Origin of the sequence: Croceicoccus marinus (genome assembly GCF_001661675.2) — a bacterium.
Classification (GTDB): domain Bacteria; phylum Pseudomonadota; class Alphaproteobacteria; order Sphingomonadales; family Sphingomonadaceae; genus Croceicoccus; species Croceicoccus marinus.
In genome coordinates, this window is record NZ_CP019602.1 from 1615050 (window position 1) to 1842102 (window position 227053).

Genomic DNA, 227053 nt, shown 5'->3' on the forward strand with positions numbered 1-227053 from the left:
CGGGCCAGGATCCGGTCGCCCTTGCGCAAGGCGGGATAGGCGCGCTTCGCCTTGCCCTTGGGTTCGATCACGCGCAGGCGCGGCGGGGCCTGCCCGCTGTCGGGATCCCAGCTTTCCGGCACGGCGACCGCCTCGCCCTCGTCGATCTCGACCACGCGCAGCACGGTCACCTTCGGCACGCCGCCCATGCGGTGATAGGCGGTGCGCTTGCCGTCGATCATGCCTTCCTCGGCCATGTCCTTGAGCAGCGCCTTGAGCGCGATCTTCTCCTGCCCCTTCAGCTTGAAGTGGCGCGCGATCTCGCGCTTGCCGATGGGGATCTCGGAACCCTTGATAAGCTCCATGACCTGCTGCTTGGTGGGCAGGCCTTCGAATTTCTTGTGATGTGCCATTGGGGCCTATGTGGCCCCGACGGGCCCGCTTGCCAAGCGGTCGCTATTCGCTGTTCGCAAGCGGATAGAACGCGCCGCCCGGGACGGCCGCCGCCACGGGGCTTTCCGCGCCGCTGGCCGCGATGGCCGAAACGCCCACGATCCAGTCGTCGCCGCGCAGCTCCAGCGTGTCGCTGGTCGTGCCGGCGGGAACCTCGCGCACGCGTTCCCATGCCGCGTCGTCGGTGCGGCGGCGGAACAGCGCATAGCGCGCGGCCCCGTCCGATTCCTGCCATTCGACCAGCGTGTCGGGCCGGACCGCGGCATCGGCGGTCACGCGCGGCGGCATCGGGGTCTGCGCCAGCCTAGCCAGCGCCAGCGTGTTCAGCCGCGTGACACGCGCAAGATAGGGGAAATCCATTTCGCTGGGCACGTCGCCATAGAATACCCCGTCCTCGGTGCGGACGTTCTGGTGCTGATGCTCGTAATCCTCGACCGCGACCGACAGGCGGACCGCGGGAAAGCCCTTTTCCAGCATCGGCAGGTGATCGCCGCCGCGGCCCATGCGGTCCGCGCGCCAGACCTGCCGCACGCTGAGCGCGTCGTCGGCGTCGCTTTCGGACAGGTTCGCCAGCCAGCGCGAGAGATTGCGCGAGGGCGCATCGTTCTCACCCCCGTTTCGGCGCATGTCGGCCCGCTGGTCGTCGCCCGCATCGGCGCGCACCGCTTCGGAAAAGACGCGGATATGTTCGTTGTCGACATATCCGTCCGATCCATGCGTGCCGCCGACGATGTCGTTGTTCAGCACGGCCTTGACCGTCCAGCCCTGTTCCTCGGCATAATCGGCCAGCAACTTGCCGCCGTACAGCCCCTGCTCCTCGCCCGAGAGGACGGCGTAGACGATGGTGGTCGGGAACTTGAAACGCGAGAGATTGCGCGCCGCCTCGAAGATCAGGGCGGTGCCCGAACCGTCGTCGTTCGCGCCGGGGGCATCGGTGACGGCGTCCGTGGGATCGGAGGCCATCGAATCGATATGCGCCGACACGATCACGACCTCGTCCGGGCGTTCGGTGCCCGGCTGGACCGCGAGCACGTTCACCAGCCGGGTTGGCTCCGCCACGCGGCGGCCCTGGATGATGCGTTCGGGCAGCGCGATTTCAAGACAGCCGCCGCATTCCTGCGAGATGCGGCGGAACTCAGCCTCTGCCCAGCGCCGCGCCGCACCGATGCCGCGCGTCGGGTGATTTTGCACCGATAGCGTGTTGCGCGTGCCGAACCCGACCAGCGTGTCGATATCGGCGCGCAGCCGCTCTTCCGACACGTCGATGTCGGCCTCGCTCTGCGCCGAGGCGGGGGTGGAAAGGATCGGGTTGCTGGCCAGCGCGAGCAGCGCGGCGAGAGTCAGGCGGGTGTTCATGCCCCGCACTGTGCTTCGCCCCCCTGCCCTTGGCAAGGCCCGCGCCTAGTAAGCGCGGGCAATATAGATATATTCCGCCGCTTCCTCGCCGGTGAAGATGCACGCCGCCTCGGGCTTGCCGCCCTCGTTGGGGATGTTGCGCAAGGTCAGCTTCAGCGCCTTGAGCTGCTCGACAATCCTGTCCAGCGCCTCTCCGGTGGGCCGCGACCAGGCCGCGCGGATCCAGCCCGGCTTGTCGGCACCCTCGGCGAAATATTCGGCAATGGCGTCCATGTCCTCGATGTCGGTGCGGATCGCCTCGTCACGGCGGGTCTGCGCCTCCGTGAACAGGTTCTCCTGTATCTCTTCAAGCAGGCTGGCCGCGTTGAACAGGAAATCGTCGCGCGATTCGCCGTTGATGTCGGCCTTGCCATCCTCGCGCCACAGCCGGTCGCGGCGCAGGACCGAGACCTGTTCGCTCGCCATGTCGCGCGGGCCGACCTCGACGATGATGGGCGCGCCCTTGCGCACCCAGTCCCAGCGCTTCTGCGCCGCCTTGCCGGGGCGCGGGTCCAGCAGCACGCGCACGGGCTCGCGGAAAGCATCCTGCGAGGTCAGCGTCTTCCGGATCTCTTCGCAATAGGCGATGATATCACCGTCACCATCCTTGCCGCGCAGCATCGGCAGCACGATGATCTGGTGGGGCGCGATGCGCGGCGGCACGCGCAGCCCGTCATCGTCGCCATGCGTCATGATCACGCCGCCGATCAGCCGGGTCGAAACACCCCAGCTGGTGGTGTGGCACAGCTGCTGGGCGCCCTGGTCGTCCTGATAGCTGATGTCGGCCGCCTGCGAGAAGGTCGTGCCCAGGTAATGCGAGGTGCCGGCCTGCAGTGCCTTGCCGTCCTGCATCATCGCCTCGATCGAATAGGTCGCGTCAGCGCCGGGAAAACGCTCGTTCTCGGGCTTTTCGCCAGCGATCACGGGGATCGCCAGCACGTCCTCGGCAAAGCTGCGATAGACTTCCAGCATCAGCAGCGTCTCTTCCATCGCGTCCTCGCCGGTCGCATGGGCGGTGTGCCCCTCCTGCCAGAGGAACTCGCTGGTGCGCAGGAACATGCGCGTGCGCATTTCCCAGCGCACCACATTGGCCCATTGGTTCAGCTTGAGCGGAAGGTCGCGCCAGCTCTGGATCCAGCGGCCCATCGCCTGGCCGATCACGGTTTCCGAAGTCGGGCGGACCACCAGCGGCTCTTCCAGCTTCGCATCGGGATCGACGACCAGCGCCCCGTTCTCCGACTTCAGCCGGTGATGGGTGACGACCGCCATCTCCTTGGCGAAACCTTCGACGTGCTCGGCTTCCTTGGCGAAATAGGACAGCGGGATGAACAGCGGGAAATAGCAGTTTTCGTGGCCGGTTTCCTTGATCCGGTCGTCCAGCAGGCGCTGGATGCGTTCCCAGATGCCCCAGCCCCACGGCTTGATCACCATGCAGCCGCGCACGCCCGATTCCTCGGCCAGGTCTGCCTGGCTGACCACGGCCTGGTACCAGGCGGCGAAGTCATCCTTGCGCGTGATGTCCAGCGCATGGCGGATAGTGGCTTGTTGGGACTGATTCTGCGATGTCGAGGGCGCGTTCACTAAGCGGCAAACCTTGGGAAAAGGGGCCCTGCGCCTTGGGCGAAACATCGGCGCATCGGACCGGCACATGAAAAAGGGGCCCGGAACGAGCCCCCATATTGCCGCCGGACCGCATTGCCAAGGGGCAGCGCGATTACGGCAACGAGTATTCCGCCGCGCGCCCCCGGACGCCAGGTCCGGATCGCGGGCGCGGCGGAGGAAAGCTCAGTTGCTGAGCTTGTCGATCTGTTCCTTCATCGCGGCCATCTGCTTGCGCAGTTCTTCAAGCTCGTCGCTGTTCTGCGCGGCGGCGGGCGTATCTTCGGCGGCGGCTTCACCCTCTTCACCGGGCTTTGCCATGCCGGGCATGAACGCGTCGGTCGCGGCCTTGAACATCGCCATGTTCTGCTGCGCCAGCTTGGCCAGCGGATTGCTGCCCATCGATTCCTCGAACGCCTTGCGCATCTTGAGCTGGTTGTCGCGGAACTGCGCCATCGACATTTCAAGATAATGCGGCACCATCGCCTGCATCGAATTGCCGTACATGCCGATCAGGTCGCGCAGGAAGGTGACGGGCAGCATCTGCGATCCGCCAGCTTCCTCGTCCATGATGATCTGGGTCAGGATCTGGTGCGTGATGTCGGCGCCGCTCTTGGCGTCGATGACCTGGAAGTCGATCCCCTCGCGGGTCATCTCGGCAAGATGATCGAGCGTGATATAGCTGGACGAATCGGTGTTGTACAAACGCCGGTTCGCATATTTCTTGATGATGATCACACCATCGTTCTTGTCTTTATCCGCCACATATCCCCCAAGACCGAGTTGCGACCCGGACCGAAATCGCGGGCGCAAACCGAACATCTCTGGCCCAGACAGCGGGCCGTGCTGCGCAAGTTTGCTGCAAATGCTAATAGCACGTTGACGCTCGGCCTCGCAAGCTATCCGCGACGCAGCCGCTCGCCGGCAAGGGTAAGCAGCTCATATTGCGACAATCCCGACAGTTGGGCCGCCTTTGGCAAGGCGTAGCTGGCGCGCAGCCAGTCTCCTTCCTGCAGATGCGGCGCTGCGGTGATGTCGATCGCGGTCAGGTCCATCGACACCCGCCCGATTACCGGCAGGATCGCTCCGTCCCGCGCGGTGAATTCGCCGAGGTTCGACCATGACCGCAGGAAGCCGTCGGCATAGCCCAGCGACACGATCGCGACCCGCAGATCGGCAGCCGCGGTAAAGCTGGCGCCATAGCCGATCGCCTCGCCCGCAGGCAGGCTGCGGATTTGCACGATCGCCGCCTCGGGCGCGACGACCTGCTGCAGTCGGCCCGCCAGTTCGCCGCGCGGCACGCCGCCGTAAAGCGCCAGTCCGGGCCGCGTGAGGCCGAAATGGAATTCCTCGCCCAGAACGATGCCCGCGCTATTGGCAAGGCTGGCGGTCCTGTGCGGTACGTGCTGCACCACATCGGCGAAGGCGGCCTGCTGGCGCGCATTCAGGTCCGACTCCTCGTCCGCGCATGCAAGGTGCGACATCAGCACCTGCACCTCCAGCGCGGCGATCGCCGGGTCGCCGATTTCCTCGACCCGTATGCCCAGCCGGTTCATGCCGGTGTCAACCATCAGGTCGCAGGCCCCGCCGCCCGACGCGATCCAGCGGCGCGCCTGGTCCAGGCTGTTGATGACCGGGCGCACGCCAAGCTGTCTGGCAAAGCCGGCCTCGGCATCGTTCATCGGGCCCAGCAGCACCGCGATGGACGAAGCTGGCGCATGGGGCATCACGGCCGCCACTTCGGACCAGTGCGCAACGAAGAAATCGCGGCAGCCCGCCTGCCACAGCACGGGCATGGTGCGCTCTACGCCGACGCCATAGGCGTCCGCCTTGACCGCGGCGCCGGCGCGCGCGCGGCCCGACAGGCGGTCCATCGTCCGCCAGTTCGCCGCCAGCGCCCCGCCGTCGAAGGCCAGCCGCAGGGGTGATGGAAATGAAAGGCGCGCGCCGCCGGTATCAGCCGTCATTCCCCGCCGTTCGCATATCGCCGCCCGCCGCGCCAGTGCCCGCGGCGTCCAATTCGCTATCGTGGAAATCGCGCGGAGGACCGCTCTTCAGCCCGATGACGGCAAAGATCAGGCCAAGCAGCATGAAGACCCAGGTATACCACAGCCCCGCATAGGCATCGCCCGTCCGCGCGATGATATAGCTGGCGATCAGCGGCAGGAATCCGCCGAAGTAACCCGCCCCGATGTGATAGGGGATCGACATCGAGCTATAGCGGATGCGCGGCGGAAACATCTCTGCCAGCAGCGCGGCCACCGGGCCATAGGTCAGCGCCGACATGATCGACAGCAGCAGCAATGCGCCCAGTATGCCCAGGATCCGGCCCAGGCCGGGGTCCTGCGTCGTGAAATCATATCCCGCCGCCGTCAGCCGGTCCTGCAGGGCTGCGCGCCGCGCCTGCACATCGCCGACCGGATAATCGGCGGGCGTCCACATCATGCTTCCCGCCGCCAGCGAGAGAGCCGGGGCGTCCGACAGGCTGTAGGGCACGCCGCTGACGGTCAGATCCTCGATCAGACGTCCGCAATCGGTCGCCTGCGCATCGGCGAAGGGATCATAGCTGCAGTCCGGTCCGGCCACGGCGACGGGTGTGGTTTCTGCCGAGCTTGCCAGGCCGGGATTGGCCATCTGGCCCATGAACCAGAAGGCCGGAAACAGCAGCACCAGCGACAGGATCTGCCCGATCACGATCGGCTTCTTGCGGCCCACCCTGTCGGACCAGCGGCCCACCACGACATACAGCGGCATCGCGATGAGCCCGCCGACGAACAGCAGCAATTCGGTGGTCAGCGGATCGACCCGCATCGGCCCCTTGAGGAACGACAGGCTCGAAAAGAAGGCGGTGTACCAGATCGTCGTCAGCGATCCTGTCACGCCGAACAGCGCGACCACGATGCGCCATTTGTTGCCGGGATAGGTGAAGCTTTCGACGAAGGGGTTCTTCGCCGTCTCGCCCGCGGCCTTCATCGCCACGAACACCGGGCTTTCCGACAGCTTCAGCCGCATCCACAGCGATACCGCCAGCAGCACCAGCGACAGCAGGAACGGCAGGCGCCAGCCCCATGCGGCGAAATCGTCCTCCGGGATCAGGAAGCGGCAGCCGAGCACGACCGCGATCGACAGCACGAACCCGCCCACGACGCTCGCCTGGATGAACGAGGTGTAGAAGCCGCGCTTTTCGGGAGGGGCGTGTTCGGCGACATAGATCGCCGCGCCGCCATATTCGCCGCCCAGCGCCAGTCCCTGGAGGATTCGGAACAGGATCACGATGATGGGCGCGGCAATGCCGATGGTGCCGGCGGACGGGATCAGGCCCACGCCCGCCGTCGCGACGCCCATCAGCGTGACGGTGACGAGAAACGTGTATTTGCGCCCCAGCCGGTCGCCCAGGAACCCGAACAGGATCGCGCCCAGCGGGCGGAAACCGAAGCCGACCGCAAAGCCGGCCCAGACCAGCAGAAGCTGCAGCGTTTCATTGTCCGAAGGAAAGAACGCCGCGCCGATCAGCCCGGCCAGCGTGCCGTAGATGAAGAAATCGTACCATTCGAAGATCGTGCCCACCGACGAAGCGGCGATCACGAGCCGAACGTCGGACCCGCTCAATTCTTTGTCGAACGCGGGCGTCGCACCGCCCGGCTGGCCCGATTGCGCCATTCCCGTCTCCCAGTTCCCTTGCGCGATCCCTAGCGCGGCGAACGGACGCTTGCCAAGCCGGAGCGTGACGCGCGGCGCAAAAGCGGGGTCAGCCTTCGCGGTTCGCCAGCGCCCTTACCGCGGCGTCCCACGCCAGCAGGATCGCCCCGTGCCGGGCGGGAAACGCGCGGGCAGGCTCCAGCAGTTCCAGCCCCGGCCAGTCGGGCATGTCGCCTTCGTCGCGCAGCCAGCCGCGGATCGCCTGTGCGGACGCGGCAATCTGCGCGGCGCTGCGCCCTGCCGCGCCTTGCGCGAACACCGCTGCTGAAGCCTGGCCGATGGCGCAGGCCTGCGCCGAAAGGCCGATCCGGTCCACGGCGCCTTCATCATCCAGCGCAAGACCGATCGCCAGCGTGCTTCCGCAGCTCGCCGAACGCGCTTCGCCGCGAAGCGACAGTTCTTCCGCCATCGGGAAGCGCGCCAGCGCCACGGCGGCGGCCAGCACCTGCGGGGTATAGAGGCGAGCGGCGTTCATGGTTGGCAGTCTACAGCGCCCGGCCCGTCAGATCGAATCGGACGATTGCTGCAATTCCGCCTGGCGTTCGGAAATCGTCTCGACCAGTGCCTTGCTGGCGGAGTTCACTGCCGGATAGCTGCGCGCCATCTTGATCCAGTCCGGCCGTCCTTCCGCGCCCCACGCCATGTCATAGCCCAGCGCCAGGATCGAGAACGAGAGCACGACCAGGATCGCACCCTTCACCACGCCAAAGCCCAGTCCCAGCACCCGGTCGATGGGCCCCAATAGCGAATCGCGCGACTTGCCGCCCGCCCAGCGCGCGATCAGCTTCATCACGGCATAGGGCACCAGCAGCAGCAGCACGAAGGCCAGCAGGCCCGCATTGGTCTGGTTGTCCCGGAAGAATTCGGTCAGCGCGGCGGTCAGCGGCTCGTGCAGGAAATAGATCGCGGCGATGGCGGCGATCCACGCGCCCAGCGCAAGCACCTCGTGCACGAAGCCGCGCAGGAAGCCGCCGACCGCCGCAAGCCCGACGATCACGAGCACGGCCAGATCGAAACCGGTGAAATCCATTCCGGAGATGTCCATGAAGTCAGTCTGCGCCCACGACCCTGTCGACGAGCCCGATCAGAAGGTCCAGCGGGTCGTACCGGCCCGTCCCTTGTTCCAGGCTTAACGAAGCGGAGTTTAGAGCCGGTCCGAAAGCCTTGTCAAAGCCGAGTTTCGACGATTCCCGTAGCCGCAGCGATGCATGCGCGACCGAGCGGATCTCGCCCGACAGCGATACCTCGCCGAACCATACCGATTGCCTGGGCAGCGGCTTGTCCGCAAGAGCCGAGACCAGCGCCGCCGCGACCGCCAGGTCCGCCGCCGGGTCGGACAGGCGGTATCCGCCCGCCACGTTCAGATAGACTTCCGCGGACGAGAAGTTGAGGCCGCAGCGCGATTCCAGCACGGCAAGCAGCATGGCCAGCCGCCCCGAATCCCAGCCAACGACAGCCCGCCGGGGCGTGGCGCCCGATTGCAGCCGGACGATCAGCGCCTGGATCTCCACCAGAACCGGCCTCGTGCCTTCCAGCGCGGGGAAGACCGCGCTGCCGGCCACCGGCTCGTCGCGGGTGGACAGGAACAGGGTGGAGGGATTGGACACCTCGGTCAGGCCGACGCCCTCCATTGCGAACACCCCGATCTCGTCCACCGCGCCGAACCGGTTCTTCAGCGCGCGCAATACGCGGTACTGGTGCGACCGCTCGCCCTCGAAGCTCATGACCACGTCGACCATGTGTTCCAGCACGCGCGGGCCCGCGATGGTGCCGTCCTTGGTGACATGGCCGACCATGAACAGCACGCAGCCCGATTCCTTGGCATAGCGGATCAGTTCCAGCGCGCAGCCGCGCACCTGGCTGACGGTGCCGGGCGCCCCCTCGATCTGATCGGAATGCATCGTCTGGATCGAATCGATGATCAGCAGCGAGGGCGTCTCCATCCCGCCAAGCGTGGTCAGGATGTCGCGCACCGACGTGGCGCTGGCCAGCTGGATCGGCGCATCGGCCAGACCCAGCCGCCCGGCGCGCAGGCGCACCTGCCCGGCCGCTTCCTCACCGCTGATATAGATCGCGCTTTTTCCCGCGCGCGCCACGCTGGCGCTGGCCTGCAGCAGCAGGGTGGACTTGCCGATGCCCGGATCGCCGCCCATCAGGATCGCGCTGCCCGGCACCATGCCGCCGCCCAGCGCGCGGTCGAATTCCGCCATGCCGGTCGGCTGGCGCACCGGCAGCGGGGTTTCGGCATCCAGCGGCGTGAACGCGATCGGCCTGCCGCCGCCCGACAGATCGTGCTTGGCGGCAAAGACGGTGGCGGGCGCCTCTTCCACCAAAGTGTTCCATTCGGCGCAATCGGCGCACTGACCCTGCCATCGGGGAGAGACACTGCCACAGGCCTGGCATACGAATCTGCGTTTGGGCTTTGCCATGGTTTCGCTTATCCAGAACGGATGGGGAACGCAATTGCCGCGTCACGCCGCGGCTTCACGCTATTTTCTTGTCTTTCCCGGCACTGTGCTGCCACACTCGCGCAATGCGGGAGAAGGAACTGAGGATCGCGCTGGTCTGCTATGGCGGAGTGAGCCTGGCGGTCTATATGCATGGAGTCACGAAGGAAATCTGGCACTTCGCCCGCGCCAGCCACGATTTCCGCAGCGGCGAGGCGTCCGGCAATCCGGTCCAGCGCGCCTATCGCGACCTTCTGGAAGCCATGGCCGACAGCGGCGAGACGAGGCTGCGGGTTATCCCCGACATACTGACCGGGGCCAGCGCCGGCGGCATGAACGCCGTTTTCCTGGCCGAGGCGCTGCTGACGGGCCGTTCGCTGGATCCGCTGACACGGCTGTGGCTGGACCGCGCGGACAGCGACGTGCTGATCTCTCCCGAAGCCAGGCCCGGCAGCCGCTTTACCAAGAGATGGGCGCAGCCGATCATCGAATATGCACTGCGCCGCCCGGGCAACGCGGTGTCGCGCACCGTCGCCCCCGAAACGCGCGAGGAGGTGCGCTCCAAGCTTTCGCGCTTGATCCGCTCGCGCTGGTTCGCGCCGCCCTTTTCCGGCATCGGCATGTCGCGCATGATCGACGATGCGCTGGTTGCCATGGCCGAACAGGCGGACGGCCCGCCGCTGGTCCCGCCGGGCCACCCCATCGACCTGTTCGTGACCGCAACCGATTTTCGCGGCAGCCGCGTGCCCCTGCGCCTTCATTCGCCCGCCTTCGCGACCGAGACGGAGCACCGCCTGCCGATCTCGTTCAGGGCACATGGCGGCGATGCGTCGATGGCGCCGCGGCCCGACCTGGTGTTCGCGGCGCGCGCCACCAGCAGCTTTCCCGGCGCCTTCCCCCCGCTGACCATTGCCGAGATCGAGAAACTGACCAGCGAGCGCGAGATTGGCTGGCCCAGCCGCGACGCGTTCCTGTCGCGCATTATGCCGCACCATGCGCATGCCGACGACCTGGAGCAGGTGGCGCTGATCGACGGGGCCGTGCTGGTCGGCGCGCCCTTTGCCGAGGCGATCGCGGCGCTGGGCGGCCGCCCCGCCACGCGCGAGGTGGACCGCCGCTTCATCTATATCGATCCGCAGCCCGACCTGCGCATGACCAGCGGGGGCAAGCCCGGCCAGAAGGAGATCGGCTTCTTCTCGTCGATATTCGGCGCATTGTCGGCGATCCCGCGCGAGCAGCCGATCCGCGACGACCTGGAACGCATTGATGCCCACAGTCGCGAGGCTGCCCGCCTTCGCGCCATTGTCGAGGGGCTGCGGCCCGAAGTGGAGGCTACGGTGGACCGCCTGCTGGGCCGCACATTGTTCCTCGACCGTCCGACGCCCGACCGGCTGACCAAATGGCGCCGCCGCGCCCAGCAGGCAGCGGCCGAGCAGGCGGGCTTCGCCTTCCACGCCTATGCGCGCAGCAAGTTCGCGGGGATCGTCGACCACCTGGCGGGTCTGATCCACCGCGCGATTCCTGGCGAGAAGCCGATGCGCGAAGGCGTCGCCCGCGTTCTGGCGAGGCATTTCGAAGGCGATGGCCTGTCCAGCCTGTCGGGCGGCAGGGTCGGCGCCAGCGAGGAGGCGATCGACTTCTTCCGATCACACGATTTGGGCTTTCGCATCCGGCGCCTGCGCCTGCTGGCGCGCCGGCTTGCGCCCGACGATATCGGGGGTAGCCTGTCCGCGGCCAAGCGCGAGATCGCGCGCACCGCGGTTTACGACGCGCTTGCGATCTACACCCGTCTGGACGGGGTGGAGGCGCTGGGGACCGAGTTTACCGCATTGGCCGAAGAGGTGCTGAATGATCCGGCCGCGCCGATTGCCTATATCGCCGCGACCCGCGATCTTGCGGCGACCGACACGCGGGTCGATGCGATGCTGGCCGAGGGGCTGGCTCAATTGCCGCGCGAACAGCGGAGGGCGATGCTGCTCGCCTATCTGGGGTTTCCGTTTTACGACATCGCCACCCTGCCGCTGCTGGGATCGAACGGTTTCGACGAGTTCGAGCCGATCAAGATCGACCGGATTTCCCCCGAAGACGCGTCGGCGATCCGCACCGGCGGGGCCGCGACCTGCCTGCGGGGTATCGAGTTCTACAATTTCGGTGCGTTCTTCAGCCGCGCCTATCGCGAGAACGATTATCTGTGGGGGCGGCTGCACGGTGCCGACCGGATGATCGACATCGTCGCATCGGCAGCAGCGCCCGACCAGCCGGTGGCGGCCGAAACGTTGGACGCCATTCGCCGCGAAGCCTTTCTCGCCATTCTGGACGAGGAGGAATCGGCCGGGCTGTGCCGGGCCGCGCTGGTCGCGGCGCTGCGCAAGGAGGTCGAGGAGAAGCTGCCCGGCTGACTGGCCGGCCTTATCGCTTCCGGCCGGCCTTATCGCTTGGAAAAATTCGCTTTGATGCGTTCGAAGAAACCCATCGCGTCGGGGCACTGCGCCTTGGTCTCGCTCTGCTGGAATTCGCGCAGCAGTTCCTTTTGCTTCGAGGACAGCTTGCGCGGTGTTTCGACCTGGATATCCACGACCAGGTCGCCCCGGCCCCGGCCCTGCAGGACGGGCATGCCGTCGCCGCGCTTGCGCAATTGCTCGCCCGACTGGACGCCAGCGGGGATGTTGACGGTAATCCACTCGCCATCCAGGCCCGGCAGGCTGATCGTTCCGCCCAGCGCCGCCTTGGTGAAGGTGATCGGCACCTTGGTGAACAGATTGGTTCCGTCGCGTTCGAACACGTCGTGCCGCCGCACATGCATGAAGATATAGAGGTCGCCCGATGGAGCGCCCTGCGGCCCCGCCTCGCCCTTGCCGGACAGGCGAATGCGCGTGCCGGTTTCCACGCCCGGCGGCACCGTGATCTCCAGCGTCTGGGGCATGTCGACGCGGCCCTCGCCGCGGCAGACGCGGCACGGCTTCTCGATCACCTCGCCGCGGCCGTGGCAGGTGGGGCAGGCCCGTTCGACGACGAAGAAACCCTGCTGCGCGCGCACCTTGCCGAAACCGCCGCATGTCTCGCAGCCGCGCTTGCCGGTGCCGGGCTCCGCGCCCGATCCGCCGCACGGGTCGCAGGTCTGCGACACCTCGATCGCGATCTCGGTCTCCTTGCCATGGAACGCCTCTTCCAGCGTGATTTCCATGTCATAGCGCAGGTCGGCCCCGCGCCGCTGACGCCCGCCCCCGGACGCGCCGCCGAATGCCGATCCGAAGATCGTCTCGAAGATATCGCCGATGTCGGAGAAGCCCTGTCCCCCGCCCTGCCCGCCGCCGCTGGCAGCCTGCTCGTAAGCGGCATGGCCGAAACGGTCATAGGCCGCACGCTTCTGCGGGTCCTTCAGGCAGTCATAGGCGCGGCTGATCGCCTTGAAGCGCGCCTCGGATTCTGCGTCGCCCGGATTGCGGTCCGGGTGAAAGCGCATCGCAAGCCTGCGATAGGCGGACTTGATGGTCTTGTCGTCCGCCGAACGCTCGACTTCCAGCAGTTCGTAAAAGTCGACTTCGGTTTCCACTCAGCCTCCGTAACGTCCGGTTCGCGCGATGCTGCACCGGATCGGCATGTTCATGTTCCTGATCAGCGAGAAGCGACCCTCACCGCGAATGCGCACCCGGGCCGCATGGGACCTGCTCCCTGAACCCCAGGAACGGCAAGCCCGCGAATGCATAGACCCGGGGCCCTATCGGCAAGGTTAACGCGGCCGGTTAACCGCATCCTGCCTAATAGACCCGCGGGCCGCATTTCAAGTCAGGCCCTGACGCGGGCGTGGACAGTTACGATGCCTTGGTATCGCCGCTGTCGCCTTCGCCATCGACTTCCGAGAACTCGGCATCGACGACATCCTCGTCCCCGCCGGCCTCGCTGCCCGCAGCCGCGCCCGCATCCGCCGGAGCGGCTTCGGCCTGCTGCTTCTCGTAGATCGCCTGACCCATCTTCATTGCCTTTTCGGCGAGGGCAGAGGATTTCGCGTTGATCTCCTCGACATTCTCGCTTTCCAGCGCGGTCTTCGTCTCGGCAATGGCGGCCTCGATCTCGGACTTGAGGCCCGCGTCGATCTTGTCGCCATTTTCCTTCAGCTGCTGCTCGGTCGAGTGGACCAGGCTGTCGGCCTGGTTGCGCGCCTCGGCCTTGGCCTTGCGCTGCTTGTCCTCCTCGGCGAACTTCTCGGCATCCTGGACCATCTGGTCGATGTCGGAATCGGACAGGCCGCCAGACGCCTGGATGCGGATCTGCTGCTCCTTGCCGGTGCCCTTGTCCTTGGCCGATACGTTGACGATGCCGTTGGCGTCGATGTCGAACGTCACCTCGATCTGCGGCACGCCGCGCGGAGCGGGCGGGATGCCGACCAGGTCGAACTGGCCCAGCATCTTGTTGTCGGCCGCCATCTCGCGCTCGCCCTGGAAGACGCGGATCGTCACCGCCTGCTGATTGTCGTCAGCGGTGGAATAGACCTGCGACTTCTTGGTCGGGATCGTGGTGTTGCGGTCGATCATCTTGGTCATGATGCCGCCCAGCGTCTCGATACCCAGCGACAGCGGGGTCACGTCGAGCAGCAGTACGTCCTTGACGTCGCCCTGCAGCACGCCTGCCTGGATCGCGGCGCCCATGGCCACGACCTCGTCCGGGTTAACGCCGGTGTGCGGTTCCTTGCCAAAGAAGTTCTTCACGGTCTCGCGCACCTTGGGCATGCGGGTCATGCCGCCCACCAGCACCACGTCGTCGATTTCCTTGGCGGTGACGCCGGCATCGGCCAGCGCCTTCTTGCAAGGTTCCAGCGTACGCTGGATCAGGCGGTCGACCAGGCGCTCCAGATCGGCGCGGCTGATGTTCTCGACCAGATGCAGCGGGGTCGTGCTGCCGCCTTCCATGCGCGCGGTGATGAACGGCAGGTTCACTTCGGTGGTCTGCGCGCTGGACAGCTCGATCTTGGCCTTCTCGGCCGCTTCCTTCAGGCGCTGAAGGGCAAGCTTGTCCTTCTTGAGGTCCATGTTCTCCTTCTTCTGGAAGGATTCGGCGAGATATTCGACGATCGCGCTGTCGAAGTCCTCACCGCCCAGGAAGGTGTCGCCGTTGGTCGACTTCACTTCGAACACGCCGTCGCCGATCTCCAGGATCGAGATGTCGAACGTACCGCCGCCAAGGTCATAGACCGCGATGGTCTTGCCGTCCTGCTTGTCGAGGCCATAGGCCAGCGCCGCCGCGGTCGGCTCGTTGATGATGCGCAGCACTTCGAGGCCGGCGATCTGGCCTGCGTCCTTGGTCGCCTGGCGCTGTGCGTCATTGAAGTATGCAGGAACGGTGATGACGGCCTGCGTCACGGTCTCGCCCAGATAGCTCTCGGCGGTTTCCTTCATCTTCTGCAGCGTGAAGGCCGAGATCTGCGACGGCGAATAATCCTCGCCCCCGGCCTTGACCCATGCGTCGCCGTTCTTGCCCTTGACGATGTCATAGGGGACCAGCTCCATGTCCTTCTTGGTCATGGGGTCTTCGAAACGGCGGCCGATCAGGCGCTTCACCGCGAAAATCGTGTTGTCGGGATTGGTCACCGCCTGGCGCTTGGCCGGCTGGCCGATCAGCCGCTCACCATCCTTGGTGAAGGCGACGATCGAGGGCGTGGTGCGCGCGCCTTCCGAATTCTCGATCACCTTGGGCTTGTCGCCGTCCATCACTGCGACGCAGCTGTTGGTCGTGCCGAGGTCGATACCGATAACTTTAGCCATTGAGTCTATTCCACCCTTCTTCTTGCGGACACCGCGTTCGGCACACTCCCCATCGGGGCAAGCTGGCACTGTGCGGCTCTAGCGATTTGTGGGGGCGATATAGGCGCGGTTTTCGGTGGCACAAGTCTGCGGCGGCTCCTATCTGGTCGCTATCGACAATTGCCAGTATCGAAGATTGGATCGCCATGCGCCGCCTGATAGTTCTTGCCGCCCTCGCCCTGCCCGCAGGCCTTGCCGCATGCGGCGATACGACCGAACTGGACGAAAGCGAGCTTCAGGAAGAAGCGATCGCCAATGATGCGGGCGATGCCCAGCTGGGCCTGCAGCTATCGCAGGGCCGGGTCCGCCTGCCCGCGGTGGATGGCCGCCCGGGCGTCGCCTATTTCGACCTGGTCTCGAACCGCGACGAGCCTGTTCGCATCGTTTCGGTCGAAGTGATCGGCGTCGGCGAGGCGGAGATGCATGAGACCAAGGTCGAAGACGGCGTCACCATGATGGCCAGCGCCGGATCGATCGTGCTCGAACCGCGCGAGGGCGTGCGTTTCGCACCCGGCGGGTTCCACGTGATGCTGTTCGACATCGACCCCACGCTGGCGGCCGGCGACAGCACGGATCTGACCGTCACCCTGGAAAATGGCGACAAGTTCTCCACCACCGCGCAAGTCCTGGGGCCAAACGAAGCCATGTCCGAGATGGACATGCCGGGCATGGAAACCGCCCACTAAGGGCTGTCATGTGATGGCGGGCGAGCGGGCACACGCCTGCCCCGTTGGCGGCTCGCGCGGGCTGACCGATGGGGAGAAAGCACTGGTCGCATCGGTGTTCGGATCGGCCATCGATCCCGCACCGGTGACGATCCGGCGCGGCAAATGGTTCCCCCTGCAGCCGCGCAACACCGTGATGGCACCGTGCGGTCACATCCATTTCCCGGCCGACCACGGGCTTTATTGCGACGATTTTGCCGACGGTTCGCTTCTGGCGCAGGGACTGTTCATCCACGAGATGACGCATGTCTGGCAGTCGCAGCAGCGCGGCAAATACTGGCTGGTGCTGATGCGTCACCCGTTCTGCCGCTATGACTACGCGGTTCGACCGGGCCAGCCGCTGCACCGCTATGGTATCGAGCAGCAGGCCGAAATCGTTCGCCACGTGTTCCTGCTGCGCCGGGGATTCGCGTTGCGCGGTGCCCCGCCCCTTCTGCAGCTTGAGAGCATTCTGCCTTTCCGGCCTGCCAAGCCCTGACTTCGCGCGGCGGTGCAACATTTGATACAGCCGTAAACTTTGATCGACAGGTAACATCCCTTGTAATAGAAGGGTTTTGTAACGGCCCCCAGCCAAAGCCGGGCCTTTCTGGCTGCGCGAGGGAGGCCGGGTGCGTATCAGCAGGACAGATTTCGTCGGCGCGTTCGAGACGCCGCTGCAGCGCGTGCTGGCGGGCATCGCGTTCGGCCTCGCCTGTTCGCTGGTGATGATCCTGCTGCGCGGGATCGTGAACCTGTGGGCGCCCACGTCCGGCCCCTTCGCGCTGGTCTATCCCACGATCCTCATCGCGACGCTCTATGGCCGCTGGCAGGCGGGGCTGGTCAGCTATGTCATCGGCTTCCTGTGGGCCTGGTGGCTTGTCCTTCCCGAAGCGCATTCGTTCCGGTTCGAGGTTGCGACCGATCCGTCGCGGGTGGCGATCAATGCGTGGAGCGCGATGATCGTGGTCATCCTTGCCGAGGCCTGGCGCCGCGCAGTGCGCGAGGCTGCCGTGGCCCGTGACCTCGAGATCAAGCGGCGCGACATGCTGATGGCCGAACTTGAGCATCGCACGAAGAACAATTTCGCATTGGTCGCCAGCCTGCTCTCGCTGCAGAGGCGCCGCCTCGACAATCCCGCCGCCTCGGCCGCGCTGGACGAAGCGATCGGGCGCGTCAGCACCTTCGCGAGCGCATACGAGAACCTGGCCGCCGCGCATGGCGAAGGCGTCCAGGTCAGCATGAAGGATTATCTGAGCGAAGTGGTCCGCCGGATCGCAAGCGGCGTGTTCGACGATACGGTGCGGGTCGAGGCCCGGATCGACGATTGCTCGATGCCGCGGCAGACCGCAGTGGCGATCGGGCTGTTCACCAACGAAGCGCTGACCAACGCCGCGAAATATGCGTTTCCCGACGGGACTACCGGCCAGATCGATCTGTCATTCGTATGCGAAGGCGAAGCGTGGAAGCTGACCATTTCGGACAATGGCATCGGGGACGCGGGCCCGCGCATGGGCCGGTCGAACAATGCCCGCCCGGGACTGGGCACCGGCCTGATGAAAGCCTTCGCCCAGCAGGCGGAAGCCGATCATGACATCGTCATCGAAAATACGGGCCGCACGGTGACCCTGACCCGCTCAGCGCATTGAGCGGGCCGGGCCAGCCCTGCGGCCCTGAACGCGATCAATCGCGGCAGTCGTTATCCAGATAGCCTGCTTCGTTATATCCGTCGCAGCTGTCGTTCTTGTCGGTGAAATAGCCGATCGCGCCGCCCGCGGCAGCGCCCACGGCAGCAGCCGTACCGACATCGGCACCGGTCACGGCCCCGACACCGGCACCCGCGGCAGCACCCAGGCCGGCACCTTCCACGGCGTAGTTATCGGCACAGGCGGCAGTGGCCAAGGCAGCACCGGCAATCAGCGGCAGGGACAATTTCTTGATGTTCATGGCAATTCTCCGCATCGAGTGATTGCCGACTCAATGCGGAGAGTAGCCAAGACGTTCCCGCGCCTCGCCCCGTCCGCGACCAGATGTGATGCTGGGCAGACGACGCGAGCGGCAATCGCGCAGGCGTCAGTCGGGCTTTTTCGCCACGCCCACCATCGCGGGCCGTAGCAGGCGGTCCTTGATCATGTAACCCGCCTGCATCTCCTGCACCACGGTGCCGGGTTCGACCTCGTTGGTCGGAATCTCGATCATCGCCTGGTGCTGGTTGGGGTCGAGCGGCAGGCCCTTGGCGGCAATCCGGCTGATGCCGTGCGATGCGAACACCTTGTCGATCTCGCGCCCGGTCGCCTCGATCCCGGCGATCAGGCCCTTCCACTTTTCGTCATCGCGCAGATCGGCAGGAATGGCGTCGAGCGCGCGCGAAAGATTGTCGGACACCGACAGGATGTCGCGGGCAAAGCCGGTCGCGGCATAGGCGCGCGCATCGGCGATCTCCTTCTCCATCCGGCGGCGCAGGTTCTGCGTGTCGGCACGGGCATACAGCACCTGCTGCTTCGCCTCGTCCAACTCGGCACCCAGCTTGACCAGCGCGTCATCCACGCTTTCCTCGTCGGCCTCGCCTTGCTGGTCGTCGCGGTCAATCATGTCTTCGGGAACGCCCTTCAGTTCGTTCTCGGCTGCTTCGTCGCGCGTTCTGTCGTCGCTCATGGCGCTGTATCTGTCCTGACTGTCTCGAAAAAGGTCTCTCGCCAAACCGGCCGCCACGGGAAACGATCCCTTCAGCGTCCCGAATGGCCCGCACGCGCGTCCAGGCTGAGGCCAAGGCTGCGCGCGGTGAAATCCACCATGGGGACGAGCCGCGCGTAATTCAACCGCGTCGGCCCGATCACCCCGACCACGCCGATCACTTTCCCCTCGCGGTCGCGATAGGGCGATGCGATCACCGACGACCCGGAAAGCGAGAAAAGCTTGTTTTCGGACCCGATGAAGATGCGCGCCCCGTCGGCGTCGCGCGCATTGTCCAGAAGCGCGGCGACCTGTTCCGACCGTTCGATGTCGTCGATCAGCATGCGCACGCGTTCAAGATCGCCCATCGCGACTTCGTCCAGCAGGTTCGCCTGCCCCCGCACGATCAGCACCGGGCGGCGCGCCGCATCCTCGCTCCACACGGCCAGTCCGCGTTCGACCAGGTCGCGCGCGGCGGCGTCCAGCTCGGCCCGCTCGCTGGCGATCTCGCGGTGCATGGCGCGCGCGGCTTCCGCCAGGGTGCGCCCCTGCAGGCGCGCGGTGATGTAGTTGGCGGCTTGCTCAAGCGCGGCCGGATCGGTGCCGCTAGCCAGCGGAACGACGCGGTTCTCGACATCGCCGTCCTCTCCCACCAGCACCGCCAGCGCCCGGTCATCGCCCAGCGGTACGATGCTCATCTGCTGCAGGCGCGGTTCGCGCGCGGGCACCATCACCACGCCCGCACAGGCCGACAGGCTGGACAAGAGCGCGGACGTGCGTGCCAGCGCCGTCTCGACCGGGCCGGAGCCGGACAATTCCCGTTCGATCACCGCGCGTTCGGCGGCGCTGGGTTCGGCCACCTGCATCATGCCGTCGACGAACAGCCGCAAGCCCGTCTCGGTCGGCAGGCGCCCCGCGCTGGTATGCGGCGCGGCCAGCAGCCCCAGCCGCTCCAGATCCGCCATCACCGACCGGATCGATGCGGGCGACAGGTCCAGCCCGCCCGCCAGCGTCTTCGACCCCACCGGCTGCCCGTCGCCCAGATAGCCCTCCACGACGAGACGGAATATCTCGCGCGCACGGTCCGACAGTTCGAGAAGCGGTGGGCTGGGCATGGGGATGATCTAGGTCGTGCGGCCCCTGCGCTCAACCGGAATCGATGATCGGGGCACGGGCACCCATTCCCGTCTTGCACCGCGCGGGCAAAACTTTCACAGGGGCGGCCGGAATTGAACACGAACTGCAAAGGTATTCCCATGCGCCCATCCGGCCGCGCCGCCGACCAAATGCGGACCATCTCGATCGAGACCGGCTTCACCAGGCATGCCGAGGGCTCGGTCCTCGTCAGCTTTGGCGACACCAAGGTGCTGTGCACCGCCAGCGTCGAGGAGCGGGTGCCGCCGTTCATGCGCGGCAAGGGCGAAGGCTGGGTAACGGGCGAATATTCGATGCTGCCCCGCGCCACCCACACGCGCGGCAGCCGCGAGGCGGCCAAGGGCAAGCAGTCGGGCCGCACGCAGGAAATCCAGCGCCTGATCGGGCGTTCGCTGCGCTCGGTGACCGACCTCAGGAAACTGGGCGAGCGGCAGATCACGCTGGACTGCGACGTGCTCCAGGCCGACGGCGGCACGCGCACCGCCGCGATCAGCGGCGCATGGGTCGCGCTGCGCCTTGCGGTCCAGGGGCTGATGAAATCGGGCGCGATCAAGGACGATCCGCTGACCCGCAAGATCGCTGCGGTGTCCTGCGGCATCTGCAACGGCACCCCGGTCCTCGACCTCGACTATGCCGAGGATTCGAGCGCCGATGCCGATGCCAATTTCGTGCTGATCGAGGGCGGCCACATCGCCGAGGTCCAGGCCACCGCCGAAGGCTCGACCTATGACGAGGAGCAGCTCCTGCGCCTCCTGCGCCTCGCCCGCACCGGCTGCGACGAGATCTTCCGCGCGCAGGCCGCGGCGGTCGCCGGCGCATGACGGACGCTCCCCGCCTCGGTTCCGGTTCGCTGGTCATCGCCACGCATAACGCGGGCAAGCTGAAGGAAATTTCGGCCCTGCTGGCGCCCTATGGCATGAACTGCATCTCGGCAGGCTCACTGGGCCTGCCGGAACCGGCCGAGACGGGAAATACTTTCGCCGAAAACGCGCTGATCAAGGCGCGCGCGGCGGCGGAAGCGTCGCAGATCGCGGCGCTTGCGGACGATAGCGGCCTTTCGGTCGACGCGCTGGGCGGCAGGCCGGGCGTCTACACCGCCGACTGGGCGCAGCGGCAATGGTTCGAAGGCGATCCGGGCCGCGACTGGTACATGGCCATGGGCAAGGTCGAAGGGCTGCTGGCCGAGCAAGGCCCTGATGTCGACCGCAGCGCCCATTTCTCATGCACGCTGGCGATCGCCTGGCCCGACGGGCGGCACGCCGTGTACGAGGGTCGCGTCGAAGGGTCGCTGACATGGCCGCCGCGCGGTGCGTTGGGCTTCGGCTATGACCCGGTGTTCGTACCCGCGGGACGCGAGCAGACCTTTGCCGAGATCGACCCGGACGAAAAGCACGCGATCAGCCACCGCGCCGATGCGTTCGCAAAGCTGGTTGCCGAGCAGTTCGGCGCCTGATCGGTTCGCTCCCCGCAGGCCGGCGAACTTGCCGCCAAGACCCCGGCGTTAAGAGAATCTCAATAACCGCACCCGCACAATTCCCCCAGAAATCTCGAGTTCAGGAGATTTGCGTGGGTCGTCTCAAAATCACCCCGATCATCGACCAGCAGGCCATCAAGGCGCGCTGCCGCTATCGCATGGGAACGGGAGTCTCATTCCCCGCCAACCTGGTCGAGCTGACACAGGAAGGCGCCCGGATCGAGGGGATTTCCCGCCAGCTGGGTCCACGGGACAAGCTGACCATCTCGTTCGGCGGCCTGTCCGCGATCGACGCCGAGGTGCAATGGATCGAGCGTGGTCAGGCGGCGCATCTGCGCTTCATCAACCCGCTCTATCCCGCGGTGCACACCTTTGTGCTGGCCCGCCTGCGCGGCGCGCATTTCGAAGTGCGCCGCCCCAAGCCCAAGCCCGTCTTCCGCGCCTGCTGCTGACCGCCGCTCTGGCGCGGCAGGGCCGCATCGGCTAGGCGAACCTCCTGCCTGAAACGGGGAGGAAGGCCGGAGGATGTGCGTTGCTGCCGTGGCATGGGACTGCCACCCGGACCTGCTGCTTGTCGCCATCGCCAATCGCGACGAGTTTCACGAAAGGCCGACCGCCCCTCTTGCCCGCTGGAGCGATGCGGCCGATGTCATCGCCGGACGCGACCTGCGCGGCGGCGGAACCTGGCTCGGCGTGTCGGAGGCAGGGCATTTCGCGTTGCTGACCAATTTCCGCGATCCGCAAGGCTTTGCTCACGGCAGGCCGTCGCGCGGCGCGGTGGTGACCGATCTGCTGGCAGGCAGGACCCCCGCGCGGATGGATGCCATGAACCCGCTCAACGCCTTCCATGCCGCAGCCGGCGGGGCGCGCTTCCTCACCAACCATCCCGAACGCCTGGACCAGCCGCTGCCGGGCGGCATTCACGGCCTGTCGAACGGCCCGTTCGCCGCGCCATGGCCCAAGACCGCACAGCTATGCAGCGACCTGGGCATCTGGCTTTCGGGCGATGACCGCGACATAGAACCTTTGTTCGCGGCGCTGCGTGCGGAAAGGCCGCGACCGGCGGACCCCGCCCCGATGCACTCGCCCGAGCCCGACTATGCGCCCGTGTTCATCGCAAATCCCCGCTATGGCACCCGCTGCAGCACCGTCGTCACCATCACGCGCGGCGGTTCGGGCCAGATCGCGGAGCGCAGCTTCGATGCCGCTGCAAACCCCGTCGACACGCGCCGCATCGCCTTTCGCTGGCCGGCGCCGGGCTAGAGCACCGGCTGCCCCATGACATTTCCCGCGGGCCAGTAACGGCAGACCAGCCAGTCCTGACCGCCACCAGCGGCCACCGCGCAGCCGACCCTTTCGGTATCGCGCCAGATCAGCTGGGTATAATGCCCGACGTCGCGCCACTGGCCCGTGGCGGAGACGTCGGGAAAGCTCTCACGCTGGAAATGGCGCTTTTCGTCGATGAAGGTGCCGATCATCTCCTCGGCGGTGTAATAACGCTCGGTTCCGCGCCACAGGTTCTCGCCCGCCCCGCGCCGGGCGGACGGATCGGCGTGGTCCATGCTTTGCCTTCGCGCCAGCTCGGCGGCCCATTGCCCGGCTTCGGCGGCGAGCTGCGGATCCCATTCCAGCGGGGGCACGCCGACGCGGTCCCGCTCGTCATTATGGGCGGCCAGCAGACGCTGTGCAAAGCTGCCGGCAGGTACGCTCTCGACGCGCGGATATTTGTCCGAATAGCCCCATTGCTGCTGCGCCGATGCGGGCAGCGCCGCCGCCGCGACCACCATGCCCAAGGCGGTCAATCCCGCTGCGATCCCGTGCTTCATCTGTCGATCCCTGTGCGTTGGTCCTGTCACCAAGCTTGACTTGCAGCGCTGAACAGGTGCTGAAACGCCGCATGGCGCTGGCGCTCTACATCCATTGGCCTTTCTGCCTGAAGAAATGCCCCTATTGCGACTTCAACAGCCACGTCCGCAGCGGCGTCGACATCGGGGCATGGGAAGCGGCGCTGCTGGCCGACATGGCGCATGAGCGCGAGGCGACCGGCCCGGATCCGCTGACATCGATCTTCTTCGGCGGCGGCACGCCTTCGCTGATGCCGCCCGCGCTGGTGGAACGGCTGATCGCGCAAGCGACCCGCCTGTGGACCCCCGCCCCCGGCCTTGAGATTACGCTGGAGGCCAATCCCTCCTCGGTCGAGGCGGCGGCCTTCGGCGATCTTGCGCGCGCTGGCGTCAACCGCGTGTCACTGGGCCTGCAGAGCCTGAACGATGAAGCATTGCGATTCCTTGGCCGCCTGCACGATGCCCGCGAGGGCACCGCCGCGCTGGAAGTGGCGCAGAATGCGTTCGAACGCGTCAGCTTCGACCTGATCTACGCCCGCCCCGGCCAGAGCGCCGCCGAATGGCAGGTGGAACTGGCGCGCGCGCTGGCATTCGGGACGGGGCATCTCTCGCTCTACCAGCTGACGATCGAGCCGGGGACGCGCTTTGCCACCGATCATCGGCTTGGCCGCTTCGCCCTGCCCGAAGACGACCTGGCCGCCGATATCTTCACGCTTACCCGCGACATGACGGCAGCGGCGGGTCTGCCAGCCTATGAAGTCAGCAACCATGCTCGCCCCGGCGAGGAGAGCCGCCACAACCTGACCTATTGGCGCTATGGCGATTATGTCGGCATCGGCCCCGGCGCACATGGCAGGCGCCGATCGGTGGCGACGCAGCGCCATCGCAAGCCCGAAAACTACCTCTCGGCCTGCACCCGCAACGGCCACGGCATGTCCGAAAGCCGCCCGCTGGCCGCATCCGAACAGGCATCCGAAGCGCTGATGATGGGGCTGAGGCTGGAGGAAGGCGTCGATCTGGCGCAGATGGCGCACCGCTTCGGCCTGCCGGGGGACGCGCTGATCGATGCGGACAAGGCGCGCTTTTACCGGGGGCTTGGCATGATCGAGCGCGATGGCCCACGTCTGCGGGTCGCGCCGCAGGGCATGGTGCTGCTCGACGCCTTGCTGGGCGAGCTTGTTTCCGCCGAATTGCTGGCCGCGACATGAACATGCGCGCCGACCTGCTGGAGCAATGGCACGCGCATCTGGCATTCGGACTTCGCCGATCGCCGCATACGGTGCGCGCCTATGGCGACGCGGCGCGGCGGTTCCTGGAATGGCTTGGCGACGGGGAATGGTTGGGCGACGGGGCGGACTGGCGGCAGGTGGCGGGCTGCAAGGCGGCGGACATGCGCCGCTATCTGGCGATGCGGCGCGGCGGCGGGCTTTCCAATGCCTCGGCCGCGCGGGAATTGTCGGCACTGAAGGCGCTGATCAAATTCGCGCTGGCGCAATCGGGGAACGAGGACCTGGCCCCTCCCCGCCTGCGCGGCCCGCGCGTCGCCAAGGGCCTGCCCCGCGCGGTCACTCCGGACGAGGCAGTGAACCTGGCCGAAACCGCTGCCGAGAATGCGGACATCGACTGGATCGGCGCGCGCGACCGCGCGGTCCTGCTGCTGCTGTATGGCGCGGGCCTGCGCATCGACGAGGCGCTGTCGCTGGATTGCGGCATATTGCCGATCGGCGCGACGATCACCGTGACCGGCAAGGGCCGCAAGCAGCGGGTCGCACCGATCGTGCCGCTGGTGAAGCAGGCGATCGAGGATTATCTTGCGCGGCAGCCATGGCCCGCGGGGCCGCGCGATCCGCTGTTTCGCGGGGCCAAGGGCGGCCGCCTGTCGCAAGGCGTGGTGCAAAAGGCCACCGCTCGTGCACGCGTCTTGCTTGGCCTGCCCGCCAGCGCCACGCCCCATGCGCTGCGCCACAGCTTCGCGACGCATCTGCTGGCGGCGGGCACCGATCTGCGCAGTCTTCAGGAACTTCTGGGCCATGCCAGCCTCGGCTCGACCCAGATCTATACCAAGGTGGATGCGGCCGTCCTGCTCGACGTCTACCGCGACGCGCATCCCCGAGAGCGCGAGGACTGAGGCCTACTCGCTGTCCTGCACCCGCTCACGCGGCTTCCATGTGACGACACGGAAGACATAGCCGACCAGCATCAGCCCGATCAGCACCCAGGTGCCGATACCGACCCAATGTTCGAAATCGGTGACGAAGCCGGCAAGCAGGCTGGCACCCGCGATCAGCAAGGTGTTCCAGATCGCGGCCCCGGCGGCAGTGAAGATGAGGAACCGCCACACGCTCATATGCGCGAGGCCAGCGGGCAGCGAAACGATGGTCCGCATCAGCGGCGAAAAGCGCAGGAAGAACACCACCCACTGGCCGTGCTTGCGGAAGAAGCGGCTCGTTTCCTCGACATGCTGCCAGTCCAGCGTCAGCCAGCGGCCGTGGCGTTCGATGAACGGCTCCAGCCGGCGATAGCCGTATCTGTAGCCGATCCAGTACCAGACGTAATTGCCGGCCAGTGATCCGACGGTCCCCCAGATCAGCAGGGGCAGAAACGACATCGTCCCGCGCGCGACCAGCAGCCCGCCCACGCCCATGATCACTTCGCTGGGGATCGGGGGGAAGATATTCTCGATCGCCATCAGGAGGGCTATGCCGAAATAGCCCCCCTTCTCGATCATGGTGATGATCCAGTCCGTCATTGGGTGGATAACGCAGCCGGGCCGTTATGGCTCCCCTTGCGCCGTCCTTCAGCGGCCAAGCCGTGCCTCGATCGCGTCCCAGATCATGCCGGGGGTATCGGTGCCGTTGAAATTGTCGACCGCGACGATGCCGGTCGGACTGGTGACGTTGATCTCGGTCAGCCATTTTCCGCCGATCACGTCGATCCCCACGAAGACGAGGCCCAGTTCCTTCAGCTGCGGCCCCATCGCGTCGCAGATCTCCTGCTCACGCGGGGTCAGCAACGTGCTTTCGGCGTACCCGCCCTGCGCCAGGTTCGATCGGAACTCCCCCTCGCCCGGCTTGCGGTTGATTGCGCCCGCGACGATGCCGTCGATCAGCACGATGCGCTTGTCGCCTTCGCTCACTTCGGGAAGGAAGGGCTGGACCATGAAGGGTTCGGGCCAGGTGGTGTTGAACATCTCGACCAGTGCGGAAAGATTGCCGCCGTCCTTGTCGATCTTGAACACCGCCTTGCCGCCATTGCCGTGCAGCGGCTTGATGACGACCGCGCCGTGCTCGGCCATGAAATCGCGCACTTCCTCGATCCGGCGGGTGATCAGCGTGGGCGGCATGAAGCGTGCGAAGTCCAGCACATAGACCTTTTCGGGCGCATTGCGGACCGAAACCGGGTCATTCACGACCAGCGTCTCGCCCTTCAGCCGCTCGAGCAGCCAGGTGCCGGTGAGATAGCCGATGTCGAAGGGCGGATCCTGGCGCATCAGCACGACATCGATGTCGCTGCCGAGGTCGATGGTGCGATGCTCGCCCATCTCGAAATGATCGCCCTTGACCTTGCGGACCGTTACCGGCGCGGCCCACGCGGTCACGCGCCCGCCGCCCGAACCGTCGGACTTCCAGCTGAGCGAGCGCACGTCGTAATGGAACAGGCTATATCCGCGCTTTTGCGCCGCAAGCATCAGGGCGAAGCTGGAATCGCCAGTGATATTGATCGTCTCGATCGGGTCCATCTGGACGGCGATGCGCAAGGGATGGGGCACGGTTCTTCCTTTAATGGCAGGCATCAGAACTGGCCTGCATTCTCCAGATGGCGCGGCGGCTGGCCGGGTGCAAGCAGCAGCACGTCGATCCGCATGTCGTCGCCCGGCTGCAGGAAGCGATGCGCCTCCGCCTCGGCAGCGGCGCAGACCCGCGCCAGGCGGCGGGCGTCGATGGCGGTGTCCAGTCCGGCCGCGGTCTGGCGCCATTTGACTTCTATAAAGGCCACGATATGGTCCTTTCGCGCCACCAGATCGACCTCTCCCGCCGCATTTCGGACGCGGCGCGCCAGGATCTGCCAGCCGCCGGCGTGGAGGAACAGCGCAGCCTCGTCCTCGCCGCGGCGGCCCTGCTTTTCGGCGCGGGTGCGGCGAACGGCTTCGCCCTTCACGCCTTCAGTTCCATCGCGCGTGCATACAGCGTCTTGCGGTCGAGGCCGTGCGCCTTTGCCAGCTTCGCCGCCGCCTGGCTCGGCTTGTCGGTCGTCAGCGCCTCGGCCAGCAGGGCGTCGATGTCGATGTCCTCCGCCGCCTCGGCGACAGGGGGGCCGATCATCAGCACGATCTCGCCCCTTGGCGGATGGGCGGTGTAATGGGCGGCCAGTTCGCCGGCCATCCCGCTGCGGCATTCCTCGTGCATCTTGGTGAGTTCGCGGCCCACTGCGATGGTCCGGCCCGGCAGCGCCTGACCGATCGCCTCGAGCGCGGCGACCAGGCGCGGCGCGGTTTCATAGAAGACGAGGCTGCTGCGAATGCCGGCCAGTTCGGCCAGCACGTCGGCGCGCGCCTTCGCCTTTTGCGGCAGGAAGCCCGCGAACAGGAAGCGGTCGGTCGGCAGCCCCGCAATCGCAAGCCCCGCCACCACCGCGCTCGGCCCCGGAACAGTGACCACGTTCAGGCCCCTTGCCCGCGCTTCGTGTACAAGCCGGTAGCCGGGATCGGAAATCAGCGGCGTGCCCGCGTCGGACACCAGCGCCACCGGCGCGTCGGCGGCCAGGTCCAGCAGGCCCCCGCGCGCGCGCTCGTCGGCGTGGTCGTCATGACGGATCAGCCGCTTCTTCAGCCCCAGGTGCTGCATCAGCCGTCCGGTGACGCGCGTATCCTCGCACGCGACGGCCTCTGCCCCGCGCAGTATGGAAATGGCGCGCAGGGTGATGTCACCGAGATTGCCAATCGGCGTCGCTACAATATAGAGACCCGGTTCGAGGGATTCATCGCGTTGGTCCATGATCCGCGCTGATGCACGCCGTACTCTGGGAGATGCAAGCATGAACACGCGGGTCGCACCCAACTCCGCGCCTTTTGGCGTCCGCACCGCCGCCGACGACCGGACCATGGGGCGCCGCCGCGCCATCCGCATGGGCGCGGTCGGCTTTGGCGCGCTGGTGCTGGCAGGGTGCAAGGGCATCATTCCCGACGGGGGCAGCGCGCCCCCTCCCCCGCCGCCGCCGGTCGAGGGGCCGAGCGCGGGCGAACTGCCCGACGTGGACGAGGCGCGCCACCGCGTCGCGCTGCTGGTGCCGATGTCGGGCCAGAACGCCGCCGTGGGGCAAAGCCTGTCGAACGCAACCACCATGGCGCTGCTCGACACCAATACGTCGAACATCCGCATCACCAGCTATGACACCGCCAGCGACCCCGCGGGCGCTGCCCGGCGCGCCATCGCCGATGGCAACCGGCTGATCCTGGGCCCGCTGCTGGGCGAGAATGTCGATGCGGTGCAGGCCGTGGCCCGCCCCGCGCGGGTGCCGATCATCAGCTTTTCGAACGACAGCCAGGTGGCGGGCGACGGGGTCTATGTGATGGGGCAGATCCCCTCGCAGTCGATCGAGCGGACCATGACATATGCCCAGCAGAACGGCATCACGCGCTTTGCCGCGCTGGTGCCCAGCGGCGAATATGGCAAGCGCGCTTCGGATGCAATGCTGGCACATGCCCGCCGCACCGGGACACAGGTCGCCGCGATAGAGACCTATGACCGCGACAACAGCTCGCTGGCATCGGCAGTCCGCCGCCTGCAGGAAAGCGGCGATTACCAGGCGGTTCTGATCGCCGACGGGGCGCGCATCGCGGTGCGCGCGGGGCCGATGCTGCGCGATGCGGACCAGATGGCCAAGATCCTCGGCACCGAATTGTGGAGCGGGGACGCGCAGATCGCGCAGACGCCCGCGCTGCGCGGCGCATGGTTCTCGGCCGTGTCGGATGCGCGGTTCCAGCGGCTGTCGGACAGCTATAAAAGCCGGTTCGGTTCGGCCCCCTATCGCGTTTCGGCGCTGGGCTATGACGCGGTCCTGCTGACGATCCGGATCGCGCGCGACTGGCAGCCGGGCGATCCGTTCCCGGTGTCGCAGCTGGACGATCCCGCCGGGTTCCTCGGCCTGGACGGGGCGTTCCGCTTCGACGACGGCGTGGTGAAGCGCGCGTTCGAAGTGCGCGAGGTTACGGTGAACGGAATGAAAGTGGTTTCGCCCGCCCCGGCCAGCTTCGACTGATCCGCTTCGCGCCGGCGTTCGAGGGTGGGGAAGGAGTTGACGAGGCGGCGCCCTTGCCAGCTCTCACCCGTTGGGTAGCGGGTGGGGGAACGAGAGCCGAAGAGACATGTGCCGCGGGTTTTCCGCCCCGCGGACCCGTTCCTTATGCCGCGCCGCGCCTGTTCAGTAAAACGCGAAAAACCTGCGACAAAAATCGATTCGGTCGATCAGTCGCGCACAGCGCTGCTTATAACTTCCCGCGAAAGCTTGATCGGGGGGGCCGCGCGGGCCTAGCCTTGCGGCCATGCCACAAGACAATTCCGAAGACCTGTTCGACGCCAAGGCCACCGCCGCCGCGAAAAGCTATGACAGCTCCTCGATCGAGGTGCTGGAGGGGCTGGAGCCCGTACGCCGCCGCCCCGGCATGTATATCGGCGGCACGGACGAGCGTGCGCTGCATCACCTTGCCGCCGAGGTTCTCGACAACTCGATGGACGAGGCGGTGGCGGGCCATGCCAACCGGATCGAGGTCACGCTGGAAAAGGGCGAACCGGGCACGGCGGGCCGCATCACCATATCCGACAACGGGCGCGGCATGCCCATCGACGAGCATCCCAAATATCCCGGCAAGTCGGCGCTGGAAGTCATCCTGACGACGCTGCATTCGGGGGGCAAGTTCTCGGGCAAGGCATATGCCACCAGCGGCGGCCTGCACGGCGTTGGGGTGTCGGTGGTGAACGCGCTGTCGGCTCTGACCCGCGTGGAAGTGGCACGCGACAAGAAATTGTATGCGCAGGAATTTTCGAAAGGGCATCCCAAGGGTCCCATCGAGCACATCGGCGCCGCCCCCAACCGGCGCGGCACCACCGTCACCTTCACCCCCGATACCGAGATCTTCGGCGCGCAGAAGTTCAAGCCCGCGCGGCTGTTCCGCCTTGCCCGGTCCAAGGCCTATCTGTTCGCGGGCGTCGAGATCCGCTGGAAGTGCGACCCCGAACTGGCGAGCGAGGATGTGCCGGCCGAGGCGGTGTTCCAGTTCCCCGGCGGGCTTTCCGACCATCTGAAGGAACAGGTCGGCAGCCGCGAATGCGTCACGACCGAGTTCTTCTCGGGCTCGCAGGATTTCCCCGCGAACGAGGCGGGCGATCAGCAGGGCCGCGTCGAATGGGCGATCGCATGGCCGCTGTGGTCCGACGGATCGTACAGCTGGTACTGCAACACCATCCCGACCCCCGATGGCGGCACGCATGAACAGGGCCTGCGCGCGGCGTTGACCAAGGGGCTGCGCGGCTTCGCCGATCTGGTGGGCCAGAAGAAGGCCAAGGACATCACCCCCGACGACGTGGTCACGGGCAGCGAGGTGATGTTGTCGGTGTTCATCCGCGACCCGCAGTTCCAGTCGCAGACCAAGGACCGCCTGACCTCCCCCGAAGCGGCGCGGCTGGTCGAGAATGCGGTGCGCGACCATTTCGACCATTTCCTTGCCGACAACATGGACCGCGGCAAGGCGCTGCTTGGCGCAGTGATGGAGCGGATGGACGAGCGGCTGCGGAGGAAGCAGGAGCGCGAGATCAAGCGCAAGACCGCGACCAATGCCAAGAAGCTGCGCCTGCCCGGCAAGCTGACCGATTGCAGCGGCGAGACCGGGGCGGAGACCGAGCTGTTCATCGTCGAGGGCGATTCGGCGGGCGGCAGCGCCAAGCAGGCGCGCGACCGCAAGACGCAGGCGATCCTGCCGATCCGCGGCAAGATCCTGAACGTCGCCAGCGCCAGCGCCGACAAGATCCGCGGCAACCAGGAAATCGCCGACCTGACGCTGGCCATGGGCTGCGGCATCCGCAAGGACTGCAATCCCGACGACCTGCGCTATGACCGCATCATCATCATGACCGACGCCGATGTCGACGGCGCGCATATCGCGACCCTGCTGATGACCTTCTTCTTCCAGGAGATGCCCGAGGTCGTTCGGCGCGGTCATCTGTTCCTGGCCCAGCCGCCGCTGTACCGGCTGACCGCGGGGAAGGAGAGCCGCTATGCCCGCGACGACGCGCATCGCAAGGAGCTGGAGGAGACGGTCTTCAAGAACAGGAAGGTCGAGGTTTCGCGCTTCAAGGGACTGGGCGAGATGAACCCGCAGCAGCTGCGCGAAACGACGATGAGCCCCGAGAGCCGGGGCCTGATCCGCATCACCTTGCCGACCGAATACGAACAGCGCGCGGGCGTGTCGCGGCTGGTGGACGAGCTGATGGGCCGCAATCCGGAGCATCGGTTCAATTTCATCCAGAACCGTGCGGGCGAACTGGACCGCGACATGATCGACGCGTGACGGGGCCCTCCCCCGGCGCGCCTGGCGAGAACCTGCCCGATCCGCTGATACGGCGGATCCACCTGATCATCGTGGCCGTGATGGAAGTCGTCATGGCGGGCGAACTGGTCGTGCTGGCGATGGAACAGCGGTGGATGGGGATCTTCCTTGTCCTGATGCTGATGGCGGTGATCGGCGTGCCCGCCCTGTTCCCGCAGAAGCTACCCGTGTTCATCCCGGTCGAGATCCAGATCTTCGTGGTCCTGTTCATCTTCGCCACGCTGTTCCTGGGCGAGGTGCGCGATTATTACGAGCGTTTCTGGTGGTGGGACCTGGTGCTGCACACCAGTTCGGGCGTGCTGCTGGGGCTGCTGGGCTTCCTGTTCGTCTATATGGTCAATGAAAACGAGCTGGTCGACGTGACCATGAAGCCCAGCTTCGTCGCATTGTTCGCGTTCTTCTTCGGCGTCGGCATCGGTGCCTTGTGGGAAATCATGGAGTTTGGCGCGGACCAGCTGCTGGGCATGAACATGCAGAAGCCGATGCTGGGCGATCCGTCGGGGCTGACCGACACGATGTGGGACCTGATCGTCGACACGCTGGGGTCCGCCATCATGGCACTGGCGGGCTGGCGATACATGCTGCGCGCGCGGCGGGATCGCACGGATTACTGGCTGCGGCGCTTCGTCCGGCGCTATCCGCGGCTGTTCGGGCGCTGATTGGCGGCCATTCGGCGCGCTTGCGTTGCTGCGATGCGGTATCTAGCCTGCCCGGAAACGGACTGAGAGGCAGGAACCCAGCATGCAGCGCTTTACCGGCACCGAGAATTATGTCGCGACCGACGATCTGAAGGTCGCCGTCAACGCCGCCGTGACGCTTCGGCGCCCGCTGCTGGTGAAGGGCGAGCCGGGCACCGGCAAGACCGTGCTCGCGCACGAGATCGCCAGGGCCATCCGTGCGCCGCTGATCGAGTGGGGCGTGAAATCCACCACCAAGGCGCAGCAGGGCCTGTACGAATATGACGCGGTCGCCCGCCTGCGTGACGGACAGCTTGGCGACGAGCGCGTTCACGACATCTCGAACTACATCCGCAAGGGCAAGCTGTGGGAGGCGTTCACCTCGCCCGAACTGCCCGTGCTGCTGATCGACGAGATCGACAAGGCCGACATCGAGTTTCCCAACGACCTGCTTCAGGAACTCGATCGCATGAACTTCGACGTGTACGAGACCGGCGAGCGGATCGAGGCGAAGGAGCGGCCCATCGTGGTCATCACCTCGAACAACGAGAAGGATTTGCCCGACGCCTTCCTGCGCCGCTGCTTCTTCCACTACATCAAGTTCCCCGATCCCGAGACCATGGCCGAGATCATCGAGGTGCATTTCCCCGGCATCCAGCAGCGGCTGGTGTCGAAGGCGATGGAGATGTTCTATGAAATCCGCGACGTGCCGGGGCTGAAGAAGAAGCCCAGCACCAGCGAATTGCTCGACTGGCTGAAACTGCTGCTGGTCGAGGACATGCCGCTGGAGACATTGCAGCAGAAGGACCCGACCAAGGCGATCCCGCCGCTGCACGGCGCATTGCTGAAGAACGAGCAGGACGTGATGCTGTTCGAACGGCTCGCCTTCATGGCGCGGCGCGAACGATAGGCGCCGATCAGGGGGGAGAGAGGCGCATGTGGATCATGAAAGGCGCGGCACTGGGTATCGCGGCGGTGCTGTCCGCGGCGACGGCGCGGGCGGAATCGCAGCCCATCGACATCGCCGACGATGCCAGCTGGGTGCACGAGGATACCGGCATCACCGCGCCGCCCGCGATCGATGGCCTGCGCCGGTTCAACGCGACCTCCTATCTTCCGAACGGAGCGAACAACGGCTTTTCCTATAGCAGCGAGGACGAGGGGGAGCTGTTGTCGCTCTACGTCTATCGCGCGGGGTTCGTCGATGTCGCGATGTGGGGCGATGTCGCGATGATGTCGATGGCGGCCAACGCAAGCTATGACGGTGTCGATTACGGGAAGGGCCATGTCTCGCTGTTCGGAGACGACCGGATCGGCACCGACAGCGGGATCCGCTTCGTCATGCCTGTGCAGGGCAAGTTCCGGGCGACGGGGCTTGCGCTCTATGCGCTCGACCGCTGGCTGGTGAAACTGCGCTATTCCTCTGCCGCGCTGGATCCGCAGGCGCTCGACGCGCGGCTGGCCGGGCTGGTGCGGCAGATCGCCCATGCGCCCCCTGCCCGGCCCGCCCCCGCCGCCTATCGGGTCGAGCAATGCGGCAAGCCCATCAAGGAGAAAAAGGCCAGGCGCGCCGCGCTGGACGGGGGTCAGATGCTGGTGCAGGCGATGGGATATTCGCTGATCTTCGACGAAACCAGGGAAAAGGCCGAGCGCGTCACCGCCCCCGGACCGGTGCCCAGGCTGTGCCGCGACATGCTGGAATCGCAAGGCGCGATGCTTGTCTATCGCCCCGTCGATAACGAACGGGGCTATCGCATCGCGCTGGGGGACAGCGGCATCTCGATCTCCGTTTCCCAAGGCATGCTGCCCGATGATGGCGAAACCTATTGGGCGGCCCTGTCGAACGGCAGCGCGGTCGAACTCTATCGCCCTTTCGATGGCCTTCCCCGGATAGAGCAGACCATGGACGCGGTCTCAGACGAATCGCCGGTGGCGGCAGTGACGCGCAAGCCGGAGGGGGGCAGCGACGTCAGGATCCTGGCGCTGGAATGATCCCATGCTTCTGAACTTCCTCGACGAACTGCGCAGCGCGGGCATTCCCGCCAGCCTCAAGGAGCATCTGCTGCTTCTGGAGGCGCTCGACCGCGAGGTGATCGAGCGCCGGCCCGAGGATTTCTATTACCTCTCGCGCGCGGTCTATGTGAAGGACGAGGGGCTGCTCGACCGGTTCGATCAGGTGTTCCAGAAGGTGTTCAACGGCGTGCTGTCGGACCTGAACGACGACCGCACCGACATTCCCGAGGAATGGCTGCGCGCCGTGGCCGAGAAATTCCTGACGCCCGAAGAATTGGCCAAGATTGAGGAACTGGGCGACTGGGACGAGATCATGGAGACGCTGAAGAAGCGTCTGGAGGAGCAGGAAGGCCGTCACCAGGGCGGCAATAAGTGGATCGGCACCGGCGGGACCAGCCCGTTCGGCCATTCGGGCTATAATCCCGCGGGCGTTCGCATCGGCGGGCAATCGAAGCACAAGCGCGCGCTGAAGGTCTGGGAAAAGCGCGACTTCGCCAATCTGGACAACACCAGAGAACTGGGCACGCGCAACATCAAGGTGGCGCTGCGCCGCCTGCGCCGGTTCGCGCGCGAGGGGGCCGCGGAGGAGCTGGACCTCGACGCGACCATCGCGGGCACGGCGCGGCAGGGCTGGCTGGATATCCGCATGCGGCCCGAGCGGCACAATGCGGTGAAGCTGCTGCTGTTCCTGGACGTGGGCGGTTCGATGGACCCGCATGTGAAGCTGGTCGAGGAATTGTTCTCCGCCGCGACGGGGGAGTTCAAGAACATGGAGTTCTTCTACTTCCATAACTGCCTGTACGATTTCGTCTGGAAGGACAATTCGCGCCGCTGGCAGGACCGCACCCGGACGTGGGACATCCTTCACAAGTACGGGCACGACTACAAGGTGATCTTCGTCGGCGATGCCGCGATGAGCCCCTATGAAATCTCGCACCCCGGCGGGTCGGTCGAATACATGAACGACGAGGCTGGCGCGGTGTGGCTGCAGCGCGTGGCCAATACCTATCCGGCAACGATCTGGCTGAACCCCGAAGCAGAGCGCGCCTGGGACTACAGCCAGTCGAACCGCATGATCCGCCAATTGCTGAACGACCGCATGTACCCGCTGACGCTTGACGGGATCGAGGAGGCGATGCGGCAATTGAGCCGGAAGCAGGGATAGCGTAGAATGGCGGCCTGAAAGGAACCAGGGCGATGACCATTGCAACGGCCGTAGTTCCGCTTCTTGCGCTTGTGATGGCCGCGCCCGTCCCGGCCCAGACGGCAGCACCGGATAGCCTGGCGCTGCCGAATCATGCGGATCGGCCGCTTGCGGAAAACCGGCAGCGATGCCGCGAACGCATCGCGATAGTGCGCGATGATCGCGGCCTTCCCCCGCTGCCCGAACTGGATCGAGATCGGGATCGAACCGGACCAGAACCGCTTTTGATCGCCGCGGTGGATCGTCAGATCGACGGGTGTCCGGTTCTCGTCATGTACCGCGACCATGATGACATTCGCGAAGTCCCGCAGCCGGACGACCGCCGCGCGGGCCTGATGCCCGCCGGCTGAACCGGCCCTTCAGTAAAGCAGGAACGGCGCGATGTCTTCGCGCCAGCGTGCCTCGTCCGCGCCGGCAATCGCTTCCAGATCGGCGGGCGTCGATGCAGGGTCGTCGACCCATTCGCGCAGCGCCGGTCCGCCGTTGATGACGTCGATGGCCAGCCGGTCGAATTCATATTCGTACGGGAAATCCCGCCATAGATCGTAGTCGGGATACAGGCGGCGGATCGCCTTGAACGCCAGTGCCTGCAAACGCCACGGGCGGAAGGCGTGATGGTCGTAGAACGCCCCCTCCGCATGAATCATCAGGCCCGAGCAAAGCTTTCCGGCGTGCTTGTGGAACGTCGGTTCGAACCAGCATTCGCGCAGCGCGCAGCCTGCCAGCCATTCGGGCGCGAAGCGCTGCATCTCGGCCAGGATGGCCCTGGCATCCAGGTCGGGCGCACCGAACAGCACTTCCAGCGGGCGGGTGGTGCCGCGGCCTTCCGATACCGTCGCGCCCTCGATCATCACCGTCCCCGCATAGGCGCGCGCCATGTTTAAGTTCGCCGCGTTGGGACTGGGGTTGATCCAGATCCGGTCCTGCGGCCAGCCATGGCCGGAGGCGGCGTCGGGCTGCCAGCCCTCCATCGCGATCACGCGGTATCGCACGTCCAGGCCGAAATGGTCGATGAACCAGTGCCCCATCTCGCCCATGGTCATACCATGGCGCATGACCATGGGGCCCGCGCCGACGAAACTTTCCTGTCCGGGCAGCAGCAGCGTGCCTTCGACCGGGCGCCCCGCAGGGTTCGGGCGGTCGAGCACCCAGACTTCCTTCCCCGCCTCGGCAGCAGCCTCAAGCATGTAGAGCAGCGTCGTCACGAAGGTGTAGATGCGGCAGCCAAGGTCCTGCAGGTCGAACAGGAACACGTCGGCGGTCGACATCATCTGGCCGCTGGGGCGCCGCACCTCGCCGTAAAGGCTGAAGACCGGGATGCCATAGGCCGGGTCCGTCTCGTCCGCGGTCTCGACCATGTTGTCCTGCTTGTCGCCCTTCAGCCCGTGCTGCGGGCCGAAGGCGGCGGTGACGTTGATATCGCCGCACGCGATCAGCGCGTCGAGCGAATGGGTCAAATCCGCCGTGACCGATGCCGGATGCGCGACCAGCGCGACCCGCTTGCCCTTGAGCGGAGTGCGCAGGGCCGGATCGGCCAACAGGCGGTCAATGCCGAATTTCACGGTGGGATAAGACATCAGGCGGGCTCGATCTCGTGCAAAAAGGAATCGGGGTGGTGGAAGTCGGGACGCGCACCGGGATGGATCAGCGCCCAATAGGACAGGTGCCCGCCCTCTTCCTCAAGCACCATCGACAGGTTGGCGCGGGTGAAGCCGGTGATCTCGCGCGGGTTCAGCCGGGCATCCAGCACCACCATCGTGTCGCCCGTCCGCACCGAGATCTCTGGCAGTTCGAGCGGTTCGTACTGCCCGGCCGTCTGGCGGTAATCGCGGAAATCATAAGCGGCCCAGCGCCCGTTCGGGGCGAAATTATACTCGCGGTAACCCGGCGTGTCGGGGGCCAGGAAAAGCTCGGCGCAGCTGTGCTTCCACAACTCGTCGCCGCGGCCCCTGCCGGTGAACGGGGGAAGGACCAGCCGGTCGATGCCGGTGATGCGATAGCGCGCCAGCAGGCTGCCCGCCGAACCGCCGGTTCCGGGCAGGCGGATCAATTGGGCCTCCACCCGCTCGATCGCGAGCGGCGGCGTTTCGGCATGGCAGATGAGGCGCGACATCCGCCCTTCCTGCCCAAGCCTTCGCGGCTGCGCAATCGCCGTGATGCAGCCTGTGTGAAACTGCCGCTTTCCGGTTCCGGTGCTCCGTGCTAACCGCCGCGCCATCATGAGCCAGTACCATTCCGATCTGCTGCGCCTGCTGGACGAGCGGGGCTATATCCACCAGATGACCGATGCCGCCGCGCTCGATGCGCTGGCGCAGAAGCAGATCGTGCCGGGCTATATCGGCTTCGATCCGACCGCGCCTTCGCTTCATGTCGGCGGCATGGTGCAGATCATGCTGCTGCGCCGGCTGCAGCAGGCCGGTCACAAGCCGATTGTCCTTATGGGTGGCGGCACCGGCAAGATCGGCGACCCCAGCTTCAAGGACGAGGCGCGCAGCCTTTTGAGCGAGGAAAGGATCGCGGCGAATGTCGCGTCGATCCGGACCGTGTTCGAACGTTTCCTGAAATTTGGCGACGGCCCGACCGATGCGGTCATGGTCGACAATGCCGACTGGCTGGACCGGCTGGAATACATCCCCTTCCTGCGCGAGGTCGGCCAGCATTTCTCGGTCAACCGCATGTTGAGCTTCGATTCGGTGAAAACGCGCCTGGATCGCGAGCAGTCGCTCAGTTTTCTTGAATTCAACTACATGATCCTTCAGGCCTATGACTTCCGGGAACTGGCCCAGCGTATGGGTTGCCGGCTGCAGATGGGCGGAAGCGACCAGTGGGGCAATATCGTCAACGGCGTCGAACTGGCGCGCCGCATGGACGGGAACGAGGTTTTCGGCGTCACCACACCGCTTTTGACGACCGCGGACGGGACCAAGATGGGCAAGACCGTCGCCGGCGCGGTCTGGCTGAACGAGGACATGCTGCCTGCCTATGATTTCTGGCAGTACTGGCGCAATTGCGACGACCGCGACGTCGGCCGCTTCCTGCGCCTGTTCACCGATGTTCCGCTGGACGAGATCGCCCGGCTCGAAACGCTGGAAGGCAGCGCGATCAACGAGGCGAAGATCCGCCTTGCCGACGAAGTCACCGCGCTGTGCCGGGGCGAGGATGCGGCGATGTCCGCGCGCCGGACCGCCGAAGACGTCTTCGCCCGCGGCGGCGTGGGCGAGGATCTGCCCGAGCTGGCCCTGCCCGCCGAAGGCATGCCGATCGTGGCCGCGCTGACAGCGATCGGCTTTACCAAGTCGAACGGCGAAGCCAAGCGCAAGGTGGCCGAGGGCGCGGTCAGGCTGGACGATGCGGCGGTCGGCGATCCGCAGATGATCGTCACCCCGGTGGACGGCCGGAAGATCAAGCTGTCACTTGGCAAGAAGCGGCATGGGCTGCTGACGCTGCAGGGCTGAAATACACCTGTGGGAACACGGCCCAGGGACAACATTTTTAACGAAATATTCGCCATTCCCGCTTAGCCTTGGTCTTCTGGATGTGGAGGAGATGAACAGTGCTTGGCGGCGCCCAACTTTCGGTAACGGATCTGCGCCGCGCGGCGCGCCATCCGGTGGATTATCCGGTACTTGCCGAGCATCGCCGCCTGGGTGACGTCCATCTGCTGATCGTCAACCTGTCCGCCAACGGCTTCATGATCCAGGGCGAAAGCCCGCTGGGCCGGGGCGAGCGCGTGCTGATCCGCCTGCCCATCATCGGCCGGATAGAGGCGCATGTGATCTGGGTCGCCGACGACCGCGCCGGTTTCCAGTTCGAACGCATCGTGCGCCCCGACCTTTTCCGCCAGCTGGTCGAGGAAATGCAGCCGCGCGCCAGGGGCCGCCGCCGCCGCGGTTGATCCGGCGGCTGATCCGGCGTCTGGCGCGCGCTATGGCTTGCAATCGCCGTGCCGGCGCGACACATCGCGGGTCATGACAGAAGAATCGCTCAAGAACATCGCGCTGCTGATCGACGCGGACAATACGACCCCGCGCGGCATCGATCCCGTGCTGACCGCCCTTGCCAAGCTGGGGCAGGTGAATATCCGCCGCGCCTATGGCAACTGGGCCAAGCCCGCGCTGACCAAGTGGGCGGGACTGACCAATCGATATGGCATCCGCCCTCAGCAGCAGTTCGACCTGACCAAGGGCAAGAACGCCACCGACATGGCGATGACGATCGACGCGATCGACCTGCTTTACCAAGGCAAGGTCGACGGTTTCGGCATCATGAGCAGCGACAGCGATTTCACCCCGCTGGTGACACGGCTGCGACAGGACGGGCTGACGGTCTATGGCTTCGGCAGCGCCAAGGCGCCCGACGCGTTCCAGAACGCGTGCACGCGCTTCATCGACATCGACGCGCTGATCAAGGGCGACGAGGATATCGACGAAGGCTCGGTCCAGACCGCCAGTTCCAGGGACGAGCCCAAGCCGCGCGTCGATGACGAGATGATCGACCTGCTCGGCAAGTCGTGGCGCAACGCCAAGCGCGACGCGGACGGCTATGCGCGGCTTAGCGAAGTGGGGCAGATCGCGGGCAACCGGTCCAGCTTCGACGTGCGCAACTATGGCTACAAGCGGCTCAGCGATCTGCTGCGCTCGCTTGAACAGTTCGAGGTCACCGAAAGGGACGGGCATCCGGTGGTGAAGCGCCTGCGCTGACCGGCCCCGACCCTGAACCAACGAAAAAGGGCGGCCCCGCAAGGCCGCCCTTTCCCTTTGCACATCAAGCAGGCGATCAGCCGGCCTTCATGTCCGCATAGGCGATCCACGCCTTGGCGAGCGACGCGCGGTTGCCGCCGGTGATCTCGCCAAAGGCTTGCTTGGCTTCCGCCATCTTGCCCTGGTCGGCAAGCGCGATGCCCAAGCCCATCTGTGCCTTGGCCTTGTCCGCCGCGCCGGTTTCCAGTGCCTTGCGATACATCGCCTCGGCCTCTGCGGCCTTGCCATAGCCCAGATAGGTATCCGCCACCGCAAGCGCGCCATCGCCGGTCGCGCTGGCCGCATCGGCATCCAGCTCGCGCAGCGTCTGGTCGTAACGGTCGGCTCCGACGCGCGCGGCCTCGGTCACCATCGAATTGCCGGTCGGCAGCTGGGTCGAGCTGTCGGTGAAGGTCTTGGCTTCGCCCGGGCGACGCAGCGGCTGCATCAGCTCGATATAGGCCAGCGCCTGGCGATTGTCGGTGATGCCGTTGTCGCGCGCCATCAGGCGCAGCAGGTCCAGCTGCTCTTCATCGCTGAAGTTGGGGGTGTAGACCTCGACGATCTTGTAGGCCTGGTTGCGCGCCTGCTGGCGGCTGTCGGTCTGCAGCGTCAGCAGGCCCCAGTCATAGGCCTGCGCGGTCTGGCCTTGGTTCACCGAAGCGGCGAGGCCGTCGAACGCCCAGCCTTCGGGAACCGGCTGGCCCGCAGCCTGGCGCGCGTCGATCATCGAGCGCAGCTTGGTCAGGCCCTCTGCCGTCATGTCGTCGCGGAAATAGGCGTCGACCAGCAGCTTTTCAGCGTTGCTTTCGGTATAGCCGCCGTCGACCGCCTGCTGCAGCGCGGTGCGCGCCTTGGCGTAATCCTGCGCGTTGAAGGCCGTCTGGCCTGCGAAATAATGATACCTCGGCAGTTCCTCGGCCGGCAGCTTGCCGCTGTCGATCATCTGGTTGATGCCGCTGTTCTGCATCGAGAAATCAGCCATCTTCTGCCCGACGTTCAGTTCCATCTGGCCGAAGAACAGTCTGTCGTCCGGCGTCGTGATGGTCGGGCGCGCGGCTGCCATCTTGGCGGTGACGCCGCCCATCAGCTGGTCGACACGGGCGCGCGCCGCTTCAAGCTGCGACTGGGCCGCGGCACGCGCGGCATCGTCATCGGCGGACAGCGTGTTGTTCAGCGCGGTCATCGCCTGGTCCGAAGCGGCCTTCAGTTCCGGGTTATCGGCCGTGCCGTTCACCGATTCCTGGATCGCGATGGCATGGGGCTGGAACGCCTCGGAAATCTCGAGGCTGGATTCTTTTTCCTGCTTTTTCTGCGCATAGGCGGGAGCGGACACGCCCCCGACAGCGGTGACACCCAGGGTCAGGGCCAGTGCCATGGCCACGTGCGAAACGGAACGCTTCATCGAGTACTCCTTTGACTTACAGGCTTGGCGGATGCGCAGAGGGATGCGCAGCGCCCGATCTCTCACAAAAAATCGCGAACCAGATGGCGAGGAATATCCCGCATGACAACCGGTTCGCGTCGTAAAAATTACCCAAACAGGCCGCATCAGTACCAAGCCGCGACTGAATGCGGTTTGAATGGCAACGCTTTTGTGCGTTCGTGGTGCCCCCTTTCCGGCAGCAGGGCGACCGGACGGCGGCACGGGCCGGATCATCTGTGGAAAACGGCCCCTCGCGCCCTGCGTAGGGCCGGCTTCGCTGGCCATAGGCGGCGCCCTCGCCTAGTCTTGCCGGCAGACACGACAGTCTCATGATCTTACCAGAGCAGAACCCGCAGTGAACGATATTACCGAGCTTCCCCCGCAGCCTGGCCCCGACATCGAACCGATCGACATCGTCGACGAGATGAAGACCAGCTACCTCGATTACGCGATGAGCGTGATCGTGTCCCGCGCGCTGCCGGACGTGCGCGACGGGTTGAAGCCGGTGCACCGACGCATCCTCTATGCCGCGCAGGTCGGCGGTTATCATTCCAACCGCCCGTTCCGCAAATCGGCCAAGATCGTCGGCGACGTGATGGGTAACTATCACCCGCATGGCGACAGCGCGATCTATGACGCGCTGGCCCGCATGACGCAGGACTGGTCGATGCGGCTGCCGCTGATCGACGGCCAGGGCAATTTCGGATCGATGGACCCGGATCCGCCGGCGGCCATGCGCTATACCGAAAGCCGGCTGGCCAAGGCCGCCGACATGCTGCTGGCCGATCTCGACAAGGATACGGTCGATTTCGTCGACAATTACGACGGTTCGGACCGTGAGCCTTCGGTCCTGCCCGCGCGCTTTCCCAACCTGCTGGTCAATGGCGCGGGCGGCATCGCGGTCGGCATGGCGACCAATATCCCGCCCCACAATCTGGGCGAGGTGATCGACGGCTGCCTGGCGATGATGGACAATCCCGCCATCACTATCGACGAATTGTTCGAGATCATTCCCGGCCCCGACTTCCCCACCGCCCCGCTGATCCTGGGCCAGTCGGGCGCACGCGCCGCCTATCGCGAGGGGCGCGGATCGATCCTGCAGCGCTGCCGTCACGAGGTCGAGACCGGCCGCAACGATCGCCGCTCGATCGTGCTGAAGTCGATTCCCTATCAGGTCGGCAAGGCCGGGCTGGTCGAGAAGATCGCCGATGCCGCCAAGGACAAGCGGATCGAGGGCATCTCGGACATCCGCGACGAATCCAACCGCGAAGGCATGCGCGTCGTCATCGAACTGAAGCGCGACGCCTCGCCCGAGGTCGTGCTCAACCAGATCTGGCGCTATACGCCCGCGCAGTCGAGCTTTCCCGCCAACATGCTGGCGATCCGCGGCGGTCGCCCCGAAACGCTGAGCCTGCGGGACATACTGCAAAGCTTCATCCATTTCCGCGAAGACGTCATCACCCGCCGCACCAAGTTCGAGCTGAACAAGGCGCGCGAGCGGGCGCATATCTTGCTGGGCCTGGTCATCGCGGTGTCCAACCTGGACGAGGTGGTGCGCATCATCCGCGGTTCCGCCACGCCGCAGCTGGCGCGCGAGACGCTGCTGGCCCGCGCGTGGGAGATGGGCGACATCGCGCCCTATATCCGCCTGGTCGAAGCGATCGAGGATCACGAGGACACGGGCGACATCGCCGATTACCGCCTGTCGGAGCGGCAGGTTCGCGCCATCCTAGAGCTGCGCCTGCACCGCCTGACCGCGATGGGCCGAGACGAGATCGGCGACGAGCTTGAGAAGCTGTCGGTCGACATCCGCGAATATCTCTCGATCCTGGGCGACCGGGTGAAGCTGTACGGCGTGATGCGCGACGAGCTGATGGAGGTTCGCGACAAGTTCGCCACTCCGCGCCTGTGCGAGATAGCGCCCGCCTGGGACGGTCTGGAGGACGAGGATCTGATCGAGCGCGACGACATGGTCGTGACGGTCACCATGGACGGCTATATCAAGCGCACGCCGCTTTCCACCTTCCGCGCGCAGCATCGCGGCGGCAAGGGCCGCTCGGGCATGAGCACCAAGGAAGAGGATGCGATCACCTCGCTGTTCGTGACCAGCACGCATAATCCGGTGCTGTTCTTCTCGACCAGCGGCAAGGTCTATCGCATGAAGGTCTGGAAACTGCCCGAGGGCGGCCCGACCACGCGCGGACGGCCCATCGTCAACCTGCTGCCCGCGCTCGATCCGGGCGAGACCATCGCCACCGTTCTGCCCCTGCCCGAGGATGAGGATAGCTGGGGCGCGTTGCATGTCGTCTTCGCGACCGCGATGGGCAGCGTGCGGCGCAATTCGATGGATGCCTTCACCAACATCCCGTCGAACGGCAAGTTCGCGATGCGCTTCGACGAGGGGTCGGGCGACCGTCTGATAGGCGTGGCGCTGCTCGATTCCGCCGATGACGTGCTGCTCGCCAGCCGCGACGGCAAGGCGATCCGCTTCGCCGCCGAGGACGTGCGCGAGTTCCAGTCCCGCACTTCGACCGGCGTGCGCGGCATGACGCTGAAGGACGGGGACGAGCTGGTCTCGCTCTCGATCCTCAAGACCGTCGAGACCGATGCCGAGACGCGCGACGCCTATCTGCGCGTCGCGCCGTGGAAGGACGAGGACGCCGAACGGACAGAGGAACAGCAGGCCATGGCCGACGCGGAGGAATTCGTCCTCACCGTCTGCGCCAATGGCTATGGCAAGATCAGCTCGGCGTATGAATATCGCCGCACGGGCCGCGGCGGGCAGGGTATCGTCAATATCGACAATATCGCGCGCAACGGACCGGTGGTGAACAGCTTTGCAGCCAATGTCGGCGAACAGCTGATGCTGGTGACCGACAAGGCCAAGCTGATCCGCATAAACCTCGCCTCGCTGCGCGTGCTGGGCCGCAATACGGCGGGCGTGCGCCTGTTCGACGTGGGCAAGAACGAGCATGTCGTCTCGGTCGCGCGCATCGACGAAGAGGAAGCGCCCGAGACCGAGGCCGAGGAGGCCATCGTCGAGGAGATGATCGGACGGAATGCAGAGGAAACGCAGCCCACGCCGACGCAGGACCGCGACGACGACGCTCCGACCGAGGAGTAACGGTATAGGCCCGGGCGGCGGCGTGCCGCCCGGCACTTACCTGCGTTCGCGCCGCAGCATTGTGACGACCCCCGTCGCCACCAGCAATTGCCCGCCGTAATAGAGCGGCCAGACCAGCTCTCGCACCGATTGGCCCACCGCGCCACCGCGATCGACCAGCCGCGCGTTCACCGCGATCAGCAGCAGTTCGGACAGCAGATAGAACAGAGCGCCCAGCCCGACGCGCTGGCGCGGAAAGCGGCTGAGCCATGCCATGGCAGCCATAATCGCCAGTAGCGCAGCCGATGCCGCGACTGCCCCCTGCCCCGTTTCGCCGACCATCAGGAACCACGCCAGCACCGGCGCGATCACCACCGCGGCAAGCCCCGCAGCCATGACGGCGGGCTTCACACCAGGTCGGTGGTTGCGCCAGTACAATGCGATCGCAATCAGCTGAGACAGCGCATGCGCCAGCCCGCCCCAGCCATATTCCAGCGTGGTCAGGCAATCGCCGATCGCCGCGGCCACCATGACCAGCGCGATCAGCACGCCGTCGCTGCCAAGCGAACGCTGCCACGCATAGACCGCCAGCAAGCCGACCGGCACGCCCCTCAACAGCAACTGGTATAGACCGGGCGTCTGGGTCCCCTCGATCGCCAGCCACCAGATGATGGCGGCCGCGATGGACAGCAGCAGCCAGGGGCGGCGTTCGATCAATGCGCGTTTTACCATCAGTGCTCCAACTGGCCGTTTTCGGTCGGGGCGGCCTGATTGCATTTGCCAAGCCATGGGCGCAATCGCTAACCCGCGCGCATGAGCACAAATGCACAACAGATCCATATCATCGGCGGCGGGCTCGCAGGGAGCGAGGCGGCGTGGCAACTCGGGCGGCGGGGTTTCAGCGTCCGGCTTTCGGAAATGCGCGGCGCCAATCTTCCCGGGGGCGGCGACAGGACCGACGCGCATCATACCGACGGGCTGGCGGAGCTGGTCTGCTCGAACTCGTTCCGGTCGGACGACGACACGTCGAACGCGGTCGGACTGCTGCACCACGAGATGCGCCAGTGCGATTCGCTGATCATGCGCGCGGCGGCAGAGGCGCAGGTGCCCGCCGGTTCGGCACTGGCGGTGGACCGCGACATCTTTTCGGCACATGTCGAAAAGGCGCTGGCCGAACTGTCCAATGTCACCATCGTGCGCGAGCGTGTCGATACGCTGCCCTCCGACGGGCCGACCATCGTCGCCACCGGCCCGCTGACCGCCGCCACGCTGGCGCAGAGCATCGGCGCCGCCACCGGAGCCGACAGCCTGGCGTTCTTCGACGCCATCGCGCCGATCGTGCACCGCGAGACGGTCGACATGGACATCTGCTGGATGGCGTCACGTTGGGACAAGGGAGACACCAAGGATTACATCAACTGCCCGATGAACCGGGAACAGTACCTCGCCTTCCGACAGGGGCTGCTCGACGGCGAGAAGACCGAGTTCAAGGAATGGGAAGCCAGCACTCCCTATTTCGAGGGCTGCATGCCGATCGAGGTGATGGCCGCGCGCGGCGAGGATACGCTGCGCTTCGGCCCGATGAAGCCGGTCGGCCTCGACAATCCGCATGCCGCGACGCCCGAGTTTCCCAAGGGCCGCTGGCCCTATGCCGTGGTGCAGTTGCGGCAGGACAATCGGCTGGGCACGCTGTGGAACATGGTCGGTTTCCAGACCAAGCTGAAGCACGGGGCGCAGAAAGAGCTGTTCCGCACCATACCGGGGCTGGAGAACGCCGAGTTTGCGCGGCTGGGCGGGCTGCATCGCAACACCTTCCTGAACTCGCCGATCCTGCTGGACCGCCAGCTGCGGCTGAAATCGGCATCGCATATTCGCTTTGCGGGCCAGATCACCGGTTGCGAAGGCTATGTCGAAAGCGCGGCAGTGGGGCTGATGGCGGGCATGATGGCGGCCAGCGAATTGTCCGGCCGCGACTGGCAATCGCCGCCGCGCACCACCGCGATGGGCGCGCTGCTGTCGCACATCACCGGCGATGCCGTGGCGGAGACCTATCAGCCGATGAACGTCAATTTCGGCCTGTTCCCGATGCCTGACGAGGCGGTGAAGAAGAAGGAGCGCAAGCGCGCCTACACCGACCGTGCCAAGCGCGATCTGGCCGAATGGCTCGGCCGCGAAAGGATTGCCGAACCGGCCTGACCCGTCAGCAGGCGCATTTGCTCGCGGGCTTGGCCGGGCGGCGCTTCGGCGCACTGGTGGCGAACTCCGCGGGGGTCAGGCGCTGGTTGCTGTCGCCGTCCATCTTTTCGAACCGGTCGACGGTGGTGACGGCCCATTCCTCGAACGTCAGCAGATTGTTGCCGTCCGCGTCGAGCTTGCGAAATGCCTCGACGCGGGTCGACAGCATCTCGTTGCGCGTGATTTCCAGATCGCGGTTGCGGTCATAGCGGAAGAAGCGCTGCTGCTCGCGCGTCAGTTCCACTGCCTTTGGCAGCGCCGGACCCTGCATGTCGCCGACATCGGCGGCGGGCAGCGCTTCGGGATCGGCCGGCCTCGCTGCAGCCTCCTCGGCCTCGGGCAGAGGAGCGGCGGGGCTTTCGACCGCCCTGCCCTGCCACCAGAACACGCCGATGGCGACCAGCAACAACGCGCCGAAAGCGCCAATCAGCATCCGATTCATATGCACCCCCTCCGGTCGTTTCCGCGACCGCCCATAAGCCAATGATGGTTAAGGAATTTTATCGCCCCGTAAGTCCGGCGCGCATGGCCGACAGGAAATCTCCGGCACCGCCGATGGGCCGCCGTTCCGCCGCCGCCCGTTCCGCCATCGCGCGCATGACCCCCAGCGGACGCATCGCCCGGTCCAGCCGGCCCGTGGGCTGATCGGCCGCGCGCAGCAGCGAAGTCGCCCGCACCCGCTCCTCCTCATCGGACAGATGGATGGCAAGATCGGCCAGCGACCAGCGATAGGCATGGCGCTCGATCCGTGCGCGATCGGCGGTGCTGCCGACAATTCGCGCCAGGGCAGTCATCGCTCGCACCCGCCCGTCTGATGCCGCGGCGAAGGACGTGACCGGCAAAGGGGCTTCGCCGACCATGGCTTCCCACCCGTCGGCCAAAGCAGCCAGCCCGGACCGCTGCGCGTCCCATGCCGACAGATGCGCCAGCAGCGGCTCTCCCACAGGCCATTCGCTTGCGGGACGCGCGAACATCTCGCGCCACCAGGCAAGGCGGATCTGCGCCAGCATGGGTTCGCTCGCCTGCGCCACGATCCGCGCCAGCCGATTGTCGAGATGTATCAAGGCTGCCCAGTGCGGACGGGCCGCCGCGGGCGCATAGGCCAGCGCCAGACGCAGCGGCGGTGCGAACTCGCCCTCGGGCGCGAAGCTATCTGGCTGATATTGCCCCGGTTTGTCGGTTAAGTTTTCGTTTACCATGTTTCTTGGCACCGTGCTTACCAGAGCAGCGGTACTTCCTGTCATTAAATTAACTGCAAACCCCGATTTCGCCGCCGCGATTCGGGAACCCATCAAGCAGGGAGACCGCGGTCTTATGACGAGCATCGAACCGGCACGCAAACGCATCCGCCGCCTTGCGGGTGCCCTCAGATCCTGCACGGCCAAATCCATTACGGCGGGCCTGGGCACAAGGCGCTTCGTGCGTGATCGCAGCGGCAATGCCACCATGCTGGTCGCCTTCGCGATGCCGATGGTGATCGGCGGCGGCGGCATGGCGATCGATTTCGGCCAGTACTATCTGTGGAAACGCGAACTGCAATACGCGAACGACCAGGCGGCCATCGCAGCGGCATGGGAAGTGCTGGACAGCGGCAGCACGGCGAAGATGACGGACCGCGCCAAGAACGCCTTTGCCGTGAACGAGCAGATCACGGCGGATTTCAATACCGATCCCTCGGTCCAGCTCGCCAACTATGCGGGCGGCGTCGGCAATTCGGTCATCGTTACATCCAGCGCGACCAAGCGGCTGCCCTTCACCTCTTTCTTCACCAAGAACGCGACGACCGTCAGCGTATCCAGCCAGGCTGCCTTCACCGGCGGCGCCACGATCTCGAGCTGCATGATCGCGGTGGACGAGCATAGCGGCGGTGCGGTGACGATCGGGGGCAATGCGGTCTTCACCGCGCAATGCGGCATCGCGGCGCTCTCCGATTCCTCGAAAAGCTGCACCGGCGGCTACGACTCCGGCGGCACGTGCCTTGGCTGGACCGGCGAGGACGCCATCACGGACAATGGCAACAGCTACGAGATCAAGGCCGGGTCCATCGCCACGGCAGGGACCGTCAGCGACACGCTGGCCGCCAAGGCGCAGGCCAATGGCGATACCGTCATCGAACATGCCACCAACCTGGCCGATCCGTTCGCAGGCATCGAACCGCCGTCCAGCGAGGGCGTGGGACCCGGCACCTATATATGCAAGGCGACGGGCAAGAAGACGCAGGCGACCATCGACGCCTTCAACGCGGGCAAGGCCGACAGCGACAAGCTGGTACTGGGAGTCGCCTATCCGGGCGTCTACGACGGCGGGTTGTCGCTGGGCTGTGACACGACCTTCAAGGGCGGCGTCTATTTCATCCGGGGCGGCACGCTGACGATCAACGGAAATCACACCGTGCAAAGCGAAGCCGGCGTGATGTTCGTGCTTGAGAATGGCGCCAATTTCAAGATCAACGGCGGCGCCGACATCAACCTGTCGGGAATGGACGAGGGCGCACTTCAGGACCTGGGCTATACCGCCGAGGAAGCGCACAAGATCAACACGATGCTGATCTTCGAAACGGCCGACAATGCCGCCAGTCATGGCAATACGCTGAACGGCAACAGCAATACCTTCCTCAACGGCGCACTCTATACCAAGAACAACATTCTCGATCTTTCGGGCACGGCGGACGTGGCCAACGCCTGCCTGCTGCTGGTGGCAAGCAAGGTTAACCTGACCGGCACGCTGAACATGACCAAATGGTGCAAGGATCCGCCGAACCATCCCACCACGATCATCTATGGCAGCGTATCGCTGGTGGCATGATGAAGATCGCGCCGCTCCTTCGCAGCCTGCGCGACGATGCGCGTGGTTCCGCCCTGATCGAGACGGCGTTCGTCGCGCCGTTCCTGGTCCTGATGAGCCTTGGCGGCGTCGAAGTCGCTAACATGGTCAAGCGCCAGCACGAGCTGCACAATGCCGCGTCCAAGGCGGCCGAGATCATGATGGCCGCCCACCCCGCGGACGAGGCGGCGCTGACCACAGTCATGCAGCAGCTTGCCGCCGCGATCCAGGCGGATACCGGCCTGACGACCACCGCCATCGGGGCATCCGTCGAACCGGACGAGACGAAGAACGATGTCGGCTATGTCATGACCCGCTATCGCTGCGGCAATGCGACCGATTTCAAGAAAGCGAACACGGGCTGCACCGACTCGCCCAATGCCGAGCGTTTCGTCGTCTTCCTGCTGCGCGACAGATATACGCCCGTCTGGACCGACTACGGCCTGGGCGACGATCTGCAGTACCGGGTCGAAAAGTCGGTACAGATCGGGTGATGCCATGACCAGCCAGATCCCACGGTTCCTGCAGCGTCTCCACCGCGACCAGCGCGGCGCGACCGTCATCGAATTCGCGATACTGGGACCGGCATTGATCGCGATGCTGCTGGGCGTGATGCAGGTCGGCCTCTACATGCAGGCCCAGAATGCGCTTAGCAGCGTGGCCGGCGACATGAGCCGCTACATGTCGGTGGAATACCAGAAGGATAACGAGATCTCGAATACGCAGCTCGAGAATCTTGCCTATACGCGCGCGATCTCTGCGCCCTATCTGCTGAACGGATCGCGGGTCGGCACGACAGCCATCAACGCATCAGCGCAGCCGATCGCCAACGTGCGCGAGATCGAACTGACGCTGACCTATCAGGTGCCCAACGTGATGGCTTTCGCCACCATGGGCCCGATGGAACTGAGCTATACCAAGTCGATCTTCGTCACCATCACCTGATCCGCTCGCCAGCGTCGGTGCAGGACCGAAACAGAAAGGCCCGCCAGAACGGCGGGCCTTTTGCTTTTCGTCGCTGACCGCTCAGTCCTTGTAGCAGACCTTCTTCGCGGCCTTCACGATGCGCTCGGCATCGATCAGTGCAAGCTTCTCAAGATTGGCTGCGTAGGGCAGCGGCACATCCTCGTCGCTGACGCGCAGGACCGGAGCGTCGAGATAGTCGAAACCGCGCTCCATGCAGATCGCGCTGATCTCGCTGGCGATGGAGCAGGCCGGATAGCCCTCCTCCGCGACGACCAGGCGGTTGGTCTTCTTGAGCGATTCCAGCACCGTATCGGCATCGAGCGGACGCAGCGTGCGCAGGTCGATCACCTCGGCATCGATCCCCTCGCCTGCCAGCTTCTCCGCCGCTTCCAGCGCGAAGCCGACGCCGATCGAATAGGACACGATCGTCACGTCCGACCCTTCGCGCATGATGCGGGCCTTGCCGATGGGCAGGACCCAGTCGTCGACATCGGGGACGTCGAAGCTCTTGCCGTACAGCAGCTCGTTTTCGAGGAACACGACCGGATCGGGCGAACGGATCGCCGCCTTCAGCAGGCCCTTGGCATCGCGGCTGTCATAGGGCGCGATCACGACCAGGCCGGGCACGCTGGCGTACCACGGACCATAGTTCTGGCTGTGCTGCGCGCCGACGCGGCTGGCGGCACCGTTCGGACCGCGGAACACCACCGGGCAGCGCATCTGGCCGCCCGACATGTAATTGGTCTTTGCCGCCGAGTTGATGATGTGGTCGATCGCCTGCATCGCGAAGTTGAAGGTCATGAACTCGACGATCGGCTTCAGGCCGCCCATCGCCGCGCCCGTACCGATGCCGGCGAAGCCATATTCGGTGATCGGCGTGTCGATCACGCGCTTGGCACCGAATTCGTCGAGCAGGCCCTGAGTTACCTTGTAGGCGCCCTGGTATTCCGCGACCTCCTCGCCCATCACGAAGATGGTGTCGTCGGCGCGCATTTCCTCGGCCATGGCGTCGCGAAGTGCCTCGCGCACGGTGACCGAAGTCATCGAGGTGCCCTCGGCGATCTCGGGGTCGTTGGCGCATTCCTTGGGGGCGGGCTTGGCTTCGGGCGGCTGCGCACCTTCCGATCCGGCCTCGCGGCCCACGTCCTTGCCTTCGCCCGGTACGTCTTTCACCTCGGCCCCGGCGTCAGCGCCGCCGACATCGCTGGCATCGCCGTCCAGAACGGCGATGACCGTTCCGACCTTCACGTTCTCCGTCCCCTCGGGAACGGTGATCGCGCCGACGGTGCCTTCATCGATGCACTCGAATTCCATCGTCGCCTTGTCGGTCTCGATCTCGGCAAGGATGTCGCCAGGCGACACGCTGTCGCCTTCCTTGACCAGCCACTTTGCCAGCGTGCCTTCCTCCATCGTCGGGGAAAGCGCGGGCATCTTGATCGCGGTTGCCATCAGTAGCTCTCCACCAGAACGTCGGTGTAGAGTTCGGACGGCTCCGGCTCGGGCGAGCTTTCCGCGAAATCGGCGGCTTCGTTCACTTGCGAACGAATGGTCTTTTCAAGCTCTTTCAACTGTTCCTCGTCAACACCGCGCTTCAGCAGTTCGGCCTTCGCAGCCTCGATCGGATCGCGCTTGTCGCGCATCTCCTGCACTTCCTCACGCGTGCGGTATTTCGCGGGGTCGGACATGGAATGGCCGCGATAGCGATATGTGCTCAGTTCCATCAGGACCGGGCCGCCGCCGCCGCGCACATGGTCGAGCGCAATCTCGATCGCGCCGCGCACGGCCAGCACGTCCATGCCATCGACATCCATGCCGGGAATGCGGAACGCGGTGCCGCGGCGGTGAAACTCGGTTTCGGCCGAGGACCGCGCTGTGCTGGTGCCCATGGCGTACTGGTTGTTCTCGATCACGAAGATGATCGGAAGCTGCCAAAGCGAGGCCATGTTGAAGGTTTCGTACACCTGGCCCTGGTTGGCCGCGCCGTCGCCGAAATAGGCAAGACACACGCCGCCATCCTCGCGGTACTTGTGCGCGAACGCCAGGCCCGCGCCAAGCGGAACCTGCGCGCCGACGATACCGTGGCCGCCATAGAACGCATGTTCGGTACTGAACATGTGCATCGAGCCGCCCTTGCCCTTGGAAATGCCGGCCTGCCGGCCGGTCAGCTCGGCCATGATGATCTTGGGGTCGATGCCATAGGCCAGCATGTGGCCGTGGTCGCGGTAGCCGGTGATCACGCTGTCCTTGCCCTCGGCCAGCGCCGATTGCAGGCCGACCGCGACGGCTTCCTGACCGATGTAGAGGTGGCAGAACCCGCCGATCAGGCCAAGGCCATACATCTGGCCGGCCTTTTCCTCAAACCGGCGGATGAGCAGCATCTGCTCGTACAATGCCATCAGCTCTTCGTCCGACGCCTTGTAGGAGCCAGCCTTGTCATAGGCCTCCTGCAGGCTGCGGAGCTTGAAGTCGGGATCGTCAGTCGGGGGCGTTACGCTATCGGCTGCCAAGTCGGATATCCTCGTCTCGCATCAGGGCTAATGGGGAGGATGCCCTGATTTCGCCGGCACGCTATATTATCACTTGGGCGATGGGTGCAAGCGATTGACCGGCAATTTGAAATGAGCATGACGAGCGGCGACTTGCAGAAATTGCATGCCGCGCTGCAACATCCGCTCAGTCGCGCGGAACCACGATCTCGTCAGGGTGCGCGACATTGAGGTTGTTGCGCAGCAATTCGCCGACCAGGTCGGGATCGGCATTTTCGGGATCGAGCAGTTCGACCCGGTTGGCGATGCGGTCGCGCTCGGCTCGCAGTTCGGTAAGCTGGGTCTCGCGATGCTGCAGCTTCTGGCGCGAATCCGCCCATGCGCTGACGCCGGTCGGCCCGACCAGTGCAAGCGCGGCAAAGGCGATGATACCGGCGGCCGCCGCGACCTGTCCCAGCCCGCGCCGCCGCGCCCGGGGAGGCGCGGCCACACGGCGCCCTCGGCGAACCAGGCTCTGGTCGCCTTTGGGTGCATCGTGGCCTGGATTCTCTCGATCGCTCATGAATTGCAGGAGAATCACACAAAGCCACCGGAATCAAGCGGCTTCCGGCGCTTTTGCCGCCAATCGGCGATCAAATGCGGCGAACAGGGCGCGGGGGGCCGGAATGCCATGTTGCTGACCGCGCGGATCGGCGTTTGCTGACAGTCCTGCTACCCCGAACGCGCGGGATGATCGGCACGCGATTCAAAGTCGAAGCCGGCCTGCCTGAAGATTCGCAGGGCCATCCCCGCACGGCCACCGGATCCGCGCCAGACAGCTCCGAATTGGCCGCCCTACCCCGCATGATCGCGAAATCCCCGACTTCCGCAGCGCCCCCTTTGCGACAGATACGAAGCATGATACCGCTACCATCGAACGGATGATGACGCCGGAAGAACCGGGTCGTGATGGGGGTCAGGGATGATGAAGGCAAATCGGCGGGATGTTGTGATGGGAATGGGCGCGGGCTTTGCCGCCGCCTATAGCCTTGGATCTGCAGGTAAACTGTCGGCCGCGCAGCCGCGGCGCAAGCTGGGCTATGCGATCGTGGGGCTCGGCTCCTATGCCACCAACCAGATCATGCCGCGGATCGGCGGCTGCGAACACGCCAAACTGACCGCACTGGTCAGCGGGACGCCGGAAAAACTAGCCCGCTATGGCGCCGAATACGGCATCCCCAGCACGCATCACTATAATTACGCCAACTTCGATTCCATCCGCGACAATCCGGACATCGACATCGTCTATGTCGTGCTGCCCAATTCCATGCACGCCGAATATACGATCCGCGCGGCGCAGGCGGGCAAGCATGTCATGTGCGAAAAGCCGATGGCAATCAGCTCGGCGGAGTGCGAGGCGATGATCGCCGCCTGCCGCAAGGCGGGCACCAGGCTGATGATAGGTTACCGATCGCAGTTCGAACCGCACAATCTGTATGCGATGGCGCTGGCGCAACGCGGCGACCTTGGACCGACGCAGATCATCACTTCGGAACATGGCTTCTATGCGCAGCCGAACCAGTGGCGGCTGGAACGTCCGTTGTCGGGCGGCGGATCGCTGATGGATATCGGGATCTACAGCCTTCAGGCCGCGCGCTATCTGGCGGGTGAGGAGCCGACCGAGGTCATGGCCATGGAAACCACCGACCGCAGCGACCCCCGATTCGCCACGGTCGAGGACCGGATCGATTTCCAGCTTCGCTTCCCCTCGGGCGTGATGGCAAGCTGCGTCAGTTCCTATTCGTCGAACCACAACAACTATCGCTTCCACGGCAGGGACGGTTTCCTGCGGGCCGAACCCGCCACTTCGTATGACGGACACCAGTTCTGGGTGCATCGCGATGGAGAGACTCGGGAAGTCGTCCTGCCACCGCCTCCCAAGAACCAGTTCGCGGCGCAGCTTGACCATCTGCCCGAAGCGATCTTCGCCGGGGTCGAGCCGCGCGCATCAGGCGAAGAAGGCCTGCGCGACATGCGGATCATCGAGGCGATCTACCAGTCCGCGCGCGAGGGCCGCGCCATCCGGCTCGCGGGATCGTGATGGTCAATCGTCGCAGCGTGCTGGTCGCCGGCACGCTTCTTGCCGCCAGCGCCCGCTTTCCCGCGCTTGCCGCTGCCCCCTCGCACCAGCTGACCGCCGCGCAGGAAAGCCGCATCGCCGCGCTGGTCGCCGCCATGACGCTGGACGAGAAGCTGGGGCAGATGACCCAGATCGCGGGGGGACGTCAGATCGCGCTGAACTCGCGGCTGGACGCCGCCGCGCTGGACCGCGTGCGCGCGGGCCGGGTCGGATCGTTCCTGCATGTCGCGGGGGCAGAGCCGCTATTGGCGCTGCAGCGCGTTGCGGTAGAGGAATCGCGGCTGGGCATTCCGCTGCTGTTCGCGATGGATGTCGTGCATGGCTATCGCACCATCTTCCCCGTTCCGCTGGCCATGGCGGCCAGCTTCGATCCCGATGTCGCACGTCAGGCATCGCGGGTCGCGGCGGTCGAATCGTCGGTCAGCGGGCTTCACTGGACCTTTGCGCCGATGATCGACATCGCGCGCGATGCCCGCTGGGGCCGCGTGGTCGAAGGGGCGGGCGAAGATCCTTATCTGGGTGCCCGCATCGCGGTCGCCCAGATCGAGGGGTTCCAGACAGCCGATCTCGACAACCCCGATGCGATGCTCGCCTGTGCCAAACATATTGGCGCCTATGGCGCGGCGATCGGGGGCCGCGATTATGACAGCGCCGAGCTGTCCGAACGCACCTTGCGGGAAACCTATCTCGCGCCGTTCCACGCTGCGTCCAATGCGGGCGTCGGCACGATGATGACCGCGTTCAACGATCTTGCAGGCGTGCCGACGACCGGCAATGCCGATCTGGTGCGCGGCATATTGCGCCAGGAGTGGGGCTATCAGGGGCTGGTGGTCAGCGACTGGAACGCGATAAAGGAATTGATGGCGCATGGCGCGGCGGCCACCCCTGCCGAAGCGGCCGCGCTGGCGCTGCGGGCCAGCGTCGACATGGACATGACCAGCGACACCTATGCCGATCATCTCGGCACGGCGGTGGCGGCGGATCCCACGCTGCTGCCGCTGGTGGACGAGGCGGTGGGCCGCATCCTTGCCGCCAAGGCGCGGCTTGGCCTGTTCGACGATCCCTTCCGTTTCGGCGATGCTGCGCGGCAACGGGTGGTGCTGGGATCGGCGGAGCACCGTGCGGCAGCGCGCCGCGCGGCGCAGCGCTCGATCGTGCTGCTGCGGAACGAGGGTGAGGTGCTGCCGATAGCAGCGGGTCGCAGGATCGCGCTGATCGGTGCGCTGGCGGACGATGCCTCAAGCACGCTGGGATCGTGGCGCGCCCGCGGCAGGGCCGAGGAATCGGTAACGCTGCGGCAGGCTTTGGGCGAAGCCGGGAACGTCGATTACGTACCGGGCGCCGAACCGCGCAGCGACGACACCAGCGGCATCGCTGACGCCGTGGCCGCTGCCAATCGGGCCGATGTGGTGGTCGTCGCGCTGGGCGAGGATTACGATTATTCCGGCGAAGCGCGCAGCCGGTCGGACATCACCCTGCCCGGCGCCCAGACCGCCCTGATCGAAGCGCTGCGCGCGACCGGCAAGCCTGTCGTCGCCGTGCTCATGAACGGCCGCCCGCTGGCGCTTGAAGACGCGCTGGCGGACATTCCGGCCGTGGTCGAGACCTGGTTCCTGGGCAATGAAAGCGGGCATGCCATCGCCGACGTGCTGCTGGGCCGCATATCTCCCGCAGGGCGGCTGCCGATGGGCATTCCGCGGCGCAGCGGGCAGATGCCGATGTTCTATGCGCATCCCCCGACGGGAAGGCCCGCGGACCCCGACCTGGCGGTGGACAGCGCGCGCTACCGCGACGTGGACATTGGCCCGCTGTTCCCGTTCGGCCATGGACTGAGCTATGGCCGCTTCGCCTATTCCGGGCTTCAGGTCGCGGCTCAGGACGCGGGCGAGGCGGCCCGCTATACCGTCGCACTGAACGTCAGGAACACCGGCACGGTCGCGGCGGACGAGGTGGTGCAGCTTTACGTCCGCGCGCCGGTTGCGGGACTTGCCCGTCCGGTGAAGGAGCTGCGCGGCTTTGCCCGCGTGCCGCTGGCTCCCGGCCAGTCGCGGCGCGTTACCTTCATGCTGGGCAGCGACCAGTTCGCCCATTGGGACGATGGCTGGAAGGTCGCCGCGGGCGATGTCGACATCATGGTCGGATCGTCGTCCGAAGATATTCGTCAGACCGCCGTGCTGACCGTGCCCCGGTCCTATCCGCTGGCCGATGGCGCAATGGCGGGGGCCGCGCTTCCCACCGATGTCACCATTGGATGATCCGGTGATAAGCGCGGGCACCGGCCCGGTCCTGCTGATCGTCGCGCTCAGCATCGCGGCGCTTATCGCGATGGTGCTGCGGCTCAAGGTGCCGGCGTTCATCGCGCTACTGGTGGTCGCGCTGGGCACCGGCCTGGCGCTGGGCGGCAATCCCGCCGACGTGATCGAGGCGGTTCGTACCGGCACCGGACAGGCGCTGGGCTTCGTGGCGGTGGTGATCGGCCTAGGCGCGATGCTAGGCGGAATGCTGGAAGCCAGCGGAGGCGTCGCGGCACTGGCGCACCGGCTGCTGTCCGCCTTTGGCGAGAAGCGCGCGACGTGGGCGTTGACGGCGATCGGCATCATCGTCGGCATTCCGCTGTTCTTCGACGTGGCGTTCATCGTGCTGGCCCCGCTGGTCACCACGCTTTCGCTGCGGGCGGGACGGCGCGTGACCTATTTCGCGCTGCCGCTGCTGGCGGCGCTGCTGGTGATGCATGCGCTGCTGCCGCCCCACCCCGGCCCCGTCGCCGTGGCCGAGCTGATCGGCACCGATTACGGACTGCTGGCGATGTACGGGCTTGCCTGCGGCATTCCGGCGGCGATCGTCGCGGGTCCGATCTTCGCCCGGCTGGCGCATGGCGCGCCGGGCTTCGGCGACCAGTCGCCGCCCCCGCAATTCGACGAGGATTCGCCCAAGATCTGCCAGATCGGTTTCGGCATGGCGCTGGCGGGCATGCTGGTGCCGCTGGCGCTGATCATGCTGGCGGCCATGGCGGACTGGCTGATGGATGACGGCCCGCTGAAACAGGCGGTCACGTTCATCGGTCATCCTTTCACCGCGCTGATCATTGCCTGCGCGCTGGTCGGCACGTGGCTACGGCTGGTGGCGGGGGCGCCGCTGGCGACGATTTCCGACGTGATGACGCGGGCGCTGGCCCCGGCGGGGCTGATGGTGCTCGTCGTCGGTGCGGGCGCTGCTTACAAGGAGGTGCTGATCCAGTCCGGCGCGGGCGACCGGATAACCGAGGTCGTCGCATCGGCAGATCTGTCGCCGCTGGTGTTCGCCTTCCTGCTGTCCGCCTTCGTCCGCGTGGCGCAGGGATCGGCGACGGTGGCGATGGTGACAGCCGCAGGTCTGGCCGCGCCCCTGATCGCCGCCGCAGGCCTGTCTCCCGGCCAGATCGCGCTGGTAACCGTCGCCATCGGCGCGGGCGCGTCGGTGGCCAGCCACGTCAACGATACCGGCTTCTGGCTGGTGAAGCAGTTCCTAGGCCTTTCAGAGGCGCAGACATTCCGGAGTTGGACCCTATGCTCGACAATCGCAGGCATCACCATGTTCGCCGTGGCGGCGATGCTGTGGCCATTCGCGTGACCCCGCCGGTGGCGGCGACGAGGCGCGCGTTGCTGGCCGGAATGGCGGCACTGCCCCTGGCGGCCTGCGCCTCGCGCATGGCGGGCCCGTCGAGTTCCGCTGCGCAATACGTCGGCAGCGTGATCCAGTACGATCCCGCGCTGTCCCGAATCATCGATCCATCGGTCCGGCCCGAAGTGCTGGCGACGGGCTATAGCTGGGCCGAGGGTCCGGTCTGGGTGCCCGCCGGCTATCTGCTGTTCAACGATCCCAGCAATAACGTGATGTACCGCTATGTGCCCGGCGGCGAGGTGGAGGAGTTCCGCCGACCGTCCGGACTTGCCGGGACCGTCCCGCCCGAAATCCGCGAGGCCGGCGCGAATGGCATGGCGATCGATCCCGCCGGCCGCCTGGTCTTTGCCGACAGCGGCACCCGCGCCATCGCCGCGCTGGATCTGGACACCATGCGCAGGACGGAGCTGGTGGAAACATATCAGGGCAAGCGCTTCAACAGCCCCAACGACCTTACCATCACGCGCGGCGGCAGGATCTATTTCACCGATCCGCCCTATGGCTTTGCCGACGCGGACAATTCGCCGCTGCGCGAGGTGAACCAGAACGGCCTGTACCTGCACGATACCGACGGCAGCCTCTATCTGCTCGACCAGCACCGCCGCCCCAATGGCGTGGCGCTGTCGCCGGACGAGCGCACGCTCTATCTCGCGCTGTCGGACGAGCAGCGGCCCGCCGTGCTGGCGTATACCCTTGGGGACAATGGCCGCCCGGTAGGGCCGCCGCGCGTATTCCACGACATGCAGGCGCAGTTCGACGCCGGCCTGCCCGGCCTGCCCGACGGGCTGAAGGTCGACAAGACGGGCCACGTCTTCGCCACCGGCCCCGGCGGCGTCCATATATTGTCGCCCACCGGACAGCTGCTGGGCATGATCAGCACCGGCACGGCCGTGGCGAACTGCGTCATCGGGCGGGGCGATACCGGCGGCGCGGCGCTCTACATGACCGCGCACACCATGCTGGCGCGCGTTCCCTTGCGGATCGAGTTGTAAGGGCACGCTGGCGCGCATCGTTCGCCGCGATCCCTGCGGCGATGATGCCAGCGCATCGGTCGCGCATTGGCTTCGCGGCCATGTGCTGGCATGACAGCATGGATGAGCAGCGATCCCTTTGACTTGAACCGCTTCGTGGATGCCCAGCAGGGATGCTACGCGCAGGCCCTGTCCGAAATCCGTGCCGGCGCGAAGCGCTCGCACTGGATGTGGTTCGTCTTTCCGCAGATCGCGGGCCTTGGATCGAGCATGATGGCGCAGCGCTATGCAATCGGTTCGCTGGCAGAGGCCGAGGCCTATCTGCGGCACCCGACGCTGGGGCCGCGCTATGAAGAGTGCGTGGCTGCGCTGCAGACCCTGAAAGACACCAATGCCGAGCGGGTCTTCGGCGGCATCGATGCGATGAAGCTAAGATCATCGCTGACATTGTTCAGCCATGCCGAGGACAAGCCGATCTGCGAAGCAGCCCTCCGCCGCTGGTTCGGCGGCCCGGACGACCGAACCGCCGAAATCCTGAGGCAGCAGTCCTCACCGCTATGAACGGTCGGCCGGTGGTGTTTCATGGGTTCGCGCCGGATGGCGATCGACCTGGCGCACCGATATTGTCCTCATCTTCGGCTTTGCGGCCGCTTGATGTCGGATCGGCTGCAAAGTAACGTATTCGCTGGGGCATGTTTCTTTCTTCGCCAGCCGATGATTTTCCCTGCTTCGGCGCCTGCTTCGTTCCAGGATGAAGACCGGGCCGCGTCTTTACTGAGGAATATCCATGAAACGTCCAAAGGGACTGGTAAGGCAGCTTAACAGCATGGTTGGGACAAGGGGGCATCTCGATACCAATGCGCTGAACCGGTTCTCCGGCTGGGCAGCGGCACGCAGCGGCAAGGACCTGCATATCGAGGCGTGGATCGACGGCAGGCTGGCCGCCTCCACGAAGACGGGCGGCGAACGGCCCGATGTCGAACGCCGTCTGCCTGGCTACAAACGCGCCCGGTTCAGCGGCTTCACGCTGGAGCTGCCCGAAAGCGCGATCAGCCAGGACCGGCTCGTCGACGTGAAGATCACGGCTCGCGCAGACGGGTCGCTGGCGCCCAAGGCCTGGCTGGGGACGGCAAGCCTTGCGGGCGACGCGCTTCTGGATAAGCTCGCTTCCGCCCCGCGGTCCGGCATCACCGGTCCTTTTCCTCCCGCGATCATCGACATCATCGCAGCCTTCGATCCCGATGTCACCGTCGACCTTTTGTCGCTGGCCGGGCAAAAGCGTTTCGTCGCCGCCTTGCGCAAGATCCTTCTCGTCCCGTCGCTGCGCGAGATACCGGCGCTTGCGGACTATGCCCGTTACCTGTCGGCGATCGCCGCGCATTTCGCCTTCGTCGACCGCTTCTTCCCCACCGCCAACAAGCTCGCGCGTCCCGGTTCGGCCGATTTTCACGGCAAGCCCAATTCGGTGGCCGAGATCATGTCGATCGCGCACCAGCTCTATGTGCTGAAAGCCCATGGCATCGAGGGCGACTTCGCGGAATTCGGCTGCTTCAAGGGCTTCAGCTCATCGATGCTGAGCTTTGCCTGCAAGCAGCTGGACCTGAAGATGCATATCTTCGATTCCTTCGAAGGCCTGCCCGAGGCGAAGCACAGCGGCTATACCGAAGGCGACTACGCGGGCAGTCTTGAGGAAGTGACCGAGAACATCCGCCGTCTGGGGTCGCTCGAACAGGTCACCTTTCACAAGGGCTTCTACGCCGACACCTTCCGCGAATACCGCCCGCCCCATCTGATGTGCCTGTGGATGGACGTCGACCTGGAAGTATCGGCCAAGGACATGATGGTCGCCGCCGACCGCCTTGACCCAAGGGCCAGCCTGTTCAGCCACGAATGCGTCGCCGACATGTTCGCGGATGGAGAGATCGCGAACGCGCCCCGGCCGGACAATCCCATCCCGCCCGTGCTCGATCGGTTCGAGGAACTGGGCCGCCCGCTGACCGGGCATCATCTGCACGGCCATACCGGCGCGTTCTGGCCCCGATCGGGCGGCATCCCGGTCATGCACCATGACGCTTTGATGGAATTGCAGCGCGTGCTGCAGAAAGAAGTGCTGAAGTAGGAGCGCATCGCCCCGCGGCCCGGCGCACGCCACGCATCGCGCCGCGGGGCCGACACCGCAGGGCCGCCACAGGCCGCGTTCCCGCGCCTTTCGCCTATTGCATCGACATGGCGATCTTCACCTGGTGAGCAAAACGTCGACACTGCCGTCGCTGACATGGACGATCACCCGCTCAGTCTTGCCGTTGAAGCCTGCCGGAGTTTCGTCGAGTTCGGACACTAGATCGCAGCCGACATCGGCGCTCTCACCCACGGTGAAGCGCGCCGATCTGCTTCTCGAACCTGCGTTCGCCGATGACATCCTCCCCCCATGCACAGCGATGCGGTGCCGCCCGTCGACCGGTCCTTCAAAGGTGGAGGCATGGCCGAAGCCGACATCGCCGAGCAGGATCAGAAGGACGTTCGGTGCGGCTTCGGGCGTTTCCGAACGTTGGCCGCGACCGGATGGGTATCGGTATGGGACCGCCCTATCGGGCCCGAAAAATGCGTGTCCGCCTGGGTCGGGAAAGGATCGTCCCGGTTAAGGTGCTGCCCCACATATGCGATTTTGCAATGCGGAGGATGACGCCGATCGATGCCGGCTTACCATCGGGTGAAGCCCCGAACTATCGAAGCGATCCGAAGCGTTGCCCGATTTCGCGGCACGAAAGCCGACATTCGCCTGCGCTCGGCTCAGCCTGCGAATCGCGGCAAGCCCGACCTGCCCCCGGCAGTCCCCATGCCGGAGAAGCGATGCGCGCGTTTTCTGGCGGTGATGGCCCGTCGTTCGAAGACGATCGCGGCCCGGGTCAGGCTGAGCTATGGCGACGTTTCCCCGCCAGTCCGATACACGACGACGGGAAGGCCGGCAGCAGCCGAAATATCCTGAAAAATGGTAGCGGAGGAGGGACTTGAACCCCCGACACGCGGATTATGATTCCGCTGCTCTAACCAGCTGAGCTACTCCGCCCCGAAGGGATGCCGTGCGGCCTGAAAACAGGCGCTTTGCAACCGGCAGGCGGGCCTCTTACGGGCAGCTTGCACGGCGGTCAATACGCCTTGTGAAGGGATTTCCACCGCTGCTCGCAATCCGGCTTCATCCCCCGCCCCGCAGCGGCCAGCGCCCCGCCTGTTCCCACGGCCCGCCCCGGTAATAATGGGCTTCAAGCGCGGGTATGGTGAAGTCCTTCGGCTGAAAATCCGGTGACAACTGCGCCTGCAGCGCACGCGCATCTTGGGGGCTCACCTTGTTTTGGATGGTGATGTGAAAGCGGGGGCGGTGCTGGTCCTGCGCGGTCAGGCAGCCGGCGAAGCGGTCCGCGATGATGTGGCGCAATTCCGTCAGCCCCTCGCTTTCCACCGCCAGCGCGGTGCCCCGCCCCAGTGAGACGATCCGCGAAAGCCTTGCCGCCGGCGGCGCATGATGGGCCGCCAGATCCGCCATCAGCGCGCGCAACTCACCCTCGATGGAGGGGGGCAGGGCGTGGAACAGCGTCAGATGGGCCGACAGCACATTGCGCTCGGGAGGGAAATGCGCGCGGCGCAGCGCATCGGCGGGACCGAAAACGGCAGGCGGAAGCGCGGCGGTGACAATGATGGGGCCAGACATCTCGCCACTATGCCAGCTTGGGGGAAATTGAACGAGGGGGAGGCGCCTGGAGGGGGGGGGGGTGGCGCCGCCCACCTCGTTCCTGCGGACAGGCTGATGAGCCGATCCGGTATTCGCACAGTCAGAAGGTCGAGATCGTCCGCCTGCTGTGACGATGAAACGCTATCGTTCGAATTTCCGTTCCGCAGCTGCGAACGCTTCGTCGCTGAAGCCGAACGCCTGATGCCCTTTGCTGCGGCAATTGAAGCGGGCGCCGCGAGGATCCAGGTTCGTGGGTGTTTGGCTGCCGCGGGCGTATCTGGTCGGTCAGAGCCTGTCCGCCGCAGCTTGCCGCCAATCTCGACGCCCAGGCGCAGATCGATCGGATAGCCGCCTGAAGGGTATGACCGGCGAGCCTGTCAGCCTATCGATGCCAGCTAGGCACGATCGACCTCTTGCTGCACCGCAATTGAGCGGCGCCGGTATATTGCAGCCTAGTGGCCGTAATCTCTGCCCACGCGCCAGACTCGTCGGCGCGTCAACCCCCGCGGCTGGCGCCTACTCGATCTCGCCGCGCTGGCGGCGCAGTTTGCGCCAGGCCGCGACATTGTCGTTGTGGCCGGCCAGCGTATCGCTGAAGGCATGCCCTCCGCTGCCGTCCGCGACCATGTAGATCGCGTCGGTATCCGCCGGATGCAGCACGGCCAGAATCGATTCGCGCCCGGGATTGGTGATCGGCCCGACCGGCAGGCCCACCATCGAATAGGTGTTGTAGCCGTTCACCGCATCGATCTCGCTGCGGCGGATGCGGCGGCCCAGCGGCTTGCCCCTGGTGATCGGATAGATGATCGTGGGATCGGCCTGCAGCCGCATGCCCTTGCGCAGGCGGTTGGAATAGAGCCCCGCGACCATGCGCCGTTCCCGCGGTACGCCGGTTTCCTTCTCGACGATGGCGGCCAGCGCGATCGCTTCCTCAGGCGTCGAAACTGGCAGGCCCTTGTCACGCCTGGGCCATTCGGCGGCGATGAATTCGCTCATCGCGCCCTGCATGCGGGCGAGCACGTCCGCCCTCGCCTCGCCGCGTTCGAAATCATAGCTGTCGGGCAGGACCGACCCTTCGGTGGGCACGGCGATCTCACCCGTCAGCAGCGGTTCGGCCATCAGCCTTTCGTGCACCATGACCGATGGCAGACCTTCGGGGATGGTGACGAAGCGGCGGATCACCTCGCCATGCTGCAGAATGTCCAGAATGCTCGCGGGGCTGGAGCCGGGGGGGATGGCGAATTCACCCGCCTTCACCGGATCGCCGCTGCCCAGCAGCTTGGCGCGCAGCAGGAACCCGTCGGAGGAGGAGATCAGCCCCTCCTCCGCCAGTTTCTGCGCGGTCGACGTCAGTGTCGCGCCCTGCGGCACGACGAAGCTGGTCGCCTTGTCCGGCCCCGCCCCGCCGTACCAGCCGGCCAGGAACCAGCCGCCAGCGCCCAGTGCCGCCAGCACCAGAACGGCGACAAGGACGCTCCAGCCGCGCTTCATGACGGTCTAGTCCACCGCCTTCATGATCAGCGAGGCATTGGTGCCGCCGAAGCCGAACGAATTGTTCAGCACCGCGCGCACTTCGCGCTTCTTCGCCTTGTGCGGCACCAGGTCGACGCCCTTGCAGCTCTCGCTCGGGTTATCGAGGTTGAGCGTGGGCGGCACGATCTGGTCGCGCATAGCCAGAATGCAGAAGATCGATTCGACAGCGCCAGCGCCGCCCAGCAGATGGCCGATGGCCGACTTGGTCGAAGACATCGACACGCCGTCCATCGCATCGCCGAACAGGCGGCGCACCGCGCCCAGTTCCAACTCGTCGCCCAGAGGGGTGCTGGTGCCATGCGCGTTGACATAGTCGATGTCGGCAGGGGTCATGCCCGCCTTCTTCAATGCCATCGCCATCGAGCGATAGGCGCCCGACCCTTCCGGATGCGGTGCGGTCACGTGATAGGCGTCGCCCGACAGGCCATAGCCCACGACCTCGGCATAGATCTTCGCGCCGCGCGCCTTGGCATGTTCGTATTCCTCCAGCACGACGACGCCCGCGCCTTCGCCCATGACGAAGCCGTCGCGGGCCTCGTCATAGGGACGGCTGGCCTTGGTCGGTTCATCGTTGAAGCCGGTCGACAGCGCGCGTGCCTGCGCGAAGCCGGCGATGCCAATGGGGCACACGGTGCCTTCAGAGCCGCCCGCCAGCATGATGTCGGCATCGTCGTCCTTGATCATGCGCGCGGCATCGCCGATCGAATGCGCGCCGGTGGAGCAGGCGGTCACCACCGCGTGGTTCGGCCCCATCAGCCCGTACTTGATCGAAACCTGACCGCTGATCAGATTGATCAGCCGGCCATGGACGAAATGCGGCGAGACGCGGCTCGGCCCCTTTTCGGCCAGCACCAGCGATTCCTTCTCGATCCCGGGAAGACCGCCAATGCCCGACCCGATCGAGCAGCCCGCGCGATACCGCATTTCCTCGGGCATGTCGGTCAGGCCCGCATCCTCGATCGCCTGTCCGGCGGCGTCGATGCCATAGACGATGAACGGATCGACCTGCCGCTGGACCTTGTGGTCCACGCGCTTGTCGGGGTCGAAGCCATATTCGTGGTCCGCGGGCTTCACCTCGCACGCGATGCGGCATTTCTGGTCGCTTGCGTCGAATCTGGTGATGGGGCCCGCGCCCGATTTTCCGGCGATGAGATTCGCCCAGACGGTTTCGACATCGGCCCCCAGCGGGGTGACAAGACCAAGTCCGGTAACGACGACACGGCGCATGGGTGATCCTTTCCTATCGGCCAATCCGCACGGCGGCGGACATCCTGCCCAGATGACGGACCGGCCTTCGGCCCGGACCGCCCCGAAACGCAGCAGGCCCAGCCACATGGGGCCGAGCCTGCCGGTTGCCCGCTACGTCCCCGCGGGGAAGCGCCGGCGATCAGAGCGGTACCGGCGCGGGGCCGGCCCTTTGCAGGCTTAGCCCTTGTGCTCTTCGATATACTTCACCGCGTCGCCCACGGTGGTGATCTTCTCGGCGGCATCGTCGGGGATCTCGACCCCGAACTCTTCCTCGAACGCCATCACCAGCTCGACGATGTCAAGGCTGTCCGCGCCCAGATCGTCGATAAAGCTCGCGTCCATGGTCACCTTGTCGGCTTCAACGCCCAGGTGCTCGACGACGATCTTCTTTACGCGTTCCTCGGTGTCGCTCATGAATAAACCTCTCGGTACTAAAACTGTCCCGCCCCGAGCGTAACGTGGCGGGATCGGATAAATCTCAGGCGTGGCCCTAGTCGGACTGCGCGCCGCTGGCAAGAGCGGCTGGCAAGCGCTGAACAATTACCGCCATCCGGCCGCGATTGCCAGCGCCCGCATCGCCCGCCTCACTCGCCGATCTGGTCGACGCGAACCTTCTCGGCCTCGCTCGCCTTGGGCTGCTCGACCGTGCGGATCGACAGCTCGCGCAGCTGTTTCGGGCTTACCACGCTGGGCGCGCCCATCATCAGGTCCTGCGCGCGCTGGTTCATCGGGAAGGCGATGACCTCGCGGATGTTCGGCTCGTCCGCCAGCAGCATGACGATGCGGTCGATGCCGGGCGCCGAACCGCCATGCGGCGGGGCACCATATTTGAACGCGTTGATCATCCCTGAGAAATTCGCCTCGACCTCTTCCTTCGAATAGCCCGCGATCTCGAACGCCTTGAACATGATGTCGGGGCGATGGTTCCGGATCGCGCCCGACGACAGCTCGTAACCGTTGCACACGATGTCGTACTGCCACGCGAGGATGTCGAGCGGGTCCTGCGTCTCCAGCGCTTCCATCTCGCCCTGCGGCATCGAGAACGGGTTGTGGCTGAAATCGACCTTCTTCAGATCCTCGTCATATTCGAACATCGGGAAGTCGACGATCCAGCAGAACTTGAAGCAGCCCTGCTCGATCAGGCCCAGTTCCTCGGCCGTGCGAGTGCGCGCGGCGCCGGCCAGCTTGGCCGCGTCCTTTTCCTTGCCCGCCGCGAAGAACAGGCCGTCGTCGGGGCCAAGGCCCAGTTCGTTGTACAGCTCTTCCATGCGCTCGGGCCCGTGGTTCTTGGCGATCGGGCCGCCGAATTCGCCGCCCTTGCGGGTGACATAGCCCAGCCCGGCGAAGCCTTCCTGGCGCGCCCAGTTGTTCATGTCGTCGAAGAACTTGCGGCTCTTGTCCGCGGTGTTCGGCGCGGGGATCACGCGCACCTTGCCGCCCGAACCGACGATCTTCTCGAACAGGCCGAAGCCGGACTGTTCGAAATGGCTGGTCACGTCCGAGATGATCAGCGGGTTGCGCAGGTCGGGCTTGTCGCTGCCGTATTTCAGCAGCGCCTCGGCATAGGGGATGCGGGGGAATTCGCCCGCGGGCGTCACCGTCTTGCCGCCCGAGAATTCCTCGAACACGCCGGCCAGCACCGGCTCCAGCGTCTGGAACACGTCTTCCTGCGTGACATAGCTCATCTCGAAGTCAAGCTGGTAGAATTCGGGGCTGCGGTCGGCGCGCAGATCCTCGTCGCGGAAGCAGGGCGCGATCTGGAAATAGCGGTCGAAACCGGCGACCATCAGCAGCTGCTTGAACATTTGCGGCGCCTGCGGCAGCGCATAGAAGCGCCCCGGATGCATGCGCGCGGGCACCAGGTAATCGCGCGCACCCTCGGGACTGGACGCGCCCAGGATCGGGGTCTGGAACTCGGTGAAGCCCTTGTCGGTCATGCGGCGGCGGATCGAGGAGATGACCTTCGAACGCAGCACGATGTTCGCATGCACCTTGTCGCGCCGCAGGTCGAGGAAGCGGTTCTTCAGCCGGATCTCCTCGGGGTATTCCTGCTCGCCCGCGACGGGCATGGGAAGTTCCTCGGCCCGGCTCTGCACGGTGATGCCGCGGGCATAGACCTCGATCTCGCCGGTGGGCAGGTTCGCGTTGACCGTGCTCTCGCTGCGGGCCTTGACCTCGCCGTCGATGGTGACGACCGATTCCACGCGCAGCCCGTCCAGCACCTGCAGCGCGGGACTGTCCTCGTCCGCGACGATCTGGGTGATGCCGTAATGGTCGCGCAGGTCGACGAACAGCACGCCGCCATGGTCGCGCTTGCGATGGATCCAGCCCGACAGGCGGATCGTCTCGCCGACATTCGTCGCCGTCAGGGCGCCGCAGGTGTGGGTGCGATAGGCATGCATGGAAAGGGTTCGCTTCTCGTCTTGGTCTGGATGGGCAGGCAGCCCTTGCCGGGCCGCCGAAATCGAATGTTGCGCCGCGCACTATGCCAATCCGGGCGGCTTTTCCAGTGGGCGCTTGCGGGGCCGCGCGCATTTCCCGGATCCTGTTGCCGCACCCCGGATTACAGGGGTCTGCGGTTACCCGATGTTAAGCCTGTCGTGCGATAGGCAAGCGCTCCGCTCGGCACGCCGCAAGCCTGCCGTTACGGGCAAGGGGCGGCGGGACGGCTGGCGCGGATATTCAGTCGCTCCTTCCGCCTCTTGATTGCAGCGCAAGGTCCCGATTCCGCTCGATTTGCGCCGCGATCATGGCGCCGCGTTAAGCATGCCGGCCAAGCGATTCTTAACCAAAGGCCGATTATGACGGACGGGATGCACCGCAAAACGTGCGCCAGGAGAAATTGTTCATGTCCGTAACCGACATCTTCGCCAGCGAGATCTTCGAGTCTGCAGACGAGCTTGACCAGTTCCTTGGCAATGTCGAATCGCTGATGCGGCGCGGCCAGCCCGACGTGGCTGCCACGCTGATCGAGGCGCAGCTGATGGAACTGGACGACGGACGCCACGACATCGCGAAGCTGGCGCAGGCGACGCCCGTCAGCGCGGTGCGCCTGATCGGCTGGGAAGTGCTGGACCAGACGCTGCGCAAGATCGACCGGCCCGACCAGCCGGTCACCGCCATGTCGATCGACATCAGCGGTCCGATGTCCCTGCCCGCCCCCGATCCGGACAAGAGCAGCTTTCGCGAACCCGACCTCGAAACGCTCTATTTCACCGACACCGCCTTCGGTTTCAGCCGCGCCGGGCGCGAGGAGATCAACCACGGCTATGGCCGCAAGGCAGGCGTATGGCGCAGCGCGTTCGAGGAAGCGGGCGCCGAGGTTCAGGTGCGCGGTCTTGGCGGCATCTACGGCGAAACGCTCGCTTATGAACGCCGGCACCATGACGGTTTGCTCACGCGTCCCGCCGATTGCGATGCGCTGGCGCTGGGCCACGCCTTTGTCGCGGTACGCCTGCACCAGGCGATCCGCGCCGTGATCGAGGGACGCGGCCTGCCGCGCGCGATCACCGTGATGGTGGGCAGCAACGAGAGCTATCCCTTCTTCGACGCCCCCGTGTACACGCGCACCGAATATTACGATTTGATCGAGGACGGCGAGGACGGCGAGGTCGAGGAATCCAAATTCGCCAGCCTCTCGCTCGCTCCGCGTCCGGCAGACTATGATCCGGGCAGCATCTTCCAGGACGACAGCCAGGTCAGCGGCACCAGCCTGCGCCGCCGCATCCGCGAGGCCGCCCCGGTCGAGGAACCCGCAAACGACACCGCCCCTGCCTCTGCCAGCCTGGTTGCCAGCCTGTTCGGACGCCTGCGCCGCCGCCCTGCCTGACGACACCGCGCCCATCCGGGCTGCCAAAAGGATCGTCACCCGCAAAAAAGGGGGGGATGCGGCCCCGACGCATGATTGCAAGCGGCGTTCATGCAGCGTAACCCGCCCGAAGCCATGAAAATTCACGAACTGATCACCACGACCGAAGCGCTGGCCGACATCTGCGAGCGGATGGCCACGGCGGATTTCGTCGCTGTCGACACCGAATTCATGCGGGAATCGACCTATTGGCCGCTGCTCTGCCTCGTCCAGATCTCCGACGGGAAGGAAGCCGCCGCGATCGATCCACTGGCCGAGGGCATCGACCTCAAGCCCCTGCTCGACCTGCTGACCGAGAACGAGGAGGTCCTGAAGGTCTTCCACGCGGGCGGCCAGGACGTCGAGATCATCTATAACCTCACGAACAAGACCCCGCATCCGATCTTCGACACGCAGATCGCGATGATGGCGATCAGCCAGTCCGAACAGATCGGCTATTCCAACCTGGTCGACAGCTGGCTGGGCATCCAGGTCGACAAGGGCGCGCGCTTCACCGACTGGAGCCGCCGCCCGCTGACCGAACGCCAGATCGAATATGCCATCGGCGACGTCACCTATCTGTCGCGCATCTTCCCCAAGATGCTGAAGAAGCTGATCAAGACCGGCCGCGGCGAATGGCTGAACCGCGAGATGGAGCGGCTTGCCGACCCCGAGAACTATGCCACCGATCCCGAGACATTGTGGCACCGCATCCGTTCGACCGGCCGCAATCCGCAGGTGCTGGGCCGGCTGAAGGCGCTGGCCGCCTGGCGTGAGACCGAGGCGCAGGACAAGAACATCCCGCGCGGCCGCATCATCCGCGACGAGACGCTGGCCGACCTCGCCAGCCATCCGCCCAAGAAGCAGGGCGACCTGGCCAAGGTGCGCGGCCTGTCGGGCGGCTGGAAGGACAACGACATCGGCAAGCGCCTGATGAAGGTACTGGAGGAGGCGGAGCCCCTGCCCAAGGCCGAAATGCCCGAACGCAAGACGGGCGTGGCTCTCGGCAAGGAAGGGGCGCTGGTCGCCGACCTGCTCAAGCTGCTGCTCAAGATCCGCAGCCGCGAGATCGACGTCGCCTCGCGCCTGATCGCGCGCGCCGACGACCTGGAAGCTTTGGCCGCCGGGGTCCGCAAGAACCTGCCGATGCTGGAAGGATGGCGCTACCAGGAATTCGGCCGCGACGCGCTGGATTTGGTCGAGGGCAAGCTGGCCTTCGCGGTCGAGAACGGGCAATTGAAGATGACCCACATCGACGATGTCCCCGAAACCGCCGAGCCGGAAGCGACGGAATAGGACGCCTTGAAGAACACCTATCTGCCGACGCTGAAGCAGCTGCAATATCTGCTGGCGCTGCATGAAAAGCGCCATTTCGGGCGCGCGGCTGAAAGCTGCTACGTCTCGCAGTCGACCCTGTCCGCCGGCATCCGCGAGCTGGAATCGCTGCTGGGCGTGACGCTGGTCGAACGCACCCGCCGCGTGGTGCGCTTCACGCCGCTGGGCGAGCGTGTGGTGGCCAAGGCGCATGTCCTGCTGCGCGAGGCGGAGGAACTGGCCGAGCTGGTGCAATCCGCGGGCAAGCCATTGTCGGGCGAATTGCGCATGAGCGTGATCCCCACCATCGCCCCCTTCCTGCTGCCGCGCATCCTGCCGCGCCTGCGTAAGGAACGCCCCAGCCTCAAGCTCTTCCTGCGCGAGGAGCCGAGCGCCGATGCCATCGAATCGCTGCAGCACGGGCGCGCCGATTGCGTGCTGCTCGCCCTGCCCTTCGCCACGGGCGAGGTAGAGAGCGAGGTGCTGTTCGACGACCGCCTGTTCGTCGCTTTCCCCAAGGACGACCCCCGCGACCCACCCGAGCAGATCCCCCCGTCGATGATCGACGAGGCGCGCCTGCTGCTGCTGGAGGACGGGCATTGTCTGAAAGAACACGCGCTGGCGGCCTGCAACCGCCCCGAACTGCGTGCGTCCGCGACCATGATCGGCACTTCGCTGCACACGCTGGTGCAGATGGTGGACAATGGCCTCGGCCTAACCATGCTGCCAGAAATGGCGCTTGAGGCGGGGATACTGGACGGCACCAATGTCGTCGCCCGCCCGCTGAAATCGAAGAACGCCACGCGCCAGATCGCGCTGGTGTGGCGGCGCGGCTCTCCGCGCGCGGACGAATTCCGGCTGCTGGCCGCCGAATTGCGCCAGGGCTAGCGGACGCGCCCATCGATGAAGTCCCCGCTCGCCATCGGCCCGCGCGACGTGGAAGACGCAGCCGACATCATTCGCGGGGTCGCGGTGCGGACGCCGCTGCTGCGTTCCCCCTTCCTCGACGAAAGGACCGGCCGGCAGGTCTTGCTGAAGTTCGAGGGCGCGCAGATCGGCGGCGCCTTCAAGTTTCGCGGCGCCTACAACCGGCTGGCGCGCATCCGCGAAGAGGACCGCGCGAAGGGTGTGGTCGCATGGTCGTCGGGCAATCACGCGCAAGGCGTGGCGGCAGCGGCGCGCATCTTGGGCATTCCCGCCACCATCGTCATGCCCGCCGACGCCCCCGCGATGAAGCTGGCGAACACGCGCTCGCTGGGGGCGGAAATCGTGCTGTACGACCGCGACACCCAATCGCGCGAGGGGATCGCCACCTCGCTGGCGCAGAACCGGGGGGCGGTGCTAGTGCCGTCCTATGACGACCCCTTCATCATCGCGGGTCAGGGCACCGCAGGGATCGAGATCGTCGAGCAGGCCGAGGAAATGGGCGTGGAAATCGGCCAGGTCCTCGTCTGCTGCGGCGGCGGCGGGCTGGCTGCGGGTATCGCGACCGCCGTCAAGGACCGGCTGCCACAGACCGCGATCCACCCGGTCGAACCGGCGGCGTTCGACGATACAGCCCGCTCGCTGCGGACCGGGCGGCGGGTGACGGTGCGACCTGGCGCAAGATCGATCTGCGACGCGCTGCTGGCGCCGACGCCTGGCGCGCTGACATTTCCGATCAACAAGGCGCTGCTGTCGGAAGGCCTGGCGGTCACCGACGGGGAAGTGCGCGCCGCGATGCGCTATGCGTTCGAAGTGCTGAAGCTGGTGGTGGAGCCGGGCGGCGCGGTCGCTCTGGCGGCGCTGCTGGCGGGCAAGGCACCGCCCAGCGACAAGGCGACGGTGGCGGTCATCTCGGGCTCCAACGTCGATGCCGCCCTGTTCGCGGACATCATTGGCACCGCTTAATCCGCCGCGAAATCCGCCGCGATCACGATCCGCCGCGCATCCCATTCGGGCACCGCTTCGGGCCGCATCGGCACCATGAAGCGCTTGGGCTTCTCGCCCTCTGCTGCAGGGCGCTCGATCTCGATCACGTCGCCCGCGCCGTAATTGTCGATCGCGATCACCGTGCCCAGGGCCTCGCCCGCGTCCGATACGGCGGACAGGCCCAGCAGATCGGCGTGATAATACTCGCCCTCTTCCAGCGGAGGCAATTCCTCGCGCGAGACGGTCAGCACCATGCCGCGCAAGGCCTCGGCCGCGTTGCGGTTCTCGACGCCGACCAGCTTCGCGATGGCGCCGCCCTTGCCGTCGTCGCGCAAGGTCTTCGGCGTGATCTCGCGGCTTTCGCCCGATGCCTCGCGCAAGAGGGTGAAGGCGCGGAATCGCTTCAGCGACGCCACGCCCTCACCGAACAGCTTCAGCCGGATCTCGCCATTCACGCCGTGCGCGCCGGAAACGGCGGCCAGTACGATGCGGTTCTTCATGGCGAAAAGTCCGACTGCGACCGGGATCAATCCTCGGCCTTTGCCTCTTCCGCGGTCTCGGCGGTCTCGGCAGCCGCACCGTCGGCCGCTGCTTCTTCAGCAGGCGCTTCTTCAGCGGGAGCCTCTGCGGGCTTGTTGGCTTCTTCCTCGGCAGCCTTGCGGGCTTCCTCGGCTTCAGCGGCCTTCGAAGCCTTTTCCTCGGCGCGTTCCTTGGCCTTTTCGCCCGGCTCGGCCTTCTTGGGGTTGTTGCGGGCCGCACGCTCGAGGATGCCGGCGGCGTCAAGGAAGCGCGCGACGCGATCGGTCGGCTGCGCGCCGACGCCCAGCCAGTAACGGATGCGGTCCTCGGTCAGCTTGACGCGGTCTTCCGAATCCTTGGGCAGGACCGGGTTGTAGATGCCGACCTGCTCAAGATACTTGCCGTCGCGCGGGCTGCGCGTGTCGGAAACGACGACGCGGTAATAAGGACGCTTCTTCGCGCCACCGCGCGCCAGACGAATTGCAATTGCCATATCAAACTACCTTTCGAACGATATTCAAATAACTGAAATTACGGTTAAATCATTTCTTCTTCAGCAGGTCCTGCAGCTCGGGCGGAATGTCTCCGCCGCCCGGAAGGCCCGGCATGCCGCCGCCCCCGCCAAATCCACCTGGGTCGCCGCCAAGCCCCGGCATCGCCGCGCCCAGACCGCCCTTGCCGAACAGCTGGCCAAGGCCCTTCAGCCCGCCCATCTTCTTGATCTGCTTCATGGCCTTGGCCATTTCCTGATGCATTTTCAGAAGCTTGTTCACGTCCTGCACCTGCGTGCCGGACCCTGCCGCGATGCGCTTCTTGCGCCGCGCGTTCAAAAGCTGTGGCTTCTCGCGCTCTTTCGGCGTCATCGACGAGATGATCGCGTCCATGTGGAGCAGGACCTTGTCGTCCATGCCCGACTGCGCCATCGCCGCCTTGGCCTTCTTCATGCCCGGCAGCATGCCCGCGATCGCGCCGATGCCGCCCATCCTGGTCATCTGCTGCAGCTGCATGCGAAGGTCGTTCATGTCGAACTCGCCCTTCGCCATGCGCTTGGCGAGCCGTTCGGCGTCCTCTTCCTTGACGGCGGTCGCGGCCTTTTCGACCATCGACACGATGTCGCCCATGCCCAGGATGCGATTGGCGACGCGCGAGGGATGGAACGCCTCGATCGCGTCGAGCTTTTCGCCCGTGCCCGCGAACTTGATCGGCTTGCCCGTCACCGCGCGCATCGACAGCGCTGCGCCGCCGCGTGCATCGCCGTCCATGCGGGTCAGTACCACGCCGGTCAGCGGCACCTCGCCGGTAAAGCTTTGCGCGACATTGACCGCGTCCTGGCCGGTCAGCGAATCGACGACCAGCAGCACTTCGCGCGGGGTGGAGACGCTGGCGACCGCCTTCATCTCGGCCATCAGCGCTTCGTCGACATGCAGGCGGCCCGCGGTGTCGAGCATCAGCACGTCGAAGCTTTGCAGCTTGGCCGACGAAATCGCGCGATTGGCGATATCGACCGGCTGCTGTCCCGCCACGATCGGCAGCGTCGCCACGCCCGCCTGCTCGCCCAGGATCGCCAGCTGTTCCTGCGCCGCCGGACGATTGACGTCGAGCGAGGCCATCATGACCTTCTTGCCCTCGGTCTCCTTCAGCCGCTTGGCGATCTTGGCGGTGCTGGTCGTTTTACCGGAGCCCTGCAGGCCGACCATCATGATCACGACCGGCGGCTTGGCATCCAGGTCCAGCCCAACCGCATTCTGGGCGGCCTGCGAACTGCCGCCCTCTTCCGGGTCGCCGCCCAGCATCTCGACCAGCGCGTCATTGACGATCTTGACGACCTGCTGACCCGGCGTGACCGAGCGGAGCACTTCGGCGCCGATCGCGCGTTCGGTGACGGTGTCGATGAAACGGCGCACCACCGGAAGCGCGACATCGGCCTCCAGCAGCGCGATCCGCACTTCGCGCATGGCGGTGCGGACATCGTCTTCCTTCAGCGCGCCGCGGCCCCGCAGCGAATCGAAGACATTGCCGAGCCGGTCGGACAGTGCGTCAAACATGGTCGCCTCCGGCTGTCATGCCGCTTCTCCAGTTACGCCCGCCGCGAGAATCGCCGCGAGGCCGTTCAGAACCGGCGCAAAACGCCGAAAACGCCGGTGGGCGAAACCTCGCCGACCAGCGTGTATGTCAATGCGCGCGGTGCCGTGCGTACCGCCCTTGTGCATGATCCCGGCGCCGGCGCACATTGGCACGCCCTCTCCGGTTCGTTGCGCCCATACAGCCAGTCGGCCCCGCTGGCAAGCATTGCGATGTCCGCCGGTCCGCCCCCGCCGCCGCCCGCCGGGCCCCGCCGCCCCTTAACCTCTTTTTTAGGACCTTGCCCCTACCAAACCGTCAGGGCGCCGGAACCGCGCCAGGGCCGTGGAGCAGACATCAGCAATGGGCGACAGCCCCGACATACCCCAGCCAAGGCGTTTCACCGGCCTGACCGACCGATTCGGCCGGGCAGAAGGCGATCTCGTCCTGCTGGGCATCATCTTTGCCGCGATCATCATGCTGGTCGGCCATGCCGGGTCGGTCGTGCCGCAGGTCATCGAATTCGCGCTGGGCAAGGGCGAAGCGCCTCCGCCGTGGGCGGCCAGCGCGGTGCTGCTCAATGTCGCGCTCGTGATCTTCGGCTGGCGCCGCTACAACGAGCTGCTCGGCGAGATAGAGAAAAGCCGCCTGGCCGAGGAAGAGGCACGCGAACTGGCGCTGACCGATCCGCTGACGGGCTCGCTCAACCGCCGATCCGTCCTGCCCCTGACCAGCGAGATGGTGGCAGAGGCCGAGAAGGCCGACAAGGCGGTCGCCTTCATCATGATCGACCTCGACAATTTCAAGCAGATCAACGATCTCAACGGCCACCGCGCGGGCGACTGCATGCTGGTCGAGATTGCGCAGCGCATCCGCGCGCAATTGCCCGCGGGTGCGCGGCTGGCGCGGCTTGGCGGCGACGAATTCGCCTGCGTCGTGCCCTATCACCGATCCGCCCCCGACCTGATCGACCAGCTGGCCACCAGCATCATCGACATCGCGCAGCGCCCCATCGCCATCAATGGCGGAGAGCTGGCTGTGGGCCTGTCCATCGGCCTGTCGACCAGCGTCGAACTGGACCAGCCGGGCGGCAATGCGGCGGGCGAACTGCTGCACATGGCCGACATCGCGATGTATCACGCCAAGAAGATGGGCCGGAACCGCTATGACTGGTTCACGCCCGAGATGGAGCGCGAGCTGAAGCTGCGCAGCGAGCTGGAAAGCGGCATCAGGCGCGGCATCGCGCGCGGCGAATTCGTGCCCTTCTACGAACAGCAGGTTGACGTGGAGACCGGCGAGCTGACCGGCTTCGAGATGCTGGCACGCTGGCAATCGCCCACGCTGGGCCTTGTCACGCCCGACTTCTTCATCTCGGTAGCCGAGGAGATCGGCTGCATCGCCGAACTGTCCGAAGCGGTCATCAGCCAGGCGCTGCGGGACGCCGCCGAATGGGATCCCTCGCTCACCCTCTCGGTCAATATCTCGCCCGTCCAGCTTCGCGATCCATGGTTCGCGCAAAAGCTGCTGAAGATGCTGGCCGAGGCCAAGTTCCCGCCCGACCGGCTCGAGATCGAGGTTACCGAAAGCTGCCTGCACGAGAATATCGGACTGGTGCGCTCGCTGGTGACCAGCCTGAAGAACCAGGGCGTGTCGGTCAGCCTTGACGATTTCGGCACCGGCTATGCGTCCATCGCGCAGCTGCGCGCCCTGCCCTTCGACCGGATCAAGATCGACCGCAGCTTCATCGCCGAGCTGGGCCGCGGCGGCGACAATGCCGCGCTGGTCAGCGCGATCACATCGATCGGCGCGGGCATGCGCCTGCCCGTCACCGCCGAGGGGATCGAGAGCGAGCTGGTGCGCGACAAGCTGCGCGGGCTGGGCCAGTTCAAGGGCCAGGGCTATTTCTATGGCCGCCCCGAGCCTGCCGACAAGGTCCGCGCCCGGTTGAAGAGCGAAGCGCGCCTTGCCGACGATGTCCGCATGGAACCCCGGCTGGGCACCGTCAGACTGGGCGACAGCGATCGCCGCATCGCGGGTGCCTGAAGTTTAAGCGGTTCCGCGCGCCGCACGGGACTGGACGTAGCGCCGCCCGCTGCATAGATGCGGGACCATCATGCGCATACCCTTCACCAAGATGCACGGGCTCGGCAATGATTTCGTCGTGCTCGACGCCCGCGCGCAGGCGCTGCCGCCGATCAATGGCGATATTGCCGCCGCGCTGGCGGACCGCCACACGGGCATCGGCTGCGACCAGCTGGTGCTGATCGAACCGTCGGGCAATGCCGATCTGAAGATGCGCATCTTCAACCACGACGGCGGCGAGGTCGAGGCATGCGGCAATGCCGCGCGCGCGGTTGGCCTGCTGGTGGGCGGCGAGCTGACGATCGAGACATTGGGCGGCACGATCATGGCCCGCCCAGACGCGGCGGGCATCGCGGTCGACATGGGCGAGCCGCGCTTCGACTGGGATGCCATCCCGCTGGCCTATGCGATGGATACGCGGGCCATGCCGGTCGGCTGGGACATGCTGGAAAGCCCGGTAGCCGTGAATGTCGGCAATCCGCACGCGATCTTCTTCGTAGAGGATCTGTCCGCCGTTCCGCTGGGACAGATCGGCCCGGTGATCGAGAAGGACCCGATCTTTCCGCAGGGCATCAACGTCAATGTCGCGCAGATCCTGTCGCGCGATGCGATCCGCCTGCGCGTGTGGGAACGCGGCGCGGGGCTGACCCGTGCCTGCGGCACCGGCGCCTGCTCCACCGCGGTCGGCGCGATGCGGCGCGGGCTGGTGGACCGCAAGGTGACCGTCTCGCTTCCCGGCGGCGACCTCGTCATCGCGTGGGATGAAGACACGCCGGAACGCAAGGGCCGCATCACCATGACCGGCCCCGCGACCATCGCCTATACCGGCAGTTTCGACTGGGGAGCCTACGCTTGAGCGCGCCCTCCACCTTCAAAGGCGAGGTCGTGACGCTGGGCTGCCGCCTCAACATGGCGGAGAGCGAGCGCATCCGCGCCATGCTGGCCGCCAGCGCGCAGCCGACCGTGGTGGTGAACAGCTGCGCCGTGACGCAGGAAGCCGTTCGCCAGACCCGCCGCGCGATCCGCCGCCTGCGCCGCAGCCATCCGGATGCGCGGCTGCTGGTCACCGGATGCGCCGCCGATATCGAGCGTGAGCAGCTTTCCGCCATGGCAGAGGTCGACGGGCTGGTTGCCAATGCCGCCAAGCTCGAGCCGCGCGCATGGCTGGGCGATGCGGCCCTCCCCGCCGCCGCGACCACTCCGCGCGCGCGCACCCGCGCCTTCGTGCCGGTGCAGAACGGCTGCGACCACAGCTGCACCTTCTGCGTCATCCCGCAGGGGCGCGGCGCCAGCCGGTCGCTGCCGGTCGAGGACGTGGTTCGCATCGCCGCCGATCACCTTGCCAATGGCGCGCCAGAGATCGTGCTGACCGGCGTGGACGTGACCAGCTGGGGCCACGACCTGCCCGGCTCGCCCGCGCTCGGCACGCTGGTGCGCGCCATCCTCGACGCGTGCCCCTCGCTCGCGCGGCTGCGCCTCTCCTCCATCGACGGGGCGGAGATCGACCCGCTGCTGGAAGACATGGCCGCGCACGAGCTGCGCCTGATGCCGCATCTCCATCTGTCGCTGCAATCGGGCGACGACATGATCCTCAAGCGCATGAAGCGCCGCCACAGCCGCGCCGACGCGATCCGCCTTGTCGAACGCCTCAAGGCCCGCCGCCCCGACATTGCGGTGGGCGCGGATTTGATCGCGGGCTTCCCAACCGAAACGGATGACATGCACGCCAACAACCTGTCCATCGTCAGCGCCTGCGACATCGTCCACGGCCATATCTTCCCCTTCAGCCCGCGCCCCGGCACGCCTGCCGCGCGAATGCCGCAGGTCGATCCCGTGCGCGTAAAGGCCCGCGCCGCCGAATTGCGCGAAGCCGTCGCCGTACAGCGCGGCCAGTGGCTGGGCGGGCTGGTCGGCACCACCCAGACCGTGCTGGCCGAACGCGACGGCACCGGCCATGCCGAGAACTTCGCGCCGGTGCGCCTGCCCGCCGGCATGGCGCAAGGCGAAACCGCCCGCCTGCGCATGTCCGCGCGCCAGGACGGTCTGCTGATCGGGGAAGCGGCATGAGCGATAGCTGGCAGGACCGCGTCTTCGGCGGCTTTCGCAAGACCTCCGCCCGGCTGGCGGGCAATCTGGCCGGTATCGGCGGGCAGACCCGCCTGACCGACGCACAGCTGGACGAGTTGGAGGATGCGCTGATCCTCTCCGACCTGGGCCCGCGTGCGGCCATGCGGATCCGCGACCGGCTGGCCGACCGCCGCTTCGACCGGGGCGCCGACGAGCAATCGATCCGCCAGGCCGTCGCCGAAGAGATCGCCGAAATCCTGCGCCCCGTCGCCAAGCCGCTGGACGTCACCGCCTTTCCGCGCCCGCATGTGGTGCTGGTCATCGGCGTCAACGGCAGCGGCAAGACGACCACCATCGCCAAGCTGGCCCATCTGTTCCAGGAAGAGGATTACAGCGTCATGCTGGCCGCGGGCGACACCTTCCGCGCCGCCGCCATCGGCCAGCTTCGGGTCTGGGCGGACCGAGTGGGCGTCCCCATCGTCACCGGACCCGAAGGCGGCGATCCCGCCAGCGTGGTCTTTGACGCTGTCAAGGCCGCGACCGAGCGCGGCAGCGACGCGCTGATCGTCGACACCGCCGGCCGCCTTCAGAACAAGCGCGAGCTGATGGACGAGCTGGCCAAGATCCGAAAGGTTCTCGGCCGCCTCAACCCCGCGGCGCCGCATGACGTGGTGCTGGTGCTGGATGCGACCAACGGGCAGAACGCGCTCAGCCAAATCGACGTGTTCAAGGAAGTGGCCGGCGTCACCGGGCTGGTCATGACCAAGCTGGACGGCACCGCACGCGGCGGCGTGCTGGTCGCGGCGGCAGAGCAATACGGCCTGCCGATCCACGCCATCGGCGTCGGCGAGGGGATCGACGATCTGCGCCCCTTCGACCCCGACCTGGTCGCGCGCGTCATAGCGGGAGTGGCATGATGACCGACAAGACCGATACCGCGCCAAAGAAGAAATCAGGCTGGCTCAACCTCGCCATCGATTACGGGCCGCTGCTGATCTTCTTCGTCGTCTATCGCTTTTTCGCCCCCGAGGATTCCAGCAATTCGGTGGCCGAGGTGCTGGCCGTCGTAAAAGGTACCGGCGCGTTCATCGTTGCCGCCCTGATCGCGCTGGGCGTGTCGAAATGGAAGCTGGGGCACATCACCCCGATGCTGATGCTGTCGACCGCGCTGATCGTGTTCTTCGGCGGGCTGACGATCTTCTTCCAGGACCCGGTCTTCGTGCAGGTGAAGCCGACGATCATCTACGTGCTGTTCGCGATCGCTCTGCTGGTCGGCTGGCGCATGGGCAGGCCGCTGCTGAAATATTTGCTGGATGCCGCGTTCGACGGCCTGTCGGATCGCGGCTGGATGACCCTGTCGCGCAACTGGGGCTTCTACTTCGCCGCGCTTGCCGTGCTGAACGAGGTGCTGCGCGCCGCCTTGCCGTTCGAGGACTGGCTGGCGGCCAAGTTCTGGCTGTTCATGCCGCTCTCGTTCCTGTTCACCTTCATGCAGCTTCCGATGATGATGCGCGAAGGGCTTGGCAAGGAAGAGGAGACCGAGGTCGAGACGACCCAGCCTCCGGTTTGAGCGTGCTAGCATGAACGGCTGGCGGGCGGCCTGTTTGGACCGCCCCGCCTCTCGAACGCGCCCGCCTCTCAGGCCGCAGCGTGTTCCGACGCCAGCTGCGTCTGTAGCACGGCGATGCGCTTGCGCTCGTCGGTCCAGCTGCGATTGGGCTGGCCGGTGACCTTGGCGATCAGCTGGCGCAGCTCGTTCTCACGGTCCTTGCGGGTGGTTTCCTGCATCACGACTCTCCTTTCATGCTTTTGCTTTTGGTGCCCGGCACCATAGCATGAAATGCGCCACCATGTTGGCCGTTCCGCCCCGGAAATGATGCGGGACGACCGACGCAAAGGCACAATGCCGCCCCCTCAGATCTCCAGCTGGCTGCCCAGTTCGACCACGCGATTGGTCGGCAGCCGGAAGAACTCCATCGCATTGGCCGCATTGCGCAGCATCCAGGCGAAGACCTTCTCGCGCCAGATCATCATGCCCGGGTTCTCCGACGGCAGCAGCGTCTGGCGCGACAGGAAGAAGCTGGTCTGCATCATGTCGAACATGCCGCCGCAATGCTCGATATCCGCAAGCGCACGCGGCACGTCGGTTTCTTCCATGAAGCCGTAATGCAGGATCAGGCGATAGAAGCCGTGGCCCAGGTCGTGGATCTCGTGCCGCTTCGCCAGCTCGACATAGGGATAGTCGGCGATCTTGACCGTCAGCACCACGACGCGTTCGTGCAGCACCTTGTTGTGTTTGATGTTGTGCAGCAGCGCCGATGGCACGCCCGCGGTGCTCGACGCCATGAAGATGGCGGTGCCCGGCACGCGGGTCGCCGAATTGGTGGCGGACTTGGCAAAGATCTCGATCGGCAACGCCACCTCGGCCATGCGTTCGTGCATCAGCTTGCGGCCCTTGGCCCAGGTCGTGAGCAAAGTGAACACCACCGCGCCGATCAGCAGCGGGAACCAGCCGCCATCGGGCACCTTGGTCGCATTGGCCGCGAAATAGGAGCCGTCGACGATGAAGAACACGACCACCACCGGTACCGCCAGCCACCATTTCCACCGCCATACGGCCAGCAGCAGCGCCGCCATCAGGCAGGTGTCGATCAGCATCGCACCCGTGACCGCGATGCCATAGGCGCTGGCTAGGTTGGACGAGTTCTGGAAGGTCAGCACCAGCAGGATCACCGCCACCATCAGCGCCCAGTTGATCGCGGGAATATAGATCTGTCCGGCCTCGGTCTCGCTGGTGTGCAGGATCGACAGGCGGGGGATAAAGCCCAGCTGCATCGCCTGGTGCGTGACCGAGAACGCGCCCGAAATCACCGCCTGGCTGGCAATGAAGGTCGCCAGCATCGCCAGGATCACCAACGGCAGGCGCATGATGTCGGGCGCCATCATGAAGAACGGGTTGCGGATCGCCTCAGCCGCTTCGGGACCCGACAGCGCGGTGACCATCGCCGCCTGACCGAAATAGTTGAGCAGCAGCGCGGGCATCACGAAGGCGAACCAGCTGAGCCGCAGCGGCCCGCGCCCGAAATGCCCCATGTCTGCATAGAGCGCCTCTGCCCCCGTCACAGCCAGCACGACCGAGCCCAGCGCCAGGAACGCCAGCGTCTTGTCGACCATGAAGAACTGCACCGCGTACCACGGGTTCAGCGCGACCAGCACGCCGGGGTTCTGCACGATATGCGCCACGCCCAGCACCGCCAGCACGACGAAATAGGTGATCATGATCGGTGCGAACAGCGCGCCCACCTTGGCGGTGCCGCGCTTTTGTATCAGGAACAGCCCGACCAGCATGACCAGCGCGATGGGAATGACCCACCGCTCGAACCGGGCCTCGACCACGGTCAGCCCCTCGACTGCGGAAAGTACCGAAATCGCGGGGGTTATCATCGAATCGCCATAGAACAGCGACGTCGCCATTACCCCCAACAGCACCGTCAGCCAGCCGAAGCGCGATCCGCCCATATGCCGCGAAATAAGCGCCACCAGCGCAAGGCTTCCGCCCTGCCCCTTGTTGTCGGCTTGCATCAATATGGTGACATACTGGATCGAGACGACCAAAGTCATCGACCAGAAGATCAGGCTGACAACGCCCAGGATGTGCAACTGGTCGAGCGCCAGCGGATGCGGGCCCACGAAGGTTTCGCGGAATGCATATAGCGGGCTGGTGCCGATATCGCCGAACACGATTCCGACGGCCCCAACCGCCAGCTTCACCTTGGCGCTGGTGCGATCCTTGCCGCCGGGCGCGTGGGCGCCTGCGTGCGATGCCATCTCGCTGCTCACGCCAGAACAAACTCCGGTTCGTGTTCGCTTTCGGGCGCGATTCGAACCGGGCCCACGAACAGGGATGGGCGATTAGCAGCGCCGATTGTGCACCGCAAGCAAACGCCCGCGGCATATTTCGAATGCCCCCGAACCGTGTGGAAAGCGCCCATCATGGCGCTTCGGACTGAGTTGGTGCAGGCGCGGACGGCTGAACCTGCGGGGGCCCCGGCACCCGAACGGGTGCGTTCGGCATCTGCGGCCCCTGCCCGCCCATCTGCTGGCGCTGCATTTCGATCAGCATGTCCAGCCGCTGGATCTGCGCCTGCAGCACGGCACGCCACGGCTCGTCGGCCGCAGTGTCGCCTTCGGCCAGCGGACGGTCCAGCAGGCCCTGCCAGCGGGTCCGCGCTTCCTCGAACCGGCCCGACTGCGCCAGCGCCAGCCCGGAAAAGAACGGCGGCCCGGGATGGCCGGGCGCCAGCCGCGCCGCCTTGTCATAGGCATAGAGCGCCGCCGGCGTCGCCACGCCCTCGGCATGGCCGACCAGCGCATTGCCCAGCGCCAGCCAGGTATCGGGGTCTTCGGGATGCTCGCGGATCGCGCCGCGCAGGATCGCCGCGGCCGAGGCGAAGCGCCCGTTGCGCGCCATCGCGTCCGCCGTGATCAGATAGCGGCGGCCCGGCGCGAATTCGGCCTGCATCGCCTGCCGCGTCTCGACCAGCGCAGCCTCCATGCTCCCGCGGCTCTCGCGCGGGGCCTTGGGCGCGCCCGGCAGCGTCGGGCTGGCCTGCGCCGCATAGCCCGCCAGCCCCAGCAATAGCGCCGCCCCGGTCAGCTCCCACGCCGGGCGCGGCAGCTTGAGCACGAAGACCAGCGCGGCGAAGGCGGCGATGGCGGCGGGAATTACGAACAGCCAGCTCATGCGTTTTCCTTACTGCGGCCGCGCCGGAACCGCCCGCGCAGCAGCAGCGCCGCCAGCAGCAGCAGCACGACCGGCGCGGCGAACAGCGGCCAGGTCAGCCCCGTGACCGACGGCTTGTAGCTGATGTAGTCGCCATAGCGCTGGATCAGCCATTGGCGGATCGCTTCGGGATCCTCGCCCGCGGCGATGCGCTGGCGCACCTCGCTGCGCATGTCGCCCGCCATGGGCGCATCGCTGTCAGCGATCGACTGGCTCTGGCAGGTCAGGCAGCGGATCGTTTCCATCAGATCCTGCGCGCGCGCTTCCTGCGCCGGATCCTGAAGCTGGCGATAGGCATAGGGCGCGGGCGGCAAGGCGTCCTGCGCGAAGCCGGGTGTGGTGATCGCCAGCAGCAGGATCGCGGCGACCGCGCATATCCCGATCAGCCGGCGGGGGCAGCTCATCCGCCAAAAGGCCGGCCCGCGCGTCATAGCGGCTGCTCCGCCGCCCGCAATTGGGAGAGGATCTGGGGCACGTCGCGCTCCATGATCGGGCCAAGATGCTGATAGCGGATCATCCCGTCGGCATCGATGACGAAAGTTTCGGGCACGCCCGACGATCCGATGGCCAGCTGCAATGCGCTGACGTCGTCGCGCGCGATCGCGCGATAGGGATTGCCGTGGCGCTGCAGGAATTCGGCGATATCCTCTTCCTTGTCGCGGATCGCCACGCCGTCGATGGTCACGCCCTGCCCCGCCAGCGCGTCGAGCACCGGCGCCTCGACCACGCAGGGCACGCACCAGCTCGCCCATACGTTCAGCAGGCGCGGCCCCTGCCCCGCCGATCCCGGCAGTTCGACGGTCGGTCTGCCCTCGGTCGCGGCCGGCAGGTCCATCGCGGGCAGTGGCTGGCCGATCATGCGGCTTTCCACCTCGGTCGAACCGGGATTGGCAAGGCCCCAGGCAATCAGCGCGGCCAGCAGCACGAAGACCGCCAGCGGCAGCCAGATCGCCCAGCGCGATCCCAATGCTTTCGGACGCGGTTCCGGCGCGCTCATGCCCCCGCCCTTTCCTGCGGCAGGGGGTTCGCCTCGCGCCGTTCGGCGATGCGGCGCATGCTGATCTGGCGCCGCCAGCCGCTGGCGATCCGCCCGACCAGTGCCAGCGCGCCGCCCAGCGCCACCAGCAGCCCGCCCAGCCAGATCAGCGGAACGAACGGCTTCCACCACAGCCGCATCTGCCAGCGACCATCCTCACCCTGAACGCCCAGCACGGCATAGAGCTGCCCGTTCCAGCGAGTCGCCAGCGCGCTTTCGCTGGTGGTCTGCACTGGCGAGGTAAAGGTGCGCGACTGCGGGTGCAGCGTGATCGGCTCGCCCCCTCGATAGCTGGCCTGCATGTCCGCCTGCAGTGCGGTCCAGTTCGGTCCCGCGACCGGGTCGATGGCGGACAGCGATACGGTCCACGGGCCGACCTCGACGCTGTCGCCGACCGTGGCGGCGACCAGCCGCTCGGTCGAAAAAGCGCTTTCGCTGGCCATGCCCGCGACCGCGACGGCAAGGCCCAGATGCGCGACCACCATGCCCCATACCGGCAGCGGCGTGCGGCGCAGGTTGCGCCCGAACAGCGGCATCACGCTGGCGATCGCCAGCCCCGCGCTCAGCGCCAGCCCCAGCAGCGGCAGAATGCCGATCCCCGGCGCCAGCACCAGCGTCGCCGCCAGCACGGCGACCACCGCCAGCGCGGGCAGGATCATCGGCCGCGATACCCGCCCCGCCCGGTCGCCCCGCCAGCGCAGCAGCGGCCCGACCGCCATCACAACCATCATCGGCAGCGCGAAAATCGCGCCCACCGGATTGAAATAGGGCGGCCCGATCGACACGCGCGTCCCGAACGCCTCTGTCACCAGCGGATAGAGCGTGCCCAGCAGCACGATCCCCAGGATCGCGGTCAGCATGACATTGTTGAACACCAGCGCACCCTCGCGGCTGACCAGTGCGAACTGCTTGCCTTCCTGGATCGACGCGGCGCGCAGGCCGAACAGGGTCAGTGCCCCGCCGATATAGATCGCCAGCAGCACCAGGATGAAGCTTCCGCGCTCGGGGTCCACGGCAAAGGCATGCACGCTGGTCAGGATGCCCGAACGCACCAGGAAGGTGCCGACCATGCTCATCGAGAATGCGACCACGCCCAGCATGATCGTCCACGTCCGCAGCGCGTCGCGCGCGGCCAGCACGCCCGCTGAATGCAGCAGCGCGGTCGCCGCCAGCCATGGCATCAGCGACGCGTTCTCGACCGGGTCCCAGAACCACCAGCCGCCCCAGCCCAGCTCGTAATACGCCCAGTAGGAACCGGCGGTGATGCCCACCGTCAGGAAGATCCACGCGCCCAGCACCCATGGTCGCATCGCGCGCGCGAACGCGGGCCCGACCTCGTTCGTGACCAGCGCGCCGACCGCGAAGCTGAACGCCACCGACAGCCCGACATAGCCGAAATACAGCGTGGGCGGATGGAAGGCGAGGCCGATGTCCTGCAGCAGCGGGTTGAGCCCCGCCCCGTCCAGCGGCACCGGGTCCAGCCGCTCGAACGGGTTCGAGCTGAACAGCAGGAACGCATAGAAGCCCAGCGACACGAACGCCTGCGCGGCCAGTGTCGCGACGATGGTATTCTCGGGCAGCCGCCGCTCGACCCGGGCGACCAGCGCGCCCGCCAGCCCCATCACCGTCGCCCACAGCAGCATGGACCCCTCGTGATTGCCCCAGGTACCAGCCAGCTTGAAGATAAGGGGCTTTTCCGAATGCGAATTCGACGCGACCAGCAGCACCGACAGGTCGGTCCGCACGAATAGCCACATCAGCGCGCCGAACGACAGCGCGGCCAGCAGGCCCTGCATGATGGCGGCGGGGCGCACCGCGGCGGCGGGCTGTTCGCGCATCTGCCCGTCGCCGCCCGCCAGCGCCCACAACCCCGATGCGAATTGCAGCAGCGCCAGCGCCGCCGCCAGCCATAGAAGCGCAAGACCCAGTTCCGCGATCATTCGGCTTCGGCCACTACCTGCTTCGCCTGCGCATCGCTCATGTCCTGCAACTCGCGCGGCATGTAGTTCTCGTCATGCTTGGCCAGCAGATTGGTCGCGACGAATGTTCCGTCCGGGGCCAGGCTGCCCTCGGCGACCACGCCCGATCCCTCGACGAACAGGTCGGGGGCGATGCCGGTGAAGCGCACAGGAACCGTGGCGGCGCCGTCGCCGACGGTGAAGTTCATCGTCACCCCGTCCGCCTCGCGCTGGATCGACCCTTGCTGGACCATGCCGCCCAGCCGGATAGCGCGGCCCGTTTCGGGCGGATCGCTGGCAATGTCGGAAGGAACATAGAAATAGCTCGCCTGGTTGCGCAGCGCCCATGCCGCCAGCAGCCCGGCGCCGATCAGCACGGCCAGCGCGATCACCAGAAGCACCAGACGCTGGTGCTTGGGCTTCATGTTCCGGGAATCCGGGATGCTCACTTGCGCCCCCTGATCCGGTCGCGGCGCTTCTCGGCGCGGCGCATCGCGATCCAGCTCCACCCGGTCATGGCCAGGGTGCCCGCTATGCCGATGGCGTAGCAGGCGATCACGAAAGGCCAGTGGTCAAGATTTTCGGTCAATGGGGTTCACTTCGAATCCGTTGCGCGTCCCTTACAGACTATCGGGCGCGGCGAAAAGCGGATCGACGCGCCCATCGGCGCGCTGCGCCTTGCGCCGCAGCCGCGCCTCGGCCTGGATGTCCGCCAGCAGCGTCCGCATGCGCGCCAGGATCACCCCGCCGAACAGCAGCGAGAAGCCCAGTGTCGCGATCAGCAGCGGCCACAGGAAGGCGGGATCGATCGCGCTCTTGCCCATGGTGATGCTGGGCGGCTGGTGCAGCGAATTCCACCACACCACCGACCGGTTGATGATCGGCACGTTGACCGCGCCCACCAGCCCGAAGATCGCGGTGACGCGGCTGCTGCCCGCGGAAAGACCGGCACCCGCGCCCATGTCGCGCTGCGCCGCGCCCGCCAGCGCGATATAGGCGAAATACAGCAGCAGCAGCACCAGCATGGATGTCAGCCGCCCGTCCCACACCCACCAGGTGCCCCATGTCGGGCGGCCCCAGATCGACCCGGTCAGAAGGCAGATGGCGGTGAACACCGCGCCGGGCACTGCCGCGGCGCGCGCGGCGATGGCGGCCAGCGGATGGCGCCAAACCAGCTCTGCCAGGGAAGCGACGGCGATGGTGGTCCAGCCGCCCATGCCCAGCCATGCGGCGGGCACATGGATATACAGGATGCGGACGGTATCGCCCATCAGCCGGTCGGCAGGCGCCAGCAGCAGCCCATAGGCCAGCGCCGCGCCCGAAACGACCAGCCCCGACACCAGCAGAAGCGGCGTCAGCCAGCGGGCGATGCGCAGGAAACGGGCGGGATTGGCAAAACCGTGCATATCAATCAAAGCTGCGAGCGTAGGGGCCGGTCAGTCCATGCCGCTTTGCAGCCCCGCGCACAAGCGAAAGCGCGGAGCCCAGCGCCCGCGCACCTTCGCCTATGCCCGCAAGGAACCGCGTCAGCGCCCGATCGCGCGTCGCGCCATCGCGTCGGCGACCAGGTTGGCCGGCTGCCCGCTGGCGTCCGCTTCGTGCCAGATCGCTTCCAGGCGGCCCGGAATGCCGGCGATCTTGGCATCGATCGTATCGGTGCTGACCGCAACGCCTTCGCGCCGGGCGAGATATTCATAGGTGACCGCGATGATCCCGCCGCCGTTCAGCACATAATCGGGCGCATAGAGGATATCGCGCGCCGCCAGCTCGCGACCGTGCTCGGCGGTGGCGAGCTGGTTGTTCGCCCCGCCCGCCACGATCGCGCAGTCCAGCGCAGCGATGCTGCCGCTGTTCAGGATGCCGCCCAGCGCATTGGGGCTGAACACGTCGCAGGGCGTGGTCATGATATCGTCGGCGCCGACCGCGGCCGCGCCCAGATCGGCCGCAAGCGCCGCGGCGCGCGCATGGTCCACATCGGCCAAAGTCAGCCGAGCGCCATCGCGCGCCAACAGGCGGGCAAGGCCGCCGCCCACGCTGCCGGTGCCCTGGATCGCGACATGCACGCCCTCGAGCGAGCGGCCCAGCCTGTGACGGACCGCCGCGGCAAGACCCAGATAGATGCCATGCGCGGTATAGGGCCCCGGATCGCCGCCCGCGCCGTCGTCGTCGGCGGGCAGCCCGGTGACATAGGCGGTGCGCTTCGACACCGCGACCATGTCGGCTTCGGAAATGCCGACGTCCTCGGCGGTGACATAGCGGCCGCCCAGCGCCTCGACCGCATCGCCGAACGCGGCGAGCATCTCGGGCGTCTTGGTGCCGTCCTTCGGCGCAAGGATCACTGCCTTGCCCCCGCCCATGGGCAGGTCGGCCATGGCGTTCTTGAAGCTCATCCCCTGCGACAGGCGCAGCGCGTCGGTCAGCGCGTCGTCGGGGTTCGCGTAATGCCAGAACCGCGTGCCGCCAGCCGAGGGGCCGCGATGGGTCGAATGGATGGCGATGATCGCGGCAAGCCCGCTGGCCCGGTCGTGAACGAGGGTGAGCTTCTCATGCTCGTCGAATGCGGGATTGCTCCACATCGCGGGTGCCGCCTTTTGCCTAGGGTCGCGGGGAGCAGGAAAACGCTCGCCCGCTAAGTGAAAATGGGGCGATCGACGGGGTTCGAACCCGCGACCTCCGGTACCACAAACCGGCGCTCTAACCAACTGAGCTACGATCGCCATGAAGCGCATTCCCGCCGGATTTTCGCCCGGCTGGGGCGCCCTGTTTTCACTCCCGGCCGCAGGCGTCAAGCACTTGCGGACGGCGGAGGCGGCCTGTTGCACAAAGCGTCGCGCGTGAAAAGCAAAATCCGCGTGGCAGCCGCAGAAGGCGCAATATTATAAGCACGCGCAATTTGCGGTCCTGCCTGCGGGCGGCAGATTCGCCGCGACTCACATGGAATTACTGCCCCGCGCCCCAGGAACGCGCCACCACCCGCCCCGGAGGGTCGCTCACGTCGATCAGCGCGGTTTCCTCCAGCAGCACCGAATCCACCCTTACCGCGATGCGCGCGGCGAACAGCTCGCTCCGGACCGACATCTGGCTAAGCGCCGCGGGGCCGAACACCGAATCGTCGCCGCGCGCCATTTGCCCCACCGCGCCCGAGACCGAGCTCCAACCGCCGGCCGGGCGCGAGGCGATGAAGGCCCGCGCGCGGTCGACGCTGAGGCTGCCCGCCGTCATCGCCGAAATCAGTCGCGCCTGGTCGGGGCGCAATGTGTTGACGTTGACCAGGGCATCCCCGCCCGTGGGCAGGGCGCAGACCCAGGGCAGCAGGCGGCGATAGATCGGCTCGGTCATGCCGCGAACCGCCCGCAGTTCCGACAATTCGCCGATCGCGCGGCCCGGCGTGCGATAAGGCACCGGCAGCGAGAGGTAATAATCGTCCTCCGCCCCGTTGGGCTGGGGCGACTGGTCGCGGTCGGTCCAGTCCCCCACCGAATCGGCGATCACCACCGCTTCGTTCGCCGGGATCGCCAGCCCTTCCATCAGCCGCAGGAACTGCCCCTGCGCGCGCCGGTCAAAGCGCCTGCCTTCACCGTCCGCACCCGCGCCCAGCGAGTTCACGTTGAAGCAGTTCTGCGCATCGGTCACGGTCACCGCCACGCTGCCGCGCGCCAGCGGCATCGCCTGCTCGCGGCCCAGCAGCCCGATGCGGTCGACGGTCTTCTCCTCGTCCGCGCCGACCAGCTGCGTCAGACGCGCGGCGGTGATCTGCTCGGCGCTGGCGGCATAAAGCTGCGCCTGCGCCATCGCCTGGCTGTTCGACGCCAGCCGCGTGGCCAGGTTCAGCCGGTCGAGCATCAGCGTCGCGATGATCGACATCAGCGCCACCAGCACCAGCACCGACAGCAGTGCCGCGCCCCTGCCCTGGCTGGCGAACCAGTCCTTGCGCGCCGCCGCTTCGGTCACTGCTCCTCCTCCTCCTCGTCGGGCGCGGGGCCGGATCCGACCAGCGTCACCACGCGCAGCACCGCGCCGTCCGGCTGCGGCAGGCTCAGCTCGACCGCGGCGGGCAGTTCGGCGGGATCCTCGGGCCGCCACGCGCCCACCCAGTTGCCGCCCGCCATGCGAAAGCGCAGGCCGGGCGTACCGGCCAGCTCGGCCATCACGCTGGGTTCGGGCCGTACCGCGCCGTCGACGCGCGGAAGGCCGATGCGGACCAGCCTGTTGCCCTCCATCCGCCAGACCACCCGCTGCAGCGAGGCGCGCAACTCGCCCGAGGGATTGTCCCAGCCGCTTCGCGTGACTGCGACAAGATCGCCGTTGTCCCCGGCCAGCAGCGCCGGTTCGGGCTCGCCCCCCATGCCGCGCGCGGGGCGGGGAGAGGCCTGCGCCATGTCGGCGCTCCATACCGCGATCAGGCGGCGCTCGGCGGCGATCTCGCCGGTCTTCTCGCGGCTGGCCATCTCGGCATCGACCGAAAAGCGCAGCAGGCCCAGCGCGCCCGCGGCGATGATCGCGAAGATGATCAGCGCCACCAGCATCTCGACCAGCGTGAAACCGTTGCGTCCGGGCGGGGCGCTCATCGCGGTGCGGTCCTGATCAGTTCGAAGCTGACGCCGCCCGATGGCTGGCCGACTTCGCGCACCGCCATCAGGATGCGGATCGTGCCGGGAAACGCCTCGGGCGCATCGACGCGGCGGCTCCATGCAAAGCGCCGGCCCGCATTCTCGACCACGCCGCTGTCTTCGCCCAGGGCGGGCGGGACCGGATCGCTCAGCCACTCAGCAGCAAGGTTGCGGGCGGTCACCTCGACCACCAGTCGCCGGTCGAGGTCTGCGGTACGCGAGATCGAGGCCCCCTCCATCCGCAGCAGCGCCAGCGCCGCCAGCGCGAAGATCGCCAGCGCCACCAGCATCTCGATCAGGGTGAAGCCGTTGCGGCGGTTCATTGCCCTGCTTCCGTCCTGATGTCGCCGTTGCGCGCGATGGTGACGGTCGCGCTATGCGCCTCGCGGCTCAGGCTTATGCGCGCGTCCTCGCTGGCCAGGCCCAGGCTGTCGAACACGATGCGCCGGTTGCCCGCTCCCGCCTGACCGGCCCCGGCCCCAACCCCGGCCCCTTCGTGCGTTACCACCGTGTCCGACGGCCAGTCGCCGCCCTGCAGGCTGCGCGCATCGGGCGGCTGCCATCCGCCTTCGCCGCGAGTCTCGAAATAATAGCCCGCCTGACCGACCACGACTGACGTCGGCCGCGCGGTCACGATCGCCTCGTCCCGCGCCGCGCCCGCGCGGGCGGCAAAGCTTTCGGCGCTGCGGCGCAGGTCTCCGCCGCTGTCGGGCAGCGCCAGCACCGCCACGCTGGCCAGCAGCGCCAGCACGAACAGCGCGACCAGCAGTTCGATCAGGCTGAATCCATTCGCTCGCGCCCGATCCGCCGCATCCGATCCGGAATCGCTGTACCTGCCCATCGCGGCAGAGCCTATGCGCGCGCCATGTTGCAGGAGCAAGGCAAATAGGCGCCGTCCCTGATCGGCCCGATGCCTGTCACCCCGATGCCTGTCATTCCGATACCCGCCAGCCGGTTCACCGCCATTCCCCCTTTGCAGGCCGCCGCGCCGCGATTATGGCAATCGGCCATGGCCACCGAAGCACTTCAACAGGAAGCAACCGTCGCCGAGCGGCTGCGCGCCACGCGCAATATCCAGCGCGTCCCCACGCCCAAGCTGGAACTGTTCACCCTGCGCGACTTCATGCCCGAGGACGAGCGGCTGCGGCTGATGGAGCTGATCGATGCCAATCGCCAGCCCTCCACCATCACCGACAGCAATGGCGACGACTATTTCCGCACCAGCGAGACCTGCCATTTCGACGAGACCGACCCGGTGGTGATGAAGCTGGAGGAACGGCTGCAGGCGCTGTCGGGCATCGACCCGGTGTTCGGCGAACCGCTGCAGGGCCAGCGCTATGAGGTGGGGCAGGAATTCAAGGCGCACACCGATTATTTCGAGCCGAACGGCCGCGACTATGATGCCAATTGCCAGCGGGGCGGTAACCGGACCTGGACCTTCATGGTCTATCTGAACACGCCTGACGCTGGGGGCGCGACTCGCTTCAAGGTGGCGAACAAGATGTTCCAACCCGAAGCGGGGCGACTGCTTTGCTGGAACAACCGCCGGGCCGACGGTTCGCCCAATGCCGCCACGCTCCACCACGCGATGAAGGTCCGCAAGGGGCTAAAGTACGTTATTACAAAATGGTATCGAGAATTGCCTTACCGGCAATGAACGCCGCCATTTCGCGCAATTGCGCCGTTTCGGTACGGCGCCAAGAATCGCGATGCGCGATTAGGTGATATCCCCTAGGTATTCTGCCAAGGTTTTCTTCGCATCCTTGCCCCACGATATTGGGGGTAAGGCAAGTCGAAGGGACTTGGCCGCAGACAAGGCCGGGGGGAGGAAGCGCATGGAAGGCTTCGTTCTAGATCTGAACAAAAGGGAAACGGTCGATATTGTCGATACGGCCGAACCCGATGTCGCGGTCTCCGCACCCGACATCATCACCCTGCCGGCCAGACCGGCGGTCAAGGCGGCTGACGAGCATCTGCCGGACGGCATCGGGACTTTCCGCGGCCTTGCCATCGGACTGCCGATCGCCGCGGGACTGTGGGCAGCCATCATCGGCGGCGTCGCTTACGTGATCGCCTAGATACGTGATTGCATAGGTACGTGATTGCATAGGTACGTGATCGCCCGGGGCGGCGCTCAGCGCAGGCATCATATCCGGCAAAAACGCAAAAGGCGGCTCGAAAGAGCCGCCTTTCGTTTGTGAGCTACTGGCAAGCGGGACCGGCTTCGTCCGGATCCCACTTGCCTGTTGCCACTTACTTCTTGAGAGTGAGGCCGCCGAACTTCTTGTTGAAGCGCGCCACGCGGCCGCCTTCCTGAAGCTGCTTGGTGCCGCCGGTCCAGGCCGGGTGCGAGGTCGGATCGATCTCGAGCGCAAGGGTTTCCCCCTCCTTGCCCCAGGTCGAGCGAGTCTCGAACACGGTGCCGTCGGTCATCTGCACCTTGATCATGTGGTAGTCGGGGTGGGTATCGGCCTTCATGGCATTATTCTCCGGGTGCTGTATCCGGTTCCGACCGGACACTCGGGGTTTCAGCAAAGGCGCGCGCATAACGCCGCGCGCCCGGCTTGGCAAGCGGCGCCGCGCCTATTTCTCGATCATCGCGGTGAACTCGACATCGCAGGTCACCTCGCCGTCGATCGACGCTTCGCCCTTGAACTTGCAGATGCGCGCGCGCCGCTGCAGGAATTCCACCTTCAGGTCCAGCAAGTGACCCGGCTCGACCATCTTGCGGAACTTGGCGTTGTCGATGGCAAGGAAATAGACCAGCTTGCCCGTTCCCGCGAGGCCCAGCGCCTCGACCGCGAGAAGACCCGCCGCCTGCGCCAGCGCCTCGATCTGCAGCACCCCCGGCATGACCGGGCGGCCGGGGAAATGGCCCTGGAAGAAATCCTCGTTGAACGAGACCGCCTTCACCGCGTGGATGCCCGTCTCGGGATCCAGCGACACCACCCGGTCCACCAGCAGCATCGGATAGCGATGCGGCAACAGTTCAAGAATGCGCGGGATCGAAAGCGCGCTCGGCGTGGAAGGAGTCTCGCTCATGCCAGTCTCTCGGTCCTGTCGGTTCAGCGGCCGGTGGTGGCGGGTGCCGGGGCGGGCTGCTGGGCCTGCACGGCCTGCTGCTGGGCGGCCGCCTCGCGCTGGGCACGCGGCATCCAGCCAGCGGGCGGAACCAGCTGCGCCGAAGGGATCAGGCGATTAAGCTCGGTCACCACGTCCTGGTTCAGATTATAGGCCTGGTCGGCCGAAATCACGCCGCCGGGGGACAGCACCAGAGTAATGTTGCGGTGCGCCTTGGCGGCATCCATCGCCGCGTTCAGCTGGTCCGAAATCTGCTCGACCACATAGGCGCGCGACATGGCGACCGGCTGCAGCAGGCGGTTGATCTCGTTCTGGCCGGACTGCTCGATCTGCTGGATCTGGGCGGCCTGCTGCTGCAGCGCCTGGCGATTGGGGCTGGCAGCCTGCGAATCCGCTTCCAGCTTGGTGTAGAGCGGGTCGAGCTGCGCCGCGATGGCGGCACGGCGCGCCTCGGCCTGGTCGATCTGCGCCTTGTAGGTGGTCTGGCGCTGCTGCTCGGCGGTCTGGAACGCGCTGGAAGCGGCGACGATCGCGTCGGGGTTGGCAATGCCGATACCGGGCACGACCTGCGCCGCGGCCGGAGCCGACAGCGCGATCATCGAAACCGGAGCGATACCGAAAGCGAGTGCGGCAAGCGCCGCCTTTGGAGCAATGAGTTTCATCAGAATTGCGTTCCTACATTGAAATTGAAGGTCTTGGGATCGTCGCCATCGACCTTGACGAGCACCCGCGAAAGGTCGATCCGCAGCGGACCGAACGGTGAGTTCCAGTTGACGCCGACGCCGACCGCGACACGCGGCTTGGGGCTGTCGCCGACATATTCCTCGACGAAGACAAGCTCGTTGGCGGTGCCGTCGGGGGCAACCGGGTTGGTGACATAGGAGAAGCCGGTCGGAACCCCTTCTTCGTTGCGCGAGTTCACTTGGTAATAGATGTCGTTCACATCGGGATCGGTCAGACCCCAGACGGCGCCGACATCGACGAACACCGACGGGCGCAGGCCCATTTCGCGCGCGCCGGAACCGAGCGGGATCTCCATCTCGGCCCGGCCCAGGTAATAGGCCCGGCCGCCCAGCGCGTCGTCGGTCCAGTTGTTGCGATCCTCGCTGACCACCCCGTCTACCACGCCCTTGCGCAGAACGCGCGGACCCACGCCGCGAATGTCGAACCCGCGCATCTGCGGCTGGCCCAGGAAAAAGCGGTCGGTCAGGCGTACGTCGTCGGTGAAGGGCTGGTTATTGTCTTCCAGCGCATGGATATAGCCGCCCTCGCCCTGGACCGAGAAGATGAAGCTTGACCCCAGGTTCCAGTATTTCGCGGCGTTAAGGCGGCCGCGCAGATATTTCACATTGCCGCCAAGCCCGGCGAAATCGACATTGCCGACCACCCGCTGCCCGCGGCTGGGCCGGATGCGGTTGTTGAGGTTGTCCCACACCAGCGACGCGCCCAGGATCGAACTGGTCCGCTTGCCCAGCGCGTCGCACAGATAGCGCCCTGCGACCAGCGGATTACATTCCTGCACCCCGTCGCCGTCGATGTCGGCGAAATACTGGTCGCCCAGCGTCACATCCTCGAAATTCAGCGTATAGCGGCCGATCACGGTCATGTATTCGCTAAGCGGCGTACCGGCGCGCAGCGAGAATCCGGTCGTCGAATTCTCGTAGGTGTTGTTCCGGTCGTTGTTGAAATAGTTGAAGCTGTTGAAGTCGCGCCGATAGATGTCCGCCCCGAACGAGATGTTGCGGTCGAACACATAAGGCTCGGTAAAGCTGACCTGCGCCGATTTCGAATAGCGCGAATAGTTGAGGGACAGGCCCACGGTCTGCCCGCGCCCGCGGAAGTTCCGCTCGCGGATCGAACCCTGCAGGATGAAGCTTTCCAGGCTGGAGAAACCGGCCGACAGCTGCAGTTCGCCGGTCGGGTTCTCCTCGACATTGGCGATCAGGTTGATGCGGTCGTCGGCGCTGCCCGGCTCCTGCGCGATCTCGAAGTTCTCCTGGAAGAAACCCAGCGAGTTGATGCGGTTGGTCGAACGGCGCACTTGCAGCGAGTTGAACGCGTCACCCTCGGCCAGTCGGAACTCGCGGCGGATCACCTTGTCCTGCGTCAGCGTGTTGCCGTTGATCTCGATCTTCTCGACATAGGTGCGCGGCGCCTGGTTGATGACGAAGGTGACGTCCATCGTGCGCGCTTCGGGATCGCGGTCGTACTGCGGATCGACCGAGGCGAACGCATAGCCGAACGCGCCGATCGTCTCGGACAGGCCTTCGATCGTGTCCTCGACCTGCTGGGCGTTGTACCAGTCGCCTTCCTTCATCGTCAGCTGGCGGGTCAGCACGTCGGAATTGAAGTCGCGCAGCTGGCTTTCGACCGACACGTCGCCGTATTTGTAGCGCTCGCCCTCTTCCACCACATAGGTGATGATGAAGTCTTCCTTGTCGGGCGTAAGCTCGGCCACGGCGGACACGACGCGGAAATCGACATAGCCGTTGGTCAGGTAGAACTGGCGCAATTTCTGCTGGTCGAACGCCAGCTTGTCCGGGTCATAGCTGGTATTGCCGGTCAGGAACGACAGGAAGCCGGTCTGCTTGGTCAGCATCTCGCCGCGCAGCTCTCCGTCGGAGAACTCCTCGTTCCCGATGATGTTGATCTGGCGGACCTTGGACTTGGGCCCCTCGCTGATCTCGAACACGATGTCGACGCGGTTCTGGTCCAGCTGCACCGCCTTGGGCTCCACCGAAGCGGCGAAGCGGCCCTGCCTCTTGTACAGCTCGATGATGCGATTGACGTCGGCGCGGACCTTGGAACGGGTATAGATCTGGCGCGGGGCCAGCTTGATCTCGGGCAGGATCTTGTCGTTCTTGAGCCGCTTGTTGCCCTCGAGGATGATGCGGTTGATGATCGGGTTCTCGGTCACCTCGATCAGAACGCGGCCGTTTTCCTCGGAAATGCGGACATCGCCGAACAGCTCGGTGGCATAGAGGTCCTTGAGCGCCTGGTCGGCGGCGGCCTGCGAATATTCCTGGCCGGGACGCAGCTGGATATAGGACAGGATCGTCTGCGGCTCGAGCCGCTGCGCGCCCGATACCGAGATGGTGCTGATGGTATTGCCCGCGGGCGCCTGCTGGGCCTGCGCACCGGGCGCGAGCGAAGGCCCAGTTTGCTGCTGACCGGCCTCCTGCGCCGCGGCCTGCTGATGGTCCTGCGAGGCACCGGCAGTGTCCTGCGGGGCACCGGCAGTGTCCTGCGCGAACACCGGCACGCTCAGCGCGGTGGAGGCGAGCAAGGCGCCCAGCATGCCGGCCCCGGCCCACCGGACCGTGGATGTGTTCATGCCTGCCGCTGATCCCATCGGCGATCCATCCCGTCTCTTCATGCTAAATACTCGATCCTGACACTTCGCGGCGCTACCGCACCTGCGGGTTGGGTCCCCGCCCCACCGGGCGCCGCCGCCCCGCCCGACCGGATGATCCCGCCTGGCATCGCGGCTCCATCCGAAAATTTCGTGCTTCGGCGCCCGGTCTTCGCATGGCCGGGATTCCGAATGCGGGCCATCTGCCCGATGCCGCCCCGGCGATCAAGCGAAAGCCCCTGCTTATCCGCGATCCCCCGACGAACGACATTTCGCATCGCGCGGCACGCGACGCGCGGCGCGATCGTTACCGCTTGTGAAACGATCAGCTGAAGATGTTGAGAGAACTGATGTCTAGGATCGTGACAAAGACCATCAAGGTCAGCACGAGCGCCATTCCGGTGCGGAAAGCCCATTCCTGGCCCTTTGCGGATATCGGTTTCCGACGGACAGCTTCCGCCGCGTAAAAGGCGAGATGCCCGCCGTCGAGCGCCGGAATTGGCAGGAGGTTAATGAATGCCAAGTTAATTGAGATCATCGCGATGAAAGAGATGAACGCATACCATCCCGAGATCAGCTGTTCGCCCGAATATTTGGCGATCTTGATCGGTCCGCCAAGCTCGCTGACGGGGCGGCGGCCGGTGATGATCTGCCACAGCCCGACGGTGGTCAGGTGCAGCAATTGCCCGGTCGTCTTGGTCCCTTCCCACACCGCCTCGAACGGGCCGACAGGCACGGCGCGGCCTTCGGTGGCCATCACGCCGATGCGGCCCAGGCGGAATTCATTGCCGAAACGGTCGCGCTCGATGTGGGAATCGATGTTAAAGGTGAACTCGCGCTCCTCCCCGCCCCGCAGCACCGCCACGGTCAGCGGCTCGCCCGGATAGGGAAGCACGCTGTCGCGCACCTCGTCGAAGGTCTGCACCGGCGAACCGTCGACCCGGATGATGCGGTCGCCTGGCTCCATCCCCGCGGCCAGCGCGGGCGAATCCTCGACGAAACCGCCGACCACCGGATCGGCGACCAGCTTGCCGAAGGCCAGGGTGAAGCCGGCGATGATCAGGATGGCGACCAGCAGATTGGTGACCGGCCCAGCCGCCACGATCAGCGCGCGCGCGCCCAGCGACTTGGACTGGAAGGTGCGATTGCGCTCTTCCTCGGGCAATTCCAGCCATTCTTCAGACGGTTGGCTGGCGGGGTTCATGTCGCCCGCGAACTGGACGTACCCGCCCAGCGGCAGCGCCGACAGCTTCCAGCGCGTGCCGCGCCTGTCGGTGAAGCCAGTGATTTCCTTGCCGAAGCCGACCGAGAACGCCTCTGCCTTCACGCCGAACCAGCGCCCGACGAGATAATGCCCCAGCTCGTGCACCACGACCAGCGGGGCGAGCACGAGAAGGAAGCCGATGACAGCCGTGAGAATGGAAGGATTCTCGAACATTAGTTGCCTTTGTTAACCCGCCCGTTCGCCGGTGCCTAGGTACAATATTGCTCAGACCGCCTGCAGCAGCGCCCGCGCCCTTGTCCGCGCCTCGCAGTCGACCAGAAGGACCTCGTCGAGCGTGGAGGGCGGCGGCGGCAGCGTTCCTTGCCCCAGCATGTCCTCGGCCATTGCCGCAATCCGGGTGAACCCGATCTGACCGGACAGGAAGGCGGCGACCGCGATCTCGTTCGCGGCGTTCAGCACCGCGGGCGCGGCCCCGCCATGCGCCGCCGCCTCGCGCGCCAGGCGGGTGGCGGGGAAGCGCGTCTCGTCCGGAGCGCGGAATTCCAGCGTGCCGATGGCCGCCAGGTCCAGCGGATCGCAGGGCGTGTCCATCCGCGCGGGCCAGGCCAGCGCGCTGGCGATCGGCACGCGCATGTCCGACGGACCCAGCTGCGCCAATGTCGAACCGTCGCGATATTCGACCATGGAGTGCACGATCGACTGCGGGTGGACGATGATCCGCAGCCGCTCCAGCCCGACGGGGAACAGATGATAGGCCTCGATGAATTCAAGCCCCTTGTTCATCATGGTCGCCGAATCGACGCTGATCTTCGCGCCCATCGACCAGTTCGGATGCTTGACCGCCTGCGCCGGGGTAGCCGCTTCCAGCTCTGCCATGGTGGCATCGCGGAACGGCCCGCCGCTGGCGGTCAGCGTGATCCAGCGAACGTCGGACAACCGCCCGCCCGCAAGGCACTGGAAGATCGCATTATGCTCGGAATCCACGGGCAGCAGGGTCGCGCCGTGACGCCGCACGGCAGCGGTCATCACCTCGCCCGCCGACACCAGCGCTTCCTTGTTGGCCAGCGCGATGGTGCCGCCCTGCTCGATCGCCGCCATGGTGGGGGCAAGCCCCGCGCAGCCGACGATGGCGGCGACGAACAGATCGACAGGCCGCGACGCCGCCTCGACCAAAGCGCGCTCTCCGCCCGCCGCCTCGATCCCGCTGCCAGCCAGCGCCTCGCGCAGTTCGGGCAGGCAACCTTCGTCCGCGACCACCGCGATCTCGGCCCGGAACTCGCGCGCCAGCACCGCCAGTTCGCGCGCGCTGCAATTGGCCGACAGCGCGACGACGCGCCAATCCGCCGGATGGCGGCGCACCAGGTCCAGCGTCGACGCGCCGATGGAGCCGGTCGCCCCCAGAAGGGAAATCGTGCGCATCACAGGAAATTCATGAAGCTCAGCCCGACCAGAATGGCCACGGGCAGCAGCCCGTCGATCCGGTCGAACACGCCGCCATGGCCGGGGATCAGGTTCGACGAATCCTTCATCGCCGCCTTGCGTTTCATCCAGCTTTCGAAGAAATCGCCCGCCTGCGCCGCCACCGCCAGCACCGCGCCCGCCGCAGCATAGACCGGCGACATCGGCGCCAGCAGCAGCTCGCCCACGCCCTGCCCGGTCTCGCCATCAGCCGCGATCAGCACCGCCATGATGATCCACAGGAACAGCGCCGCGCCCAGCATGCCCCCCAGCAGCCCCGCCCAGGTCTTCGACGGGCTGATGCGCGGCGCAATCTTGGGCCCGCCGAACGTGCGTCCCGCGAAATAGGCGCAACTGTCGGTAAAGATCACTACCCCGATGATCACCGGAAGCGCGTCGAGCGGCAGTTCCAGCAGCAGCCATGCCGCCAGCCCGATATACAGCACCCCGCCCGCGAACCAGATCGCCTTGGCGAATGTCGAGAGCGAGCGCGTGCGGACCATGCGCTGCCATTCCCACAGGCAAGCCGCGGCGACCGCCACGATCAGCACCGTCACCGCCCAGCCGCCGACCCAGAACGCCAGCGCCACGACCGCCAGCATCACCGCGGCAGAGGCCGCGCGCTTGGGCAAATCCGACGTGCGGATCGCCAGCGGCACGCGCATCGCGCGCTTCAGCCGGTCGCGCTTGCGCCGGGACAGCATATCGGGTTCAGCGCCCGCCATAACGCCTTTCGCGGGCGCCGAAACTGGCGACCGCTTCCTGGAAATGCTCGGGCGTGAAATCGGGCCACAGCACGTCGGTGAAATACAGCTCGGCATAGGCCGCCTGCCACAGCAGGAAGTTCGACAGCCGGATCTCTCCGCTGGTGCGGATCAGCAGGTCGAGCGGCGGCAGGTCCGCGGTGTCGAGATGGGCCGAAATCGTGTCCACCGTCACCACGCCCGCCTGCGCCGCGGCCGCCGCGGCGCGCGCGATTTCCTGCTGCGCGCCATAGTTCAGCGCCACGGTCAGCACCGTGCCGGTATTATGCGCGGTGCGCGCCAGCGCATCGTCGATCAGCGCCACCGCCTCGGGATCGAACGCGGAATGGTCGCCGATGATGCGCAGCTTCACCCCGTTCTCGATCATCTCGCCCAGGTCAGAGCGGATGAAATGCTTCATCAGCGTGGTAAGGTCGGCAATCTCCTCCTCGGTCCGCTTCCAGTTCTCGGAACTGAAGGCGTACAGGGTCAGGGCGTCGATTCCCGTGCCGCGCAGCGAGCGGACCAGCTTTCGCACCGCCTCCACGCCCTTGCGGTGCCCCATCGCGCGGGGGAGCAGGCGCTTCTTGGCCCACCGCCCGTTGCCATCCATGATGATGGCGACATGGCGCGGCCCGGCGCCATGGGTGCCGCCGCCTTTCGCGATGGAAACCGAAGGCGCAGGCACGTTCACTGGCTCAGGATTTCCTTTTCCTTCGCCTCGGCCGCCTTGTCGGTCTCGGCCACGTATTTGTCGGTCAGCTTCTGGACCTCGTCCTCGGACCGCTTGCGGTCGTCTTCCGAGATTTCCTTCTTCTTCTCGTCTTCCTTCAGCGCTTCCATGCCGTCGCGGCGCACGTTGCGGATCGCGATCTTGGCGGCCTCGGCATATTTGCCGGCCAGCTTGGCCAGCTCCTTGCGGCGCTCCTCGGTCAGGTCGGGGATCGGCAGGCGCAATGTCTGGCCGTCGATCGACGGGTTCAGGCCCAGCCCGGCATGCGCGATGCCCTTTTCCACCGCGGTCATGTTCGAACGGTCCCACACCTGGACCGACAGCATGCGCGGTTCGGGCGCGGACACGGTCGCCACCTGGTTCAGCGGCATCATCGCGCCATAGACCTCGACCACCACGGGATCGAGCAGCGAGGTATTGGCGCGCCCGGTACGCAGACCCGCCAGGTCGCTCTTCAGCGCTTCCACGGCGCCGGCCATGCGGCGTTCCAGATCGGCCTTGTCGAATTTGGCCATGGTCAGTTCCTCTCGGTTCACATCAAGCGGGCCACACGCCCGATAAAAATTCGGCCCAATAAAAATTCGGCCCGGTAAAAATCAGGTCCCGGAAATTCAGTCGCCGGCGCCCACCACGGTCTGCGTCCCCTCGCCCGCCAGCACGCGGGCCAGATTGCCCCGCTCGCGGATCGAGAACACGACGATGGGTATGTCGTTGTCGCGGCACAAGGCCACGGCGCTGGCGTCCATCACTTTCAGGTTGTCGGCCAGCACCCGGTCGTAACCCACGGTTTCGTAACGCACCGCCGACGGATCCTTCTTGGGATCGGCGTTATAGACGCCGTCGACGCTGGTGCCCTTGAACAGCGCGTCGCATCTCATTTCCGCCGCGCGCAGCGCCGCGCCGCTGTCGGTGGTGAAATAGGGCGCGCCCACGCCCGCGGCGAATATCACGATGCGGCCCTTTTCCATGTGGCGTTCGGCGCGGCGGCGGATCACCGGTTCGCACACCTGGTCCATCTGCACGGCGGACTGCACGCGCGTTTCCACGCCGATCTGTTCCAGCGCGCTTTGCATCGCCAGCGCGTTCATCACCGTGGCCAGCATGCCCATGTAGTCGGCCTGCGCGCGGTCCATCCCCTTGGCCGCGCCCGCCATGCCGCGAAAGATGTTGCCGCCGCCGATGACCAGGCAGATTTCCAGTCCGGTTTCCTTCGCCGCCTTCACCTCCTGCGCCAGCTTGGCGACGTAATCGGTGTCGATGCCAAAGGGCTGGTCGCCCATCAGGACTTCGCCCGAAAGCTTCAGGAGGATGCGTTTGAACTGCGGAAGGGGCATGAAGGACAAGTCTCTGCGCGGACGGTGAAGGAGTGGAAGAGGCCTTAAAACCGACCGGCGCGAAAGCCAAGTGCGCTGTTGGGCTTATTCGGGATGATGCGTTACCCGATCAGGTCTTGTGAACTCACGGTTGCGTTAGGGCGGCGTGGCTCCGCTCAATCAACCGGTCACCGGTAAGGCAGTGGCTATATCTGCCAGCCCTGCATCTTATGCCCAAGACTGCAGCAATGGCACGGCCCGGCACCCAAGCCGGCGCATCGCCCCCCCGGCGGTCATGCGCCGACGATCTGGCGGCTGTGCGTGCCGGACAGGCGCCTGATCACCGCCACCGCCAGGACCGACAGCCCGAAGACCACCGCCGTGCTCAGCAAATAGAGCGTGATGCCCGCAAGGCGGCCGCCGAAGAACTGCCGTTCGACCAGCTGCGACACCAGCGCGATCGCGTAATAATGCACGAAGAAGATGCCGAAGCTGATGTCACCGACATAGCGCAGCCAGCGCGGCGTTTGCCGGACATGAAGCGCAAGCATGCCCGTCAGCCCGATGCAGAAGGCGATCTTGGTCACGAACAGGAAATTGTCATGAAACGGGGCCCCGGCAGCGGGTCCCCAGAAGGGCAGGAAAATGCACAGCATCATCGCCAGCCAGCCCAGCACCGGCACCGCCGTCAGCCGGCCGGCGAAATGCGACATCACCATGCCGATCAGGTAGACGGGCAGATAGAACAGGAAGTTCTGGAACGGGTTGTCATCCGCCGCCGACCGTCCGACCACCATCGAAACCGCCAGCAAGGGCAGTATCAACCAGTAGAAAACCGGGACCCTGTCCATCCGCGCCAGGACCGGCGCGGCCAAATAGAAAATCGCCATCATCGGGATGAACCAGAAAGGTGCCAGATGGGAACCCGTCGCCAGCATCGCGCCAAGCTGGGCCAGCGCGCCATACTCGGCAGCGGCGCTGACATGGGGGGCAGGCTCCTTCAGCCCCGCCAGATAGATCGCCAGCGCAGGCAGCGACATGACCAGATAAGGGAGCCCCACATTGCGCAGCTTTGTCCTGAGATAGGACCCATAGCTGAACCGCCCCAGCAGATACTGGAACAGGAAGCCCGATACGAAGATGAAGATCAGGTTGATATGCCGGAACAGCAGTCCGAAAGGCTCGGACTTGATCAACCCGCTCGGCGGAAACGGGTCGCGCATATGGGTGGCCACGACGATGATGATCGCCATGGCCCGCAGCAGATCGATGAATTCAAGCCTCTGTCGGCGCTGCGATCCGGCGGCGGGCAAGGATGACCCCGCCTTGCCGGTAAGATGCGCGTCCCGATAAAGCCCGACATTTGCAGGTACTGACAAAACAGATCCTCTCGGCGGCACAGACCTGATCGACCAGCCCGGCGGGTCTGGCCCCTGCCAGCATTCCGGGACTTATTCCATTTCCATTAGTCGTTTGCGCCAGTATTAGCTCTTGTGATGTAGGCGATATCCCTTAGCGGCAGACAGGCCTGTTACTCCGACAGAATGGCGGCCGGGGCGATGGACCAATGGAAAAGGGCCGATGAAGCATATGCTCCACCGGCCCTTCCCGATTTCACCAGCGTGAAAGGCTGAACGATCAGCCCCCGACGGCAGCGGCGACTTCAGCTGCGAAGTCACTCTCTTCCTTCTCGATGCCTTCGCCGAGCTGGAAGCGGACATAGTCCTTCAGCACGATCTTGGCGCCCGCATCCTTGCCGGCCTGGTCGACGACCTGCTGGATCGGAGTCTTGTTGTCCATCACGAAGATCTGCGACAGCAGGGCGTTCTCCTTGGCGTATTTCGCCACGGCGCCTTCGACCATCTTTTCCTGCACGTTCTCGGGCTTGCCGCTCTCGGCAGCCTTGTCGCGGGCGATGGCGCGCTCACGCTCGATCACCTCGGCGTCGAGGCCTTCGGCGGTCAGCGCCTGCGGGAACGCCGCGGCGATGTGCATGGCCAGCTGGCGGCCCAGCTCTTCCAGCTTCTCAGCCGGAGCCGAGCTTTCCAGCGCGACCAGCACGCCGATCTTGCCCAGGTTCGGCGCGGCGGCGTTGTGCATGTAGGGCACGACCACGCCTTCGCTGACCGCGACCAACTTGATGCGGCGGATCTGCTGGTTCTCGCCGATGGTGGCGACATTGTCGGTAAGCTTGTCGCCGACGGTGGTGCCGCCGGGATAGGAAGCACCCTTAAGCGCATCGACATCGTCACCATCGACATTCAGGGCAACCTGCGTCGCAGTGCGGACGAAGTCCTGGAACTGCTCGTTCTTGGCGACGAAGTCGGTTTCCGAGTTCACCTCGACCGCAACGCCCTTGGTGCCTTCGACGGCCACGCCAACCAGGCCCTCGGCCGCGGTGCGGCTGGACTTCTTGGCGGCGGCGGCAAGACCCTTGGCGCGCAGGAAATCGACGGCGGCTTCCATGTCGCCGTTCGTTTCTTCCAGCGCCTTCTTGCAATCCATCATGCCTGCGCCGCTCTTCTCGCGCAGGGCTTTCACGTCAGCGGCGGTGTAAGCCATCGCTCATGTCCTTTTTCAGATGTGATGCCCGGCAGGCGCGCGATGCGCAGACCGGCCGGGCAGAAATTTTCCGTAAAGGCCGCTTCTCAAGCAGCCTTCGGTGACGCGGGCATGACGGCAAGGTCATGCGCCGCGTCCAAGACCGGATCAGCCGGCGACTTCTTCCGCAACCGGCTCTTCCATGGCGCCGATATCGACACCGGAATCCGCCACGCCCTTCTGGCCACCGCGGCGAGCCGCCCCGGCAATGGCGTCGCAGTACAGGCGCACGGCGCGGGCCGCGTCGTCGTTACCCGGGATCGGGAACGAGATGCCCGAGGGATCGACATTGGTGTCGAGCACGGCGACGACGGGGATGCCAAGGACGTTGGCTTCCTTGATGGCCAGTTCCTCGACATTGGCGTCGATCACGAACATCACGTCCGGAATGCCGCCCATGTCGCGAATGCCGCCCAGCGACATCTCAAGCTTGTCGCGCTTGCGGGTCATGTCGAGGATTTCCTTCTTGGTCAGGCCCGAAACGTCGCCCGACAGCTGTTCCTCGATGGTCTTCAGCTTCTTGATCGATTTCGACACGGTCTGCCAGTTGGTCAGCATGCCGCCCAGCCAGCGGTGGTTGACGAAATACTGGCCCGATGCCAGCGCGGCTTCGCGGATCGGGTCCTGAGCCTGCCTCTTGGTGCCGACGAACAGCACCTTGCCACCCGCCTGCGCGGTGGACGACACGAAGTCGAGCGCGCGCTGGAACAGCGGCACGGTCTGCGACAGGTCGATGATGTGAACACCGTTGCGGGCGCCGAAGATATACGGCTTCATCCGCGGGTTCCAGCGGTGGGTCTGGTGGCCGAAGTGTGCGCCGGCCTCGATCAATTGCTGCATGGTGACGCCAGTGGACGCCATAATCGTTTCCTTTCCGGTTTGACCTCTGGAAGGCGGATGACCCGGAAAGACATGCTTCCCGCGGCACCGGTTGATGTGTGCCTTCCATGTGGATTTGCCCGCACGGCCGGTCCGGGGAATCCGGACATGGAATCATGCGAACGGCGCGCCCTTAGCGGTATTCGGCCCCCGTGAAAAGCCCCCGGGACAGAATGGGAGGTCGGGCCACCTTGGGATCAACGCTTGACAGCTCGGAACAAATAGTGAACATACCGTTACGTAGTCAATTACGTATCAATGCCTAATCGTTCGGCAGATCGACCATCGATATTGCCGTATATGGAACAAAAGGGGATCGTATATCATGGCCGAATTTTTCGCAATCGCGCCAGTGCTGGCATTTGCCGCCTTCGCCCTTGGCTGCGTGTTCGCCATACGGTCGATGTTGCAGGACATGGCAAACATGTTCCGGCAGATCGCCGAGCAACCGGTGCTGTCATCCGTGGAGCATAGTCCCACGGAACGCCGCGAACCGCGACGCACTACCGCCGGGGCAGAGATCGTCGAACTGCCGCGACGGGCCGCTGCGATCAGGCCAAGGTCGTGCGAGCATCTTCCCGCCGCCGCCTGACACTGCGATAGCGCCACCAGCCATAGGGTAGCAGCGCGATATACACGACCGATACCGCGACCAGTGTCAGCCACGGCTCCAGCAGCAACGCGGCGCCCAGAAGGCCGACGAAAGCGATCAGCTCGATCCGAACCGAGCGGCCGGGCTTGAAGGATGTCCAGCTAAGCGTCGCCAGGTTCGAGATCATAAGGAACGCGATCAGCACGACCCAGATCGCGACCAGCACGGGGTCGCGGAACAACGCCTCGTCCGTCGCCATCCACAGATAGAGCGGCAGGAACGCCAGACCGCCGCCGATCGGTGCGGGAACGCCCGTCAGGAAACCGGCCGACTTGTGCGGCTGGTCCTCCTCATCGATCTGCGCGTTGAAGCGGGCAAGACGCAGCATGCAGCACAGCGCCAAAGCAAGCGAGGCGAACCAGCCGATCCGCGGCAGGTCCTGCAGGGACCATAGAAACAGGATCAGGGCCGGCGCAACGCCGAAGGACAAGGAATCGGCCAGGCTGTCCAGCTCGGCTCCGAACCGGCTCTGCGCCTTCAGCAGCCGCGCGATGCGTCCGTCTATCCCGTCGAGCGCGCCTGCGGTCAGCACCGCCAGCACCGACATGCTCCAATTGCCATCGATGGCAAAGCGGATACCCGTCAGGCCAAGGCACAGCGCAGCGGCGGTAATGGCGTTGGGGGTGACGGCCCGCATGGACAGCCCCTTGGAACTGCGGCGCGGCACCGGGCGCTCGCCATGCGTGATCCGGGGCCCGATATCGCCGTCGGCGTTCCGCGGATCATCGACGGATCTACCGTTTTCAATTCCGTCGCTCATTACAGCGCAATTCCTTCAATCAGCCGGGTCTGCCCGATACGGGCAAGAACCGTTTCGCCTGCGATAGCCTTCTGGCCCAGAACAACCGCAGGCTCGGTGCCCGCGGGCAGATAGATGTCGACGCGGCTGCCGAACCGGATCAGGCCGACGCGCTGGCCCGCCGCCAGCATGTCGCCGGGCTTCACGAACGGAACGATGCGCCGCGCGACCAGACCCGCGATCTGCGTGAAGCCGACCAGAACGCCATCCTCGCGCTCCATCAGCAGATGCTGCCGCTCGTTGTCCTCGCTCGCCTTGTCGAGGTCGGCGTTGACGAACTTGCCGGGTATATAGACCAGCCGCCGCAGAGTGCCGGAAACCGGAGCGCGATTGATGTGGACGTCGAACACGCTCATGAAGATCGAAATGCGGATGACTTCGTCCGTGCCCAGACCTGCCGAGCCCGAACCGTCATCCATCTGCAGTTCCAGCGGCGGCGGAACCTTGCGGATCAGGGTGATCAACCCGTCCGCTGGCGAAACGATCGCGTCCGGATCCTGAGGCACGATCCGCCTGGGATCGCGGAAGAATGCAAACACGCCGAACGTCAGCACCAGCAGTGGCCAGCCCACGATTTCCCAATCGAGGACGAGCAGGAAAAACAGCGCGACGACGCCGGCGATCAGGCCGTACTTGCGCCCTTCGGGATGGACCGGCGGCCAGCTCCAGCCAGCTTCCCCGCGCCCCTCGTTGTCGAGAATTTCTCCTGCCATCCCCACCATCTAGGGGCTGGCAGCCGCAGCGGCAAGCGCGACGGCCCGGCTTCGCAGCGAACCCAGGCCCCAGCGCAGCGCTGTCGGGGCAGTCAGCGGCGCGCCAGGGACGGGTTGATGCACCAGAACCCGGTGCCGTCGCCGTCACGCTCCAGCGTGCAGACAAGCCGCTCGCCCGTCCACAACTCCGCCCGGCGCCCCGCCATCTCGTTGTTGAGGACCGAGAGCGCCGAACTGGCGTCCATACCGTCGAATTCGATGAATTTCTCGATGCCGATCCCGTCGTCGGCAAGTTTCAGGCGGTAACTATGCATGATCCCGCTGTCCTTTCCGCCATGCAGGATGCGTGATCGGACCCCGTTTCGACTCGGCATCCTGCGTGTGGCTGAAACTGCTTAACCGCCCGCGCCGCCGCGCGCTCCATCATTTGGCACAGGTGCGGGCGCAGGGCGGCACTCAGCCATTGCCATTGCCGCTGCGCCTACCAGAAAGATAGGACCCGATCCGTTCCGCAACGCCCTCATCCGCATGCAATCCGATCTTGGAGCGCCGCCACAGAATATCCTCCGCCGTCCGCGCCCATTCGTGTTCGACCAGATAGTCGACCTCGCGCCGGGAGAGGGTTCCGCCAAAGTCTTCACCCAGCGCGGCAATAGATGCCGCCTCGCCCAGTACCAGTTCCGCCCTTGTACCATAGGCGCGCGCAAGCCGGTGCAGGAATGGGCGCGGAAAGCCGGGAAAACGACTGATCAGACCGCCAAGGAATGCGTGGAAATCGCCGCCAGCCATCTCGCCGCCGGGCAGCGTGATCCCGGCGGTCCACGCCCGGCCCATTCGGGGAAAGAAAGGGGCAATCTGTTGCAGCGCATGTTCGGCAAGCCTGCGATAGGTCGTTATCTTCCCGCCAAAGATCGACAGCATCGGCGCGCGTCCCTTGCGCTCATCCCTCTCGCCCCCCGCGTCGAGATCCAGCACGTAATCGCGCGTCACTGCCGAGGCATCAGCCGCATGATCGTCATACAGCGGCCGGATACCCGCATAGCTCCACCTTACGTCTTCGGGCGCTATCGAGCGGCCGAAATAGCGGTTCGCGGTGTCGCACAGATAATGCGTTTCCTCCTCGCTGATCCCGGCCCTGCCCGGGGGGCCTTCCCACGGCTGGTCGGTGGTGCCGATCAGCGTGTAATCGTGCTCATAGGGAATGGCGAACACGATCCGGCGGTCGGGGTTCTGCAACATGAAGGCGTGATCGCCGTCATACAGGCGCGGGACCACGATATGGCTGCCCTTCACCAGCCGCACGCCGCGATCGTTCCTGGCGCGGCCCAGCTTGCGCAATATGTCGTCCACCCAAGGACCGGCCGCATTGACGAGCATGGCCGCACGCACCTCGCTCGTCCCCCGTTCGTCCTCAAGCGTCGCGGCCCACCGCCCCTCCTCCTCTCGCGCGGCGACAAGCCGGGTTCGCGTGCGGATATCAGCGCCGCTCAGCGCGGCGTCCATCGCGTTCAGCACGGTGAGGCGGCTGTCCTCCACCCAGCAGTCGGAATAGACGAAGGCCTTGCCGCCATCCTTCAGCCCTTCGCCCATCGGATCTGACGACAGATCGATCGTGCCGGTCCCCGGCAGTTTCCGCCGCCCGCCGATATGATCGTAGAGAAACAGCCCCGCGCGCACCATCCAGGCGGGCCGCGGCGATTGCGACTGCGGCAGCACGAAGCGCAGCGGCCAGATGATATGCGGCGCCATGGCCAGCAGGCGCTCACGCTCGATCAGGGATTCGCGCACCAAAGCGATCTCGCCATATTCGAGATAGCGCAGCCCGCCGTGGATCAGCTTGGTGGATGAAGAGGATGTGTAGTTCGCCAGATCGTCCTGCTCGACCAGCAGCACCCGCAGGCCCCTGCCCGCCGCATCGCGGGCGATCCCCGCGCCGTTGATCCCGCCGCCGACGATCAGCAGATCGAATTCGGCCATTCCGTCCTTCGCCACGCTTGCTCCTTTCGGCTGGCGCGCCATAGACTAGGCGCACAGCAGAACAGAACAAGCGAGAGAGCGGAAAAGCGCCTTATGCCCCGACATATTCTGGCGATCGACCAGGGCACCACCAGCACGCGGGCCATCCTGTTCGATGAGGGCGGCAACGCGCTGGCGACCGCGCGGCGCGAATTCGCACAGCATTACCCGCAGCCTGGCTGGGTCGAGCACGACCCCGATGAGATCTGGCGCGACACGGTCGCCGCCGCGCGCGAGGCGATTGCAGCGGCCGGTCTGTCCGCAGACGCCGTCGCGGGCATCGGCATCACCAACCAGCGCGAAACCGTGGTCGTTTGGGACCGCGCCACGGGCGAGCCAATCCATCGCGCCATCGTCTGGCAGGACCGCCGCACGGCCAGCCTGTGCGCCGGGATGAAGGCGGCTGGCGAGGAAGCCGGGGTACGCGAAAGGACCGGCCTGCTGATCGATCCCTATTTCTCGGCCACCAAGCTGGCGTGGATACTGGACCATGTCGCCGGTGCCCGTGCCCGCGCCGAAAAAGGCGAGCTGGCCTTCGGCACCATCGACAGTTTCCTCTTGTGGCGGCTGACGGGCGGCAGGGTGCATGCGACCGACGTCACCAATGCGGGGCGCACCCTGCTCTACGACATTCGCGCGCAGCAATGGGATCAGGATCTGTGCCGCCTGTTCCGCGTGCCGATGGCCCTGCTCCCCCAGGTTCGCGACAATGCGCATGTCTACGGCACGACCAAAGCGGATCTGCTGGGCGCGCCCATCCCGGTCGCAGGCATGGCGGGCGACCAGCAGGCCGCCCTGTTCGGGCAGGCATGTTTCGACAGGGGCATGGCCAAAAGCACCTATGGCACCGGCTGCTTCATGCTGCTCAACACCGGCGGCGACGCGCTGGCTTCGCAGAACCGCCTGCTGACCACGCCCGCCTATAGGCTGGACGGGAAGATGGTCTATGCGCTGGAAGGTTCGATCTTCATCGCGGGCGCGGCGATCAAATGGCTGCGCGACGGGATCGGCGTGATCACCCACGCCCGCGAAACCGACGACATGGCGACACAGGTCCCCGACAATCACGGTGTCTATATGGTGCCCGCCTTCGTCGGACTGGGCGCGCCGCATTGGGATCCGGATGCGCGCGGGGCGATCTTCGGGCTTACGCTGGGCGCGACGCAGGCGCATCTCGCGCGCGCCGCGCTGGAAGCGGTTGCCTATCAGACGATGGATCTGGCCGGGGCAATGGTCGCCGACGGCGGCGAGACGCCTGCCAGCCTGCGGGTGGATGGCGGCATGGCGGCGAACGACTGGCTTTGCCAGTTCCTGGCCGACATGATCGACGCCCCGGTCGAGCGGCCCTCCAATCTTGAGACGACCGCACTGGGCGCGGCTTTCCACGCCGGGCTGGCGACGGGGGTGTGGTCGGGCCTTCCCGCTTTGGCTGCATTGCGGAGCGAGGGCCGCATCTTCACGCCGCAGATGAATGGGGCAGCCCGCCAGTCGCTGATCGCCGGATGGCGCGATGCGGTGCGCCGCACCGTCACCGATTGACGCGGCACGCTCGCGCATCCTTGGAATCAGTCCACCATCCCGGCCACCATGCGCGCAATCGCCATCGACGATGTCAGTCCCGGACTTTCGATCCCGAACAGGTTGACCAACCCGCTGCACCCGTGATCGGCCGGGCCGGAAATCACGAAATCGCCCGCCTCCTCGCCGGGTCCGGTTACCTTTGGCCGCACGCCGGCATAGCCCGCCTGCAGGCGCGAAGCATCGAGCGCGGGCCAGATCCGCTGCGCCGCCGCCGCGAACCTTGCATGACGACCCGGATCGATCGCGTAGTCCACGGCATCGATCCATTCGACGTCCGGCCCGAACCGCGCCTGCCCGGCCAGATCCAGCGTCAGATGCGTGCCCAGCCCGCCCGGCTCGGGAACGGGATAGATCAGATGGCGAAACGGCACCTTGCCGCCATAGGTGAAATAAACGCCGCGTGCGTAAAAGGCGGGCGGCACGAAGGCCGGGTCCAGCCCCTGCGTCGCCAGCGCCAGTTCCTGTGCCGCAAGCCCCGCCGAATTGACCAGCACCGGCGAGGACACGGCAGGCTCGTCCGCGCCGTCGAGCCATATCTGCCACGATCCGTCGGCGCGGCCGATGCGCGCGACCCGGCTGCCGGTCACCAGCATCGCCCCATGCGCCTCCGCCTCGCCCAGAAGCGCCAGCATTAAGCCATGGCTGTCGATGATACCCGTCGACGGCGACAATAGAGCGCCCGCGCAGGGAAGCTCCGGCTCGAGCGCCAGCACCTCCCGCGGGCTCAGGCGGACCAGATCGTGCGCGCCCGCCCGGGCGGCCCTCGCCTCGATGGTGTCCAGCTCGGCCAGCTGCGCATCGTCATGGGCGAAGATGATCTTGCCGGTCCGGCGGTGCGGCACCCCGCGCGCTTCGCAAAAGCCATACAGCAGGTCGCGCCCTTCCACGCATAGCCGCGCCTTCAGCGATCCGGGGGGATAATAGATCCCTGCGTGGACGACTTCGGAATTGCGGCTGCTGGTCCAGGATCCGAACTGCGCCTCGCCGTCCAGCACCAGCGGCGCGCGGCCCGCCAGCGCAAGTTCACGCGCCACCGCAAGCCCGACGACCCCCGCTCCCACGACTATCGCATCGACTTGCTCGACCAATTGCTGCGCCCCGCCCCCTTCGATGCATGACGCGATAACCCGCCAGACGGCGCGGTGTCACGGCAGCAGAATGGTTAGTCCGGCAGGCGAAAGCGCGGGTTCAGTTGGCCCTGATCGCAGCCTGTTCGTCGCTCTGCCCGGTACTCCGATGGGGGACCGGCATGGATGCGATCGACACATTGGGCCGCGCCGCCGCCGGCGTTTCGTCGCGCGATGCCAGCATGCCCGCCGGAGCGGTAAGGCGATATTCGATGGTATAGCCGAAATGATCGGAAAGCGGCTCACCCCCCGCTTCCGTGCCGAAGGGGATACTGGCGGCCACCGCGGCGATCGTGCGGCGGTCACCCGGCAGCACATATTGCATGTCGCGCGCCCGTTCGAGCACCCATTGCGCATCGTCCGAATGCACATCCGGCATGAAATCGGCATCGATGCAGCCGCGCAGAGCCTCCGACGGGGCCAGCCCGCCGTTCAGCCGCATCAGCGCGGGCGGCAGGATCGCCAGCCGCTCCTCGCGGTCGCCTAGGTTGAAATCGCCCGCCAGGATCAGCGGAATCGCCGGATTGCGATTGCTCCGAAGGAAATCGACCAGGAAATCGACCTGCTGGCGGTACGCCCGCTCGGTCTCCTTCTCGGACGCCCACGACGCTCCCTTGCTGTTGAGATGGGTGGTCGCGATCTCGACCTTCCCCTTGCCGGGCACGTCGAGCGTCACCAACACGACGCCTTTGGCCGCGAAGCAGTCCATCCCTGCGCACGCCCCCTTGGGGAAAGCTGCGCGGTCGACCTCCACGATCGGAAAATCGCTCAGCACGATCAGCCCGCTGTCCAGCTGCGGCGCGGCGGACCTGCGGCGGAAAGGTGCGCGCCTCGACACCGGATTGGCCACGCGCTGCGCCCTGGCCCCGACGATCTGATAGCGATAGCCAGCACGGTCGCCGATCGACTTGGCTTCGGAGCGGAAGGCTTCCTGCAGGACGACCACGGCGGGCTGCACGGCATCCTTGCGCATGCGGGCAAGGCGATCTGCAATGCGTTCCAGCGCATCCGCCCGCCCGGTCGCGATCGGCCACGGCAGGCCCTTGACGTTATAGGTCATGACCGAAAGGTCGGGCGCGCGGGCCTGGGCGGGCTCCATGCCGGTCCGGGCGGGTTCAATTATGGGAAGGGCGATTTCAAGCGTGGCAAGCGGCGCTGCAGGCTGGGCATGCGCCCCACCTGCCAAAAACAGTGATCCGGCCATGAACATGACCATTCGAGTTGTGCGAGCCGATATCCGCATTCGTCCCCTGTCGATGCCCCATATCGATGGGGCGGTTCGATTCCGTTCCCCTGCCCATAAAGCATTTGGCCGGGAAATGCTGCAACTTGTTGGACAATTCGTGACAATTCGGTTGCAAAGCGCCCTGTCCGGTCGTTTTTTCCGCCGGATCTGTTTAATCGGCGGGCGCAGGCAAGCGGCTGGCGTGCACGGTTCGCGTTTCGCGGTCGATGGACCAGATCAGGGTTTCGTCCAGCGGATCCACGTCGATCGCCTGCCCATGCGATTCGATCGGGATGGTCGCCACATGTCGCAGCGTGCCGCCGGCCTGCGGCAATGCGACGACGTAAAGCTCGGGCTTGTCGTGGCCGCTCAGGTACAGCTGGCCGTTCTCGCTCCAGCTCGCGCCCGAAATGCTGCTGGGCGCCAGCCGATCGAGCACCGCATCGGGCAGGCCCCACATGCGGCTTATGCGGAAGTCGTCGTCCATCTGGGCGACGAAGCTGTCGCGATGATCGCGTCCCTCGGGCGTGCCGCGGTCGTCGTAATTGGCGAATGTCGCCCACCACTTGCCGTCATGCCAGTCCAGCGCGGTCAGCGAGCCGGGCATCGGACCCAGCGCGATCGAACGGCTATGCTCCAGCCTCTGCAGATCGAAGATCGCGACCGTCGAAAGCTGCGGGACCGCCGGATAGTTCGAGGATGCGCAGACCAGTTCGTCATCCACCACGGTGCAGCTGTTCAGATGCGGGAACAGGGCCGGGTCGCCCCTCCACTCGCCGGTCACCTGCCGATCGGCAATCGCGATGCGGGTGATGACATTATTGTCGACGGCATAGATCGACGTACCGTCGGACGCGACGCCCTGCCGCGCGCTTTGGGCAGGGATCACGCGCTCCGACCCGGCCTGCCGGGCAATGGCGGGGTTCAGGACTGACAGGGCAGCGGCGCAAAGGCCAAGCGCCCATTTCGATATTCGCATGCGGCTGTTCTTCCTTCAGGCGGCGTGATGACATCCCGCGCCTTTCATAGCGCACCGAACATTGCCGAATGGAGACGGTGGACCGCCGTTCCGGCCGATGCCCGGCCGGCAGTAGGCCCCCTTAGACCGCTGGCGAAACATACGGGCCGGGCGATGCCGCCGCCAGATGCAGCGCGACATAGGCGTTCGACAGCGCGGCGCGATTGTCGAGCAGTGCTTCGCGGCTGGAAATGAGCTGCCGCTGGGCGTCGAGCAAGTCGAACAGCGACGCCAGCCCTTCGCGGTAAAGCGCGTTCGATTGCTCCAGCGCCGCGTCGCTCTGCTCGATGGCGGCGGCTAGGGCTTCCGCGCGCTGGCGGAACGCGCCGATCGCGACCAGCGCATTTTCCGTCTCGCGCAGCGCGTCGAGGAAGGTCAGCCGGTAATCGGCATAGCGGGCATCGAGTTCGGCTTCCGCGGCATCGACCTCGGCGCGGCGGCGGCCGCCGTCGAAGATGGGAATGTCGAGCGCGGCTCCGACGCCGGCGAGAAATTCGCCGAACAGATCGCCCAGGCTGCCGCCTCCAAGCACGATGGATGCCGGAACGGTCAGCGAAGGGCGCAAGTCGGCCCGCTCGATCCCGACACCCGCAGCCGCCTCCTGCAGCCGCGCCTCGGCGGCGAGGACGTCGGTGCGGCGCCGCAACAGGTCGAGCGGCTGGCCCACCGGCGGGCCGCCGTCATAGCTGGGGATCGCGCCGATCCCGCCCTCGCCCGCCGGGACGAAAGTGCCGGGCGCTTCGCCCAGCAGCAGGGCGAGAGCATGCTCCGCCTCGGCGCGCTGGATCTCGAGCACGCCGAGCCGCGCCTGCGTCTGCGAGAGGTCGGCGGCGGCACGCCGCACGTCGAGATTGGCGGCCAGCCCCGCTTCGAACCGCAAGGTCACGACATCGAGGGTCTGCTCCTGCAGCCCCGTCGATTCCTCCAGCAGTTCAAGCTGCGCGCCGGTGCGGCGATAGTCGATATATTGCCTGGCGATGGCGGCGGCCACGATGCGGCGCGCATCGGCGCGCAGATAATCCGCCTCGGCATAGCGGGCGGCGGCGGCGCGGATCTCGGCACTCAGCCGCCCGCTGATGTCGGGATCGAACAGCGCGAACAGCCCGGCGCTGGCGCTGACATTGCTGCCGCCGTCATTGGCCTGAACGCCGACGTCGGCCGCGCCGTCCACGCTGGGCAGGCGGTCGGCGCGTTCGGCGCGCAGCAGCGCCTCGGCCGAGCGAACACGCTCGCGCGCAATCGCGATGTCGAGATTGTCGGCAAGCCCCCGCTCGATCAGCGCGTCGAGCACCGGGTCGTCGAATCCGTTCCACCAATCCTCGTCGGCGCCCGCTTCGGGAAGGGCAGCGGCAAATTCGGGCGGCGCATCGATGGCGGTGTGCGGCTCGACCTCCGGCACGCTGGCGCAGGCGGACAGCAGGCCGGACGCCAGCAGCACGGGCAACAGCGATCGGATCATGCGGGTGCCATCGTCATGTCTTCGTCGACCTGCCCGATCTCTTCCTTCAGCCGTGCCAGGTCGACCGAGCGCGGCTTGCCGAAACGGGCGATGCCCAGATAGATCACCGGCGTCAGGAACAGGGTGAAGATGCCCGCGATGCCCAGTCCGCCGAAGATCACCCAGCCGATCGACTGGCGCGCCTCCGCCCCCGCTCCACCCGCAAGGATCAACGGCACCGCGCCGATAACGGTCGAGATCAGGGTCATCGCGATCGGGCGCAGGCGGATCGAGGCGGCTTCCTCCACCGCCTCGCGCACGCTGCGGCCCTGGTGGCGAAGCTGGTCGGCGAATTCGACCACCAGGATGCCGTTCTTGGCCATCAGTCCGATCAGCATGACCAACCCGATCTGCGAATAGATATTGAGCGAAACGCCCGACAGGAACAGCGCCAGGATCGCGGCGGCCAGCGCGAAGGGCACCGTGAACAGCACGACCAGCGCGCTCGTCAGGCTTTCGAACTGGGCGACCAGCACCAGGAACACGATGACCAGCGCGAACAGATAGGTGACCAGCACGTCGTTCGAGGTTTCGTTCAGGCTTTCGGCATCGCCCTGCAGCAGCATGTCGACGTCCTCTGCCACCGTCTCGTCGGCAAGGCGCTGCATCTCGGTGATCGCGTCGCGCAGCGATACGCCTTGCGCGATGTCGGCGTCGACTTCGATCGCGCGGCGCTGTTCGGTGCGGTCGAGCTGCGCGGCGACGCCCTGCTCAACCACGTCGGTCACCAGCGACATGGGCACCAGCCCCCCCGATTCGGTGCGGACATACAGGTTCGACAGATCCGCCGGATTGGTGATCGACACCGCGCGCGAGGTCAGGAAGATCGGCACCGCCTGGTCCCCGATATTGAGGTCGGCGATCTCCTCGCCCCCCACCATCGCGCTTAGGGTCTGCGACAAATCGTCAAGATCGATGCCCAGGTCCGATGCCCGCTGCCGGTCGATCCGCAGCGACAATTGCGGCTGCGTCGGCTGGTACGAGATATCGGGATTGGACAATATGTCGGACCTTGTATCGATCGCCTCGGACAGCGCCAGGGCGGATCGGTAGATATTGTCGTATTCGCCGCCCGTCAGCGCGACCTCCAGCCCCTCGCCCCCGCCGCCAAAGCTGAGCGTGCCGCGGCCGCGTGCGTTGGTGCGCGAACCCGGGATCTCCTGCAGCGGGGGGTTCAGCTCTTCCACGATCTCGCTCTGGCTACGCTCCCGCTCGTCCCACGGGGCAAGCTGGGCGGTGACGCGCACGCGATTGGGGTCCCACTGGCCGACGACCGAGAAGGTGCTCTCGATCTCCCCGCTGTCGAGATAGGGCTGCAGGATACGCTCGATCTCGTCCAGTTCGCGGTCCATGAAGGTCAGGCCGACCCCGTCGGGACCGGTGGCGTCGACCTCGATCACGCCGCGATCCTCGTCGGGCACAAGCTCGTTTTCGATCTGCGTATACAGCAGGCCCGTCAGGGCCGCGACCACCACCGCGGCGCCGATCACAAGCTTTCCCCTGTCGAGGCACCAGACCAGCATCTGCATGTACCGGTCACGCATGTGGCCGCCCCAGCGCGTCAGCCGGTCGCCATCCGCCGCGCCATTGGTAAGGTCGATGCGCGCCGCCAGCGCGGGCACCAGCGACAGTGCGATGAACGACGATATCAGCACCGCCAGCGACAGCACGAAGCCGAATTCGCGAAACAGGCGCCCGGTTTCAGACGGCAGGAAGCTGATCGGCACGAACACCGATACCAGCACGGCGGTGGTGGCGACCACCGCGAAGAACACCTGCCGCGTGCCCACGACCGCTGCCGCGCGCCGTCCCAGCCCCTTGTTCTGCAGGCGCTGCGTGTTTTCCAGCACCACGATCGCGTCGTCGACGATCAGCCCGGTCGCCAGCACCAGCGCCAGCAACGTCAACAGGTTGATCGAAAAGCCCATGATCCAGATGCCCGCGATCACCCCGACCAGCGCGATCGGTATGGTCGTGCTGGGAATGATTGTGGGCCGCCAGGCGCGGAAGAAGATCAGCATCGTGCCGATAACCACCATGATCGTGAAGCCCAGCGTGATCAGCACCTCCTGAACCGAAATCTGGATAAACTGGGCGTCGTCGGAAATCACCTCGACCTGGATATTGTCGAAGCGCTGGTTCACCCGTTCGACCGCTGTTCGAATGGCGTTTGAAATCTCGATCGTGTTCGAATTGGCCTGCCGCACGACGCCCATTCCGATCACCGACCTGCCGTCCAGCCGGACGAAATTATTCGCATCGGCAGGCGCGAAATCGACGTCGGCGACATCGCCGATGCGGGTGTTGCCGCTGATGACCAGATCGCGCAGCAGCTGCGGATCGGTGGCGCTCGCTTCCGCCCGCACGACCAGTTCCTGCGCGTCGGAGCGGAACGAGCCCACCGGCACGTCATAGGGCGCACGACGAAGCGCATCGGCCACGTCGCTGATCGTCAGGCCAAAGCGGTTGAGCCGGGCCGGATCCACCGACACGCGCATCTGCAAGGCCCGGTCGCCGAACAGGTCGATGCTGGCGACGCCTTCTGCCGTCAGCAATTCGGGGACGATGTCGTTCTCGACCAGCTGGGTCAGTTCCGCCTCGCCCAGGCTGTCGCTTTGCACCACCAGCCGCATGATCGGCCATGCGTCGGCATCGGCCTTGACGATGTTCACCTGCTCGACCCGGTCGGGCAGTTCGCGCGTCATCCGGCTGACGGCCTCGCGCACGTCGGAGGCCGCGGTATCCAGGTCCACGCCGGGATTGAACTCGGCCCTGACGCGAGAGTTGTTCTCCTCGCTGGAGGAACGGATTTCGCGCACGCCGGTGACGCGAGCCACCGCATCTTCCAGGATGCTGGTGACTTCCGCGTCCATCGTTTCGGGCGAACCGCCGGGCAGGACCGCGGACACCGACACCACCGGCCGGTCGACATTGGGAAGTTCGCGCACCTCGACCCCGAAGATCGCCGCCAGCCCCGCCAGCAGGATCAGCAGGTTGAGCACCCCCACCAGCAGCGGCCGCTTGACCGCCAGCATGGGAAGATCGGACCTATTCTCCATTGCCGGCTTCCGCAGGGCGCAGCGTGGCCTTGCTGGCCGGGGCGCCTGCGGGCGTGACAAGGCGGATTTCCTGCCCGTCGCGCACCTTCTGCACGCCTTCGACGATCACCCGGTCACCGCGCGTCAGGCGGCCGTCGACGAACGCCCTGCCGTCGCGCCGGGCGGTGATGGTGACGGGGACGCGGCTCGCCTTGCCCTCTCGCACGACGAACAGGTGCGAACCCTCGCCGCCCCAGACGATGGCTTCCTCAGGCACGGCGGGACTGGGATCGCCGCGCCGGTCGACGGTGACGCGAAAGCTCATGCCCGGGCGCAGGCTGTCGCCCGGATTGGCCAGCTTGGCGCGCACGATGAAATCGCGGCTGTCCTGCGAAACCCGGCTGTCGGTGGCGACGATGGTCGCCTGCACTTCCCGGTCGGGCTGCGCGAAGGGCACAAGCTGCACGGTCTCACCCGGCCGCAGCGAACTGAACACGGTTTCGGGCGCGGAGAAATCGACGAACATCGTGCTGCGCTGGTCCAGCTGGGCGATGGGGGTCGAATCGTTGACCCGGTTGCCGACGTCGATCTCCGTCAGGCCGATATGGCCCGAGAACGGGGCGCGGATCGTGCGATCGGCCAGTTCGGTGCGCGCCTGCTGCAACGCCACCCGCGCAGAGGCCAGCGCGGTTTCGCCCGCCTCGATCTGGCTTTCGGAAATCGCGCCGGTATCCTCGATCCGGCGATAGCGGCCCAGCAGCTGGTCCGCCTCGCGCAATTGCACCTCGGCCGCGTCGACTGCCAGCCTCTCGCGCCGTGCGTCCAGCTGGACGAGCGGTTCGCCCTTGCGGACATAGTCGCCCGCCGAGAACATCACGCCCGTCACCCTGCCGCCGGTTTCGGGAAACAGTTCCGCGCTGGTCGATGCCCGCGCCGATCCGACCAGCTCGGTCTCGGTATTCCGGGGAAGGAATTGCAGCGGCTCGGCTATGACCGGAACCGGATCGGGCGCGCGGTCGGGTTCGGAGCCTGAACATCCGCCCATGAAAACAAGGGTCAGGGCACATAGAAGCCGGGCAGCGCAATGATTCATCGGCACTGCATAACCGCGTGCAGCCATTAGCAAAAGCGCTGTCTATGTCCCTTTAGGGCATAACAGCGCGCCTGCGATACCTCGACTGGCCAGCAGCCCTGCCGGGGCCGCTATGTCGCCTGCAGCGGCGCGCCTGCAAGCGCTTGCCCGCGAGCCATGGGCTGGCGCTGCAGATAGGTCAGCGATCGCCACACCCATTCGAGCGGGCCGAACCGGAAGTGACGCAGCCACACGAGGCTCCAGGCCATCTGCACCGCCGCGATGGCCAGCACGATCAGATAGAGCTGATAACGCTCGAACCGGCGATACAGGCCGAAGCCGAAGTCATAGAACAGCGCGATGCAGATCAGCGTCTGCGCGATATAATTGGTCAGCGCCATCTGGCCCGCCGCGGCAAACCCGCGCTGCAGCCGCCTGAGCACGCCCAGCCTGACAACGCACATGACCAGCCCCAGATGGCCGAACACCATCGCCAGCCGGCTGGCCTGATAGGTCCGCCCCGCCGCGGCCGAGGCCCGGCCCGTATTCGCCCGCCTGCAGCAGGCCCAGTTCATAGATGCCGAGCGGTATGCCGATGGCATAACCCATCGCCATGACAAGCCCATAAAAGCGCGTACTGCGCCCTGCCGACAGCACGTCCCATTTCAGCAGGGCCATGCCGATCAGCATGAAGGGCACAATGTCGAACGCCAGCGCGAACGGCGCGTTGACCCACTGGAATCCGAAACTGAACGGCAGCTGCCCCCTGACCGCGTTGAGATAGGACCCGCCGTGCCAGTCGTTGAACATCGCGTTCGTTTCGGCAGTCGGAATATGTTCGGACCGGGTTTCCTGCCAGCCTTCCAATGCTTCGCGCTGCTCATCGCCCAGCGTACCGCCCCCGGCGACGATGGCCTGCGCTTCGGCGGCGGCCTGCGATTGCTCGAGCGTGCCGTAATAGCCCAGCCCCATCTTCGCGGCCGCCAGCATCAGCATCGCGATGCCGATCCCGAATTGCCAGCGCGCGGGCAGGCCGCGCAGCACGAACAGCCCGAAGCCGCAAATCGCATAGGCGAACAGGATCTCGCCCGGCCACAGCAGCAAGCTCCAGTGGATGAATCCGAAGACGCCCAGCCAGGCCATCCGCCGGAAATAGATGTCGGCGGCCGATAAACCGGTCCCGGTCTGCTCCATGCGGCTCGTCAGCAGCACGATGCCCGCGCCGAACAGCATCGAGAAGATGCCGCGCATCGTCCCTTCGAACCCGACATTCATGATCTCGAACAGGCGCAGGTTGAGCCCGGTGGCGCCCCCCGCGGCCAGCGGATTGCCATAGGCCTGCCAGACCAGGGCGAACGCCGAGATGTTCATGAGGAGAATGCCGAAGACCGCGATACCGCGCAGGATGTCGAGCGAGTCGATCCGCGCGCCTCGCTCGACCGGCGTGATGGGTGCATCCGCAAGGGCGGCGTTGGTCATCAGGGACCCCTTCCCGGGGCAGCGCAATGATGACGACCCATTGCGGCCAGCGCCGCCCCCGGTACCCGGCGCTGAAGGCGGCACGCTACGCCTTGTCGGGCGCGGTGGCAAACCGCGATGGACCCCGGCTGCCGATATTACACTTGACCGATCGCGTAACAACGATAGGCTGCATGTTACAAATTCAAGAATCCTTCGTGGGAGAGTGTCAGCAACCGTAACGCCGGTCTTCGGGCCGGCGCGAGGGAGACTCTTCGATGGACTTCACGCGCGCCGAAACTGCCGCCCCGCGATTTGCCACAAGTACCGCTGCCCTGAAGCGCATCGCCTTTCGGTCGCGCGGCCTGGCGATTGTCGGTCTGGCGCTGGCGGGAATGTCGGCGGTGCCAGCCCGCGCGGACGAATACAGCACGCGCCTGGTCCGATGCGGGGCGCAGAGCTGCCTTATGGTGTCCGGATACCGCGCCGATCCTGCCTCTGCGGTGCGCATCAATGGCCGGCTTGTGCCGGTCGAGGGCGAGAATGGCTGGACGGCACGCCTGCCGCTGGAAACCCTGCGCGAATGGACGCCGCCGCGGGCCCGCACGATCAAGGTCTCGCTTCACGACACCGGCGAGCCGGCCAGCAGCGTCGAGCATGTCGACCTTCCCATCGGCGTCCTGGGCGATTCCAGCAGGCTTGGATCGCTTGAGGTGCGCGCGCCGCTGACCATGCCCTAAGGCGCAATTTTCTGCGAATTCTTGCAACCTGCCCCGCGCAGGCCTATGTGCAAGACTGGCCGCCGCAGAGCGGTGATTGATATTCGCAGGAGACGATGATGAAGAAAGGCCTTTTGGTCCTGGCCGCTTGCGCCATGGCAAGTTCGGCTGCCGCCGCCACCACAGATCCCTTTGTCGAGGAAACCGCCACGCTTCGGCTTGACGGGCTGGACCTGTCGACCGTCGACGGGCAGCAGCGTCTGGCAATCCGCATGGACGATGCCGCTCGCGCGGTCTGCGGCGATCGACTGACCCATGTGCACCTGGCCGTCGCCGCACAGGCGCGCGAATGCCAGACCGCGGTCAAGGCGGACATTCGTTCGCAGATCGAGGAACGCATGGCGGCCAAGGCATCGCCGGCACGGCTTGCGTCCAGCCGCTGACGTTACGACAGCTTGCCCGGTCCGCCCCGCGGGCCGGGTAGCCGCTCTGCGAGTTCTTGACCCCGCCATGTAGCGATTGCCTCCCACCGTCATTGTTCATACGGTGACGGCATGATTTTCCGGCCCTATCGCTGTTCAACGACAACACGGATCGCGATCCCCGCATCCGTGCCCTCGACCAGATCTTTCGGCAACTCCGCGACAACCGCATGACCAGCGACGCACAAGCAAGGGCGGCGCTGAAGCGCGGCGACCTGAATGCTGCGGCGGCCTCGGCAAAGGCGCTAGTCGCGGCCGAGCCCGACCGACCCGAAGGCTATTTCCTGCTTGGCATCGTCGCAGCCGAAGCGGGCCAGATCGCCAAGGCCGTGCCCCTGATCCAGGCCGCCGTAGACCGCGGCCCGCAGGCAGAGCATCTTGCCCAGCTTGCCCGTTTGCTGATCCTGCTGCGCCGCGACGGCGAGGCAGCCGATGCTGCGCGCCGCGCCATCGCTCTGGGACCTGCGGACGCGCGAAGCAGTGACACGATCGGCTGCGTACTGGCCCGGCTCGGCGATCACGAGGCATCCCTCGCCCCCTTCACCGCAGCGGTCGAGGCGGAACCTGGCAATCTCGACTATCGCTACAATCTGGCGGCGGCCTGCGGCTTCACCGGACGGGAAGAGGATGCGCGCCGGCATTACGAAGCGATCCTGGCCGCCGATCCCGGCAACGCCCGCGCGCATTATGCGCTGGCCATCCTGTCGCGCCAGACCGTGCAGGCCAATCATTTGCCCCGGCTGAAGACCGCGCTCGTCAATGCGGATAGGCCGGACGACGCGCTGCGCATCCGCTATGCGCTGGCCAAGGAGTTGGAGGATATCGGAGATCCCGAAGCCTTCGCGCATCTCTCTGCCGCGAATGCCGAGCACAAGCGCAAGCTGGGCTATGATTTCGCACATGATGCCGCGATCTTCGACGCGGTCGAGGCGCTGTTCACCGGCAGCACGCTTGCGTCGGGGGCGGGCGATCCTGATCCCTCGCCGATCTTCATCGTCGGCATGCCGCGGACCGGCACCACTTTGGTCGACCGTATCCTGTCATCGCACCGCGAGGTGCAATCGGCAGGCGAGCTTCAGGCGATGCCGCTGTCGGTCAAGCGTCTGGCTGGAACACGATCACGCACCATCGTCGATCCGGACACGATCCGGGCGAGCGCCGCGGTCGATCCCGCCGCCATCGGCGCCGCCTATCTGAAGCAGGCGAGCCATCATCGCACCGGCCATGCCCCGCGCTTCACCGACAAGCTGCCAGCCAATTTCCTCTATGTCGGCCATATCGCCCGCGCCTTGCTCGGTGCGCGCATCGTGTGCCTGCGGCGCAATCCGATGGACACGGTCTGGAGCAACTACAAGAACCTGTTTGCCAGCCAGTCCGCCTATTACGCCTATTCCTACGATCTGATGGACATTGCCCGCTATTACGCGCGCTTCGACCGGCTGATGGCCTTGTGGGACCGGCTTTATCCGGGGCGCGTCCTGCAATTGTCCTATGAAAGCCTGGTGGCGGACCAGGAAGCGCAGACCCGCCTGCTGCTGGATCACTGCGGGCTTGGCTGGGACGAGGCTTGCCTGTCGTTTCACCGGAATACATCGGCCGTCGCCACCCCCAGCGCCGCACAGGTCCGGCGCCCGCTCAATGCCGACGGCGTGGGCAAATGGCGCACGCACCGCGAAGGGCTTGAACCCATCCGCTGCTGGCTGGCGCAGCAGGGTTTCGACGTTCCCCAATGAAAGAAGCCGCCTGCCCGGCGGGGCAAGCGGCTTCCTTTCTTTCAGATTTCCGCGATCAGAAGCGGATGCGCCCCTCGATCCCCACGGTGCGCGGGTTCAGCACGACCTGGCGGTAATAGCGGACCGCCACGCCGTCGTTCACGCCGATCCGCGACCGATCGTTCGCGACCGAGACGATCGCAAAATTGTCGAAGATGTTGTCGGCGAACAGGCTGACGCCAAAACGGTCGTTCTCATAGCCGAGCGAGGCGCGGTGGGTGACGAAGCTGGGCAGCTTGTCGCCATAGGCCCGGTCGTAGCCAAGGCGGGTCACCACGTTCCCGCGATACACAGCGGTCCAGTTGGCCGTGACGTCCCCGTCGGGCAGCGGCATGATATAGGTCGCGCCCAGGGTGCCCGAATTCTTTGCCGAACCCGGCAGGCGATCCCCGTCAAGCGCGTCGAGCTGGTCGAACCGGTTGGAATAATCGCCCGGTGTCTCGCGGATGGTCAGGATACCCTCGACATCCTCGGTCAGCTTGGCGTCGGTATAGGAATAGGTGCCCTGGATCGACAGTTCGGGAATGGGTCGAAGCTGGAACGAGGTCTCGAAGCCCTGCGACTTGGCCGCGCCGCCATTCACGGTGATCCCGGTCGCGCCGTAGAGCGTGGCCGAATCCACCTGAATGCCGTCCCATTCGATGTGATAGACGTTGAAGTTGAACGTCAGCATCCGGTTCAGCAACTGGGTGCGGACGCCGATATCGATGTTCTTGGTCTCGTCGGGCCCGTACTGCAGCTCGTCCGGCAGGGCGCAGATGATCTGCTGGCCGGGCTGGACGTCGGCGGGGCAAGGCGCGACGCGGTTCGGGCCGCCGATGCGGTACCCCTTGCTGTATGTTCCATAGAGCAGGATGTCGGGCGTGACTTCGAACGAGGTGTTGAACTTCCACACCCAGCCGTCCTGCCCGGCTTCGCCGCCGTTGGCAGGCAGGTCATAGGGGCTTAGCGGATCGCCCAGCACCGGCAGCGCAGCCGCGCCCTGGATTTCGGAATCATAGTCGAAATAGCGCGTGCCGGCGGTCACCTGCCACTGCGGGATGATCTGGAAGGTGGCCTCGCCGAAGACCGCCTTCTCGGTCACCTTCGAAGTGATGTAGCTGACATATTCCAGCGCTTCGGGATTGGTCTCCGGATCGACCCACGGGTGGTTCGGAATGCGCTCGGCATAATCGCTCTGGAACTTGTTCTCGTTGTAGAAGCCGCCCAGAACCCAGCTGAGCGGACCCTCGTGACGCGAAACGAAGCGAACCTCGCCGTTCCACTGCTCGCGCTTGGTGTCGGAGTCGGTGTAGCCCGCGAAGGCCGGGAACAGCTCGTAGTCGTAGTCGAGGTCGAGCAGCAGGTCGGTGACGTCGGCCTGCCCCTCGAACAGCACCTCGGTATAGGCGCCGGTGGCGACGACGTCGAAGATGTCCGCGACATTGGCGTTCAGTTCGGCGCTGCCCAGATGCGCCTGGCGCGTGATCGGCTCGATGAAGCGGCTGGCGTTCTCGTACTTTCCGGTGCCCAGCACGCCGAAGCTGTTCGACTGCGATCCGTCGGTGTCGGTCTTCTGATAGGCGTAGGTCAGGGTCAGCTTCAGGTCTTCGCTGGTCTGCAGCAGCAGCTGGTTGCGGCTGGTGAAGGTCCGCTCGAAGTTGAGATCCTCACGCCTGGTCAGGTCGGTTGCGAAATCCTCGCGGTTGACGCCGTCGGGGCCGCTGGGCTGCGGCAGCGAGACGCCGGGTTCGCGCACCAGCCGCGTATAGTCGATGAAGCCGGGGTCGAAGTAATAGCCCGTCGCCGTGCGGAACGCGATATGGTCGCGCACGATCGGCAGGTTGAGCACGAAGTCGCCCTGGTAGCCGAAGTCGTCGCTGTGCGATTTGGTGGTGCCGCGGACGTGAACCTCGCCCTCGATCACGTCGGTGTTGGGGCGGTTCGGGATATAGCGGATCGCGCCCGCCAGAGTGCCCAGACCGTAGAGCGTACCCTGGGGACCGAGCAGCGTCTCGACGCGGTCGATGTCGATGAGCTTGAAATCGTAATAGAGCGGCGTCTCGCCAAGGTAGATGCCGAGCGCGTCGTCATAGTTCGCACCAAAATCATCGACGCCCGAAGCGCTGAGGCCGCGCAGCACGATCGAACCCGACGAACCCGGACCGGTGTCGAGAATGGTCATGCCCGGCGTGAAATCGGCTATATCGCGAACGTCGTCGATCCGCTGCGCCTGCAGCTCCTCCTGGCCGATGGCCGAGATGTTGATCGGCGTGTCCTGGATCGTCGTGCTGCGGCGGGTGCCGGTCACGATGATCGCGTTCTCGTCATAGGTTTCCGCCGTTTCGGTCGGCGCATCCATGGCGTCCTGCGCGGCCGCTTGGGTTGCGAAGGCACCGCCCGTCAGCATTGTCGCAGAAAGAAGACCCAAGCGTAATGTCGCGCAATAATTCATCTGCTACCCCCTCATTGGGTTAAAACTTCCCCGCGCCCCGGCACACGGGCCAGGGCTGGATTTTCGTCGATGTGAGGATCTGGCGTTGCCCGCGCTGCCGCTGTTGCGGCTTGTGCCCGTGCCCGCCTGCTGCCCCCCCGCCTGTCCATGGGCCGGGATGTGCGATCCGGTACTCTTCCTGCGGCTCGCCGGGCGTCAGCCCGCCGAGGGTTTCGAATTGCCTCTCTCGCCGTTCCGGCCCGCCCCGATCCGGTCGATCACGGGCTGGAAGGGAAACATGAATTGTTCATAGATCGACAGGCGCCTGCGGTCGTCCTGGCCGACGATCGCGGATTCCCCGTCGCGATAGGTGCCGAAGATGCGGTCGAACAAGATCACCGAATTGCCATAGTTGCAGCGCGTATCCTCATAGCTGAGCGCGGTATGGTGCAGGCTGTGGTGGCGGATCGTGGTGAAGAAGAACGAATAGAACAGCGGCGGGTTCGACCGCACATTGGCATGGGCGAAGCCCGAGATGACGCCGCCCATGCTGATCGCGCAGAAGATCGCGGCCAGGCTGAAGTCGAACAGCGCCACGACGCTCAGGCTGATCAGCACCAGCTCGATCGGATTGCCGACCGCGCCCTTCAGCGCGTTGAGCTGAGTCACGTGGTGATGCGGCGCATGGGTCAGCCACAGCGGATACACGTTGTGCATCAGCCGATGCATCCAGTACTGGCCGAATTCGACCAGCAGGATCACCATCAGCGCCTGGACCAGGAAAGGCAGCTCCATCAGCCACGGCGTCGCGATGCCCAGCCGTTCCTTGAGCGCCATCAGCGGCTCCTCGGCGACCTTGGTGGCGACCCAGCCGATGACCGTGTACATCAGCACCGTGTAGAAGACGTCGGTCGCAAGTTCGCGGCGATTGATGCGCCAGCCTTCGTGCCGTTCGGCCACCCATTCCAGGCCCTGGATCCACGCCATGATCGCGACCGCGACGATCACCAGCGTATAGGGAGCCTCGACCCAGGCATTGGGCGCGAAGCCCCAGAAGCAGATGACGGCCGCCAGAGTGGCGGGCGGGATCAGGTTGACAAGGGCGGTGCTGACCATGCCGCGGCCCGTCGCATCGGGGCTGGTTCCTGCGGCGGCGTGTGCCTGCGCAGCGGAAGTCGTAGAGGTATCGCTACCCTGCGGCTGGTCCATAGAAAACCTCCTTATCAGGTCGTTTCCGACCCAATTTCGAAAATCCTCTACCCATGGACTTCATGTCGTTCTGATTGCGACAATTGGAAGGTACAGATATTACCAAAAGCGTCAAGCGTATTAATTGAGGACTGTGTCCGAATACGGAATTTTGCTTAACGCGTTGCAGATCCGTGCATTTTCCCAAATCAGCCGCGCGGCGATCACACGGTGAAAGCCGTTTTTGCAACAATACTAGTAGCCCTGCTGCAACATTCGCCCCCTACCGCAGCGATTCGCCGAAGTTTGTTTCGCCCCCGCCCCGCAAGCGGAACGGACCGCGCGCAGGGCCAACGGTGCGCCGGTCAATCGGGCTTGGACCACCACGACAGGGTCTGGTTGTCATGGGCGGATGTCCAGATGCCCGCGGGCGTATAGCGGATCGCTCCGCTGCCGGCAGGTTCGCCCAGCCGTGCGGTGACCTCCAGCGTGTCGGGGTCGATCACCGCGAATACCTGGTCCTCGGTCGTGCGCAGCCATACCGACCCGCCGCCGACGTCGATGTCGCCATAGATCAGCGTCTCGCCCACCGGTACGCGGCCGCTGACGGCCATGGTCGCCGGATCGACGCGGGCGACCGTGCCGTCGCCCTGTTCCTGCACCCAGACCGCGCCCTCGCCCGCGGCAAGGAAGCCGGGCTGCTTGCCCAGCGCGACCTTGCCGGTGACGCGATTGGTCGCCGGATCGATCCTCTGCAACGACTGCGCGTCGCTGCTGACCGCCCATAGCGCGTCGAGGCCATAGGCCAGATAGAAGGTGCCCGGAGCGACGGGCACGGTCGCGATCACCTCGTTTGTCGCGGGATCGATCCGCGCGACCGCGCCTTGCGCCGCGCTGGGCACCCAGATCGAACCGTCTCCCGACACCACGTTGGTCTCGCCCTTGGGGTTGGCGATGCCGGTCGCGATGATGGTCTGCACCTCGGCAGTGTCGAGGTCGATGCGGTACAGATTGGCATCGGGGCAATTGGCGACCCACAGCGACCCGCTGGCGACCGCCATCGTGCCGCACGGGCGCGGCATGACGGTCGAGGCGAGCTTGCCATCGACGCCCCATTGCTCGACCCGCCCGTCGTTGGTGGTCCAGACTGTGTCGCCGTCGATCGCCAGGAAGTCGGCGAAGCCGGGTACAGCCAATTCCTTCTCGACCAACGTGCCTGCCGCCGCCATGGCCGGTTCCCCGGGCTGCATGGTGGCGCAAGCGCCCAGGGATACCGACGCCGATGCCAATGCGATTGCCACGGTCTTCTTCATGGAACTGCTCCTGTCCGATGCCCGCAAGGGGTCAGCTATAGCGATAGGGATAGGTATCGATGGTCGTCATGCTGCGCGTCTGGTTGCACAGGAAGACGGTGCCGGTGAAATAGATGCCCGGCTCGGTCACCGTCTTCGCGAATTCGAACGTGTCGCGAAGTTGCTGCACCGACATTTGGACGGGCGCCTCGTTCGGCTGCCAGGTCAGGCCATAGGGGTAATCCTGATCGTCCTTGCTGATCTCGACATGGCAGCCCATCACGTGGCTCACCGGATGCGTGTCGACGAAATCGATCAGCCGCTGCATGCTTGCCAGCCACGGCTCCCAGAAGCTGATGTAGCAGCGCCCGCGATAGAACATGTCGCCGGTGTACAGGATCTGCGTATAGCTGTCGTAATAGGCGAATTCGGAAATCACGTGGCCGGGCGATCCCCAGATCAGGATCTCTCGCCCGCCCAGGTCCAGCGCAACCCGCTCTTCGGGAAAATTGGTCATGCCCCAGAAGCCGACCATCTCCTCATGCGTCAGCCCCATGTACCGCGTGTTGGGCCGGTCTGCGAACTGGTTCACCGCCGCATAATGGTCGGCATGCAGATGGCTGAACGCGACCAGCAGTTCCATGCGCTGCGGGTTCTTGCCATTGCGCTCGCACCATGCGTCGATGGTGGCATCGACGACACCGCGCAGGTCGCAGTCGTTGCGAAGCTGCACATAGCCTTCGTCCAGCAGCAGAATCCGGTCGTTCCCGAAATACAGCGGGGCGAAGGGAGCCTCGTAGCTATAGGCCTTGTTCTGGCGCAGGATGGCGGTGTGGTCGTTGTACCAGTGCACCTGCCAGGGCGGGTCGGTGTTATCCATGCAGGATTCCGACCCGCAGATCCATCTGTCGGGAAAGCCGCCCGGGGCGGGCAGGTTGCTGGTGAAATCGATCGGCGGGCCATTGCCGGCCAGCGACTGGGCATAGGCCACGCCCGCCCCCGACAGGGGAAGCGCGGCGGCGGCATTGCAGGCAAGAAATATGCGTCGGTCCATGGCTTGTGTCCCCTCGATCAGAACGGATGCGGCGGGCGGATCTTCGGCACGTCGGCGGGCCACACATCGGTCCGCTGGTCCGGACTGACGCCGTTGAGCAGGATGAAATCAGGGCGGATGAGCATCAGATCCCTGCCCTGCACCTCGCGCGCATATTGCAACGCGTCGTCGATCAGGGCCGGCTCCATCTCCAGCACCCGCTCATAAGGCTTGTAGTTGCGGAAACGCGGATAGGCCTGACCCGGCACGAACATCATGTCGATATGGCCGCCCATCACATATTTGACGGGATTGGCATCGGCAAAGGCCTTCAGCCTTTCCAGCGAAGCGACGAAGTCGCGATCGTTCCCGATATTGATCTTGCCGGGAAACAGCAGGTCGCCGGTGAACAGGAAATCGCAATAGGGATCGTAGAAGCTGATCCCGTCCTTGTGCGTGCCGGGGGTCGGGATCACCCGGATCACCCGGTCGCCCAGATCGATGCTTCCCGTCCCGTTCGGCCAGTCGCCCAGCAGTCCGTGGAATTCCTTCATCGCGGCCAGCGGGGTGGGCGCGATCACGGTGTCGGGGCGTCCGGCGAATTGCGCCAACCCCTTCGTCTGCGCATGATCCTCGCCCGAAGTCATGACCAGCGTCAGCGGAACGCGGGTCCGCCCCCTCGCCTTTGCCCAGCGGGCGACGATCGCGTCCACCGTTTCGCGCAGCGGGTAGTGCGCGGGATTGGCGGTCGCGCCATTGTCGATCAGCAGCGCACCCTTGTTGCCGAACAGCAAATAGGTGAATGGTGCTTCCCAGTGCACGCAGACGTTCTGGCGCAGGATGAAGCTGTCCTCGTTATATTGCATCACCTGCACGCGCGGATCGGTGTTCTTCGCCGCCACGTTCGAGCCACAGGTCCAGCGGAACGCGATATTGCCCGGCGCGGGGCCATCGCTGGCATAGTCGTGGATCACGGGTGCGGCGGGGTGCAGCGGGACCGCGCTATCGGTGTGACGCACGCCCGGTCGGTTGTAATCCTGCTCCGGATTACCGTTCGGATAGCTGCGGGAAGTGGCCGATTGCGGATTGCCGGACAGCTCCGGCCTGTATGTCTGACGTTGCGGCATCGCACTCCCCCGATATGCTGCCCGCGGGCAGCCATGAACGATAGCCTTGATGCACGCCCTCCCAGACGCCGCGCCCAACGCCCGTCCCGCGGGATCCGGGGCGCGTGGCGATCATCCTACGGATATTACAAAACATATCAACAGTAATAATTTTGCATGGACAAGCGCCGCAATTCAGACAATGCTGCATCCGCGAAAGGAGACGAATCATGCTCACGGGGGTCCGCAACGCGGGGAAAATTGCACTGATGTTCTGCGCGATGCTGATCGCATCGTGCTCGTCTTCGGAAGGCGAGGCACCCGAGCCGCGCACCGAATTCGACATCGGCTGGTCGATCTATGCCGGATGGATGCCTTGGCCTTATGCGCAGCAGGCCGGCATCGTCGACAAATGGGCCGACAAATACGGCCTCGAGATCAATTTCGTGCAGGTCAACGACTACGTCGAGTCGGTGAACCAGTACACCGCCGGCAAGCTCGACGGCGTCACCGTCGCCAACATGGACGCGCTGACCATTCCCGCCGCGGGCGGCAAGGATACCAGCGCGATCATCCTGGGCGACTATTCCAACGGCAATGACGGCATCCTGCTCAAGGGATCGAACAACCTGGCCGACATCAGGGGCCGCGACGTCAACCTGGTCGAGCTTTCGGTATCCCACTATCTGCTGGCGCGCGGACTGGAAGAGGCGGGCATGCCGCTGACCGCGGTCAACACCATGAACACCGCGGACGCGGACATCGCGGGCGCCTTTACCTCGGACGAGGTTACCGCCGCGGTTGCGTGGAACCCGCAGCTTGCCACGATGAAGACGGCGCCGAATGCCAACATGGTGTTCAGTTCGGCCGATATCCCGGGCGAGATCGTCGACCTGCTGGTGGTGGACACCGCCACGCTGAAGGCCAATCCGAACCTGGGCAAGGCGCTGGCCGGCATCTGGTACGAGACGATGGCCCTGATGCAGCAGGACACGCCCGAAGGCCGGGAAGCGCGCGCCGCCATGGCCAGGCTGGCCGGCACCACGCCCGACGTGTTCGAGGATCAGCTGTCCACGACCTATCTCTATGCCGATCCTGCGGCAGCGGTCGAAGCGACCCGCTCGCCCAGCCTGGTCGAAACGATGACGCGCGTGCGCGACTTCAGCTTTGCACAGGGCTTGTTCGGACAGGGCGCGCGCTCGGCCGATGCGGTCGGCATGTCCTTTCCGGGCGGCACGGTGCTGGGCGACCCGAACAATGTCACGCTGAGGTTCGACGACAGCTACATGCAGATGGCCGCCGAAGGCGCCCTGTGACCGGGACCGGGCTGACGGCCGCGCGCATGATGTCTGCCACGCCAATACGGGATGACCGTCGATGCGCTGGGTAAATCGCCGGGTCCGGCGCGGCAATCGCCTGCTGCTGGGTGCGCTCCCGATCGTGGCACTGGTGGTGCTTTACCTCGTCGCCGCGGGGGCGCGCCACTCGGTCAATCCCAGCGACAAGATCCTGCCCCTGCCATCCGCGATGGTCGAGGCGATGGCGTCGCTGGTGGCCGAGCCGGACCGACTGTCGGGGGATTATCTGTTCTGGGCCGATACGCTGGCCAGCCTGACGCGGCTGGGTATCGGTCTTGCCATCTCCACCCTTTCCGCGCTGCTGGTGGGGCTGGTGCTGGGCATATTGCCGCCGGTGCGCGCCACGTTCGGCCCGCTTGTGACCGGCATCGCGGTGATCCCGCCGATCGCGCTGCTGCCGATCCTGTTCATCGCCTTCGGGCTGGGTGAGACGGCCAAGGTAGCGCTGATCGTGGTGGGCATCGCGCCCTTCATGATCCGGGACATCGCCGCGCATATCGGCGCCCTTCCGCGCGAACAGATCATCAAGGCGCAGACGCTGGGGGCGAACAGCTGGCAGGTGATGCTGCGCGTCGCCCTGCCGCAGGCGATGCCGCGGCTGATCCAGGCGGTGCGCCTGTCGCTCGGCCCGGCATGGGTGTTCCTGATCTCGGCAGAGGCGATCGCCGCCGATGTCGGCCTTGGCTACCGCATTTTCCTCGTCCGCCGCTATCTGTCGATGGACATCATCCTGCCCTATGTGGCGTGGATCGCGCTTCTGGCGGTGGTGATGGACATCGCCCTTACCCGGAGCAGCCGCCGGCTGTTCCCCTGGGCCCATGGAGCAGATCATTGAGCGCGCTGCTGAACCTTCGCAACATCTGGGTCGAGTACGGCGAGAAGATCGTGCTCGAAAACGTCTCCCTCGATATCGAGGAAGGCTCGTTCGTGTCGATCATCGGCCCCTCGGGCGCGGGCAAGAGCAGCCTGCTGCGCGTGATCCTGGGCCAGGAAGTGCCGACGCGCGGCTCAATCCTGCTGGACGGCGTGCCGCTGCCGGGCGAATGCGGGCCGGATCGCGGGGTGGTGTTCCAGCGCTATTCGGTGTTTCCGCATCTCTCGGCATTGCGCAACACGGTGTTCGGCCTGGAATGCAAGCAGGCGCCCTTCTCCGCCCGGCTGTTCGGCGGCCCCAGGCGCGAGGCGATGGCACAAGCCGAGGAAATGCTGGACGCCGTCGGCCTGCGCGACAGCATGCATCTCTATCCCGCGGAGATGTCGGGCGGGATGCAGCAGCGCCTCGCCATCGCGCAGGCGCTGATCAAGCGCCCCCGCATCCTGCTGCTGGACGAGCCGTTCGGCGCGCTCGATCCCGGCATCAGGGCGGACATGCACGGGCTGATCACCCGGCTGTGGAACGAATACCAGCTGACCGTCATCATGGTCACGCATGACATCAAGGAAGCGTTCTCGCTGGGAACGCGGGTGCTGACGCTCGACAAGCGGCGGCACGATCCGCACGCGCCGCACCGCTATGGCGCGACCGCCGTCTACGACCTCGCGTTGACGCGCAAGACGCAGCCGACGGACCCCGCGGCCACGGATCCTGTGCCCGTGGAATCTTCGGACGACCACGGCAGTATTACGATTGACACAAACAATAATAATTGAGAGACCGTTCGCATGAGTTCAGAGCCCACCAATCTCGCCCGCCTGAGCATGAGCCTTCCGGCCGAACTGTTCCGCCAGCTGGACATGATGGTCGAGGAACGCGGACTGCCCTCACGCTCGCAATTGATCGCCGAACTGATCCGCCACGCACTGGCCGAGCATGAGGCGCGCGTCCGCCCCGACGACATGCTCGCGGGCACGGTGACGCTCGTCTATCGCGGCAATCGCGGCAAGGCGCGCCAGCAATTGTCCGAGACGCAGGCCGATTACCTGAAAGAGGTGATCTCCTCGCAGCATGTCTTCCTGGAAGACGACCAGTCGATGGAAGTGCTGCTGGTGCAGGGCCCCGCCAACAGGCTTGAGGAACTGTGCGACGCGCTGCGCGGCATTCGCGGCGTGAACCAGCTGCAACTTGTCACCACCACCGCCCTGCTGCCGCCCCTGCACGAGCTGGAGGGCCAAGGCGAAGCGCCCGCGAAGGGCGCGGCCAAGGGCGCTGCGAAGAAGAGGGAATCCGCATGACGACCAATCTTGCCGATCCGATGGCGGCGCGCGACCATGCCCGCGCCATGGCTGGCACCAGGGCCGACGCCATGCCGGTACTTCCCCCCGCGGCGGACGATCTGCCCGAAGGCGTGTCGGCGAACGATCTGGTGTGGGAAGAAATGATCGCGGCGGGCGGCTATGCCACGCGCCGCCTGTCGCGCGGATCGCGGCTGCGGCTGATCGACCTGGAGGGTGACGCCTGCGCCTCGCTGCTGATCTATAACGCCGACATGCCGACCGAACGGCTGAACGTCGCCGACACGGTCAAGGTCCAGTGGAACGCCTATCTGGGCGAAAACAAGCTGCTGCTGTCCGACATGGGCCGCGTGCTGATGAGCATCCTGTACGACGAAGCAGGCACGCATGACACGTTCTGCGGCACCTCGAACGCCGCCACGAACGAGGCGAAATATGGCGAGGGGCGCAACAGCGGGGCCTTTCCCAACGGGCGTGACCGGTTCCTGCTGGGTTCGGCCAAGCACGGGCTGCAGCGCCGCGACGTCCACCCCTGCGTCAACCTGTTCAAGGGCACGCGGATCGAGAAGGATGGCACCATCACCCCGCAAATCGGCCCGTTCGATTCTGGACGCAGCATGATCCTGCGCGCCGAGATGGACGTCATCGTCGTGATCGCCAATTGCCCTCACGTGATGGACCCGCGCGATGAATATGCCGTCACCCGCCTGCGCGCCACCGCATGGCGCGGGCCGGTCACACCGCAAGACGATGCCGCACGCAACGCCTCGCCCGAGGGGCTGCGCGCGTTCGAGAATGTCGAAGACTACTACCGCCGCTGAGAAAGGGCCGACACATGACCACAGATCCGGCCATCACCGGCCTTTCCGGCACCATCATTCATGATGAGATCGTGCCCGCGCGCGCACCCTGGCTGCACCACGTCGCCAAGGGGCAGACCCTGCGCGTCGTTGATGTCGAGGGCAACCAGGCGGTCGATTTCCTGATCTATTCCGCCGCCGACGACGTCGAGCGTTACAGCGCGCAGGACACGGTCGCGGCGCAGGGGAACCTGTTCCTCAAGACCGGATCGGTGCTTCTCTCGAACGAGGGGCGGCCGATGATGACCATCACCGATACCTCGGTCGAATATCACGACACCATCGGCGGCGCCTGTTCGTGCGAGTCCAACACGCTGCGTTACGGACATCACACCAAGGCGCAGCACGCCTGTGTCGAGAATTTCCTCGAGGCCAACCTCACCGAAGGCCGGGGCAAGCGAGACATGGTGCCCAACATCAATTTCTTCATGAACGTGCCGGTCGAGGAAGACGGGTCGCTGGGCATCGTCGACGGCATTTCCGCCCCCGGCCTGACCGTCGACCTGCGCGCAGAGATGGACGTGATCGTGGTCGTGTCGAACTGCCCGCAGATCAACAACCCCTGCAACGCCTTCAATCCCACCCCTGTCCGGATGATTGTGACCGCATGAGCTTTGACACCGTCCTGGTCGCGAACCGGGGGGCCATCGCCACCCGGATCATCCGCACGCTGCGCAAGATGGGCCTCCGCTCGGTCGCGGTCTATTCCGAGGCGGATGCGGGTTCGCTGCATGTCTCGGAAGCCGACAGCGCGATCTGCATCGGCCCCGCCCCGGCGGCGGAAAGCTATCTGAACATTTCCGCGATCCTTGCCGCCGCGAAGGAAAGCGGCGCGGGCGCGATCCATCCCGGTTACGGCTTTTTGGCCGAGAATACCGAATTTGCCGAGGCATGCGCCGCCGCCGGCATCGTGTTCGTCGGCCCCACGCCCCGGAACATCAATATCTTCGGCCTGAAGCACAGCGCCCGCGCGCTGGCGGAAGAGCACGGCGTCCCCCTCGCCCCCGGCACCGGCCTGCTGACGGACGAGGCGGAAGCAGTCGAGGCCGCGCGCAAAATCGGCTTTCCGGTCATGCTAAAGGCCACCGCTGGCGGCGGCGGCATCGGCATGCGCATCTGCGAGGACGAGGCCGCCGTGCGCGACGGTTTCGCGGTCGTCGCGCGGCTTGGCGCGGGCAATTTCGGCGATGCGGGCGTGTTCCTCGAACGCTATATCGGCCGCGCGCGCCATATCGAGGTGCAGATCTTCGGCGACGGGAAAGGCCGCGTCATGCCGCTGGGCGAGCGCGATTGTTCGCTGCAGCGCCGCAACCAGAAAGTGGTCGAGGAAGCCCCCGCCCCCCGCCTCTCCGGCGCCAAGCGCGCCGAGCTTATCGCCGCCGCCGTCCGCCTGGGCGAAGCGGCGCGTTACCTGTCCGCAGGCACGGTCGAATTCCTGTTCGATGCCGAGCGCGAGGAATTCTTCTTCCTCGAGATGAACACCCGCCTGCAGGTCGAACACGGCGTGACCGAGGAAGTCATGGGCGTGGACCTCGTCGAATGGATGATCCGCGGCGCGGCGGGCGATTTCGCCTTCCTCGACCGCGAGCCGCCTGTGGCGCGGGGCCACGCCATCCAGGTGCGCCTCTATGCCGAGGATCCGGCGCTGGACTATCGCCCCACGGTGGGCGCGCTGACCGCGGTCGATTTCCCGTCCGACATCCGCGTCGAGACGTGGTGCATGGCGGGTAACGAGGTGACCAGCTGGTACGATCCGATGATCGCCAAGCTGATTGTTCACCGCCCGACGCGCGATGAGGCGATCGGGGCGATGCAGGACGCACTGGACGACAGCCGCATCGACGGGATCGAGACGAACCTGCGCTGGCTGCGCGACGTGGTCCGCAATGAGAAATTCGGCAGCGGCGAGGTTTCGACCCGGCTGCTGGAAAGCGTGACCTATCACCCCCGCTGCATCCGCGTGATCAGCGGCGGCACCGCGACCACGGTGCAGGACTGGCCGGGACGGCTTGGCCTGTGGGACGTGGGCGTGCCGCCTTCGGGGCCGATGGACGACCGTTCGTTCCGGCTCGGAAACCTGATGCTGGGCAATCCCGAAGGCATGGCAGGTCTGGAAGTGACCGCCAGCGGACCGACCCTGCAATTCAGCGCGCCTGCCCGCATCTGCCTGACCGGCGCGGATTTCGGCGCGAAGCTGGACGGCGAGCCGGTGGAACGCGGCACGGTGCTGTCGGTTCAGGCCGGGCAGACCCTGGCGATGGGCCAGGCGACCGGCGGCGGGGTTCGCGGCTATATCCTGTTCGCGGGCGGGCTGGACATCGCGGCCTATCTCGGCAGCCACAGCACCTTTGCGCTGGGCCAGTTCGGCGGGCATGCGGCGCGGCGGCTGCTGGCGGGCGATACGCTGCATTTCGGCGCGGAGGAATCGGCGGGCGAAGCGGCGGCACTGGCGCTTCCCGACATCGGGCGAAGCTGGGAATTGCGGGTGCTTTACGGCCCCCACGGCGCGCCCGATTTCTTCACGCCGGACGACATCGCCGAATTCGTCGCAGCCGAATGGCAGGTCCATTACAACAGCAACCGCACCGGCGTGCGGCTTGTCGGGCCAAAGCCGCAATGGGCGCGCAAGGACGGCGGCGAGGCAGGGCTGCACCCGTCGAACATCCACGACAATCCCTATGCCATCGGGGCGGTGGACTTTACCGGCGACATGCCGATCATCCTTGGCCCCGACGGGCCCTCGCTGGGCGGGTTCGTGTGCCCGTTCACCGTGATCGCGGCGGACCGATGGAAGATCGGGCAGTTGGCACCCGACGACCGCTTGCGCTTCGTACCCGTGAGCGCCGAGGATGCGGCGGAGGCAGCTGCGGCACCCCTCGACCGTTTCGGCAACGATGGCGGCGCGCGCGATATCGCCGATCTGTCGCCCATCCTGGCCGAGATCCCGCAGCAGGGCATCCGCCCCCGCGCGGTCTATCGTCAGCAGGGCGACCGCAACATCCTCGTCGAATATGGCGAGATCGTCCTCGACATCGAACTGCGCATCCGCGTCCACGCGCTGATGACCGAGCTTGAGCGGCTGAAGCTGCCGGGCGTGATCGACATCGTGCCGGGCATCCGCTCGCTGCAATTGCATTTCGACGGCAAGGCGCTGGACCAGAAGGCCGCATTGGCTGCGCTGATCGAAGCGGAGGAAGCGCTGGGCGACCTCGAGGATTTCCGCATCCCGTCGCGCATCGTGCACCTGCCGCTCAGCTGGCGGGACCCGGCGACCATCGAAACGATCGAGAAATACATGGGCGCGGTGCGCGACGACGCGCCGTGGTGCCCCGACAATATCGAGTTCATCCGCCGCATCAACGGCATGCGCGATGCCGATGCGGTGGAAAGCCTGATCTTCGATGCCAGCTATCTCGTGCTGGGTCTTGGCGATGTCTATCTGGGCGCGCCGGTGGCGACGCCGGTCGATCCACGGCACCGGCTGGTCACCACGAAGTACAATCCGGCCCGCACCTGGACCCCGCCCAACGTGGTGGGCATCGGCGGGGCCTACATGTGCATCTATGGCATGGAGGGACCGGGCGGCTACCAGCTGTTCGGGCGCACCATCCAGGTGTGGAACACGCACCGCCAGACCGACGCCTTCGTCGACGGCAAGCCATGGCTGCTGCGCTTCTTCGACCAGATCCGCTTCTTCAAGGTCGATGCGGACGAGCTGGCCGACTGGCGCCGCGATTTCCCCAACGGTCGCCGCTCGATCAAGGTCGAGCATTCCGAATTCCGCCTTGCCGATTATCGCGCTTTCCTGAAGGAAAACGCCGAGAGCATCGCCGCGTTCGAGGCCACCCGCCAGGCCGCCTTCGACGAGGAGCGGGCCGAATGGGAGCGCTCGGGCGAGTTCGACCGGATCAGCGACCTGGCCGATACCGATGCGGGCGCGGCGGAAGTCGCGGCGGTCGAAGTGCCCGAAGGCAGCGAGCTGATCGAAGCGCCCTTCGGCGGCAGCGTATGGAAGCTGATGGTGGAACCGGGCGATGCGGTGCAGGAAGGCGACATCATCGCGGTGATCGAATCCATGAAGATGGAATGCCCGTTCGAAAGCCCAGCCAGCGGCACGGTGTCGGCGCTCTACATGCAGGAACGCCAGTCGCTGCAACCCGGAACGCCCATGCTGGCACTGAGGCGCAGCGCATGACCGACCTCAATCGCCAGAGCGTTACCGCCATCGCCGACGCCGTATCGTCGGGCCAGACCGCAGCGCTCGCCGTCGCCGAGGATACGCTGGCCCGGATCGAGGCCTATGATGCGCTCCAGCCGCAAATCTGGATCAGCCGGGCATCGCGCGAAGACGTGCTTTGCGCCGCGCGCAAGGTCGATGCACGCATTGCCGCTGGCGAAAAGCTGCCGCTGGCGGGCGTGGCATATGCGGTGAAGGACAATATCGACGTCGCGGGGCTGGAAACGACCGCCGCCTGCCCTGCCTTCGCCTATTCCCCCGAACAATCGGCAGGCGTGATCGAACGGCTGGACGCGGCGGGCGCGATCTGCGTCGGCAAGACCAATCTCGACCAGTTCGCCACCGGGCTTGTCGGCGTGCGCAGCCCCTATGGCATTCCGCGCAATGTCTATAACCGCGATTACGTCAGCGGCGGGTCCAGTTCAGGGTCGTCGGTCGCGGTCGCGGCGGGCCTTGTCCCGTTCGCGCTGGGCACCGATACGGCGGGTTCGGGCCGCGTGCCAGCCGCGTTCCAGCACCTGATCGGCTTCAAGCCGACGAAAGGCCGCTGGAGCACGCGCGGGCTGGTCCCCGCCTGCCGCAGCATCGATTGCATCACCGTGTTTACCGACACCATCGCCGATGCGCGGCGGGTGGACGAAAGCATCGCCGCCCTCGATCTTGCCGATCCGTGGTCCAAGCCGCTGGCGAATGCGCCCCTTACCCCCAGACGCATCGGCGTGCCGCGACCCGACCAGCGCGTTTTCTTCGGAGATACGCAGGCCGAATATCTCTACGACCGCGCCCTCGCCGCTCTGTCGCAAGGTGCCGAGATCGTCGAGATCGACATCGATCCGCTGCTTGAGGCCGCGCAATTGCTCTACGGCGGACCGTGGGTGGCCGAACGCACCGCCGCGGTCGAGGCGCTGCTGAAAAGCGATCCCGATGCGATCGACCCCACGGTGCGCGGCATCGTCGAGGCGGGGCTGGACATGAAGGCGGTCGACCTGTGGAACGGCATCTACCGCCTGGCCGAACTGAAGCGCCACGCCGATGGACTGTGGGACGGCATCGACATGCTGGCGTTCCCGACCACGGGCACGACCTATCGCGTGCGCGAACTGCAGGCTTCTCCGGTTGCGCTCAACAGCAATCTTGGCCGCTATACCAATTTCGTGAACCTGCTCGACATGGCGGCGATCGCGGTGCCTGCCGGGATGCGCGGCAACGGCACGGGCTTCGGCATCACGCTGATCGGCCCTGCCGACACCGACCGCGCGCTGATGGCGGCGGCCGAAACCTATCTGGACGCGGCCGATCTGCCGTCGCTTCCCCCGCTCGACATGGAGGATACTATGGAAAGCGTAAAACTGGCCGTCGTCGGCGCGCATCTGAAAGACATGCCGCTGCACTGGCAGCTCACCTCTCGCGATGCGACATTCGTCGGCGCGTTCGAGACGGCGCCGAACTACCGCCTCTATGCCATTGCCAACAGCACCCCGCCCAAGCCTGCGCTGGTCCACAGCGCGGACGGCGCGGCGATCAAGGTCGAGGTCTACGAACTCGACATGGAAGCCTTCGGCAGCTTCACCGCCGAGGTGCCCGCTCCGCTGGCCATCGGCACGGTGACCCTGTCCGACGGTTCCAGCGTCAAGGGCTTCGTGTCCGAACCGCGCGCGACCGAGGCTGCGGAGGACATCACCCACCTCGGCGGCTGGCGCGCCTTCATCGCGGGCGGTTGATCGATGCCGCGCCCTTTCCATCATGTCTGTCCCGCGAGCGGTCGCAGGTGATGAAGGGCGCGCTCGACAGCTTGCGGGCATGGGCGTCGCATGCGCTTAGCCATGCGGGTCGGCGCATCGCGCCCGGCAGCGCCGGTTGCACTAAGTCGGAGCGGGAGGCGCTGATGCAGGAAATCGCTTTGCTCGAACGGCGATGCGCCGATCTGGAACGCGCCAACACCGCCGCCACGGCTGCCAACCAGGCGAAAAGCCGCTTCCTCGCAAGCGCGAGCCACGAGATCCGCTCCCCGCTCAATTCGATCTATGGCTATGCGCAATTGCTGGAGCGCAACGAGGGGCGCAATGCGCTGCAGGCCGCGCGCATCATCCGCCGCAGTTCCGAACATCTCGCCAGCCTGGTCGAAGGTCTGCTCGACCTCTCGCATGTCGAAAGCGGGGCACTGCGGCTGCAGCGCGAGGTGATCCGGTTTCCCGCCCTGCTCGAACAGGTGGTCGACATGTTCGAACCGCAGGCGGAAGCCAAGGGGCTGCACTTCCGGCTGGAATGCCCCCCGAAATTGCCGGAATTCGTGCGCGGCGACCAGAAGCGCCTGCGCCAGGTGCTGATCAACCTGGTGTCGAACGCGATCAAGTTCACCGACAGCGGCCAGGTGACGCTGAAGGTCGCGTACCGCAACGACCTCGCCATTTTCGAGATTGCCGACACCGGCATCGGCATCGGCCCCGACGACATCGACCACATCTTCGACCCGTTCCACAGCCGCAGCGACGAGCTGGCGAAGCGCCCCGGCGTGGGCCTGGGCCTGTCCATCACGCAGGCGCTGGTGCAGGTGATGGGCGGCGAGATCCGGGTCGAAAGCCGGCTTGGCGAAGGGTCGCGTTTCACGGTGCGGCTGATGCTGTCCCAGCCGCAGTCGCATCCCGCCGATACCACGCCCACCACCGTCATCACCGGCTATTCGGGCCGCCGCCGCACGATCCTGGTCGTCGACGACGACGAGGCGCAGCGCAGCCTGCTGGCCAGCCTGCTGGAACCGCTGGGCTTTACCGTGCTGACCGCGGGCGACGCGGATTCGGCAGTGGCCATCGCGGGCGAAAGCGGCCCCGACCTCGTCCTGCTCGACATAACGATGCCGGGGCGCACCGGATGGGACGTGGCCGACGCGCTGCGCCAGGCGCATGGCACGACCATCCGCATCGTAATGCTGTCCGCCAACGCACATGAACATCACCCCGGCGGCGACGGCGACATGCCGAATGACATGTTCCTGCTGAAACCGTTCGAATTCAGCAATTTGCTCGACGTCATATCGGCGCAATTGTGGATCGAATGGACCGGTTCGGGATCGTCGGCAGCGGGCCGCGCCGCCGAGGGGGTCCCGGACGTCAGGCCGCCCCTTCCCGCCGCCACCCGCCCCCATTTCGCCGAGATCGAGCGACTGGTCCGCACCGGCCATGTGCGCGGCATCGAAAGCCAGATCGACGCCATCGCCGCGTCCCACCCGGCCGCTCTGCCCGTCGCGCAGGAAATGCGCGCATGCCTCGACGCATTCGACCTCAAGGCGCTGGCCGCCATCGCAAGGACGTCGCAGAACGATGCCGTCTGAAGCGCCAGCCAGGGACCGTATCCTCGTCGTCGACGACACGCCGGACTCGTTGAGCCTGCTGGTCGACACGCTTGAGCAGGAAGGCATGACCGCCCTTGTCGCGACAAGCGGGGAAGCGGCGCTGGAACTGCTGGATCACGACACGCCCGACCTGATCCTGATGGATGCGGTGATGCCGGGGATGGACGGGTTCGAGGCGACGCGCCGGATCAAGCGCGATCCCGCCTTTGCCTATGTGCCCGTCATCTTCATGACCGGCCTGACCGAACCGGAGCATGCCATCGCGGCGCTGGAAAACGGCGGGATCGACTATATTCGGAAGCCGATCGTGATCGAAGAGCTGCTTGCGCGTATCCGCGTGCATCTCGCCAATGCGCGCAACGCGCATCGCTCACGCCTGGCGCTGGACGGCGCGGGTCGGCATCTCGTCGCGGTCGATCGCGGCGGCCGGGTGACCTGGTGCACGCCGCAGGCCGGCAGGCTGCTGTCCCGCATCGAGCCCGGCTGGAACGAGGACGCGCGGCAGTTGCCGGAAAGACTGGTCTATCCGATGCAGCGGATCGCGCAGCAGGCGCTGCTTCCGGGCCATTCGATCCGCGTCGAATTTCCCGACTTCGACATCGATCTCGCCGCGGTGGAAAGCGAGCGCGAAGGCGACACGCTAATCCGTTTGACCGAAGTTCGCGAAGGCGCGGAGATCGCCTTGCTTCAGAACCGCATCGGCCTGACCCAGCGCGAGGCCGAGGTGCTGCTGTGGGTCAGCTATGGCAAGTCCAACCGCTCGGTCAGCGAGATCCTGGGCATCAGTCCGCGCACGGTGAACAAGCACCTGCAGCAGATCTTCACCAAGCTGGGGGTCGAGACGCGAGCCGCCGCAACCGCCCTTGCGGTCAGGATCATCTCGGGATGATCCGCGACAGCGCGCCGATGCGGGCTGAAAAGAGCCCTATCAGGGGCAAAACCCTGCCAATCTACGTCATTTGGACACTTACGGCATGGCCTGGCGACGCCGTATCATGCTGTCAATTCGCATCGGTCACCGGACCCGGTCTCATTATCGCGGCGCCTTGTTGCAAGGTGTCCCGTCCCCGGGCCAGGCCGACAGGATCATTCTAGCCGACACAACCGAAGGGGCGACATGAACGGAACTCGCGTAGGTAACAGGATCATCGGCGCTGATGCGCCGGTCACCGTCGGTTGGGAAAACATTCCCAAGGTCGAAGGCGGCCCGGTCAAGCGCTTTGTCTTCACCTGGTTCCAGCCCACCATGCTGCTAGCACTGGTGGCATTCTGGTATTACGCGCCCAATTCGATCGCGACGGCATCCACCGCGATCGGCATCGGCATCGGGTTCAAGATCCTGCTGCTGTCGCTGGAATGGGTTAACCCGCGCCATGACAGCTGGCGGCTGACCTGGAAGGAACTGGCCACCGACCTGTTCTATGTCGGCATCGGTTATACCGTGATCAACATGATCGAAAGCTTCATCGGCGCCGGTGTCGTCATCGGCTTCGTCCAGGATTCGTTCGCGTGGGAGAAGTTCAACTGGTTCATGGCCATGCCGCTGCTGCTGCAGGCGATCATGATCTCGATGATCTTCGACTTCGGCCAGTACTGGATGCATCGCGGGATGCATAACTGGTACCCGCTGTGGCTGACCCATGCGCCGCATCACTACATCACCCAGCTCAACATCAACAAGGGCGCGGTCGGCAATCCGATCGAGCTGTTCCTGATCGGCCTGGGCATCGGCGGCTTCTTCGATTTCCTGCCGCGTGCTTTCCTGCTGGCGGGCACGCTGGGCCTGACGGTGTCGATCTATCAGCACATCAACGTGCGCTTCAACACCCCGCGCTGGTGGCGCTTCCTGTTCAACACGACCGAGCATCACAGCGTCCACCACTCGCAGGATTACGAGGCGAGCCGCAGCAATTATTCGGCGACCTGGATCATCTTCGACCGCATGTTCGGCACCTGCGTTGATGGCGAGGCGGAACTGCTGGGCATGGAAGGCGGCCGCCCGATGTCGATCCGCGAGACGATGGTGTATCCTTTCACCGAGGCGTGGAAATCGATGAAGGCGCGCGCCGGCCGCTCGGAGCAGCCGGCGGAAGAGCCAACCGCCGTCCCGGCCGAGTGAGGCGGGACCGTCGCCCGATCCTGAAAGGTGCCCGCGAATATGCTTCGCGGGCACCTGACGGTCTGGATTGTTCGAAGTAGCGATCGCATGGCGCCCCACTTGGACGCCATCGAACATTGACTGGGATGGACTGTGAACCTGCGTTTCCTTGAACCGATCTGGCATATCCGCGGCAGTATGCCGCTACCCCCGAATCAGACGCATGACGAGGCGTTCGACAGGCTCATGCCGCTGTTCAGGACGAGCGGTACGACCCATGAAAGATCGGGCGAGACGCTGACCTTCCTCAAGAAGGACCAGGAAGCGCAGGACAAGATGTCGATTTTCGACCGCGGCGTGCTCCACATAGATCAGCAGCCGAGCGGCGCGATCCTGCGCTATCGGATGGCCAGCCGTGCCCTGTTGTACTGCTTCCTGGCGCCGCTTCTGTTTCTCGCCATCGCGCAGGTGACGGTGATGGTCGCCGACCATCAAAAGGCCTCTTCCGAGGCAAGCACGGGATCCGATACCGAAGACAAGTCGAAGAAGGACGAGGCGCGCGACCTGCCGCAACATGCGATCGACAAGGCGCTGGGTGCGCCCGCCCCCGAACTTCCGGACGCCGATGAAGCCGAGGAGGAGGACGAAGGACCGTCCCCCACGCCCGCCTATGTGTTCGCGGCGATCTTCGTGGCGCTATATATCGGTGGCCGGATCCTGGAGGACCATCTGATCAAGAGGCGGTTCCGCAGGAGGCTGTACGGCGAGGACAAGGCTGGCAACGGTTCTGCGATGCTGTCTGCCTAGGATCGGGTATGTCCCGTTTCGCTGCCGCTGACCACGGATCGGTCGCGACATAATTAAACGATAACGAATGAAAGACCCGGCAGGTTTGGTCGCGTCTTTTGCGTTCGTGGTGGTTATCGTTCGGACACTGGTCCGCGACCGGTAGCACGCACGTTGTCGCCGCTACGATCATCGACGTCAAAAAATATTCGCAAGCGAGAACGGCATGACAAGGCATGGCGCAGTGGTCGCCCCAGCAGGCGAGTGGCGGAGGAACCGGACTGCTGCGAACCTCCCTCCACGTCTTTTTCCCTGCTCGGCAGGGTATCTGCAGGCAATTTCCGCGGATTTAAGCAGATACATATTCGAGCGGCCGCGGAAATCTGCCAAACACGGGCTGAATTCCCTAAACCGGAAGCAGGGAATTTGCGTTGAACGAGCAGCGAACTTCTGCGCTATATCAGCGAGACGACGACCCTGTTCGACTTTTCTCACCTTCGTATCACGCCGCGCATGATGGTCTACACGAGCAAGCTCGGGCACCGCATGGTTGGCGAGGACTGGATAGAGGTGATTGGCAAAATTGATCCTCCGCTCCTGCCAGCCGAGTCCCTTACCGCCTTCACCGATCTGCTCGATCCGGAAGTGGAGTCCCGTAGTCGATCCAGAAACGGGGTGCGACAAGGAAACAGCTTGTTGAAGAGCTGCACTCCACCCGCCGTTCAGACCTGCCCGAGGATATTATTGATCTGCTCCGGGCGGGGATGGCAATGCCTGAGAGCATTCTTCCCGACAATACGGTTCTACTGCTACGCAAGCTGCAGCAACGGTCGTTTCCAGCGTTCCTCATGCGAGCATGGCCGGAGGTGACCGGCGGAGATCCTGTTCAGTGAAACTGGCACCTTGATGCGATAGCCTACCAGATGGAGCGCGTGGCGGCGGGAGATCGCCGCCGCCTCCTTCTCAATCTGCCCCCGCGCAACGGCAAGTCCAAGCTGGTGTCGATCATCCGGGTCGCGTTCCTGCTTGGCCGCAACCCGACGCTCAACTTCGTCTGCGTCAGCTACTCGAACGAGCTCTCAGGAAAGCTCGCGCGCGACTGCCTGTCGATCATGCAGTCTGACTGGTACCAGCAGCTGTTTCCGGCCACCGCATATCGCGCAAGCGCTCCGCCAACTGCGACTTCGAGACCACACGCGGCGGCGGACGCTTCGCAACGTCGATCACCGGTACGCTCACTGGCCGCGGAGGTGACATCATAATCCTGGATGACGTGATCAAACCCGAGGAGGCGAACTGGGAGACTACGCGACAGAACGTCGATAACTGGCTCCAGTCTACGCTGTCATCACGCCTGAACGACAAGTCTTCCGGCGCCATACTCTGTTTGATGCAGCGGCTGCACCAGCTCGACCTGTCCGGCCTGCTTCTGGAGACCGCGACATACGACCACCTCTCGCTGCCTGCGATTGCAATCGATGCCGAGGTTATCCCGCTCACGCGTGGCCGAAGTCATCATCGCCGTGCAGGAGAGGTCCTGCACCCGGCGCGTGAACCGCTTGCCGTACTTGAAGAGGTACGGGCTTCGATGGGTTCAGCATCCTTTAACGCCCAGTATCAGCAGGATCCGGTCCCGACTCATGGTAATGTATTCAAGGCAAATTGGCTCGCCACCTACGATCCCGATGCCACGGACCGGAATTACGGAGTGATAGTACAGTCCTGGGACACGGCGATAAAGACCGGCCCTGCCAACGATTGGTCGGCCTGCGTTACCGCGGGGGTCTATGGAGGCGACCTGTTCATCCTCGATGTCTGGCGCGGGCGTGTCGAATTCCCTGAACTCAAGCGCAAGGCAATCGGGCTGGTCACACGCTTCAAGCCCAAGGCTATTCTGATCGAGGACAAGGCCTCCGGCCAGCAGCTGCTGCAGGAGCTACGCGCAGACCGTTCAGGCACCGCCCGGCCTATTGGCTGCAACCCTGAAGGTGACAAGCTTACCCGAGTATCAGGACTTTCTCCCATGGTTGAGGCCGGGTAGCTCTATCTCCCTTCTGACCCGCCGTGGCTTGCCGATTTTACCTCCGAGCTCCTGTCGTTCCCCAACGGGCGCCACGACGATCAGGCTGGCGCATTATCACAGCTGCTTGCATGGGTTCGCCAGAGAGCATCATTTCCTGTCAGCCTGGCATGGCCGCCTGAGATGCCAGCGCCCTACGATCCCGAAGGGGGTGAAACGGATCCTTATCTGTGGGGATCAGGCAATCATTGCGAAATCGATGCGGATGAGCTGTGGATTTGAGAAAGCCCGCCCCGGGGAACGAGAATTTCAGACGGGCGAGCGGCTACTTCAGTCTATGGGGAATGAGATTTGCGTGCGAGTGGGCGTACAGCGCTCGCCATAGTCACTGTTCCAGAAGGAAAGCAACGGACCGCTTTTGCGGCAAGTGCTTGAGCGCTTATTTCAAGCCTGCTCATTGCAATGGAGCGTCGCGGGCATCTGAACCTCGGCGCCCGACGTTAGGGCTACGGCCGGCGCAACAATCGACCAGACGCACTAGACATGCACATAGTGATGGAGGCGAGCGGCATTTCCCGCTCGCCTCTTATGTTTCTCAATTTAGAAGCTGATGGACAGGTTCGCCCTTGCAGCATTGGTCATGCCGTAGTCGGCAATCGTACCACTATAGCCAAGCCCAGTCGTCACGCGGTCCGATACTCTGTAGCTAAGCGCAAGATCGACCAGTGCGGCGTCCTTGGCAAGCGGTGCGCCAGCGATAATGAAGGCCGGATCACCTGGTGCAAATGCAAGGGTAGCTCCGGTCTCGTGGTCACCCAGCGCATGTTGCCATTCGCCTGACATGCTCGCGGAGAAGCGGGCTGCAGAATCGAGCGGAATGGTGGATTTGAAGCCAATCGAACCGAAGGTCCAGTCCGCCTTCTCATTTTCTGCATTCAACCCGAGCGTTCCGCCGTTCTCCGCAAACTGCCCACGATCGAAACGGGTCCAGTTCACGCCCATAAACGGCTCCAGGGCGCCATTACCCAGCGGGATGCGAACGCCTGCACGGGCAAAAGCTCCAAAGGTTTCGGCATCGTATTTGGCAGACACGGATTGGTCGATCGTAGGCAGGACCAGGTCCCGCTCGGTTTCGACATCATACCTGGCATATTGCCCACCGGCCGACAATCTGACCGGCCCCAGCGTGGTGCCTGCATAGACCCCTGCATGCAGCCCCTCGATGGACGCATTCGAAAAGCGTTGGGCGATGTCCATTTCACCGTCGGTATAACCGACAGCTGCGCCGAACGTCGAATTGCCGGATTGAAAATCGAGCCCGCCTAGCATGCCCGCCGAGTTGCGATCATAGCCAGCGGCATTCTGATCGCTCGACCATTCATCACGCGCACCGATGGCCTGCAACCAGAGGTTGGGACCCTTGAAGCGCGGTGTATCCATTCGGCCCAGAATCGCGCGGCGTGTCCGGTCGCTGTCCTGCACAAGTGCATTGGCGACGCTTGCGTGCACTTCGCCGGAAAGATTGTCGAAGATATCTTGCGCGCCCTTCGCCGACTGGCCTACGACGTCATAATACAAAGCGCTTTCGGCCGCGAACGCCGCGTTGATAGCGCTGCCTACTTCGGACTGATTGCCGGTTGCCGCAATATCAGCGAAGTCAACATCGTTACGGGTAAGCGTCAGATCTACGCCGTTGCTGCCATAGGACAACGTCGGCATCAGGAAGGCGAGATCGGTTTCGACGCCATCGAAGCTTCCCTCCACCGACGAGCCGGTGACGATCGTGTATTCCGTCTGCGGAGCGTAAGTACCATCCGCTGCGAAAACCTGCACAGTGCCGCCCGAGAGGGTGACGGCGCCGGTTGCCGCGAGACGATCTGCCTGTCCATCAGCATTGGCGTTGATCTCGAGCGTCGAGCCACTGGCGAATGAAATGTCGCCATCAATCATCAGGGTGCCGATCGCATCGCCCGCAGGTGCCACAGTCGATCCCGACATTGCAGAGATGCCGCCCACGACGCCGACGCCGGAAAGACGTGTGGCTTCTTGCAAAGTTACAAGCGAGCCGCCGAGGTAACCGTCGACAATCAGCGTGCCGCCAGCAACAGTCGTGCCGCCGGTGTAGCTGTTGGTGCCGGTCAGCGTGACCGCGCCGGTGCCGTCCTTGGTGAAGGTGCCGGTGCCCGAGACATCGCCGCCGAAACTCCCGTCGGTGTCCTGGTCGATCACGAGATCGGCATTGTTGAGCACGTCGCCGGTAAGCGAGGTGGTCGAGCCGATCAGCGTGCCGCCAGCAACAGTCGTGCCGCCGGTGTAGCTGTTGGTGCCGGTCAGCGTGACCGCGCCGGTGCCGTCCTTGGTGAAGGTGCCGGTGCCCGAGACATCGCCGCCGAAGCTGCCGTCGGTGTTCTGGTCGATCACGAGATCGGCATTGTTGAGCACGTCGCCGGTGAGCGAGGTGGTCGAGCCGATCAGCGTGCCGCCAGCAACGGTGGTGCCGCCGGTGTAGCTGTTGGTGCCGGTGAGCGTGACCGCGCCGGTGCCGTCCTTGGTGAAGGTGCCGGTACCCGAAACATCGCCGCCGAAGCTGCCGTCGGTGTTCTGGTCGATCACGAGATCGGCATTGTTGAGCACGTCGCCGGTAAGCGAGGTGGTCGAGCCGATCAGCGTGCCGCCAGCAACAGTCGTGCCGCCGGTGTAGCTGTTGGTGCCGGTCAGCGTGACCGCGCCGGTGCCGTCCTTGGTGAAGGTGCCGGTGCCCGAGACATCGCCGCCGAAGCTGCCGTCGGTGTTCTGGTCGATCACGAGATCGGCATTGTTGAGCACGTCGCCGGTGAGCGAGGTGGTCGAGCCGATCAGCGTGCCGCCAGCAACGGTGGTGCCGCCGGTGTAGCTGTTGGTGCCGGTGAGGGTAACCGCGCCGGTACCGTCCTTGGTGAAGGTGCCGGTGCCCGAGACATCGCCGCCGAAACTCCCGTCGGTGTCCTGGTCGATCACGAGATCGGCATTGTTGAGCACATCGCCGGTAAGCGAGGTGGTCGAGCCGATCAGCGTGCCGCCAGCAACAGTCGTGCCGCCGGTGTAGCTGTTGGTGCCGGTCAGCGTAACCGCGCCGGTGCCGTTCTTGGTGAAGGTGCCGGTGCCCGAGACATCGCCGCCGAAACTGCCGTCGGTGTTCTGGTCGATCACGAGATCGGCATTGTTGAGCACGTCGCCGGTGAGCGAGGTGGTCGAGCCGATCAGCGTGCCGCCAGCAACAGTCGTGCCGCCGGTGTAACTGTTGGTGCCGGTCAGCGTGACCGCGCCGGTACCGTCCTTGGTGAAGGTGCCGGTGCCCGAGACATCGCCGCCGAAACTCCCGTCGGTGTCCTGGTCGATCACGAGATCGGCATTGTTGAGCACATCGCCGGTAAGCGAGGTGGTCGAGCCGATCAGCGTGCCGCCAGCAACAGTCGTGCCGCCGGTGTAGCTGTTGGTGCCGGTGAGGGTAAGGTTGCCCGAACCTGCCTTGATGAGCGAGCCGACGCCGGAGATCGCACCTGCATAGGTTGTGCTGGCATCATTGCCGCCAGTGGTGAGGGCAGCGTCAAGAATTACCTCACCTGAGCCCGACAAGCTGCCGATAGTCTCGTCGGCGATGACCTGCAGCGTTCCCGCGGCGGCGATCTGCACCGAGCCCGTGTCGAGGATGGCGGAACCGCCATCTAGGCCCAGCGTCCCTTCCTGCACCAGCGTGGTGCCGGAATAGGTGTTAGCTCCGCCCAGAATCTGGGTGCCCGCACCTGTCTTGGTGAGGCCGCCGCCAAGGTCGGCCGCGACCGTCGCGAAGGCGTAGTTCACTCGGGTCACGGACCAATCGCGCACATAAGCCGAAAAATCGCCGGAACTCTCGTAGCCGGGCGCACCCGCATCAGCCGAATAATCCTGCGCTACCGGTGCCGAGGTGTTAAAGCCGGCGTAACCCGAACCCCAAGCCATGTAATCAACCTCATCAGGGCTGGAGGACACGCTGGAAATCGAATAGTCGGAAGCCACGCCGCCGAACAATTGCGCTGCAGCTTCCTGCGCGGTCACGACGGCAGGCGTCGTGGTCCAGAGGGGGCCGTCACCCACCTGCCACGAGCCGATATAATCCAGTTCCTCGACGGTGGAACTAATTGATCCGTCAAAGCGGGTTGTCCCGCCTGTCGCATTGACGGTCAGCGTCGAGGCGCCGAGGTTTACGGCTCCACTGCCACCGAGGGTCCCGATGGTCTGATCTGCGCCGAGCATTACCGTACCGCCTGTCACCGTGACATTGCCATTGGGTGCCAGTGCGCCTGCAGTGGCGGCGATCAGCGTGCCGTCTGCGATCGTGGTGCCGCCGGTATAGCTGTTCGTGCCGGTCAGCGTGACGGTGCCCGCGCCGTCCTTGGTCAGCGAACCGCTGCCCGAGACATCGCCGCCGAAACTGCCGTCGGTGTCCTGGTCGATCACGAGATCGGCATTGTTGAGCACGTCGCCGGTGAGCGAGGTGGTCGAGCCGATCAGCGTGCCGCCTTGAATCTCATATCCGCCATCAAAGCTGTTTGCACCGGATAGGAGCAGGCTCCCCGAGCCGGTTTTGACGAGCGGACCAGCATTTGTTCCGGTAATGTCGCCTGATAGCTCCACATCGAAGTCGTGGGTGTTTAGCGTTCCTCCGCTCGCAACCTGAAGATCGTTGGAAACGTCTCCATCTCCGGTGAACTCCACCGTTCCGCCATCCAAAGTTGGTGAGTAAGCACCATCATCGATATCACTAGGCGTGACGGTGTCGCCCGAGCTAATCTTCGACCCAACCGTAACCACGGATGATCCTGCCGGGACGCTGTTGAGCGCCAGGGTTGAAAAAACCAGCTGGCCGCCGGCGCCGAAAGCTTCGCCGGTGCCGTTTGGCACCATCGTCACGCTGCTGAAGGCGTTACGATCGTCGATCGCGGCGACGAAGTGCTCTTCACCGCCGATGGCAGTATCGATGCCTCCCACCAGCAATGGCGTCGAACCATCGAACAGCATGTAGATTTGAGACGAATTCGCCAGACTTCCGTCAGGCGTTGTATTGTTCACGGTGCAACAGGTTCCCCAGTTCGACACGTTGAGGCCAACCGCATTGATCAGGTAGGGTGTGGTATAGGAGGCGTCCGAAAAGAACGAGAGCTCGTAACCGGCACTAACAGCACCGGCAAAATCACCTGACGGGTAGCTCACGCTCCAGTTGGTGAAGCCATCGCCTCCTTCGTCACCGGTTCCGGTGTTCATTGCACTGCTTCCAGCGCGCAGCGTCTGAACGTAGATCGTTTCGACAGCGGTCGTGTCCGTAACAGAAAAGCGATAGCCCGAGATTACCGACAGGTCGTATTTGAAAATCAACGATGTCTGCGTGGGACTGGACGGATTAGCCGCATTGTAAGCAGCATCTGCGGCAACTGCCGTATCGAGGAACGTCTGAGACCAGCATTGAGGTCATCGTTGAAAAAGACGGCCGGATCTGCGTGCGCGGTCATGCTGACCATGGACACCGAACCCAGCAGCGAACCCACCAATGCAATCGTTTTATTTCCGTTAATCACTCTGCACCCCACACTGAACAAGCTTCATTAACTTGAGGGGCGCTCCTAGCGGCGCACTGGTTAAGAAAACTACCGAGGGAATATGAAAGTTGCTGTTAATGGCCTTAAACGTGAACGCGGTTGGTACCCAAAGGGCGAGCGTCTGTGGGTATCTCTTGCCCACCGCAAGACTGACACGCGGGTGGCCGGTCTGCCTACGACCGGCATGGTCGTCCCAATGGTGCTCGAAGACCGATCGACGGAGACTGGATCGAAGCCTCTGTCACTCAGGTCCTCGTGCCTAAACGCAAGCCAGGTGAAGTCGTCATTATGAACATCGGGCGGTGACGGGAGGTGTCGTGACCGGTTTGCCCTCCAGCAGATGATGCCTCAGGTGAGGATTTGGATCTTGGTGGGAACACCCGCGTCGCTGGTCGCTGCTGAAGGACGAGTACGATGATGGCGGATTATCGGGCGGAACGCTCGAGCGCCCTGCCCTGCAGCGCCTGCTCGCCGATATCGAAGCGGGCACGATCGACATCGTGGTCGTCTACAAGGTTGACCGGCTGACGCGCTCGCTGCTGGATTTCTCGAAGCTGGTCGAAACCTTCGATGCCAACGATACCAGCTTTGTCTCTGTCACCCAGTCGTTCAATACCACCACCTCTATGAGGCGGCTGACCCTCAACATGCTGCTCTCCTTCGCGCAGTTCGAGCGCGAGGTCACGGCTGAACGCATCCGCGACAAGATCGCGGCCTCCAAGGCCAAGGGCATGTGGATGGGTGGTAATCCCCCGCTCGGCTATCGCCCCGAGGGCCGCAGCCTCGCGATTGTCGAGGAGCATGCCCGCGTCGTCCGTCATGTGTTCGACCGTTACCTCGCGCTCGGCAATGTGCGGGAGGTAACGGCCGAACTCGATGATCAGGGCATCATCGTCCCCGAACGCTTCGCCACCACGGGACGCAAGAGCGGCGGCATCCCGTTTACCCGCGGGCAGCTCTACCGGCTGCTATCGAACCCGATCTATATCGGCAGGATCGCACACAATGGCACAAGCTACGACGGCAGACATGATGCGATCGTCGCCCCCGACATCTGGAAAGCGGTGCAGGCGAAGTTCGCCGATCAGCGGCAGGGCGAGGAAGCCGGCAAGCGCATCCGCAACGCAAGCCTGCTGGCGGGACGGATCCAGGATGAGCAAGGCCAGCCACTGGTCGCTACCCATGCGGTCAAGAAGGCGCAGAGCTACCGCTATTATGTCAGCCGGGCACTCCAGCACGCACCGGGTCATGATGACCCCAACGGCATGCGTATCCCAGCGCTTGAGATCGAAGCCGCCGTCATCAACATGCTCGCGGGCGCAATCGATGATCCACTCGCGCTGCTAACCAGCGCTGCCCTCCCGCTCGAGAGCGACCGGCTGCCCGCCATGCTGGCTACGGCCAATACCACCGCAACGCTCATCCGCCGCCGTCATCACAAGACGATACGTTCGTTGATCGCCGCAGTGACTATCGCCGCGCGGCAGGTAAGCATCACCATCTCGGTCCCGGCACTATGCACGGCACTCGGGGTCGATACGAACCCGACCGCCAAGGTGGAAGTCGAATTGACCGAGCCGATGCGGCTGACCCGAACCGGGCGGGCCTTGAAGCTGGTGCAGCGCGATGGAAGAACAATCACCCAAGGCGAACCCGATCAGGGACTGATCGAGCTTCTCACCAAGGCCCGCAACTGGTGGACGCAATTGCAGGACGGACGCACCGACATCGCAACCATCGCACGCAGCGAGAAGATCAACGATTCCTGGGTGTCGCGGATTGTCCGCCTGAACTTCCTCGCACCGCAACTGACCGAAGCGATCCTCGCAGGCACCCAGCCCACATCGGTCAATGCTATCTCGCTGCGCAGCGCCGAGCTGCCGATCGATTGGGATGAACAACTCGCGATGTTCAAGCTCTGACCAACAGCATCAGCAGGCAGACCATGACGGCGCTTCGGCGCCGTCTCTTGTTGGTCCTTTGCTCACTTGCAGAGGCCCGCGCCAATCTGAGTTCCGTACTGCGAAATTGGGCCTTGGAGAAAAATCGGGCATTCTGGCCGGAAAGGCTGAATGTCGCCGTCTCCGCGCACCGGAACACACCCCGAAATGGGCGCGAGTGGCGGTCTCAAGGAGTGATATTATTCTTTTATATCAGCGTTTTAGCTGCGTGGCGGAGAGGGTGGGATTCGAACCCACGGTACGGTTGCCCGTACACCGCATTTCGAGTGCGGCGCATTCGACCTCTCTGCCACCTCTCCGCGAGGACTGCAGGCGGGGCAATCGCACCCGCCGGTCGTTTCGAAGCCGCGCGGTTAGCCGATGATTCGCCTGTTGCCAAGGGTCTATTTGTGCGTTTCGGGGTTAACCCTCCGGTCCGGCTTGTGGGTTGGCTTCGCGAAACCTATATTGCCATCATGCCAGGAAGTTTTCGCAACATCCCGCGCAAGGACGCGTCAGAGCTCGATAGTCGCTCCTCGTTCTTCTCGCCTCAAGCCGGAGGGACAGTTTCAGTTCCAAAGATTGCCGAAGCGCGCTTCGCCATCGGCGATATCGTGCGCCACAGGCTGCACGATTTCCGCGGTGTCGTTTTTGATATCGATCCCGTCTTCGCGAATAGCGAGGAATGGTACGAATCGATCCCCAGCGCGATGCGCCCAACGCGCGACCAGCCGTTCTATCACCTCTTCGCCGAGAACGAGGAGTCGAGCTACATTGCCTATGTCAGCCAGCAGAACCTGGTCGAGGATGGTATTGGCGGACCGATCGACCACCCCTCGATCGACATGGTGTTCGGCGAGTATGACCTCGACGACGAGCGCTATACGCTGCACCGCAGCCTGCGTCACTGACGCTCCGGCAGGCAAAGCCCGGCGCTTCTTCAGAGCGGCGCGGGTATCAGCTCCTGAGCTTCCAGCCCGATTTCAGTACCAGATAGGTCGCGACAAACAGGACCACGTTCAACAGGCCGAGCCCCAGCCCGGCCCACAGCACCGCATGTCCGCTTTCACCGATGTCACTCTCTACCAGGAAGCCATAGCGGAACCCGGAGATGACGTAGAAGAATGGATTGAAGCGGCTGATCGTCTGGAACACCGGCGACAGATTGTCGATCACATAGAAAGTGCCGGACAGCAGGGCCAGCGGCGCCACGATGAAATTCGTGACCGCCGCGTTATGGTCGAACTTCTCCGCCCAGATGGAGGTCAGCACGCCCATCAGCGACAGCAGGATCACACCCATCAGGCCGAACCAGGCGATCGCCACGGGATGCGCAAGGCTGAGATCGGCACCCGGATAGAGCCAGACGGCCAGACCGACGGCCAGGCCGACCAGGATACCGCGCGTCGCCGCGGCACACACCAGGCCGGTCAGCAGTTCCAGCGTCGACAGCGGCGGCATAAGGTAATCGATGATGGTGCCCTGGATCTTGCCACCCAGTAGCGAGAAGCTGGCATTGGCGAAGGCATTCTGCATCATGCCCATCACGATCAGGCCCGGCGCGACGAAAGTGGTGAAGTTGACGCCCAGCACTTCGCGGCCGCCGCGGCCCAGCGCGACCGAAAATATCACCAGATACAGTAACGTCGTGATCGCCGGAGCCCAGATCGTCTGCGTCTGGACCTTGAAGAAACGGCGCACTTCCTTAATATAGAGGGTCCACAGCCCCAGCCGGTTGACCCGGCCGATGACTGGCTCTCCAAACTGGTGAAAAGCTGGATTGGTGGCGGTCTCTTTTACGGGGTCGTTCATTAACTGCTCGCCTAATGACGGGCAATCGATATGGCAAGCGCAGGCTGCGGAACAAGCCCGTGGCCGTAATCGGGCGGCATGAAATCCGCCGGTTGCGCAGGATTGATTTTTTTGGAGAACGCATGAGCTGGACCGACGAACGGATCGAGAAGCTTACCAAGATGTGGGAAAGCGGCTCGACAGCCAGTCAGATTGCCGAGGAACTCGGCGGGGTCAGCCGTAACGCGGTGATCGGCAAGGCGCATCGCCTGGGGCTGAAGGCACGTCCTTCTCCGGTGAAGGAGAAGGCTGCGGTCAAGGCAAAGCCCAAGCCTGTGCTCAAGAAGCCGGAGACGAGCGAGCCCAAGGCAGAACCCGCCCGCACGGCAGCGCCTCCACCCGCCCCGGCACCTGCGCCGCGTCCGGCACCCGCTGCCGCAGCAGCGCCGGAACAGCGGCCGGCCCAGCCCTCGGGCAACCAGCCGCGCATCGTATCGGTCGGGCCGGGCGGCTTCTTGCGCCAGGGTCCCGGCGACCAGCAATCGCCGATCCCGCCCGCACCGCCGCGCCGCCTGGTGCCCGCCAAGCCCGCACCTGAAATTGCCAACAAGACGAGCCTGCTCGATCTGAACGACCGGATCTGCCGCTGGCCGATGGGGCATCCGGGCGAGCCCGACTTCCATTTCTGCGGCGATAAGGTGAACCCCGGCTTCCCCTATTGCGTCGAACATTGCGGCCGGGCCTATCAGGCACAGCTGCCGCGCGGCGCGCGCCGTCCACCTCCGCCGCTTCCGTTCGGCGGTCCGCGCGTGCGCTAAGGCTGCGCGGGACAGAGCAGACGATATTGAAAGGCCCGCCGGTTCGTTCCGGCGGGCCTTTTTTCCTGACAGCGAATGCAGGGCTAGCGGCAGAGCGGGCGATGTCATTCCCGCAATAAGGGAACATCGCCGGCGCTCAAGCCGATCCAGGCCCCCTCAGGATGGCCTGCAGAACCAGATCGTATGCTTGGGGCCCTTCCCCCTGCCCTGCGCGTCATAGCGGGCGCTGACCTCGACCGCATCGACAGTGAAACGCGCGCGCTCAAGCTGCCGGGTGAAGCGCGGGTCGGGTGCGGCGGACCAGATGGCCAGCACCCCTTCAGGGGTAAGCGCGCGGCGCGCCGCGGCGAGCCCGGCGTTGGAATAGATGCGGTCGTTATCTGCACGAACCAGCCCGTCCGGCCCGTTGTCGACGTCGAGCAGGATCGCGTCATAGCGGCCGGGACGTTCGGCGATCGCGTCGGCGACATCGCCCATGCGAAGTGTGAAGCGCAGATCTTCGAACGCATCGCCCGTCAGTTCCGCCATCGGGCCTTTTGCCCATTCGATGATCTCGGGGACCAGTTCGACGACCGTGATCTGCGTCTTGGGCCGCGCATTCTCAAGCGCCGCGCGCAGGGTAAAGCCCATGCCATAGCCGCCGATCAGCAGATGCGGCGCACGCGCATTGGCAAGCCGTTCCAGGCTCATCACCGCCAGCGCTTCCTCCGATCCGCGCATGCGCGTGCTCATCAGCTCGTTACGACCAAGCACGATCATGAAATCGCGGCCATGTGAATAGAGCCGCAGCTCCTCGCCCCCCGGCACTTGCGCCGTGCCCAGTAATTCGCGCGCCAGCATCGTTCATTCTCCTCGTCACGAAAAAGGCCGCCGGATCGCTCCGGCGGCCCCTTTCTTCATGCAATCCGTGAACGGATCAGTCGTCCTTCAGGAACGCGGGCATGTGGTCGGGGTTGCCCCCTTCCTTGCCTTCGCCGTTGCTGCCGCCGCCGTCACGGTCGCCGCGCGGACCACGCGGTCCGCGGTCACGACCGCCGCCGCCGCCGCGTCCACCGCGATCGCCGCCGCCACGCGGGCCACGACGGTCACCGCCGCGATCGCCGCGATCACCACGAGGCTCGCGGGGTTCACGGGCCGGACGCGTGTCCTCCAGCTCTTCGCCGGTTTCCTGGTCGACGACGCGCATCGACAGGCGAACCTTGCCGCGGTTGTCGATCTCGAGGACCTTGACCTTCACTTCCTGGCCTTCCGACACAACGTCGGTCGGCTTTTCCACGCGCTCATTCTTCATTTCGGAGACGTGGACGAGACCGTCCTTGCCGCCCATGAAGTTCACGAATGCGCCGAAGTCGACGATGTTCACGACCTTGCCGTTGTAGATCTTGCCGACTTCCGCCTCTTCGACGATGCCTTCGATCCACTTGCGGGCCGCTTCGATCTGCGCAACGTCGCTGGACGAGATCTTGATGATGCCCTCGTCGTCGATGTCGACCTTCGCGCCGGTTTCGGCGACGATCTCGCGGATCACCTTGCCGCCGGTTCCGATGACGTCGCGGATCTTCGACTTGTCGATCTGCATCGTCTCGATACGCGGAGCATGCGCCGACAGTTCGGTGCGGGCCGAACCCAGCGCCTTGGTCATCTCGCCAAGGATATGCGCGCGGCCGGCCTTCGCCTGCTCAAGCGCCTTGGCCATGATTTCCTGGGTGATGCCGGCAATCTTGATGTCCATCTGGAGCGAGGTGATGCCCGCTTCCGTACCGGCCACCTTGAAGTCCATGTCACCGAGGTGATCCTCGTCGCCGAGGATGTCCGACAGCACGGCGAACTCGTCGCCTTCCAGAATCAGGCCCATCGCGATGCCCGACACCGGACGTTCGATCGGAACGCCTGCGTCCATCATCGACAGACAGCCGCCGCAGACCGTCGCCATCGAGGACGAGCCATTCGACTCGGTGATGTCCGACAGGATGCGGATGGTGTAGGGGAAATCTTCCTTCGACGGCAGCACGGGATGCAGCGCACGCCATGCCAGCTTGCCGTGTCCGATCTCGCGGCGACCCGGAGCGCCGAACCGGCCAACTTCACCAACCGAATAGGGCGGGAAGTTGTAGTGCAGCATGAAGTTCGAATAGCTCAGGCCTTCCAGCCCGTCGATCATCTGCTCCGATTCCTTGGTCCCCAGCGTGGTGGTGCAGATCGCCTGCGTCTCACCGCGCGTGAACAGCGCCGAACCGTGGGTGCGCGGCAGGAAGCCGGCAATCGCCTCGATCGGGCGAACCTGGTCCAGCTTGCGTCCGTCGATGCGCGCGCCTTCCTTGAGGATGGCGGTACGCACGATTTCGGCTTCCAGCTTCTTCATCTGCTTGCCGGCGGTCATCTGCGTCTGGCCATCGGCCTCGGCATAATGCGCCTTCGCCTTCGCACGCGCTTCGTTCAGCGCGTTCGAACGGGCCGACTTGTCGGTCAGCTTGTAGGCAGCAGCGATATCGCCGCCGATCAGGCCGCGCAGCTCTTCCTTCATGGCGGACTTGTCGTCGGCCAGATTCAGCTCCCAAGGCTCCTTGGCAGCCTGCTCGGCGAGGTCGATGATCGCGCCGATGACCTTGCGGCATTCGTCATGCGCGAACATGACGGCGCCCAGCATCTCTTCCTCGGTCAGCTCCTTGGCTTCCGATTCCACCATCATCACAGCTTCCTGCGTGGCGGCGACGACAAGATCGAGACGGCCGTCTTCGAGGGCGGCGTCCTGCTTGGGGTTGAGCGTGTATTCGCCATCGACAAAGCCGACGCGGCAGCCGCCGATCGGGCCCATGAAGGGCACGCCCGAGATCGTCAGCGCTGCGGACGCGGCGATCATGGCGACCATGTCGGCCTCGGTCTCGCCGTCATACGACAGGACCTGGCAGATGACGTTGATTTCGTTGTAGAAACCTTCGGGGAACAGCGGACGGATCGGACGATCGATCAGGCGGCTGGTCAGGGTTTCCTTCTCGGTCGCGCCGCGTTCGCGCTTGAAGAAGCCGCCGGGAATGCGGCCGGCCGAGGAGAATTTTTCCTGGTAGTGAACGGTAAGGGGGAAGAAGTCCTGCCCTTCCTTCACACTCTTGGCGGCGGTCACGGCGCAAAGCACCACGGTTTCGCCATAGGTGGCCAGCACGGCGCCGTCAGCCTGACGGGCAATGCGGCCGGTTTCGAGGGTGAGGGTCTTTCCGCCCCACTCAATCGATACGGTTTTGGTGTCGAACATGTATTTTCCTTATGAACCCGCGGTGCCGTATTGCAGCGCGGGGCCTACTGCCGGGGATACCGTCCCGGTCCGGTGCGGGGCGCTTTGTCATGCCCCAGGGCTGCCTTGCCGAATTGCGAGGCATCGCCCGATTTCGCGGGGCCGTCTTTCCTGCGGCCCCATGCGACAAGGGCGGCCCGTCGGGACCGCCCTTGGAAACTCTTACTTGCGCAGGCCGAGCTTCTGGATCAGCGCGTTGTAGCGCTCTACATCCGTCCTTTTCAGGTAGGCGAGAAGCGAACGGCGCTTGTTGACCATCACCAGCAGACCGCGCCGCGAGTGATTGTCCTTGTGGTGATCCTTGAAGTGCTCGGTCAGGTTGCGAATACGCTCGGTCAGGATCGCGACCTGGACTTCGGGACTGCCGGTGTCAGTATCCTGACGGGCGTTGTCCTTGATGATTTCCTGCTTCTTTTCGGCGGTAACCGACATAGTTTCACTCCGCGACATCGATGATCAGATGTTGAAGCCCCGAAAGACCCTGGCCACGCCATCCGAAATATCCATCAAGGCTATCGGCTTTCCGCCGCATTTCGCCCAGACAGTTCCGTCAGGAATGGTCAGTCCGGACAATTGCCGGCCCTGTCGGACCGCTTCCGCCTGATCCGGAAGGAGATCGAGGGCCGGGATGTCGTCCAGCCCTGCCTCCAGCGGCAGAAGTATTTCAGCAAGGCGCGCGCCGTGACCGATTTCGTTCAACTTGTCCAGCGAAATCGCCGAATGTTGGCCGAACGGACCAGCACGCGTGCGCCTAAGGTAGGTAACGTGTCCGCAAGTTCCAAGGGCATGCGCGATATCGCGCGCCAGGCTGCGGATATAGGTCCCCTTCGATACCGTCGCTTCCAGCGTGACGCTGTCCATCAGTTCCAGCGGCGCGCCGGGATCATAGGGGTCGGGCCGCCCGCTGGTGGTCGCGAAGACGGAATCGACATCCACGCCATGCCCCTGCCCGCCCACGGGGCCGAGAGCATGGATCGTCACGCGGCGGGTCTTCATCTCCACGTCCTCGCCCGCGCGCGCGAGATCATAGGCGCGGCGGCCATCGATCTTGAGGGCCGAGTATTTCGGCGGCACCTGCTCGATCTCTCCGGTAAAAGCCTCGCAGATCGCCAGCAACGCCGCTGCCGGGGGGCGCCGGTCGCTCGTCTCGATCACCGCGCCCTCCGCATCCAGCGTATCGGTCATGGTGCCGAACTGGATCGTGAACTCGTATGTCTTGGTAGCGTCGAGCATCCGGCCCGCCAGCTTGGTCGCCTCGCCGATGGCGATCGGCAGCACGCCGGTCGCCAGCGGATCCAGCGTGCCGCCATGACCGACCTTGGTCTTGGCATAGCCCGCTTCGCGCAGATTGCGCTTCACCGCGCCGACAGCCTGGGTCGAGCCCATTTCCAGCGGCTTGTCTAGGATGATCCAGCCGCTGGGCGGTGCTAGTCTGTCCTCGCTCATTTTGCCCTCGCTCACGATGCGATCGCCTCGGCCAGGCCGATATAGAGGCCTCGCACCCATTCCACCGGCGGCCACACGATATTCTCGATGATGCCGAGATCGGGAAAGAACCAGCTCAGGGCGATCACCGCGACCAGCAGAAGCATGCCGACGGGCCGCAGCTTCTCATACGCCCGCGCGGCGCTGCGCGGCAGCAGTCCCTCGACGATGTGCGATCCGTCGAAGGGCGGAATCGGTAGCAGATTGAAAAAGGCCAGGAAGATGTTGATCAGGATGAAATAGTCGATCCCGGTAATCGTCCATTGCATCGCGGCGGACACATTGCCAGGATCGATGCCCCTTGCCAGCAGGCCCAGCACGACGGCCGCGATCCCCGCCATCACGAAATTGCTGCCCGGACCGGCCGCCGCAACCGCCATCATGCCGAAGCGCGGATTGTTCAGCCGCCATTTGTTGACCGGCACAGGCTTGGCCCAGCCGAACACGGGCCCGCCGATCAGCGCCATCACACCCGGCAGCACGACGGTACCGACCGGATCGACATGGCGTAGCGGGTTGAGCGAGAGGCGCCGCGCCTCTTTGGCTGTGGGGTCGCCCAGCATCTTGGCGGACCAGCCATGCGAGACTTCGTGGAAAACGATGGCAACGATCAGGCAGGGAATCAGGATCGCGGCAAGAATGATGGTGTCGGACATGGCGGGTCAGATAGGCGGCCCGCTACCGGATTACACCTGCCGGCCCTTCTTTGATCTTCCGGCAGACGCTTCAGCCGCGATTCGCCTCGACAAAATGGCGGCGGCAGAGTGCGATATAGCGGTCGTTCCCGCCGATCTCGGTCTGTTCGCCTTCGCTGACCGCACTGCCCTCGGCATCGATGCGCAGGTTCATCGTCGCCTTGCGCCCGCAATGGCACACGGCCTTCAGCTCGATCAGCGCATCGGCAATGCCCAGCAATGCCGCCGAGCCTTCGAACAATTCGCCTTGGAAATCTGTGCGCAGGCCATAGCACAAGACCGGAACCCCCGCCTCGTCCGCCAGCCGCGCGCATTGCCAGACCTGCGCGCGGGTCAGGAACTGCGCCTCGTCGATCAGCACACAGGCGATGGGGCTGACTGCATGATGCGGCGCGACCGCATCCCACAGATCGGTGCCGGGATCATAGAGATGGGCATCTGCCTGCAGCCCGATGCGCGAATGGATCGGCTTGCCCCCGCCTTCGTCCGCGCCGCGATGATCGAGCGCGGCGGTCCATAGCATGGTCGTCATCCCGCGCTCGCGATAGTTGAAGTCGGCTTGCAGAAGCTGTGTGGATTTGCCCGCGTTCATGCTGGCATAATAGAAATAGAGCTTGGCCATCGCCGCACTATGCTGATCGCAGGGGCCCGCGCCATAGGGTCTGCGCCGGTATCGGCCCCGATTGCACAGCTTTGTGGCGCTGCCGCGCCAGCTTGGCGCTAGTCCTCGTCATCCTCGATGTCGCGGCGGACGCGCGGATCGTCCAGCAGGCGCTCGATCCGGCCTGCCTCGTCGAATGTTTCGTCAGGGCGGAACTGCAGTTTCGGCGCGAATTTCAGCCCAAGGCGCTGGGCCACCTCGCGCTGGAAGAAGGCGGTATTGACCTGCAGCGCCTTGATCACCTTCGCCTCGTCCGCGCCCAGCAGCGGCTTCACATAGACCTTGGCCTGCCGCAGGTCGGGCGACATGCGCACCTCGGTCACGCTGACGGCATGCGCAGCGATCGTATCATCGTGCACTTCCCCGCGCGAAAGCAGTTCCGACAATATATGGCGCACCCGCTCGCCGACTTTCAGAACGCGCACGGATTGCTGTTCGGGGGTGGAATTGCGAGCCATGATCAATCCATCTTGTCCAGAATTCGCTTCAGCGAGGCCATGTTGCGCGCGGTGAAGCGGCGGTCGAGCTTGCGCTCGATGAAGGGGCCGGTGAGCCTGCTGTTGCCGACCCCCTCGACATAATCGACGTAAAGGCAGCGGTCGCCAAGCGCGATGCGCTCGGGTCCCCGCCCCTCATAGGCTGCCGTCAGCACGCCGAACTGGTCTGCATCGGCTTCGCGCTCCAAAAACAGCGTATGGACCTGCTTGTCGTCGCCTTGCCCATGAAAAGGGTTGTCCTCGATCGCGGCGCTCACCTCGTCCCTGCTGCGTACGGCTGCGAAAGTGTCGAAATCGAACCGGTCCTTCACGATGAAGGCCAGCATCTCCGACAGCCCCTCCGAAGGTCGATCATCGAAGGAGAACAGCACGTTGCCGCTGGCGACGACGGTTTCGACGTCTTCCAGATCCTCACGCTCCAGCGCGTCGCGCAGATCGGTCATCTTCAACCGATTGCCGCCGACATTCATGCTGGCGAAGAAAGCGGCGTAGCGGGGCATGATCGTTCCCTGGCTGAAATAGACGAAGGGCAGCGCCAGAATGCACAGCATCGGGAGTCACCCTAACGTGCAGCCGCTATCCAGTCCGCTCAATACACCCTTGCGACTGCGCCGCCACCAGCCGGGCTGTGACCCGACTGGCGGCTTTGCGCTTTTGTCTCGCAAGACGTCTTAAAGAACGCGTTCGCGCTCCTCGACCTCGAAGACTTCAAGCTGGTCGCCCGGCTTGATGTCGTTCGTGTCCGAAAGCACCACGCCGCATTCCAGACCCGCGCGGACTTCGTCCACGTCGTCCTTGAAGCGCCGCAGCGATTCGATCGAGGTAGCCGAAACGATGACATCATTGCGGGTAAGACGCGCGAACAGGCCCTTGCGGATGACGCCTTCCTCGACCAGCAGGCCAGCGGCCTTGTCCTTCTTGCCGGCGGGGAACACCTGCTTGACCGCGGCACGGCCCACGACGTTCTCGATCCGCTCGGGACCAAGCTCGCCCGCCATGCGCTTCGCGATCTCCTCGGTCAGGTGATAGATGACGTCGTAATACATCATCTCCACCTTGTCCTTTTCCATCTGCTGGCGCGCCTTGGCATTGGGACGCACGTTGAAGCCGATGATCGGAGCGCCCGATGCCGCCGCGAGCGTAACGTCGCTCTCGGTAATGGCACCGACGCCCGAATGCAGGACGCGAACCTTGATGAGGTCGTTGGACAGGCGGCCCAGCGCGGTCGAGATTGCCTCGACCGAACCCTGCACGTCCGCCTTGATGACGACCGGGAACTCGACCATCTCGCTCTTCAACGCCGAGAACATGTTCTCGAAGTTCGAAACCGGCATCGCGGTGCGCTTCTCGTTCGCCTTCTCGGTACGATAGGTCGCGACCTCGCGGGCACGCTGCTCGTTCTCGACCACGTTCATCAGGTCGCCAGCACGCGGAACGCCGCCAAGGCCCAGCACCTCGACCGGAGTCGAGGGTCCGGCTTCCTTGACCTGACGGCCCTTGTCGTCGTGCATGGCGCGAACGCGGCCGCTTTCGGTGCCGACGACGAACACGTCGCCGCGCTTCAGCGTACCGCGGGTGACGAGGACGGTGGCCAGCGGCCCCTTGCCCTTGTCGAGCTGCGCCTCGATCACGGTGGCCTCGGCGTCGCGGTCGGGATTGGCCTTCAGTTCGAGCAGTTCGGCCTGCAGGTTGATCGCATCGATCAGCTTGTCGAGACCGATCTTCTTCTTGGCCGAAACCTCGACATCCATGACGTCGCCGCTCATCTCCTCGACCACGATCTCGTGTTCCAGCAGGCGCTCGCGGATCTTCTTCGGGTTCGCCTCGTCCTTGTCGATCTTGTTGATCGCCACGATCATCGGCACGCCAGCCGCCTTGGTGTGGTTGATCGCCTCGATCGTCTGCGGCATCAGCCCGTCGTCGGCCGCCACCACCAGGATGACGATGTCGGTGACATTGGCACCGCGCGCACGCATCTCGGTAAAGGCCTCGTGGCCCGGCGTATCGAGGAAGGTGATCATGTCACCCGCCTTGGTCTTCACCTGATAGGCGCCGATATGCTGCGTGATGCCGCCCGCTTCGCCGCGGGTCACGTCCGTGCCGCGCAGCGCGTCGAGCAGGCTGGTCTTGCCGTGGTCGACATGGCCCATGATCGTCACGACCGGAGGACGCGGCTTCAGGGTCTCGGCAGGATCGACATCGACCGTATTGTCGATATCGACGTCGCTTTCCGACACGCGCTGGATGTTGTGGCCGAATTCCTCGACCAGCAATTCCGCGGTGTCCTGGTCGATCGTCTGGTTGACGGTGACCATCATGCCCAGGTTGAACAACGCCTTCACCAGATCGGCGCCCTTTTCGGCCATGCGATTGGCCAGTTCCTGCACGGTAATGGCCTCGGGCACGACGACGTCGCGCACCTGCTTCTCACGCTGCTGCTGCTGGCCGCGGTACTGCGAACGGCGCTCCTTCTCGCGCGCACGCTTCAGCGCGGCGAGACTGCGGGCCCGCGCGCCTTCGTCGTCGTTCAGCGCCTTGTTGACGGTCAGCTTGCCGCCGCGGCGGCGGTCGGCGCCCTTGGCTTCGGCGCTGCGCGTATCGCCGCGCGTGTCGCGGGCCCCGCCCTTCTTGTCCGCGGCGGGCTTCTTCTCGACCTTCTTGGGCTCGGGACGCTTGACCGGAGTGAACTTGCGCGGGGCGGGCACGGCCTCGCCCTGTTCCTCGACTGCCGGATCGCTGGCGGCTTCCTCCTGCTCTGCGGGCTTTTCGGCTTCAACGGCGGGAGCAGGCTCTTCCTGCGTCTGACTGGCTTCGACTTCTGCCTCGGCCACGGCTTCCTTCTGCGCCTCGGCTTCGGCCTTGCGGTTGTCCTCGGCACGCTGGCGCTCTTCCTCAAGCGCCTTGGCCTTGGCCTCTTCCTCGCGGCGGCGGGCTTCCTCCGCCATCTTCAGGCGTTCTTCCTCGGCCTCGCGCTGCAAGCGGGCGACGCGCTCCTGCGGCGTCTCGTCGCTGGGCGAAGGACGGCGGGGCGCGGGCTTGGGCGCGGCGGGCTTGGGCGCGGCGGGCGGCGCGGCGACAGGAGTTGGCGCAGCTTCGGGGGCAGCGGCAGGCGCAGTCTCGCCCGGCTTCAGGATCTTGCGCTTGCGCTTTACTTCCACGGCGACCTTGTTGGTCCGGCCATGGCTGAAGGTCTGCTTGACCTCGCCCGCGTCCACCGCACGCTTCAGGCCAAGCGGCTTGCGGGTCCGGGTGCTGTTGTCGTTATCGCTCATACTGGTCAAAAAACCCTATCAAAATCATCGTCGTCGTCACGCCGTGAACGGCGTCGTCATCTGCTGCGGCCTGCCCCTGCAGGTGCGCCGAACGCGCCCGCTTCTACGGTTCGCTGGCCCGCTGTGCGGCAGGCCCTCCACTTTCCAACCCGGCATTTCCGGGGCCATCGGCGGTCGCGCCATCGTGGCCAAGGTAATGGTTGAGCCTTGCAAGCAAGGTCGAAACGCGTCCGGCGGCGGCACGATCGGTCAACGCCAGATGGACGGTATTGTCGCGGCCCAATGCCACAGACAGCCCCGCCCGGTCCAGAGGCAAGCTTTCGCCCGCCATGCCGGTACCTTCCTTGTCCTCACCCACGCGCCATGCCTGGTCGAGCCGACGCGAACCATCGCCACCGGCGTCGGACGCGTGCCCCAACCACCAAACCTTGCCCGAACGCGCCGCCTCGGCGATGCGATCGGATCCGGCGAGCACATTGCCGGAGCGGTACTCGATGCCCAGCCTGTCGGTCAGGGCGCGCAGCAGCGCCTGCTCCGCCAGTTCGGGAAGTTCGGCCGGAATGACAGGCGGCGGCCCCTTGAAACCGCGCGCCAGGGCTCCCTTCAGATGGCCCTTCGCGATCGCTTCTTCAAGTTCGGCGCGCGTGACGCCGATCCATGCGCCGCGTCCTGGCGCCTTGGCATGGGCATCGGGCAGAACCGCGGGCCTGTCGTCGGAAGCTGCGGATCCCTGCGGCCCCATCGCCAGCCGCAACAGGCTTTCGCGCGGAGCGATACGGCCCGTAATGACGCATTTGCGCATGGGTCCGTCGCCCCGCGCGCCAGAGCGGCGGGTGACGGTGCCCTCGTCGAACTCGGGCACCTTTTCATCGATGTCGGACGCTACGGTCTCATTGCTTGGAGTCCGCATCGGCGGCCTCCTGCATGTTTTCGTCCTCGGCAGTTGCCTCGGCCACGGCTTCGTCGGTCACGGCTTCGGCCTCGGAGGAAATCGTCTCGTCCGCGGGCTGCCCCTCGGTAACGTCGTCCTCATCCTCGAACCAGTGCGCGCGGGCCGCCATGATGATCTCGTTGCCCTGCTCTTCGGTCAGGCCATAGGCGCCCAGCACGCCGCCCTTGTCCTCGGGACGACGGTCGCGCTTCATCGGCGGGCCGGCTGCGGGGCCGCCGCGGCGACGGGGACCTTCGCGGCGCTTGGCGATCAGCTCGTCGGTGGCCAGATCGGCCAGGTCATCCAGCGTCAGGATGCCGGCGTTACCCAGCACCACCAGCATTTCCTCGTTCAGATGCGGGATTTCGGCCAGCGCATCGTCCACGCCCATCTCGCGGCGGGCGGTACGGAAGGTCTCCTCGCGGCGCTCAAGCGCCTCGATCGCACGCGACTGCAGCTCTTCGGCAAGGTCCTCGTCAAAGCCCTCGATACCGGCCAGCTCGTCGCGGTCGACATAGGCGACTTCCTCCAGCTCGGTGAAGCCTTCGGCCACCAGCAGCTGCGAGAGCGTCTCGTCGACGTCCAGCTCTTCCTCGAACATCTTCGAACGTTCGGCGAATTCCTTCGACCGCTTCTCGCTCGACTCTTGTTCGGTCATGATGTCGATCTGGCTCTCGGTCAGCTGCGAGGCCAGGCGTACGTTCTGGCCGCGGCGACCGATGGCAAGCGACAGCTGATCGTCGGGAACGACGACCTCGATGCGGCTTTCTTCCTCGTCGATGACGACCCGGCTGACGGTCGCGGGCTGAAGCGCGTTGACGACGAAGGTCGCGGTGTCCTCGCTCCAGGGGATGATGTCGATCTTCTCACCCTGCAGTTCCTGGACGACGGCCTGCACACGGCTGCCCTTCATGCCGACGCAGGCACCGACCGGGTCGATGCTGCTGTCATGGCTGATCACGCCGATCTTGGCGCGGCTGCCCGGGTCGCGGGCGGCGGCCTTGATCTGGATGATGCCGTCGTAGATCTCGGGCACTTCCTGCGCGAACAGCTTCTTCATGAATTCGGGATGCGCGCGGGACAGGAAGATCTGCGGGCCGCGGTTCGACCGGTCGACCTTCAGGATCAGCGCGCGAATGCGTTCACCGGTGCGGGCGACTTCGCGCGGGATCTGCTGGTCGCGGCGGATGATGCCCTCGGCCCGGCCCAGGTTCACGATCACGTGGCCGAATTCGACCGACTTGATCACGCCGGTGATGACCTCGCCGGCGCGGTCCTTGAATTCCTCGTACTGGCGCTCGCGCTCGGCATCGCGGACCTTCTGGAAGATCACCTGCTTGGCCGATTGCGCGTCGATGCGGCCCAGGTCGACGGGGGGCAGCGGATCGACAATGAAGTCGCCGACCTGCGCGCCGTCCTGCAGCTTCTGCGCCTGTTCGACCGAAACCTGCTTGAAGTAGTCCTCGACCTCCTCGACCACCTCGACCACGCGCCACAGGCGAAGGTCGCCGGTCTGCGGGTCCAGCTTGGCGCGGATGTCGTTCTCGGCGCCATAGCGGTTGCGGGCCGATTTCTGGATCGCTTCTTCCATCGCCTCGATCACGATGGACTTGTCGATCATCTTCTCGCTGGCCACGGCATTGGCAATCGCCAGAAGCTCTGCGCGGTTCGCCGAAATCGCATTCGCCATGTTAGTCGTCTTCCCTGCTCAATTCAGCGGAGGCCCGCCTGCTCAGCGCAGCGGGACCCATAAGTCGCCCGCCGCATAATAGTTTGCCGTCGAAAGCGCCAGAACTAGTCCGCATCCTCTTCCGACATATCCTCGACTTCCCCGAATTCCTCGGAAACAACCTCGTCCGCGCCGGTGGTGTCCAGCGGCACGGTCGACTTGATCAGTCGGTCCGTCAGCATCAGCTTGGCCGAATGGATGCCGGCCAGCGGCATGGTCACCGATCCCAGCTTCTTGTCGTCGACCGTCACCATGTCGTCCTCGAACGCGGTCAGGTCGCCCTGGAACGTGCGCTTGTTGCCCGCGGGCGCGTCGGCGTCCTTGGACAGGGTAATGCGCGCCTCGTGCCCGACCCAGTTCGCGAAATCCTTCGCGCGGGTCAGCGGGCGGTCGATCCCCGGAGAAGACACTTCCAGCCTGTACGCGCCCTTGATCAGCTCGTCGCCCGCTTCCTCACGCGCGTCGATCGCGTCGGAGATGCGGCGCGAGATCGCCATGCACTGGTCGATCACCAGCTGGCCGGTCTCCGGGTTCTCGGCCATCACCTGCAGCGTACGCTCGTCATCCGAACCGAACAGTTTCACGCGCACGAGTTCGAAGCCGGAAGCGGTGACTTCCTGTTCGATCAGATCGGTGAGACGCGCGAGGTCGGTCATGCAATTCCTTCGTTCGATACCCGCGCCGCGAATACGGAAAGGCGCGCCGGAGCCCTGCGGCACCGGCCCGGCTTTGTACGCGACAATGTCGGGATGAATCGGCAGATAGTCGCAGCAGCCATAAAAAGCAAGTCGCCTTGGCGGATCAGGCCGCCTTGTCGCTCTCGCTTCCCGCTTCGTTCAGCGCATGCTTGCGGATGCAGTGGCGAAGCTGGTCGTAACTAAGCCCCAATGCTTCCGCCGCACGGCGCTGGTTCCAGCGGTGGCGGTCCAGCGCGGATTCGACGATGGCACGCTCATGCCCGTCGACCGCGGCGCGCAGGTCGGTAACGGCAGCGAAATCGAAAGCCGGCTTCAGTTCGACCGGTGGCAGCGCGTCCGGCCGCTGCGCGGGGCCGCGCGCCGAGGACTTGGGCGCCCATGGCGAATCGAACGGATCGAAGACGACCGCCCCGACCGGTGTGCGTCCATCATCCCAGCGATAGACCGCGCGTTCGACGACATTGCGCAATTCACGCACGTTGCCGGGCCATGGATAGGCTTCCAGCTGTTCGATCACCTCTTCCGAAAAGCCCGGCCATTCCTCCCACATCAGTTCCGCCGCCATGCGCCGGCCGAAGAAATCGGCGATGACGGTGATGTCGCCCTCGCGTGCCCGCAAGGGTGGGAGAGTGATGACCTCGAAGCTCAACCGGTCGAGAAGGTCGGCCCTGAACTCGCCGCGTTCGGCCAGCGCGGGCAGATCCTCGTTGGTGGCAGCGACGATGCGAACGTCGACCACCGTGGGACGCGACGCCCCGATGCGCGTAATCTCGCCGTATTCCACGGCTCTTAGCAGGCGTTCCTGGGCGGCCATCGACAGCGTGCCGAGTTCGTCGAGGAACAGGGTGCCGCCGTCGGCTTCCTCGAACCGGCCGGTCCGCGCCTTCGATGCTCCGGTGAAGGCACCTGCCTCGTGGCCGAACAATTCCGCCTCGATCAGCGTTTCGGGAAGAGCGGCGCAATTCATCACGACCAGCGGTTCGCCCCAGCGATCCGACAGGTGATGAAGCCGCTCGGCGATAAGTTCCTTGCCGGTTCCGCGCTCGCCGATGACCAGCACCGGGCGCGACAGGGCCGCCGCACGGCTGGCCCGCTCCACCGCGTCGAGAATGGCCTTAGACTGGCCGACAAACTGCTTGCCCCGATCCATGCACCGGAAGTTAGCGCAGAATCCCAACTCTTGGCAATAAGTTCGCGGCTCGTCGCCAACTCTTCGGTTCAAATATCTGTTTTCTAAAGACTTCCTTGATTTGGCACGCTCTCTGCAAAGTGATTGGCATAGTTCGAAGATGTGGGGACATCATGTTTAATTTTCGTCAATCCAGTACGATCGGCCCAGTAGCCACCAGCCTGTTCGCTGCGATCGCGATGCTTTCGCTCAGCGCCTATGCGGTGCGCGACCTGGCCTGCTCGTTTCCGCCGGTCTGCGACGTCAAGCTGGTATCGCCGGCCAAGGCCGCACCGGCCCTGGCTTTCGTGCTGGCCTGAAGCTGATATCCCTGAGAGGACCGTATGAACGACAAGAATGAGCTGACGCCCGAAACGGACCGCAAGCCGCCCGCCGCCGATGACGGCCGGAAGCTGTCCGATACGCCGTGGACCGACGACGAGGCTGCCGCGTCGCGTTTCGACCGCGAGGTGGCCCGGTTGATGACCGACCGCGAACGTGCCGAGAAGGCGGGGCGGGAAAGAAGTGAATCGCGCCGCCATCGCGACTATGATGACGATGAGCCGATCCGCTTTCGCGGCGGCAGCAGCCTGAGGCAGAACGGAGCCCAATTGATGGGAATATTTTCGCGCACCCGTGACATCATTGCCGCCAACTTCTCGGACATGATCGAGAAGGCCGACGATCCCGAAAAGATGATCCGCATGATCATCGTCGAGATGGAGGAAACGCTGGTCGAGGTCCGTGCAGGCGCCGCCCGCACCATCGCCGACCAGAAGGAAATGCAGCGTCACGCGGTGAAGCTGGAACGGCTGCAGGAAGACTGGGCGGACAAGGCGCAGCTTGCGCTGTCCAAGGGCCGCGAGGACCTGGCCCGCGCCGCGCTGATGGAAAAGCGCAAGGCGACCGACCTGGCCAAGCAGCTGTCCGAGGAAATGGACGTGCTGGAGCAGAGCCTGCGCGCCAACGAGGAAGACATCGCCAAGCTGCAGCAGCGCCTGCGCGAGGCGCGGAGCCGGCAGTCGATGATCGCGGCCCGCCTGGAAAGCGCCGAGAACCGCGTCCGACTGCGCAAGCTGATGACGACCGAGCGTGTCGACGAAGCACTGGCCCGGTTCGAGATGCTGGAGCGCCGCGTCGATTACGCCGAAGGCCACGCCGACGCGCTGGGCATGGCCATGAAGGGCGAGCCGTCGCTTGCCGAGCAGATCGAAGGGCTGTCCGCCGTCGACAAGGTCGACGAGGAACTCGAAGCGCTCAAGCGCTCGATGGGCGGCCAGAGCGAGAAGAAGGAGGACTGACCCATGGAAGGTGTGCTTGCAATTATATGTATTTTCGTCGTCCTTCCGGGCTTGGTCTTTCACTATGTGACCAAGTGGAAGACCGCGCCCACCCTGACCCAGGGTGACGAGGCGATGCTGGAGGAGCTCTACAAGCTCGCTCGCCGCCTCGACGACCGGATGGATACGGTGGAGCGCCTTGTCGCTGCCGATAACGAGGAATTCTCCAAGCCGCGCCTGATCGCCGATCAGGAAGCCGACAATGTGAAGCTGGCCGAGCTGGAGCGCATGATGAAGGAAAGGAACGCACAATGAGCAGCACCGAACGTACCCGCTTCTACCGCGACAAGGTGAACGGCAAGTTCCTGGGCGTCAGTGCGGGCCTTGCCGACTATACCGGGATCGACGCGATCTGGATCCGCCTTGGCTTCCTGATTGCCACGATCACGATGGGCTGGCCGATCCTGATCTATATCGCGATGGGCATGATGGCACCGAAGAAGCCCGAACACCTCTACACCGACCGCAAGGAACAGCAGTTCTGGCAGGGCGTCCGCCAGTCGCCGACCCGCTCGGCGCGCGAGGTGAAGGCCCGGTTCCGCGACATCGACCGCCGCCTCGCCCATGTCGAGGAATATTACGTAAGCGGCAATCGCCAGCTTTCCGACGAGATCGAGAAGCTGCGCTGAGGCCCGGCACCCGGCCCGGCACCCATCAGGGCCCAGATCGAAAGGCTTGAAACATGGCAGACGAACTTGCTCTTCTGATACCGCTTGCCCCCTTCATCATGATCTGCCTGATCGTGTGGACCAAGCACCAGTCCAAGATGGCCGAACTGAAAATGAACGCCACCGCGGAAAAGGCGGCGCAATATGCGCAGCATACCGCCCAGCTGGAAGAGCGGGTCCGCGTTCTGGAGCGCATCATCACCGACAAGGGCACCGACATCGCACGCCAGATCGAGGCGCTGCGCGAGGAGGAAAGCGATGCGCGCCTCAATGCCCCCGTCAATCCGCGTCACGAGGTGTAGGCGATGGAAGAGCTGATCACTCCTGCCGTGCTGGGCGTCGGCGTCGTGTCCTTTGCGATCGCATGGGTGGTGAATACCGCGATCCGCGTCAGACATGGCTATCCGCTGGAAAACAGCTGGGGCAAGTCCGTCTATCCGCAGAAGGACAAAGAGACGGCCGAGCGGCTGAAGCTGGCGAGCCAGGAAAACGCGCAGCTTCGCGCCGAGCTGGGTTCGGTCAAGGACCGGCTCGCCAACGTGGAGCGGATCGTGACCGACAGCGGCTATCGCCTGACGCACGAGATCGAGGCGCTGCGTTCGTCCGAGGCGCGTTCGCCGGAAATGCATTCGCCTGACAGGGAAGGACAGTTCAAATGAGTTTCTGGACCGCCATCATCCTGATCGTGCTGATCATTTCGGTCACGCAGATGATCAAGGGTCGGCGCGATGCAAGGGACGGCCTGTACACGGACAGGAGCGGCACGCTGCGGCCGCGTCCGGACGGCCTGTCGCCCGAGGACGAGGAGCAGCTTCGCGCCGAGATCGCCGAGCTGAAGGAACGGGTGCATGTGCTGGAGCGCATCGCGACCGACGAACGCCAGAAGCTCGGCCTTGCCGAAGAGATCGAGCTGCTGCGCGACCGCTGAGAGGAGGCTGATCCATGAGCTTCGAAGTCAGTTCCATGGCCCTGTTCGCACTGGCGGGGCTGACCATCGTGACCGCCGCTTTGCTGTATGGCTGGCAGGGCTGGCTGGCATTGAAGATGCGCGAGGCTGAGATGGGCCACGGGGAATTCGCGCCCTCGCCCGCCCGCGATGTCGGCGATGCGCCCGCCGCCGCGCGGATCGAACTGGCCGATCTGAAGGAACGGGTCCGCAGGCTGGAAGCGATCGCCAGCGGGGTCGACCTTTAAGGCACTTGCGAGCGGCGGGCGCGGCGGCTAGCTCCGCCCCCATGCGATCCATCGACGATATTGCCGAGGAATACGAATTCCTCGAAGGCGACGAGCGTTACCGGCTGCTGATCGAGCTTGGCCGCGAGCTGGAACCCATGCCCGCCGCGCTGAAGACCGAGGCGACGCAGGTCAAGGGCTGCTCCGCCGCGGTGTGGGTCTATCCGACGCGTGCCGCTTCGGACGATGGCGGGAACCGGCTGCATTTCATGGCCGACAGCAATGCCGCGATCACCAAGGGCATCGTCGCGCTTGTCATCGCCGCAGTGCAGGACCGCCCGGCTGCCGAAGTGGCGGACACCGACATAGAGGGTGCGCTGGCGCCCTTCGACCTGCGCAACCAGCTGTCGTCCAACCGGACGCAGGGCGTACCCAACATGATCGCGCTGATCCGCGAGACCGCGTCGCGGATCGCTGCGGAAGGCTGATCCGGCCAGCCCCCGTCCGGCCAGCCGCCGTCCGGCACCGGATCGGCCGGCGGATCAGCAGGGCGCGCGGTTGACACAGGCGACACGTCCTACAACCGCTGTCACCCGTTGAAGCGCCGCACGATTCCGCCGTTTTCGGCCCGCCGGTTGACACCTGGGGGGTGCGGGAAAAATTTACGGGATGAAAGAGCCGTGCGGGCCGATAGCCCGGTCACGGCGCTAGCGCGCGGGGCGCGCGTAGGACAATAAAAGCTGGTCGCCCGCCGCTGACGCCGCTGACGCCGCCGCGAACTAGCGTTTTTTTCCGCGCCGCATAACTCCAAAGATGATGGCCGAACCGGATGATCGCTGGCGTTTTCCCGGCGCTGGTGTAGCCCGGTCGAAACGGGAATTGGGCGAGGTGTCGCTTGACTGCAATTCATTACGACGCGCGCTGCGGCGACGAGGGTCGGCGCGCGCAGATCTATGCCGGGGACGTGCATGTCATCTCCGCGCGGCCGGCCATGCATGCGCTGGCCGACTGGGCACGCGAGCTGCTGGTGGCCGGCTTTGGCGACGAGGATCCCGAAACGCTGCAGCACCGCGTGCCGGTGGAGCGCTTCGTCGAGCTGTTCGCGCCGATCAAGCCGCGCTTCATCCATCATCCGCGCACCTGGGAACTGCTGTGCGCGGTGGTAAAGGACATGGGGCTGGACCCGCGCGAGACCTATCTGGACGTGCCGCGCCTGCGCGGGGTGACCAGTCATGGCTATCTGACGTCGGGCGTCGGCTATGCGTTTCCGATGCACCGCGACACCTGGTGGGCCGCGCCCATGCAGCAGGTCAACTGGTGGCTGCCGATCTTCGAGATCGAGAGCGCCAGCACGATGGCGTTCCACCCGGCCTGGTGGAACCGCGCGATCGAGAACAGCTCGGGCGAGTTCGACTATTACGAATATAACCGCGTGGCGCGCGGCGCGGCGGCGAAACAGGTGAAGCAGGATACGCGGTCCCAGCCCCGCATCACGCTGGATCCCCCGCCGGTCGACACGCCGTCGGTCCGGCTGGTGGCACCGGTGGGCGGCGCGATCCTGTTTTCGGGCCAGCAGCTGCATTCGACCGTGCCCAACGAAAGCGGGCGCACGCGTTTCAGCATCGATTTCCGCACCATCAACATCGCCGACGTGCGCGCGGGCCGCGGTGCGCCCAACATGGATTCGGCCCCCGCCGGCACGTCGCTGCGCGATTTCCGCCGCGTGAGCGACAAGGCGCCCATGCCGGAGGAGATCGCGCTGTCGGTCGATCCGCGCCGCATCCCGTTCGAGGAGGCGGTGTTCCAGCCGCCCGCATCGCTGCTGGCCGAACTGGCGGCGGAAAACGCGGAGCGCACGGGCGCGGCCTGAGCGCCGGACCACGGCGGAAGCGGCCCTTCCTTGCGCGGCTCCTTGCGGCCCTCCTTGCGCGCGCGTCGAAGCCAGCGCATGAAGCGGCGGATGCACCGACTGATCCTGCCGCTCGCCGTCCTGCTGACCCCGGCCCTCCCCGCCCTGCCCGCACTTGCCCAGACGCCCGCCGGAACCGGCGCGGAGGCGCGGAGCGGGTCCGAATCCGGCGCGGATGCCCGCCTTCGGGTGCTTTACGAGGAGGATCATGCCTGGGTCACCGCCGACCGCCGGCGGATCCTGACCGCCGATGGCCGCAGCGAGGCGGGACCGCGCCTGCCCTCTGCCATGCCGGAGGCCGAGGCGCGCCGCGCCGACCATGCGCGCGACATGCTGGCGCGGCTGGATGCGATTCCCGCCGCGCAGCTGTCGGAAGGCGAAGCGATCAATGCCGCGGTTTTCCGCGCCGTGCTGGAAGAGCGGATCGGCGAGGCGGATTATCGCGGTTTTGAAATGCCGTTCAATTCGGACAGCAATTTCTGGACCTATCTGGATGCGCGCTCGCCCTATGCCGATGTCGCGGATTACGAGAACTATATCGCCCGCATGCGCGATGTGCCGCGCTATTTCGCGGAGCATGTCGCCAATGCGCGCGCGGGGCTGCAGCGCGGCTTCAGCGTGCCGCGCGTGTCGCTGGAAGGGCGCGACGCATCGATCGAGCCCTATACGAGGGCCGAGGGCAATCCGTTCCTGAACGCGTTCGACCGGATGCCCGCCAGCATCCCCGCCGCCGAGCAGGCGCGCCTGCGGGCCGAGGCAGAGGCGGCGGTGACGGGCAGCATCGTGCCTGCCTATCGCGACCTGCTGGCTTTCATGCGGACGGAATACCTGCCCGGCACGCGTACCAGCCTGGCGGCCAGCGACCTGCCCGATGGCAAGGCGTTCTATGCCCGGCAGATCCGCCAGTACACCACGCTGGACCTGACCGCGCAGGAAATCCACCAGATCGGCCTGTCCGAGGTCGCGCGGATCGAGGGCGAGATGCGCGCCATCATGCAGGAGGTCGGCTTCACCGGCAGCATCGCCGAATTCAACGAGGCGCTGCGCAGCGATCCGCAGTTCATCGCCCGCACGCCCGACGAGCTGATGGGCGTCTCGGCCTATGTGGCGAAGCGGGTCGACGGGCGGATCGGGGATTATTTCGGCTTCCTGCCGCGCCACCGCTTTGCGATCCGGCCGGTCGCTCCTGCGCTGGCGCCGTATTACACCGCGGGGCGCGGCGGGCTGGATGCGTGCCAGATGAACACGCACGACCTGCCCTCTCGCCCCTTGTACAACATTCCCGCGCTGACCTTGCACGAATGCAGCCCGGGGCACAGTTTCCAAGCGGGCGTCGCGCTGGAGCAGGCCGCGATGCCCGCCTTTCGGCGCGAGACCTATTTCAGCGGGTTCGGCGAAGGCTGGGGCCTCTACACCGAATATCTGGGCGAGGAGATGGGGATCTATCGCACGCCCTATGAGCGGTTCGGGCGGCTGAGCTACGAGATGTGGCGCGCGGCGCGGCTGGTGATCGATACCGGCATCCACGCCTATGGCTGGGACCGCGAGCAGGCGATCGACTACCTCGCCTCGCGCACCGCGCTGTCGCGGCACGAGGTGGGGACCGAGGTGGACCGCTATATCAGCTGGCCGGGACAGGCGCTGGCCTACAAGCTGGGCGAGCTGACCATGCGGCGCGTGCGGGCCAGGGCGGAGGAGGCGCTGGGTCCGCGCTTCGACATTCGCAAGTTCCACGATGTGGTGCTGTCGCTGGGATCGGTGCCGCTGCCGGTGCTGGAGCAGCGGATCGAGGCGTTCATCGCGGATGGCGGACAGGGGCTGCCGGGCGTAGCATACGACTAGACCGGGAATACGACCAGACCGGGTTCGGGGAGGAACGCGATGATCCTGCCGGCTGCCCTTTCCCTTATTCAGGGCGCCCCGGCGACTGCGGCCGAGCTTGCCGGCGGATCGGTGGAGCGTGAGGACGGTTCGGTGGTGATCGACATACTCGCCCCGCCCACCTGCACTTCGCGCGAGGGCGAGATCGTGGTGTGCGCCGAAACGCCGCAGTCCGGTGACATGGCTGCGCCCGGTGGCGAGGAAAGCGGGGTGTCGCAGGGGCGCTGGGCAAGGACAGCGCGCTTGGCCTTACGGGCGAGACGGTGGAGCTGAGCGGCGCGCGCAGCCAGCGCGCGATGGTGACGCTGACGGTAAATTACTGACGCGCGAAAGGCCTTAGCTGACTGCCGCCCTCGGGAGGCTGAGCCTGACCAGCAGGCCGCCCAGATCCTCGCTTTCGTCCAGCGCGACCGAGCCGCCGTAGATCTCCACCACGTCGCGCACGATGGCAAGGCCGAGGCCGGTGCCGGGCTTGTTGGTGTCCAGCCGCGCGCCGCGGGCGAACAGCTTGTCGCGGTCGCGCGGTTCGATGCCCGCGCCGTCATCCTCGATCCAGATCTCGCATTGCGGGGCGTCGGGCACGGCGTCCAATGTGACGAACACGCTGCCGCCGCCATATTTCGCGGCATTCTCGATCAGATTGCCCAGGATCTCGTCGAGGTCCTGGCGCTCGATCGCGACCATCGCGCGGCGGCCGCCGGGCCTGGCGCCGTCGAGGTCGAAGCGCACGCTGGGGTACAGGCGCGCGACCGCGCGTTCGACCGACTCGGCGGATTCGCGCACGTCGGCGCGCGACAGGCCCACGGCGCGGCGGCCCAGCGCGCGGGCGCGGGCAAGGTGATGGTCGACCTGCCGCCGCATCGCCGCGACCTCGCGCTCGACCATTTCGGGCAGATTGTCGGCATGGGCGGCGGCGGCATTGTTCAGCACGGTCAGCGGCGTCTTGAGCGCGTGGGCAAGATTGCCGGCATGGGCGCGCGCTTCCTCGGCCTGTCGTTCCGAATGGGCGAGCAGCGCATTCAGCTCCTCGACCATGGGCTGGACTTCCAGCGGCAGAGGCTGGGTCACGCGGGTGTCGCCGGTCATGCGAATACGCTGGATCGCCAGCCGCACGCCGCGCAGGGGCGACAGGCCCAGCCAGATCTGCAACGCCGCCATCGCGATCAGCCCCAGCGCCAGCGCGGCGAAGCTGTAGACGAGGATGGTGCGGATGCGCGCGATCTGGACGTCCAGCTCCTCGCGGCTGGCGGCGACGACGAACCACCACTGCGTATCGCTGCCCGGAAGATAGATCGGGCGCTGCATCATGCGCAGCGTTTCCTCCCGGAACTGGTCGCTGTCATAGACCAGCGGCTCCATCGTCTCCGCCTCGCGCACGGTCAGCGTGCGGTCCCATAGCGAGCGCGAGGGGAAATCCTCGTGCCCGTTGCCGGTGATCTGCCAGTAGAGGCCGCTATTGGGTTCGAGGAAGCGCTGGTCGCCCAGCGGGCGCGAGAAGAACACCTCGCCGTCGGGGCCGATTTCGGCGGAGGCGACCATCGCGGTCAGCATGTAGTCGAGCTGTTCGTCGAAATTGCGCGTGATCAGGCCGGTCAGCGCCCGGTCGAGCGCGATGCCGCCCGCCAGCAGCAGGAATGCCGTCCACGCGATCGCGATCAGCATCATGCGGCGCGAGAGCGAGCCGGTGTGGCCCGCACCCAGCTTCACGCCCTTGAACTTCAGCCGGGCGAAGGCCGGCGGGCTGACGGCAATTGGCGGCGGTGCAGGATCGGGCGCGGCCCGGTCGGTCCGGGGGCCGGAGCCTGGGGCCGCCTGATACAGCTCCGCCACCGCCCGCGTCAGCTGCGCGGCGCTTCGGCGGGATCGTCGAGGCTATAGCCCAGGCCGCGGATGGTGGTGATGACATCGGCGCCCAGCTTCTTGCGGATGCGCGTGACGAAGACCTCGATCGTGTTGGAATCGCGGTCGAAATCCTGGTCATAGATATGTTCGATCAGCTCGGTCCGGCTGACGACCTTGCCCTTGTGATGCATCAGATAGGACAGCAGCTTGTATTCCTGCGCGGTCAACTTCACCGGCTCGCCGTCGAGCGTGACGCGGCCCGAACGCGTGTCGAGCCGCACCGGGCCCGCGGTCAGCTCGCTGCTGGCATTGCCGGTCGAACGGCGGATCAGCGCGCGCAGGCGGGCGATCAGCTCCTCTGTCTGGAAGGGCTTGGCAAGGTAATCGTCGGCGCCCGCGTCGAGGCCCGCGACCTTGTCGGACCAGCTGTCGCGCGCGGTCAGCACCAGCACGGGGAAGTTGCGGCCTTCCTTGCGCCACATGCCCAGCACGGTCAGGCCGTCGATCTCGGGCAGGCCAAGGTCGAGCACGACCGCATCGTAATCCTCTGTCGATCCAAGGAAATGCCCGTCCTCGCCATCGGTGGACAGGTCCACCGCATAGCCGTTGGATTCGAGCGTATTCTTGAGCTGGCTGCCCAGCGTGGGTTCATCCTCGACGATCAGGATCCGCATGCACTCTCCGACATTGGCGGGACGCGCCGGTGGTGGCGCACCGCGATTTCATCCGAAGAGATGGGGACCGCGCCGGAACGGGTCAAGCCGCGCCCCGCCGGCGGCGTGCATAAGAGTGCGGGGAAAGCGCGCTTCAGCGGCGCTGGCCGACCACGCGGCCGGTGCGGGCATCGACGTCGACGAACACCACGCGCCCGCCGTCGTCCATGAATTTCAGCCGGTAGATCATCGCCGCGCTGTCGAATTCCGGTCCCAGATAGCGCGAATCGCCCATGCGCGGGATCACGTTGCGCTCTATCTGGCGCAGCGGCAGCACATTGCCCGCGCGCAATTCGCGGCGCGCCTCGCTCTGCTCGTCACGCGGCTGCGCCATGGCGGAGGGCACGGCGACGGGCGCGGCAAGGCTGCACAGCAGCAGCGCGCCCAGCCCGCCCCGCAGGGCAGATCGCCCCTGGCGCAGGGAATCCGGCAGGAAAGAGGGCAGGCGTCGAAAGGCAGAGGCAACGATCATGATGGGAGCCTGCCTAAGGCCGCCGCATTGAACAAGGCGTGAATGTTGCGCAGCGGCACGAGGAAGCATCCTCGTTGCCGATGCGCAACATATTCAATTATCGGACAAGTTCGAATGTTGCCGACAGCGTGACCTGGGTCGCGACCTGGCCCGGGCGGGTCGGCGTCTTGGGTGCGGGCATTGCCGCCTGGACCATCACCGCGCGGTCCTGCATCGGCATGGCCATCGACATCGATTCCGACACCGCCAGCAGCCGCACGTCGCCAAAGCCCGCCATGCGCGCATAGTCGCGCGCCTGCGCCATCGCCTGGTCGAACGCGGCCTTGCGTGCCTGAGCCTGGGCATTGCTGTCGTCGACGATGCCCCAGCTGGGCCCGCTGATATTGGTCGCGCCCGATTCCACCAGCGCGTCCAGCGTGCCGCCCACCGCGTCGATGTCGCGCAGTTCGATGGTGACGATGTTCGATGCCTCGTAACCGGTGAAGCGGGGCTGTTCGTTGTTGCGATAGTCGTACTGGGGGTTCAGGCTGATCCCGCTGGTCTGCACATAACGCCGATCGATCCCCAGCGCGTCCAGCCGCTGGAGCACGCGCTCCATCTCGGCAGCGTTCTGCTGCATCGCGGCCTGCGCGGTTGGGGCGCGGGTGGTGACGCCCGCGCTGACAGTGGCCTTGTCGGGATCGCCCAGGACCTGCTGCATCACCTGCAGTTCGACCACCGGGCCGCTTGTCTGGATGTCGACCTCGGCGGCGCGCGCCGGCAGGGCGGCGGCGGCGGTCATCGCCGCGATCGCGGGGACGGCGGCGGCCGTGGCGGCAAGGGTCGTGATGGACTTGCGAAAACGAAGCAAGGCGGTTCTCCTGTAGTTATGGTCCTATAAAGACGGAGCCATGCTGGCTGTTCCTTGAACGCATTCTGGCGGACCTGTTCATCCATCGCGCGCTTGCAGGGCGCGCGCGGGCGGACTAGGCGGCGGCGATGGCACAACCCCCCGTACTCTCACTTGAAGGCATCGGACTGCAGCAGGGCGGCCTGACCGTGAACGACGGCTGGCTGTTCCGCGACCTCGACCTGCATATCGGACCCCGCGACCGGATGGCGCTGATCGGGCGCAACGGCGCGGGCAAGACCACGCTGATGAAGCTGATCTCGGGCGAGGTCGAGATGGACCGCGGCAAGCGCGTGATCGTGCCCGGCACCCGCGTGGTCACGCTGGAGCAGGAACCCGATTTCTCGGGCTGCGCGACATTGATGGATTATGCTCTGGGCGGCGAAGATGCGCCCCAGCGGTTCGAGGTGGAAGCCATCGCCGACCAGATCGGCATCGACATGACGCGCGATCCCAGGGCGGCCAGCGGCGGCGAGAAGCGCCGCGCCGCCATCGCCCGCGCGCTGGCGAGCGAGCCCGATGTGCTGCTGCTGGACGAGCCGACCAACCACCTCGACCTGTCGGCCATCGACTGGCTGGAGGACTGGCTGAACCGCTATACCGGCGCGTTCGTCACGATCAGCCACGACCGGACCTTCCTGACCCGGCTGACCCGCGCGACATTGTGGCTGGATCGCGGGGCGCTGCGGCGCAAGGAAGTGGGTTTCGGCGGGTACGAGGCGTGGGAAGACCAGGTCTATGCCGAGGAAGCGCGCGCGGCGGAACGGCTGGACGCAAGGCTGAAGCTTGAGGCGCACTGGCTGCAGCGCGGCGTGACCGCGCGGCGCAAGCGCAACCAGGGCCGGCTGGAGAAATTGTGGGAAATGCGCGCCGCCCGCGCGGCGATGATCAACCCGCAGGGCACGGCCAAGATGCAGCTGGCCGCCGACGACAGCAAGACCAAGAGCGTCATTACCGCCGGGCATATCACCAAGGCGTACGGAAACCGCACGGTCATCAAGGACTTCAGCCTTCGCATCCAGCGCGGCGACCGGATCGGCATCGTCGGCGGCAATGGCGCGGGCAAGACCACGCTGCTGAAGATGCTGACCGGCGAACTGCAGGCCGACAGCGGCGAGGTCATTCTGGCCAGGAACCTGTCGGGCGTGATGATCGACCAGCAGCGCAGCCTGCTGTCGGACGAGAAGACGGTGCGCGACGTGCTGGCCGAGGGCGGCGACTGGATCGACGTGCGCGGAGTGCGCAAGCATATCCAGGGTTATCTGAAGGAATTCCTGTTCGATCCGGGGCTGGTCGAGGCGAAGATCGGCACGCTGTCGGGCGGCGAGCGTTCACGCCTGCTGCTGGCCCGCGAATTCGCGCGCACGTCGAACCTGCTGGTGCTGGACGAGCCGACCAACGACCTCGATCTGGAAACGCTGGATCTGCTGCAGGAGGTGATCGCGGATTACGACGGGACGGTGCTGATCGTCAGCCATGACCGCGACTTCCTCGACCGGACGGTGACGGTGACTTTGGGTCTCGACGGCAGCGGGACAGTCGACATCATCGCGGGCGGCTATGCCGACTGGGAAGCCAAGCGCAAGGACCGCACGCAGAACAGCGGGCCGAAGAAGGCCGCGCCGCCGCCCCCTCCCCCGCCGCAGAAGAAGGTCAAGCTGTCGTACAAGGACCAGCGCGACTATGATTTGCTGCCGGGCCGGATCGAGGCGCTGGAAGGCGAGATCGCGGCGAACGAGGAGGCGCTGGCCGATCCCGATCTCTACAGCGCCGATCCGAAGAAATTCGCAGCGCTGACCGCGAAGCTGGAGAAGCTGCGCGCCGAGAAGGACGCGGCGGAAGAACGCTGGCTGGCGCTGGCCGAAGAGGTCGAGGCGCTGGAAGGATAGGGCGGCAGGACCCCCGGCGCGTTTCGCCCGTTGATGGCGAAACGCGAAGGAGATTTCATGCTACGACCGATCCTGATGGGCCTTGTCGCCGGACAACGATCCATGACCCCGCTGGCCGCGCTGGCCGGTGCCGCGCGCAATGGCAATCTGCCCTATGACAACGGCCCGGCCCGGCTGATGAGCCATCCGCTGATTGCGGCGGGCGGTGTCGCGATGGCGGCGCTGGAAATGGCGGGCGACAAGATGAAGGATGCGCCCGACCGGACGGTGTTCCTGGGCTTGCTGGCGCGCACGATCACATCGGGTTTCGCAGGGGCCGCGCTGTCGCCGCCCAAACGGCAGCTGGCGGGCGCGGCGCTGGGGATCGGCACGGCGCTGGCCGCGTCCTTCGTGGGCCTTGCCATGCGCAAGCGGGCGATGCGCAAATACGGGCAGACCTCGACCGGGTTTGCCGAGGAAGCCATCGTCTTCCCGGCGGCGAACCTGATCGCGCACGTTCGCTAGATCGGGCGCGGGGTGGAAGGGGGCAGGCTGCGGGCCGCCCCCTTCGCGTCCTGATCAGGCCTTTTGCGCGGCGATCCAGCGGTCGACGCGCGCTTCCAGCACGCTCAGCGGCATCACGCCTTCCTTCACGATTTCGTGGAACTGGCGGATGTCGAAGCGCTCGCCCAGTTCGGCCTCGGCCTTGGCGCGCAATTCGACCCACTTGTTCTGGCCGATCTTGTAGCTGCAGGCTTGCCCGGGCCAGATGCAATATCGGCGCACCTCGGCCTCCGACCGGGTGCGGGTGAAGCCGACCGTGTCGACGAAATATTGCGTGCCCTCCTCGACGCTCCATTTCTTGTGGTGCAGGCCGGTGTCGACCACCAGCCGCGCGGCGCGGAACAGCCAGCTTTGCAGCGCGCCGGCCTTTTCCATGCCTTCATAGCCGTCGAGTTCGGACGCCAGCTGCTCGGCATAGAGCGCCCACCCCTCGCCATAGGACGAGATGTAGTAGTTCTTGAGCAGCATCGGCGTTTCGCCCGCCTGCTGGACAAGGCTGCCCTGAAGGTGATGGCCGGGCACCGCCTCGTGATAGGTGAGCGCGGGGAGCGTGTATTTCGGCCAATCCTCGGTGTGCTTGAGGTTGATGTAATAGATGCCGGGACGCGATCCATCGAGCGTCGGGCTTTCGTAATAGCCGAGCGGCGCGCCGTCCTGGATCTCGGCAGGCACGGCACGGATCTCGATCGGTTGGGTGGGCAGCGTCGCGAACGCCTGCGGCAGCTTGGCCTGCATCGCGTCATTGCTGGCGTTGAGGTCCGCGATCATCGCGGCGCGGCCTTCGGGTGTGTTCGGGTAAAGCTGCTCGGGCCGCGAATTGAACTGGGCCAGACGCTCGCCCACCGTGCCGGTGGTGAGGCCGACCTCGGCCAGCATCGTCTCCAGCTCGGCGCTGAGTTCGGCGACCTGGCGCAGGCCGATCTGGTGGATCTCCTCGGCGGTCAGGTCGGTCGTCGTCGAATTGGCGAGTTCGAGGCGGTAGAGCTCTTCCGAATTCGGTACGCGCCACACGCCGTCGCCCTCGGCCGCGGTGGGCTTCAGCTCTTCCAGCATGGCGGCCTGCCGCAGCAGGGCGGGCTTGATGCTACCGTCCACGATCGCCGCTGCGCGCGCGGCCCAGTCACCCGCGATGCCTGCGGCCTGCGCCCGCTCGGCCAGGGAATTGACGAGGCGCGATTCGGCGGTCGGTGCCTGGGCCATGGCGCGGATCTGCGCGATCGCGATGTCGAGCGACCATGCGGGCGCGAGATAGCCCCTGGCCGCCTGCTCGCGCTGAAGCGCGGTTTCGTCGTCCAGCCCTTCGCCGAACTGCACCAGGCGCTGCAGATAGGCGACCGCGTCGTCCTCGCTCTCGACCGGGTGCTTGGTGTCCATGAAGCTGGGCACCGCGCTATAGGAGCCGCCCATGTGGCTGAGCACATAGGGGCTGTAGACGCTGCCCATGCCGTAGGGGGCGCCCCACAGGCGCTTTTCCAGCATGTCGGTCACGACCGCGTGATGCACCTTCTGCGCTTCGTCCAGCCCCTCGGTCGGGATCGCGCGGATCGCGGCCAGCATCTGCTTGGCGTGCGCTTCCTCTGCCACGATCCCCGCGCGGCCGAATTCGCCGAGGTGATGGCGCGCCCAGGCGTTCTCACCCGTGTCGATCCCCAGCGACGTCATCGCCGAGGGGTTGAGCCGCATGTCGCCGGTGAAGACGCGGTCCATCACCGCGTTCAGCTGCGCCCCAGCCCCGCCCTGCGCGCGGGCGATGCCCGGCAGCGAGAAAGCCAGCGCGATCGTGCCGGTGCCGGCGAGGAAATGTCTGCGGTGCAGGGCAACAGGTTTCATGAAGGGCTCGCTCGATCTCTTGCGGTTTCAACTGAAACCGGTGATTGCACGCGTGTTCCGCAAAGATCAAGCGGCCCCGTTTCCCGCCCCGTGCCCGCCCGTTCCGGATCATCCGATGCGATAGAATCCCGCCACTCGGTCGAGCGCCAGCCCCAGCACCAGCTTGCCGCTGCGCGCGGGCCAGCCCATCGCCTTTTCGGCATTGCCGACCGCCTCGCCCGCGCAGACCACGCGCCAGAGTATGTCGGCCAGCCCCGGCCCCGCCGCCTTCACCGCCTTGTCGAAACGCGCCTTGGCCGCGATCTGGCGTTCCGACGGGTCCAGCCCGCGATCGGGATTGGTGCCGCTGATCCGCACCGCGTCCCAGCGCATGGTGATCGAGGGCGCGATCTGCGCGCGTTCCCAGTCGGCGCGCAGGCGCTCGCCCGCCTCGTACTGCGGTTCGGTCAGATGGCCGTGCGCATACAGCCAGCCGAGCGGCGATTCCTTGAGGTTGACGGTAACGGCGCGCGCGCGTTTCGACGCGCCGCCGCGATAGTCCTTGGAAATCCGGCGCGGCCCCTCGCTGGTGAGTTCGCGCGTGACATATTCGCCCGGTCCCCGGTGCCCGGTATCCTGCTGTTCGGTCATGAAATGTCCCCTTGGATTGCTGTGCAGGGGATGTGCGGACGGCTTGCCTTGTAGGAAAATAAAACCGAATAGGTTCGTGAATTTTCCCGGAAGGAACCGCGCCGTGATTAACCGCATTCGCACGATCCGCAAGGACAAGGGCATGACGCTGGCGGATCTTGCCGCCGCCTGCACCCCGCCGACGACGCCGCAGACGGTGGGGCGGCTGGAGACTGGGATGCGCACCCTGTCGATCGACTGGCTGAACCGGATTGCGGGCGGGCTGGGCGTCGCGCCCGAACTGCTGCTGGCGAGCGAGACGCGCGATGCGGCCATGGTCGTCGCGCGGCTGACGTCAGACGGTGCCGAGCCGCTCCCCTCCCCGCGCGAGGCGGTCGAGCCGCTGGCGATGCTGGGCGATGGCGCGGTGCATGTGGTGGAGGTCGAAAGCGCGGTGGGCGAATATCGTGCGGGCGACCGGCTGTGGATGCGCGACCTGCCGCCCGAGGAACGCGCCCGCGCGATCAATCGCGACGTACTGGTCCCCCGCCCCGGCGGGCGTTTCGCCTTCGGGCGGCTGATCGACTTTTCCGACGACAATCTGGCGCTGCTTCCGCCAGGTGCGGGGCAGCGCCAGATCGTGGTGCAAAGCCCGCCGTGGATCGCGCTGGCGGCGCTGCTGGTGCGGGCGCTTTAGCGCCGTCTGTCAGGCCGCGACCTCGCGGCCGGCCGCATCCTTGGCATCGTGCGGTTTGCGCAGCGCCAGCAGCGCCATGTAGGGCGCGCACAGGAAGCGCAGGCCCAGGAAGCCGTAGATCATCGCCACCAGCAGCGCGAAGCTTACGCCCAGCGGCTGGGCGAACGCGATCGCCAGCCCGGCGACCGATAGCATCACGGCGGCAAGAACGATTTCCGGCACGGTGCAAGCCAGCGCGGAAATCATTCCGCCGCTTTCGCCGAACTTGGGCGTGCGCCGCCACGCATGGGGCTTCTTCGACAGGCCCGCGACACCCGACACCAGCACGATATAGGTAAGCGAGGCGCGCGCGATCTCTCCCCGGATCATGTCGGCGATGCGGTGGCAGCCGGTCAGGCGATAGCGGTGCCAGTTGCGCACCAGCCCGGTGCCCAGCCCCAGCGCGATCATCGGCCAGGTGATCGGCGCCAGCGTGATCGGATCCATCGCGCCCGCCAGCACCGCGATCGCGATGCCGGTCACGCCGATCAGGCCCAGCAATATGCCCGCCAGTGTCTGCAGCGGCGCAGAGCAGCGCAGCACTTCGAGCAGCTTGGTCCAGCCAGGCATGGGCCGAGCATAAGGGGTGGGCAGGAACAGCTTCCAGTGCTGGCGAAGTTGCTGCACCGGACCCGCGGTCCAGCGGAAGCGCTGCTTCTTGTAATCCTCGAACGTGTCGGGGATCAGGCCGCGGCCGAACGTCTCGCCCAGATACATGCCGCGATAGCCGGCGGCGCGCAGGCGGACGGACACTTCGGAATCCTCGGTCAGGCACCATTCGGCCCAGCCGCCCACGCGGCGCAGCGCATCGGCGCGCAGCAGGCACATGGTGCCGATCGTGAACGCGCCGCCATATTCGGACACGCCGCACATATCGACCTTGTTGTTGGGCATGTATTCCCAGTGGCAGCCGGTCAGATAGCCGCTGCCTTCATAGTCGCGGTAATCGTGCGGCGTCTGCAGATAGCCCACCGCGCGGTCGCGGAAGAACGGCACCAGGCGCGAGAGGAAATCGGGTTCGGCAAGGTAATCGGCGTCGATCACCGACACGATCTCGGCATCGGGATCCATCCGTCCGTCGAGCACCCAGTTCAATGCGCCCGCCTTGGCGCCGGGCAGCGGATCGACGTGGAAGAAGCGGAACACCTCGCGCCCCAGGCGGCGGTTCAGCGCGGCGGCGTGGCTTTCCAGCGGGCGCCACAGTGCCTCGTCCTTGGTGTTGTTGTCGATGACGATGACTTCGAAATTGGCGTATTCCTGCGCGGCGAGGCGATTCATCGTCTCCTTCACCACCTGCGACGGTTCGGCATAGCAGGGCAGGTGCACCGAAACGCGCGGATCATAAGCTTCGCTGCCGGCATGGGCCTGCGCGCCGCGCCAGCGGCGGGCGGGGCGTTCGCCGGGCAGCGGCGCGCGATTGGGCAGGCGCCAGTGGCTGTGGGTCAGCGAAGCCTCGCGCGCGATGCGTTCGATCCAGCCAAGATAGCCCAGCGCCAGCGCGGCCGTGACGGCGAGGTAGAGCGCAGCCTCGTTCCAGAACGGCAGCGGCGCTTCGTTCACCAGCAGGCACAGCCACCACCAGCTGACCGCCAGGGCCAGCGCCTCGACGCTGAGCCAGGCCATCCCCGGCAGGCTGAGCCGCCAGCCCATCGTCTGGCGCAGCGACAGCGCCAGCAGGAACGCGCCCAATGGGATCAGCAGCGTGTAGAACTCACCCGTCACCGCGCCCGCAATGCCATAGGCCAGCGCGATCAGCCCCGACAGTTCGGCGATGTTGCGCGGCAGATAGCCGCCGATGCGCAGGCCGCCCTTCAGCGTGATCCAGCCGCCGACCGCGGCAGGAACCTCGTCAGCGTCGCGGCGCCAGGCGGACCAGATGGCCACCAGGAAGGTCAGCAGGCCCAGGAACAGCATCCACGGGTCGAAGTCGGCTCGGACGGGAATCGGCAAAACGAAAGGCTTTCGCTGTGGTCACAAACGGCGGCTTGGGTCTGTCGTCATTTCTGCGGGACAAATTCGCGCACGCGCCGGTCCGGCAGGCCGAGCCATGCCGGACGGGCGCCTGAATGCACGCGATGTCGCGGATCACAATGGTAAACGATCGCGTGCGGGCAAGCTGCCTCGCGACGAAGCGCCCCAATTCCGCCTTAATTGGAAAGCGCGGGCCCGCCCCTATGCCCGGCGGGATGGCTGCCTGATGAACGGCCGCCATCCCGGTCGGGGCGGGTGTGCCCGGTCACACCTCGCCGCGGGCGAGGCGTTCCTGGCGGTCGGCCTCGTCCTCGCGCGGGACGAAGCTGTCGGATTTCACGCGCAGCCAGATCAGGATCGGCGCGGCCATGTAGATCGAGCTGTAGGTACCCACGAAGATGCCGAACGCGATCGCGGCCGCGAAGCCGAAGGTCATCGCCGGGCCCACGAACATCAGCACCATCAGCACGGTCAGCGTGGTCAGCGAGGTCATCACCGTGCGGGCCAGCGTCTCGTTCACCGAGAGGTCGAGCAGTTCGGCCATCGGCATCTTGCGGTATTTCTTCAGGTTCTCGCGCACGCGGTCATAGACGATGATCGTGTCGTTCAGCGAATAGCCGATGATCGCCAGCACCGCGGCCACGATGTTGAGGTCGAATTCCAGACCCGTGATCGCGAACAGCCCCAGCGTTAGCGACACGTCGTGGAGCAGCGCGAACATCGCGCCGACGCCGAACTGCCATTCGAAGCGGATCCAGATGTAGATCGAGATCATGACCATCGCCGCCAGCAGCGCCAGCATGCCGGTTTCGAACAATTCGCCAGATACCTTGCCCGACACCGAATCGACGCCGTCGATGCGCACGCCGGGATGGTTCTGCTCCATGTTGCCGGTGATCGCGCTGGTCATGCGGTCGGCAAGGTCCTTGGCCGCCGATGCGCCCTCGTCCGATTCGGGAAGGCGCATGCGGATCGACACCTCGTTCGGCTGGCCGAAGCGCTGGATGACCGGATCGCCATAGCCCAGCGAGCCGATCTCGCGCCGCAGTTCCGCGACGGGGGCCTCGGCCTCCTGCGTGAAGGTGGCGCGGATCATCTGGCCGCCGACGAAATCGACGCCCAGGTTCAGGCCCTGCGTCGCGACAAGCCCCCAGCTGGCGATCATCAGCAGGATCGAGACGACGTAGAACGGCACCCGCCACTTCAGGAAGTGGATGTTGGTCGTGTCGGGAACGAGCTTCAGGAGTTTCATGTTGGCTCCTCCCTCAGATATGCAGGTCTGCGGGGCGGTTGCGGCGCAGATAGCCCGCCACCCACATTCTGGTCAGCGTGACCGCGGTGAAGACCGAGGTGACGATACCGATGATGAGAACGATCGCGAAGCCGCGGATCGGGCCGGAGCCGAACAGGAACAGCAGCGTGCCCGCGATCACGTTGGTGATGTTGGCGTCGAAGATCGCGCGCTGCGCCTCGCGGTAGCCGACCTCGACCGCCTGCACCACGCGGCGGCCGCGCCGGCGTTCCTCGCGGATGCGTTCGTTGATCAGCACGTTGGCGTCGACCGCGGTACCGATGGTCAGCACGAAGCCGGCGATGCCGGGCAGCGTCAGCGTCGATCCCAGCAGCGCCATGATGCCCAGGATCAGCAGCACGTTCAGCACCAGCGCGCCATTGGCGTACAGGCCGAATCGGCCGTAGGTGACGATCATGAAGACCAGCACCGCGGTGCCGCCGATGATCAGCGCGAGCACGCCGCGCTCGATCGAATCGGCGCCGAGGTCGGGTCCGACGGTGCGTTCCTCGACTACCGCCAGGTCGACGGGCAGTGCGCCCGAGCGCAGCGAGATCGCGAGATTGTTGGCGGTGTCGACGTTGAACCCGCCCGAAATCTGCGCCTGGCCGCCCAGGATCGGCTCGTTGATGTTGGGTGCCGACAGCACCTCGCCGTCGAGGATGATGGCGAAGGGGCGGTTGACGTTCTGCGTCGTCAGCTGTGCGAAGCGGCGGCCGCCTTCCTGGTTGAAGGTGATGTTGACGACGGCGGCGCCGTTCTGGTCATAGCCCTGCTGCGCATTGGTCAGCTGGTCGCCCTGAATGCCGCCCAGGCGGCGCACCGCGATCGAGCCCTGCTGCGCCGAATCGGGCGCGAAGGGCAGGATCTGGCTGCCCGGAGGCGCGATGCCCTGCGCCACGTCCTCGGGCAAAGCGGCGGTGTCGACCAGCTTGAATTCAAGCTTGGCGGTCTGTCCCAGCAATTCCTTCAGCGCTTCGGGATCCTGCAGGCCGGGAACCTGCACCACGATGCGATTGTCGCCCTGGCGGATGATCGTCGGCTCGCGCGTGCCAAGTTCGTCGATGCGGCGGCGGACCACGTCGGTCGCGGTGTCCATCGCATTGTCGATCGCCTGCGTCAGACCGGCCTCGGTCGGGGTCAGCACCATGCGCTGGCCGTCGACGACCGACAGCTCCCAGTCCTGCTGACCCGTCAGGCCCACACCCTCGATCATGGGGAGCAGTTGCTCGCGCGCGGCGTCGATCTCGCTTGCGTCCTCCAGCATGAAGGACAGGCGGCCGTCCTCGCGGCTGATGTCGCCGATGTCGATGCCCGCATTCCCCATCGCGGCGCGCACTTCCTCTTCCATCGAGGTCAGGCGCAGGCCGAGAACGTCACCGGTCTCCGCCTCGAGCAGGATGTGGCTGCCGCCTGCAAGGTCGAGGCCGAGATTGATCTCGGGGTCGGGCAGGCTTGACGGCCAGGTGCCGCCCGCCAGCATCATGATCGAGGGTACGGCCAGCAGCGCGCCCAGCAGGGTGATGCCCCATAGCCAGACGCGCTTCCACACGGGAAAGTCGAGCATCGGTTGTGCCTCAGTCGTTCGCCGGAGTGGCGCTGCCCGCCGGGATCACGTCGCCGATGGTATTGCGCACGGCCTTGACCCGCACGCCCTGCCCCAGTTCCAGGTCGACGTAGTCGTCGTCGAGCTTCACCACCTTGCCGACGAGGCCGCCGGCGGTGACGACGCGGTCACCCTTCTTCAGGCCCGCGACCTTGGCCTGGTGCTCCTTCATCCGGCGGCGCTGCGGCCCAAGGATCAGGAACCAGAAGATCAGCGCCATGCCGCCCAGAAGGACGAAATTGGTCCACACGGGCGGGCCTGCGGCGGCAGGTGCGGCGGCGAGAAACAGAAGAGTGCTGGTCATGGAAAAACGTGCCGATGCTTTCGCAAAAGGGAATCGCGCACGGTGCCGGGCGGCACCACGCGCTGACGATGGCACGGGCGGTTAGCAGCATTGCGCACGGGTGGCAAACGCCAGCCTGTGGGCGCTTTCGCCCTGCTGCCCCCGGATGATTGCAACAAGCGTCGCAAGTGGCCTTGCGCTTGCCGAAATGCCCGACTATAGGGCCGCTCTCCGGTCGGGACGTAGCGCAGCCTGGTAGCGCATCACACTGGGGGTGTGGGGGTCGGAGGTTCGAATCCTCTCGTCCCGACCAAATTCTTCCGCCGCCCCTTCGATGGGCCGGCGAAGGCACAAGCACCCCGAATTACTGACATTGATGTTGGCTAACACCCCGCGGCACCGACGCGGGCTGCGCCGAGTCGCGCCCGCACCCTGTCGCGACGCTTGCCTTGTTCGGTCGAACGAATTACCAGCGCTGGCCATGAAGGACGTGCTGCTCGACATCGCGATCGCCCATTTCGGCAGGGAAGGTTTCGCCGGCGCCGCCACGCGCGCCATCGCGAAAGAGGCGGATACCGCGATGTCGTCGATCACCTATCACTTCGGCGGCAAGGAAGGGCTCTATCTCGCTTGCGCCGACCATATCGCGGATGGCGTCGCCGGGCGATTCGAACAGGCGGTCGCCGCGATCCGGACCAGCCCGCCCGCCACGCGCGAGGATGCGGTGAACCGGGTCTGCGAGCTGCTGACGATCTTCGCGCGGCTGATGCTCGATCCCGCCTCGCGCCATTGGTCCTATTTCATCGTGCGCGAGCAGCATTCCCCGACCGAGGCGTTCGAGCGGCTGTGGCAGGGCGCGATGAAACACCTGATGGATGTGGCAGTCGAGCTGATCCGCACCGCGCGCCCCGACTTCCCGCTGGCCGAGGCGCGCGCCTGCGCGATCGGGCTGTGGGGGCAGGCGCTGATCCTGCGCACCGGAAGCGCGTCGGTGTGCCGCATCATGGGCGTCGGCGAAATGGACCCTGCCACCGCCGACGTCCTGATCGCGCGCTTCGTCGCCAATACGCGCTGCATCCTTCTTGCCGAACCTATCGCCCAGCCGGAGCACGACTGACATGAACCGCCGCATCATCGCCGGGATCGCCCTTGCCGCGCTGATCATCGCCGCCATCGCCACATCGGGCTTCGGCCTGCTGAAGGGGGATGACGGCCCGCTTACCCTGTACGGCAATGTCGACATCCGCGAGGTCGAGATGGCGTTCCAGGCATCGGGCCGCGTCAGCCGCGTCCCGGTCGAGGAAGGCGAGCGCGTGGCGGAAGGCGAATTGCTTGCGGTGCTGGACCCCAGCCAGGCGCAGGACCGGCTGGCGCAGGCCGATGCGCAGCTGGCGCAGGCGCGCGCGCAGCTGGCGAAGCTGCAGGCGGGCAGCCGGCCGCAGGAGATCCGGCAGGCCAATGCCCAGCAGGCCGCTGCGCGCGCGGCGCTGAACGATGCGCAGGCCGATTACGAACGCCGCCAGCCGCTGGTCGAATCGGGCGCGATCAGCCGGGCCGTGTGGGAAAAGACCGTCACCGCGCTGCGCAGCGCGGAAGCCCGCTTTGCCGAGGCGAACCAGGGCGCGTCGCTGACCGCCGAAGGGCCCCGCGCCGAGGATATCGCCGCCGCCCGCGCACAGCTTGAAGCCGCACGCGCCGCGCGCGCCGCGATCGACACCGACCTCGACTACACGCGGCTGGAAGCGCCGGTGGACGGGACGGTCGTCACCCGGTCGGTCGAGCCGGGCAGCCTTGTCGCGCCCGGCGTGACCGCCTTCACCATCGCGATCGACCGCCCGCTTCGGGTGCGCGCCTATATCGCGCAGACCGATCTGGCGCGGATCAATCCGGGCATGAAGGTTCGGGTGACCGCCGACGGCAATCCAGACACCTATCAGGGCACCATCGGCTATATCTCGCCGCGCGCCGAATTCACGCCCAGGTCGGTGGAGACCGAGGATCTGCGCACCGACCTCGTCTATCGCCTGCGCATCGTGGTCGACGATCCGGACGAGGCGCTGCGCCAGGGCCAGCCCGTCACCGTGACCATCCCCGCGGCCCGCCCGGCGGTGGAGGACTGACCCATGCCGGGCGCTGCGCCCTCCCCCGGTTCCGGTTCCGCTTCCGATTCTGGCGCGGTCGCCTGCGCGCGGGATCTGGTGAAGCGCTTCGCGGGGGCGGAGAAGCCTGCGCTCGGCCGTGTTTCGCTGGAGATTCCGACGGGGCGCGTCACCGGGCTGGTCGGTCCGGACGGCGCGGGCAAGACGACGCTGATCCGCATATTGGCCGGGCTGATGGCGCCGGACGAGGGATCGGTCAGCGTGCTGGGCGGCAAGCCCGGCAGCGATCTGGAGCATATCGGCTACATGCCGCAGCGCTTCGGCCTGTACGAGGATCTGACCGTCCAGCAGAACCTCGACCTCTATGCCGACATGCGCGCCCTGCCCGCCGATGAGCGGGAGGAGGCGTTCGGCCGGCTGCTCGACTTCACCGACCTCGCCCGGTTCCGCGAGCGGCTGGCCGGCGCGTTGTCGGGGGGCATGAAGCAGAAGCTGGGCCTGGCCTGCGCGCTGGTAAAGACCCCGCGCCTGCTGCTGCTGGACGAGCCGGGCGTCGGCGTCGACCCGATCTCGCGCCGCGAATTATGGGCGATGGTGCAGGAGCTGATTACGGATGGCTTGGGGGTCTTGTGGTCCACCGCCTATCTCGACGAGGCGGAGAAATGCGATCACGTCTATCTGCTGAGCGAAGGCGAACTGCTGTTCAGCGGCGACCCGGCCGAGCTTACCCGTTCGGTCGAAGACCGCGTGGTCCGGCTGACCGGGTTCGAGGATCGCCGCCGCCATGTTCTGACCCAGATGCTCGACCGCGACGGGGTGCTGGACGGGACGATCCAGGGCCGTTCGGTCCGCCTGTTGCTGAAGACCCCGGATGAGCTGAAGGGCGAGAGCGGGTTCGAACTGACCCGCGCCCAGCCCCGGTTCGAGGATGGCTTCATCGAGCGGCTGGGCGGCGGGCCCAAGGGCACCAGCGCGCTGGCCGAGGCCTATCGCACGATCGAGGCGGGCGAGGGTCCCGCGATCGAGGCCCGGGGGCTGACCCGCCGCTTCGGCGATTTCACCGCCGCGCATGACGTCAGCTTTTCGGTGCCCTACGGATCGATCTTCGGCCTGCTGGGGCCCAATGGCGCAGGCAAGTCGACCACCTTCAAGATGCTGTGCGGCCTGCTGTCCCCCAGCGAGGGTTCTGGCGCGGTGGCGGGGCACGATCTGCGCGCGTCGGGCGGCAGGGCGCGGGCGGCGCTGGGATACATGGCGCAGAAATTCTCGCTCTACGGTGAATTGTCGGTGGCGCAGAACCTGAACTTCTTTGCGGGCGCCTATGGGCTGGAGGGCCGCGACGCGCGCCGCGCGGTCGAGCGGGTAACCGAGATCTTCGAGCTGGGCGAGCGGATGAAAGCCACGGCGGGAACGCTGCCCCTGGGCTTCAAGCAGCGGCTGGCGTTGGCCGCCGCGGTGCTGCACGAACCGCCGGTGCTGTTCCTGGACGAACCGACCAGCGGGGTCGATCCTGTCACCCGCCGCGAATTCTGGATGCATATCAACGGGCTGGTCGAAAAGGGCGTGGCAGTGCTGGTCACCACCCATTTCATGGAGGAGGCCGAATATTGCGACGCGATCACGCTGATCTACCGCTCCGAACAGATCGCCAGCGGCACGCCTGACGAATTGAAACAGCAGGCCGCCCACATGGCCGGTCTCGATGATCCGACGATGGAGGACACCTTCATCGCCATGATCGAGGCGAGCGACGCGCAGCGCCCTGGCAGCGACGAGGAGGAAGCGGCGTGAGTGGCCCGCTGATCGACCGACGTCGGCTGACCGCGATGATCGCCAAGGAAATCGCCCAGATCATGCGCGATCCATCGACCTTCCTGATTGCCTTCATCCTGCCGCTGCTGCTGCTGTTCCTGTTCGGCTATGCGCTCAATCTCGATTCCAACAATACGCGCATCGGCATCGCGATCGAGGATTCGAGCGCGCCCGCGCTGTCGCTGGCGGGCGCGTACCAGAACAACCCCAATTTTCAGGTCATCACCGCGCGCAGCGTCCAGCCGCTGAAGGACCGGATGGTCAGCGGCGAGATCCGCGGCATCGTCGTGATTCCGCAGGATTTCGGGCGCGGCTATGCGCGCGGCAATCCGCCGCCGGTGCAGATCATCACCGACGGGTCGATGCCCAATACCGCCAATTTCACCCGCGCCTATGCCGAGGGTCTGCTGAACAGCTGGATGGCGAACGAGGCGGCCATGCGCGGCGTGAATGCCGCTCCGCCGATCGATCTGTCGCTGCGCTATTGGTACAATCCCTCGCTCACCAGTCGCAATTTCCTGGTGCCGGGCGCCATCGCCATCGTGATGACGATGATCGGGACGCTGCTGACCAGCCTTGTGATCGCGCGCGAATGGGAACGCGGCACGATGGAGGCGATGATGGCCACGCCGATGCACATGGCCGAGTTCCTGATCAGCAAGATCGTGCCCTATTTCGTGCTGGCACTGGCTTCGATGGCGCTGTGCACCTTGCTGGCGGTGACCGTGTTCGGCGTGCCGCTGCGCGGTTCGCCGCTGGCGCTGTTCGTGATCGCGGTCGCCTATCTGATGCCCGCGCTGGGGCAGGGCCTGTTCATTTCGGCGGCGACCAGGAACCAGTTCGTCGCCAGCCAGATCGCGCTGCTGTCGGGGTTCCTGCCCACTTTCCTGCTGTCGGGCTTCATGTTCGAGATTTCGTCGATGCCGCCCGTCATCCAGGCGATCACCTATATCGTGCCCGCGCGCTATTTCGTTCCGCTGCTGCAGACCGTGTTCCTGGCGGGCGACATCTGGCCGATGATCTGGCCCAATGTGGGCATCATGCTGCTGTTCGGCGCGGGTTTCTTCGCGCTGTGCATCCGCTTCACGCGCCGGAGTCTGGACTAATGGGGAGCCTGGACTGATGGGGAGCCTGGACCGATGAACGGCGCGCTGAAGGCGATGATCGTCAAGGAGTTCTGGGCGCTGCTGCGCGATCCCAAGGCGCGCATCACGCTGGTACTGCCGCCGCTGCTGCAGCTGCTGATCTTCAGCTTCGCGGTTACGCTGGAGGTCGAGAATGTCGCCATCGGCGTGCTCGACCGGTCGAACGGCACCGCCAGTACGGAGCTGATCCAGCGCATCGCCGGGGCGCGTACCTTCGGCGAGATCCGCCGTCTGGAATCCGCCGACGATCTGCGCCGCGCCATCGACCGGCAGGAAGTTCTGGCAGCCATCGTGATCGAGCAGGATTTCGACCGCCAGGTCGCGCGAGGCGAGCCGGCGACGGTGGGAGTGGTGCTGGACGGCAGGCGGTCGAACGCGGCGCAGATCGTGGGCGGCTATCTCACGCGCATCGCCGCCGATGCGGGGCCGGAACTGCGCCCCTCGTCCACTCCGCCGCCGCAGAACGCGGTTGCCATCAACTGGTTCAATCCGAACCTGGAATATATCTGGTTCAACATGCCCAGCCTGCTGGTGGTGATCGTCTCCGTGTCGGGCCTGTCGGTCACCGCGCAGACCGTCGCGCGCGAGCGTGAGATGGGGACGTTCGACCAGCTGATGGTCAGCCCGCTGACCGTGCCGCAGATCCTGATCGGCAAGATGGTGCCGCCGTTCTGCGTGGGCCTGTTCAACGGCACCGTGTTCCTGGTGCTGGCGCCGCTGGTGTTCGGCGTGCCCTTCACCGGTTCGCTGGGCTGGTTCTATGTCGGGCTGTCGATCTATCTGGTCTCGCTGGTGGGGCTGGGGATGTTCGTGTCGGCGCTGTCGACCACGCAGCAGCAGGCGTTCCTAGGATCGTTCGTGGCGACCATCCCGGTCATCCTGCTGTCGGGCTTCGCCAGCCCGCTTGAGAACATGCCCGACTGGCTTCGGGCGATCACTTTTATCAACCCCGCGCGCTATTTCATGGAAATCTCGATCGGCCAGTTCCTGAAAGCCATGCCGGTGTCCGACATGCTGCCGCTATTGTGGCCGCTTGTCCTGATCGCCTTCGTCACGATCAGCGTGTCGGGCTGGCTGTTCCGCGCGCGCATGGAGTGAATGCGAATGTTCCGCCCCGCCCTTCCCCTGTTGCTGGCCGCCCCCTTGCTTGCGGGGGCCCTTGCCGGCTGCACGGTCGGACCCGATTACGACGCGCCGGTGCCGCAGGTGTCGGACACATGGATCGAGCCTGCCGACACCGGCGCGATCCAGCCTGCCTGGTGGGACCGCTTCGACGATCCGCGATTGAGCGCGCTGATCGCCCGCGCCATGGCCGAGGCACCCTCTCTGGCCGAAGCGCGTGCGCGGCTGGCCGAGGCGCGTGCCAATCGCGACGCGGTACTGGGCGCGCGGGCGCCGCAGGTCTCTGCCAGCGGCGCGGCGACCGAAAACCGGATCAGCGAGAACGGCTTGCTGCCGGTGGGCGCCTTTCCCGGCTTCGATCCCCGCTACAGCCTGTTCGACCTGGGCTTCGATGCCAGCTGGGAAATCGACCTGTGGGGCCGCCGCACGCGTGAGGCGCAGGCGGCGCAGGCACAGGCCGAGGCCGCGCAGGCCGCCTATCAGGATGCGCTGGTCCAGCTGACCGCGGAAATCGCGCGCGGATACGTGGACCTGCGCGCGGCGCAGCAGGTGTCGGCGCTGGCCGCCGGGCGCGAGGACGCGACCGGAGACCTGGCCGCGCTGACCGACCAGCTGTTCCAGGCGGGCGAAGCCAGCCGCATCGATGCCGAGGCGATGCGCGCCGAGGCCGCGAGCGCCGCCGATGCCGCCGCGCAGGCGCGCGCGCTGGAAGCCGCCGCCGCCTATCGCCTGTCCGCGCTGATGGGCACCCCGCCCGAAAACCTGCTACCCGATCTGGCCGCCGCCGCGCCGATTCCCGCCGCACCCGAAGCGATCCTGGTCGGGCTGCGGTCCGACCTGCTGCGCCGCCGACCCGACGTGCGCCGGGCCGAACGCGAACTGGCCGCCGCCACCGCGCGGATCGGCGCCGCCACCGCCGACCTGTTCCCGCGCTTCTCGCTGATCGGAGGGCTCGGCACGCAGGCGCAGGACGCCGGCAATCTGTTCGATCCCGGCTCCACGCGCTTTTCGATCGGGCCGAGTTTCAGCTGGCCGATCTTTTCGGGCGGGCAGATCCGCGCCCGGATCCGCGCCGCCGATGCGGGCGCCGATGCCGCCGCCGCCGCCTATCAGCAGGCGGTCGCCGAAGCGCTGGCGGATAGCGAGGGCGCGGTCAACCGCTTCCTGGAAGCGCGCAGCCGCACAGCCGCCGCCGCCCAGGCCGCCGAAGCGCAGGAGCGGGCCTTCGCGCTTTCGCGGCAGCGGTTCGAGCGGGGCGAGGACAACCGGCTCGAACTCGACCGTGCGCGGCTGGAACTGCTGGCGCGCGAGCAGTCGCTGGCATCGGCGCGGGTCGAGGCGGCGAATGCCGCGGTCGCGGTCTACAAGTCGCTGGGCGGCGCATGGCAGGCCGAAACGCCTGTCGATGCCGCCCGGCCCTGAAGCCCGCCCCTGAACGCGGGAACCTGAACGCGGGAACCTTGGCGCGGGAACCGGCGCGCGGGAACCGGAGAGCCACCGACGCGCTTGATCTGTCGCGGGCCGTCTATATCTAGGCGGCCTTGTGCCATCCGGGCCGCACGCCCGGGCACATCGTCCGATTCTCCCACATGGCGGAGCCTTCCTTGCTCAGACATTTCACCGGTTCGATCATCTTCACCGTCGTCGCGCTCGCGCTCGGCGCTTTCGTCGGCTGGGAATATACCGGCACGATAGAAGGCATGCTGTCCATATTGTGGATCTGCGCGGTGCTGGCGGTGCTGGAGACATCGCTGTCGTTCGACAATGCGGCGGTCAACGCTACCGTGCTGAAGGACATGGACCCGTTGTGGCAGCGCCGCTTCCTGACATGGGGCATCGCCATCGCCGTGTTCGGCATGCGCATCGTGTTTCCCATCGTGATCGTGGCCATCGCGGCATCGCTGGGGCCATGGGGCGCGCTGATGCTGGCGATCAACGAACCGGATCGCTACGCGCAGATCATGGGAGAGGCGCATACCGGGCTGATGGGCTTCGGCGGCGCGTTCCTGGGCATGGTCGGCCTGAAATATTTCTTCGACGCCGACAAGGAGATCCACTGGATCCGCGTGATCGAGGGGCCGCTGGCGAAATTCGGGCGGCTGCAGGCGTTCGAGATCGGGGTGATGATCCTGGCGATCTGGGGCACCTCCACCCTGCTGGCGGGCGAGGAGCGGCTGACCTTCCTGACCGCCGGGCTGTTCGGACTGCTGACCTTCATCGCGGTCGAGATGATCGGCGACGTGCTGGGCGCGCCCGAGGAGACAACCGGCATGGCCGCGAAATCCGGCCTCGCCTCGTTCCTTTACCTGGAGGTGCTGGATGCCAGCTTTTCCTTCGACGGGGTGATCGGGGCCTTCGCGCTGTCGACCAATCTGTTCGTGATCGCCATCGGGCTTGGCATCGGCGCGATGTTCGTGCGTTCGATGACGATCTATCTGGTCCATCAGGGCACCATGAGCCAGTACCGCTTCCTGGAGCACGGGGCGTTCTATGCGATCCTGGTGCTGGCCGCGATCATGTTCCTGAACGTCGAGTACCACATTCCCGAGGTCGTGACCGGGCTGATCGGCGCGGTGCTGATCGGGCTGGCCTTCTTCAGCTCGCTGCGCTGGAACCGGGCGGAACTGCGGCGGGACCGGGCGGGGGTGCAGGCATAGCCGCCCCTTCCGCTGCGCCCCCACCCTCTGCACCGGGGGCCACCCGCAGCAGCCGCGAATAGAACCAGCCGATGGCGATCAGGCTGAAGCCCAGCGCCAGGAAGCTGGCGATGCGGACCAGCCCTTCCAGCCCCGCGGTGTCATAGATGAACACCTTGCACACCGCGACCAGCATCAGAACCAGCGAACCGATGCGCCAGCTGCGCGTGCCGCTTCGCGCGCCCCACAGCAGGAAGCCGCCCGCCAGCACGATGCCGAGCAGGGATCGCAGCAGATCCTCTGCCTGCCCCACCGGCGGATCGGTCAGGATCGTGCCGGCGAATGCCTGCCGCAGTTCGGACAGGGCGAACAGGCTGATGATCAGCATCAGCGCGGCATCGCACGCCACGCGGAATGGGCGCTGCGCCGCATCGGGCAGGATCAAAGCGCGGCGCAGCAAAAGGACCGCCGCCGCCCCGACGCCATATGCGACGGCCAGCAGGTTCGCGACCGGTGTCGGTCCGACCGCCTGCGCGCTCCATAGCGGGTTATGGACGATGCCGGTGTAATAGGCGAAATGCGCCAGCGAAGCGCCCGCCAGCGCCGCGGCCAGTTCCGGACGTGGCGACCACCGCGCGGGCAACCGCAGCAAGGCCAGCGCGGCGAGGAGCAGCAGACCCTCCCACGCGGAACGCTCGGCCAGGCCCAGCGCGGCGAATTCGGGAAGATCGTGGATCGCGAAGACCTGCTTGAACAGGATATGCGCCGCCGCGATGGCGGAGAGCGCGGCGGCCATGCGCGCGGCAAGCGCTCGCCTGCCCTGTTCGCGAAAGCCCAGCACCAATGCGGCCAGCGCGCCCGGCAGCAGATATAGCGCCGCATCCCGCGCGGCCGGCAATTCGCCCACCAGCAACGGCGAACCCGGCAGCGATTCCGCCGCCGCCCCCAGCCACCAGCCCAGCGGCCAGAGCGCCCAGACCAGCGCCACGGCCAGCGCCGCGCGCGCCGCCCAGCGCCGGCCGGGCAGACCAAAGGCGAGCGCCACGGCAGCAGCGCCCGCGATCCAGGCAAGGCTGTCGGTCGGCGCGATGCGGGTGATCGCCGCATAGGCGGTCCACACCGCGGAAAGCTGCAACACCACGCCGCGCCAGCCTGCGACAGGGCCGATCCGGTAGGCACCCAGCGCGGGCATTGCGGCAAGCATCAGCCCCGCCGCCCCGAACAGCCATGCCACCGGTCCGGCCGACACATCGAAATGCCACAGCGCCGCGATGAAGATCGCCAGCGGCACCGCCGCCAGCGCCGCGACATCGGCGCCCCTGGCCTGCCCGCGCCAGAGATGGACCAGCGGCACGCCCGCGAACAGCAGCGCCATCGCCGCCGCGACCAGGGCGAAGTGCGCGGGATCGGGATCGTACCAGAAGCCCAGCATCCACGCGCCGACGCCGCCCGCGATGGCCGAAGCCTCGCGCAGGCCGGCATTGCGCCAGCCCAACCCGGCAAAGGCCGCGCCCAGAAGCAGATAAAGGCCCCAGGACAGCGGCTCGTAACCCGTGGTTTCCAGCAGCGCGGCCATCTGCAGCGACGCGAAGCCGCCTGCCGCCAGCCGCAGCCAGCGGCTTTCGCGCAAGTCCGGCAGCACCAGCGCGGGCAGCAGAGCGCCCAGCACCACGAAATAGAAACCGGTCGCCACCACGTCGCCCGGCCCGCTGGGCTGCGCGATCAGCATGATCAGGCCCCAGCCCAGCCCGCCGACGATGCCCGCCAGCCCCAGCCAGCCGCCATGGGACCAGCCGCCCCCTTGCGCGAATCCGGCCTGCCTGCGGGCGGCCTGCCCCAGCCCGCCCGCCACCAGCGCCAGATAGAAGGCCAGCAGCGGCAGGTTCGATTCCTCGGCCCCGACCAGAGCCGGTGCGGCGTACCCGCCGACCAGCCCCAGCACCGCGCTGGGCAGGCCGAAGCGGAAGGACAGGCCGATCGCCGCCGCCGTCACCAGCGCCAGCCCGACAAAGGCGGTGCCGGTGCCGATCAGGCCATAGAACGTGCCCGCCAGAAACACGCTGGCGTAAAGCACCGCCAGCCCCGCCCCCGACAGCGCCTGCGGCACGCGGGGATCGGCGACCCGGATGCGAAAATGATGCGCGGCTTCCGCCCCGGCGATCAGCGCGAGGCCGAACACCAGCCCCATCACCACGCGCACGGCCGGGCTCAACAGGCCGACATCGATCGCATAGCGCACGAGGAAGAAGCCCGCGACCGCCAGCGTGATGCCGCCTGCCCAGATGGGCAGCTGGCGGCCGAACAATTCCTCGAAATCGAACGCGAAGCGCTTGCGGGCGGGCTCGGGCCCAGTGGGTTCGGGCCAGGTTAATTCGGAGGCCGGCGTTTGCACGGCCGGGAGCGGTTCGCGGCGGGCTACCTTGGGCACGACCATGGCCGGGGGACGAACGGTGGCGGCGGGGCGGGCCTCGGGCTGTGGCTGCGGGACCGGCAGGGTCTCGGCAGCGGCGCGCAGGTCGCGAAGCTCGGCCTCCAGCCGGTCGACGCGTTTCCACAGCAGGAAAAGCGCGACCGCACCGCCGACGAGAAGGACAAATTCCATGACCGCATTCCCCCGAACCCGCCGCGGCTACCCCGGATGCAGCTTGGCGCGACTGTCTGGCCCAGCGCAATAGGTCATAATTGGACGGCGTTCAATATAAAAATTGGACATTGTTCAATTGCCCGATTATCCCGGCCGGATGGGAAGACGATCCGACCACACGCGCGAGGAGCTGCACGAATTGCTGCTGTCGCTGGGGCATGATTTGCTGGCGCAGACCGGCCTCGCCCGCTTTTCGGGTCGCGAGGTGGCGAAGCAGGCGGGCTATTCGGTTGGCACGATCTATAATGTGTTCGGATCGCTCGACCATCTGATCGCCGCGATCAATTCGCGCACTTTCGCGCTGTGGGCGGACCAGCTACGGGCGCGGCTGGACGCGGGCGAACGGGACCGGATCGGCGCGCTGGTCGCGGGCTATTTCGCCTTCGCCCAAGAAAACCCGCATCTCTGGTCCGCGATCTACGAACATCATCTGCCCGCCGATTTCACCCTGCCCGATGCCGACACGGCGCAGCGCGAGGCGCTGACCCGAATCGTCGAAGGCGAGGTGCGCGCTGCCCTGCCCGCAGATACGCCCGCCGCCATTCCACGCCTTACGCGGTCGTTGATCGCGGTAGTGCACGGGCATTGCAGCCTTGCGGTCACCGGCAGCTTCGCGCTGATGGGCGTGGACGATCCGCTGGACTGCGCGCTTGCCCGCGTGCGCGAGGTGCTGGGCGCGCATGGCTATGCGCCCCGGTGACGGGCAGGCGTCAGTAACCCATCAGCGAGAGCACTTCCTTGCGGCTGCGTTCGTCGTCGCGGAACGTGCCCATCATGCGGCTGGTCACCATGCTGACGCCAGGCGTGCGGACGCCGCGCGCAGTCATGCAGGCGTGGCTCGCCTCGATCACCACGGCGACACCGTGGGGCTTCAGATGGTTCCAGATGCATTCGGCGACTTCCGCCGTCAGCCGTTCCTGTATCTGCAGCCGCCGCGCGAAGCCGTGCAGCACGCGCGCCAGCTTGGAAATGCCGACGACATGGTCGCGCGGAAGATAGGCGATGGCCGCCTTGCCGATGATCGGCGCCATGTGATGTTCGCAATGCGACTGGAACGGGATGTCCTTCAGCAGCACGACCTCGTCATAGCCGCCCACTTCCTCGAATATGCGTGACAGATGGATCGCCGGATCCTCGCCGTAACCCTGGCAATATTCCTTCCAGGCGCGGGCCACGCGCTGCGGCGTGTCGAGCAGGCCCTCGCGCTCAGGATCGTCGCCGGTCCACCGGATCAGCGTGCGGATCGCGTCCTGAACCTCTTGGGGCACCGGCGGCTTGCCGCGGGGATTGTCTTCATCGGGGCCGACAAGGCTGCTCATTGGCGTCACTTTCTTTGGCTGTTCGCGCCGGGATAGGGAAGCGCGGCCCATCCGTCACCCCCTTCGCGACATCAACCGCCGGGGTGATAGAAATCATAGATCTGCCGCGCGACATGTTCCGAAACGCCGGGCACGCGCAACAAGTCCTTTAGGGCAGCGGCCCGCACCTTGCCCGCCGTGCCGAAATGCAGCAGCAGGGCCCGCTTGCGCGCGGGACCGATGCCGGGGATCTCGTCCAGCGGGCTGGCCTGGATCGATCGGCTGCGCTTCGCCCGGTGCGCGCCGATGGCAAAGCGGTGCACCTCGTCGCGCAGGCGCTGCAGGTGGAACAGCACGGGCGAATTGGTCGGCAGGGTCTTTTCGCGCCCGTCGGGGAAATGGAACACCTCGCGCCCTTCGCGCCCGTGATGCGGGCCCTTGGCGACGCCGACGACGGGCACATCCTCGATCCCCAGCTCCTCCAGCGTGTCCATCACGCTCGACATCTGCCCCTTGCCGCCGTCGAGCAGCACGAGATCGGGCCAGGCCGCATCGCCCTTCCCGGTCGTCTCGCGGTCGGGATCGTCCTTCAGCGCGCGGGCGAAGCGGCGGTTCAGCACCTCGCGCATCATCGCGAAATCGTCGTTGGTCTGCGCGGTCTTGATGTTGAACTTGCGGTACTGGTTCTTCAGCAATCCCTCGGGCCCCGCGACCACCATCGCGCCGACCGCATTGGTGCCCTGGATATGCGAGTTGTCGTACACTTCCACCCGCTGCGGAATATCGGGCAGTTCCAGGAATTCGGCCATCTCGCGCCAGATCTTCGCCTGCGTGCCGCTTTCGGCCAGCCGGCGGTCGAGCGCTTCGGCAGCGTTGCGGCTGGCCTGTTCGATCAGGCGGCGGCGGTCGCCGCGCTGGGGGACGCTGATCTCGACCTTGCGCTCGGCAATGGCGCCGAAGGCCTCTTCCAGCAATTCGCGCTCAGGCAGTTCGCGGTCGAGCAATATGGTGCGCGCGGGCGGCACTTCCTCGTAGAACTGAGCCAGGAAGGCGCTGAACACCTCCTCGTGGCTCAGCTCTTCGGTGTGGCGGGGGAAGAAGGCGCGGTGGCCCCAGTTCTGCCCGCCCCGGATGAAGAAGGCCTGCACGCCGATCTGGCCGCCCTTTTCGGCCATGGCGAACACATCGGCATCGCCCACGCCTTGCGCGTTGATCGCCTGCGACCCCTGGATGAAGGTTGCGGCGCGGAGGCGATCGCGCAGCATGGCGGCGGTCTCGAAATCCAGCTTCTCGGCCGCCTCGGCCATCTGGACTTCGATTTCCTGCTGCACCGCGCTGGACTTGCCCGCCAGGAAGTCCTTGGCCTGCCGCACCAGCTCGCCATAGCCATCCTTGTCGATGCGGCCCACGCAGGGCGCGCTGCACCGCTTGATCTGGTAGAGCAGGCAGGGACGATCGCGGCGGCTGAAGAAGCTGTCGGTGCAGCTTCGCAGCAGGAACAGTTTCTGCAGCGCGTTGATCGTGGTGTTGACCGATCCGGCGCTGGCAAAGGGGCCATAGTAATTGCCCTTGGCCCGCCGCGCGCCGCGATGCTTCATGATGCGCGGGAAGTCGTTGTCGGCGCGCAGCAGGATGAAGGGGAAGCTCTTGTCGTCGCGCAGCAGCACATTGTACGGCGGGCGGAACCGCTTGATCAGCTGCGCTTCCAGCAGCAGCGCCTCGGCCTCGCTGTTGGTGGTCACGATGGTCATCTCGCGCGTCTGCGCGACCATGCGTTTCAGCCGCATCGGCAGGCGGTCGACCTGCAGATAATTGGCTACGCGGTTCTTCAGCGCGCGCGCCTTGCCGACATAGAGCACGTCGCCGCGCGCATCGACCATGCGATAGACGCCGGGGCGCGGGGGCAAAGTGCGCTGAACCTCGCGGATCGCGGCCAGCCCCGCCTGAAGGTCGGGTTGGCTGCCACGCACCGTATAGGCCGCCTTGTCCTCGTTGAAGCGATCGGCGCCCTTGGGATGGGGCGGGGTTCCGGCAGGCGTACGGGTCATCGAGGGGTCAGATAGGGATTGGACGGGCGGATGGAAAGCGCGGGAATGCGCACCACGTCCGTTGTTTCAGGTAATGAGGGGAAATGGTGCAACGGTTCGAATTTCATTCGAACCTGACTTTGGTTTGGAGGGGGACCACTTCCTGTGGAAGTGGTGCCCGGGGGCGGAGTCGAACCACCGACACGACGATTTTCAGTCGTCTGCTCTACCACTGAGCTACCCAGGCATCGCCAGAAAAGGCGGACCCGAAACCTGCGGATTGAATCGCGCTTGGCGTCGGGAGCGCCGCCTATGGCCAAAGCCGCGCTTGCTGTCAAACCTCAAAATGCGGGTTTTTTCGCAGGCCCGGATTTCGGTCAGAAATCCTCGTCCGCGCCATCGTCCTCGCGCCCGCTGGGAATATCGGCAGGCTCGCCGGGGATGGCGTAGCCGTCCTGCAGCCACTGGACCAGATCGCGGTCCTTGCAGCGGGTCGAGCAGAACGGCGCATGGTCGGCGGAGCGCGGCTTGCCGCAGATCGGGCAGCTTCGCACGGCGCGTTTCGGAGTCGTCTTCATAGGGGCACCGCCTGCGCCATGCCCGCTTCGGGTGCAAGGGCGGGATCGACCCCGATGCGGATTTCGCGTCCGGTACGGCGGGCCAGCTCGCCGATCCATTCCGCCTTCAGCCGCGCCTGCAGCGCGGGATGCACGGTCAGCAGGATCGCGCCCGGATCGGCGACATGTTCCGCGCGGCGCAGCAACAGGCGCGCGGCGGCGGCAAGCCGGTGGCGGGTCACGCGGTGAAGGATCGAAGGCCCCTCCATCCGCGCGACGATCTGCACGAAGCCGAAGCCGTTCATCGCGGTACGCTCATGCGCAAAGCCCTGCAGCGCCTGTTCCAGCGCCGAATCCACCGCGCGGCGGTCGGCCTTGTCCTGCAGCGTCGGAAAGTCGATGCCGACCGACCCGCCGATGTCGAGCCGCATCAGGCTGGCGGCAATCGCGGGCACCGCCGCCAATGCCAGAGCGCGCGGCGGCAGCGTGCCGTCGATGTCGATCAGCGTCATCGCGGGCGTGGGCGACAGGTGCAACGCGCCGCCGTCGAACCCGACCTGCCGCTCGAAGGCTTCGGCGATCAGTTCGGACCAGCCGGTCACGGGAAAGCGGGGAACGATGCGGACTTCATGCCCCTCGCCCCTCAGCCGTTCCTCCAGCGTGGGGGCGGGGCGCAAGGGTTCGTCAGTCGGGCGGCCTTGCGCGCGTTTGGAGCGGATGCCCTCGTCGATGCGCGCGCGGTGGATGAGGATGCGGATCGGCGCGCCTTCGCTGGCGCTTTTCGGCAGGCGGTCGACCAGCACCTCCTCGCCGCTGTCCAGCCGAACCGTGCCGCGTGCAGAGCCGGACGCGCGCGATGCCAGCACGCCCTCGACCACTGCTCCTGCGGCGAGTTCGCCCGGCCATGTGAGTCTTGCGGCGACGATGGCATCGTTCTCGACCAGCGCGGCGCGGGTTTCGCCGATGCCGCGTTCGATCAGCCAGTCAGCCAATGACGAAACCTGCCGCCTTCAGCAGCGCGCGCGTTTCGAACAGGGGCAGGCCCACAACGCCAGAATGGCTGCCCTGGATCCACGCGATCAGCGCCTCGGCATGGCCTTGTATCGCATAGCCGCCCGCCTTGCCTTGCCATTCGCCGCCCACGATATAGGCGTCGATCTCCTGCTGGGAGAGTACCTTGAAGCGCACGATCGTCTCGCTCATCCGCTCTCGCACAGAGCCATCGGGCGCGGCGAGGGCGATGGCGGAGAAGACGCGGTGCCGCCTGCCTGAAAGCAGCGCCAGGCACTCGCGCGCGGTCGCCTCGTCCTCCGCCTTGGGCAAGATGCGGCGCCCTGCGGCGACGACCGTGTCGCCCGCCAGCACGAAGCCTTCGTCGGCCTGTACGGCCCCTCCGCCGGAGGCGACGGAGAGCGCCTTTTCGCGCGCCATGCGCTGCACGTAGGGGCGCGGCAATTCGCCCTTGCGGGGCGTCTCATCGATGTCGGCGGGTGCGACGCGCGCGGGCTGAACGTCCAGACGCGCCAGAAGCTCGCGTCTGCGCGGACTGGCAGACGCGAGTATGAGTTCAGGAGCCGTCATGCCGGCGCGAGGGATTAGCTGGGCCCGGGGCCGCCGCGGCCGGGCATGAAGCGATAGGTGATCCGACCCTTGGTCAGGTCGTAGGGCGTCAGCTCCACCAGCACTTCGTCGCCCACCAGCACGCGGATCCGGTTCTTGCGCATCTTGCCGGCGGTGTGGCCCAGGATCTCGTGATCGTTTTCCAGGCGCACGCGGAACATCGCGTTGGGGAGAAGCTCCACAACCGTACCGCGCATTTCGAGAAGTTCTTCTTTCGCCATGCCAGGGCGCCAGGCGCCCATCCTTTCAATCAATTTGCCAGAAATGGTCTTGCGTCAAAAACCTGCGCGGCCCCATAGCTGCGCCAGCGCCATATGGAAAGCCCGCAGTTGCTTTTCAACGCCGCGCGCCCCGGTCCGCCATTCCGCGCCCGCTCCTCGGCACACGGCAAGCGCCTGCGGCGGAACGCCTTTCCCCGATCGCGGCCGGGATCCAAACGGCTCACGCTGCATTGCGACACACTGATACACCGGGCGACTTGGCCCGCCCCCGTCCGACCGTGCAATCCCGTCCCATGAGAGAAACACCAGCCATGCCGCGCGCCCATGCGTTCGCCCGCGCCGCCGTCAGCCTGCTTGCCGTCGCGGCCCTGCCCGCCGCTGCCGCGGAGGCAGGGACCGGCGATGCCGATGCCGCCAGCCAGCAGCCCGCCGCGCCGGAAGAGGATGCCGGGACCGCCGACGACATCATTGTTACCGCGCCGCAGGTCAATCGCGGCAGCGTGGACATTCCGCAGGCCCCCGTCGCCGTGCTGGACGAGGACGAGATCCTGAGCATCGGCGCCAGCTCGCTGGTCGAACTGCTGGAAGAGCTTGCCCCGCAGACCGGATCGGGCCGGGGGCGCGGATCGGGCGGGCGGCCCGCGATCCTGGTCAACGGGCAGCGCGTGTCGGGCTTTCGCGAACTCCGCAACTATCCGCCCGAGGCGCTGGCCCGCGTCGAGGTCCTGCCCGAGGAAGCAGCCATCCGCTTCGGCTTTCGCCCCGATCAGCGCGTGATCAACTTCATCCTGAAGGAGCGATATGCGTCCAAGGGGATCGAACTGGAATATGGCGTGCCGGGCGGCGGCGGCTATCACACCAGCGAGATCGAGGCCTCGGTCCTTTCGATCAACGGACCTAATCGGCTGAACCTCGCGGTGGAGGCGGAGGACAGTTCGCTGCTGACCGAGGGGGAGCGCGGCGTATCGTCCTATGGCTTCGATCCGGTGTTCGGCGACCTGAACCCCGCCGATTACCGTTCGCTGGTCGCCGATACGCGCGACCTGACGCTGAACGGCGCGTGGACGCGCGGCTTCGGCGAAAACGGGACCGGCGGATCGCTGACCGTCAACGGCACGATCACGCGCAGCGATTCGCTGTCGCTGAACGGCCCGGACACCGCCCTGCTGACCGACGCCAGCGGCGGGGCGGCGCAGCGCACGCTGCTGTCCGAGGCGCTGGGTCGCGGCGCGCGGGTGCGCGACAGCCGCTCTGCCGGGTTCGAACTGGGCACGACCTATAACAAGGGAGTCGGCGACTGGGACCTGACGGTGACGGGCCGCTGGGTGCATGACGATACGGTCTCGCGCAGCACGGCAGCCACCGATGTATCGGCGCTGCAGGCGGCGGTGCTGGCGGGTCAGGTGGGGATCGGCGCGCCGGTCGATGACCTGCTCGCCTTCGTGCCGGACCAGCGGTCCAACGCCAGCTTCTCGAACACCGAGGATGCGACATCGCTGGCCACGCTGACCGGCAGGCCGCTGTGGCTGCCCGCGGGGCAGATGGCGGTGACCTTGCAGGCAGGGTTCGACTGGTCGAACATCGACAGCCGCAGCAGCGACAATCCGGGCCTTGCCACCGACCTGACGCGCGGCGACGCCAATGCGGGATTCACGCTGGGCGTTCCGCTCACCAGCCGCCGGGACAATGTGCTGGCCGCGGTGGGCGACATCACGCTCGACCTGTCGGGCGGGTTCAATCGGCTGTCGGATTTCGGCACGCTCTATAACTGGAGCGCGGGGCTGAACTGGTCGCCGCTGGACGATCTGAACCTGCAGGTCAGCCATATCTACACCGAGCGGGCGCCCAGCCTGACGCAGCTTGGCGCGCCTTTGCTGGTCACCAGCGGGGTGACGATCTTCGACATCGCGACCGGGCAGACCGTGCTGGTCGACCTGGTCACCGGCGGCAATCCCGACCTGGTGGCCGAAAAGCAGCGAGACTGGAAGATCGGCGCGACCTATGACCTGCCGTTCCTGCGCCGGTCGAACCTGATCGTCGAATATTACGACGAAAGCTCGACCGACGTGTCGAGCGGATTTCCGGCGCTCACCCCCTCGATCGAGAATGCCTTTCCCGGCCGCGTGCTGCGCGATGCGGACGGCAATCTGGTCGGCATCGACCAGCGGCCCGTGACCTATGCGCAGCAGGACGGGCGGCGGCTGCGCTATGGCATCGACATCTCGGACCGGATCTCCGCCGGCGAGGATGGAGAAGAGCGCGGGCGCGGCGGCGGCGCTCCGGGCTTTGCGCCCGGGGGACGCGGCGGCGGGCATTGGGGGCTGGCGCTCTACCACACGGTGCGGTTCGAACAGACCGTGCGGATCGCGGATGGCACCCCCGTGCTGGACCTATTGGAGGGCGAATCCCTGACAGCCACCCCCGTCGCCCGGCACGAGCTGGAGCTTTCGGGCCGCGTCTTCTACAAGGGTTTCGGCGCGCGGCTGTCGGGCGATTACCTGGGCGGGGCGAGCATCGCGAACACCGGCGGATCGGGCAGCAGCCTAGGCTTTGCACCCATCGCCACCTTCGACCTGCGCCTGTTCGCCGACCTGGAACAGCAGGAAGCGCTGATCGAGGCGGTGCCCTTCTTCAAGGGCAGCCGCGTATCGCTTTCCGTCGATAACATTTTCGATGCGCAGCAGCGCGTGACTGATGCGGACGGCACCGTACCGGTCAATTAACTGCCCGATTTCATCGATCCCGCAGGCCGCTTTTTCGAGATCGAGTTTCGCAAGCGGTTCTGACCTCCCGCACCGCCGAGCCTGCCGCGAGATGCGCGCCCCAACGCGTGCTTTGCTTTTGCGGCGGGCTTCCATTATAGGCCACCGGGAACGCCCCGGCCGTGTCCGCGCCCCGTGCCCACGGGGCCGGTCAGACCGGGGCTTGGTGTTTTCCGCCCCCCGCCCCATATCCGGCGGATCACGGGCACAGCCTGGAAAGCGAAGTCACGATGTCGCGTCGCCGTCAGATCTACGAAGGCAAGGCCAAGATCCTTTACGAAGGCCCCGAACCGGGCACGATCATCCAGTATTTCAAGGATGACGCCACCGCGTTCAACGCCCAGAAAAAGGGCACGATCAACGGCAAGGGCGTGATCAACAACCGCATCAGCGAGTTCGTGTTCACCCGCCTGTCGCATATCGGCATCCCGACCCATTTCATCCGCCGCCTGAACATGCGCGAGCAGTTGGTCCGCCAAGTCGACATCATCCCGATCGAGGTGGTGGTGCGCAATGTCGCGGCGGGGTCGATCTCGAAGCGGCTGGGCCTGGAAGAGGGCGAGCCGCTGCCGCACACGCTGCTGGAATATTACTACAAGGACGATGCGCTGGGCGATCCGCTGATCGCCGAAGAGCATATCGCCTGCTTCGGCTGGGCCTCGAACGAGGAGATGCAGGACATCTCGTCCATGGCGATCCGCATCAACGATTTCATGTGCGGGATGTTCGCGGCGGTCGGCATCCGGCTGGTCGATTTCAAGCTGGAATTCGGCCGGCTGTGGGACGGCGATTACAGCCGCGTGATCCTGGCGGACGAGATCAGCCCCGACGGCTGCCGCCTGTGGGACATGACCACGGGCGAAAAGCTGGACAAGGACCGCTTCCGCCGCGACCTGGGCGGCGAGGAAGACGCCTATCAGGAAGTCGCCCGCAGGCTGGGCGTATTGCAGGACGACGGGCCGAGCGAGGTGTTCGATATCAACCATCATCGCAAGCTGCGGGGAAAGAAATAAGGGCCGCAGTTTTATAACGTGATGGGAAGAGGATTTCAGGAACGGACCGCCGCATCGCGCGGCAGGATGGTGAGTCGCCGGGCGGCCCGGATTGGCTGACCGATCGGGCCTGCGTCGGCGGATTGAGCGTCCTGCGTTCGGCGTGCTGCCGCTAACGCTACTGGGGGCGGCACTGGGCGGATGCGCCGCGCCCCTGGCGTCCGTCACATCGCCGGTCGTCCCTTCCGCGGATGCGCGGCAGGACCCGGCGATACAAGTCAACCGCAGCGGCTATCCCCTGCCCGAAGCGGCTTTGGCGCAAAGCGATCTCGAACCCGACACTGCGATCCGCTGGGGCCGCCTGCCCAACGGGCTGTTCTGGGCATTCCGCCCCAATGCCACCCCCGCCGACACCGCCGAGATCCGCCTGGCCTTCGACGCCGGATCGCTGGACGAGGCGGACGCGCAGCGCGGCTTTGCCCATTATGTCGAGCACATGGCCTTCAACGGCTCCACCAATGTCGAGGAAGGCGAGATGATCGCCCTGCTCGAGCGTGAGGGGCTGGCATTCGGGGCGGACACCAATGCTTCGACCGGGTTCGAGCATACGATCTACCAGCTGCGCCTGCCGCGCACCGATCCAGCGCTGCTGGATACCTCGCTGATGCTGATGCGCGAGATCGCGAGCGAGCTGGATTTCGACCCCGCGGCAGTCGAACGCGAACGCGGCGTGCTGCTGGCGGAGCGGCGCGACCGGGCCAACTACCAGCTTGAGGAAGCGCTCGACCGCTACCGGTTCGAGACGCCCGATGCCCGCTATGTCGATCGCTGGGCGGGCGGGACGCAGGAGACGCTGCGCGGCGCCGACGCTGCGGATCTGCGCGCCTTCTGGGCCTCTCACTACCGGCCGGAGAATGCCGCGCTGATCGTGGTCGGCGACCTTGACCCCGATGCGGTCGAGGCTGCCATCACCGCGCATTTCGCAGACTGGCAAAGCGATGCGCCGCCCCCTGCCCCCCGCGATTACGGCGATGTGGATTTCACCCGTCCGGCAGCCGAGGAAATCCACCTCCACCCCGCCTTGTCCGAGCGTTTTACCGCCTTTGCCCTCGCCCCCGCGCAGACGCCGCTCGACACGGCGGAGGAGCGGCGTGCGACCGTGCTGCGGCAGATCGGCTATGACGCGGTGAACCGGCGGCTGACGCGGCTGGCAAGGCAGGCGGGCGCGCCCTTCAAGTCGGCGGGCTTCGGTTCGGGCAATGTGTTTCGCGATGCGCGGGTGACGCGGCTGATCGTCGACAGCGTCGACGGCAAGTGGCAGGCCGGGCTGCAGGCCGCGGTGGCCGAATATCGCGGCGCGCTGGAACGCGGCTTTTCCGAAGCCGAGATCGCCGAGCAGCTTGCCGAGCTGGACGAGAGATACGAGGCGGCCATGGTCGGCGAGCCGACGCGCACCAACGACTTCATGGTCGATCGCATCCTGCGCTGGGTCGGCGAAGGCCGCGTGCCGACGACCGGGCCGGAAGCCGCCGAACGCTATTTCGCGATGCGCGCCGAGATTACCCCCGACGCTGTGCTGGCCGCGCTGCGCGAGGAAGCCGTGCCGCTGGACGAGGACGCCCATCTGCGCTTTCGCGGACGCAGCGCACCCGAAGGCGGCGAACAGGCGCTGCGCCGCGCATGGACCGAGGCGATGGAAGCCCCGCTTGCCGACGAGGCGGTGATCGAGACGCAGCCGTTCGCCTACACCGATTTCGGCACGCCCGGCACCGTCGTCCTCGACACGCGCGAGCCGGTGTTCGACGTGCGCACGGTGCGTTTTGCCAATAATGTCCGGCTGAATGTCAAGCATACCGACTTGGCGCGCAACCAGGTGCTTGTGCGCATGACGATCCCGGGCGGAAAGCTGCTGGAAACGCGCGAGCGGCCCAACGCGGTCGAACTGGCATCGCGCATTCCCGCCAGCGGGCTGGGCGAGCATGAGGCGGACCAGCTTGCGTCGATCCTGGCGGGCAAGCGCGTCGGCTTCGACCTCGGCGCGTCGAGCGATGCGCTGATCTCGTCCGGTTCGACGCGGGCCGAGGATCTGGAACTGCAATTGCAGCTGATGGCCGCGCTGATCAACGATCCGGGCTGGCGGACCGAGCCGGTGACCCGCTTTCGCAATGCGCTGCCCGATTATTTCGCGCGGCTGCGCGCCACGCCGGGGTCTGCGCTGGCAAGCGGGCGCGGCGCGGTGATCAGCGACAACGATCCGCGCTTTTCGCAGCAGCAGATCGACGCCTATCGCGCGCTCGATTTCGACCAGCTGCGCGCCGCCATCGGCCCCAGCCTGGCCAGCGGCCCGATCGAGATCGCCATTGTCGGCGACGTGGACGAGGACCGGGCGATCGAGCTGGTGGGCCGGACCCTGGGCGCGCTGCCCAGGCGCGAGGAGGATTACACCCCCGCCCCTGCCGCGCTGCAGCGGCAATTCACCGACCGGCGCGGCGCGGTGGTGCTGCGGCATGAGGGCGAGCCGACGCAGTCGCTGGTCGAGCTGATCTGGCCGACCACCGACGACAGCGATCCGGACCGGGAAATCCGCATGGAACTGCTGGAGCGCGTCGCCCGCATCGCCGTGACCGAGGAACTGCGCGAGCGGCTGGGCCAGGCCTATTCGCCGCAGGTCAGCAATGCGATGAGCAAGATCTGGCCCGATTGGGGCATGTTCTCGATCAGGGCACAGGTCGAACTGGCGCAGCTGCCCGCCGCACGCGCCGCGCTGGCCGCCACGATCGAATCGCTGCGCAGCGAACCCATCCCCGCCGACATGGTCGAGCGGGCGCGCGCGCCGCTGGTGGCGGCCTATGACAATCTGCTGAAATCCAATTCGGGCTGGCTGGCGGTCGCCGACCGCGCGCAGAGCGAAAGCGGCAGGCTGGAGCGACTCGCCCGCGCGCAGGACCGCGCCCGCGCCGTCACGGCAGAGCAATTGCAGGCCGAGGCGCACCAATGGCTCGCCCCGGACCGTGCGCTGGAGTTTCTGGTCGTGCCCGAGGGAGCGCCTTCCCCCGTTCCGTGACCCGATCGCGCCACAGCATGCTTGCACCGGCGCGCTTCTGGCCATAGGGGCTGCGGCAGGCTGAACCCCGTAATTTTGCAAGAAGGTCACCGATCATGAAGGTGCAGGTCCATGTTTCGCTGAAACCCGGCGTGCTCGATCCGCAGGGCCGCGCGATCCATCACGCGCTCGAAGGACTGGGCTTTGACGGCGTGACCGACGTGCGCGTCGGGCGCGAGATCGCGCTGGAAGTCGCCGACGACACCAGCGACGAGGCGCTGGACGAAATGTGCTACAAGCTGCTGGCCAACACGGTGATCGAGAATTACCGCGTCGAGAAGCTTTCCTGACGAATAATGAGCTGACCAAGGACACCTGACCGATGGCTTTTACCGCTGGCGTCATCACCTTCCCCGGTTCCAACTGCGACCGCGACATGGCCGTCGCGCTCGAGAAGGTCTCGGGCAAGGCGCCTTTGCGCATCTGGCACGGCGATGCCGAATTGCCTGGCAACATCGATTTCATCGCGGTGCCGGGCGGGTTTTCCTATGGCGATTATTTGCGTTCGGGCGCGATGGCGGCGAACAGCCCGGTCATGCGGTCGGTCGTGGCTGCGGCGGAGCGCGGCGTGCCGGTGCTGGGCGTGTGCAACGGCTTCCAGGTGCTGACCGAGGCGCGGTTGCTCCCCGGCGCGCTGATGCGCAATGCGGGCATCCGCTTCGTCTGCCGCACCGTGCCGCTGGTGGTGGAGAACGCGTCGAGCCTGTTCACGCAGGGCTATGAGAAGGGCGATACGATCCAGATCCCCGTCGCCCATCACGACGGCAATTATTTCGCGGACGAGGATGTGCTGAACCGGCTGGAAGGCGAAGGCCGCATCGCGTTCCGCTATGGCGAGCCGGTCAACGGGTCGGCCTGCCAGATCGCGGGCGTGCTGAACGAGCGGGGCAATGTGCTGGGCATGATGCCCCACCCCGAACGCGCGATCGAGCCCGAGCAGGGCAGCAGCGACGGCCGCGCGCTGTTCCAGTCGGTGTTCGAATCGCTGGCGGTCGCCTGATTTCCTTGTCGGCGGCCCAGGAGGGTCGCCGTCAGGGGGCGGTCGGATCCGCGCATTGGCTTGCCCGGCGATCTGCGTCATATAGGATGCAGACACCAATGAAGAGGGAGAACGCCATGCACAGATTTGCCAGCATTGCCGCCATCGCCGCTTTCGCGCTCGCCGGGTGCGAGGCTGCCGAGGAGCCCGTCGCCCCCGCGGCGGAAGAGGAAAGCCTGACGCCTGCCGAGACGTCGATGATGGCTCCTGACGGATTGCCGCTCTACGGCGTGTTCGAGGTCAGCGAAGTCGGCGGCGACGCCAGGTTGATGCGCAACGTCAAGGAAGACGGCACGCTGGTCAACGTGGTGGCCGGTGAAGGTACGGTGCCCGGCACATGGACCATGGAAGACGGCAATTTCTGCGTCACCATGGAAGGCGAAGCGGACGCCACCTGTTACTCCAATGCAATGACGGATGGCAGCTGGATCGCCACCAACGTCGCCAATCCGGACGAGGCCTGGACGGTCAACCGCGTGATGGGTTCCGAAGTGCTCGCCGACGGCTGATGCGCGCGGCCCCGCTTTTCCTTGCGCTGGCCTTCCCGGCACTTGCGCTTGCCGCCTGCTCGGAAGATCGGCGCGAGGAAGCGGCGGAGGGGCCTGCGCGGGCGGCGGTCTATCCCGCTGCCGATGGCGGCGCGGCGACCGGGCGGTTCGAGATCAGCTCGGCCGACAGCGGCGCTGTGATCGTGCAGGAAGTGCTGCCGGATGGCAGCTATCGCAACCTGATGGACGGGGAATTGGTGGAAACCGGCACCTGGGCCACGCCCGAACCGGGTGTGTTCTGCACCACCAGCAGCAACGGCAGGACATCCTGCGACGAGGAAAGCCTTGCCCCTGACGGCACCTGGATTTCCGTCAATGTCGAGGATCCCGCCGTGCGCTGGATCATCCGGCGGCTTGAGGAAACGTCGGGGCCGCCCGCCGCCTGAAGCGCCTTACCGGACGGGCCGTTACCAGACCGGACCGGCGCTCGCCTTCTCGGCAGCGTCGGCCAGCATGTCGAGCGCGCTTTCGATGTCGGGCGCGACCAGCAATTGCGCGCGGCGTTCCCTGCTCATGAAGCCTTCGTCCTGCACCGTGTCGCAGAACTGCGCGAAACCCTGCCAGTAGTTGTTGATGTCGAGCAGGCAGAACGGCTTGGCGTGATAGCCCAGCGCGTTCCACGTCCACGCCTCCATCAGCTCGTCCAGCGTGCCGATGCCGCCCGGCAGGCAGACGAATGCATCGGCCAGCTGAGTCATCCTGGCCTTGCGCTGGTGCATGTCGGCGACCCGGTGCAGTTCGGTCAGGCCAAGATGCGCGACCTCGTGGCTGTGCAGCGCATCGGGGATCACGCCATAGGCCTTGCCGCCCGCTTCCAGCACGGTGTCGGCAATGATGCCCATCAGGCCCAACCGGCCGCCGCCATAGACCAGGTCGATGCCGCGCTTCGCCATTGCCAGGCCCAGATCGCGCGTGGCGGCGGCATAGACCGGGTTCTGGCCCATGCCCGATCCGCAATAGACGGCCAGGGATTTCAGTGCGGCCACGATCAAAGCTCCATTTTCTTGAGAGGGCGGGCGCCGACATGGCCCAGCACCGCGGCGGCATTGCGCGCGCCGGTGTCGAGGCATTGCACTACATCGCGCCCGGCGATCAGCGCGGCCAGGAAACCGGCGGCGAACTGGTCGCCCGCGCCGGTGGTGTCTACGATCGCATCGGGCCTTGCGGCGGGGCGGGCGATCAGTTCGCCCTGCGACATCGCCACCGCCCCGGCCGCTCCGCGCGTGATCACGGGCAGCGGGCAGATGTCCGACAGGAAGCGCATCGCGCCATCGAAATCGTCGATGCCCGACATCAGTCTCGCCTCGTACTCATTGGCGAACAGCACGTCGACCCCGCCGTCGCGCACCAGTTGCACGATGGAATCGCGCCGGCCCGGCAGGGCGATGGAATCGGACAGGGTGAAGGCGATGCGCCGCCCCTCGCCCCGTGCGATCTCGATCGCGCGGCGCATCGCGGCGCGCGGCGCGGTGGGGCCCCACAGGTAACCTTCGAGGAACAATGTGTCGCAGCCGCGGATAGCATCCTCGTCCAGCGCGTCGGCGGTCAGGCAATGGCTCGCCGCGGGCGAGGTCTGCATGGTGCGCTCGCCATCGGGGGTGACCAGGATGAAGCACCGGCCCGTCGGCGCGCTGTCATGCGCGGGCGTGTCGAACGCGATGTCCAGATCGGTCATGTGCCGCTTGAACAGGCGCCCCAGCCGGTCGCCCCCAGTCAGCCCGATGAAGCGGCAGCGCGCGCCCAGCGCCGCTGCGCCGGCCAGGCTGTTCGCCGCCGAACCGCCGGGCACTTCCTCGACCGCGCCGCTGTCTGCCATCGCGCGGGCCAGCGTCTCCGCCTCGCCATCGGCCAGCAGGCGCATCGTGCCCTTGGGCACGCCGCATTCGACCAGGAAATCCTCGCCGCGCTGGGCAAGCACGTCGACGATCGCGTCGCCGAGCGCTACGATCTGGGCCGGGTCGCGGTTCATAGGGGGAATTTGCGCTGGATCATGGATTGCCCGCGCCGTTAGCGGCAAGCGGTCACGCCGGTCAATCGCCATGCGATGGAAGAGCGCCGGGGCCGTTTGGCATTAAATCGAGAAAAGCGATCAGAGAAACATGGACAAAACGCGAAACCCGATTTGTGCGGGCGCGTTGAGTACCCATATCCGCCCCCTAACACAAACGACACTGGACCAGGAGAAACGATCACATGGGTGACAATGCGAAAAAAGCGCTGATCGACGGGCTCAACGGGCTGCTGGCCGATCATCTGGCTCTCTACATGAAGACCAAGAATTTCCACTGGCACGTCACGGGCCCGCAATTCCGCGAACTTCACCTGATGTTCGACGATCACGCGCAGGAGATTTTCGGCAATGTCGACATCATCGCCGAGCGCGTGCGCAAGATCGACGGCAAGACGCTGACCTCCATCGGTTCGATCATGGAAAAGACCAAGGTCGAGGACCAGTCGTCGGCCGATCTGGAAGCGATGGACATGGTCGCTCAGCTGCGCGACGACAACGCGCAGATGGTCAAGACCCTGAAGGAGCTGAAGGAGCTGGCCGAGGAAGCTGGCGACAATGCGACGGACGGACTGATCGACGAATGGACCGACCAGGCCGAGGAACGCACGTGGTTCCTCGCCGCCACGCTGGGCTGATCCGGCAATCTGCGCGACGGGGCTGGCGTCAGAGCGTACCGCTCGCCGTCAGTCCCACGCCGTTGCGACGCTGCTGGAATCCCATCTCGATCAACGGTGCCGCCAGTTCGGGCGGCAGCCCGACCAGCGACATGACCGCGTTCCACTGACCATCGGGCGCAATCCGGAAATCGACGCGTTCCGCGCCCGATGGGCCGGTCATCGGCACCACCAAGGCACCCTCCTCGCAGCGCGCTTCGCCCGCCAGCACGGTTTCAGCGTTCATCATCGCGCCCATCGCGGGCACGACCAGCCCCAGCGTGCCCGATGCCGAGACGCATGACCCGTCCTCCATCTGCGCCGAGAAGCCGTTCAGCGTCAGCGTGCGAACCGGTAGCGGCGCCATCATTCCGCCAAGCGGCACTTCTCCGCTGGCATCGACGATCGCCAGATCGCCGCCGCTGCCCCGCACACGCGCGCTGAATGGGCGCGCGCCGAGGAAATCGGGGCGCTCAAGCGCGAATTGCGCGCGGCCGATCAGCATCGGCAGCGGCATCAGGTCGACTTCCATCAACCCCAGCGGCAATTGCCCCAGCTGCAGTTCGCCGACCATTCCGTCCCAGGCGATCCCCTCCACCGCCTGTGCTTTCAGCGTGCGGCCCGCGGGATCGGCCCAGCCCAGCACCAGCCGCAGCGGCAGCATGGCAAGCAGCGCGGCGATCGCCGCCACCAGCAGCACGAGCTTCGTGGTGCGCGTCAGGCGATTGTCGCGAACGAAGATCCATCGCCCGATCATGGCATCCCCCTGCGAAGCGAAGCGCTGAGCGACACCGAGCCGTCGGCGGCGGGCGTGATCGTCACCTGCTCTGCCGCGATGCCCTGCGCCGCCAGCGCCTCGAGCAGCGCCAAAGCGGCGCCCGGAGCGGCGGTCGCGACGCTGATCTGCGCGGCATCGTTGCCGCGCGCGGTATTGGCCTGCAGGACCAGCCCCTGCGCATCGGCGATGGCGGCCACGGCCTGCGACACCGGGCCCGTGCCGGTTGGCGCGGCGGCGGGCGCATTATCCAGCGCATCGAGCCGCGCCAGCACGCGCGTCGACGCGAACACGGCCTCGCGGTGGCGCACATGCGCCGCGTCATGCGCCGCGCCCAGCGGCAGCACCACGCCA

211 protein-coding genes, 5 tRNA genes and 1 pseudogene (2 of these 217 only partly in view) are annotated in these 227053 nt (G+C 65.9%); 97 read left to right on the plus strand and 120 right to left on the minus strand.

The window, feature by feature from the left end; genetic code table 11:
- The 9 genes from A9D14_RS07615 to radA form a co-directional block, all read right to left on the minus strand.
- A protein-coding gene (locus tag A9D14_RS07615) for a ribonuclease R family protein (RefSeq protein WP_066844849.1) crosses the window boundary here: on the minus strand, positions 1-392 show its 5' portion. It extends 1918 nt beyond the left edge of the window; 392 of the gene's 2310 nt are visible here — the first part of the coding sequence; the start codon lies at positions 390-392; the stop codon falls past the left edge of the window.
- 43 nt (positions 393-435) lie between these two features.
- Entirely contained in the window at positions 436-1788 is a 1353-nt protein-coding gene (locus A9D14_RS07620) for a M20/M25/M40 family metallo-hydrolase (RefSeq protein WP_066844852.1), read from the minus strand.
- A 45-nt stretch (positions 1789-1833) separates the two neighbouring features.
- Positions 1834-3363, minus strand: a complete 1530-nt coding sequence (proS, locus tag A9D14_RS07625) for a proline--tRNA ligase (RefSeq protein WP_066848579.1) — start codon at positions 3361-3363, stop codon at positions 1834-1836.
- Positions 3364-3612: 249 nt separating this feature from the next.
- A complete protein-coding gene (gene phaR / locus A9D14_RS07630; protein WP_066844860.1) occupies positions 3613-4191 on the minus strand; it encodes a polyhydroxyalkanoate synthesis repressor PhaR in 579 nt (192 codons plus the stop codon).
- Positions 4192-4325: 134 nt separating this feature from the next.
- Positions 4326-5393, minus strand: a complete 1068-nt coding sequence (gene alr / locus A9D14_RS07635) for an alanine racemase (protein WP_066844862.1) — start codon at positions 5391-5393, stop codon at positions 4326-4328.
- Positions 5383-7086, minus strand: coding sequence for an MFS transporter (locus A9D14_RS07640; RefSeq protein ID WP_066844864.1), 1704 nt, complete (start codon positions 7084-7086; stop codon positions 5383-5385). Before A9D14_RS07640 ends, alr begins: the two co-directional genes overlap by 11 nt.
- A gap of 88 nt (positions 7087-7174) precedes the next feature.
- A complete protein-coding gene (locus tag A9D14_RS07645; protein WP_066844866.1) occupies positions 7175-7600 on the minus strand; it encodes an iron-sulfur cluster assembly scaffold protein in 426 nt (141 codons plus the stop codon).
- 27 nt (positions 7601-7627) lie between these two features.
- The gene (locus A9D14_RS07650; protein ID WP_232468460.1) at positions 7628-8170 is read right to left on the minus strand and encodes a CvpA family protein; all 543 of its coding nucleotides are present in this window, start codon (positions 8168-8170) and stop codon (positions 7628-7630) included.
- A gap of 4 nt (positions 8171-8174) precedes the next feature.
- Positions 8175-9554, minus strand: a complete 1380-nt coding sequence (gene radA / locus A9D14_RS07655; protein ID WP_066844872.1) for a DNA repair protein RadA — start codon at positions 9552-9554, stop codon at positions 8175-8177.
- 68 nt (positions 9555-9622) lie between these two features.
- Between radA and A9D14_RS07660 the strand changes: the two genes are divergently transcribed.
- Positions 9623-11971: a patatin-like protein gene (locus A9D14_RS07660; protein WP_332459761.1), complete on the plus strand. Its 2349-nt coding sequence runs from the start codon at positions 9623-9625 to the stop codon at positions 11969-11971.
- Positions 11972-12000: 29 nt separating this feature from the next.
- Here A9D14_RS07660 and dnaJ read toward each other — a convergent pair whose 3' ends face one another.
- Positions 12001-13125 carry a molecular chaperone DnaJ gene (dnaJ, locus tag A9D14_RS07665; protein WP_066844878.1) on the minus strand — a complete coding sequence of 375 codons (1125 nt, stop codon included), beginning with the start codon at positions 13123-13125 and terminating at the stop codon, positions 12001-12003.
- A 259-nt stretch (positions 13126-13384) separates the two neighbouring features.
- Positions 13385-15331 carry a molecular chaperone DnaK gene (dnaK, locus tag A9D14_RS07670; RefSeq protein WP_066844881.1) on the minus strand — a complete coding sequence of 649 codons (1947 nt, stop codon included), beginning with the start codon at positions 15329-15331 and terminating at the stop codon, positions 13385-13387.
- Positions 15332-15516: 185 nt separating this feature from the next.
- Here dnaK and A9D14_RS07675 point away from each other — a divergent pair, with 185 nt between their 5' ends.
- The 3 genes from A9D14_RS07675 to A9D14_RS07685 all read left to right on the plus strand — a co-directional run bounded on the left by A9D14_RS07675 (position 15517) and on the right by A9D14_RS07685 (position 17720).
- A complete protein-coding gene (locus tag A9D14_RS07675; protein WP_066844885.1) occupies positions 15517-16056 on the plus strand; it encodes a copper chaperone PCu(A)C in 540 nt (179 codons plus the stop codon).
- A gap of 13 nt (positions 16057-16069) precedes the next feature.
- Positions 16070-16573 (plus strand): vgr related protein, encoded by a 504-nt coding sequence (locus A9D14_RS07680; protein WP_066844888.1) that lies wholly within the window; start codon positions 16070-16072, stop codon positions 16571-16573.
- Between the two features lie 130 nt (positions 16574-16703).
- Positions 16704-17720, plus strand: a complete 1017-nt coding sequence (locus A9D14_RS07685) for a sensor histidine kinase (RefSeq protein ID WP_066844891.1) — start codon at positions 16704-16706, stop codon at positions 17718-17720.
- Between the two features lie 34 nt (positions 17721-17754).
- Here A9D14_RS07685 and A9D14_RS07690 read toward each other — a convergent pair whose 3' ends face one another.
- From A9D14_RS07690 to hrcA, 3 genes are all read right to left on the minus strand, one after another.
- Positions 17755-18018, minus strand: a complete 264-nt coding sequence (locus A9D14_RS07690; RefSeq protein ID WP_066844893.1) for a glycine zipper domain-containing protein — start codon at positions 18016-18018, stop codon at positions 17755-17757.
- A gap of 126 nt (positions 18019-18144) precedes the next feature.
- Positions 18145-18726 (minus strand): nucleotide exchange factor GrpE, encoded by a 582-nt coding sequence (grpE, locus tag A9D14_RS07695; RefSeq protein ID WP_066844896.1) that lies wholly within the window; start codon positions 18724-18726, stop codon positions 18145-18147.
- A 71-nt stretch (positions 18727-18797) separates the two neighbouring features.
- Positions 18798-19859 (minus strand): heat-inducible transcriptional repressor HrcA, encoded by a 1062-nt coding sequence (hrcA, locus tag A9D14_RS07700; RefSeq protein WP_066844899.1) that lies wholly within the window; start codon positions 19857-19859, stop codon positions 18798-18800.
- Between the two features lie 141 nt (positions 19860-20000).
- Here hrcA and rph point away from each other — a divergent pair, with 141 nt between their 5' ends.
- From rph to A9D14_RS07720, 4 genes are all read left to right on the plus strand, one after another.
- A complete protein-coding gene (rph, locus tag A9D14_RS07705; protein ID WP_066844902.1) occupies positions 20001-20720 on the plus strand; it encodes a ribonuclease PH in 720 nt (239 codons plus the stop codon).
- On the plus strand, positions 20717-21352 hold the full coding sequence (rdgB, locus tag A9D14_RS07710) for an RdgB/HAM1 family non-canonical purine NTP pyrophosphatase (RefSeq protein ID WP_066844905.1): 636 nt from the start codon (positions 20717-20719) through the stop codon (positions 21350-21352). Before rph ends, rdgB begins: the two co-directional genes overlap by 4 nt.
- 113 nt (positions 21353-21465) lie before the next feature.
- A complete protein-coding gene (locus tag A9D14_RS07715) occupies positions 21466-21825 on the plus strand; it encodes a hypothetical protein (protein WP_066844908.1) in 360 nt (119 codons plus the stop codon).
- A 73-nt stretch (positions 21826-21898) separates the two neighbouring features.
- Positions 21899-22636: an NRDE family protein gene (locus A9D14_RS07720; RefSeq protein ID WP_066844911.1), complete on the plus strand. Its 738-nt coding sequence runs from the start codon at positions 21899-21901 to the stop codon at positions 22634-22636.
- On the opposite strand, the gene A9D14_RS07725 is transcribed toward A9D14_RS07720, so the two are convergent.
- On the minus strand, positions 22633-23199 hold the full coding sequence (locus A9D14_RS07725) for a CAP family protein (protein ID WP_232468461.1): 567 nt from the start codon (positions 23197-23199) through the stop codon (positions 22633-22635). The genes A9D14_RS07720 and A9D14_RS07725 overlap by 4 nt on opposite strands.
- A 71-nt stretch (positions 23200-23270) precedes the next feature.
- Here A9D14_RS07725 and hemW point away from each other — a divergent pair, with 71 nt between their 5' ends.
- Complete coding sequence (hemW, locus tag A9D14_RS07730; protein ID WP_066844913.1) at positions 23271-24425, plus strand: radical SAM family heme chaperone HemW; 1155 nt, start codon at positions 23271-23273, stop codon at positions 24423-24425.
- On the plus strand, positions 24422-25345 hold the full coding sequence (locus A9D14_RS07735) for a tyrosine recombinase XerC (RefSeq protein ID WP_066844923.1): 924 nt from the start codon (positions 24422-24424) through the stop codon (positions 25343-25345). Before hemW ends, A9D14_RS07735 begins: the two co-directional genes overlap by 4 nt.
- 3 nt (positions 25346-25348) lie before the next feature.
- Here A9D14_RS07735 and A9D14_RS07740 read toward each other — a convergent pair whose 3' ends face one another.
- From A9D14_RS07740 to rsmI, 4 genes are read right to left on the minus strand one after another with little or no spacing between them, the layout of a single operon-like run.
- A complete protein-coding gene (locus tag A9D14_RS07740) occupies positions 25349-25966 on the minus strand; it encodes a DedA family protein (protein ID WP_066844925.1) in 618 nt (205 codons plus the stop codon).
- Between the two features lie 48 nt (positions 25967-26014).
- Entirely contained in the window at positions 26015-26956 is a 942-nt protein-coding gene (gene gshB / locus A9D14_RS07745) for a glutathione synthase (protein WP_232468897.1), read from the minus strand.
- Positions 26957-27009: 53 nt separating this feature from the next.
- Complete coding sequence (locus A9D14_RS07750; protein WP_066844929.1) at positions 27010-27375, minus strand: YraN family protein; 366 nt, start codon at positions 27373-27375, stop codon at positions 27010-27012.
- Positions 27372-28211 (minus strand): 16S rRNA (cytidine(1402)-2'-O)-methyltransferase, encoded by an 840-nt coding sequence (gene rsmI / locus A9D14_RS07755; protein ID WP_066844931.1) that lies wholly within the window; start codon positions 28209-28211, stop codon positions 27372-27374. The genes A9D14_RS07750 and rsmI overlap by 4 nt, the downstream gene beginning before the upstream one ends.
- A gap of 40 nt (positions 28212-28251) precedes the next feature.
- Between rsmI and A9D14_RS07760 the strand changes: the two genes are divergently transcribed.
- From A9D14_RS07760 to A9D14_RS07790, 7 genes are all read left to right on the plus strand, one after another.
- Positions 28252-29475, plus strand: coding sequence for a penicillin-binding protein activator (locus tag A9D14_RS07760; protein WP_232468462.1), 1224 nt, complete (start codon positions 28252-28254; stop codon positions 29473-29475).
- Positions 29476-29758: 283 nt separating this feature from the next.
- Entirely contained in the window at positions 29759-31780 is a 2022-nt protein-coding gene (parE, locus tag A9D14_RS07765) for a DNA topoisomerase IV subunit B (protein WP_066844933.1), read from the plus strand.
- A complete protein-coding gene (locus tag A9D14_RS07770) occupies positions 31777-32478 on the plus strand; it encodes a hypothetical protein (protein ID WP_232468463.1) in 702 nt (233 codons plus the stop codon). The genes parE and A9D14_RS07770 overlap by 4 nt, the downstream gene beginning before the upstream one ends.
- 82 nt (positions 32479-32560) lie before the next feature.
- Entirely contained in the window at positions 32561-33406 is an 846-nt protein-coding gene (locus tag A9D14_RS07775; RefSeq protein ID WP_066844936.1) for an AAA family ATPase, read from the plus strand.
- Between the two features lie 26 nt (positions 33407-33432).
- A complete protein-coding gene (locus A9D14_RS07780) occupies positions 33433-34488 on the plus strand; it encodes a hypothetical protein (protein WP_066844939.1) in 1056 nt (351 codons plus the stop codon).
- Between the two features lie 4 nt (positions 34489-34492).
- Positions 34493-35674 (plus strand): vWA domain-containing protein, encoded by a 1182-nt coding sequence (locus A9D14_RS07785; RefSeq protein WP_066844942.1) that lies wholly within the window; start codon positions 34493-34495, stop codon positions 35672-35674.
- 74 nt (positions 35675-35748) lie between these two features.
- Positions 35749-36063 carry a hypothetical protein gene (locus A9D14_RS07790; RefSeq protein WP_066844945.1) on the plus strand — a complete coding sequence of 105 codons (315 nt, stop codon included), beginning with the start codon at positions 35749-35751 and terminating at the stop codon, positions 36061-36063.
- 9 nt (positions 36064-36072) lie between these two features.
- Here A9D14_RS07790 and A9D14_RS07795 read toward each other — a convergent pair whose 3' ends face one another.
- Both A9D14_RS07795 and A9D14_RS07800 read right to left on the minus strand, forming a co-directional pair.
- Positions 36073-37275 carry an exo-beta-N-acetylmuramidase NamZ family protein gene (locus tag A9D14_RS07795; RefSeq protein WP_066848588.1) on the minus strand — a complete coding sequence of 401 codons (1203 nt, stop codon included), beginning with the start codon at positions 37273-37275 and terminating at the stop codon, positions 36073-36075.
- Positions 37276-37289: 14 nt separating this feature from the next.
- On the minus strand, positions 37290-37826 hold the full coding sequence (locus A9D14_RS07800) for a DOMON-like domain-containing protein (protein ID WP_066844946.1): 537 nt from the start codon (positions 37824-37826) through the stop codon (positions 37290-37292).
- A 106-nt stretch (positions 37827-37932) separates the two neighbouring features.
- On the opposite strand from A9D14_RS07800, the gene tyrS reads away from it, so the two are divergent.
- The 3 genes from tyrS to A9D14_RS07815 all read left to right on the plus strand — a co-directional run bounded on the left by tyrS (position 37933) and on the right by A9D14_RS07815 (position 40413).
- On the plus strand, positions 37933-39168 hold the full coding sequence (gene tyrS, locus A9D14_RS07805; RefSeq protein ID WP_066844947.1) for a tyrosine--tRNA ligase: 1236 nt from the start codon (positions 37933-37935) through the stop codon (positions 39166-39168).
- Positions 39169-39266: 98 nt separating this feature from the next.
- Positions 39267-39608, plus strand: a complete 342-nt coding sequence (locus A9D14_RS07810; protein ID WP_066844949.1) for a PilZ domain-containing protein — start codon at positions 39267-39269, stop codon at positions 39606-39608.
- Between the two features lie 73 nt (positions 39609-39681).
- Entirely contained in the window at positions 39682-40413 is a 732-nt protein-coding gene (locus A9D14_RS07815; RefSeq protein ID WP_066844952.1) for an NYN domain-containing protein, read from the plus strand.
- 76 nt (positions 40414-40489) lie between these two features.
- Here the strand turns inward: A9D14_RS07815 and A9D14_RS07820 are convergent, their stop codons facing one another.
- A complete protein-coding gene (locus A9D14_RS07820) occupies positions 40490-41857 on the minus strand; it encodes a hypothetical protein (protein ID WP_066844954.1) in 1368 nt (455 codons plus the stop codon).
- Between the two features lie 445 nt (positions 41858-42302).
- On the opposite strand from A9D14_RS07820, the gene gyrA reads away from it, so the two are divergent.
- Positions 42303-45002 carry a DNA gyrase subunit A gene (gyrA, locus tag A9D14_RS07825; protein WP_232468899.1) on the plus strand — a complete coding sequence of 900 codons (2700 nt, stop codon included), beginning with the start codon at positions 42303-42305 and terminating at the stop codon, positions 45000-45002.
- A gap of 36 nt (positions 45003-45038) precedes the next feature.
- Here the strand turns inward: gyrA and A9D14_RS07830 are convergent, their stop codons facing one another.
- A complete protein-coding gene (locus tag A9D14_RS07830; RefSeq protein WP_066844960.1) occupies positions 45039-45713 on the minus strand; it encodes a lysoplasmalogenase family protein in 675 nt (224 codons plus the stop codon).
- Between the two features lie 81 nt (positions 45714-45794).
- Here A9D14_RS07830 and trmFO point away from each other — a divergent pair, with 81 nt between their 5' ends.
- Positions 45795-47177 carry a methylenetetrahydrofolate--tRNA-(uracil(54)-C(5))-methyltransferase (FADH(2)-oxidizing) TrmFO gene (gene trmFO, locus A9D14_RS07835; protein WP_066844961.1) on the plus strand — a complete coding sequence of 461 codons (1383 nt, stop codon included), beginning with the start codon at positions 45795-45797 and terminating at the stop codon, positions 47175-47177.
- 4 nt (positions 47178-47181) lie between these two features.
- Here the strand turns inward: trmFO and A9D14_RS07840 are convergent, their stop codons facing one another.
- Together A9D14_RS07840 and A9D14_RS07845 are read right to left on the minus strand one after the other, a co-directional pair.
- A complete protein-coding gene (locus A9D14_RS07840; RefSeq protein WP_066848592.1) occupies positions 47182-47658 on the minus strand; it encodes an EF-hand domain-containing protein in 477 nt (158 codons plus the stop codon).
- A 58-nt stretch (positions 47659-47716) separates the two neighbouring features.
- Positions 47717-48415: a hypothetical protein gene (locus A9D14_RS07845; protein WP_083987774.1), complete on the minus strand. Its 699-nt coding sequence runs from the start codon at positions 48413-48415 to the stop codon at positions 47717-47719.
- A gap of 115 nt (positions 48416-48530) precedes the next feature.
- On the opposite strand from A9D14_RS07845, the gene A9D14_RS07850 reads away from it, so the two are divergent.
- From A9D14_RS07850 to A9D14_RS07860, 3 genes are read left to right on the plus strand one after another with little or no spacing between them, the layout of a single operon-like run.
- Positions 48531-50021: a pilus assembly protein TadG-related protein gene (locus A9D14_RS07850; protein ID WP_066844962.1), complete on the plus strand. Its 1491-nt coding sequence runs from the start codon at positions 48531-48533 to the stop codon at positions 50019-50021.
- On the plus strand, positions 50018-50533 hold the full coding sequence (locus tag A9D14_RS07855) for a TadE/TadG family type IV pilus assembly protein (RefSeq protein ID WP_066844965.1): 516 nt from the start codon (positions 50018-50020) through the stop codon (positions 50531-50533). Before A9D14_RS07850 ends, A9D14_RS07855 begins: the two co-directional genes overlap by 4 nt.
- A gap of 4 nt (positions 50534-50537) precedes the next feature.
- The gene (locus tag A9D14_RS07860) at positions 50538-50984 is read left to right on the plus strand and encodes a TadE/TadG family type IV pilus assembly protein (RefSeq protein ID WP_066844968.1); all 447 of its coding nucleotides are present in this window, start codon (positions 50538-50540) and stop codon (positions 50982-50984) included.
- Positions 50985-51065: 81 nt separating this feature from the next.
- Here the strand turns inward: A9D14_RS07860 and A9D14_RS07865 are convergent, their stop codons facing one another.
- The 3 genes from A9D14_RS07865 to A9D14_RS07875 form a co-directional block, all read right to left on the minus strand.
- Entirely contained in the window at positions 51066-52454 is a 1389-nt protein-coding gene (locus tag A9D14_RS07865) for a pyruvate dehydrogenase complex E1 component subunit beta (protein ID WP_066844971.1), read from the minus strand.
- A complete protein-coding gene (gene pdhA, locus A9D14_RS07870; RefSeq protein ID WP_232468464.1) occupies positions 52454-53512 on the minus strand; it encodes a pyruvate dehydrogenase (acetyl-transferring) E1 component subunit alpha in 1059 nt (352 codons plus the stop codon). Before pdhA ends, A9D14_RS07865 begins: the two co-directional genes overlap by 1 nt.
- A 166-nt stretch (positions 53513-53678) precedes the next feature.
- A complete protein-coding gene (locus A9D14_RS07875) occupies positions 53679-53981 on the minus strand; it encodes an FtsB family cell division protein (protein ID WP_066848598.1) in 303 nt (100 codons plus the stop codon).
- Positions 53982-54455: 474 nt separating this feature from the next.
- Here A9D14_RS07875 and A9D14_RS07880 point away from each other — a divergent pair, with 474 nt between their 5' ends.
- The 6 genes from A9D14_RS07880 (at position 54456) to A9D14_RS07905 (ending at position 62360) form a co-directional block, all read left to right on the plus strand.
- Positions 54456-55571 (plus strand): Gfo/Idh/MocA family protein, encoded by a 1116-nt coding sequence (locus A9D14_RS07880; RefSeq protein WP_066848601.1) that lies wholly within the window; start codon positions 54456-54458, stop codon positions 55569-55571.
- Positions 55571-57865, plus strand: a complete 2295-nt coding sequence (locus tag A9D14_RS07885) for a glycoside hydrolase family 3 N-terminal domain-containing protein (protein WP_066844978.1) — start codon at positions 55571-55573, stop codon at positions 57863-57865. Before A9D14_RS07880 ends, A9D14_RS07885 begins: the two co-directional genes overlap by 1 nt.
- Positions 57866-57869: 4 nt before the next feature.
- Positions 57870-59219 (plus strand): GntP family permease, encoded by a 1350-nt coding sequence (locus tag A9D14_RS07890; protein ID WP_232468465.1) that lies wholly within the window; start codon positions 57870-57872, stop codon positions 59217-59219.
- Entirely contained in the window at positions 59204-60262 is a 1059-nt protein-coding gene (locus A9D14_RS07895) for an SMP-30/gluconolactonase/LRE family protein (protein ID WP_232468466.1), read from the plus strand. Before A9D14_RS07890 ends, A9D14_RS07895 begins: the two co-directional genes overlap by 16 nt.
- Before the next feature lie 102 nt (positions 60263-60364).
- Positions 60365-60802: a DUF1810 domain-containing protein gene (locus A9D14_RS07900; protein WP_066844983.1), complete on the plus strand. Its 438-nt coding sequence runs from the start codon at positions 60365-60367 to the stop codon at positions 60800-60802.
- A 226-nt stretch (positions 60803-61028) separates the two neighbouring features.
- Positions 61029-62360 (plus strand): TylF/MycF/NovP-related O-methyltransferase, encoded by a 1332-nt coding sequence (locus A9D14_RS07905; RefSeq protein WP_083987786.1) that lies wholly within the window; start codon positions 61029-61031, stop codon positions 62358-62360.
- A gap of 117 nt (positions 62361-62477) precedes the next feature.
- Here A9D14_RS07905 and A9D14_RS07910 read toward each other — a convergent pair whose 3' ends face one another.
- The 7 genes from A9D14_RS07910 to aspS all read right to left on the minus strand — a co-directional run bounded on the left by A9D14_RS07910 (position 62478) and on the right by aspS (position 69151).
- Positions 62478-62660, minus strand: a complete 183-nt coding sequence (locus A9D14_RS07910; protein WP_066844989.1) for a hypothetical protein — start codon at positions 62658-62660, stop codon at positions 62478-62480.
- Positions 62661-63231: 571 nt separating this feature from the next.
- Positions 63232-63308 (minus strand) — tRNA-Met (locus A9D14_RS07915).
- 126 nt (positions 63309-63434) lie between these two features.
- Entirely contained in the window at positions 63435-63947 is a 513-nt protein-coding gene (locus A9D14_RS07920) for a 2'-5' RNA ligase family protein (RefSeq protein WP_066844992.1), read from the minus strand.
- Positions 63948-64484: 537 nt separating this feature from the next.
- Positions 64485-65459, minus strand: coding sequence for an endolytic transglycosylase MltG (gene mltG / locus A9D14_RS07925; protein ID WP_066844994.1), 975 nt, complete (start codon positions 65457-65459; stop codon positions 64485-64487).
- Between the two features lie 6 nt (positions 65460-65465).
- A complete protein-coding gene (fabF, locus tag A9D14_RS07930; protein WP_066844997.1) occupies positions 65466-66728 on the minus strand; it encodes a beta-ketoacyl-ACP synthase II in 1263 nt (420 codons plus the stop codon).
- A gap of 198 nt (positions 66729-66926) precedes the next feature.
- The gene (locus A9D14_RS07935) at positions 66927-67163 is read right to left on the minus strand and encodes an acyl carrier protein (RefSeq protein WP_047821044.1); all 237 of its coding nucleotides are present in this window, start codon (positions 67161-67163) and stop codon (positions 66927-66929) included.
- Positions 67164-67333: 170 nt separating this feature from the next.
- Positions 67334-69151, minus strand: a complete 1818-nt coding sequence (gene aspS, locus A9D14_RS07940; RefSeq protein ID WP_066845000.1) for an aspartate--tRNA ligase — start codon at positions 69149-69151, stop codon at positions 67334-67336.
- Positions 69152-69597: 446 nt separating this feature from the next.
- On the opposite strand from aspS, the gene A9D14_RS07945 reads away from it, so the two are divergent.
- The 4 genes from A9D14_RS07945 to A9D14_RS07960 all read left to right on the plus strand — a co-directional run bounded on the left by A9D14_RS07945 (position 69598) and on the right by A9D14_RS07960 (position 73800).
- Positions 69598-70578 carry a hypothetical protein gene (locus A9D14_RS07945; RefSeq protein ID WP_066845003.1) on the plus strand — a complete coding sequence of 327 codons (981 nt, stop codon included), beginning with the start codon at positions 69598-69600 and terminating at the stop codon, positions 70576-70578.
- A 114-nt stretch (positions 70579-70692) separates the two neighbouring features.
- Positions 70693-71892: a ribonuclease D gene (gene rnd / locus A9D14_RS07950; protein WP_066848607.1), complete on the plus strand. Its 1200-nt coding sequence runs from the start codon at positions 70693-70695 to the stop codon at positions 71890-71892.
- 6 nt (positions 71893-71898) lie between these two features.
- Positions 71899-72798 carry a hydrogen peroxide-inducible genes activator gene (locus tag A9D14_RS07955; protein ID WP_066845007.1) on the plus strand — a complete coding sequence of 300 codons (900 nt, stop codon included), beginning with the start codon at positions 71899-71901 and terminating at the stop codon, positions 72796-72798.
- A 15-nt stretch (positions 72799-72813) separates the two neighbouring features.
- Positions 72814-73800 carry a threonine ammonia-lyase gene (locus tag A9D14_RS07960; protein WP_066845009.1) on the plus strand — a complete coding sequence of 329 codons (987 nt, stop codon included), beginning with the start codon at positions 72814-72816 and terminating at the stop codon, positions 73798-73800.
- Here the strand turns inward: A9D14_RS07960 and rimM are convergent.
- Genes rimM through ffh form a run of 3 tightly spaced genes read right to left on the minus strand, consistent with a single transcriptional unit; the run spans position 73797 to position 76385 of the window.
- Positions 73797-74321, minus strand: coding sequence for a ribosome maturation factor RimM (gene rimM, locus A9D14_RS07965; protein WP_066845012.1), 525 nt, complete (start codon positions 74319-74321; stop codon positions 73797-73799). The two genes, A9D14_RS07960 and rimM, sit on opposite strands and share 4 nt — an antisense overlap.
- Positions 74322-74347: 26 nt before the next feature.
- Entirely contained in the window at positions 74348-74833 is a 486-nt protein-coding gene (gene rpsP, locus A9D14_RS07970) for a 30S ribosomal protein S16 (protein ID WP_066845014.1), read from the minus strand.
- A 49-nt stretch (positions 74834-74882) separates the two neighbouring features.
- Entirely contained in the window at positions 74883-76385 is a 1503-nt protein-coding gene (ffh, locus tag A9D14_RS07975; RefSeq protein ID WP_066845016.1) for a signal recognition particle protein, read from the minus strand.
- Positions 76386-76764: 379 nt separating this feature from the next.
- Here ffh and A9D14_RS07980 point away from each other — a divergent pair, with 379 nt between their 5' ends.
- From A9D14_RS07980 to A9D14_RS08000, 5 genes are all read left to right on the plus strand, one after another.
- Entirely contained in the window at positions 76765-78444 is a 1680-nt protein-coding gene (locus A9D14_RS07980) for a putative bifunctional diguanylate cyclase/phosphodiesterase (RefSeq protein WP_083987787.1), read from the plus strand.
- A 70-nt stretch (positions 78445-78514) separates the two neighbouring features.
- Positions 78515-79339, plus strand: coding sequence for a diaminopimelate epimerase (dapF, locus tag A9D14_RS07985; RefSeq protein WP_066845018.1), 825 nt, complete (start codon positions 78515-78517; stop codon positions 79337-79339).
- 53 nt (positions 79340-79392) lie between these two features.
- On the plus strand, positions 79393-80550 hold the full coding sequence (locus tag A9D14_RS07990) for a MiaB/RimO family radical SAM methylthiotransferase (RefSeq protein WP_066848613.1): 1158 nt from the start codon (positions 79393-79395) through the stop codon (positions 80548-80550).
- Entirely contained in the window at positions 80547-81467 is a 921-nt protein-coding gene (ftsY, locus tag A9D14_RS07995; protein ID WP_066845021.1) for a signal recognition particle-docking protein FtsY, read from the plus strand. The genes A9D14_RS07990 and ftsY overlap by 4 nt, the downstream gene beginning before the upstream one ends.
- Complete coding sequence (locus tag A9D14_RS08000; protein ID WP_066848616.1) at positions 81467-82120, plus strand: inner membrane-spanning protein YciB; 654 nt, start codon at positions 81467-81469, stop codon at positions 82118-82120. The genes ftsY and A9D14_RS08000 overlap by 1 nt, the downstream gene beginning before the upstream one ends.
- Before the next feature lie 68 nt (positions 82121-82188).
- Here A9D14_RS08000 and A9D14_RS19425 read toward each other — a convergent pair whose 3' ends face one another.
- From A9D14_RS19425 to A9D14_RS08065, 15 genes are all read right to left on the minus strand, one after another.
- On the minus strand, positions 82189-82338 hold the full coding sequence (locus A9D14_RS19425; RefSeq protein WP_157668173.1) for a hypothetical protein: 150 nt from the start codon (positions 82336-82338) through the stop codon (positions 82189-82191).
- 126 nt (positions 82339-82464) lie between these two features.
- Entirely contained in the window at positions 82465-84378 is a 1914-nt protein-coding gene (locus tag A9D14_RS08005) for a potassium transporter Kup (RefSeq protein WP_066845024.1), read from the minus strand.
- A gap of 163 nt (positions 84379-84541) precedes the next feature.
- Positions 84542-85294, minus strand: a complete 753-nt coding sequence (locus tag A9D14_RS08010; protein ID WP_066845026.1) for a tetratricopeptide repeat protein — start codon at positions 85292-85294, stop codon at positions 84542-84544.
- Positions 85291-85737: a cytochrome c-type biogenesis protein gene (locus A9D14_RS08015; protein WP_087910480.1), complete on the minus strand. Its 447-nt coding sequence runs from the start codon at positions 85735-85737 to the stop codon at positions 85291-85293. Before A9D14_RS08015 ends, A9D14_RS08010 begins: the two co-directional genes overlap by 4 nt.
- A 23-nt stretch (positions 85738-85760) precedes the next feature.
- On the minus strand, positions 85761-86330 hold the full coding sequence (locus A9D14_RS08020; protein ID WP_066845032.1) for a DsbE family thiol:disulfide interchange protein: 570 nt from the start codon (positions 86328-86330) through the stop codon (positions 85761-85763).
- The gene (locus A9D14_RS08025) at positions 86327-88309 is read right to left on the minus strand and encodes a heme lyase CcmF/NrfE family subunit (RefSeq protein ID WP_066845035.1); all 1983 of its coding nucleotides are present in this window, start codon (positions 88307-88309) and stop codon (positions 86327-86329) included. Before A9D14_RS08025 ends, A9D14_RS08020 begins: the two co-directional genes overlap by 4 nt.
- Positions 88306-88752, minus strand: coding sequence for a cytochrome c maturation protein CcmE (ccmE, locus tag A9D14_RS08030; protein WP_066845038.1), 447 nt, complete (start codon positions 88750-88752; stop codon positions 88306-88308). The genes A9D14_RS08025 and ccmE overlap by 4 nt, the downstream gene beginning before the upstream one ends.
- A gap of 20 nt (positions 88753-88772) precedes the next feature.
- The gene (locus A9D14_RS19800) at positions 88773-88916 is read right to left on the minus strand and encodes a hypothetical protein (protein ID WP_185885434.1); all 144 of its coding nucleotides are present in this window, start codon (positions 88914-88916) and stop codon (positions 88773-88775) included.
- A gap of 31 nt (positions 88917-88947) precedes the next feature.
- Positions 88948-89733, minus strand: a complete 786-nt coding sequence (gene ccmC, locus A9D14_RS08035) for a heme ABC transporter permease CcmC (RefSeq protein WP_066845041.1) — start codon at positions 89731-89733, stop codon at positions 88948-88950.
- A 120-nt stretch (positions 89734-89853) separates the two neighbouring features.
- Positions 89854-90903, minus strand: a complete 1050-nt coding sequence (locus tag A9D14_RS08040) for a Leu/Phe/Val dehydrogenase (RefSeq protein ID WP_066845044.1) — start codon at positions 90901-90903, stop codon at positions 89854-89856.
- Positions 90904-90967: 64 nt separating this feature from the next.
- Positions 90968-91044, minus strand: a tRNA-His gene (locus tag A9D14_RS08045).
- A 223-nt stretch (positions 91045-91267) separates the two neighbouring features.
- The gene (gene gspK / locus A9D14_RS08050) at positions 91268-92278 is read right to left on the minus strand and encodes a type II secretion system minor pseudopilin GspK (protein WP_066845047.1); all 1011 of its coding nucleotides are present in this window, start codon (positions 92276-92278) and stop codon (positions 91268-91270) included.
- Positions 92275-92895 (minus strand): type II secretion system minor pseudopilin GspJ, encoded by a 621-nt coding sequence (gspJ, locus tag A9D14_RS08055; RefSeq protein ID WP_066845050.1) that lies wholly within the window; start codon positions 92893-92895, stop codon positions 92275-92277. The genes gspK and gspJ overlap by 4 nt, the downstream gene beginning before the upstream one ends.
- Positions 92892-93260, minus strand: coding sequence for a type II secretion system minor pseudopilin GspI (gene gspI / locus A9D14_RS08060; protein ID WP_066845053.1), 369 nt, complete (start codon positions 93258-93260; stop codon positions 92892-92894). Before gspI ends, gspJ begins: the two co-directional genes overlap by 4 nt.
- A complete protein-coding gene (locus A9D14_RS08065) occupies positions 93257-93778 on the minus strand; it encodes a GspH/FimT family pseudopilin (protein ID WP_066845061.1) in 522 nt (173 codons plus the stop codon). The genes gspI and A9D14_RS08065 overlap by 4 nt, the downstream gene beginning before the upstream one ends.
- Positions 93779-93946: 168 nt before the next feature.
- Here A9D14_RS08065 and A9D14_RS08070 point away from each other — a divergent pair, with 168 nt between their 5' ends.
- Both A9D14_RS08070 and A9D14_RS08075 read left to right on the plus strand, forming a co-directional pair.
- A complete protein-coding gene (locus tag A9D14_RS08070; protein WP_066845064.1) occupies positions 93947-94594 on the plus strand; it encodes a prolyl hydroxylase family protein in 648 nt (215 codons plus the stop codon).
- A gap of 178 nt (positions 94595-94772) precedes the next feature.
- Entirely contained in the window at positions 94773-95015 is a 243-nt protein-coding gene (locus A9D14_RS08075; protein WP_066845066.1) for a hypothetical protein, read from the plus strand.
- Positions 95016-95190: 175 nt separating this feature from the next.
- Here the strand turns inward: A9D14_RS08075 and rpmE are convergent, their stop codons facing one another.
- The 13 genes from rpmE to rpsB form a co-directional block, all read right to left on the minus strand.
- Complete coding sequence (gene rpmE / locus A9D14_RS08080) at positions 95191-95415, minus strand: 50S ribosomal protein L31 (RefSeq protein ID WP_066845069.1); 225 nt, start codon at positions 95413-95415, stop codon at positions 95191-95193.
- A gap of 105 nt (positions 95416-95520) precedes the next feature.
- On the minus strand, positions 95521-95979 hold the full coding sequence (fabZ, locus tag A9D14_RS08085) for a 3-hydroxyacyl-ACP dehydratase FabZ (protein ID WP_066845072.1): 459 nt from the start codon (positions 95977-95979) through the stop codon (positions 95521-95523).
- Between the two features lie 23 nt (positions 95980-96002).
- Positions 96003-96680, minus strand: a complete 678-nt coding sequence (locus A9D14_RS08090) for an OmpH family outer membrane protein (RefSeq protein ID WP_066845075.1) — start codon at positions 96678-96680, stop codon at positions 96003-96005.
- Positions 96680-99352: an outer membrane protein assembly factor BamA gene (gene bamA / locus A9D14_RS08095; protein WP_066845078.1), complete on the minus strand. Its 2673-nt coding sequence runs from the start codon at positions 99350-99352 to the stop codon at positions 96680-96682. The genes A9D14_RS08090 and bamA overlap by 1 nt, the downstream gene beginning before the upstream one ends.
- A gap of 343 nt (positions 99353-99695) precedes the next feature.
- Entirely contained in the window at positions 99696-100808 is a 1113-nt protein-coding gene (gene rseP, locus A9D14_RS08100; RefSeq protein WP_066845081.1) for an RIP metalloprotease RseP, read from the minus strand.
- Between the two features lie 51 nt (positions 100809-100859).
- Complete coding sequence (gene dxr, locus A9D14_RS08105; protein WP_066845083.1) at positions 100860-102014, minus strand: 1-deoxy-D-xylulose-5-phosphate reductoisomerase; 1155 nt, start codon at positions 102012-102014, stop codon at positions 100860-100862.
- Positions 102014-102778 carry a phosphatidate cytidylyltransferase gene (locus A9D14_RS08110; RefSeq protein WP_232468467.1) on the minus strand — a complete coding sequence of 255 codons (765 nt, stop codon included), beginning with the start codon at positions 102776-102778 and terminating at the stop codon, positions 102014-102016. Before A9D14_RS08110 ends, dxr begins: the two co-directional genes overlap by 1 nt.
- Positions 102765-103409, minus strand: coding sequence for a polyprenyl diphosphate synthase (uppS, locus tag A9D14_RS08115; RefSeq protein ID WP_066848623.1), 645 nt, complete (start codon positions 103407-103409; stop codon positions 102765-102767). The genes A9D14_RS08110 and uppS overlap by 14 nt, the downstream gene beginning before the upstream one ends.
- 77 nt (positions 103410-103486) lie before the next feature.
- The gene (gene frr / locus A9D14_RS08120) at positions 103487-104044 is read right to left on the minus strand and encodes a ribosome recycling factor (protein ID WP_066845086.1); all 558 of its coding nucleotides are present in this window, start codon (positions 104042-104044) and stop codon (positions 103487-103489) included.
- Between the two features lie 96 nt (positions 104045-104140).
- Entirely contained in the window at positions 104141-104863 is a 723-nt protein-coding gene (gene pyrH / locus A9D14_RS08125) for a UMP kinase (protein ID WP_066845088.1), read from the minus strand.
- Positions 104864-105135: 272 nt separating this feature from the next.
- Positions 105136-106221 carry an acyltransferase gene (locus A9D14_RS08130; RefSeq protein ID WP_157668174.1) on the minus strand — a complete coding sequence of 362 codons (1086 nt, stop codon included), beginning with the start codon at positions 106219-106221 and terminating at the stop codon, positions 105136-105138.
- A 259-nt stretch (positions 106222-106480) separates the two neighbouring features.
- A complete protein-coding gene (gene tsf / locus A9D14_RS08135; RefSeq protein ID WP_066845094.1) occupies positions 106481-107404 on the minus strand; it encodes a translation elongation factor Ts in 924 nt (307 codons plus the stop codon).
- Positions 107405-107551: 147 nt separating this feature from the next.
- Positions 107552-108304 (minus strand): 30S ribosomal protein S2, encoded by a 753-nt coding sequence (gene rpsB / locus A9D14_RS08140; protein WP_066845097.1) that lies wholly within the window; start codon positions 108302-108304, stop codon positions 107552-107554.
- Between the two features lie 343 nt (positions 108305-108647).
- Between rpsB and A9D14_RS08145 the strand changes: the two genes are divergently transcribed.
- Positions 108648-108914, plus strand: coding sequence for a hypothetical protein (locus tag A9D14_RS08145; RefSeq protein ID WP_066845100.1), 267 nt, complete (start codon positions 108648-108650; stop codon positions 108912-108914).
- On the opposite strand, the gene pssA is transcribed toward A9D14_RS08145, so the two are convergent.
- From pssA to A9D14_RS08165, 4 genes are all read right to left on the minus strand, one after another.
- On the minus strand, positions 108874-109734 hold the full coding sequence (gene pssA / locus A9D14_RS08150) for a CDP-diacylglycerol--serine O-phosphatidyltransferase (protein WP_066845102.1): 861 nt from the start codon (positions 109732-109734) through the stop codon (positions 108874-108876). The two genes, A9D14_RS08145 and pssA, sit on opposite strands and share 41 nt — an antisense overlap.
- Positions 109734-110486, minus strand: a complete 753-nt coding sequence (locus A9D14_RS08155) for a phosphatidylserine decarboxylase (protein WP_066845104.1) — start codon at positions 110484-110486, stop codon at positions 109734-109736. The genes pssA and A9D14_RS08155 overlap by 1 nt, the downstream gene beginning before the upstream one ends.
- Positions 110487-110578: 92 nt before the next feature.
- Complete coding sequence (locus tag A9D14_RS08160) at positions 110579-110800, minus strand: hypothetical protein (RefSeq protein WP_066845106.1); 222 nt, start codon at positions 110798-110800, stop codon at positions 110579-110581.
- 142 nt (positions 110801-110942) lie between these two features.
- Positions 110943-112505, minus strand: a complete 1563-nt coding sequence (locus A9D14_RS08165; RefSeq protein ID WP_415877328.1) for a glycerol-3-phosphate dehydrogenase — start codon at positions 112503-112505, stop codon at positions 110943-110945.
- A gap of 51 nt (positions 112506-112556) precedes the next feature.
- Here A9D14_RS08165 and glpK point away from each other — a divergent pair, with 51 nt between their 5' ends.
- Positions 112557-114041: a glycerol kinase GlpK gene (glpK, locus tag A9D14_RS08170; protein ID WP_066845108.1), complete on the plus strand. Its 1485-nt coding sequence runs from the start codon at positions 112557-112559 to the stop codon at positions 114039-114041.
- Between the two features lie 26 nt (positions 114042-114067).
- Here glpK and A9D14_RS08175 read toward each other — a convergent pair whose 3' ends face one another.
- The 7 genes from A9D14_RS08175 to A9D14_RS08205 all read right to left on the minus strand — a co-directional run bounded on the left by A9D14_RS08175 (position 114068) and on the right by A9D14_RS08205 (position 123687).
- On the minus strand, positions 114068-115171 hold the full coding sequence (locus tag A9D14_RS08175; protein WP_066845112.1) for an NAD(P)/FAD-dependent oxidoreductase: 1104 nt from the start codon (positions 115169-115171) through the stop codon (positions 114068-114070).
- A gap of 100 nt (positions 115172-115271) precedes the next feature.
- Positions 115272-116414, minus strand: a complete 1143-nt coding sequence (locus A9D14_RS08180; RefSeq protein ID WP_157668175.1) for an endonuclease/exonuclease/phosphatase family protein — start codon at positions 116412-116414, stop codon at positions 115272-115274.
- Between the two features lie 193 nt (positions 116415-116607).
- Positions 116608-117414 (minus strand): hypothetical protein, encoded by an 807-nt coding sequence (locus A9D14_RS08185; protein ID WP_066845122.1) that lies wholly within the window; start codon positions 117412-117414, stop codon positions 116608-116610.
- A gap of 121 nt (positions 117415-117535) precedes the next feature.
- On the minus strand, positions 117536-118912 hold the full coding sequence (locus A9D14_RS08190; RefSeq protein ID WP_066845125.1) for an efflux transporter outer membrane subunit: 1377 nt from the start codon (positions 118910-118912) through the stop codon (positions 117536-117538).
- The gene (locus A9D14_RS08195) at positions 118909-122010 is read right to left on the minus strand and encodes an efflux RND transporter permease subunit (protein WP_066845127.1); all 3102 of its coding nucleotides are present in this window, start codon (positions 122008-122010) and stop codon (positions 118909-118911) included. The genes A9D14_RS08190 and A9D14_RS08195 overlap by 4 nt, the downstream gene beginning before the upstream one ends.
- Positions 122000-123034, minus strand: coding sequence for an efflux RND transporter periplasmic adaptor subunit (locus A9D14_RS08200; RefSeq protein ID WP_232468468.1), 1035 nt, complete (start codon positions 123032-123034; stop codon positions 122000-122002). The genes A9D14_RS08195 and A9D14_RS08200 overlap by 11 nt, the downstream gene beginning before the upstream one ends.
- 158 nt (positions 123035-123192) lie before the next feature.
- A complete protein-coding gene (locus A9D14_RS08205) occupies positions 123193-123687 on the minus strand; it encodes a DUF418 domain-containing protein (protein WP_083987791.1) in 495 nt (164 codons plus the stop codon).
- Positions 123688-124797: 1110 nt separating this feature from the next.
- Between A9D14_RS08205 and A9D14_RS08210 the strand changes: the two genes are divergently transcribed.
- The 3 genes from A9D14_RS08210 (at position 124798) to A9D14_RS08220 (ending at position 127453) form a co-directional block, all read left to right on the plus strand.
- Positions 124798-125259 carry a hypothetical protein gene (locus A9D14_RS08210; protein ID WP_232468470.1) on the plus strand — a complete coding sequence of 154 codons (462 nt, stop codon included), beginning with the start codon at positions 124798-124800 and terminating at the stop codon, positions 125257-125259.
- A 98-nt stretch (positions 125260-125357) separates the two neighbouring features.
- Positions 125358-125681, plus strand: coding sequence for a UrcA family protein (locus A9D14_RS08215; RefSeq protein WP_066848636.1), 324 nt, complete (start codon positions 125358-125360; stop codon positions 125679-125681).
- A gap of 209 nt (positions 125682-125890) precedes the next feature.
- A complete protein-coding gene (locus A9D14_RS08220; protein WP_066845138.1) occupies positions 125891-127453 on the plus strand; it encodes a tetratricopeptide repeat-containing sulfotransferase family protein in 1563 nt (520 codons plus the stop codon).
- Between the two features lie 55 nt (positions 127454-127508).
- Here the strand turns inward: A9D14_RS08220 and A9D14_RS08225 are convergent, their stop codons facing one another.
- From A9D14_RS08225 to A9D14_RS08245, 5 genes are all read right to left on the minus strand, one after another.
- Complete coding sequence (locus tag A9D14_RS08225) at positions 127509-129926, minus strand: TonB-dependent receptor (protein ID WP_066845140.1); 2418 nt, start codon at positions 129924-129926, stop codon at positions 127509-127511.
- 195 nt (positions 129927-130121) lie between these two features.
- A complete protein-coding gene (locus tag A9D14_RS08230) occupies positions 130122-131114 on the minus strand; it encodes a sterol desaturase family protein (RefSeq protein ID WP_083987792.1) in 993 nt (330 codons plus the stop codon).
- A gap of 344 nt (positions 131115-131458) precedes the next feature.
- The gene (locus tag A9D14_RS08235; protein WP_066845143.1) at positions 131459-132406 is read right to left on the minus strand and encodes a Vgb family protein; all 948 of its coding nucleotides are present in this window, start codon (positions 132404-132406) and stop codon (positions 131459-131461) included.
- Between the two features lie 31 nt (positions 132407-132437).
- Complete coding sequence (locus A9D14_RS08240) at positions 132438-133439, minus strand: MBL fold metallo-hydrolase (protein WP_066845146.1); 1002 nt, start codon at positions 133437-133439, stop codon at positions 132438-132440.
- Between the two features lie 17 nt (positions 133440-133456).
- On the minus strand, positions 133457-134545 hold the full coding sequence (locus tag A9D14_RS08245) for an MBL fold metallo-hydrolase (RefSeq protein WP_066845149.1): 1089 nt from the start codon (positions 134543-134545) through the stop codon (positions 133457-133459).
- Positions 134546-134754: 209 nt separating this feature from the next.
- Between A9D14_RS08245 and A9D14_RS08250 the strand changes: the two genes are divergently transcribed.
- From A9D14_RS08250 to A9D14_RS08310, 14 genes are all read left to right on the plus strand, one after another.
- Complete coding sequence (locus A9D14_RS08250) at positions 134755-135840, plus strand: putative urea ABC transporter substrate-binding protein (RefSeq protein ID WP_066845160.1); 1086 nt, start codon at positions 134755-134757, stop codon at positions 135838-135840.
- A gap of 61 nt (positions 135841-135901) precedes the next feature.
- Positions 135902-136717, plus strand: coding sequence for an ABC transporter permease (locus A9D14_RS08255; RefSeq protein ID WP_066845162.1), 816 nt, complete (start codon positions 135902-135904; stop codon positions 136715-136717).
- Complete coding sequence (locus A9D14_RS08260; protein WP_083987793.1) at positions 136714-137532, plus strand: ABC transporter ATP-binding protein; 819 nt, start codon at positions 136714-136716, stop codon at positions 137530-137532. The genes A9D14_RS08255 and A9D14_RS08260 overlap by 4 nt, the downstream gene beginning before the upstream one ends.
- 12 nt (positions 137533-137544) lie before the next feature.
- Positions 137545-138054 (plus strand): CopG family ribbon-helix-helix protein, encoded by a 510-nt coding sequence (locus tag A9D14_RS08265; RefSeq protein ID WP_066845164.1) that lies wholly within the window; start codon positions 137545-137547, stop codon positions 138052-138054.
- Positions 138051-138875, plus strand: coding sequence for an urea amidolyase associated protein UAAP1 (locus tag A9D14_RS08270; RefSeq protein ID WP_066845166.1), 825 nt, complete (start codon positions 138051-138053; stop codon positions 138873-138875). The genes A9D14_RS08265 and A9D14_RS08270 overlap by 4 nt, the downstream gene beginning before the upstream one ends.
- 14 nt (positions 138876-138889) lie before the next feature.
- The gene (locus A9D14_RS08275; protein WP_066845174.1) at positions 138890-139525 is read left to right on the plus strand and encodes an urea amidolyase associated protein UAAP2; all 636 of its coding nucleotides are present in this window, start codon (positions 138890-138892) and stop codon (positions 139523-139525) included.
- The gene (gene uca / locus A9D14_RS08280; protein WP_066845176.1) at positions 139522-143109 is read left to right on the plus strand and encodes an urea carboxylase; all 3588 of its coding nucleotides are present in this window, start codon (positions 139522-139524) and stop codon (positions 143107-143109) included. Before A9D14_RS08275 ends, uca begins: the two co-directional genes overlap by 4 nt.
- The gene (gene atzF / locus A9D14_RS08285; protein WP_066845178.1) at positions 143106-144872 is read left to right on the plus strand and encodes an allophanate hydrolase; all 1767 of its coding nucleotides are present in this window, start codon (positions 143106-143108) and stop codon (positions 144870-144872) included. The genes uca and atzF overlap by 4 nt, the downstream gene beginning before the upstream one ends.
- Before the next feature lie 50 nt (positions 144873-144922).
- Entirely contained in the window at positions 144923-146479 is a 1557-nt protein-coding gene (locus tag A9D14_RS08290; protein ID WP_066845180.1) for an ATP-binding response regulator, read from the plus strand.
- On the plus strand, positions 146469-147389 hold the full coding sequence (locus tag A9D14_RS08295; protein ID WP_066845182.1) for a response regulator transcription factor: 921 nt from the start codon (positions 146469-146471) through the stop codon (positions 147387-147389). Before A9D14_RS08290 ends, A9D14_RS08295 begins: the two co-directional genes overlap by 11 nt.
- A gap of 228 nt (positions 147390-147617) precedes the next feature.
- On the plus strand, positions 147618-148619 hold the full coding sequence (locus A9D14_RS08300) for a sterol desaturase family protein (protein WP_066845184.1): 1002 nt from the start codon (positions 147618-147620) through the stop codon (positions 148617-148619).
- A gap of 177 nt (positions 148620-148796) precedes the next feature.
- Positions 148797-149405, plus strand: a complete 609-nt coding sequence (locus tag A9D14_RS08305; protein ID WP_232468472.1) for a hypothetical protein — start codon at positions 148797-148799, stop codon at positions 149403-149405.
- 902 nt (positions 149406-150307) lie between these two features.
- The gene (locus A9D14_RS19430) at positions 150308-150646 is read left to right on the plus strand and encodes a hypothetical protein (protein WP_066845188.1); all 339 of its coding nucleotides are present in this window, start codon (positions 150308-150310) and stop codon (positions 150644-150646) included.
- Between the two features lie 11 nt (positions 150647-150657).
- Positions 150658-151425, plus strand: coding sequence for a phage terminase large subunit family protein (locus A9D14_RS08310; protein WP_066845190.1), 768 nt, complete (start codon positions 150658-150660; stop codon positions 151423-151425).
- Between the two features lie 579 nt (positions 151426-152004).
- Here the strand turns inward: A9D14_RS08310 and A9D14_RS08315 are convergent.
- Complete coding sequence (locus A9D14_RS08315; protein WP_066845193.1) at positions 152005-156795, minus strand: autotransporter-associated beta strand repeat-containing protein; 4791 nt, start codon at positions 156793-156795, stop codon at positions 152005-152007.
- A 324-nt stretch (positions 156796-157119) separates the two neighbouring features.
- On the opposite strand from A9D14_RS08315, the pseudogene A9D14_RS20020 reads away from it, so the two are divergent.
- Positions 157120-157310, plus strand: a pseudogene (locus A9D14_RS20020) (IS630 family transposase); the annotation flags it as partial.
- Between the two features lie 104 nt (positions 157311-157414).
- Positions 157415-158938, plus strand: coding sequence for a recombinase family protein (locus A9D14_RS08320; RefSeq protein WP_232468903.1), 1524 nt, complete (start codon positions 157415-157417; stop codon positions 158936-158938).
- 248 nt (positions 158939-159186) lie between these two features.
- Here A9D14_RS08320 and A9D14_RS08325 read toward each other — a convergent pair.
- Positions 159187-159276 (minus strand) — tRNA-Ser (locus A9D14_RS08325).
- 156 nt (positions 159277-159432) lie between these two features.
- Here A9D14_RS08325 and hspQ point away from each other — a divergent pair.
- Positions 159433-159867: a heat shock protein HspQ gene (gene hspQ / locus A9D14_RS08330; protein ID WP_066848642.1), complete on the plus strand. Its 435-nt coding sequence runs from the start codon at positions 159433-159435 to the stop codon at positions 159865-159867.
- A gap of 46 nt (positions 159868-159913) precedes the next feature.
- Here the strand turns inward: hspQ and A9D14_RS08335 are convergent, their stop codons facing one another.
- On the minus strand, positions 159914-160768 hold the full coding sequence (locus A9D14_RS08335) for an ABC transporter permease (protein ID WP_066845200.1): 855 nt from the start codon (positions 160766-160768) through the stop codon (positions 159914-159916).
- Between the two features lie 122 nt (positions 160769-160890).
- Here A9D14_RS08335 and A9D14_RS08340 point away from each other — a divergent pair, with 122 nt between their 5' ends.
- On the plus strand, positions 160891-161565 hold the full coding sequence (locus A9D14_RS08340) for a GcrA family cell cycle regulator (RefSeq protein WP_066848644.1): 675 nt from the start codon (positions 160891-160893) through the stop codon (positions 161563-161565).
- A gap of 156 nt (positions 161566-161721) precedes the next feature.
- Here the strand turns inward: A9D14_RS08340 and A9D14_RS08345 are convergent, their stop codons facing one another.
- The 13 genes from A9D14_RS08345 to pspF form a co-directional block, all read right to left on the minus strand.
- On the minus strand, positions 161722-162405 hold the full coding sequence (locus A9D14_RS08345) for a spermine/spermidine synthase domain-containing protein (RefSeq protein WP_066845201.1): 684 nt from the start codon (positions 162403-162405) through the stop codon (positions 161722-161724).
- A 76-nt stretch (positions 162406-162481) separates the two neighbouring features.
- On the minus strand, positions 162482-164815 hold the full coding sequence (gene pnp, locus A9D14_RS08350; protein WP_066845204.1) for a polyribonucleotide nucleotidyltransferase: 2334 nt from the start codon (positions 164813-164815) through the stop codon (positions 162482-162484).
- Between the two features lie 201 nt (positions 164816-165016).
- Complete coding sequence (gene rpsO, locus A9D14_RS08355) at positions 165017-165286, minus strand: 30S ribosomal protein S15 (protein WP_066845207.1); 270 nt, start codon at positions 165284-165286, stop codon at positions 165017-165019.
- Positions 165287-165310: 24 nt separating this feature from the next.
- On the minus strand, positions 165311-166300 hold the full coding sequence (gene truB, locus A9D14_RS08360) for a tRNA pseudouridine(55) synthase TruB (protein ID WP_066845210.1): 990 nt from the start codon (positions 166298-166300) through the stop codon (positions 165311-165313).
- A gap of 11 nt (positions 166301-166311) precedes the next feature.
- A complete protein-coding gene (locus tag A9D14_RS08365) occupies positions 166312-166995 on the minus strand; it encodes a site-2 protease family protein (protein ID WP_066845215.1) in 684 nt (227 codons plus the stop codon).
- 70 nt (positions 166996-167065) lie between these two features.
- Positions 167066-167656 (minus strand): thymidine kinase, encoded by a 591-nt coding sequence (locus A9D14_RS08370; RefSeq protein WP_066845218.1) that lies wholly within the window; start codon positions 167654-167656, stop codon positions 167066-167068.
- Between the two features lie 98 nt (positions 167657-167754).
- Positions 167755-168153, minus strand: coding sequence for a 30S ribosome-binding factor RbfA (gene rbfA / locus A9D14_RS08375; protein WP_066845221.1), 399 nt, complete (start codon positions 168151-168153; stop codon positions 167755-167757).
- A gap of 2 nt (positions 168154-168155) precedes the next feature.
- Entirely contained in the window at positions 168156-168743 is a 588-nt protein-coding gene (locus A9D14_RS08380; RefSeq protein ID WP_232468473.1) for a DUF1697 domain-containing protein, read from the minus strand.
- Between the two features lie 120 nt (positions 168744-168863).
- The gene (infB, locus tag A9D14_RS08385; protein ID WP_066845224.1) at positions 168864-171464 is read right to left on the minus strand and encodes a translation initiation factor IF-2; all 2601 of its coding nucleotides are present in this window, start codon (positions 171462-171464) and stop codon (positions 168864-168866) included.
- A gap of 103 nt (positions 171465-171567) precedes the next feature.
- Complete coding sequence (locus tag A9D14_RS08390) at positions 171568-172374, minus strand: DUF448 domain-containing protein (protein ID WP_066845227.1); 807 nt, start codon at positions 172372-172374, stop codon at positions 171568-171570.
- Positions 172355-174085 (minus strand): transcription termination factor NusA, encoded by a 1731-nt coding sequence (gene nusA / locus A9D14_RS08395; protein WP_066845229.1) that lies wholly within the window; start codon positions 174083-174085, stop codon positions 172355-172357. Before nusA ends, A9D14_RS08390 begins: the two co-directional genes overlap by 20 nt.
- A gap of 104 nt (positions 174086-174189) precedes the next feature.
- Entirely contained in the window at positions 174190-174780 is a 591-nt protein-coding gene (gene rimP, locus A9D14_RS08400; RefSeq protein ID WP_066845233.1) for a ribosome maturation protein RimP, read from the minus strand.
- Between the two features lie 145 nt (positions 174781-174925).
- Positions 174926-175972, minus strand: coding sequence for a phage shock protein operon transcriptional activator (gene pspF / locus A9D14_RS08405; protein ID WP_066845236.1), 1047 nt, complete (start codon positions 175970-175972; stop codon positions 174926-174928).
- 152 nt (positions 175973-176124) lie between these two features.
- Here pspF and A9D14_RS08410 point away from each other — a divergent pair, with 152 nt between their 5' ends.
- The 12 genes from A9D14_RS08410 (at position 176125) to A9D14_RS08465 (ending at position 183234) form a co-directional block, all read left to right on the plus strand.
- On the plus strand, positions 176125-176310 hold the full coding sequence (locus A9D14_RS08410) for a hypothetical protein (protein WP_066845238.1): 186 nt from the start codon (positions 176125-176127) through the stop codon (positions 176308-176310).
- A gap of 162 nt (positions 176311-176472) precedes the next feature.
- Complete coding sequence (gene pspA, locus A9D14_RS08415) at positions 176473-177291, plus strand: phage shock protein PspA (RefSeq protein ID WP_066848648.1); 819 nt, start codon at positions 176473-176475, stop codon at positions 177289-177291.
- 66 nt (positions 177292-177357) lie between these two features.
- A complete protein-coding gene (locus A9D14_RS08420; RefSeq protein WP_332459762.1) occupies positions 177358-177585 on the plus strand; it encodes an envelope stress response membrane protein PspB in 228 nt (75 codons plus the stop codon).
- A complete protein-coding gene (gene pspC / locus A9D14_RS08425; protein WP_066845242.1) occupies positions 177582-177959 on the plus strand; it encodes an envelope stress response membrane protein PspC in 378 nt (125 codons plus the stop codon). The genes A9D14_RS08420 and pspC overlap by 4 nt, the downstream gene beginning before the upstream one ends.
- Positions 177960-178012: 53 nt before the next feature.
- Positions 178013-178300, plus strand: coding sequence for a hypothetical protein (locus tag A9D14_RS08430; RefSeq protein ID WP_066845244.1), 288 nt, complete (start codon positions 178013-178015; stop codon positions 178298-178300).
- 3 nt (positions 178301-178303) lie between these two features.
- Positions 178304-178657 (plus strand): hypothetical protein, encoded by a 354-nt coding sequence (locus A9D14_RS08435; protein WP_066845246.1) that lies wholly within the window; start codon positions 178304-178306, stop codon positions 178655-178657.
- Positions 178654-178926: a hypothetical protein gene (locus tag A9D14_RS08440; protein WP_066845248.1), complete on the plus strand. Its 273-nt coding sequence runs from the start codon at positions 178654-178656 to the stop codon at positions 178924-178926. Before A9D14_RS08435 ends, A9D14_RS08440 begins: the two co-directional genes overlap by 4 nt.
- 14 nt (positions 178927-178940) lie before the next feature.
- Positions 178941-179192: a hypothetical protein gene (locus tag A9D14_RS08445; protein ID WP_066845250.1), complete on the plus strand. Its 252-nt coding sequence runs from the start codon at positions 178941-178943 to the stop codon at positions 179190-179192.
- Positions 179193-179233: 41 nt separating this feature from the next.
- Positions 179234-179659, plus strand: coding sequence for a SufE family protein (locus tag A9D14_RS08450; RefSeq protein ID WP_066845251.1), 426 nt, complete (start codon positions 179234-179236; stop codon positions 179657-179659).
- 407 nt (positions 179660-180066) lie between these two features.
- On the plus strand, positions 180067-181041 hold the full coding sequence (locus A9D14_RS08455; RefSeq protein WP_066845252.1) for a hypothetical protein: 975 nt from the start codon (positions 180067-180069) through the stop codon (positions 181039-181041).
- A 90-nt stretch (positions 181042-181131) separates the two neighbouring features.
- Entirely contained in the window at positions 181132-182922 is a 1791-nt protein-coding gene (locus tag A9D14_RS08460) for a DUF885 domain-containing protein (RefSeq protein WP_198301991.1), read from the plus strand.
- Between the two features lie 39 nt (positions 182923-182961).
- Positions 182962-183234 carry a hypothetical protein gene (locus A9D14_RS08465; protein ID WP_066845261.1) on the plus strand — a complete coding sequence of 91 codons (273 nt, stop codon included), beginning with the start codon at positions 182962-182964 and terminating at the stop codon, positions 183232-183234.
- 63 nt (positions 183235-183297) lie between these two features.
- Here A9D14_RS08465 and A9D14_RS08470 read toward each other — a convergent pair whose 3' ends face one another.
- The 4 genes from A9D14_RS08470 to A9D14_RS08485 all read right to left on the minus strand — a co-directional run bounded on the left by A9D14_RS08470 (position 183298) and on the right by A9D14_RS08485 (position 186838).
- Positions 183298-184626, minus strand: a complete 1329-nt coding sequence (locus A9D14_RS08470) for a sensor histidine kinase (RefSeq protein WP_083988021.1) — start codon at positions 184624-184626, stop codon at positions 183298-183300.
- 173 nt (positions 184627-184799) lie between these two features.
- Positions 184800-185477: a response regulator transcription factor gene (locus A9D14_RS08475; RefSeq protein ID WP_066845264.1), complete on the minus strand. Its 678-nt coding sequence runs from the start codon at positions 185475-185477 to the stop codon at positions 184800-184802.
- A gap of 133 nt (positions 185478-185610) precedes the next feature.
- The gene (locus A9D14_RS20365) at positions 185611-185988 is read right to left on the minus strand and encodes a PepSY domain-containing protein (protein WP_332459763.1); all 378 of its coding nucleotides are present in this window, start codon (positions 185986-185988) and stop codon (positions 185611-185613) included.
- A 97-nt stretch (positions 185989-186085) separates the two neighbouring features.
- Positions 186086-186838 carry an SIMPL domain-containing protein gene (locus A9D14_RS08485; RefSeq protein ID WP_232468475.1) on the minus strand — a complete coding sequence of 251 codons (753 nt, stop codon included), beginning with the start codon at positions 186836-186838 and terminating at the stop codon, positions 186086-186088.
- A 128-nt stretch (positions 186839-186966) separates the two neighbouring features.
- Here A9D14_RS08485 and A9D14_RS08490 point away from each other — a divergent pair, with 128 nt between their 5' ends.
- Both A9D14_RS08490 and A9D14_RS08495 read left to right on the plus strand, forming a co-directional pair.
- On the plus strand, positions 186967-188766 hold the full coding sequence (locus A9D14_RS08490; protein ID WP_066845267.1) for an ABC-F family ATP-binding cassette domain-containing protein: 1800 nt from the start codon (positions 186967-186969) through the stop codon (positions 188764-188766).
- 57 nt (positions 188767-188823) lie between these two features.
- Positions 188824-189270, plus strand: coding sequence for a DUF4126 family protein (locus A9D14_RS08495; RefSeq protein WP_066848658.1), 447 nt, complete (start codon positions 188824-188826; stop codon positions 189268-189270).
- A gap of 54 nt (positions 189271-189324) precedes the next feature.
- On the opposite strand, the gene A9D14_RS08500 is transcribed toward A9D14_RS08495, so the two are convergent.
- Together A9D14_RS08500 and A9D14_RS08505 are read right to left on the minus strand one after the other, a co-directional pair.
- On the minus strand, positions 189325-191139 hold the full coding sequence (locus tag A9D14_RS08500) for a DUF885 domain-containing protein (protein ID WP_232468476.1): 1815 nt from the start codon (positions 191137-191139) through the stop codon (positions 189325-189327).
- 108 nt (positions 191140-191247) lie between these two features.
- On the minus strand, positions 191248-191769 hold the full coding sequence (locus A9D14_RS08505) for a DUF6456 domain-containing protein (protein ID WP_066845270.1): 522 nt from the start codon (positions 191767-191769) through the stop codon (positions 191248-191250).
- Positions 191770-191872: 103 nt separating this feature from the next.
- Between A9D14_RS08505 and A9D14_RS08510 the strand changes: the two genes are divergently transcribed.
- On the plus strand, positions 191873-192445 hold the full coding sequence (locus A9D14_RS08510; protein WP_066848662.1) for a helix-turn-helix domain-containing protein: 573 nt from the start codon (positions 191873-191875) through the stop codon (positions 192443-192445).
- A gap of 9 nt (positions 192446-192454) precedes the next feature.
- Here the strand turns inward: A9D14_RS08510 and A9D14_RS08515 are convergent, their stop codons facing one another.
- The 4 genes from A9D14_RS08515 to yajC all read right to left on the minus strand — a co-directional run bounded on the left by A9D14_RS08515 (position 192455) and on the right by yajC (position 197656).
- Complete coding sequence (locus A9D14_RS08515) at positions 192455-194434, minus strand: glycosyltransferase (RefSeq protein ID WP_157668177.1); 1980 nt, start codon at positions 194432-194434, stop codon at positions 192455-192457.
- 286 nt (positions 194435-194720) lie between these two features.
- Positions 194721-195707, minus strand: a complete 987-nt coding sequence (gene secF, locus A9D14_RS08520; RefSeq protein ID WP_066845276.1) for a protein translocase subunit SecF — start codon at positions 195705-195707, stop codon at positions 194721-194723.
- 13 nt (positions 195708-195720) lie between these two features.
- Positions 195721-197313, minus strand: a complete 1593-nt coding sequence (gene secD, locus A9D14_RS08525) for a protein translocase subunit SecD (RefSeq protein WP_066845278.1) — start codon at positions 197311-197313, stop codon at positions 195721-195723.
- A gap of 10 nt (positions 197314-197323) precedes the next feature.
- On the minus strand, positions 197324-197656 hold the full coding sequence (yajC, locus tag A9D14_RS08530) for a preprotein translocase subunit YajC (protein WP_066845281.1): 333 nt from the start codon (positions 197654-197656) through the stop codon (positions 197324-197326).
- A gap of 215 nt (positions 197657-197871) precedes the next feature.
- Here yajC and A9D14_RS08535 point away from each other — a divergent pair.
- From A9D14_RS08535 to A9D14_RS08570, 8 genes are all read left to right on the plus strand, one after another.
- Positions 197872-197948: transfer RNA gene (locus tag A9D14_RS08535), tRNA-Pro, on the plus strand.
- A gap of 168 nt (positions 197949-198116) precedes the next feature.
- Positions 198117-198752: a CerR family C-terminal domain-containing protein gene (locus tag A9D14_RS08540; protein ID WP_066845284.1), complete on the plus strand. Its 636-nt coding sequence runs from the start codon at positions 198117-198119 to the stop codon at positions 198750-198752.
- 1 nt (position 198753) lies between these two features.
- The gene (locus tag A9D14_RS08545; protein ID WP_066845289.1) at positions 198754-199755 is read left to right on the plus strand and encodes an HlyD family efflux transporter periplasmic adaptor subunit; all 1002 of its coding nucleotides are present in this window, start codon (positions 198754-198756) and stop codon (positions 199753-199755) included.
- Positions 199756-199758: 3 nt separating this feature from the next.
- On the plus strand, positions 199759-201525 hold the full coding sequence (locus A9D14_RS08550; protein ID WP_083987796.1) for an ATP-binding cassette domain-containing protein: 1767 nt from the start codon (positions 199759-199761) through the stop codon (positions 201523-201525).
- Positions 201522-202652 carry an ABC transporter permease gene (locus A9D14_RS08555; protein WP_232468477.1) on the plus strand — a complete coding sequence of 377 codons (1131 nt, stop codon included), beginning with the start codon at positions 201522-201524 and terminating at the stop codon, positions 202650-202652. Before A9D14_RS08550 ends, A9D14_RS08555 begins: the two co-directional genes overlap by 4 nt.
- A gap of 33 nt (positions 202653-202685) precedes the next feature.
- The gene (locus tag A9D14_RS08560; protein WP_066845292.1) at positions 202686-203789 is read left to right on the plus strand and encodes an ABC transporter permease; all 1104 of its coding nucleotides are present in this window, start codon (positions 202686-202688) and stop codon (positions 203787-203789) included.
- A 6-nt stretch (positions 203790-203795) separates the two neighbouring features.
- Entirely contained in the window at positions 203796-205235 is a 1440-nt protein-coding gene (locus A9D14_RS08565; protein WP_087910481.1) for an efflux transporter outer membrane subunit, read from the plus strand.
- A 182-nt stretch (positions 205236-205417) separates the two neighbouring features.
- On the plus strand, positions 205418-206470 hold the full coding sequence (locus tag A9D14_RS08570) for a DUF475 domain-containing protein (RefSeq protein WP_198301993.1): 1053 nt from the start codon (positions 205418-205420) through the stop codon (positions 206468-206470).
- On the opposite strand, the gene A9D14_RS08575 is transcribed toward A9D14_RS08570, so the two are convergent.
- Positions 206409-209051, minus strand: coding sequence for a DUF2339 domain-containing protein (locus tag A9D14_RS08575; protein ID WP_066845301.1), 2643 nt, complete (start codon positions 209049-209051; stop codon positions 206409-206411). The genes A9D14_RS08570 and A9D14_RS08575 overlap by 62 nt on opposite strands.
- A 118-nt stretch (positions 209052-209169) precedes the next feature.
- On the opposite strand from A9D14_RS08575, the gene A9D14_RS08580 reads away from it, so the two are divergent.
- Positions 209170-209793, plus strand: a complete 624-nt coding sequence (locus tag A9D14_RS08580) for a TetR/AcrR family transcriptional regulator (RefSeq protein ID WP_232468478.1) — start codon at positions 209170-209172, stop codon at positions 209791-209793.
- Between the two features lie 10 nt (positions 209794-209803).
- Here A9D14_RS08580 and folE read toward each other — a convergent pair whose 3' ends face one another.
- The 7 genes from folE to infA form a co-directional block, all read right to left on the minus strand.
- Positions 209804-210412: a GTP cyclohydrolase I FolE gene (folE, locus tag A9D14_RS08585; RefSeq protein WP_066845304.1), complete on the minus strand. Its 609-nt coding sequence runs from the start codon at positions 210410-210412 to the stop codon at positions 209804-209806.
- A gap of 71 nt (positions 210413-210483) precedes the next feature.
- Positions 210484-212439: an excinuclease ABC subunit UvrC gene (gene uvrC, locus A9D14_RS08590; protein ID WP_066845306.1), complete on the minus strand. Its 1956-nt coding sequence runs from the start codon at positions 212437-212439 to the stop codon at positions 210484-210486.
- Between the two features lie 151 nt (positions 212440-212590).
- Positions 212591-212665 (minus strand) — tRNA-Phe (locus A9D14_RS08595).
- 130 nt (positions 212666-212795) lie between these two features.
- Positions 212796-212996 (minus strand): DNA gyrase inhibitor YacG, encoded by a 201-nt coding sequence (gene yacG, locus A9D14_RS08600; protein WP_066845309.1) that lies wholly within the window; start codon positions 212994-212996, stop codon positions 212796-212798.
- Positions 212993-213967, minus strand: a complete 975-nt coding sequence (locus tag A9D14_RS08605; protein WP_066845317.1) for a ribonuclease E/G — start codon at positions 213965-213967, stop codon at positions 212993-212995. The genes yacG and A9D14_RS08605 overlap by 4 nt, the downstream gene beginning before the upstream one ends.
- Entirely contained in the window at positions 213960-214556 is a 597-nt protein-coding gene (locus tag A9D14_RS08610; RefSeq protein WP_066845319.1) for a Maf family protein, read from the minus strand. The genes A9D14_RS08605 and A9D14_RS08610 overlap by 8 nt, the downstream gene beginning before the upstream one ends.
- Before the next feature lie 14 nt (positions 214557-214570).
- Positions 214571-214816: a translation initiation factor IF-1 gene (gene infA / locus A9D14_RS08615; protein ID WP_066771685.1), complete on the minus strand. Its 246-nt coding sequence runs from the start codon at positions 214814-214816 to the stop codon at positions 214571-214573.
- Between the two features lie 293 nt (positions 214817-215109).
- On the opposite strand from infA, the gene A9D14_RS08620 reads away from it, so the two are divergent.
- The 7 genes from A9D14_RS08620 to A9D14_RS08650 all read left to right on the plus strand — a co-directional run bounded on the left by A9D14_RS08620 (position 215110) and on the right by A9D14_RS08650 (position 223646).
- The gene (locus tag A9D14_RS08620) at positions 215110-217539 is read left to right on the plus strand and encodes a TonB-dependent receptor domain-containing protein (RefSeq protein ID WP_157668178.1); all 2430 of its coding nucleotides are present in this window, start codon (positions 215110-215112) and stop codon (positions 217537-217539) included.
- A 269-nt stretch (positions 217540-217808) separates the two neighbouring features.
- The gene (gene purC, locus A9D14_RS08625; protein ID WP_066845322.1) at positions 217809-218591 is read left to right on the plus strand and encodes a phosphoribosylaminoimidazolesuccinocarboxamide synthase; all 783 of its coding nucleotides are present in this window, start codon (positions 217809-217811) and stop codon (positions 218589-218591) included.
- A gap of 91 nt (positions 218592-218682) precedes the next feature.
- Positions 218683-221634: a M16 family metallopeptidase gene (locus A9D14_RS08630; protein WP_083987798.1), complete on the plus strand. Its 2952-nt coding sequence runs from the start codon at positions 218683-218685 to the stop codon at positions 221632-221634.
- 95 nt (positions 221635-221729) lie between these two features.
- Complete coding sequence (gene purS, locus A9D14_RS08635; RefSeq protein WP_066845326.1) at positions 221730-221963, plus strand: phosphoribosylformylglycinamidine synthase subunit PurS; 234 nt, start codon at positions 221730-221732, stop codon at positions 221961-221963.
- A 32-nt stretch (positions 221964-221995) separates the two neighbouring features.
- Positions 221996-222673 (plus strand): phosphoribosylformylglycinamidine synthase subunit PurQ, encoded by a 678-nt coding sequence (gene purQ / locus A9D14_RS08640; protein ID WP_066845329.1) that lies wholly within the window; start codon positions 221996-221998, stop codon positions 222671-222673.
- Between the two features lie 116 nt (positions 222674-222789).
- Positions 222790-223221 carry a hypothetical protein gene (locus A9D14_RS08645; RefSeq protein ID WP_157668179.1) on the plus strand — a complete coding sequence of 144 codons (432 nt, stop codon included), beginning with the start codon at positions 222790-222792 and terminating at the stop codon, positions 223219-223221.
- Positions 223221-223646, plus strand: coding sequence for a hypothetical protein (locus tag A9D14_RS08650; protein ID WP_066845334.1), 426 nt, complete (start codon positions 223221-223223; stop codon positions 223644-223646). Before A9D14_RS08645 ends, A9D14_RS08650 begins: the two co-directional genes overlap by 1 nt.
- Positions 223647-223667: 21 nt before the next feature.
- Here A9D14_RS08650 and A9D14_RS08655 read toward each other — a convergent pair whose 3' ends face one another.
- Both A9D14_RS08655 and A9D14_RS08660 read right to left on the minus strand, forming a co-directional pair.
- On the minus strand, positions 223668-224246 hold the full coding sequence (locus tag A9D14_RS08655) for an LOG family protein (protein WP_332459764.1): 579 nt from the start codon (positions 224244-224246) through the stop codon (positions 223668-223670).
- A gap of 2 nt (positions 224247-224248) precedes the next feature.
- A complete protein-coding gene (locus tag A9D14_RS08660; RefSeq protein ID WP_066845337.1) occupies positions 224249-225229 on the minus strand; it encodes an adenosine kinase in 981 nt (326 codons plus the stop codon).
- Positions 225230-225453: 224 nt separating this feature from the next.
- Between A9D14_RS08660 and A9D14_RS08665 the strand changes: the two genes are divergently transcribed.
- Positions 225454-225906 (plus strand): Dps family protein, encoded by a 453-nt coding sequence (locus A9D14_RS08665; protein WP_066845340.1) that lies wholly within the window; start codon positions 225454-225456, stop codon positions 225904-225906.
- 28 nt (positions 225907-225934) lie between these two features.
- Here A9D14_RS08665 and gspN read toward each other — a convergent pair whose 3' ends face one another.
- Positions 225935-226681 (minus strand): type II secretion system protein N, encoded by a 747-nt coding sequence (gene gspN / locus A9D14_RS08670; protein WP_066845342.1) that lies wholly within the window; start codon positions 226679-226681, stop codon positions 225935-225937.
- Positions 226678-227053 carry the 3' portion of a type II secretion system protein GspM gene (gene gspM / locus A9D14_RS08675; protein ID WP_066845345.1) on the minus strand. Its footprint extends 110 nt past the window's final position, so 376 of the gene's 486 nt are visible here — the last part of the coding sequence; the start codon falls outside the window, past its right edge — the gene reads right to left on this strand; its stop codon occupies positions 226678-226680. The genes gspN and gspM overlap by 4 nt, the downstream gene beginning before the upstream one ends.

What these genes read in the sequence shown, in the direction of transcription:
- A9D14_RS07620 (WP_066844852.1), bottom strand. Translation starts at nt 1,788, where the DNA reads ATGAACACCCGCCTGACTCTCGCCGCGCTGCTCGCGCTGGCCAGCAAC.
- alr (WP_066844862.1), bottom strand. Translation starts at nt 5,393, where the DNA reads ATGACGGCTGATACCGGCGGCGCGCGCCTTTCATTTCCATCACCCCTG.
- A9D14_RS07640 (WP_066844864.1), bottom strand. Translation starts at nt 7,086, where the DNA reads ATGGCGCAATCGGGCCAGCCGGGCGGTGCGACGCCCGCGTTCGACAAA.
- A9D14_RS07645 (WP_066844866.1), bottom strand. Translation starts at nt 7,600, where the DNA reads ATGAACGCCGCTCGCCTCTATACCCCGCAGGTGCTGGCCGCCGCCGTG.
- A9D14_RS07650 (WP_232468460.1), bottom strand. Translation starts at nt 8,170, where the DNA reads ATGGACATCTCCGGAATGGATTTCACCGGTTTCGATCTGGCCGTGCTC.
- radA (WP_066844872.1), bottom strand. Translation starts at nt 9,554, where the DNA reads ATGGCAAAGCCCAAACGCAGATTCGTATGCCAGGCCTGTGGCAGTGTC.
- dnaK (WP_066844881.1), bottom strand. Translation starts at nt 15,331, where the DNA reads ATGGCTAAAGTTATCGGTATCGACCTCGGCACGACCAACAGCTGCGTC.
- A9D14_RS07675 (WP_066844885.1), top strand. Translation starts at nt 15,517, where the DNA reads ATGCGCCGCCTGATAGTTCTTGCCGCCCTCGCCCTGCCCGCAGGCCTT.
- A9D14_RS07680 (WP_066844888.1), top strand. Translation starts at nt 16,070, where the DNA reads ATGGCGGGCGAGCGGGCACACGCCTGCCCCGTTGGCGGCTCGCGCGGG.
- A9D14_RS07690 (WP_066844893.1), bottom strand. Translation starts at nt 18,018, where the DNA reads ATGAACATCAAGAAATTGTCCCTGCCGCTGATTGCCGGTGCTGCCTTG.
- grpE (WP_066844896.1), bottom strand. Translation starts at nt 18,726, where the DNA reads ATGAGCGACGACAGAACGCGCGACGAAGCAGCCGAGAACGAACTGAAG.
- hrcA (WP_066844899.1), bottom strand. Translation starts at nt 19,859, where the DNA reads ATGCCCAGCCCACCGCTTCTCGAACTGTCGGACCGTGCGCGCGAGATA.
- rph (WP_066844902.1), top strand. Translation starts at nt 20,001, where the DNA reads ATGCGCCCATCCGGCCGCGCCGCCGACCAAATGCGGACCATCTCGATC.
- rdgB (WP_066844905.1), top strand. Translation starts at nt 20,717, where the DNA reads ATGACGGACGCTCCCCGCCTCGGTTCCGGTTCGCTGGTCATCGCCACG.
- A9D14_RS07720 (WP_066844911.1), top strand. Translation starts at nt 21,899, where the DNA reads ATGTGCGTTGCTGCCGTGGCATGGGACTGCCACCCGGACCTGCTGCTT.
- A9D14_RS07725 (WP_232468461.1), bottom strand. Translation starts at nt 23,199, where the DNA reads ATGAAGCACGGGATCGCAGCGGGATTGACCGCCTTGGGCATGGTGGTC.
- hemW (WP_066844913.1), top strand. Translation starts at nt 23,271, where the DNA reads ATGGCGCTGGCGCTCTACATCCATTGGCCTTTCTGCCTGAAGAAATGC.
- A9D14_RS07735 (WP_066844923.1), top strand. Translation starts at nt 24,422, where the DNA reads ATGAACATGCGCGCCGACCTGCTGGAGCAATGGCACGCGCATCTGGCA.
- A9D14_RS07740 (WP_066844925.1), bottom strand. Translation starts at nt 25,966, where the DNA reads ATGACGGACTGGATCATCACCATGATCGAGAAGGGGGGCTATTTCGGC.
- gshB (WP_232468897.1), bottom strand. Translation starts at nt 26,956, where the DNA reads ATGGACCCGATCGAGACGATCAATATCACTGGCGATTCCAGCTTCGCC.
- rsmI (WP_066844931.1), bottom strand. Translation starts at nt 28,211, where the DNA reads ATGGACCAACGCGATGAATCCCTCGAACCGGGTCTCTATATTGTAGCG.
- A9D14_RS07760 (WP_232468462.1), top strand. Translation starts at nt 28,252, where the DNA reads ATGAACACGCGGGTCGCACCCAACTCCGCGCCTTTTGGCGTCCGCACC.
- parE (WP_066844933.1), top strand. Translation starts at nt 29,759, where the DNA reads ATGCCACAAGACAATTCCGAAGACCTGTTCGACGCCAAGGCCACCGCC.
- A9D14_RS07775 (WP_066844936.1), top strand. Translation starts at nt 32,561, where the DNA reads ATGCAGCGCTTTACCGGCACCGAGAATTATGTCGCGACCGACGATCTG.
- A9D14_RS07780 (WP_066844939.1), top strand. Translation starts at nt 33,433, where the DNA reads ATGTGGATCATGAAAGGCGCGGCACTGGGTATCGCGGCGGTGCTGTCC.
- A9D14_RS07785 (WP_066844942.1), top strand. Translation starts at nt 34,493, where the DNA reads ATGCTTCTGAACTTCCTCGACGAACTGCGCAGCGCGGGCATTCCCGCC.
- A9D14_RS07790 (WP_066844945.1), top strand. Translation starts at nt 35,749, where the DNA reads ATGGCCGCGCCCGTCCCGGCCCAGACGGCAGCACCGGATAGCCTGGCG.
- A9D14_RS07800 (WP_066844946.1), bottom strand. Translation starts at nt 37,826, where the DNA reads ATGTCGCGCCTCATCTGCCATGCCGAAACGCCGCCGCTCGCGATCGAG.
- tyrS (WP_066844947.1), top strand. Translation starts at nt 37,933, where the DNA reads ATGAGCCAGTACCATTCCGATCTGCTGCGCCTGCTGGACGAGCGGGGC.
- A9D14_RS07815 (WP_066844952.1), top strand. Translation starts at nt 39,682, where the DNA reads ATGACAGAAGAATCGCTCAAGAACATCGCGCTGCTGATCGACGCGGAC.
- A9D14_RS07820 (WP_066844954.1), bottom strand. Translation starts at nt 41,857, where the DNA reads ATGAAGCGTTCCGTTTCGCACGTGGCCATGGCACTGGCCCTGACCCTG.
- gyrA (WP_232468899.1), top strand. Translation starts at nt 42,303, where the DNA reads ATGAAGACCAGCTACCTCGATTACGCGATGAGCGTGATCGTGTCCCGC.
- A9D14_RS07830 (WP_066844960.1), bottom strand. Translation starts at nt 45,713, where the DNA reads ATGGTAAAACGCGCATTGATCGAACGCCGCCCCTGGCTGCTGCTGTCC.
- trmFO (WP_066844961.1), top strand. Translation starts at nt 45,795, where the DNA reads ATGAGCACAAATGCACAACAGATCCATATCATCGGCGGCGGGCTCGCA.
- A9D14_RS07840 (WP_066848592.1), bottom strand. Translation starts at nt 47,658, where the DNA reads ATGAATCGGATGCTGATTGGCGCTTTCGGCGCGTTGTTGCTGGTCGCC.
- A9D14_RS07845 (WP_083987774.1), bottom strand. Translation starts at nt 48,415, where the DNA reads ATGGTAAACGAAAACTTAACCGACAAACCGGGGCAATATCAGCCAGAT.
- A9D14_RS07850 (WP_066844962.1), top strand. Translation starts at nt 48,531, where the DNA reads ATGACGAGCATCGAACCGGCACGCAAACGCATCCGCCGCCTTGCGGGT.
- A9D14_RS07855 (WP_066844965.1), top strand. Translation starts at nt 50,018, where the DNA reads ATGATGAAGATCGCGCCGCTCCTTCGCAGCCTGCGCGACGATGCGCGT.
- A9D14_RS07860 (WP_066844968.1), top strand. Translation starts at nt 50,538, where the DNA reads ATGACCAGCCAGATCCCACGGTTCCTGCAGCGTCTCCACCGCGACCAG.
- A9D14_RS07865 (WP_066844971.1), bottom strand. Translation starts at nt 52,454, where the DNA reads ATGGCAACCGCGATCAAGATGCCCGCGCTTTCCCCGACGATGGAGGAA.
- A9D14_RS07880 (WP_066848601.1), top strand. Translation starts at nt 54,456, where the DNA reads ATGAAGGCAAATCGGCGGGATGTTGTGATGGGAATGGGCGCGGGCTTT.
- A9D14_RS07885 (WP_066844978.1), top strand. Translation starts at nt 55,571, where the DNA reads ATGGTCAATCGTCGCAGCGTGCTGGTCGCCGGCACGCTTCTTGCCGCC.
- A9D14_RS07900 (WP_066844983.1), top strand. Translation starts at nt 60,365, where the DNA reads ATGAGCAGCGATCCCTTTGACTTGAACCGCTTCGTGGATGCCCAGCAG.
- A9D14_RS07905 (WP_083987786.1), top strand. Translation starts at nt 61,029, where the DNA reads ATGAAACGTCCAAAGGGACTGGTAAGGCAGCTTAACAGCATGGTTGGG.
- A9D14_RS07910 (WP_066844989.1), bottom strand. Translation starts at nt 62,660, where the DNA reads ATGTCATCGGCGAACGCAGGTTCGAGAAGCAGATCGGCGCGCTTCACC.
- A9D14_RS07920 (WP_066844992.1), bottom strand. Translation starts at nt 63,947, where the DNA reads ATGTCTGGCCCCATCATTGTCACCGCCGCGCTTCCGCCTGCCGTTTTC.
- mltG (WP_066844994.1), bottom strand. Translation starts at nt 65,459, where the DNA reads ATGAAGCGCGGCTGGAGCGTCCTTGTCGCCGTTCTGGTGCTGGCGGCA.
- fabF (WP_066844997.1), bottom strand. Translation starts at nt 66,728, where the DNA reads ATGCGCCGTGTCGTCGTTACCGGACTTGGTCTTGTCACCCCGCTGGGG.
- A9D14_RS07935 (WP_047821044.1), bottom strand. Translation starts at nt 67,163, where the DNA reads ATGAGCGACACCGAGGAACGCGTAAAGAAGATCGTCGTCGAGCACCTG.
- aspS (WP_066845000.1), bottom strand. Translation starts at nt 69,151, where the DNA reads ATGCATGCCTATCGCACCCACACCTGCGGCGCCCTGACGGCGACGAAT.
- A9D14_RS07945 (WP_066845003.1), top strand. Translation starts at nt 69,598, where the DNA reads ATGTCCGTAACCGACATCTTCGCCAGCGAGATCTTCGAGTCTGCAGAC.
- rnd (WP_066848607.1), top strand. Translation starts at nt 70,693, where the DNA reads ATGAAAATTCACGAACTGATCACCACGACCGAAGCGCTGGCCGACATC.
- A9D14_RS07960 (WP_066845009.1), top strand. Translation starts at nt 72,814, where the DNA reads ATGAAGTCCCCGCTCGCCATCGGCCCGCGCGACGTGGAAGACGCAGCC.
- rimM (WP_066845012.1), bottom strand. Translation starts at nt 74,321, where the DNA reads ATGAAGAACCGCATCGTACTGGCCGCCGTTTCCGGCGCGCACGGCGTG.
- rpsP (WP_066845014.1), bottom strand. Translation starts at nt 74,833, where the DNA reads ATGGCAATTGCAATTCGTCTGGCGCGCGGTGGCGCGAAGAAGCGTCCT.
- ffh (WP_066845016.1), bottom strand. Translation starts at nt 76,385, where the DNA reads ATGTTTGACGCACTGTCCGACCGGCTCGGCAATGTCTTCGATTCGCTG.
- A9D14_RS07980 (WP_083987787.1), top strand. Translation starts at nt 76,765, where the DNA reads ATGGGCGACAGCCCCGACATACCCCAGCCAAGGCGTTTCACCGGCCTG.
- dapF (WP_066845018.1), top strand. Translation starts at nt 78,515, where the DNA reads ATGCGCATACCCTTCACCAAGATGCACGGGCTCGGCAATGATTTCGTC.
- A9D14_RS07990 (WP_066848613.1), top strand. Translation starts at nt 79,393, where the DNA reads ATGGCGGAGAGCGAGCGCATCCGCGCCATGCTGGCCGCCAGCGCGCAG.
- ftsY (WP_066845021.1), top strand. Translation starts at nt 80,547, where the DNA reads ATGAGCGATAGCTGGCAGGACCGCGTCTTCGGCGGCTTTCGCAAGACC.
- A9D14_RS08000 (WP_066848616.1), top strand. Translation starts at nt 81,467, where the DNA reads ATGACCGACAAGACCGATACCGCGCCAAAGAAGAAATCAGGCTGGCTC.
- A9D14_RS19425 (WP_157668173.1), bottom strand. Translation starts at nt 82,338, where the DNA reads ATGCAGGAAACCACCCGCAAGGACCGTGAGAACGAGCTGCGCCAGCTG.
- A9D14_RS08005 (WP_066845024.1), bottom strand. Translation starts at nt 84,378, where the DNA reads ATGGCATCGCACGCAGGCGCCCACGCGCCCGGCGGCAAGGATCGCACC.
- A9D14_RS08010 (WP_066845026.1), bottom strand. Translation starts at nt 85,294, where the DNA reads ATGAGCTGGCTGTTCGTAATTCCCGCCGCCATCGCCGCCTTCGCCGCG.
- A9D14_RS08015 (WP_087910480.1), bottom strand. Translation starts at nt 85,737, where the DNA reads ATGAGCTGCCCCCGCCGGCTGATCGGGATATGCGCGGTCGCCGCGATC.
- A9D14_RS08020 (WP_066845032.1), bottom strand. Translation starts at nt 86,330, where the DNA reads ATGAGCGCGCCGGAACCGCGTCCGAAAGCATTGGGATCGCGCTGGGCG.
- A9D14_RS08025 (WP_066845035.1), bottom strand. Translation starts at nt 88,309, where the DNA reads ATGATCGCGGAACTGGGTCTTGCGCTTCTATGGCTGGCGGCGGCGCTG.
- ccmE (WP_066845038.1), bottom strand. Translation starts at nt 88,752, where the DNA reads ATGAAGCCCAAGCACCAGCGTCTGGTGCTTCTGGTGATCGCGCTGGCC.
- ccmC (WP_066845041.1), bottom strand. Translation starts at nt 89,733, where the DNA reads ATGCACGGTTTTGCCAATCCCGCCCGTTTCCTGCGCATCGCCCGCTGG.
- A9D14_RS08040 (WP_066845044.1), bottom strand. Translation starts at nt 90,903, where the DNA reads ATGTGGAGCAATCCCGCATTCGACGAGCATGAGAAGCTCACCCTCGTT.
- gspJ (WP_066845050.1), bottom strand. Translation starts at nt 92,895, where the DNA reads ATGAGCGCCCCGCCCGGACGCAACGGTTTCACGCTGGTCGAGATGCTG.
- gspI (WP_066845053.1), bottom strand. Translation starts at nt 93,260, where the DNA reads ATGAACCGCCGCAACGGCTTCACCCTGATCGAGATGCTGGTGGCGCTG.
- A9D14_RS08065 (WP_066845061.1), bottom strand. Translation starts at nt 93,778, where the DNA reads ATGGGCAGGTACAGCGATTCCGGATCGGATGCGGCGGATCGGGCGCGA.
- A9D14_RS08070 (WP_066845064.1), top strand. Translation starts at nt 93,947, where the DNA reads ATGGCCACCGAAGCACTTCAACAGGAAGCAACCGTCGCCGAGCGGCTG.
- A9D14_RS08075 (WP_066845066.1), top strand. Translation starts at nt 94,773, where the DNA reads ATGGAAGGCTTCGTTCTAGATCTGAACAAAAGGGAAACGGTCGATATT.
- rpmE (WP_066845069.1), bottom strand. Translation starts at nt 95,415, where the DNA reads ATGAAGGCCGATACCCACCCCGACTACCACATGATCAAGGTGCAGATG.
- fabZ (WP_066845072.1), bottom strand. Translation starts at nt 95,979, where the DNA reads ATGAGCGAGACTCCTTCCACGCCGAGCGCGCTTTCGATCCCGCGCATT.
- A9D14_RS08090 (WP_066845075.1), bottom strand. Translation starts at nt 96,680, where the DNA reads ATGAAACTCATTGCTCCAAAGGCGGCGCTTGCCGCACTCGCTTTCGGT.
- bamA (WP_066845078.1), bottom strand. Translation starts at nt 99,352, where the DNA reads ATGAACACATCCACGGTCCGGTGGGCCGGGGCCGGCATGCTGGGCGCC.
- rseP (WP_066845081.1), bottom strand. Translation starts at nt 100,808, where the DNA reads ATGTTCGAGAATCCTTCCATTCTCACGGCTGTCATCGGCTTCCTTCTC.
- dxr (WP_066845083.1), bottom strand. Translation starts at nt 102,014, where the DNA reads ATGCGCACGATTTCCCTTCTGGGGGCGACCGGCTCCATCGGCGCGTCG.
- A9D14_RS08110 (WP_232468467.1), bottom strand. Translation starts at nt 102,778, where the DNA reads ATGGCGGGCGCTGAACCCGATATGCTGTCCCGGCGCAAGCGCGACCGG.
- uppS (WP_066848623.1), bottom strand. Translation starts at nt 103,409, where the DNA reads ATGGATGGCAACGGGCGGTGGGCCAAGAAGCGCCTGCTCCCCCGCGCG.
- frr (WP_066845086.1), bottom strand. Translation starts at nt 104,044, where the DNA reads ATGGCCAAATTCGACAAGGCCGATCTGGAACGCCGCATGGCCGGCGCC.
- pyrH (WP_066845088.1), bottom strand. Translation starts at nt 104,863, where the DNA reads ATGCCCCTTCCGCAGTTCAAACGCATCCTCCTGAAGCTTTCGGGCGAA.
- tsf (WP_066845094.1), bottom strand. Translation starts at nt 107,404, where the DNA reads ATGGCTTACACCGCCGCTGACGTGAAAGCCCTGCGCGAGAAGAGCGGC.
- rpsB (WP_066845097.1), bottom strand. Translation starts at nt 108,304, where the DNA reads ATGGCGTCCACTGGCGTCACCATGCAGCAATTGATCGAGGCCGGCGCA.
- A9D14_RS08145 (WP_066845100.1), top strand. Translation starts at nt 108,648, where the DNA reads ATGGCCGAATTTTTCGCAATCGCGCCAGTGCTGGCATTTGCCGCCTTC.
- pssA (WP_066845102.1), bottom strand. Translation starts at nt 109,734, where the DNA reads ATGAGCGACGGAATTGAAAACGGTAGATCCGTCGATGATCCGCGGAAC.
- A9D14_RS08155 (WP_066845104.1), bottom strand. Translation starts at nt 110,486, where the DNA reads ATGGCAGGAGAAATTCTCGACAACGAGGGGCGCGGGGAAGCTGGCTGG.
- A9D14_RS08160 (WP_066845106.1), bottom strand. Translation starts at nt 110,800, where the DNA reads ATGCATAGTTACCGCCTGAAACTTGCCGACGACGGGATCGGCATCGAG.
- A9D14_RS08165 (WP_415877328.1), bottom strand. Translation starts at nt 112,505, where the DNA reads ATGGCGCGCCAGCCGAAAGGAGCAAGCGTGGCGAAGGACGGAATGGCC.
- glpK (WP_066845108.1), top strand. Translation starts at nt 112,557, where the DNA reads ATGCCCCGACATATTCTGGCGATCGACCAGGGCACCACCAGCACGCGG.
- A9D14_RS08180 (WP_157668175.1), bottom strand. Translation starts at nt 116,414, where the DNA reads ATGGCCGGATCACTGTTTTTGGCAGGTGGGGCGCATGCCCAGCCTGCA.
- A9D14_RS08185 (WP_066845122.1), bottom strand. Translation starts at nt 117,414, where the DNA reads ATGCGAATATCGAAATGGGCGCTTGGCCTTTGCGCCGCTGCCCTGTCA.
- A9D14_RS08190 (WP_066845125.1), bottom strand. Translation starts at nt 118,912, where the DNA reads ATGATCCGATCGCTGTTGCCCGTGCTGCTGGCGTCCGGCCTGCTGTCC.
- A9D14_RS08195 (WP_066845127.1), bottom strand. Translation starts at nt 122,010, where the DNA reads ATGGAGAATAGGTCCGATCTTCCCATGCTGGCGGTCAAGCGGCCGCTG.
- A9D14_RS08200 (WP_232468468.1), bottom strand. Translation starts at nt 123,034, where the DNA reads ATGGGCGGATGTTCAGGCTCCGAACCCGACCGCGCGCCCGATCCGGTT.
- A9D14_RS08205 (WP_083987791.1), bottom strand. Translation starts at nt 123,687, where the DNA reads ATGGGCTTGTCATGGCGATGGGTTATGCCATCGGCATACCGCTCGGCA.
- A9D14_RS08210 (WP_232468470.1), top strand. Translation starts at nt 124,798, where the DNA reads ATGGACTTCACGCGCGCCGAAACTGCCGCCCCGCGATTTGCCACAAGT.
- A9D14_RS08215 (WP_066848636.1), top strand. Translation starts at nt 125,358, where the DNA reads ATGAAGAAAGGCCTTTTGGTCCTGGCCGCTTGCGCCATGGCAAGTTCG.
- A9D14_RS08220 (WP_066845138.1), top strand. Translation starts at nt 125,891, where the DNA reads ATGACCAGCGACGCACAAGCAAGGGCGGCGCTGAAGCGCGGCGACCTG.
- A9D14_RS08225 (WP_066845140.1), bottom strand. Translation starts at nt 129,926, where the DNA reads ATGAATTATTGCGCGACATTACGCTTGGGTCTTCTTTCTGCGACAATG.
- A9D14_RS08230 (WP_083987792.1), bottom strand. Translation starts at nt 131,114, where the DNA reads ATGGACCAGCCGCAGGGTAGCGATACCTCTACGACTTCCGCTGCGCAG.
- A9D14_RS08235 (WP_066845143.1), bottom strand. Translation starts at nt 132,406, where the DNA reads ATGAAGAAGACCGTGGCAATCGCATTGGCATCGGCGTCGGTATCCCTG.
- A9D14_RS08240 (WP_066845146.1), bottom strand. Translation starts at nt 133,439, where the DNA reads ATGGACCGACGCATATTTCTTGCCTGCAATGCCGCCGCCGCGCTTCCC.
- A9D14_RS08245 (WP_066845149.1), bottom strand. Translation starts at nt 134,545, where the DNA reads ATGCCGCAACGTCAGACATACAGGCCGGAGCTGTCCGGCAATCCGCAA.
- A9D14_RS08250 (WP_066845160.1), top strand. Translation starts at nt 134,755, where the DNA reads ATGCTCACGGGGGTCCGCAACGCGGGGAAAATTGCACTGATGTTCTGC.
- A9D14_RS08255 (WP_066845162.1), top strand. Translation starts at nt 135,902, where the DNA reads ATGCGCTGGGTAAATCGCCGGGTCCGGCGCGGCAATCGCCTGCTGCTG.
- A9D14_RS08265 (WP_066845164.1), top strand. Translation starts at nt 137,545, where the DNA reads ATGAGTTCAGAGCCCACCAATCTCGCCCGCCTGAGCATGAGCCTTCCG.
- A9D14_RS08270 (WP_066845166.1), top strand. Translation starts at nt 138,051, where the DNA reads ATGACGACCAATCTTGCCGATCCGATGGCGGCGCGCGACCATGCCCGC.
- A9D14_RS08275 (WP_066845174.1), top strand. Translation starts at nt 138,890, where the DNA reads ATGACCACAGATCCGGCCATCACCGGCCTTTCCGGCACCATCATTCAT.
- uca (WP_066845176.1), top strand. Translation starts at nt 139,522, where the DNA reads ATGAGCTTTGACACCGTCCTGGTCGCGAACCGGGGGGCCATCGCCACC.
- atzF (WP_066845178.1), top strand. Translation starts at nt 143,106, where the DNA reads ATGACCGACCTCAATCGCCAGAGCGTTACCGCCATCGCCGACGCCGTA.
- A9D14_RS08290 (WP_066845180.1), top strand. Translation starts at nt 144,923, where the DNA reads ATGAAGGGCGCGCTCGACAGCTTGCGGGCATGGGCGTCGCATGCGCTT.
- A9D14_RS08295 (WP_066845182.1), top strand. Translation starts at nt 146,469, where the DNA reads ATGCCGTCTGAAGCGCCAGCCAGGGACCGTATCCTCGTCGTCGACGAC.
- A9D14_RS08300 (WP_066845184.1), top strand. Translation starts at nt 147,618, where the DNA reads ATGAACGGAACTCGCGTAGGTAACAGGATCATCGGCGCTGATGCGCCG.
- A9D14_RS08305 (WP_232468472.1), top strand. Translation starts at nt 148,797, where the DNA reads ATGCCGCTACCCCCGAATCAGACGCATGACGAGGCGTTCGACAGGCTC.
- A9D14_RS19430 (WP_066845188.1), top strand. Translation starts at nt 150,308, where the DNA reads ATGGAGCGCGTGGCGGCGGGAGATCGCCGCCGCCTCCTTCTCAATCTG.
- hspQ (WP_066848642.1), top strand. Translation starts at nt 159,433, where the DNA reads ATGCCAGGAAGTTTTCGCAACATCCCGCGCAAGGACGCGTCAGAGCTC.
- A9D14_RS08335 (WP_066845200.1), bottom strand. Translation starts at nt 160,768, where the DNA reads ATGAACGACCCCGTAAAAGAGACCGCCACCAATCCAGCTTTTCACCAG.
- A9D14_RS08340 (WP_066848644.1), top strand. Translation starts at nt 160,891, where the DNA reads ATGAGCTGGACCGACGAACGGATCGAGAAGCTTACCAAGATGTGGGAA.
- A9D14_RS08345 (WP_066845201.1), bottom strand. Translation starts at nt 162,405, where the DNA reads ATGCTGGCGCGCGAATTACTGGGCACGGCGCAAGTGCCGGGGGGCGAG.
- pnp (WP_066845204.1), bottom strand. Translation starts at nt 164,815, where the DNA reads ATGTTCGACACCAAAACCGTATCGATTGAGTGGGGCGGAAAGACCCTC.
- rpsO (WP_066845207.1), bottom strand. Translation starts at nt 165,286, where the DNA reads ATGTCGGTTACCGCCGAAAAGAAGCAGGAAATCATCAAGGACAACGCC.
- truB (WP_066845210.1), bottom strand. Translation starts at nt 166,300, where the DNA reads ATGAGCGAGGACAGACTAGCACCGCCCAGCGGCTGGATCATCCTAGAC.
- A9D14_RS08365 (WP_066845215.1), bottom strand. Translation starts at nt 166,995, where the DNA reads ATGTCCGACACCATCATTCTTGCCGCGATCCTGATTCCCTGCCTGATC.
- A9D14_RS08370 (WP_066845218.1), bottom strand. Translation starts at nt 167,656, where the DNA reads ATGGCCAAGCTCTATTTCTATTATGCCAGCATGAACGCGGGCAAATCC.
- rbfA (WP_066845221.1), bottom strand. Translation starts at nt 168,153, where the DNA reads ATGGCTCGCAATTCCACCCCCGAACAGCAATCCGTGCGCGTTCTGAAA.
- A9D14_RS08380 (WP_232468473.1), bottom strand. Translation starts at nt 168,743, where the DNA reads ATGCTGTGCATTCTGGCGCTGCCCTTCGTCTATTTCAGCCAGGGAACG.
- infB (WP_066845224.1), bottom strand. Translation starts at nt 171,464, where the DNA reads ATGAGCGATAACGACAACAGCACCCGGACCCGCAAGCCGCTTGGCCTG.
- A9D14_RS08390 (WP_066845227.1), bottom strand. Translation starts at nt 172,374, where the DNA reads ATGCGGACTCCAAGCAATGAGACCGTAGCGTCCGACATCGATGAAAAG.
- nusA (WP_066845229.1), bottom strand. Translation starts at nt 174,085, where the DNA reads ATGGCGAATGCGATTTCGGCGAACCGCGCAGAGCTTCTGGCGATTGCC.
- rimP (WP_066845233.1), bottom strand. Translation starts at nt 174,780, where the DNA reads ATGACCGACCTCGCGCGTCTCACCGATCTGATCGAACAGGAAGTCACC.
- pspF (WP_066845236.1), bottom strand. Translation starts at nt 175,972, where the DNA reads ATGGATCGGGGCAAGCAGTTTGTCGGCCAGTCTAAGGCCATTCTCGAC.
- A9D14_RS08410 (WP_066845238.1), top strand. Translation starts at nt 176,125, where the DNA reads ATGTTTAATTTTCGTCAATCCAGTACGATCGGCCCAGTAGCCACCAGC.
- pspA (WP_066848648.1), top strand. Translation starts at nt 176,473, where the DNA reads ATGACCGACCGCGAACGTGCCGAGAAGGCGGGGCGGGAAAGAAGTGAA.
- pspC (WP_066845242.1), top strand. Translation starts at nt 177,582, where the DNA reads ATGAGCAGCACCGAACGTACCCGCTTCTACCGCGACAAGGTGAACGGC.
- A9D14_RS08430 (WP_066845244.1), top strand. Translation starts at nt 178,013, where the DNA reads ATGGCAGACGAACTTGCTCTTCTGATACCGCTTGCCCCCTTCATCATG.
- A9D14_RS08435 (WP_066845246.1), top strand. Translation starts at nt 178,304, where the DNA reads ATGGAAGAGCTGATCACTCCTGCCGTGCTGGGCGTCGGCGTCGTGTCC.
- A9D14_RS08440 (WP_066845248.1), top strand. Translation starts at nt 178,654, where the DNA reads ATGAGTTTCTGGACCGCCATCATCCTGATCGTGCTGATCATTTCGGTC.
- A9D14_RS08445 (WP_066845250.1), top strand. Translation starts at nt 178,941, where the DNA reads ATGAGCTTCGAAGTCAGTTCCATGGCCCTGTTCGCACTGGCGGGGCTG.
- A9D14_RS08450 (WP_066845251.1), top strand. Translation starts at nt 179,234, where the DNA reads ATGCGATCCATCGACGATATTGCCGAGGAATACGAATTCCTCGAAGGC.
- A9D14_RS08460 (WP_198301991.1), top strand. Translation starts at nt 181,132, where the DNA reads ATGCACCGACTGATCCTGCCGCTCGCCGTCCTGCTGACCCCGGCCCTC.
- A9D14_RS08465 (WP_066845261.1), top strand. Translation starts at nt 182,962, where the DNA reads ATGATCCTGCCGGCTGCCCTTTCCCTTATTCAGGGCGCCCCGGCGACT.
- A9D14_RS08470 (WP_083988021.1), bottom strand. Translation starts at nt 184,626, where the DNA reads ATGATGCTGATCGCGATCGCGTGGACGGCATTCCTGCTGCTGGCGGGC.
- A9D14_RS08475 (WP_066845264.1), bottom strand. Translation starts at nt 185,477, where the DNA reads ATGCGGATCCTGATCGTCGAGGATGAACCCACGCTGGGCAGCCAGCTC.
- A9D14_RS20365 (WP_332459763.1), bottom strand. Translation starts at nt 185,988, where the DNA reads ATGATCGTTGCCTCTGCCTTTCGACGCCTGCCCTCTTTCCTGCCGGAT.
- A9D14_RS08490 (WP_066845267.1), top strand. Translation starts at nt 186,967, where the DNA reads ATGGCACAACCCCCCGTACTCTCACTTGAAGGCATCGGACTGCAGCAG.
- A9D14_RS08495 (WP_066848658.1), top strand. Translation starts at nt 188,824, where the DNA reads ATGCTACGACCGATCCTGATGGGCCTTGTCGCCGGACAACGATCCATG.
- A9D14_RS08500 (WP_232468476.1), bottom strand. Translation starts at nt 191,139, where the DNA reads ATGAAACCTGTTGCCCTGCACCGCAGACATTTCCTCGCCGGCACCGGC.
- A9D14_RS08505 (WP_066845270.1), bottom strand. Translation starts at nt 191,769, where the DNA reads ATGACCGAACAGCAGGATACCGGGCACCGGGGACCGGGCGAATATGTC.
- secF (WP_066845276.1), bottom strand. Translation starts at nt 195,707, where the DNA reads ATGAAACTCCTGAAGCTCGTTCCCGACACGACCAACATCCACTTCCTG.
- secD (WP_066845278.1), bottom strand. Translation starts at nt 197,313, where the DNA reads ATGCTCGACTTTCCCGTGTGGAAGCGCGTCTGGCTATGGGGCATCACC.
- yajC (WP_066845281.1), bottom strand. Translation starts at nt 197,656, where the DNA reads ATGACCAGCACTCTTCTGTTTCTCGCCGCCGCACCTGCCGCCGCAGGC.
- A9D14_RS08540 (WP_066845284.1), top strand. Translation starts at nt 198,117, where the DNA reads ATGAAGGACGTGCTGCTCGACATCGCGATCGCCCATTTCGGCAGGGAA.
- A9D14_RS08545 (WP_066845289.1), top strand. Translation starts at nt 198,754, where the DNA reads ATGAACCGCCGCATCATCGCCGGGATCGCCCTTGCCGCGCTGATCATC.
- A9D14_RS08550 (WP_083987796.1), top strand. Translation starts at nt 199,759, where the DNA reads ATGCCGGGCGCTGCGCCCTCCCCCGGTTCCGGTTCCGCTTCCGATTCT.
- A9D14_RS08560 (WP_066845292.1), top strand. Translation starts at nt 202,686, where the DNA reads ATGAACGGCGCGCTGAAGGCGATGATCGTCAAGGAGTTCTGGGCGCTG.
- A9D14_RS08565 (WP_087910481.1), top strand. Translation starts at nt 203,796, where the DNA reads ATGTTCCGCCCCGCCCTTCCCCTGTTGCTGGCCGCCCCCTTGCTTGCG.
- A9D14_RS08575 (WP_066845301.1), bottom strand. Translation starts at nt 209,051, where the DNA reads ATGGAATTTGTCCTTCTCGTCGGCGGTGCGGTCGCGCTTTTCCTGCTG.
- folE (WP_066845304.1), bottom strand. Translation starts at nt 210,412, where the DNA reads ATGAGCAGCCTTGTCGGCCCCGATGAAGACAATCCCCGCGGCAAGCCG.
- uvrC (WP_066845306.1), bottom strand. Translation starts at nt 212,439, where the DNA reads ATGACCCGTACGCCTGCCGGAACCCCGCCCCATCCCAAGGGCGCCGAT.
- yacG (WP_066845309.1), bottom strand. Translation starts at nt 212,996, where the DNA reads ATGAAGACGACTCCGAAACGCGCCGTGCGAAGCTGCCCGATCTGCGGC.
- A9D14_RS08610 (WP_066845319.1), bottom strand. Translation starts at nt 214,556, where the DNA reads ATGACGGCTCCTGAACTCATACTCGCGTCTGCCAGTCCGCGCAGACGC.
- infA (WP_066771685.1), bottom strand. Translation starts at nt 214,816, where the DNA reads ATGGCGAAAGAAGAACTTCTCGAAATGCGCGGTACGGTTGTGGAGCTT.
- A9D14_RS08620 (WP_157668178.1), top strand. Translation starts at nt 215,110, where the DNA reads ATGAGAGAAACACCAGCCATGCCGCGCGCCCATGCGTTCGCCCGCGCC.
- purC (WP_066845322.1), top strand. Translation starts at nt 217,809, where the DNA reads ATGTCGCGTCGCCGTCAGATCTACGAAGGCAAGGCCAAGATCCTTTAC.
- purS (WP_066845326.1), top strand. Translation starts at nt 221,730, where the DNA reads ATGAAGGTGCAGGTCCATGTTTCGCTGAAACCCGGCGTGCTCGATCCG.
- purQ (WP_066845329.1), top strand. Translation starts at nt 221,996, where the DNA reads ATGGCTTTTACCGCTGGCGTCATCACCTTCCCCGGTTCCAACTGCGAC.
- A9D14_RS08645 (WP_157668179.1), top strand. Translation starts at nt 222,790, where the DNA reads ATGCACAGATTTGCCAGCATTGCCGCCATCGCCGCTTTCGCGCTCGCC.
- A9D14_RS08650 (WP_066845334.1), top strand. Translation starts at nt 223,221, where the DNA reads ATGCGCGCGGCCCCGCTTTTCCTTGCGCTGGCCTTCCCGGCACTTGCG.
- A9D14_RS08660 (WP_066845337.1), bottom strand. Translation starts at nt 225,229, where the DNA reads ATGAACCGCGACCCGGCCCAGATCGTAGCGCTCGGCGACGCGATCGTC.
- A9D14_RS08665 (WP_066845340.1), top strand. Translation starts at nt 225,454, where the DNA reads ATGGGTGACAATGCGAAAAAAGCGCTGATCGACGGGCTCAACGGGCTG.
- gspN (WP_066845342.1), bottom strand. Translation starts at nt 226,681, where the DNA reads ATGATCGGGCGATGGATCTTCGTTCGCGACAATCGCCTGACGCGCACC.